Annotated in this window: 180 protein-coding genes, 2 tRNA genes, 3 rRNA genes, 1 other RNA gene, 10 pseudogenes and 2 riboswitches (2 of these 198 only partly in view); of the genes and pseudogenes, 129 read left to right on the top strand and 67 right to left on the bottom strand. The window is 71.5% G+C overall.

Features of this window, described 5'->3' with window-relative positions:
• The 12 genes and pseudogenes from HUV60_RS20225 to HUV60_RS20280 form a co-directional block, all read left to right on the top strand.
• Window positions 1-1,296 carry the 3' portion of a serine/threonine-protein kinase gene (locus tag HUV60_RS20225; protein ID WP_257850176.1) on the top strand. It extends 201 nt beyond the left edge of the window, so only the last 1,296 of its 1,497 coding nucleotides appear in the window; its start codon lies off the left edge, out of view; its stop codon occupies window positions 1,294-1,296.
• 170 nt (window positions 1,297-1,466) lie between these two features.
• A complete protein-coding gene (locus tag HUV60_RS20230; protein ID WP_257848658.1) occupies window positions 1,467-2,117 on the top strand; it encodes a SurA N-terminal domain-containing protein in 651 nt (216 codons plus the stop codon).
• A gap of 83 nt (window positions 2,118-2,200) precedes the next feature.
• Entirely contained in the window at window positions 2,201-3,190 is a 990-nt protein-coding gene (locus tag HUV60_RS20235) for a nucleoside triphosphate pyrophosphohydrolase (protein ID WP_257848659.1), read from the top strand.
• A gap of 84 nt (window positions 3,191-3,274) precedes the next feature.
• Complete coding sequence (locus tag HUV60_RS20240) at window positions 3,275-4,555, top strand: cytochrome P450 family protein (protein ID WP_257848660.1); 1,281 nt, start codon at window positions 3,275-3,277, stop codon at window positions 4,553-4,555.
• 329 nt (window positions 4,556-4,884) lie between these two features.
• Entirely contained in the window at window positions 4,885-5,802 is a 918-nt protein-coding gene (locus HUV60_RS20245) for a transglycosylase family protein (RefSeq protein WP_257848661.1), read from the top strand.
• A 331-nt stretch (window positions 5,803-6,133) separates the two neighbouring features.
• A riboswitch (cyclic di-AMP (ydaO/yuaA leader) is annotated at window positions 6,134-6,303 on the top strand.
• 4 nt (window positions 6,304-6,307) lie between these two features.
• Window positions 6,308-7,051, top strand: a complete 744-nt coding sequence (locus HUV60_RS20250; protein WP_257848662.1) for a transglycosylase family protein — start codon at window positions 6,308-6,310, stop codon at window positions 7,049-7,051.
• Window positions 7,052-7,331: 280 nt separating this feature from the next.
• Window positions 7,332-8,612: a phosphopyruvate hydratase gene (gene eno, locus HUV60_RS20255; protein WP_257848663.1), complete on the top strand. Its 1,281-nt coding sequence runs from the start codon at window positions 7,332-7,334 to the stop codon at window positions 8,610-8,612.
• 170 nt (window positions 8,613-8,782) lie between these two features.
• Window positions 8,783-9,259: an FtsB family cell division protein gene (locus HUV60_RS20260; RefSeq protein WP_257848664.1), complete on the top strand. Its 477-nt coding sequence runs from the start codon at window positions 8,783-8,785 to the stop codon at window positions 9,257-9,259.
• Window positions 9,260-9,313: 54 nt separating this feature from the next.
• On the top strand, window positions 9,314-9,970 hold the full coding sequence (locus HUV60_RS20265; protein WP_257848665.1) for a DUF501 domain-containing protein: 657 nt from the start codon (window positions 9,314-9,316) through the stop codon (window positions 9,968-9,970).
• Window positions 9,967-10,905: pseudogene (locus HUV60_RS20270) on the top strand (Ppx/GppA phosphatase family protein); the annotation flags it as partial. The gene HUV60_RS20265 and the pseudogene HUV60_RS20270, both read left to right, overlap by 4 nt.
• 431 nt (window positions 10,906-11,336) lie before the next feature.
• Window positions 11,337-12,740 (top strand): NAD(P)/FAD-dependent oxidoreductase, encoded by a 1,404-nt coding sequence (locus HUV60_RS20275; RefSeq protein WP_257848666.1) that lies wholly within the window; start codon window positions 11,337-11,339, stop codon window positions 12,738-12,740.
• Between the two features lie 322 nt (window positions 12,741-13,062).
• Window positions 13,063-14,361 carry an SAM-dependent methyltransferase gene (locus HUV60_RS20280; RefSeq protein ID WP_257848667.1) on the top strand — a complete coding sequence of 433 codons (1,299 nt, stop codon included), beginning with the start codon at window positions 13,063-13,065 and terminating at the stop codon, window positions 14,359-14,361.
• A gap of 146 nt (window positions 14,362-14,507) precedes the next feature.
• On the opposite strand, the gene HUV60_RS20285 is transcribed toward HUV60_RS20280, so the two are convergent.
• Together HUV60_RS20285 and HUV60_RS20290 are read right to left on the bottom strand one after the other, a co-directional pair.
• Complete coding sequence (locus HUV60_RS20285) at window positions 14,508-17,039, bottom strand: ABC transporter permease (RefSeq protein ID WP_257848668.1); 2,532 nt, start codon at window positions 17,037-17,039, stop codon at window positions 14,508-14,510.
• A gap of 90 nt (window positions 17,040-17,129) precedes the next feature.
• Entirely contained in the window at window positions 17,130-17,900 is a 771-nt protein-coding gene (locus tag HUV60_RS20290; RefSeq protein ID WP_257848669.1) for an ABC transporter ATP-binding protein, read from the bottom strand.
• Window positions 17,901-18,354: 454 nt separating this feature from the next.
• Here HUV60_RS20290 and HUV60_RS20295 point away from each other — a divergent pair.
• The 3 genes from HUV60_RS20295 (at window position 18,355) to HUV60_RS20305 (ending at window position 20,122) form a co-directional block, all read left to right on the top strand.
• Window positions 18,355-18,442, top strand: a tRNA-Leu gene (locus HUV60_RS20295).
• Between the two features lie 275 nt (window positions 18,443-18,717).
• A complete protein-coding gene (locus tag HUV60_RS20300; RefSeq protein WP_257848670.1) occupies window positions 18,718-19,023 on the top strand; it encodes a hypothetical protein in 306 nt (101 codons plus the stop codon).
• Window positions 19,024-19,213: 190 nt separating this feature from the next.
• Entirely contained in the window at window positions 19,214-20,122 is a 909-nt protein-coding gene (locus HUV60_RS20305) for a Bax inhibitor-1/YccA family protein (RefSeq protein WP_257848671.1), read from the top strand.
• A gap of 125 nt (window positions 20,123-20,247) precedes the next feature.
• Here HUV60_RS20305 and HUV60_RS20310 read toward each other — a convergent pair whose 3' ends face one another.
• Window positions 20,248-20,481, bottom strand: a complete 234-nt coding sequence (locus HUV60_RS20310; protein WP_257848672.1) for a DUF4287 domain-containing protein — start codon at window positions 20,479-20,481, stop codon at window positions 20,248-20,250.
• A 100-nt stretch (window positions 20,482-20,581) separates the two neighbouring features.
• Between HUV60_RS20310 and HUV60_RS20315 the strand changes: the two genes are divergently transcribed.
• Window positions 20,582-20,893, top strand: a complete 312-nt coding sequence (locus HUV60_RS20315; RefSeq protein WP_257848673.1) for a hypothetical protein — start codon at window positions 20,582-20,584, stop codon at window positions 20,891-20,893.
• A 93-nt stretch (window positions 20,894-20,986) separates the two neighbouring features.
• Here the strand turns inward: HUV60_RS20315 and HUV60_RS20320 are convergent, their stop codons facing one another.
• From HUV60_RS20320 to HUV60_RS20330, 3 genes are all read right to left on the bottom strand, one after another.
• Window positions 20,987-21,796 (bottom strand): hypothetical protein, encoded by an 810-nt coding sequence (locus HUV60_RS20320; protein ID WP_257848674.1) that lies wholly within the window; start codon window positions 21,794-21,796, stop codon window positions 20,987-20,989.
• Window positions 21,797-22,094: 298 nt separating this feature from the next.
• Window positions 22,095-23,315: an acetyl-CoA C-acetyltransferase gene (locus HUV60_RS20325; RefSeq protein WP_257848675.1), complete on the bottom strand. Its 1,221-nt coding sequence runs from the start codon at window positions 23,313-23,315 to the stop codon at window positions 22,095-22,097.
• Between the two features lie 160 nt (window positions 23,316-23,475).
• Window positions 23,476-24,555 carry an SGNH/GDSL hydrolase family protein gene (locus HUV60_RS20330; protein ID WP_257848676.1) on the bottom strand — a complete coding sequence of 360 codons (1,080 nt, stop codon included), beginning with the start codon at window positions 24,553-24,555 and terminating at the stop codon, window positions 23,476-23,478.
• Window positions 24,556-24,801: 246 nt separating this feature from the next.
• Here HUV60_RS20330 and HUV60_RS20335 point away from each other — a divergent pair, with 246 nt between their 5' ends.
• Window positions 24,802-26,190: a cystathionine beta-synthase gene (locus tag HUV60_RS20335; RefSeq protein WP_257848677.1), complete on the top strand. Its 1,389-nt coding sequence runs from the start codon at window positions 24,802-24,804 to the stop codon at window positions 26,188-26,190.
• A gap of 476 nt (window positions 26,191-26,666) precedes the next feature.
• Here the strand turns inward: HUV60_RS20335 and HUV60_RS20340 are convergent, their stop codons facing one another.
• Complete coding sequence (locus HUV60_RS20340; RefSeq protein ID WP_257848678.1) at window positions 26,667-27,101, bottom strand: hypothetical protein; 435 nt, start codon at window positions 27,099-27,101, stop codon at window positions 26,667-26,669.
• 196 nt (window positions 27,102-27,297) lie between these two features.
• Between HUV60_RS20340 and HUV60_RS20345 the strand changes: the two genes are divergently transcribed.
• A complete protein-coding gene (locus HUV60_RS20345) occupies window positions 27,298-28,143 on the top strand; it encodes a MurR/RpiR family transcriptional regulator (RefSeq protein WP_257848679.1) in 846 nt (281 codons plus the stop codon).
• A 115-nt stretch (window positions 28,144-28,258) separates the two neighbouring features.
• Window positions 28,259-28,840, top strand: coding sequence for a hypothetical protein (locus HUV60_RS20350; RefSeq protein ID WP_257848680.1), 582 nt, complete (start codon window positions 28,259-28,261; stop codon window positions 28,838-28,840).
• 38 nt (window positions 28,841-28,878) lie between these two features.
• Here HUV60_RS20350 and HUV60_RS20355 read toward each other — a convergent pair whose 3' ends face one another.
• Window positions 28,879-30,318, bottom strand: coding sequence for a diaminopimelate decarboxylase (locus HUV60_RS20355; protein WP_257848681.1), 1,440 nt, complete (start codon window positions 30,316-30,318; stop codon window positions 28,879-28,881).
• Between the two features lie 138 nt (window positions 30,319-30,456).
• On the opposite strand from HUV60_RS20355, the gene hutU reads away from it, so the two are divergent.
• From hutU to hutI, 4 genes are all read left to right on the top strand, one after another.
• Window positions 30,457-32,157, top strand: coding sequence for a urocanate hydratase (gene hutU / locus HUV60_RS20360; protein ID WP_257848682.1), 1,701 nt, complete (start codon window positions 30,457-30,459; stop codon window positions 32,155-32,157).
• Window positions 32,158-32,198: 41 nt separating this feature from the next.
• Window positions 32,199-33,449: an allantoate amidohydrolase gene (locus tag HUV60_RS20365; protein ID WP_257850177.1), complete on the top strand. Its 1,251-nt coding sequence runs from the start codon at window positions 32,199-32,201 to the stop codon at window positions 33,447-33,449.
• Window positions 33,450-33,496: 47 nt separating this feature from the next.
• Window positions 33,497-34,912, top strand: a complete 1,416-nt coding sequence (locus HUV60_RS20370; RefSeq protein WP_257850178.1) for a formimidoylglutamate deiminase — start codon at window positions 33,497-33,499, stop codon at window positions 34,910-34,912.
• A gap of 80 nt (window positions 34,913-34,992) precedes the next feature.
• On the top strand, window positions 34,993-36,168 hold the full coding sequence (gene hutI, locus HUV60_RS20375; protein WP_257848683.1) for an imidazolonepropionase: 1,176 nt from the start codon (window positions 34,993-34,995) through the stop codon (window positions 36,166-36,168).
• A 233-nt stretch (window positions 36,169-36,401) separates the two neighbouring features.
• Here the strand turns inward: hutI and HUV60_RS20380 are convergent, their stop codons facing one another.
• Window positions 36,402-37,319, bottom strand: coding sequence for an RNA polymerase sigma factor SigF (locus tag HUV60_RS20380; RefSeq protein WP_257848684.1), 918 nt, complete (start codon window positions 37,317-37,319; stop codon window positions 36,402-36,404).
• 251 nt (window positions 37,320-37,570) lie between these two features.
• Between HUV60_RS20380 and HUV60_RS20385 the strand changes: the two genes are divergently transcribed.
• The 3 genes from HUV60_RS20385 to HUV60_RS20395 all read left to right on the top strand — a co-directional run bounded on the left by HUV60_RS20385 (window position 37,571) and on the right by HUV60_RS20395 (window position 39,182).
• On the top strand, window positions 37,571-37,948 hold the full coding sequence (locus HUV60_RS20385) for an STAS domain-containing protein (protein WP_257848685.1): 378 nt from the start codon (window positions 37,571-37,573) through the stop codon (window positions 37,946-37,948).
• Window positions 37,949-38,256: 308 nt separating this feature from the next.
• Window positions 38,257-38,850: an ATP-binding protein gene (locus HUV60_RS20390; protein WP_257848686.1), complete on the top strand. Its 594-nt coding sequence runs from the start codon at window positions 38,257-38,259 to the stop codon at window positions 38,848-38,850.
• A 158-nt stretch (window positions 38,851-39,008) separates the two neighbouring features.
• Window positions 39,009-39,182 (top strand): hypothetical protein, encoded by a 174-nt coding sequence (locus HUV60_RS20395; protein ID WP_257848687.1) that lies wholly within the window; start codon window positions 39,009-39,011, stop codon window positions 39,180-39,182.
• Window positions 39,183-39,365: 183 nt separating this feature from the next.
• Here the strand turns inward: HUV60_RS20395 and HUV60_RS20400 are convergent, their stop codons facing one another.
• Complete coding sequence (locus tag HUV60_RS20400; RefSeq protein WP_257848688.1) at window positions 39,366-40,862, bottom strand: oligopeptide:H+ symporter; 1,497 nt, start codon at window positions 40,860-40,862, stop codon at window positions 39,366-39,368.
• A gap of 536 nt (window positions 40,863-41,398) precedes the next feature.
• On the opposite strand from HUV60_RS20400, the gene HUV60_RS20405 reads away from it, so the two are divergent.
• Together HUV60_RS20405 and HUV60_RS20410 are read left to right on the top strand one after the other, a co-directional pair.
• Window positions 41,399-42,076 carry a response regulator transcription factor gene (locus HUV60_RS20405; RefSeq protein WP_257848689.1) on the top strand — a complete coding sequence of 226 codons (678 nt, stop codon included), beginning with the start codon at window positions 41,399-41,401 and terminating at the stop codon, window positions 42,074-42,076.
• Between the two features lie 42 nt (window positions 42,077-42,118).
• A complete protein-coding gene (locus HUV60_RS20410; RefSeq protein WP_257848690.1) occupies window positions 42,119-43,390 on the top strand; it encodes an ATP-binding protein in 1,272 nt (423 codons plus the stop codon).
• A gap of 48 nt (window positions 43,391-43,438) precedes the next feature.
• Here the strand turns inward: HUV60_RS20410 and HUV60_RS20415 are convergent, their stop codons facing one another.
• Window positions 43,439-43,990 (bottom strand): GtrA family protein, encoded by a 552-nt coding sequence (locus tag HUV60_RS20415; protein WP_257850179.1) that lies wholly within the window; start codon window positions 43,988-43,990, stop codon window positions 43,439-43,441.
• A 195-nt stretch (window positions 43,991-44,185) separates the two neighbouring features.
• Here HUV60_RS20415 and HUV60_RS20420 point away from each other — a divergent pair, with 195 nt between their 5' ends.
• The 3 genes and pseudogenes from HUV60_RS20420 to HUV60_RS33985 form a co-directional block, all read left to right on the top strand.
• The gene (locus tag HUV60_RS20420) at window positions 44,186-45,325 is read left to right on the top strand and encodes a 5-(carboxyamino)imidazole ribonucleotide synthase (protein WP_257848691.1); all 1,140 of its coding nucleotides are present in this window, start codon (window positions 44,186-44,188) and stop codon (window positions 45,323-45,325) included.
• Window positions 45,322-45,852, top strand: coding sequence for a 5-(carboxyamino)imidazole ribonucleotide mutase (gene purE, locus HUV60_RS20425; protein ID WP_257848692.1), 531 nt, complete (start codon window positions 45,322-45,324; stop codon window positions 45,850-45,852). The genes HUV60_RS20420 and purE overlap by 4 nt, the downstream gene beginning before the upstream one ends.
• Window positions 45,849-45,977, top strand: a pseudogene (locus HUV60_RS33985) (membrane dipeptidase); the annotation flags it as partial. The gene purE and the pseudogene HUV60_RS33985, both read left to right, overlap by 4 nt.
• On the opposite strand, the pseudogene HUV60_RS20430 reads toward HUV60_RS33985, so the two are convergent.
• Window positions 45,959-46,139 (bottom strand): annotated as a pseudogene (locus tag HUV60_RS20430) (VOC family protein); the annotation flags it as partial. The pseudogenes HUV60_RS33985 and HUV60_RS20430 overlap by 19 nt on opposite strands.
• Before the next feature lie 148 nt (window positions 46,140-46,287).
• Window positions 46,288-47,631 carry a UDP-glucose dehydrogenase family protein gene (locus HUV60_RS20435; RefSeq protein WP_257848693.1) on the bottom strand — a complete coding sequence of 448 codons (1,344 nt, stop codon included), beginning with the start codon at window positions 47,629-47,631 and terminating at the stop codon, window positions 46,288-46,290.
• 258 nt (window positions 47,632-47,889) lie between these two features.
• On the opposite strand from HUV60_RS20435, the gene HUV60_RS20440 reads away from it, so the two are divergent.
• Window positions 47,890-49,062 carry an acyl-CoA dehydrogenase family protein gene (locus tag HUV60_RS20440; RefSeq protein WP_269441212.1) on the top strand — a complete coding sequence of 391 codons (1,173 nt, stop codon included), beginning with the start codon at window positions 47,890-47,892 and terminating at the stop codon, window positions 49,060-49,062.
• Between the two features lie 60 nt (window positions 49,063-49,122).
• Here the strand turns inward: HUV60_RS20440 and HUV60_RS20445 are convergent, their stop codons facing one another.
• The gene (locus tag HUV60_RS20445; protein ID WP_257848694.1) at window positions 49,123-50,169 is read right to left on the bottom strand and encodes a glycosyltransferase family 2 protein; all 1,047 of its coding nucleotides are present in this window, start codon (window positions 50,167-50,169) and stop codon (window positions 49,123-49,125) included.
• Window positions 50,170-50,364: 195 nt separating this feature from the next.
• On the opposite strand from HUV60_RS20445, the gene HUV60_RS20450 reads away from it, so the two are divergent.
• Window positions 50,365-51,837, top strand: a complete 1,473-nt coding sequence (locus HUV60_RS20450; protein WP_257848695.1) for an LCP family protein — start codon at window positions 50,365-50,367, stop codon at window positions 51,835-51,837.
• 27 nt (window positions 51,838-51,864) lie between these two features.
• Here HUV60_RS20450 and HUV60_RS20455 read toward each other — a convergent pair whose 3' ends face one another.
• On the bottom strand, window positions 51,865-52,458 hold the full coding sequence (locus tag HUV60_RS20455; RefSeq protein WP_257848696.1) for an acyl-CoA thioesterase: 594 nt from the start codon (window positions 52,456-52,458) through the stop codon (window positions 51,865-51,867).
• A 90-nt stretch (window positions 52,459-52,548) separates the two neighbouring features.
• Here HUV60_RS20455 and HUV60_RS20460 point away from each other — a divergent pair, with 90 nt between their 5' ends.
• The gene (locus HUV60_RS20460; RefSeq protein WP_257848697.1) at window positions 52,549-53,832 is read left to right on the top strand and encodes an LCP family protein; all 1,284 of its coding nucleotides are present in this window, start codon (window positions 52,549-52,551) and stop codon (window positions 53,830-53,832) included.
• 118 nt (window positions 53,833-53,950) lie between these two features.
• Here HUV60_RS20460 and HUV60_RS20465 read toward each other — a convergent pair whose 3' ends face one another.
• The 6 genes from HUV60_RS20465 to HUV60_RS20490 all read right to left on the bottom strand — a co-directional run bounded on the left by HUV60_RS20465 (window position 53,951) and on the right by HUV60_RS20490 (window position 62,738).
• A complete protein-coding gene (locus HUV60_RS20465; RefSeq protein ID WP_257848698.1) occupies window positions 53,951-54,313 on the bottom strand; it encodes a four-helix bundle copper-binding protein in 363 nt (120 codons plus the stop codon).
• 132 nt (window positions 54,314-54,445) lie between these two features.
• Window positions 54,446-56,170, bottom strand: coding sequence for an LCP family protein (locus HUV60_RS20470; RefSeq protein ID WP_443047357.1), 1,725 nt, complete (start codon window positions 56,168-56,170; stop codon window positions 54,446-54,448).
• 165 nt (window positions 56,171-56,335) lie between these two features.
• A complete protein-coding gene (locus HUV60_RS20475; protein ID WP_257848700.1) occupies window positions 56,336-58,081 on the bottom strand; it encodes an LCP family protein in 1,746 nt (581 codons plus the stop codon).
• 282 nt (window positions 58,082-58,363) lie between these two features.
• Window positions 58,364-60,181, bottom strand: a complete 1,818-nt coding sequence (locus tag HUV60_RS20480) for an LCP family protein (protein ID WP_257848701.1) — start codon at window positions 60,179-60,181, stop codon at window positions 58,364-58,366.
• A 240-nt stretch (window positions 60,182-60,421) separates the two neighbouring features.
• Entirely contained in the window at window positions 60,422-61,711 is a 1,290-nt protein-coding gene (locus HUV60_RS20485; protein ID WP_257848702.1) for an LCP family protein, read from the bottom strand.
• Between the two features lie 271 nt (window positions 61,712-61,982).
• Window positions 61,983-62,738, bottom strand: a complete 756-nt coding sequence (locus tag HUV60_RS20490) for a TIGR03089 family protein (RefSeq protein ID WP_257848703.1) — start codon at window positions 62,736-62,738, stop codon at window positions 61,983-61,985.
• Between the two features lie 129 nt (window positions 62,739-62,867).
• On the opposite strand from HUV60_RS20490, the gene HUV60_RS20495 reads away from it, so the two are divergent.
• Both HUV60_RS20495 and HUV60_RS20500 read left to right on the top strand, forming a co-directional pair.
• A complete protein-coding gene (locus HUV60_RS20495; protein WP_257848704.1) occupies window positions 62,868-64,343 on the top strand; it encodes an N-acetylmuramoyl-L-alanine amidase in 1,476 nt (491 codons plus the stop codon).
• 132 nt (window positions 64,344-64,475) lie between these two features.
• Complete coding sequence (locus HUV60_RS20500; protein ID WP_257848705.1) at window positions 64,476-65,558, top strand: NDP-sugar synthase; 1,083 nt, start codon at window positions 64,476-64,478, stop codon at window positions 65,556-65,558.
• A gap of 99 nt (window positions 65,559-65,657) precedes the next feature.
• Here HUV60_RS20500 and HUV60_RS20505 read toward each other — a convergent pair whose 3' ends face one another.
• From HUV60_RS20505 to HUV60_RS20520, 4 genes are all read right to left on the bottom strand, one after another.
• Window positions 65,658-66,692: a DNA-3-methyladenine glycosylase family protein gene (locus HUV60_RS20505; protein WP_257848706.1), complete on the bottom strand. Its 1,035-nt coding sequence runs from the start codon at window positions 66,690-66,692 to the stop codon at window positions 65,658-65,660.
• Window positions 66,693-66,804: 112 nt separating this feature from the next.
• The gene (locus HUV60_RS20510) at window positions 66,805-68,154 is read right to left on the bottom strand and encodes a coenzyme F420-0:L-glutamate ligase (protein ID WP_257848707.1); all 1,350 of its coding nucleotides are present in this window, start codon (window positions 68,152-68,154) and stop codon (window positions 66,805-66,807) included.
• On the bottom strand, window positions 68,151-69,197 hold the full coding sequence (locus HUV60_RS20515) for a 2-phospho-L-lactate transferase (protein WP_257848708.1): 1,047 nt from the start codon (window positions 69,195-69,197) through the stop codon (window positions 68,151-68,153). Before HUV60_RS20515 ends, HUV60_RS20510 begins: the two co-directional genes overlap by 4 nt.
• A 54-nt stretch (window positions 69,198-69,251) precedes the next feature.
• A complete protein-coding gene (locus HUV60_RS20520; protein WP_257848709.1) occupies window positions 69,252-69,839 on the bottom strand; it encodes a cysteine dioxygenase in 588 nt (195 codons plus the stop codon).
• 802 nt (window positions 69,840-70,641) lie between these two features.
• On the opposite strand from HUV60_RS20520, the gene HUV60_RS20525 reads away from it, so the two are divergent.
• The 3 genes from HUV60_RS20525 (at window position 70,642) to HUV60_RS20535 (ending at window position 76,543) form a co-directional block, all read left to right on the top strand.
• Entirely contained in the window at window positions 70,642-70,905 is a 264-nt protein-coding gene (locus tag HUV60_RS20525; RefSeq protein ID WP_003975777.1) for a WhiB family transcriptional regulator, read from the top strand.
• A gap of 230 nt (window positions 70,906-71,135) precedes the next feature.
• Entirely contained in the window at window positions 71,136-74,939 is a 3,804-nt protein-coding gene (locus HUV60_RS20530) for a glycosyltransferase (protein WP_257848713.1), read from the top strand.
• Window positions 74,936-76,543 (top strand): DUF5719 family protein, encoded by a 1,608-nt coding sequence (locus HUV60_RS20535; protein WP_257848714.1) that lies wholly within the window; start codon window positions 74,936-74,938, stop codon window positions 76,541-76,543. Before HUV60_RS20530 ends, HUV60_RS20535 begins: the two co-directional genes overlap by 4 nt.
• A gap of 24 nt (window positions 76,544-76,567) precedes the next feature.
• On the opposite strand, the gene HUV60_RS20540 is transcribed toward HUV60_RS20535, so the two are convergent.
• The gene (locus HUV60_RS20540; RefSeq protein WP_257848715.1) at window positions 76,568-77,017 is read right to left on the bottom strand and encodes a metallopeptidase family protein; all 450 of its coding nucleotides are present in this window, start codon (window positions 77,015-77,017) and stop codon (window positions 76,568-76,570) included.
• 265 nt (window positions 77,018-77,282) lie between these two features.
• Here HUV60_RS20540 and HUV60_RS20545 point away from each other — a divergent pair, with 265 nt between their 5' ends.
• From HUV60_RS20545 to HUV60_RS20580, 8 genes are all read left to right on the top strand, one after another.
• Window positions 77,283-77,750 carry a DUF3499 domain-containing protein gene (locus HUV60_RS20545; protein WP_443047359.1) on the top strand — a complete coding sequence of 156 codons (468 nt, stop codon included), beginning with the start codon at window positions 77,283-77,285 and terminating at the stop codon, window positions 77,748-77,750.
• 313 nt (window positions 77,751-78,063) lie between these two features.
• Window positions 78,064-79,428: a phosphomannomutase/phosphoglucomutase gene (locus HUV60_RS20550; RefSeq protein ID WP_257848716.1), complete on the top strand. Its 1,365-nt coding sequence runs from the start codon at window positions 78,064-78,066 to the stop codon at window positions 79,426-79,428.
• Window positions 79,429-80,084: 656 nt separating this feature from the next.
• On the top strand, window positions 80,085-80,255 hold the full coding sequence (locus HUV60_RS20555) for a Trm112 family protein (RefSeq protein ID WP_078878367.1): 171 nt from the start codon (window positions 80,085-80,087) through the stop codon (window positions 80,253-80,255).
• A gap of 80 nt (window positions 80,256-80,335) precedes the next feature.
• Window positions 80,336-81,463: an SIS domain-containing protein gene (locus HUV60_RS20560; RefSeq protein ID WP_257848717.1), complete on the top strand. Its 1,128-nt coding sequence runs from the start codon at window positions 80,336-80,338 to the stop codon at window positions 81,461-81,463.
• A 160-nt stretch (window positions 81,464-81,623) separates the two neighbouring features.
• Window positions 81,624-82,775, top strand: a complete 1,152-nt coding sequence (gene manA, locus HUV60_RS20565) for a mannose-6-phosphate isomerase, class I (protein ID WP_257848718.1) — start codon at window positions 81,624-81,626, stop codon at window positions 82,773-82,775.
• 145 nt (window positions 82,776-82,920) lie between these two features.
• Entirely contained in the window at window positions 82,921-83,895 is a 975-nt protein-coding gene (locus HUV60_RS20570) for a cation diffusion facilitator family transporter (RefSeq protein WP_257848720.1), read from the top strand.
• 415 nt (window positions 83,896-84,310) lie between these two features.
• On the top strand, window positions 84,311-85,768 hold the full coding sequence (gene ahcY, locus HUV60_RS20575) for an adenosylhomocysteinase (RefSeq protein WP_257848721.1): 1,458 nt from the start codon (window positions 84,311-84,313) through the stop codon (window positions 85,766-85,768).
• Between the two features lie 187 nt (window positions 85,769-85,955).
• A complete protein-coding gene (locus HUV60_RS20580) occupies window positions 85,956-86,570 on the top strand; it encodes a hypothetical protein (protein WP_257848722.1) in 615 nt (204 codons plus the stop codon).
• A gap of 41 nt (window positions 86,571-86,611) precedes the next feature.
• Here the strand turns inward: HUV60_RS20580 and HUV60_RS20585 are convergent, their stop codons facing one another.
• Window positions 86,612-87,580: an RDD family protein gene (locus HUV60_RS20585; RefSeq protein ID WP_257848723.1), complete on the bottom strand. Its 969-nt coding sequence runs from the start codon at window positions 87,578-87,580 to the stop codon at window positions 86,612-86,614.
• A gap of 172 nt (window positions 87,581-87,752) precedes the next feature.
• Between HUV60_RS20585 and HUV60_RS20590 the strand changes: the two genes are divergently transcribed.
• From HUV60_RS20590 to rrf, 4 genes are all read left to right on the top strand, one after another.
• Entirely contained in the window at window positions 87,753-88,760 is a 1,008-nt protein-coding gene (locus HUV60_RS20590; RefSeq protein ID WP_257848724.1) for a stage II sporulation protein M, read from the top strand.
• A gap of 567 nt (window positions 88,761-89,327) precedes the next feature.
• A 16S ribosomal RNA gene (locus HUV60_RS20595) occupies window positions 89,328-90,855 on the top strand.
• A gap of 306 nt (window positions 90,856-91,161) precedes the next feature.
• A 23S ribosomal RNA gene (locus HUV60_RS20600) occupies window positions 91,162-94,283 on the top strand.
• Window positions 94,284-94,380: 97 nt separating this feature from the next.
• A 5S ribosomal RNA gene (rrf, locus tag HUV60_RS20605) occupies window positions 94,381-94,497 on the top strand.
• Together the 16S, 23S and 5S rRNA genes form the textbook arrangement of a ribosomal RNA operon.
• A 112-nt stretch (window positions 94,498-94,609) precedes the next feature.
• Here the strand turns inward: rrf and HUV60_RS20610 are convergent.
• From HUV60_RS20610 to HUV60_RS20630, 5 genes are read right to left on the bottom strand one after another with little or no spacing between them, the layout of a single operon-like run.
• Entirely contained in the window at window positions 94,610-95,920 is a 1,311-nt protein-coding gene (locus tag HUV60_RS20610; protein WP_257848725.1) for a DUF58 domain-containing protein, read from the bottom strand.
• The gene (locus tag HUV60_RS20615; protein WP_257848726.1) at window positions 95,920-96,909 is read right to left on the bottom strand and encodes an AAA family ATPase; all 990 of its coding nucleotides are present in this window, start codon (window positions 96,907-96,909) and stop codon (window positions 95,920-95,922) included. The genes HUV60_RS20610 and HUV60_RS20615 overlap by 1 nt, the downstream gene beginning before the upstream one ends.
• Window positions 96,909-98,105, bottom strand: a complete 1,197-nt coding sequence (locus tag HUV60_RS20620) for a DUF4350 domain-containing protein (protein ID WP_257848727.1) — start codon at window positions 98,103-98,105, stop codon at window positions 96,909-96,911. The genes HUV60_RS20615 and HUV60_RS20620 overlap by 1 nt, the downstream gene beginning before the upstream one ends.
• Entirely contained in the window at window positions 98,102-98,851 is a 750-nt protein-coding gene (locus HUV60_RS20625; protein ID WP_443047360.1) for a DUF4129 domain-containing protein, read from the bottom strand. The genes HUV60_RS20620 and HUV60_RS20625 overlap by 4 nt, the downstream gene beginning before the upstream one ends.
• Window positions 98,852-98,882: 31 nt before the next feature.
• Window positions 98,883-100,205, bottom strand: coding sequence for a hypothetical protein (locus tag HUV60_RS20630; RefSeq protein ID WP_257848728.1), 1,323 nt, complete (start codon window positions 100,203-100,205; stop codon window positions 98,883-98,885).
• Window positions 100,206-100,343: 138 nt separating this feature from the next.
• Here HUV60_RS20630 and mtnA point away from each other — a divergent pair, with 138 nt between their 5' ends.
• The 7 genes from mtnA (at window position 100,344) to HUV60_RS20665 (ending at window position 109,338) form a co-directional block, all read left to right on the top strand.
• Window positions 100,344-101,492, top strand: coding sequence for an S-methyl-5-thioribose-1-phosphate isomerase (gene mtnA / locus HUV60_RS20635; protein ID WP_257848729.1), 1,149 nt, complete (start codon window positions 100,344-100,346; stop codon window positions 101,490-101,492).
• Between the two features lie 4 nt (window positions 101,493-101,496).
• On the top strand, window positions 101,497-102,186 hold the full coding sequence (gene mtrA / locus HUV60_RS20640) for a two-component system response regulator MtrA (protein WP_269441213.1): 690 nt from the start codon (window positions 101,497-101,499) through the stop codon (window positions 102,184-102,186).
• A gap of 1 nt (window position 102,187) precedes the next feature.
• The gene (mtrB, locus tag HUV60_RS20645) at window positions 102,188-104,338 is read left to right on the top strand and encodes an MtrAB system histidine kinase MtrB (RefSeq protein WP_257848731.1); all 2,151 of its coding nucleotides are present in this window, start codon (window positions 102,188-102,190) and stop codon (window positions 104,336-104,338) included.
• A complete protein-coding gene (locus HUV60_RS20650; RefSeq protein WP_443047361.1) occupies window positions 104,328-106,193 on the top strand; it encodes an LpqB family beta-propeller domain-containing protein in 1,866 nt (621 codons plus the stop codon). The genes mtrB and HUV60_RS20650 overlap by 11 nt, the downstream gene beginning before the upstream one ends.
• A gap of 126 nt (window positions 106,194-106,319) precedes the next feature.
• Window positions 106,320-107,348 carry a ComF family protein gene (locus HUV60_RS20655; RefSeq protein WP_257848733.1) on the top strand — a complete coding sequence of 343 codons (1,029 nt, stop codon included), beginning with the start codon at window positions 106,320-106,322 and terminating at the stop codon, window positions 107,346-107,348.
• A 312-nt stretch (window positions 107,349-107,660) separates the two neighbouring features.
• Window positions 107,661-108,353 (top strand): ribosome hibernation-promoting factor, HPF/YfiA family, encoded by a 693-nt coding sequence (gene hpf / locus HUV60_RS20660; protein ID WP_257848734.1) that lies wholly within the window; start codon window positions 107,661-107,663, stop codon window positions 108,351-108,353.
• Window positions 108,354-108,561: 208 nt separating this feature from the next.
• Window positions 108,562-109,338: a response regulator gene (locus HUV60_RS20665; protein ID WP_257848735.1), complete on the top strand. Its 777-nt coding sequence runs from the start codon at window positions 108,562-108,564 to the stop codon at window positions 109,336-109,338.
• A gap of 6 nt (window positions 109,339-109,344) precedes the next feature.
• On the opposite strand, the gene HUV60_RS20670 is transcribed toward HUV60_RS20665, so the two are convergent.
• Together HUV60_RS20670 and HUV60_RS20675 are read right to left on the bottom strand one after the other, a co-directional pair.
• Window positions 109,345-110,532, bottom strand: coding sequence for a winged helix-turn-helix domain-containing protein (locus HUV60_RS20670; RefSeq protein WP_257848736.1), 1,188 nt, complete (start codon window positions 110,530-110,532; stop codon window positions 109,345-109,347).
• Between the two features lie 427 nt (window positions 110,533-110,959).
• Window positions 110,960-111,547, bottom strand: coding sequence for a GNAT family N-acetyltransferase (locus HUV60_RS20675; RefSeq protein ID WP_257848738.1), 588 nt, complete (start codon window positions 111,545-111,547; stop codon window positions 110,960-110,962).
• 277 nt (window positions 111,548-111,824) lie between these two features.
• On the opposite strand from HUV60_RS20675, the gene secA reads away from it, so the two are divergent.
• Window positions 111,825-114,662 carry a preprotein translocase subunit SecA gene (gene secA / locus HUV60_RS20680; protein WP_257848739.1) on the top strand — a complete coding sequence of 946 codons (2,838 nt, stop codon included), beginning with the start codon at window positions 111,825-111,827 and terminating at the stop codon, window positions 114,660-114,662.
• Window positions 114,663-114,782: 120 nt separating this feature from the next.
• Here secA and HUV60_RS20685 read toward each other — a convergent pair whose 3' ends face one another.
• Window positions 114,783-115,604 carry an Rv3235 family protein gene (locus HUV60_RS20685; protein ID WP_257848740.1) on the bottom strand — a complete coding sequence of 274 codons (822 nt, stop codon included), beginning with the start codon at window positions 115,602-115,604 and terminating at the stop codon, window positions 114,783-114,785.
• A 361-nt stretch (window positions 115,605-115,965) separates the two neighbouring features.
• On the opposite strand from HUV60_RS20685, the gene HUV60_RS20690 reads away from it, so the two are divergent.
• The 3 genes from HUV60_RS20690 to HUV60_RS20700 all read left to right on the top strand — a co-directional run bounded on the left by HUV60_RS20690 (window position 115,966) and on the right by HUV60_RS20700 (window position 122,901).
• On the top strand, window positions 115,966-116,463 hold the full coding sequence (locus tag HUV60_RS20690) for a DUF6912 family protein (protein WP_257848741.1): 498 nt from the start codon (window positions 115,966-115,968) through the stop codon (window positions 116,461-116,463).
• Between the two features lie 335 nt (window positions 116,464-116,798).
• On the top strand, window positions 116,799-117,464 hold the full coding sequence (locus HUV60_RS20695) for an HAD family hydrolase (RefSeq protein WP_257848742.1): 666 nt from the start codon (window positions 116,799-116,801) through the stop codon (window positions 117,462-117,464).
• A gap of 508 nt (window positions 117,465-117,972) precedes the next feature.
• Complete coding sequence (locus tag HUV60_RS20700; RefSeq protein ID WP_257848743.1) at window positions 117,973-122,901, top strand: NAD-glutamate dehydrogenase; 4,929 nt, start codon at window positions 117,973-117,975, stop codon at window positions 122,899-122,901.
• A gap of 98 nt (window positions 122,902-122,999) precedes the next feature.
• Here the strand turns inward: HUV60_RS20700 and HUV60_RS20705 are convergent, their stop codons facing one another.
• Window positions 123,000-123,869, bottom strand: a complete 870-nt coding sequence (locus HUV60_RS20705) for an ABC transporter ATP-binding protein (RefSeq protein ID WP_257848744.1) — start codon at window positions 123,867-123,869, stop codon at window positions 123,000-123,002.
• Entirely contained in the window at window positions 123,862-124,788 is a 927-nt protein-coding gene (locus tag HUV60_RS20710; RefSeq protein WP_257848745.1) for an ABC transporter permease, read from the bottom strand. The genes HUV60_RS20705 and HUV60_RS20710 overlap by 8 nt, the downstream gene beginning before the upstream one ends.
• Before the next feature lie 279 nt (window positions 124,789-125,067).
• Here HUV60_RS20710 and HUV60_RS20715 point away from each other — a divergent pair, with 279 nt between their 5' ends.
• Window positions 125,068-125,706 (top strand): TetR/AcrR family transcriptional regulator, encoded by a 639-nt coding sequence (locus HUV60_RS20715; protein WP_257848746.1) that lies wholly within the window; start codon window positions 125,068-125,070, stop codon window positions 125,704-125,706.
• Between the two features lie 12 nt (window positions 125,707-125,718).
• Here the strand turns inward: HUV60_RS20715 and galE are convergent, their stop codons facing one another.
• The gene (gene galE / locus HUV60_RS20720) at window positions 125,719-126,699 is read right to left on the bottom strand and encodes a UDP-glucose 4-epimerase GalE (RefSeq protein ID WP_257848747.1); all 981 of its coding nucleotides are present in this window, start codon (window positions 126,697-126,699) and stop codon (window positions 125,719-125,721) included.
• Window positions 126,700-126,789: 90 nt separating this feature from the next.
• Window positions 126,790-127,296, bottom strand: a complete 507-nt coding sequence (locus HUV60_RS20725; RefSeq protein ID WP_257848748.1) for a MarR family winged helix-turn-helix transcriptional regulator — start codon at window positions 127,294-127,296, stop codon at window positions 126,790-126,792.
• A 134-nt stretch (window positions 127,297-127,430) separates the two neighbouring features.
• Between HUV60_RS20725 and HUV60_RS20730 the strand changes: the two genes are divergently transcribed.
• On the top strand, window positions 127,431-127,844 hold the full coding sequence (locus tag HUV60_RS20730) for an organic hydroperoxide resistance protein (protein WP_257848749.1): 414 nt from the start codon (window positions 127,431-127,433) through the stop codon (window positions 127,842-127,844).
• A gap of 71 nt (window positions 127,845-127,915) precedes the next feature.
• Here the strand turns inward: HUV60_RS20730 and HUV60_RS20735 are convergent, their stop codons facing one another.
• Genes HUV60_RS20735 through HUV60_RS20745 form a run of 3 tightly spaced genes read right to left on the bottom strand, consistent with a single transcriptional unit; the run spans window position 127,916 to window position 131,488 of the window.
• Window positions 127,916-128,830 carry a carbohydrate ABC transporter permease gene (locus tag HUV60_RS20735; protein ID WP_257848750.1) on the bottom strand — a complete coding sequence of 305 codons (915 nt, stop codon included), beginning with the start codon at window positions 128,828-128,830 and terminating at the stop codon, window positions 127,916-127,918.
• On the bottom strand, window positions 128,827-130,173 hold the full coding sequence (locus HUV60_RS20740; RefSeq protein WP_257848751.1) for a carbohydrate ABC transporter permease: 1,347 nt from the start codon (window positions 130,171-130,173) through the stop codon (window positions 128,827-128,829). The genes HUV60_RS20735 and HUV60_RS20740 overlap by 4 nt, the downstream gene beginning before the upstream one ends.
• Before the next feature lie 7 nt (window positions 130,174-130,180).
• Window positions 130,181-131,488 carry an ABC transporter substrate-binding protein gene (locus tag HUV60_RS20745; protein ID WP_443047364.1) on the bottom strand — a complete coding sequence of 436 codons (1,308 nt, stop codon included), beginning with the start codon at window positions 131,486-131,488 and terminating at the stop codon, window positions 130,181-130,183.
• On the opposite strand from HUV60_RS20745, the gene HUV60_RS20750 reads away from it, so the two are divergent.
• The gene (locus HUV60_RS20750; protein ID WP_257848753.1) at window positions 131,469-131,729 is read left to right on the top strand and encodes a hypothetical protein; all 261 of its coding nucleotides are present in this window, start codon (window positions 131,469-131,471) and stop codon (window positions 131,727-131,729) included. The genes HUV60_RS20745 and HUV60_RS20750 overlap by 20 nt on opposite strands.
• A 457-nt stretch (window positions 131,730-132,186) precedes the next feature.
• Here HUV60_RS20750 and HUV60_RS20755 read toward each other — a convergent pair whose 3' ends face one another.
• The gene (locus tag HUV60_RS20755) at window positions 132,187-136,266 is read right to left on the bottom strand and encodes an FHA domain-containing protein (RefSeq protein ID WP_269441280.1); all 4,080 of its coding nucleotides are present in this window, start codon (window positions 136,264-136,266) and stop codon (window positions 132,187-132,189) included.
• Between the two features lie 485 nt (window positions 136,267-136,751).
• On the opposite strand from HUV60_RS20755, the gene HUV60_RS20760 reads away from it, so the two are divergent.
• The 5 genes and pseudogenes from HUV60_RS20760 to HUV60_RS20780 all read left to right on the top strand — a co-directional run.
• Complete coding sequence (locus HUV60_RS20760; protein ID WP_257848754.1) at window positions 136,752-138,452, top strand: serine/threonine-protein kinase; 1,701 nt, start codon at window positions 136,752-136,754, stop codon at window positions 138,450-138,452.
• A gap of 140 nt (window positions 138,453-138,592) precedes the next feature.
• A complete protein-coding gene (locus tag HUV60_RS20765; protein ID WP_257848755.1) occupies window positions 138,593-139,843 on the top strand; it encodes a serine/threonine-protein kinase in 1,251 nt (416 codons plus the stop codon).
• A 120-nt stretch (window positions 139,844-139,963) separates the two neighbouring features.
• Window positions 139,964-141,070, top strand: coding sequence for a peptide chain release factor 2 (gene prfB, locus HUV60_RS20770; protein WP_257848756.1), 1,107 nt, complete (start codon window positions 139,964-139,966; stop codon window positions 141,068-141,070).
• Between the two features lie 308 nt (window positions 141,071-141,378).
• Entirely contained in the window at window positions 141,379-141,942 is a 564-nt protein-coding gene (locus HUV60_RS20775; protein WP_269441214.1) for a hypothetical protein, read from the top strand.
• A gap of 165 nt (window positions 141,943-142,107) precedes the next feature.
• Window positions 142,108-142,573: pseudogene (locus HUV60_RS20780) on the top strand (transposase); the annotation flags it as partial.
• 203 nt (window positions 142,574-142,776) lie between these two features.
• On the opposite strand, the gene HUV60_RS20785 reads toward HUV60_RS20780, so the two are convergent.
• Window positions 142,777-142,968 carry a hypothetical protein gene (locus HUV60_RS20785; protein ID WP_257848758.1) on the bottom strand — a complete coding sequence of 64 codons (192 nt, stop codon included), beginning with the start codon at window positions 142,966-142,968 and terminating at the stop codon, window positions 142,777-142,779.
• A gap of 283 nt (window positions 142,969-143,251) precedes the next feature.
• Here HUV60_RS20785 and ftsE point away from each other — a divergent pair, with 283 nt between their 5' ends.
• The 5 genes from ftsE (at window position 143,252) to ssrA (ending at window position 147,218) form a co-directional block, all read left to right on the top strand.
• Window positions 143,252-143,941 (top strand): cell division ATP-binding protein FtsE, encoded by a 690-nt coding sequence (gene ftsE / locus HUV60_RS20790; RefSeq protein ID WP_257848759.1) that lies wholly within the window; start codon window positions 143,252-143,254, stop codon window positions 143,939-143,941.
• A 29-nt stretch (window positions 143,942-143,970) separates the two neighbouring features.
• On the top strand, window positions 143,971-144,888 hold the full coding sequence (ftsX, locus tag HUV60_RS20795; protein WP_257848760.1) for a permease-like cell division protein FtsX: 918 nt from the start codon (window positions 143,971-143,973) through the stop codon (window positions 144,886-144,888).
• 67 nt (window positions 144,889-144,955) lie between these two features.
• The gene (locus HUV60_RS20800) at window positions 144,956-146,119 is read left to right on the top strand and encodes a S41 family peptidase (protein ID WP_257848761.1); all 1,164 of its coding nucleotides are present in this window, start codon (window positions 144,956-144,958) and stop codon (window positions 146,117-146,119) included.
• A 71-nt stretch (window positions 146,120-146,190) separates the two neighbouring features.
• Entirely contained in the window at window positions 146,191-146,670 is a 480-nt protein-coding gene (gene smpB, locus HUV60_RS20805) for an SsrA-binding protein SmpB (protein ID WP_257848762.1), read from the top strand.
• A gap of 145 nt (window positions 146,671-146,815) precedes the next feature.
• Window positions 146,816-147,218: a transfer-messenger RNA gene (gene ssrA, locus HUV60_RS20810) on the top strand.
• An 81-nt stretch (window positions 147,219-147,299) separates the two neighbouring features.
• Here the strand turns inward: ssrA and HUV60_RS20815 are convergent.
• The gene (locus HUV60_RS20815; protein WP_257848763.1) at window positions 147,300-148,301 is read right to left on the bottom strand and encodes a LacI family DNA-binding transcriptional regulator; all 1,002 of its coding nucleotides are present in this window, start codon (window positions 148,299-148,301) and stop codon (window positions 147,300-147,302) included.
• Window positions 148,302-148,542: 241 nt separating this feature from the next.
• Window positions 148,543-149,907 carry an MFS transporter gene (locus tag HUV60_RS20820; protein ID WP_257848764.1) on the bottom strand — a complete coding sequence of 455 codons (1,365 nt, stop codon included), beginning with the start codon at window positions 149,905-149,907 and terminating at the stop codon, window positions 148,543-148,545.
• An 83-nt stretch (window positions 149,908-149,990) separates the two neighbouring features.
• Here HUV60_RS20820 and HUV60_RS20825 point away from each other — a divergent pair, with 83 nt between their 5' ends.
• The 4 genes from HUV60_RS20825 (at window position 149,991) to HUV60_RS20840 (ending at window position 156,132) form a co-directional block, all read left to right on the top strand.
• Complete coding sequence (locus HUV60_RS20825; RefSeq protein ID WP_257848765.1) at window positions 149,991-150,959, top strand: LysR family transcriptional regulator; 969 nt, start codon at window positions 149,991-149,993, stop codon at window positions 150,957-150,959.
• 180 nt (window positions 150,960-151,139) lie between these two features.
• Window positions 151,140-152,615, top strand: coding sequence for a hypothetical protein (locus tag HUV60_RS20830; protein WP_257848766.1), 1,476 nt, complete (start codon window positions 151,140-151,142; stop codon window positions 152,613-152,615).
• Entirely contained in the window at window positions 152,615-154,813 is a 2,199-nt protein-coding gene (locus HUV60_RS20835) for a polysaccharide deacetylase family protein (RefSeq protein WP_257848767.1), read from the top strand. Before HUV60_RS20830 ends, HUV60_RS20835 begins: the two co-directional genes overlap by 1 nt.
• Complete coding sequence (locus HUV60_RS20840) at window positions 154,810-156,132, top strand: acyltransferase family protein (protein WP_257848768.1); 1,323 nt, start codon at window positions 154,810-154,812, stop codon at window positions 156,130-156,132. Before HUV60_RS20835 ends, HUV60_RS20840 begins: the two co-directional genes overlap by 4 nt.
• Before the next feature lie 300 nt (window positions 156,133-156,432).
• On the opposite strand, the gene HUV60_RS20845 is transcribed toward HUV60_RS20840, so the two are convergent.
• Entirely contained in the window at window positions 156,433-156,918 is a 486-nt protein-coding gene (locus HUV60_RS20845) for a DUF6083 domain-containing protein (protein ID WP_257848769.1), read from the bottom strand.
• A gap of 1,181 nt (window positions 156,919-158,099) precedes the next feature.
• Here HUV60_RS20845 and HUV60_RS20850 point away from each other — a divergent pair.
• The 8 genes from HUV60_RS20850 to HUV60_RS20885 all read left to right on the top strand — a co-directional run bounded on the left by HUV60_RS20850 (window position 158,100) and on the right by HUV60_RS20885 (window position 168,392).
• The gene (locus HUV60_RS20850; RefSeq protein ID WP_257848770.1) at window positions 158,100-159,491 is read left to right on the top strand and encodes a nitrate/nitrite transporter; all 1,392 of its coding nucleotides are present in this window, start codon (window positions 158,100-158,102) and stop codon (window positions 159,489-159,491) included.
• Between the two features lie 144 nt (window positions 159,492-159,635).
• Window positions 159,636-160,823: a uroporphyrinogen-III synthase gene (locus HUV60_RS20855; protein ID WP_443047366.1), complete on the top strand. Its 1,188-nt coding sequence runs from the start codon at window positions 159,636-159,638 to the stop codon at window positions 160,821-160,823.
• A gap of 184 nt (window positions 160,824-161,007) precedes the next feature.
• The gene (locus HUV60_RS20860) at window positions 161,008-161,604 is read left to right on the top strand and encodes a CGNR zinc finger domain-containing protein (protein WP_257848771.1); all 597 of its coding nucleotides are present in this window, start codon (window positions 161,008-161,010) and stop codon (window positions 161,602-161,604) included.
• Window positions 161,605-161,849: 245 nt separating this feature from the next.
• Window positions 161,850-162,437, top strand: a complete 588-nt coding sequence (locus HUV60_RS20865; protein WP_074993260.1) for a sigma-70 family RNA polymerase sigma factor — start codon at window positions 161,850-161,852, stop codon at window positions 162,435-162,437.
• Between the two features lie 50 nt (window positions 162,438-162,487).
• Window positions 162,488-163,264: an anti-sigma factor family protein gene (locus HUV60_RS20870; protein ID WP_257848772.1), complete on the top strand. Its 777-nt coding sequence runs from the start codon at window positions 162,488-162,490 to the stop codon at window positions 163,262-163,264.
• A gap of 59 nt (window positions 163,265-163,323) precedes the next feature.
• Complete coding sequence (locus HUV60_RS20875) at window positions 163,324-165,636, top strand: HelD family protein (RefSeq protein WP_257848773.1); 2,313 nt, start codon at window positions 163,324-163,326, stop codon at window positions 165,634-165,636.
• A 435-nt stretch (window positions 165,637-166,071) separates the two neighbouring features.
• Window positions 166,072-167,496, top strand: a complete 1,425-nt coding sequence (locus HUV60_RS20880; RefSeq protein ID WP_257848774.1) for an NAD-dependent malic enzyme — start codon at window positions 166,072-166,074, stop codon at window positions 167,494-167,496.
• 614 nt (window positions 167,497-168,110) lie between these two features.
• Window positions 168,111-168,392, top strand: coding sequence for an HU family DNA-binding protein (locus tag HUV60_RS20885; protein ID WP_042173245.1), 282 nt, complete (start codon window positions 168,111-168,113; stop codon window positions 168,390-168,392).
• A 226-nt stretch (window positions 168,393-168,618) separates the two neighbouring features.
• On the opposite strand, the gene murA is transcribed toward HUV60_RS20885, so the two are convergent.
• The gene (gene murA / locus HUV60_RS20890) at window positions 168,619-169,965 is read right to left on the bottom strand and encodes a UDP-N-acetylglucosamine 1-carboxyvinyltransferase (protein ID WP_257848775.1); all 1,347 of its coding nucleotides are present in this window, start codon (window positions 169,963-169,965) and stop codon (window positions 168,619-168,621) included.
• Between the two features lie 316 nt (window positions 169,966-170,281).
• Between murA and HUV60_RS20895 the strand changes: the two genes are divergently transcribed.
• The 14 genes and pseudogenes from HUV60_RS20895 (at window position 170,282) to HUV60_RS20955 (ending at window position 185,362) form a co-directional block, all read left to right on the top strand.
• The gene (locus tag HUV60_RS20895) at window positions 170,282-170,860 is read left to right on the top strand and encodes a YqgE/AlgH family protein (RefSeq protein ID WP_257848776.1); all 579 of its coding nucleotides are present in this window, start codon (window positions 170,282-170,284) and stop codon (window positions 170,858-170,860) included.
• 29 nt (window positions 170,861-170,889) lie between these two features.
• Entirely contained in the window at window positions 170,890-171,186 is a 297-nt protein-coding gene (locus HUV60_RS20900) for a DUF3039 domain-containing protein (protein WP_257848777.1), read from the top strand.
• Between the two features lie 533 nt (window positions 171,187-171,719).
• Window positions 171,720-171,956 (top strand): annotated as a pseudogene (locus HUV60_RS20905) (ABC transporter substrate-binding protein); the annotation flags it as partial.
• A gap of 31 nt (window positions 171,957-171,987) precedes the next feature.
• Window positions 171,988-172,389 (top strand): annotated as a pseudogene (locus tag HUV60_RS20910) (carbohydrate ABC transporter permease); the annotation flags it as partial.
• A 29-nt stretch (window positions 172,390-172,418) separates the two neighbouring features.
• Window positions 172,419-173,265: pseudogene (locus HUV60_RS20915) on the top strand (carbohydrate ABC transporter permease).
• Window position 173,266: 1 nt separating this feature from the next.
• Window positions 173,267-174,946 (top strand): beta-N-acetylhexosaminidase, encoded by a 1,680-nt coding sequence (locus HUV60_RS20920; RefSeq protein ID WP_257848778.1) that lies wholly within the window; start codon window positions 173,267-173,269, stop codon window positions 174,944-174,946.
• Between the two features lie 300 nt (window positions 174,947-175,246).
• Window positions 175,247-176,140 carry an FAD binding domain-containing protein gene (locus tag HUV60_RS20925; RefSeq protein WP_257848779.1) on the top strand — a complete coding sequence of 298 codons (894 nt, stop codon included), beginning with the start codon at window positions 175,247-175,249 and terminating at the stop codon, window positions 176,138-176,140.
• A complete protein-coding gene (locus HUV60_RS20930; protein ID WP_257848780.1) occupies window positions 176,137-178,086 on the top strand; it encodes a 2Fe-2S iron-sulfur cluster-binding protein in 1,950 nt (649 codons plus the stop codon). Before HUV60_RS20925 ends, HUV60_RS20930 begins: the two co-directional genes overlap by 4 nt.
• Window positions 178,083-180,425 (top strand): xanthine dehydrogenase family protein molybdopterin-binding subunit, encoded by a 2,343-nt coding sequence (locus tag HUV60_RS20935; RefSeq protein WP_257848781.1) that lies wholly within the window; start codon window positions 178,083-178,085, stop codon window positions 180,423-180,425. The genes HUV60_RS20930 and HUV60_RS20935 overlap by 4 nt, the downstream gene beginning before the upstream one ends.
• A 94-nt stretch (window positions 180,426-180,519) precedes the next feature.
• Window positions 180,520-181,428 carry an SUKH-4 family immunity protein gene (locus tag HUV60_RS20940; RefSeq protein ID WP_443047537.1) on the top strand — a complete coding sequence of 303 codons (909 nt, stop codon included), beginning with the start codon at window positions 180,520-180,522 and terminating at the stop codon, window positions 181,426-181,428.
• Between the two features lie 132 nt (window positions 181,429-181,560).
• Window positions 181,561-181,689, top strand: a pseudogene (locus HUV60_RS33990) (type II toxin-antitoxin system death-on-curing family toxin); the annotation flags it as partial.
• A gap of 117 nt (window positions 181,690-181,806) precedes the next feature.
• Window positions 181,807-183,597 (top strand): DEAD/DEAH box helicase, encoded by a 1,791-nt coding sequence (locus HUV60_RS20945; protein ID WP_257848783.1) that lies wholly within the window; start codon window positions 181,807-181,809, stop codon window positions 183,595-183,597.
• A 285-nt stretch (window positions 183,598-183,882) separates the two neighbouring features.
• Window positions 183,883-184,524, top strand: a complete 642-nt coding sequence (locus HUV60_RS20950) for an IclR family transcriptional regulator (RefSeq protein ID WP_257848784.1) — start codon at window positions 183,883-183,885, stop codon at window positions 184,522-184,524.
• Window positions 184,525-184,576: 52 nt separating this feature from the next.
• Window positions 184,577-185,362 (top strand): S16 family serine protease, encoded by a 786-nt coding sequence (locus HUV60_RS20955; protein WP_257848785.1) that lies wholly within the window; start codon window positions 184,577-184,579, stop codon window positions 185,360-185,362.
• Between the two features lie 25 nt (window positions 185,363-185,387).
• Here HUV60_RS20955 and HUV60_RS20960 read toward each other — a convergent pair whose 3' ends face one another.
• From HUV60_RS20960 to HUV60_RS20980, 5 genes are read right to left on the bottom strand one after another with little or no spacing between them, the layout of a single operon-like run.
• The gene (locus tag HUV60_RS20960; protein WP_257848786.1) at window positions 185,388-186,356 is read right to left on the bottom strand and encodes a glycine betaine ABC transporter substrate-binding protein; all 969 of its coding nucleotides are present in this window, start codon (window positions 186,354-186,356) and stop codon (window positions 185,388-185,390) included.
• The gene (locus tag HUV60_RS20965; protein WP_257848787.1) at window positions 186,353-187,333 is read right to left on the bottom strand and encodes an ABC transporter permease; all 981 of its coding nucleotides are present in this window, start codon (window positions 187,331-187,333) and stop codon (window positions 186,353-186,355) included. Before HUV60_RS20965 ends, HUV60_RS20960 begins: the two co-directional genes overlap by 4 nt.
• On the bottom strand, window positions 187,330-188,628 hold the full coding sequence (locus tag HUV60_RS20970; protein ID WP_257848788.1) for an ABC transporter ATP-binding protein: 1,299 nt from the start codon (window positions 188,626-188,628) through the stop codon (window positions 187,330-187,332). The genes HUV60_RS20965 and HUV60_RS20970 overlap by 4 nt, the downstream gene beginning before the upstream one ends.
• Complete coding sequence (locus HUV60_RS20975; RefSeq protein WP_257848789.1) at window positions 188,621-189,268, bottom strand: ABC transporter permease; 648 nt, start codon at window positions 189,266-189,268, stop codon at window positions 188,621-188,623. The genes HUV60_RS20970 and HUV60_RS20975 overlap by 8 nt, the downstream gene beginning before the upstream one ends.
• 34 nt (window positions 189,269-189,302) lie before the next feature.
• A complete protein-coding gene (locus HUV60_RS20980) occupies window positions 189,303-189,803 on the bottom strand; it encodes an Lrp/AsnC family transcriptional regulator (protein WP_257848790.1) in 501 nt (166 codons plus the stop codon).
• Between the two features lie 162 nt (window positions 189,804-189,965).
• On the opposite strand from HUV60_RS20980, the gene hppD reads away from it, so the two are divergent.
• Window positions 189,966-191,114 carry a 4-hydroxyphenylpyruvate dioxygenase gene (gene hppD, locus HUV60_RS20985; RefSeq protein ID WP_257848791.1) on the top strand — a complete coding sequence of 383 codons (1,149 nt, stop codon included), beginning with the start codon at window positions 189,966-189,968 and terminating at the stop codon, window positions 191,112-191,114.
• Window positions 191,115-191,331: 217 nt separating this feature from the next.
• Here hppD and HUV60_RS20990 read toward each other — a convergent pair whose 3' ends face one another.
• On the bottom strand, window positions 191,332-192,813 hold the full coding sequence (locus HUV60_RS20990; protein ID WP_257848792.1) for a tetratricopeptide repeat protein: 1,482 nt from the start codon (window positions 192,811-192,813) through the stop codon (window positions 191,332-191,334).
• A 117-nt stretch (window positions 192,814-192,930) separates the two neighbouring features.
• Here HUV60_RS20990 and HUV60_RS20995 point away from each other — a divergent pair, with 117 nt between their 5' ends.
• A complete protein-coding gene (locus HUV60_RS20995) occupies window positions 192,931-194,346 on the top strand; it encodes an FAD-binding oxidoreductase (RefSeq protein WP_257850185.1) in 1,416 nt (471 codons plus the stop codon).
• 59 nt (window positions 194,347-194,405) lie between these two features.
• On the opposite strand, the gene HUV60_RS21000 is transcribed toward HUV60_RS20995, so the two are convergent.
• Window positions 194,406-194,816, bottom strand: a complete 411-nt coding sequence (locus tag HUV60_RS21000) for an SsgA family sporulation/cell division regulator (RefSeq protein ID WP_257848793.1) — start codon at window positions 194,814-194,816, stop codon at window positions 194,406-194,408.
• A 228-nt stretch (window positions 194,817-195,044) separates the two neighbouring features.
• On the opposite strand from HUV60_RS21000, the gene HUV60_RS21005 reads away from it, so the two are divergent.
• Both HUV60_RS21005 and HUV60_RS21010 read left to right on the top strand, forming a co-directional pair.
• Window positions 195,045-196,610 carry an RDD family protein gene (locus tag HUV60_RS21005; protein WP_269441215.1) on the top strand — a complete coding sequence of 522 codons (1,566 nt, stop codon included), beginning with the start codon at window positions 195,045-195,047 and terminating at the stop codon, window positions 196,608-196,610.
• 143 nt (window positions 196,611-196,753) lie between these two features.
• Entirely contained in the window at window positions 196,754-197,425 is a 672-nt protein-coding gene (locus HUV60_RS21010) for an RDD family protein (protein WP_257848795.1), read from the top strand.
• A gap of 32 nt (window positions 197,426-197,457) precedes the next feature.
• On the opposite strand, the gene HUV60_RS21015 is transcribed toward HUV60_RS21010, so the two are convergent.
• On the bottom strand, window positions 197,458-197,748 hold the full coding sequence (locus tag HUV60_RS21015) for a hypothetical protein (protein WP_257848796.1): 291 nt from the start codon (window positions 197,746-197,748) through the stop codon (window positions 197,458-197,460).
• A 358-nt stretch (window positions 197,749-198,106) separates the two neighbouring features.
• Between HUV60_RS21015 and HUV60_RS21020 the strand changes: the two genes are divergently transcribed.
• Both HUV60_RS21020 and HUV60_RS21025 read left to right on the top strand, forming a co-directional pair.
• The gene (locus HUV60_RS21020) at window positions 198,107-200,473 is read left to right on the top strand and encodes an immune inhibitor A (protein ID WP_257848797.1); all 2,367 of its coding nucleotides are present in this window, start codon (window positions 198,107-198,109) and stop codon (window positions 200,471-200,473) included.
• A 124-nt stretch (window positions 200,474-200,597) separates the two neighbouring features.
• Entirely contained in the window at window positions 200,598-200,960 is a 363-nt protein-coding gene (locus HUV60_RS21025; protein ID WP_257848798.1) for a hypothetical protein, read from the top strand.
• A 434-nt stretch (window positions 200,961-201,394) separates the two neighbouring features.
• On the opposite strand, the gene HUV60_RS21030 is transcribed toward HUV60_RS21025, so the two are convergent.
• Complete coding sequence (locus tag HUV60_RS21030) at window positions 201,395-201,982, bottom strand: nicotinamidase (protein WP_257848799.1); 588 nt, start codon at window positions 201,980-201,982, stop codon at window positions 201,395-201,397.
• A 73-nt stretch (window positions 201,983-202,055) separates the two neighbouring features.
• Window positions 202,056-203,408 carry a nicotinate phosphoribosyltransferase gene (locus HUV60_RS21035; RefSeq protein ID WP_257848800.1) on the bottom strand — a complete coding sequence of 451 codons (1,353 nt, stop codon included), beginning with the start codon at window positions 203,406-203,408 and terminating at the stop codon, window positions 202,056-202,058.
• Between the two features lie 119 nt (window positions 203,409-203,527).
• Here HUV60_RS21035 and clpS point away from each other — a divergent pair, with 119 nt between their 5' ends.
• The 7 genes from clpS to HUV60_RS21065 all read left to right on the top strand — a co-directional run bounded on the left by clpS (window position 203,528) and on the right by HUV60_RS21065 (window position 208,584).
• Window positions 203,528-203,845 carry an ATP-dependent Clp protease adapter ClpS gene (gene clpS / locus HUV60_RS21040; RefSeq protein ID WP_257848801.1) on the top strand — a complete coding sequence of 106 codons (318 nt, stop codon included), beginning with the start codon at window positions 203,528-203,530 and terminating at the stop codon, window positions 203,843-203,845.
• Between the two features lie 98 nt (window positions 203,846-203,943).
• The gene (locus HUV60_RS21045) at window positions 203,944-204,546 is read left to right on the top strand and encodes a DUF2017 domain-containing protein (protein ID WP_257848802.1); all 603 of its coding nucleotides are present in this window, start codon (window positions 203,944-203,946) and stop codon (window positions 204,544-204,546) included.
• Window positions 204,547-204,905: 359 nt separating this feature from the next.
• On the top strand, window positions 204,906-206,447 hold the full coding sequence (locus HUV60_RS21050) for an alanine/glycine:cation symporter family protein (protein ID WP_257848803.1): 1,542 nt from the start codon (window positions 204,906-204,908) through the stop codon (window positions 206,445-206,447).
• 122 nt (window positions 206,448-206,569) lie between these two features.
• A complete protein-coding gene (locus tag HUV60_RS21055; protein ID WP_257848804.1) occupies window positions 206,570-206,992 on the top strand; it encodes a M67 family metallopeptidase in 423 nt (140 codons plus the stop codon).
• A 131-nt stretch (window positions 206,993-207,123) separates the two neighbouring features.
• Complete coding sequence (locus HUV60_RS33600; protein WP_323056066.1) at window positions 207,124-207,219, top strand: putative leader peptide; 96 nt, start codon at window positions 207,124-207,126, stop codon at window positions 207,217-207,219.
• A gap of 121 nt (window positions 207,220-207,340) precedes the next feature.
• Window positions 207,341-207,628 (top strand): MoaD/ThiS family protein, encoded by a 288-nt coding sequence (locus HUV60_RS21060; protein ID WP_257848806.1) that lies wholly within the window; start codon window positions 207,341-207,343, stop codon window positions 207,626-207,628.
• Between the two features lie 5 nt (window positions 207,629-207,633).
• The gene (locus HUV60_RS21065; protein WP_257848807.1) at window positions 207,634-208,584 is read left to right on the top strand and encodes a PLP-dependent cysteine synthase family protein; all 951 of its coding nucleotides are present in this window, start codon (window positions 207,634-207,636) and stop codon (window positions 208,582-208,584) included.
• Window positions 208,585-208,683: 99 nt separating this feature from the next.
• On the opposite strand, the gene HUV60_RS21070 is transcribed toward HUV60_RS21065, so the two are convergent.
• Complete coding sequence (locus HUV60_RS21070) at window positions 208,684-209,172, bottom strand: type II toxin-antitoxin system PemK/MazF family toxin (protein ID WP_257848808.1); 489 nt, start codon at window positions 209,170-209,172, stop codon at window positions 208,684-208,686.
• 203 nt (window positions 209,173-209,375) lie between these two features.
• Between HUV60_RS21070 and HUV60_RS21075 the strand changes: the two genes are divergently transcribed.
• Window positions 209,376-210,128, top strand: a complete 753-nt coding sequence (locus tag HUV60_RS21075) for an MBL fold metallo-hydrolase (RefSeq protein ID WP_257848809.1) — start codon at window positions 209,376-209,378, stop codon at window positions 210,126-210,128.
• A 147-nt stretch (window positions 210,129-210,275) separates the two neighbouring features.
• Here the strand turns inward: HUV60_RS21075 and HUV60_RS21080 are convergent, their stop codons facing one another.
• Window positions 210,276-211,583: a PTS transporter subunit EIIC gene (locus tag HUV60_RS21080; protein WP_257848810.1), complete on the bottom strand. Its 1,308-nt coding sequence runs from the start codon at window positions 211,581-211,583 to the stop codon at window positions 210,276-210,278.
• 141 nt (window positions 211,584-211,724) lie between these two features.
• Here HUV60_RS21080 and HUV60_RS21085 point away from each other — a divergent pair, with 141 nt between their 5' ends.
• The 4 genes from HUV60_RS21085 (at window position 211,725) to rdgB (ending at window position 214,090) form a co-directional block, all read left to right on the top strand.
• Complete coding sequence (locus HUV60_RS21085; RefSeq protein ID WP_257850186.1) at window positions 211,725-212,003, top strand: PTS glucose/sucrose transporter subunit IIB; 279 nt, start codon at window positions 211,725-211,727, stop codon at window positions 212,001-212,003.
• Window positions 212,004-212,114: 111 nt separating this feature from the next.
• Window positions 212,115-212,852: a ribonuclease PH gene (gene rph / locus HUV60_RS21090; RefSeq protein ID WP_257848811.1), complete on the top strand. Its 738-nt coding sequence runs from the start codon at window positions 212,115-212,117 to the stop codon at window positions 212,850-212,852.
• Between the two features lie 159 nt (window positions 212,853-213,011).
• A complete protein-coding gene (locus HUV60_RS21095; protein ID WP_257848812.1) occupies window positions 213,012-213,419 on the top strand; it encodes a hypothetical protein in 408 nt (135 codons plus the stop codon).
• Between the two features lie 68 nt (window positions 213,420-213,487).
• On the top strand, window positions 213,488-214,090 hold the full coding sequence (gene rdgB, locus HUV60_RS21100; RefSeq protein ID WP_257848813.1) for an RdgB/HAM1 family non-canonical purine NTP pyrophosphatase: 603 nt from the start codon (window positions 213,488-213,490) through the stop codon (window positions 214,088-214,090).
• A 52-nt stretch (window positions 214,091-214,142) separates the two neighbouring features.
• Here the strand turns inward: rdgB and HUV60_RS21105 are convergent.
• Together HUV60_RS21105 and bcp are read right to left on the bottom strand one after the other, a co-directional pair.
• Window positions 214,143-214,226: transfer RNA gene (locus HUV60_RS21105), tRNA-Leu, on the bottom strand.
• Window positions 214,227-214,889: 663 nt separating this feature from the next.
• Complete coding sequence (gene bcp, locus HUV60_RS21110) at window positions 214,890-215,357, bottom strand: thioredoxin-dependent thiol peroxidase (protein ID WP_257848814.1); 468 nt, start codon at window positions 215,355-215,357, stop codon at window positions 214,890-214,892.
• Window positions 215,358-215,510: 153 nt separating this feature from the next.
• Between bcp and HUV60_RS21115 the strand changes: the two genes are divergently transcribed.
• From HUV60_RS21115 to HUV60_RS21125, 3 genes are all read left to right on the top strand, one after another.
• The gene (locus HUV60_RS21115; RefSeq protein WP_257850187.1) at window positions 215,511-215,840 is read left to right on the top strand and encodes a DUF3618 domain-containing protein; all 330 of its coding nucleotides are present in this window, start codon (window positions 215,511-215,513) and stop codon (window positions 215,838-215,840) included.
• Between the two features lie 49 nt (window positions 215,841-215,889).
• Window positions 215,890-216,249, top strand: coding sequence for a GroES family chaperonin (locus HUV60_RS21120; RefSeq protein ID WP_257848815.1), 360 nt, complete (start codon window positions 215,890-215,892; stop codon window positions 216,247-216,249).
• A gap of 87 nt (window positions 216,250-216,336) precedes the next feature.
• Window positions 216,337-216,396, top strand: a riboswitch (guanidine-III (ykkC-III) riboswitch).
• Window positions 216,397-216,437: 41 nt separating this feature from the next.
• Entirely contained in the window at window positions 216,438-216,758 is a 321-nt protein-coding gene (locus tag HUV60_RS21125; RefSeq protein WP_257848816.1) for a DMT family transporter, read from the top strand.
• 35 nt (window positions 216,759-216,793) lie between these two features.
• Here HUV60_RS21125 and HUV60_RS21130 read toward each other — a convergent pair whose 3' ends face one another.
• Window positions 216,794-219,118 carry a transglycosylase domain-containing protein gene (locus tag HUV60_RS21130; protein ID WP_257848817.1) on the bottom strand — a complete coding sequence of 775 codons (2,325 nt, stop codon included), beginning with the start codon at window positions 219,116-219,118 and terminating at the stop codon, window positions 216,794-216,796.
• 359 nt (window positions 219,119-219,477) lie between these two features.
• Here HUV60_RS21130 and HUV60_RS21135 point away from each other — a divergent pair, with 359 nt between their 5' ends.
• The 4 genes from HUV60_RS21135 to HUV60_RS21150 all read left to right on the top strand — a co-directional run bounded on the left by HUV60_RS21135 (window position 219,478) and on the right by HUV60_RS21150 (window position 223,186).
• Window positions 219,478-220,284 (top strand): ABC transporter permease, encoded by an 807-nt coding sequence (locus tag HUV60_RS21135; protein ID WP_257848818.1) that lies wholly within the window; start codon window positions 219,478-219,480, stop codon window positions 220,282-220,284.
• A 136-nt stretch (window positions 220,285-220,420) separates the two neighbouring features.
• Complete coding sequence (locus HUV60_RS21140; RefSeq protein WP_257848819.1) at window positions 220,421-221,185, top strand: ABC transporter permease; 765 nt, start codon at window positions 220,421-220,423, stop codon at window positions 221,183-221,185.
• Window positions 221,186-221,257: 72 nt separating this feature from the next.
• Window positions 221,258-222,295 (top strand): ABC transporter ATP-binding protein, encoded by a 1,038-nt coding sequence (locus tag HUV60_RS21145; protein WP_257850188.1) that lies wholly within the window; start codon window positions 221,258-221,260, stop codon window positions 222,293-222,295.
• A gap of 33 nt (window positions 222,296-222,328) precedes the next feature.
• On the top strand, window positions 222,329-223,186 hold the full coding sequence (locus HUV60_RS21150; RefSeq protein WP_257848820.1) for a DUF1707 SHOCT-like domain-containing protein: 858 nt from the start codon (window positions 222,329-222,331) through the stop codon (window positions 223,184-223,186).
• A gap of 64 nt (window positions 223,187-223,250) precedes the next feature.
• On the opposite strand, the gene HUV60_RS21155 is transcribed toward HUV60_RS21150, so the two are convergent.
• Window positions 223,251-224,636: an SGNH/GDSL hydrolase family protein gene (locus HUV60_RS21155; protein ID WP_257848821.1), complete on the bottom strand. Its 1,386-nt coding sequence runs from the start codon at window positions 224,634-224,636 to the stop codon at window positions 223,251-223,253.
• A gap of 792 nt (window positions 224,637-225,428) precedes the next feature.
• Here HUV60_RS21155 and HUV60_RS21160 point away from each other — a divergent pair.
• From HUV60_RS21160 to bla, 3 genes are all read left to right on the top strand, one after another.
• A complete protein-coding gene (locus tag HUV60_RS21160) occupies window positions 225,429-226,892 on the top strand; it encodes a DUF445 domain-containing protein (protein ID WP_269441282.1) in 1,464 nt (487 codons plus the stop codon).
• A 258-nt stretch (window positions 226,893-227,150) separates the two neighbouring features.
• Window positions 227,151-227,519, top strand: a complete 369-nt coding sequence (locus HUV60_RS21165; protein ID WP_257848823.1) for a hypothetical protein — start codon at window positions 227,151-227,153, stop codon at window positions 227,517-227,519.
• Window positions 227,520-227,545: 26 nt separating this feature from the next.
• A complete protein-coding gene (bla, locus tag HUV60_RS21170; RefSeq protein ID WP_257848824.1) occupies window positions 227,546-228,523 on the top strand; it encodes a class A beta-lactamase in 978 nt (325 codons plus the stop codon).
• Window positions 228,524-228,757: 234 nt separating this feature from the next.
• Here bla and HUV60_RS21175 read toward each other — a convergent pair whose 3' ends face one another.
• The 3 genes and pseudogenes from HUV60_RS21175 to HUV60_RS21185 form a co-directional block, all read right to left on the bottom strand.
• Window positions 228,758-230,398 carry a multicopper oxidase domain-containing protein gene (locus HUV60_RS21175; protein ID WP_257848825.1) on the bottom strand — a complete coding sequence of 547 codons (1,641 nt, stop codon included), beginning with the start codon at window positions 230,396-230,398 and terminating at the stop codon, window positions 228,758-228,760.
• A 164-nt stretch (window positions 230,399-230,562) separates the two neighbouring features.
• Window positions 230,563-230,616: pseudogene (locus HUV60_RS33995) on the bottom strand (hypothetical protein); the annotation flags it as partial.
• Window positions 230,617-230,619: 3 nt separating this feature from the next.
• Window positions 230,620-230,686: pseudogene (locus HUV60_RS21185) on the bottom strand (mycothiol transferase); its annotated part runs 86 nt beyond the window's last position; the annotation flags it as partial.

Consider the following 230,686-nt stretch of genomic DNA (forward strand, 5'->3'; position numbering starts at 1 on the left):
GCGGGCAGCGAGGGCGACGAACTGTTCCTCGTCATGCAGCACGTCGACGGCGCCGACCTCGGCGACCACCTCGCCGAGCACGCCCCGTACCCGTGGCAGTGGGCGGTGGCGGTGGCCGCGCAGCTGTGTGCCGCGCTGAGCGCGGTGCACGCCGTGCCGATCGTCCACCGTGACCTCAAACCGCGCAACGTGATGGTGAGGCAGGACGGTACCGTCACGGTGCTCGACCTGGGCGTCGCCTCCGTCATGGACAGCGACACCACGCGCCTGACCCACACCGGTTCGCCCATCGGCTCGCCCGCCTACATGGCCCCGGAGCAGGCGATGGGCGGCGTGGTCGGACCGTACACGGACCTGTACGCGCTCGGCGTGCTGCTGCACGAACTGCTCAGCGGTGATGTGCCCTTCGCGGGCTCGACGGCGCTCGGCGTGCTGCACCGGCACCTCTACGAGGCGCCGCAGCCGGTGCGCCAGGTCCGCCAGGAGGTCCCCGAGGCCCTGGAGGCGCTGGTCCTGCGTCTGCTCGCCAAGGACCCGCAGCACCGCCCCGCCTCCGCCCAGGAGGTCTACGAGCACCTGTCGCTGCTGCTGCCGTCGAGGGGCACACCCACCGGAGCGCCCCTCGACCCCACGCGCCCCTTTCTGCGTCCGCACGCCCCCTGGCCGGACCGTGCGCGCACCCCCGCGCCCCGGCCCGCCCCCGCCGCACCGCTCGCGCCCGTCGCGGGGAAGGCCGACGTCGCCGCGGCCGTGGACGAGGTCAAGCGGCTGCTCGGCGAGGGCTGCATCACCCAGGCCGTGGACGTCCTCGGCGGCATCCTGCCCGTCGCCGCCGAACAGCACGGCGAGCGCTCCCCGGTCGTCCGCACCCTGCGCAAGCAGTACGCGGCCACCCTCCTGGACGACGGCCAGTACCGGCGCGCGCTGCCCGAACTGCGCCGCCTCGCCGACGAACGCGCCACCGAGGCGGGCCAGGCCGACCCGCAGTCCCTGCGCTACCGCTACGAGGCCGCCCAGTGCCTGGAGCAGCTCGGCCAGCCGGCGGCGGCGCTCTCCGCGTACCGGGCGCTGCTGCCGTACTACGAGAACCGGTACGTGGCCGCGGGTGACCCGCAGCTCGCCCATGACGTCCGCCGCCGCATCGGCCACCTCCTGCTGGCCCTCGGCGACCGCCCGGCCGCGCACGAGACCCTGGCCCGGCTGCTGCACGACGTGGAGCGCTCCCAGGGCCCCGGCCATCCGCTCGCCGAGGAGATCCGCCGGACCCTGCAGTGGCTGGGACAGGTGCGCGGATAGCGGGGCAGGACGCCCTTTTCCGCCGCCCGGGCGGACCGGTGGGCGCGCGGCGGTGCCGGAAGTCCTGGTGAATCGTTGGTCGAATGGGTTGGCCAGAGCTCGGCCGCTGCCTACCATCGATCACCGCAGGACTTTGTGCACCGCCGCACAAGCTTCCCCAGGAGGTTTCCTTGCACCGCCGTCGCCGCACCGCGCTCCTCCTCACCGTCGCCCTCACCGCGGCGGCCCCCCTGCTCACCGCCTGCGGAAACGACGCCCGTCCCGGGGCGGCGGCCGTCGTGGGCGGCCAGCGGATCACGGTGTCGCAACTGGAGAGCCGGGTCGGCGAGATCCGCGCGGCCCAGCGGGAGGCGGTGCCGGACGAGGCCCAGTACAAGCAGGCCGTCGCCCGCACCGGCAGCCTCACCCGCGACACCCTGCAGGGCATGGTCCTGGACCGGGTGCTGGAGCGCGCCGCGGGCGACGCCGGTGTGACGGTCACCCCCAAGGAGGTTCAGGAGATGCGCTCCGGTCTGGAGGAACAGGCCGGCGGGGCCGAGGCGCTGGAGACGGCCTGGCTGCAGCAGTACGGCATCCCGCCGGAGCGGCTCGACGACAACCTCCGCCTGCAGCTCCAGGCCCAGAAGCTCGCGCAGCGGCTCGGCACCGACACCAGCAGACCCGAGTTCTGGCAGGCCCTGTCCGAGGCGAGCAAGGAGCTCGACGTCAACCTCAACCCCCGCTACGGCACCTGGGACGACGAGAAGAGCAGCCGCGTCGACGCCAGGACCCCGTGGGTACGGGACGTCACGGGGGAAGCCGCAGCCCAGCCGGTCGCCTGACCAGCCAGGCCTATTGTCACACCGCGCCGGCCCTCTGTGGACAACCTTCGGAGGCCGGCGGCGCCATGGGTTAGTTTCGGATCGTGAACGCAACCAGCCCCGCGGCACCCTCCGCGGCCCCGACCGGCCGCATCGTCCTGCTCACCACCAGCCACCGCGTCGCGCCCGGCCTGCTGTCCTGGCCCGCCTGGCAGACCCTGCGCGCGGCCGACACGGTGCTGTGCGCGGACGGTGCCCATCCGCAGCTGCCGTATCTCCGGGAGGCGGGCATACCGGTCAAGGAGACGTCACCGGCCGCCGGGGAGCTGGTGGACGCCTGCACCGGTGGGCGCACGGTGGTGGTCGTGGCGACCGGCGAGGGCGAGCCGGCCCTGACCGACGGCCTGGCCCGCCTCGCCGGTGCCGGCCGCGTCCCGATGCCGGAACTGGAACTGCTTCCCGCCTCCTACGACCTGCCGGGTGCCCGCCTGCTCGACCTCGTCCAGGTCATGGACCGCATCCGCGCCGAGTGCCCCTGGTCCTCCCGGCAGACCCACGAGGGCCTGGTGAAGTACGGCATGGAGGAGGCCTACGAACTCGTCGAGGCGATCGAGGAGGGCGGCCGGGACGAACTGCGTGAGGAACTGGGCGACGTCCTCCTCCAGGTCGTCTTCCACGCCCGGATAGCCGAGGAGCACCCCGAGGAGCCCTTCTCCGTCGACGACGTGGCCGGCGGCATCGTCGCCAAGCTCATCCACCGCCATCCCCACGTCTTCGGCGACGAGACGGCGACCACCCCCGAGGAGGTCAAGGAGCACTGGCTGCGTACCAAGGCGGTCGAGAAGCGGCGCACCTCGGTCACCGAGGGCGTCCCTCTCGGCCAGCCGGGACTGGCCCTCGCCGCCACACTCGCCTCCCGCGTCCGCACGAGGGGCCTGGACGTCCCCCTGCCCCGGGCGGAGGGCATCGGCTACGAACTGCTCGGCCTCGCGGCGCGGGCCGAGGCGGAGGGCGTCGACCCGGAAGCGGCGCTGCGCGCGGCCGCCCGGGCCTACCGGGACGCGATACGGGCCGCCGAGGGCGTGGGGGAGTAAGCAGGGCGCGGCCCCCGGTTCCGCCGGGTACCGCAGCGGGGAGGAGGGCGTGCCTGCCCGCGTGCCGCCGGATACGGTCGAGCGGTGACCGACCAGCACCAGCCCCGGCCCGAGAACGGCGCCCCCGAACTCTTCACCTGGGAGTTCGCGAGCGACCCCTACCCCGCGTACGCCTGGCTGAGGGAGCACGCGCCCGTGCACCGGACGCGGCTGCCCAGCGGGGTGGAGGCCTGGCTGGTCACCCGGTACGCCGACGCCAAGCAGACGCTCGCCGACCCCCGCCTCTCGAAGAACCCGGCGCACCACGACGAGCCCGCCCACGCCAGGGGCAGGACCGGTATCCCCGGTGAGCGCAAGGCCGAGCTGATGACGCATCTGCTCAACATCGACCCGCCGGACCACACCCGGCTGCGCAGGCTGGTCAGCAAGGCGTTCACACCGCGCAGGGTCGCCGAGTTCGCGCCCCGGGTGCAGGAGCTCACCGACGGGCTCATCGACCGGTTCGCGGAGGGCGGCTCCGCCGACCTCATCCACGACTTCGCCTTCCCGCTCCCCATCTACGCCATCTGCGACCTGCTCGGCGTTCCGAGGGAGGACCAGGACGACTTCCGCGACTGGGCAGGCATGATGATCCGGCACGCGGGCGGCCCCAGGGGCGGTGTCGCCCGGTCGGTGAAGAAGATGCGCGGCTACCTGGCCGACCTGATCCACCGCAAGCGCGAGGCACTGCCTGTCGAACCCGCCCCCGGCGAGGACCTCATCTCCGGCCTGATCCGCGCCTCCGACCACGGCGAGCACCTCACCGAGAACGAGGCCGCCGCCATGGCGTTCATCCTGCTGTTCGCCGGCTTCGAGACCACCGTCAACCTCATCGGCAACGGCACCTACGCCCTCCTCACCCACCCGGGGCAGCGCGAGCGCCTGCAGAAGTCCCTCGCCGCCGGGGAGCGCGGGCTGCTGGAGACCGGAGTGGAGGAACTCCTGCGCCACGACGGGCCCGTGGAACTGGCCACCTGGCGGTTCGCCACCGAGGCGCTCGCCCTCGGCGGGCAGCACATCTCCGCAGGCGACCCGGTCCTCGTCGTCCTGGCCGCCGCGGACCGTGATCCGGAGCGGTTCGCCGACCCCGACGCACTCGATCTCGCACGGCGCGACAACCAGCATCTGGGGTACGGCCACGGCATCCACTACTGCCTCGGCGCTCCGCTGGCCCGCCTGGAGGGCCAGACCGCGCTCGCCACACTGCTGACCCGGCTGCCGGACCTCGAACTCGCGGCGGACCCGGCCGAACTGCGCTGGCGCGGCGGCCTCATCATGCGCGGACTGCGCACGCTGCCGGTGAAATTCACCCCGCCCTCGATGTGATGTTGCGAACGGGGCGGCGTACCAGGACACATTCCGAAATGCCCCGGACGGTCTTCCGGAAGAGATCCGGGAAAGCCCTGGGCGTGTCCGTCGGCCACGGCGCACGTGACCGTCAGGGCCCCTCGAGCACGGTCCGTTGACCGTTGGCAGGACGGCTGTGAAGGTGACACCCACTCAACTTTGTGATCTTCATGTGATCTGCACGGCATGAACTTGTGACAGACGTTCGACTGCCTATACGTTCACCCCTCAAGCGCGGCGTCTCGCTTTTTCGAACGTCACAGGCGAAACGCCGTGCGAGTAACTGTTGTCCTGCGAAAGGTTTCCGCATGCTCTCCGGGAACGGTCGTCACCGTCGCCCCCGCCAGGCTCCGGCTCTTCTCGTCGCGGCCGGAGTGACCGGCTCGGCCATCGCGATCCCCCTCCTCGGAGCCGGCGCCGCCAGTGCTGCCGACGGTTCGACCTGGGACCGGGTGGCCGAGTGCGAGTCGGGCGGCTCTTGGAGCCAGAACTCCGGCAACGGTTACTACGGCGGCCTGCAGTTGACCCAGGAGGACTGGGAGGCCTACGGCGGCCTCGACTACGCGACCAGCGCCGACCAGGCCAGCCGCGGCCAGCAGATAGCCGTGGCCGAGAAGATCCTCGCCGACCAGGGTGTCGGCGTGTGGAGAGCCTGCGGCCTGCTGGGGGGCCTGGACCGGGACGCGTCCGTGCTCGATGCCGGCACCGGCGTGGAGGGCGGCTCACCGGGCGCGTCCGGCTCCGAAAGGTCCGCCACTCCGTCGCCGTCCCAGTCCGCCGGCTCCTCGTCGGACGCGAAGGGCGACGAGGGCGACGAAGCTGCCGCGGACGGCCAGAAGAAGGAAGGAGGAGCGGAGGCCTCTTCCGCTGCTTCTCCCTCCGTCAAGGACGACGACTCGGACAAGTCGGGGCAGAAGGCCGACGCTTCGGAATCGGCCGACGGCGAGGACTCCGGCGGCGGCCGTCACCGCGGCGCCGGCGCCGAGGAGGAAGCGCGCGCGGACCGTGACGCCGGATCCTCGGGGCGGCATGCCTCGCGCGGCGGTCTCGGCTTCACACGCGGCCTCGACGGCTCCTCCCCGTCGAGCGACTCCGGCTCGGGCTCCGCGAGCGGCCCCTCGGTCGCCTCCGACTCCCTTGCTCTCGGCGGCGGATGGCTCGCCCAGTACGGCGGGGGCGACGGGGCCGAGGGTGTCGCCGCCCCGAATCCCACCCTTTTCGGTTAGGGGCTCGCACCTGGATGCGAATCATGTGAAAGGTGACATTTCGACAGCTGCGGCCGACCGCTCGGGCGTCGGCCGTGCGCCGACCGGGCGATGGTGGCGTGCCGGCCGGGTGGCGAGTGGACCGGCGTGCGGAAAAGCGTGTCGGTGGCGGGGGTGGAGAGTCGCGCTTCAGGATGAATGTCCGATTTAAAGATGATGAGAGATAGGTCTCAGAAGCCCTGATCGTCTTTGATAATCCGCCGAGGGCGTGTCTACGGTCGTGATCGCTCGCCATCGCGGGCCCCGGCTGCCACCACGCCGAATCCTGCCAGTGGCCGCACGGGAACAGTCGTCGCGTCATGCGCCGTAGGCAGGAGCGGGGGACCCAAGGTAGGCGCCGGATCCGGTGAAGTACGCCGGATGCGGCTCGGGGTGAAGCCGCGTCCCGCAAGGGAACGCGGCCGGGCAACCCAACCGGCCCGAACCCGACAGCTCACCTCGTAGGCGTCGGTGAGGGGATCCATCCATGCTGTTTTCCAGCAAGGGCAAGCACCGTCGTCCGTCCAAGGCCACCCGTGCCATCGCCGTCGCCGGTGTCACCGGTGCCGCCGTCGCCGCCCCGCTGATGGCGGCCGGCAGTGCCTCCGCCGCCACCGCCGCCGAGTGGGACACCGTCGCCCAGTGCGAGTCCGGTGGCAACTGGTCGATCAACACCGGTAACGGCTACTACGGCGGCCTGCAGTTCTCCGGCTCCACCTGGGCCGGCTACGGCGGCACGAAGTACGCCGCCACCGCCGACCAGGCCAGCAAGGCCCAGCAGATCGAGATCGCCGAGAAGGTTCTCGCGGGCCAGGGCAAGGGTGCCTGGCCGGTCTGCGGCAAGGGCCTGTCCAGCGCCGCCTACACCGGTGGCGGTTCCGCCGGGGGCTCGGGCGACCAGGGCGGCGGCTCCTCGCAGGGCTCCCGGCAGCAGTCCCCGGAGCAGGAGTCCCAGAAGCAGAGCACCGAGGCCGCTCCCGAGCGTTCCGCCGAGCAGAAGGCCTCCCGCTCCGACGAGCGTCCGGCCGCCAAGAAGACCGTCACCACCCCGACCGGCAAGAAGGTCGAGAAGGGCGACGGCGAGTACAAGGTCGTCAAGGGCGACACCCTCAGCTCGATCGCCGCGGAGCGCGACGTCAAGGGCGGCTGGGGCAAGCTGTTCGAGCTGAACGACGACATCGTCGAGGACGCCGACCTCATCTACCCGGGCCAGCAGCTGCACCTGAAGTAGGACGCCGGCCGCGGGTCCGGGCCCCGTTCCCGCGAAGGTCTGCCCCGCTCCGGCGCGTCTCCCCCCGTACGCGCCGGGGCGGGGCTTTTCCGTGGCCGGACCGGGCCTCCCGTTCCCGGGTTTCCCGGAAACGCCTTTGTTCCGTTCGGAAACAATTTACTCTCGGTTCTGTCCGCGAAGCGGCCGACCGGATGGCCGATCGCCCCGGGCCGGATAGGCTCGGGTCCGCAGGGCCCCCGTGGCCCCGCTGAACCACGTCACATCCATGAAGGAGATGCTCGTGCCGTCCATCGACGTCGTCGTAGCCCGGGAAATCCTGGACTCCCGAGGTAACCCCACGGTCGAGGTCGAGGTCGGCCTCGACGACGGCAGTACGGGTCGTGCCGCCGTCCCGTCCGGCGCCTCCACCGGCGCCTTCGAGGCCATCGAACTCCGTGACGGAGACCCCGACCGTTACCAGGGCAAGGGTGTCGAGAAGGCCGTCCTGGCCGTCATCGAGCAGATCGGCCCGGAGCTCGTCGGCTACGACGCCACCGAGCAGCGCCTGATCGACCAGGCGATGTTCGACCTGGACGCCACCGACAACAAGGGCTCCCTCGGCGCCAACGCCATCCTCGGCGTCTCCCTGGCCGTCGCCCACGCCGCCTCCGAGGCCAGCGACCTCCCCCTCTTCCGCTACCTCGGCGGCCCCAACGCGCACCTGCTGCCGGTGCCGATGATGAACATCCTCAACGGCGGTTCGCACGCGGACTCCAATGTGGACATCCAGGAGTTCATGATCGCCCCGATCGGCGCGGAGTCCTTCTCCGAGGCCCTGCGCTGGGGCACCGAGGTCTACCACACGCTGAAGAAGGTGCTGAAGGGCCGCGGCCTGTCCACCGGCCTCGGCGACGAGGGCGGCTTCGCCCCGAACCTCGGCTCCAACCGCGAGGCCCTCGACCTCATCCTTGAGGCCGTCAAGGAAGCCGGTTACACCCCCGGCGAGCAGATCGCCCTCGCGCTCGACGTCGCCGCCTCCGAGTTCTACAAGGACGGCACGTACGTCTTCGAGGGCAAGGAGCGCTCCGCCGCCGAGATGACGGAGTACTACGCCGAGCTGGTCGCCGCGTACCCGCTGGTCTCCATCGAGGACCCGCTGTTCGAGGACGACTGGGACGGCTGGAAGGCCCTCACCGACAAGCTCGGCGACAAGGTCCAGATCGTCGGCGACGACCTGTTCGTCACCAACCCGGAGCGCCTGGCCCGCGGCATCGAGGAGAGCGCGGCCAACGCCCTGCTGGTCAAGGTGAACCAGATCGGTTCGCTGACCGAGACCCTGGACGCCGTCGAGCTGGCCCAGCGCAACGGCTTCAAGTGCATGATGTCGCACCGCTCCGGCGAGACCGAGGACGTCACCATCGCCGACCTGGCCGTCGCCACCAACTGCGGCCAGATCAAGACCGGTGCCCCGGCCCGTTCCGAGCGCGTCGCCAAGTACAACCAGCTGCTGCGCATCGAGGAGATCCTCGACGACGCCGCGGTGTACGCCGGCCGCAGCGCCTTCCCGCGGTTCAAGGGCTGATCTGCTGGTCTGCTGGTCTGCTGGTCTGCTGGTCTGCCGACCCGACGGCCCGTGCCGGGTGACGACCGAGGTCGTCGTGTCCTGGCCGGTCGTCCGTACGTCCCCGGACGCGGTCCCGTACCGTGTCCGGGGACGTACGCGCGTATGACAGGGGAACGGGAGGCGGGGAGATGGCCGTGAAGGACCGGGACCGGTTCTCCACCGCGACCAGGATCCGGCTGATCGGCGAGCAGACCGCCGCCCGGGTCTACCGCTCGCAGACCAAGCGCCAGGCCCGCCGCTCCCGGCTGACCGGCCGGGCCGCGCTGCTCGCCTTGGTCGTCTGCTCGATGGTCGTGGCCCTCGCCTATCCCATGCGGCAGTACGTGTCCCAGCGTGCCGACATCGCCGACCTCCAGCGGGAGCAGGACGCGGCCAGACAGCGGGTCGAACGGCTGCGCGACCTGAAGGCGCGCTGGCAGGACGACGCCTACGCCGAGCAGCAGGTCCGCGCCCGGCTGCACTACGTCATGCCCGGCGAGACCGGCTACATCGTGATCGACCCGGGCGCGGCCGAGCAGCCGCGCGCCGACCGTGGATCGGCCGACCGCCCCTGGTACGCGAACGTCTGGGACGGCGTCGACAGGTCCGACGCGGCCGGGCGATGAGTCCGGCGCCGGGACCGTAGCCTTACTACCCACGAGCACCGCAGAGAGACAGGTATGGACACTCCCGCCCGCCGCCCGGCCACCACTCCTCAAGGGCAGCGCTCAGCGCTGGCGTTGTTCGATCTGCCCACGACCCCGCGCACCGACCCCACCGACGCGGACGTCGAGGCGTTCGAGCAGCAGCTCGGGCGGCCCCCGCGCGGGCTGCGTGCCATCGCGCACCGCTGCCCCTGCGGGCAGCCGGACGTCGTCGAGACCGCGCCGAGGCTGCCCGACGGCACTCCCTTCCCGACGCTGTACTACCTCACCTGCCCCCGGGCCGCCTCGGCGATCGGGACGCTGGAGGCGAACGGCGTGATGAAGGAGATGACGGAGCGGCTGGCGGCGGACCCGGTGCTGGCGGCCGCGTACCGCGCGGCGCATGAGGACTACGTCCGGCGCCGCGACGAGATCGAGGAACTGAAGAACTTCCCGAGCGCCGGCGGGATGCCGGACCGGGTGAAGTGCCTGCACGTCCTGGTCGCCCACTCGCTGGCCGCCGGCCCCGGCGTCAACCCGCTGGGCGACGAGGCGCTCGCGATGCTGCCCCAGTGGTGGAGCAAGGGCCCGTGCGTGACGGTCGCCGAGCCGCCCGCCGGCGAGGGGCGGCAGGTGGAGAGCTCGGACGGCGGCTACTTCGCAGCCAAGCCGATCGAGGAGAACGACCGATGACCCGTGTCGCCGCCATCGACTGCGGTACCAACTCGATCCGGCTCCTGGTGGCCGACGCCGATCCGCTCACGGGTGAACTCGTCGACCTGGACCGGCGCATGACGGTCGTTCGGCTCGGCCAGGGCGTCGACCGCACCGGACGGCTCTCCCCCGAGGCGCTGGAGCGGACGTTCGCCGCCTGCCGCGCGTACGCCCGGGCCATCAAGGAGCACGGCGCGCAGCGTGTCCGCTTCGTCGCCACCTCCGCCTCCCGCGACGCCGAGAACCGCGACGAGTTCGTGCGCGGGGTGCTGGACATCCTCGGCGTGGAGCCCGAGGTCATCACGGGCGACGAGGAGGCCGAGTTCTCCTTCACCGGCGCGACCAGGGAACTGACGGGCCGTGCGGACCTGCACCGCCCGTTCCTGGTCGTGGACATCGGCGGCGGCTCCACCGAGTTCGTCGTGGGCGACGACCACGTACGGGCCGCCCGGTCCGTCGACGTGGGCTGCGTACGGATGACCGAGCGGCACCTGCTGCGGGACGGGACGGTGCAGGACCCGCCGTCCGAGGAGCGGATCGCGGCGATGCGGGCCGACATCGAGGCGGCCCTCGACCAGGCCGAGCGGACGGTTCCGCTGCGCGAGGCCCGCACCCTGGTCGGCCTGGCCGGTTCGGTCACGACCGTGTCGGCGATCGCCCAGGACCTCCCCGCGTACGACTCGACGGCGATCCACCACTCCCGGGTCACCCTGGAACGCGTCCGTGAGATCACCGACCGCCTGCTCCACGCCACTCACGCCGAACGCGCGGCGATCCCCTCCATGCACCCGGGCCGGGTCGATGTCATCGGAGCGGGCGCCCTCGTCCTGCTCTCCCTCATGGAACGCGCCGGCGCGAAGGAGGTCGTCGTCAGCGAGCACGACATCCTGGACGGGATCGCCTGGTCCGTTGCCACTGACGAGCAGCGCTCCGCTGAGCGGCGCGAACACACTTTGAGCAGTGATCGGAAGGGCCTGTCGGGCCCTTCCGAGGGGTGCCGGCGGGAAAGTTCGTGAAGTTCTTCACAAGGAAATGGGCCCGGTAGGCCGAAGAACTGAGTCCGGTTGACCCTTTCGGGCCCCCTGGGCTGCTTTGAACGTGTTCAGGAGGTGCGGGCGAGAGGTCCTCGGGAGGTCGCCGCCGATTCTCCGCAGGGGTCTCACGGTGGCCTCGGGATCGAAGAGAGGCAGCTCACGCGGCATTGACAACGGGTCGCGTGCGGCCCTGGTTCCCGGATTCCGGCATGGACTTGATCACAAAGGCCGGGAAGTGTAACACGACCGCTGTCCGAGCTTGTGAAGGGGCGCACGAGCCCACCCCCCGGGGCGGGTGGATACTCGATGGCATGAGCACCACGGAGCGTCCCAGGATCCTCGTAGTAGGCGGTGGGTACGTAGGCCTGTACGCAGCTCGGCGCATCCAGAAGAAGATGCGTTACGGCGAGGCGACCGTCACCGTCGTCGACCCGCGGTCGTACATGACCTACCAGCCCTTCCTCCCCGAAGCCGCCGCCGGCAACATCTCCCCGCGGCACGTCGTCGTCCCCCTGCGACGCGTGCTCCCCAAGGCGGAGGTTCTCACCGGCCGGGTCACCACCATCGACCAGGACCGCAAGGTCGCCACGATCGCGCCGCTCGTCGGCGAGGCCTACGAGCTGCCCTTCGACTACCTGGTCATCGCGCTCGGCGCGGTCTCCCGCACCTTCCCGATCCCCGGCCTCGCCGAGCAGGGCATCGGCATGAAGGGCATCGAGGAGGCCATCGGCCTGCGCAACCACGTCCTCGAGCAGCTCGACAAGGCCGACTCCACCACGGACGAGGAGATCCGCCGCAAGGCGCTCACCTTCGTCTTCGTCGGCGGTGGCTTCGCGGGTGCGGAGACCATCGGCGAGGTCGAGGACATGGCCCGGGACGCGGCCAAGTACTACAGGAACGTGTCCCGCGAGGACATGCGCTTCATCCTCGTCGACGCCGCCGACAAGATCCTCCCCGAGGTGGGTCCCAAGCTCGGTGCGTACGGCAAGGAGCACCTCGAGAGCCGCGGTGTCGAGGTCTATCTCTCCACCTCCATGGACTCCTGCGTCGACGGCCACGTCGTGCTGAAGAACGGCCTCGAGGTCGACTCCCACACGATCGTGTGGACGGCGGGTGTCAAGCCGAACCCGGCACTGGCCCGCTTCGGCCTGCCGCTGGGCCCGCGCGGCCACGTCGACACCCGGTCGACCCTGCAGGTCACCGGTACCGACTACATCTGGGCCGCGGGCGACAACGCCCAGGTGCCGGACCTCGTGGGCCGCAAGGCCGGCAACGAGAACGCCTGGTGCCCGCCGAACGCCCAGCACGCGCTGCGCCAGGCCAAGGTCCTCGGCGACAACGTGGTCTCCGGGATGCGGGGCTTCCCGCAGAAGGACTACAGCCACGCCAACAAGGGCGCGGTGGCGGGCCTCGGCCTGCACAAGGGCGTCGCGATGATCGTCATGGGCAAGATGAAGATCAAGCTCAAGGGTCGTCTCGCCTGGTACATGCACCGTGGCTACCACGGTCTCGCGATGCCGACCTGGAACCGCAAGATCCGCGTCTTCGCCGACTGGACGCTCGCCGTGTTCCTCAAGCGCGAGGTCGTCTCGCTGGGTGCGATCCAGTCCCCGCGCGAGGAGTTCTACGAGGCCGCGAAGCCGGCGCCGCTGCCCGCGGCCGCCAAGCCGGTCCCGGCCGAGAAGGCCGAGAGCGAGAAGGCCAAGGCCTCCTGACCGCAGGCTTCCCGGCCGCAGGCCACCCGACCGGCAGACCCCTTCAGGCCCGTGCCCGGTCGGTGCCCCCGGCCCGCCCGACCCGACGGCCCGCCCGTCGGAAGCGGCAGGCCATCGGCCGGGCCGTCTTCGGCTCCTCGAAAGGGCCGCCCGCCATCCGTGGTGCGGGCGGCCCTTTCCGGCGTTTTGCCCACCCATGACGCGCGCCGGGGGGTGCCATGCGCCCCGCAGGTGTTTTCTTGGTGACGACATTCCGGGATTTCCCCTCCCCAGGCTCCCGACCTCGCTCGAGCAGGGGACGGCTCTATCGGAGGTGTACACCATGAGAGACGCCGCTCCGCGGCTGAAGAGCCTTGTCGAACAGGTGGTGGGCGCGCCCCTCCCGCTGCGTATCCGTGCCTGGGACGGATCGCAGGCCGGTCCGCCGGGCGCCCCGGTCCTCGTCGTACGCAACCGCCGTGCCCTGCGCCGCCTGCTGTGGAAGCCGGGCGAACTCGGCCTCGCCCGCGCCTGGGTGGCCGGCGACCTCGGCCTCGAGGGCGACCTGTACACCGCCCTCGAGGCCATCTCCGGCCTCGTCTGGCAGCGTGGCGAGGACGCTCCCACCCTCGCCCGGTCCCTGCGCGACCCGGGCGTCCGCTCCGCCGTCCGCGGCCTCGTCGCGCTGGCCGGTCCGCCGCTGCCGCCCGGCCCGCCCCCGGAGGAGGTCCGCAGGCCCCGCCGAGGTCTCCACACCAAGCGCAGCGACCGGCGCGCCATCAGCCACCACTACGACGTCGGCAACGACTTCTACGAGATCGTCCTCGGTCCGTCCATGGTGTACTCCTGCGCCTACTGGCCCGCCCCGCCCCCGCGGGCCACCCTCGAACAGGCCCAGCACGACAAGCTCGAACTCGTCTGCCGCAAACTTGCCCTGACGTCCGGACAGCGGCTCCTGGACGTCGGCTGCGGCTGGGGCTCCATGGCGGTCCACGCCGCCCGCGAGCACGGAGTGAGCGTCGTCGGCGTCACCCTCTCCCAGCAGCAGGCCGGGTACGCACGCAAGCGCGTCGCCGAAGAAGGGCTCACCGACCGCGTCGAGATCCGTGTCCAGGACTACCGTGACGTCACGGACGGTCCCTACGACGCCATCTCCTCGATCGGCATGGCCGAACACGTCGGCTCCCCGCGCTATCTGGAGTACGCCACCGCTCTGCACCGTCTCCTGAAGCCCGGCGGACGGCTGCTGAACCACCAGATCGCGCGCCGCCCGCAGCGGGACGAGACGGAGTACGAACTGACCCCGTTCATCGACGCGTACGTCTTCCCCGACGGCGAACTCGCCCTCGTGGGCACCACCGTGTCCCTGCTGGAGCGGGCCGGCCTGGAGACGCGCGACGTCGAGTCGATCCGCGAGCACTACGCCCTCACCCTGCGCCGCTGGGTGGCGAACCTGGAGGCCGACTGGGACCGGGCGGTCTCCCTCGCGGGGCCCGGCCGCGCCCGCGTCTGGCGGCTGTACATGGCCGCCTCCGCGCTCGCCTTCGAACGCAACCGCCTCGGTGTCAACCAGGTCCTGGCCGTGAAGACCCCCGGATCCGGCGCCTCCGGGCTCCCCCTGCGCGCCCGCACCTGGAACTGACGGGGCGGCACCCGCCCCCCGCCCGTCTCCCGCCCTCGGCACGACGAAGGGCCCTGTTCCGACGACCGACGCCGAACCGGCTCCGGCCACCGGAACAGGGCCCGCGCCCCGTCTTCCGTACTGCTTCACCACCCGGCCGCCGACGGCTACTCGGCCTTGATCGACCCGAGCACGTTCAGCCGGGCCGCCCGCCGGGCCGGCCACAGTGCCGCGAGGACGCCCACGGCGCCGGACAGCAGCAGGAAGACCGCCAGCCGGTCCCAGGGGAGGATCAGTTCGTACGTCGCCACCGCGGAGTCCACCAGCCGGCCGGCCGCCCAGCCGAAGAACACGCCGAGGCCGATGCCGAGCACCCCGCCGAACAGGGAGATCACCAGGGACTCCAGGCGGACCATCCGCTTGACTCCCTTGCGGTCCAGGCCGATCGCGCGGAGCATGCCGATCTCCCGGGAACGCTCGAACACCGACATGGCCAGGGTGTTGACGACCCCGAGGACCGCGACCAGCACGGCCATCGCCAGCAGCCCGTAGACCATGTTCAGCACCAGCGTGAGCGTGGACGCCAGCTCGTTGGAGATGTCCTTCTTGTCCTTCACCTTGATTCCGGGGTTGGTGCCGAGGGCCTCCACCAGCCCGTCCTTCGCCGCGTCGGAGGCGCCGCCGGAGGTCTTCACCATGACCTGCATGTCGGCCGGTTCGTCCGACTGGTGCGGGGCGAGGGTCGCGGTGTCGAGCATGATGCCGCGGAACATCTTGTTGCCCTCGTAGACACCGGCGACCGTCAGCTCCTGCTTCTCGCCGTCCTCGTAGGTGAGGGCGAAGCGCGAACCGGCCTTCCAGCCGTACCCCTCGGCCGTCTCCTGGTCGACGACGATCCGCGTGCCGGCCACCTCGAAGGCGCCGTCGAGGACCGGGAAGTCGGTCAGCTCGCCGATCGAGGCGCCGTCGACGCCGGTGACGAAGTCGGTCCCGCCGTCGAGGCGGACGGCCGCGTTGCGCAGCGGGCTGGTGGCGGTGACGCCGTCGGACTGCGTCAGGGTCCGCTCGACGTCCGGCGACAGCCAGTTGCCGTTCGCCATCGACACCACGTAGTCGGCCTCGATCGAGGAGGTGGCCATCTTGTCGATGGCGTTCTGCAGGCTGCCCGCCACCACCGTCATGCCGGTGATCAGGGTCAGTCCGATCATCAGCGCGGACGCGGTCGCGGCCGTACGGCGCGGGTCGCGCACCGAGTTCTGCCGGGCCAGCTTCCCGGACACCCCGAAGACGCGCAGCACCGGTGCCGCGGCGGCGATCAGCGGGCGGGACAGCAGCGGGGTCAGGACGAACACGCCGATGATCAGCAGCACCGCGCCGATGCCCATGGGGGCCTGGCCGTCCGTGCCGCTCATCGTCGTGGCCGCGAGGACCACCGCGACGCCGGCGCCCGAGACGAGCGCGCCCAGTGTGTTGCGCAGGACGAGCGACCTGGTCGTCGCCTTGGCGTGCACGGAGCTCATCGCCGCCACCGGCGGGATCTTCGCGGCCCGGCGGCCGGGCAGCCAGGCGGCGAGCATGGTGATCAGGATGCCGACCGCGAACGCGGTGCCGACGGTGCCCGGAGTGACGACCAGCGGTCCGGCGGGCACGGACGCGTCGAACGTCCCCATCAGGGCCCGCAGCCCGGCCCCGATGCCGATACCGGTGAGCAGTCCGGCCACGGCGGCCACCGCGCCCACCACGAAGGCCTCGAGCAGCACCGACCGGGTGACCTGCCGACGGGAGGCGCCGACCGCGCGCATCAGCGCCAGCTCCCGGGTGCGCTGGGCGACCAGCATGGTGAAGGTGTTGGCGATGATGAACGTGCCGACGAACAGGGCGACGCCGGCGAACACCAGCAGGCTCTGCTTCATCTCCTCCGTCGAGGCGGCGATCATGCTCGCCTGGTGCTCGGCGAGCTCGGTGCCGGTGGTGGTCTCCACGGCGCCGGCCGGCAGCGCCCTGTCCAGCTCCGCCCGCAGCGCGGCGCCGGAGACGCCGTCCTTCGCCTTGACGGCGATCTCGTCGAACGTGTCCTCCTTGCCGAACAGCTTCTGCGCGGTCGTCGTGTCGAACAGCGCGAGGCTGCCGCCGGCCGCGACATTGCCGTCGTCGGTGGTGAAGACGCCGGTGACGACCGGTTCGAGGACGGGGCCGTCGACCGACATCCGTACGGTGTCACCGACCTGGTAGCCGGTGCGCTTCGCGGTCTCGGCGTCGATGAGGACCTCGTCCGGGCCCTTCGGGGCGTTCCCTTCGGTCAGCGGGTAGCGGGGGTCGTCGGTGCCCCAGTAGTTGCCGCCCTGCGACTGGAAGCCGTCGCCGATCAGCCTGCCGTCCCGGTCGGCCATGGCGGTGAACCCGGTGACGACCCCGATGGCCCGTGCGGCGCCGGGCACCCGGGCACTGTCCTCGACCATGGCCGGGGTCAGCTCGTGGGCCTCACCGAGCTTGTCGCCCTCGGCGTCCTTCCAGCCGGGGGTGACGGCGACGTCCACGTGGTCGAAGCCCTTGGCGGAGCTCTTCTGGAGGGCGTCGGAGATGGTGTTGGTGAAGACCAGGGTTCCCGACACGAAGGCCACGCCGAGCATCACGGCGAGCACGGTCATCAGGAGCCGGGCCTTGTGCGCGAACACGTTGCGCAAGGCGGTACGGAACATGGGTGTCTTCTCGAGTCCAGTCGTACGGGTGGGGGGGGTGCGGGACGTCAGCAGGGGCGGGGTCGCGTCACCACGAGGGGTGACAGCACCTCAGCTGGTGCGGCCCTTGGCGTCGAACTGCTTCATGCGGTCGAGCACCGAGTCGGCCGTCGGTCCGTACACCTCGTCCACGATCCTGCCGTCCGCGAGGAAGACCACCCGGTCCGCGTAGGCCGCGGCGACCGGGTCGTGGGTCACCATGACCACCGTCTGCCCCAGCTCGCGCACGGAGTTGCGCAGGAAGCCGAGTACCTCGGCGCCGGAACGGGAGTCGAGGTTGCCGGTGGGTTCGTCGCCGAAGATGATCTCGGGCCGGGAGGCGAGCGCACGTGCCACGGCGACGCGCTGCTGCTGACCGCCTGACAGCTGCGAGGGCCGGTGGCTCAGCCGGTCGGACAGCCCGATCATCCGGATCACGGTGTCGAGCCACTGCTTGTCCGGCTTGCGCCCCGCGATGTCCATCGGGAGGGTGATGTTCTCCAGGGCCGTCAGGGTCGGCAGCAGGTTGAACGCCTGGAAGATGAAGCCGATCTTGTCCCGGCGCAGCTTGGTCAGCTGCTTGTCCTTGAGGGAGCCCAGTTCGGTGTCGCCGATGCGCACGGAACCGGCCGAGAAGGTGTCGAGCCCGGCCACGCAGTGCATCAGCGTGGACTTGCCGGAGCCGGAGGGGCCCATGATCGCGGTGAACTCGGCCTGCCGGAAGTCCACGGAGACCTGGTCGAGGGCGACCACCCGGGTCTCGCCCTGGCCGTAGATCTTCGACAGCTCCGTGGCACGTGCGGCCACGGCGGTGGTCCGGTCGGCGATGGGTGTGGTGGTCACGGGATGAGCACTCCTGACGGTACGGCGTTTCACAGGAACGGGACGGTCTCCATCGTTGCGCCCGCCCGCCGCCGTGTAGTCACCCGCTGCTCCGGTTCCGGTGGGCGACTCGGGGCGGACTCCGGTGGCCGCCGTCATACCTGGGGATGACGGCGGGCCCGGAGCGGGGAGGAGTCACCGGTTCCGGGGGAGCGCCTTCGTGCCGAGCGGAGTCCCACTGCGTGGTGGATGTGGTGGGAACGGGTGGAGCGCCCTTGTTCGGACGGTGAAATTCCGTCATTCCGTACGCGCGGCCTGCCCCCGCACGCAAGGCTGGTGGCATGTGCTGATGGCGATGTCTCTGGTCTGATGCTCCCTCAGGCGCCAATAAAATAAGACAACATCGGTCCACCACCCCGCAGTTCGGGGGAGGGGTCCCGATAGGGTCGAAGGGCCCACGCGGAGCCCATGGCCTGCCCGGATGGTGGAATGCAGACACGGCGAGCTTAAACCTCGCTGCCCCTGTCGGGGGCGTGCCGGTTCAAGTCCGGCTCCGGGCACCACCGTTGCCGCAACTCCTGATCCGGCAGTTGCCACCGCCCGCGGGGCGACGAGGTGTTCGCACCCGACGGCGCGGCGCCGAAGGGCTTGCTCATGAGGCGCCGGATGCGTGTGCGGGCGTGCTGAACACCAGGAAGCGGAACGCCACGAGCGTGGTCGACGTCCCCGGTGCGGTTGCACCAGGAGTGCCGGGGCAGGGCGGTGCCGACGGGCCGGGACACGTACTCGCGTACGGTCGCGCACCCGCTCGTGAGCACGACGACTCACCGGTGACCACGTGTCGGCGAAGCCGGCCCGGGTGCGCGGGCTTCCCCCGATTCGCCGTATCGCGTCCTTCGGGTTCACCGGCCTGGCCATCGACACCGACGGAGGGCTCTGGGGCTGGGGATCAGCCCTGGTGCTGGGAGGGCACGGCAAGGGCCGAAGCGGTGCGGCGCCCGTGCGCACCCCGGTGCCGGGGCCGGCCCTGGACGTCTCCGGCCGGCACGTGATCGTCGAGGGAGGCATCGAGGAGGGGGATCGGTGCCGGGGCCGGGAAGGCGCCGACGGGGACCTCGCCGCAGGCGGGGCGGCCGGGGGGTGATCTCCGACCGATCCCGGGCAGGTTCCAGGTCGGTCATGGTTCGGTCGCTGCGGTGAAGGGAATCACATGGTCGCGTAGCGTGTTGTGCAGCACGACAAGGGAAAGATCCTCCCCAAGCATTAGGGTCATTCCTTTGCTTACCTATTACTCTTGAGCCCAAGGCCATGCTGTGTGGCCATGGAGGAGTGAAATGAGGAGCAGAAACCCGGTCTTCTCGCGACGGGGGTTCAGCCGCGACAACGGCTACGCGGGCTTCAACACCGCGCCGCAGGCCGGGGGTCCCGCTGTCGCCACGCAGGGCAACCCGTACGCGCAGCCCGCCGGCGACCCGTACGCGCAGAACCCCTACGCGCAGACCCCGTACGGTCAGCAGGACGTGCAGCACGGCGCGCCGCCGCAGGCGCCCGCCGCTGCCGACCGGATGACCATCGACGACGTCGTCATGCGCACGGGCACCACGCTCGGCGTGCTCGTCGTCTTCGCCGCGCTCGCCTGGGCCCTGCTGCCCGTGGACGACGCCAACCTCGGCCGGTCCTACGGCATCGGCATCGGCGCCGCGCTGATCGCCATGGTGCTGGGCTTCGTGCAGGCCTTCAAGCGCAAGGCTGCACCCGCGCTGATCCTGACGTACGCCGCGTTCGAGGGTGTCTTCCTCGGCGTCATCTCCAGCGTCGTCGACAACCGCATCGCCGACGGCGCGGCCATGCAGGCCGTGCTCGGCACCATGGCGGTCTTCGTCGGTGTGCTGGTGGCGTACAGGGCGGGCTGGATCCGCGTCAACCGCCGCTTCTACGGCTTCGTGATGGCGGCCGCGCTCGGCTTCATCCTGCTGATGTCCGTGAACCTGCTGTTCGCGGTGTTCGGCGGCGGTGACGGTCTCGGCTTCCGCAGCGGCCCGCTCGGCATCATCTTCGGTGTCGTCGGCATCATCCTCGGTGCCTGCTTCCTCGCCCTGGACTTCAAGCAGGTCGAGGACGGCCTCGCCTACGGCGCCCCGCGCGAGGAGGCCTGGCTCGCTGCCTTCGGCCTCACGCTGACGCTGGTCTGGCTCTACCTGGAGTTCCTGAGGATCATCGCGATCCTCAACAGCGGTGATTAGCGTCCGGTGATCGGCGCTCGACGCGTCTGATCCACAGGTACGCACGCAAGGGCCCCGGGTTCACCCGGGGCCCTTCGCCGTGGTGCGGACGGGAAGGGGGCGTGGACGGCGGGCGGGGTGTGGACTCAGCGCAGATGGCGCGCGGCCCTTCTCAGGTCGTACTCGTGGACGATCGCCTTGGCATGGCCGTACGCCAGGTCGTACTCGTGGCGGAGCCAGCTGACTTTCTCCTCGAAGCGGAAGAGCGAGGGGCCTTCCTCTTCGACGGTGCGCAGCCAGTCGGAGACCTCACGACCGGTGCAGTGCGGGATGCGGGCGAGCAGGTTGCGGTGGGTCTCCTCGGAGAGGACTTGGGACATCGGCGCCTCCAGCGCAGGGGTGTGAGCCGGTCCTTCAGATCACCGTGCCTGAGCGTTCGTCCGTTGGCAACAGTCCTGCCGTGCCGCGTACGCTCACCGCGTGGTTGATACGACGCCTCTCACCCGTGCCGTGGATCATTTCGCCGACCGCCTGCGGGCCGCGCCGCAGAGCCGGCTGCAGCGGGGGGCCGCCGCCGAGGCGCTCGCCCTGGCCAGGGAACTGGCGTTGCGGACCCAGCGTGTGGAGGAGCCGGGCACCGAGCCCCGCGAGATGCCCGACGCGGGCATGTTCGCCGCCGCCGACCAGGTCACCGTCGCCGGCCACGACCTGGCGCTCGTCCTGGAGGACGAGGGCGAGGTCGCGGAGGCGCTGCGGCTCGTGGAGGAGGCGCAGAAACGCGCCGGGGTGTAGGGCCGCAAGCGGCCCGGGTACACGCCGGCGCGGGGAGGGGCCTGGACCGGAGGCCGGGCGGCAGACCGGAGCGGACAGGGCGGAGCGGACGGCTCAGAGGGACGCGATGACGCGGTCCGCCAGGATGTAGATGTTCTCCTCGCCGCAGGCGAAGGTCAGCGTGTACGCGCCCGAGACGCCGGAACCGCCCAGCAGGAACGGGCTCCGGCCCTCGCGCAGGGTCGCGGCCAGCCGTTCGGCGGTCTCCCGGTGCCCCGGCGTCATGCACAGCGTGGTGCCGTCGGCGAAGACGTAGACGTCCAGTGTGCCCAGCGGGCCGGGGCGGACGTCGGTCAGTTCCACCTCGGAGGAGGCCAGCTCCTCCAGCGTGGAGACGGTGCGCTCGTGGTCGTTCACGACCGGCGACGGGTTCGGGACGAAGTCCGGGTGCGAAGGGTGCCGACGGCGGGCCGCCGCCAGTTCCGGGGACTCGGTGGGCGTAACGCCCTGGACGGAATCCTTCGGGGCGTACTCGTCGGCGTCGGCGCCCGGCTCGGCCACCGGCTCCAGACCCACGAAGTCGGCCTGCCGCGGCATGAACAGCTCACTGTCGGCCAGGCCCAGCAGGGACGGTGCGTCGGGGACGTCACGCGCCTCCTGGGCGGCCCAGAACGCCCGCGCCTCGGCGAGCTCCCGCTCCCGCTCCTCCGCGAGCGCCTCGGCCACGGCCGCGCGTATCTCGTCGGCGTGGGCGGAGCGGGCTGCGGGCAGGAGCGCGCGCGTGGCGGCGGCGCGGTCCTTGACCAGCTCGGCGTGCAGGGCCGCGACCTGCCTGCGCAGCACCAGAATGCTGCGCAGGACAGCGACGCCCACGGCGCCGGTGGCGGCCGTGGTGACCAACAGGGCGATCGGCATGGCGCTCACTGACGTACTCCCGGTTCAAAGTCGACCCCCGACTTCCTACATCAGCTTGAAGGGCGGACTAACCATCTGTCAGTGCGTAACGTCACGAAACGGACAGAGTGTGGTTTCCGGGCCGGGTAGGGGCAGGGCTTTGACCTGCGTGAATCTCCACGGTGGGGGAGATAGGTCACATCCTGGGGGAGATTGGGTCACGGAACGGCCCGGAACCCCGGTGGTTCGGGGGTTCCGGGCCAAGGGTTCACCGGCTGTCTCCTTCCGGCTACTCTGTGCGCTCTCGTGGCGGGAGTGTCCGACTCGGTCAGCTGAGGCGCTCGACGACCATGGCCATACCCTGGCCGCCGCCCACGCACATCGTCTCCAGGCCGAACTGCTTGTCGTGGAACTGGAGGGAGTTGATGAGTGTGGCGGTGATGCGTGCGCCGGTCATGCCGAACGGGTGGCCGACGGCGATCGCGCCGCCGTTGACGTTCAGCTTCTCCAGCGGGATGCCGAGCTCGCGGTAGGAGGGGATGACCTGCGCGGCGAACGCCTCGTTGATCTCGACCAGGTCGATGTCGTCGATGGTGAGGCCGGCGCGGTGCAGCGCCTGCCGGGACGCCTCGACCGGGCCGAGACCCATGATCTCGGGGGAGAGGCCGGAGACGCCGGTGGAGACGATCCGGGCGAGCGGGGTCAGGCCCAGCTCGCGGGCCTTGGTGTCGCTCATGACGACGAGGGCCGCGGCACCGTCGTTGAGCGGGCAGCAGTTGGCGGCGGTGACCATGCCGTCGGGGCGGAAGACGGGCTTGAGGCCCGAGACGCCCTCCAGGGTGACGCCGGCGCGCGGGCCGTCGTCCTTGGCGACGACCGTGCCGTCGGGCAGTGTCACCGGGGTGATCTCGCGCTCCCAGAAGCCGTTCTTGATGGCTTCCTCGGCCAGGTTCTGCGAGCGGACGCCGAACTCGTCCATGTCCTGGCGGGTGACGCCCTTCAGGCGCGCCAGGTTCTCGGCGGTCTGGCCCATCGCGATGTAGGCGTCCGGGACGAGGCCGTCCTCACGCGGGTCGTGCCAGGTGGTGCCCTCCTGCTCCGCGACGGCGGCGGTACGGGCCTCGGCCTCGGCGAAGAAGGGGTTGCGGGTGTCGGGCAGGCTGTCGGAGTTGCCCTTCGCGAACCGGGAGACCGTCTCGACGCCGGCCGAGATGAAGACGTCGCCCTCACCGGCCTTGATGGCGTGCAGCGCCATGCGGGAGGTCTGCAGGGACGACGAGCAGTAGCGCGTGACGGTGCAGCCGGGGAGGTGGTCCATCCCCATCTGCACGGCGACGATGCGGCCGAGGTTGTTGCCCTGCTCGCCGCCGGGGAGGCCGCAGCCGAGCATCAGGTCGTCGATGTCCCCGGGGTCCAGCCCGGGGACCTTGGCGAGGGCGGCCTGGATGATCGAGGCGGTCAGGTCGTCCGGACGCACCTCCTTGAGGGAGCCCTTGAAGGCGCGGCCGATGGGGGAACGGGCGGCAGAGACGATCACGGCTTCGGGCATTACGGCTCCTGACGGAAGGGGTGGCGCGTAGCGCCTCGTTGAGGGGCGGTGGTCGGGCGGGGGGAGGGCGCACCGGGTGGTCGGACAGGACTGCAGGGGAAGTTACCCGGACGTAGCGGCGGGGTCACGGGGCGCGCGGTGTGACACTGGCCGCAGTTTACTAAGCGCTTGCTTTGGTCTGGGTTCCTCCGGATCCCGTGCCTTTCGGGGGTTCCTCCGCCAGGGCGGACCGCGCCCCGGCCTCCGGCTCCCGCACCCGGCGGCGCTTGCGGCGCTTGAGGAGGGCCCAGGGGCCCCTCGGCCCCGTGGGCATGGCCGCGGCGACCTCGGTGCCCGCCTCCGAGGCGGCCTCGGCCGCGGCCCGGGCGACGGGGAGGAAGCCCTCGCGGCGGGCCGCGTCGGGCCGCTCGTCCTGGGCCGGCCACAGGCCGAGCACGGCGCAGACCGTCGGCAGGATGGCCATGGCCGTTGTGGCGTACCCCTCGGCGGAGGGGTGGTAGCTGTCGGGGCCGAAGAGCTCGCGGGGGTTCGCGGCGAACTCGGGGCCGAGCAGGTCGCCCAGCGACACCGTGCGCCCGCCCTGCTCGACCGCGCCGATCGTCTGGGCCGCCGCCAGTTGCCGGGAGGTCCTCCGGGCCAGCCAGCGCAGAGGCTGCTGGACCGGCTCGATCGTGCCCAGGTCGGGACAGGTGCCCACGACGACCTCCGCACCCGCCGTACGCAGCCGGCGCACCGCCGCCGACAGGTGACGCACGGAGAGCGCGGGCGGCATGCGGTGCGTGACGTCGTTGGCGCCGATCATGATCACGCAGATGTCGGGCACCCGGGCCGGGTCCGCCAGGGCCCGCTTCACCTGCCGGTCCAGATCGTCGGAACAGGCCCCGGGCGTCGCCACCGTGCTCAGCCCCACCGGCCGCTCCGCGACCGCCGCGACCCCCGCCGCCAGCAGCGCGCCCGGGGTCTGACCGGCCCGGTGCACGCCCTGGCCGGCGGCCGTGGAGTCGCCCAGCATCGTCAGCCGCAGTGCCGGCTGCCCGGGCACCGTGTAGGCGGCGCCGTACAGCCCGTCCGCGTTCGGTACGTCCGGGCTCCTGCCGTTGCCCACGCGGCGCCGCGCCAGCCGGACCTCGGCCAGCAGCAGCCCGACGCCGGCCGCACCGGCCAGGCCGATGCCCCCGCCGCCGTACGCGGCACCGGCCGCGATCCGCCGGGCCACCCTTGCCCGCGACATCCTCGTCATGCCCCGCCGCCACCTCCTCCGAGCCGTACCGCTGTCCGGCCTCACCGCCGCACACCCACTGCTTGCCCCGTACGGAACGTGATCAAATCTTCGCGGTGGGTGAACGGCCGGGGAGGGCCGGTCCGGGACGGGGCGGCCCGGGGTGCGGTGGTGGGTCCGGGTCCGGGGTCACGGACAGGGTCCGGAGCAGGCCCTAGGCTGGCATCACCACTTCAACCACACCTTTTGCAGCATCCGGAGACAACGGTGCAATTCCACGACTCGATGATCAGCCTCGTCGGCAACACCCCGCTCGTGAGGCTCAACAACGTCACCCACGGCATCAGGGCGACCGTCCTGGCCAAGGTGGAGTACTTCAACCCCGGCGGATCGGTGAAGGACCGCATCGCCCTGCGCATGATCGAGGCGGCGGAGAAGAGCGGAGAGCTGCGTCCGGGCGGCACCATCGTCGAGCCGACCAGCGGCAACACCGGTGTGGGCCTGGCCATCGTGGCCCAGCAGAAGGGGTACAAGTGCATCTTCGTGTGCCCCGACAAGGTCTCCCTGGACAAGATCAACGTGCTGCGGGCGTACGGGGCCGAAGTGGTCGTCTGTCCGACCGCGGTGGACCCCGGGCACCCCGACTCGTACTACAACGTCTCCGACCGGCTGGTCCGTGAGACACCGGGGGCCTGGAAGCCGGACCAGTACTCCAACCCCAACAACCCGCTCAGCCACTACGAGTCCACCGGCCCGGAGCTGTGGGAGCAGACCGAGGGGAAGATCACCCACTTCGTGACCGGCGTCGGCACCGGCGGCACCATCTCCGGGACCGGGCGCTACCTCAAGGACGTCAGCGACGGCCGCGTCCAGGTCGTCGGCGCCGACCCCGAGGGCTCCGTCTACTCCGGCGGCTCCGGGCGGCCCTACCTGGTGGAGGGCGTCGGCGAGGACTTCTGGCCGACCGCCTACGACCGGACCGTCGCGGACGAGATCGTCCCCGTGTCCGACAAGGACTCCTTCCAGATGACCCGGCGTCTCGCGAAGGAGGAGGGCCTGCTCGTCGGCGGATCGTGCGGCATGGCCGTCGTCGCGGCGCTGCGGGTCGCCGAGCGGCTCGGCGAGGACGACGTCGTGGTGGTGCTGCTCCCGGACAGCGGACGCGGCTACCTCAGCAAGATCTTCAACGACGAGTGGATGGCCGACTACGGCTTCCTCGAGGATGCCGGCCCGAGCGCGCGTGTCAGCGCCGTCCTCGACCACAAGGAGGGCGGCCACATGCCGTCCCTCGTGCACATGCACCCCGACGAGACCGTCGGGCAGGCCATCGAGGTGCTGCGCGAGTACGGCGTCTCGCAGATGCCGGTCGTCAAACCGGGCGCCGGGCACCCGGACGTGATGGCGGCCGAGGTCGTCGGCTCGGTGGTGGAACGGGCACTGCTCGACGCGTTGTTCAGCAAGAACGCCTCGCTCGACGACCCGCTGGAGAAGCACATGTCCGCCCCGCTGCCGCAGGTCGGCTCCGGTGAGCCGGTCGCGGACCTGATGGCCGTGCTGGGCAGGGCCGATGCGGCGATCGTCCTGGTCGAGGGCAGGCCGACCGGTGTGGTCAGCCGCCAGGACCTGCTCTCCTTCCTCGCCAAGGACGGCAGGTGACCGTCGGCAGGTGAACGTCGGCGCGTGACGGGCGCGGAGACGGGCGGCCGGCGGGCGGGACGTTCACGGGCGGCTGGCGCCCACCGGCCGGGAGCGAACCGGCCGCGAACGACGGGAGCCGGGCCGCACGTGATCTTCGTGGACTTCGCGGAAGTGGTACGCGGGCGTCACGTGCGCGCAGCACTCGCTTAACACCGGTCCGGCAGATTGGTCGTTGTCGGCGGGCAGGGAGCGGCTCCCCTTCCCGGCCGACAGGGAACGGCGTCACAGGACCTCCGGAGCGGCTCCCGGACCTCCATGGACGCCAGACGCGCAACCCGGCCCGGCCGGCCCGCGTCGCCACGCGGGGACCACCGTCGTCCCGCCCCCCGGTAACGGGGGTGCGGTGGTCCCCGCGTCAACCCCGTCCCGCGATTCCGTCCGGCCGCCCGTGCTCGGTACTCCGCGCCCGGCCCTCCGTCCCGGCCCCCGGGTGCTCAGTCCTCCCAGGCGTCGTCCTGCCGCCGGTGCCCGCGGCGACCGAACAGGCCCGGGTCGGTGCGGGCCGCCTGGACGACGTTCACGCCGACGATGCCCAGCCAGGCGGCCAGCAGGCCGGGCAGATGGGCCACGCCGCCGCCGATCGCGGACAGCGGCACCGCCAGGACCAGGGAGACGATCCCGAAGCCGAACCGCTCACCCCAGGTGTCCGTGGCCTTCGGCGACCGGGAGTCCCGGGCCACCGTCATCTGCTGTTCGGCGAGCTGCCGGCGCACCCGGCGCTCCACCGCACCGTCGATACGCTGGTCGACCTTCTCCAGGAACGAGTCGACCAGCGCGGACTCGTACTCGTCGCCCAGTTCCCCGCGGGCCCGCAGGGTGGCGTTGAGTTCCTTCTTCAGATCGGTGTCCCGTGCATCCATTCCGGTCATACGGACCACGGTAGACAGCCCGGCCGCCCGGGGCACGGGGGATGACCCCCCTTGCCGGCGGGGGGTCTGCCCGCTCCCGGTCGTGCGCGCCCCGCGTTCGCCTGTATAACGGCATGCAGGAAGCACCGTGGGTGAATAGGCCGTGTGGGCGGCCGGGGGACCGGAGCCGGTGAACAGGTCGAGGGGGAGCCACGTCATGAGCGTCACCGAAGGGCCTGCCGCGCGCCTGCAGGCGCTGTTCGAGGGGCACCGGCTGACGCCGACGCAGCGGCGCATCGCGCACAGCATGGTGCGGCGCGCCGCCGACGTGCCGTTCCTGTCCAGCGTGGAACTGGCCGAACTGGCCGGCGTCAGCCAGCCCTCCGTGACCCGGTTCGCGGTCGCCCTCGGCTTCGACGGCTATCCCGCCCTGCGGCGGCATCTGCGCGAGGTCGTGCCCTTCGGACCGCCGGCGCCGGACGCCGGGTCGTACAACGAGTACCAGCAGGCCGTCGAGGCCGAGATCGGGAACCTGCGGCACCTGGCCGAGGTGCTCGCCGATCCGGAGCCGGTCCGGCGGGCGGGACGGATCCTCGCGGGCAGCCGGCCGCTGCCCGTGCTCGGGCTGCGCGCGGCGGCGGCACAGGCCCACGGCTTCGCCTACTTCGCCTCCAAGGTCCACCCCGACGTACGGCTGCTCGACGAGGGCGGCACCATGCTCCACGACCGCATCGACGCCGCCGTGGCGGCCGGAGCCGGAGCCCTGCTCTGCTTCGCGCTGCCCCGGCATCCCCGGGAGGCCGTCGATGCCCTCACCCACGCCAAGGAGACGGGGCTGACCGTCGTCACCGTCGCCGACTCCGCCTTCGCGCCGGTCGCCAAGTTCTCCGACCTGCTGCTGCCCGCCGCCGTCGGCACCGGGCTCGCCTTCGACACGGCGTGCGCGCCGATGCTGCTGGGCCGGGTGCTGCTGGAGGCGATGTGCGACGACCTGCCCGACGCCCAGGCCCGCCTGGAGGAGTTCGACACGAAGGCGGCGACGCGCGGCCTGTTCGTGGAGTGACGGCGCGAGGCGCCGTTCTTGGCGCGGTATCTCAGATTTCTCTCACCTCGATTCACTAATCTGCGCTCCGTACCCTACGGACGCTCCACTGCAGTGGGACGGGAGGCTGGACGTGATGCGCGGAGGACAAGGGCTGGCTCGGGTTGCCGTGGTCGTGCGGGCCGGGGCGGCGCCACTGGGATGGCTGGGCGTGGCCGCGGCGGGCACCGGCGTGCTGGTGCCGGGACTGACCGGCCGCCGGATCGGTGTGCTGGCCGGGGCCGCGCTGTTCCTCGTGGCCATGGCCGTGGTGGCGTACGTACGGCGCGGGCGGTACCGCGAGCTGGCCCGGCCGGCGGTGCGGGCGGGCCAGCACGACGTGCTCCGGGACCGCGCGGTCAGCGTGCGCAACTGGCGACGCCGGCACCGCTGGTGGCTGCTGCTGGCCTTCCTCGCCGCCCTGGGCAGCGGGTTCGCGGTGCCCGCGGCGGGAGGTCTGCTGCTCGCCGGGTGTGGTGCGGGCCTGTGGCTGAAGGCGTCCTGGATCGGCCGTCTGGAGCAGGCGGACGAGGTCCTTCTGTGGGTCCGCGTCGACTGGCTGAGCGGCGGCGCGGGCAGTCCGGCCGGCAAGGCGGTCAAGGGCTACCGCACCACAGGCATCGCGGCGGGCGACGCGACCCCGGGCGGCGCCCGCCGCCGGGCCTCGGCCCTGACCTGACCTGACCTGACCCGGCCCGGCCCGGCCCGGCCCGGTGGTCAGGTGGTCAGGGCGTCGGGGTGGGCACCACCCGATTCGGCCACGATCTCCTCGACGGTCTGGGCCGGGCGCACGAGCGCGAACGTGACCTGCCCGGAGCCGGCGGCGGTGAAGCCGTGGACGGCCGGGCGGGGAAGTGAGTTGTACCCGTAGTGGTGGGCGAAGCAGTACGCGCCCGTGTCCAGCGCCGCCGCGTGGTCGCCCTGCTCCAGCAGCGGCAGCGGCTGCCCCCGGGCGAGCAGGTCGCCCGCGAAGCAGGCCGGCCCCGCCACGTCCTGCACCACCGCCGGGCCCTCCTTCGGCCACCCCTCGGCGTCGTACGCGGCGATCCTGAGCGGCCACGCCCCCGGGGCGTACACCGTCCGTGTGGCCACCTGCACGCCCGCGTGCGTCACCGCGACCGGACGCCCCCCGGCGCTCTTGGCGTACTCCACCCGGGCGACGACCGTGCCGTGTTTCGCCAGCAGCGACCGTCCGAACTCGGTGACCAGCCCGTACCGCCCGTCGAACAGCCCCGGCACGGTCTCCTCCAGCAGCCGCGCGTACCGCGCGTACGTCGGATCGGTCGCGTCGGAGGTGAAGTTCACCGGCAGCCCGCCACCGATGTCGACGGTGTCGACCTGCTGTCGCCCCGCGCGCCGGTTGATCTCCTCGGCCAGGGCGTACGTCTGGGCCACGCCCCTGGCCATCAGGGGCAGGGCGATGCCCTGGGAGCCGGTGTGCGTGTGCAGCCGGGTCAGCCACGGCCGGTCGAGATACGTCCGCACGACCCATTCCCGCGCCCCCTCGTCGCGCAGTGCCACACCGAACTTCGAGGTCGCCGTGGCGGTGGCCAGCGCCTCGATGGTGCCACCGCCGACCTGCGGGTTCACCCGGATGCCGAGGGGGGAGCGGAAACCGGCCGGCCGTGTCGGGGAGTCGGCCATCAGGGCGTCGATGCGCGCCAGCTCCTGCGGATTGTCCGCGTTGACGGCGATGCCCAGCGCCAGTGCCTCCCGCAGCTCGGCCGGAGTCTTGGCGGGCGAGTCCAGCACCGTCCACGCCGGCGGCACCCCCGCCGCCCGCGCCAGGGCCAGCTCGCCGAAGCTGGCGACCTCGGCCCCGATGCCCTCCGTGCGCAGCAGCCGCAGTACCGGTATCAGCGGGGTCGCCTTCACCGCGAAGGCGTGCAGCACGGGGGTGCCGGACGGTGTCACCGCCGCGAAGGCCTCCCGCAGCTCGGCCGCCGACTCCCGGATGCCCGTGACGTCGAGCAGCGCCACCAGAGGATGACCGGGACCGAGCAGTCCCTGCACCACGGCGGCCCGCACCGCCGCGTCCCGCCGGGACGCCCGCCCGGCCCCCGCCGCCCGCACGTCGTGCTCGCCGCGGCCCGTCTCCGGCGCCCCGCCGTCGTCTCCCGTGCCCGTGTCCCTGTCGCTGCCTGTGCCCGTGCTCATGTCGGCGCCCATGTCCTCAGCCAAGCACCGTCGGGCACCCCGTGCCGGCACCGCCGCATGCATTGACTGACCCTATTCATTCTGTGAAGGTGTGAATAACTGCAGTAAGTGCGGGAGCCCGCCATCAGGAGGCAGACCATGTCAGAACCCCGCCCGCCGGTCCGTGCCCCGCGCGGCACGGAGATGAGCACCCTGGGCTGGCCCCAGGAGGCCGCCCTGCGCATGCTGCAGAACAACCTCGACCCCGAGGTCGCCGAGCACCCCGGCCGGCTCGTCGTCTACGGCGGCACCGGCAAGGCGGCCCGCGACTGGCGCTCCTTCGACGCCATGGTCCACACCCTGAGAACCCTCAAGCAGGACGAGACGATGCTCGTCCAGTCCGGCCGCCCCGTCGGCGTCATGCAGACCCACGAATGGGCCCCACGCGTCCTCATCGCCAACTCCAACCTCGTCGGCGACTGGGCCAACTGGGAGGAGTTCCGCCGCCTGGAAGCCCTCGGTCTGACCATGTACGGGCAGATGACCGCCGGCTCCTGGATCTACATCGGCACCCAGGGCATCCTCCAGGGCACCTACGAGACGTTCGCCGCCGTCGCCGCGAAGAAGTTCGGCGGCACCCTCGCCGGGACCATCACCCTGACCGCGGGGCTGGGCGGCATGGGCGGCGCCCAGCCGCTCGCCGTCACCATGAACGACGGCGTCGCGATCTGCGTCGACTGCGACCCGCGCGCCATCGACCGCCGGATCGAACACCGCTACCTGGACGTGAAGGCCGACTCCCTCGACCACGCCCTCCGCCTGGCCACCGAGGCCCGTGACGCCCGCCGCCCGCTGTCCGTCGGCGTCCTCGGCAACGCTGCCGACGCGGTCCCGCAGCTGCTCGCCATGAGCGTCCCCGTCGACATCGTCACCGACCAGACCTCCGCCCACGACCCGCTGGCCTACCTGCCCACCGGAGTCGCCTTCGAGGACATGGCCGACGCCGCCGCCAAGGACCCGGCCGGTTTCACCGCCCGCGCCCGCCAGTCCATGGCCCGGCACGTCGAGGCGATGGTCGGCTTCATGGACGCCGGGGCCGAGGTCTTCGACTACGGCAACTCCCTCCGGGGCGAGGCTCAAACCGCTGGATACGAACGGGCCTTCGCCTTCCCCGGCTTCGTCCCCGCCTACATCCGCCCGCTGTTCTGCGAGGGCAGGGGCCCCTTCCGCTGGGCCGCCCTGTCCGGCGACCCCGCCGACATCGCGAAGACCGACCGGGCCGTCCTCGACCTCTTTCCCGAGGCCGAGTCACCGCAGCACGCGTCCCTCACCCGCTGGATGCGCCTGGCCGGGGAGCGGGTCCGCTTCCAGGGCCTGCCCGCGCGCATCTGCTGGCTCGGATACGGCGAGCGGGACAGGGCAGGCGAGCGGTTCAACGACATGGTCGCCTCCGGGGAACTGTCGGCCCCCGTCGTCATCGGCCGCGACCACCTCGACTGCGGCTCCGTCGCCTCCCCGTACCGCGAGACCGAGAACATGCTCGACGGCTCCGACGCGATCGCCGACTGGCCGCTGCTCAACGCCATGGTGAACGTGGCGTCCGGGGCTTCCTGGGTCTCCGTCCACCACGGCGGCGGCGTCGGCATGGGCCGCTCCCTGCACGCGGGCCAGGTGACGGTCGCCGACGGCACGAAGCTCGCCGGCGAGAAGATCCGGCGGGTCCTGACCAACGACCCCGGCATGGGCGTCGTCCGCCACGTGGACGCCGGTTACGAACTCGCGGACTCGGTCGCCTCGGAGCGGGGCGTACGGGTACCGATGCGCGAGGGGCGCGAGGGGCGCGAGGGTGAGGGAGCGTGACCGAGCCCTCCGAGCCCTCCGCGCCCCCCACCTTCCAGGAGATGTGGCGTGAGCTGCTCCCTCTCGGCCGCCACCCCGGCTCCGGCGGCTACCGGCGCCATGCCTGGACCGGTGCCGACGCCGAATGCCGGGACTGGTTCGCCGCGCAGGCGGAACGGCGTGGACTGCGGCTCGACGTGGACCGGAACGGGAACCAGTGGGCCTGGCTCGGGGACCCCGCCGACGGGGACGCCGTCGTCACCGGGTCCCACCTGGACTCCGTGCCGGACGGCGGAGCCTTCGACGGCCCCCTCGGCGTGGTCTCCGCCTTCGCGGCCCTCGACGAACTGCGCCGGAGAGAGGAGGAGGGCACCCGGCGGCGAATCCGGGACCGGGACCCTTTCCCCCGCCCCCTGGGCGTCGTCAACTTCGGTGACGAGGAGGGCGCCCGCTTCGGGCTTGCCTGCGTCGGCTCGCGGCTCACCGCCGGACAGCTCACCCGCGACCGGGCGCACCGCCTCACCGACGGCGACGGGATCACCCTGCCCCGGGCGATGGAGGCCGCCGGACACGACCCCGACGCCATCGGCGCCGACCCCGAACGACTCGCCCGCATCGGCGCCTTCGTCGAACTGCACGTCGAACAGGGCCGTGCCCTCGACCTGTCCGGCGACCGGGTCGGCATCGCCAGTGCCATCTGGCCGCACGGCCGCTGGCGGTTCGACTTCCGCGGCGAGGCCAACCACGCCGGCACCACCCGCCTCGCCGACCGCCGCGACCCCATGCTGCCCTACGCCGAGACCGTCCTCGCCGCCCGCCGCGAGGCCGAACTCGCCGGTGCCGTCGCCACCTTCGGCAAGATCGCCGTCGAGCCGAACGGCGTCAACGCCATCCCCTCCCTGGTACGCGGCTGGCTCGACTCCCGTGCCGCCGACCAGATGAGTCTGGACATTGTGGTCGCCGGGGTGGAGAAGGCGGCCCGCGACCACGCCGCTGCCCACGGCGTGGACCTGGACGTGGTCCGCGAGTCCCGCACACCCGTCGTCGACTTCGACCACGCCCTGCGCGACGAACTCGCCCGCATCCTGGGCCGGGAGGCGGACGACGGGCAGACACCGGCCCGGATCCCCGTCCTCGGCACGGGCGCCGGACACGACGCCGGGATCCTCTCCGCGAGCATTCCGACCGCCATGCTGTTCGTGCGCAACCCCACGGGCGTCTCGCACTCCCCCGCCGAGTACGCGGCCGAGGACGACTGCCTGGCCGGGGCGGCCGCACTCGCCGACGTACTGGAGGGACTGGTGTGCGGGTGACACAGGACAGCGGCACCACGGCGAGCGCCACGGCCGGCCCGACGGGCATGGCCACCACGACCGCTGTCCCCGCCGCCTCCACCCCGCCGTCCCCCACGGCCACCGGGCGGACGTACTGGCTGGAGCACGCCTGGCTCGGCGACCGGGTCGAGCCGGGCGTGACCGTGACCGTCGGTGTCCGCGGCGCCGGCGACGTCCGTGGTGACGGCCGCATCACCGCCGTCACCACGGACGTCCCCGCCCCGCCCCCCGGGGCCGAGATCCTGCGCGGTCTGACCCTCCCCGGGCTGGCCAACGCCCACTCGCACGCCTTCCACCGCGCTCTGCGCGGCACCGTCCAGGCCGGCGTCGGCACCTTCTGGACCTGGCGCGAGGTGATGTACTCGGTCGCCGACCGACTGACCCCCGAGACCTACCACCGGCTCGCACGCGCCGTGTACGCGGAGATGGCGCTCGCCGGCATCACCGCCGTCGGCGAGTTCCACTACCTGCACCACGCCCCCGGCGGCACCCCGTACGCCGACCCCAACGCCATGGGCGAGGCCCTCGTCATGGCCGCCGCCGAGGCCGGCATCCGCATCACCCTCCTCGACACCGCCTACCTGTCCGCCGGCTTCGGCGAGCCGCCCACCGCCCACCAACGCCGCTTCTCCGACGGCACGGCCGAGGCCTGGGCCGAACGCTGTTCCCTTCTCGAGGAACAGGATCACGCGCGGATCGGTGCCGCCATCCACTCCGTACGGGCCGTGCCCGCCCGGGAGCTGGCGACCGTGGCCCGCTGGGCGCAGGAGCGGCGGGTTCCGCTGCACGTGCATCTGTCGGAGCAGACCGCCGAGAACGAGGCCTGCCAGGAGGCGCACGGCCGCACCCCGGCCCGCCTGCTCGCCGACCACGGCGTGCTCGGGCCGCGCACCACGGGCATCCACAGCACCCACCTCACCGGCCAGGACATCGCGCTCATCGGCGACAGTGGCACCGGCACCTGCATGTGCCCCACCACCGAACGCGACCTCGCCGACGGCATCGGTCCCGCGGCCGCCCTGCAGCGCCGGGGCTCCCCGCTCTCCCTCGGCTCGGACAGCCACGCCGTCATCGACCTGCTGGAGGAGGCGCGCGCCCTGGAACTGGACGAGCGCCTGCGCACCCGCACCCGTGGTCACTGGACGGCGAACGCCCTGCTCAGGGCCGCCACCGCCGACGGGCACGCCGCCCTCGGCTGGGACAGGGCGGGCACCATCGAACCCGGCGCCCCCGCCGACCTGACCACCCTCACCCTGGACTCGGTCAGAACAGCGGGGCCACGGCCCCGGCTCGGCGCCGAGACCGCCGTGTTCGCCGCGACAGCGGCCGACGTACGGCACACGGTCGTGGCGGGACGGCACGTCGTACGCGACGGGACGCACACCCTCGTCCCCGATGTGCCGCACGCCCTCGCGCGTGCTGTCGAGGCACTGAGGTCCTGAACGCCGCCGGCCGGAACGCCGGGCGTCCGAGGACCGGCCACCGCAGCCCCGTACCCGCCCCCGCCATCCACGAGGACGCCATGAGCAGCACCGCCATCGTCGACATCGCCACGCTGGTCACCAACGATCCCTCCCGCGGAGGGGGAGCGTCTCCTCTCGGGCTGGTCCGGGACGCGGCCGTGGTCATCGACGGCGACCGCGTCGTGTGGACCGGCGAATCGAACACAGCACCCGCCACCGACAACCGGGTCGACGCCGAAGGCCGGGCGGTGGTCCCGGGCTTCGTCGACTCGCACTCCCACCTGGTCTTCGCGGGCGACCGCACCGACGAGTTCAACGCCCGGATGTCCGGCCGCCCCTACCGTGCGGGCGGTATCCGCACCACCGTCGCCGCCACCCGGGCCGCGAGCGACGCGGAACTCGAGGCGAACCTGACGCGTTTCCTCGCCGAGGCGCTGCGGCAGGGCACCACGACCATCGAAACCAAGTCCGGCTACGGCCTGACCACCGAGGACGAGGCCCGCGCGCTGCGGCTGGCCGCCCGCCACACCGACGAGGTCACCTACCTCGGCGCCCACATCCCTGCCCCCGAGTACGCCGACGACCCGGCCGGCTACGTGGACCTGGTCACCGGGAAGATGTTGGACGCCTGCGCGCCGCACGCCCGCTGGATCGACGTCTTCTGCGAGCGGGGCGCCTTCGACGGCGACCAGGCGCGCGCCGTTCTCACCGCCGGTCGGGCCAGGGGCCTGCACCCGCGCATCCACGCCAACCAGCTCTCCCACGGCCCCGGCGTGCAGCTCGCCGTCGAACTCGACGCGGCCAGTGCCGACCACTGCACGCATCTCACCGACGCCGACGTGGACGCCCTCGCCCACAGCCGCACGGTCGCGACCCTGCTGCCGGGCGCCGAGTTCTCCACCCGGGCCGCCTGGCCGGACGCCCGCCGGCTGCTCGACGCGGGTGTCACCGTCGCGCTGTCCACGGACTGCAACCCGGGGTCGTCCTTCACGTCCTCGGTGCCGTTCTGCGTGGCCCTCGCCGTGCGGGACATGGGCATGACGCCCGACGAGGCGCTCTGGTCGGCCACCGCGGGCGGTGCGGCGGCCCTGCGCCGCACCGACATCGGCCGCATCACCCCCGGCGCCCGTGCCGACCTCGTCCTCCTCGACGCCCCGAGCCACGTCCACCTGGCCTACCGCCCCGGTGTCCCACTGGTCGCGGGCGTGTGGCGGCGAGGCGTCCGCGCACTCTGAGCCGTCCGCGAGCCCTCTCCTTCGCGCGCCCCCCTCCCCCTCCGCGCACCCGGATCGGCGGCCGGCGGCGGGAAACGCGTTGCGCCCCGTACCCGGCCGGTGTCCGGTGGCACCCGGGGAGGGCGTCCGGCGCCGGCGGAGTGCGCGGCGCAACGTGCAGGGCATGCCGTGCGAGTCGTCCGTGCGGGCCGTGTCCTGTGTCGACCGTGCGGGGTGCAGGACGCGGCCGCCCGTCATTCCTCGATGGTCAGCCCCTTGCGCAGCCGTACCAGGGTGCGTGACAGCAGGCGTGACACGTGCATCTGTGAAATACCCAGTTCCTCGCCGATCTCCGACTGGGTCATGCCTGCCACGAAGCGCAGCGAGAGGATCTTCCGGTCGCGCGGTGACAGTTCGGCGATCAGCGGCTTCAACGACTCGACGTACTCGATTCCTTCGAGCCCGTGGTCCTCGTAACCGATCCGGTCCGCCAGCGCGCCCTCGGAGTCGTCCTCCTCCGGCTGGGCGTCGAGCGAGGAGGCGGTGTAGGCGTTCGACGCCGCCATGCCCTCGACGACCTCGTCCTTGGAGATGCCCAGCCGCTCGGCCAGTTCGCCCACCGTCGGGGACCGGTCGAGTTGCTGGGCCAGCTCGTCACCGGCCTTGACCAGGTCGAGCCGCAGCTCCTGCAGCCGGCGCGGTACGCGCACGGACCACGAGGTGTCACGGAAGAAGCGCTTGATCTCACCGATGATGGTCGGCATCGCGAAGGTGGGGAACTCCACACCGCGTGAAAGCTCGAAGCGGTCGATCGCCTTGATCAGACCGACGGTGCCGACCTGGATGATGTCTTCCATCGGCTCGCTGCGCGAGCGGAAGCGGGAGGCGGCGAACTTGACCAGGGCCAGGTTCAGCTCGACGAGCGTGTTGCGTACGTACGAATACTCGTGGGTGCCTTCCTCCAGCGACTCCAGCCGCTCGAAGAGGGTCTTGGACAACGCCCGCGCGTCGACCGGGCCCACCTCGTCAAAAGGGGGGATCTCCGGGAGTCCGACGAGCAGATCGTGGTCCGGGACGACATCCACGTCGTCCTGCTCGATGGGAACCAGATGTTCCGGAGGGAGTGCCGACGTCGCTTCCTGGGCAGGCGATGCGTCGAGCCGGGGTGACATGATGTCCTCCAACGTTCTCGGCTTATGGCTGCCGATGCCGTTACGTGCACTGCGGTGTGCGGCGCCTCCAAAGCCGGCCGTGTCGAGTACGTGTCCCTCCTAGCCCTACCCGCTTTCACAAGCTCACCGCAAGTAAGTTCTGTTGGCATATGTCCGTTTGGGGGCGATTGTTCGGCTGTCGAAGCGCGCCGGAAAGGCGTAATGTTCGACAGCGTCAGTAGCAGCCACGACCGGTGGGAGAGAGAGACGGCATGGACCGCGGGACGGTCGGCAGTGCACAGTCGGGCCGGCTTCTGGTCGACGTGCGGGAAGAGGGCCCCAGCGTCGTCGTGGCCCCGGCGGGTGAGTTGGATCATCACACCGCCGATCTGTTGCGCGAGCCACTGGAGAAATGCCTCGCCAAGGGATTCAAGCGGCTTGTCATCGACTGCTCCGGCCTGGGGTTCTGCGACTCCACCGGACTCAATGTGCTGCTCGGTGCCAGGTTGAAGGCCGAGGCGGCCGGTGGCGGGGTGCATCTCGCGGGAATGCAGTCCGTGGTCGCGCGCGTGTTTGAGATCACGGGAGCGGACGCGGTGTTCACCGTCCACGACAGCCTCGAGGCGGCTCTGGCCGACGAATCCGGATGACCGCGCGGGCAGGTCGGTGCCGCCCCGCGGCGGGTCCGGGGGGCGGGCGTTCCCCCTCCGGTGCGTCGAGCGACACGTCGCTCCCCGGGTTTCCCCGCGAGCCCTTTTCCGGGTACTCCCTCATCGTTGAGCCTCTCTTGTGCGAACGTATGGGTGTTCCTTTGGTCACTTCGGGCAGAAGGAAAGCTGAACGTGTCTGCTGTTGTGGTCCCGGGGATGCCGAGAACTGGGCGATCCCGCACCGCGTGACCGAGTGAGTACGGATTTTTTCGAATGGTGAACTGGTGAATCGGTGAGGTGAAGCGCTGATGAGCACCACCCGGCCCCACCTGCCGGGCGACCGCGGTCCGGAACCCGGCGGTGCCTCCGGGGTACCCGGGGGCAGCGCGCCGACGGCGAGCGCGGCCGACGGGGGCGTGGCCTCGCCCCCGTCGGCCGCGCAGTCCACCGTGGCGTCCGTCCCGGAGGCATCGGGGTTGTCCGGTTCGTCGGGGGGAGGGCGTAAGGTCCGCCGGCTGAGTTTCGAGGACCAGAGCGGTGTCGTTCCCCTCGCCCGCGACTTCACCCGCCAGGCCCTGCACGCGTGGGGCTGGCTGCCCGCCGCCGACCGGAGGGCCGCCGCCGAGGACGTCCTGCTCGTCGTGTCCGAACTGGTCACCAACGCGTGCCTGCACGCCGAAGGGCCGGACCGGTTGAGCATCGCTTGCGACAACAAGGTGATCCGGCTCGAGGTCACCGACCGCGGCACCGGTCAGCCGGCACCGCGTACCCCGCACCAGGCGGGGCGGCCCGGCGGGCACGGCATGTTTATCGTGCAGCGTCTCTGTCTGGACTGGGGTGTCCTACGCACCCCCGGCGTCGCGGGCAAGACCGTGTGGGCGGAACTCGGGGCGCCCGCCTGACCGGCGGTGCCCCCCCGCGGTGCCCCCCCCCGCGGTGCCGCTCACCCCCACACCACCGCCCGCCGGAGTCCCACGGATCCGGCCCGCGCTGTGTCCTCCTTCTTCTGGCCCCCGGCGCACCCCGGCGGGCCGTCGAACCCGATGTGACGTCAGGAAGGGTGGGAGGGAGCAGCCTCCCGGGCCGTCCGCCGGACAAGTCCTCCGCGCGGGACCGGTCGTGGTGGGCCACGTACGCCCCCGACCACCGTGCCGACGGCCGCGTCGTCCTCGCGAACCGGGCCGCCACCGTCACCGCCACCGACGCGGCGCGGGCTCCGGATCCCGCCTCGTGACCACGGCGAGTCCGCCCGCGCCCGCCACGGCGAGTCCGCCCGCGCCCGCCACGGCGAGTCCGCCCGCGCCCGCCACGGCGAGTCCGCCCGGAGGGCCCCGCGTCCGCGTGTGTGTCGGCGTACGCGGACGCGGGGCCCTCCGCCCATGGGCGCGGCCTGTGGTGAGCCGCCCGGGTCATGGCCTCAGCGGACGCTGCCCATCAGTGCCTTGACCTTGCTGCGGTACCTCCACACCGCGACACCGGCGACCACCGCGAGGGCAGCCTCCATCGCGACGACGCCCGGCCTGTTCAGGTCGACACCGGCGAGGGAGAGCAGGCCGGTCGTGGCGTCACCGGCGGTGACGGCCAGGAACCAGACACCCATCATCTGCGAGGCGTACTTCGCGGGCGCCATCTTCGTGGTGACCGACAGGCCGACCGGGGAGAGCAGCAGCTCACCGACGGTCTGCGTGAAGTAGATCGCCACCAGCCAGGCCGCCGCCGCCTTGTGACCGCCCTCGGCGATCGACAGCGGAACGAGGAACAGGAAGAAGGACGCGCCGACCAGCACCAGGCCGGAGCCGAACTTCACGATCGTGCTGGGCTCCTTGCCGCGCCGGTTCAGTGCCAGCCAGAACCAGGCGAAGACCGGGGCCAGCGCCATGATCAGGACCGGGTTGACCGACTGGTACCAGGAGACCGGGAACTCCCAGCCGAGGACGCTGTTGTCGGCCGACGCGTCGGCGAAGATCGACAGGGTCGAGCCGCCCTGGTCGTAGATCATCCAGAACACGGCCGCGGCCACGAAGAACCAGATGTACGCGGACATCTTCGACTGCTCGTCCCGGTCCAGGTCCCGGTCACGCTTGATCCGCACCAGCACCAGCACCGGGACGATCACGCCGAGCAGCGTCAGCGGGACCAGGATCCAGTTCAGCGTGTAGGTGCCGGAGAAGCCGATGACGGCGTAGGCGACGACGGCGATGCCGGCCCAGAGGGCGGCCTTGCGCAGTGTGGTGGACTTCTCCGCGGCGGACAGGGGCTTGGGCACGACGCCGGAGTGCGCGGCGAGGTGACGGCTGCCCAGCAGGAACTGGAGCACACCCAGCCCCATGCCGACGGCGGCGAGCGCGAAGCCCAGGTGCCAGTTGACGCTCTCGCCGACGGTGCCGATGATCAGCGGCGCGGCGAAGGCGCCGAGGTTGATGCCCATGTAGAAGACGGTGAAGCCGCCGTCGCGACGCGGGTCGTCCGGACCGTCGTACAACTGGCCGACCATCGTGGAGATGTTGGCCTTGAGGAGGCCGGAGCCGATCGCGACCAGGCCGAGACCCGCGTAGAAGGTGCCGGCGGACGGCAGGGCCAGTGTCAGGTGGCCGAGCATGATGACCGCGCCGGCGACGGCGACGGTCTTGCGCGGTCCCAGCACCCGGTCGCCGAACCAGCCGCCCGGCATCGTGAGCAGGTACACCAGCGACAGGTACACCGAGTAGATGGCCGTCGCCGCACCGGCGTTCAGGCCCATGCCGCCCGGGGCGACGAGGTACAGCGGGAGCAGAGCCCTCATGCCGTAGTAGGAGAACCGCTCCCACATCTCGGTCATGAAGAGAGTGGCCAGTCCGCGGGGGTGGCCGAAGAAGGTCTTCCCGGAGCCGGGGGTTCCCGGCGGGACCGAGTCCTTCGTCAGGCTGGACGCCATGGTCGTTCCTTGTGGGTCGGGACGCGTCGCGTGAGTGTGTACGCGCCCGGTGGGGGCTGGCCGGCACCGGCGGGCCCCACCGTCCACCCCCACGCCCCTGGGGAGTCCGCCCCGGATCACGGAGCGGCGGACGGCGACCACCGGGATCCACGCCTCTCCGCGCGTCCATGCGCACCGAGGCCCGGCCGCAGGTCGTTCCTTCCGGGGCCGGCGGGAGTCGGCCGGGAGAGGCCGGCACAGGACCGGCCCGCACACGGACGGGGACCTTCGGCATCACATGCGCCGAAGGTCCCCGTGGTGCAACAGGCGTTGATTCACCATACGGCAGGACGGTGACCGAAATGGAAGGACATGAGACAGGGATCACAGGTTTCGGGGAGCTCTGGTCACCCGTTCGAAGGTTCTTTCCACGATCGCACCCCACACCTCCAGGTGCGGCACGCGGGTACCGGCGTGAGAATCCGGTGTGCTCCGGGTAAGAACCGGTGCAGGTGATCACACCCCGGGCCGTGTCGGTACGGGACTACCATCAGTCCATGACCCGTGTACTGCTCGCCGAGGACGACGCGTCCATCTCGGAGCCCCTGGCCCGCGCCCTGCGCCGGGAGGGGTACGAGGTGGAGGTGCGTGAGGACGGACCCAGCGCGCTCGACGCAGGCCTGCAGGGCAGCATCGACCTGGTGGTGCTGGACCTCGGACTGCCGGGCATGGACGGCCTGGAGGTCGCCCGTCGGCTGCGTTCCGACGGTCACGCGGTCCCGATCCTGATCCTTACCGCGCGCGCCGACGAGGTCGACACCGTCGTCGGTCTGGACGCCGGTGCCGACGACTACGTCACCAAGCCGTTCAGGCTCGCCGAACTGCTCGCCCGGGTGCGGGCCCTGCTGCGGCGCGGCGCCGCCGAACCGCAGCAGCCGCCGGCGACGCACGGGGTGCGCATCGACGTCGAGTCGCACCGGGCATGGATGGGCGAGGAGGAACTCCAGCTCACCGCAAAGGAGTTCGACCTGCTGCGGGTCCTGGTCCGGGACGCGGGCCGGGTCGTCACCCGCGACCAGCTGATGCGCGAGGTCTGGGACACCACCTGGTGGTCGTCCACCAAGACCCTCGACATGCACATCTCCTGGCTGCGCAAGAAACTCGGCGACGATGCGGCCAACCCCCGCTACATCGCGACCGTGCGGGGCGTGGGATTCCGCTTCGAGAAGAGCTGACCCCCCTGTACGTCGTGATTCCGCCGGTTCGGATATGAGGACATGCGCCGCCGACTGATCCAGTCCACACTCGCCGTGGTGCTCGTCGTGATCGCCGTGTTCGGCGTGTCCCTGGTGATCGTGGAGACCCGTACGATCACCGAAAGCGCCAGGGAGCGGGTCGAGTCCGAGGCGGTACGGCTCGCCAGCATCGTCGACAGCAGGCTGCTCCTCGAGGAGAAGGTCACCGCCGGGGTCCTCAGGGACCAGGTCACCGAGGACCGCTACGTCGTCGTCCGCCTGCCCGGCAGGGAGCCCGTCGAGATCGGGGAGAAGCCGCAGGGCGAGGTCATCGGTGCCTCGGCGTCCGGCGAGGAGGGCGAGACGGTCACCGTCCAGGAGCCGAGCTCCTCGGTGACCCGGGAGGTCGGCCGCACGCTGCTGATCATCGGACTGGTGGCGTTGCTGGCGGTGATCGCGGCGGTACTGCTGGCGGTCCGCCAGGCCAACCGGCTCGCCTCCCCGCTGACCGACCTCGCGGAGACCGCCGAGCGCCTCGGCTCGGGCGACCCGCGCCCCCGCCACCGGCGGTACGGCGTCCCCGAGCTGGACCGGGTCGCGGACGTACTGGACTCCTCCGCCGAGCGCATCGCCCGCATGCTGACCGCCGAGCGGCGCCTGGCCGCCGACGCCTCCCACCAGCTGCGCACCCCGCTCACCGCGCTGTCCATGCGGCTGGAGGAGATCACTCTCACCGACGACCCCGAGACGGTGAAGGACGAGGCGACGATCGCGCTGGCGCAGGTGGAGCGGCTGACGGACGTGGTGGAGCGGCTGCTGACCAACTCCCGCGACCCGCGGACCGGTTCGGCCGTCACTTTCGACCTGGACGAGGTGATCCAGCAGCAGCTCGCGGAGTGGCGCCCCGCCTACCGCAGCGCCGGCCGCGCGATCGTCACCTCCGGCAAGCGGCACCTACGGGCCGTCGGCACGCCGGGCGCTGTCGCCCAGGTGCTGGCCGCGCTGATCGAGAACTCCCTCATGCACGGGGGCGGCACGGTCGCCCTGCGCACCCGGGTCACCGGGAACCAGGTCGTCATCGAGGTCACGGACGAGGGACCGGGAGTCCCCACCGACCTGGGCGCCCGCATCTTCGAGCGCGCGATCAGCGGCCACAACTCCACCGGCATCGGCCTCGCGGTCGCCCGCGACCTCGCCGAGGCGGACGGCGGTCGCCTGGAGATGCTCCAGGCGAAGCCCGCGGTCTTCGGCCTGTTCCTGTCCCGCACCCCGCCGCAGAAATCCCGGGACGACAACCGCCACACGGTGCGCTGAGCAGGGAGGAAGCCGGCGCACGTACCGGCACCGGCCCGGGCCCGGTGTCTACGGCACGCGCTGCCGGGAGGGCGGCCCCGAGGCCTCGTGCCCGCTCTCCGCGACGGGACCCGACGCCGGTGCCGCGGCCCCGGGCAGCGCGCGGAACACCCAGCTGCGGTAGGACCAGAACCGGAACAGGGTGGCGACTCCGATGCCGAGGAACTTGAAGATGTTGCTCTGCAGCGGGCTGTCCCAGCCGAATCCGTAGGTCGCCGCGTACAGAAGGCCGTTCTCGATCACCAGGCCGACCGCGCTGAACAGCAGGAACAGCGACATCTCCTTGGTGCGCCCGGACTTGTCGCGGTCCCGGTAGGTGAAGTAGCGGAAGCCCAGGTAGTTGAAGACGATCGCGACGACGGTCGCGACGACGCTCGCCCGCACCACCGGGAGATCGGTCACCTGCCGGACCAGGTTGAACACGAGGAGATTGACCAGCAGCCCCGCCCCGCCGACCGCGCCGAACTTCACGGCTTCGCGGACGAGCCGGTCGAGGCGCTGCCGTATGGAGCCGCGCGGGGCCGGGGCGCCCGTCGAAGGCCCCGAGGAACCGCGTCCCATGGTCGTGCCGGCCCCCGTCCGTGGAGTGGCGTCGTAGGAGCGCCGAGGTGGCGTCAACCAGACCATGCTAACCATCCGTCCGCGCGATCCTCCCTCGGGCGGACGCCGGGGCCACAGACCGTCCGGGAACGGTCCAGGAGCGGCCGGGAACGACCGTGGAATCGGCCACCATGGCTCGACCGATATCCTGGGGGCGTGACGTTCCCGGTAGTCGGCATGGTCGGCGGGGGCCAGCTCGCTCGTATGACACACGAGGCGGGCATCCCGCTCGGCATCAGGTTCAAGCTCCTCAGTGACACTCCGCAGGATTCCGCGGCGCAGGTCGTCGGCGATGCCGTCGTCGGCGACTACCGCGACCTGGACACGCTGCGCGCGTTCGCCCGCGGCTGCGACGTGATCACCTTCGATCACGAACATGTGCCCACCGAGCACCTCCGGGCCCTGGAGGCGGACGGCATCCCCGTCCGCCCCGGCCCCGAGGCGCTGGTGCACGCCCAGGACAAGGGGGTGATGCGCGCCCGGCTCGACGCGATCGGTGTGCCCTGCCCGCGGCACCGCATCGTCACGGACCCCCAGGACGTGGCCGCGTTCGCGGCCGAGGGCGAGGGCTTCCCGGTCGTCCTCAAGACCGTCCGCGGCGGCTACGACGGCAAGGGCGTGTGGGTCGTCGACTCGGCCGAGGAGGCCGCCGAGCCGTTTCGGGCCGGGGTCCCGGTGCTGGCCGAGGAGAAGGTCGACTTCGTGCGCGAGCTGGCCGCCAACGTGGTCCGCTCCCCGCACGGCCAGGCCGTCGCCTACCCGGTCGTCGAGTCGCAGCAGGTGAACGGCGTCTGCGACACGGTCGTCGCGCCCGCGCCCGGTCTGGACGAGGGCCTCGCCCTGCGCGCCGAGGAAATGGCGCTGAACATCGCCAAGGAACTCGGCGTCGTCGGCCATCTCGCCGTGGAGCTGTTCCAGACCCGTGACGGCCGCATCCTCGTCAACGAGCTCGCGATGCGCCCGCACAACTCCGGCCACTGGTCCATGGACGGCGCGATCACCTCGCAGTTCGCCAACCACGTCCGCGCCGTCCTCGACCTCCCGCTCGGCGACCCCCGCCCGCGCGCGAAGTGGACGGTGATGGTCAACGTCCTGGGCGGCGACTATCCCGACATGTACTCCGCGTACCTGCACTGCATGGCCCGCGACCCCCGGCTGAGGATCCACATGTACGGCAAGGACGTGAAGCCCGGCCGTAAGGTCGGCCACGTCAACACCTACGGCGACGACCTGGACGACGTGCTGGAGCGCGCCCGCCACGCAGCCGGCTACCTGAGAGGCACGATCACCGAATGAGCCCCAGCCCCGTAGTCGGCATCGTCATGGGTTCGGACTCCGACTGGCCCGTCATGGAGGCCGCCGCCAAGGCCCTCGGCGAGTTCGAGATCGACCACGAGGTCGACGTCGTCTCCGCGCACCGCATGCCCCGCGAGATGATCGGGTACGGCGAGCAGGCCGCGGACCGCGGGCTGAAGGTGATCATCGCGGGTGCGGGCGGTGCCGCCCATCTGCCCGGCATGCTCGCTTCGGTCACCCCGCTGCCCGTCATCGGTGTCCCCGTGCCGCTGAAGCACCTCGACGGCATGGACAGCCTGCTTTCCATCGTGCAGATGCCGGCCGGCGTCCCGGTCGCCACCGTCTCGGTGGGGGGCGCCCGCAACGCGGGACTGCTCGCGGCCCGGATCCTCGCCGCCCACGACGAGGAGCTCCTCGGCCGGATGCGGGAGTTCCAGCAGGAGCTGAACGACCAGGCCACGGAGAAGGGCAAACGCCTGCGCGCCAGGGCCGAGGGCTCCGGCAACGGCTTCGGCTTCGGGACGTGAGCCCCGTGACGTCCACGTCTCTCGACGAGGCCCGCGCGCTGCTTGCCGAGTTCCCCGTCGGGGACGGGCACAACGACCTGCCCTGGGCGCTGCGCGAACGGGTCCGCTTCGCACCGAGCGCCAGGGCCTCCTTCTCGGCGGCGTCCAGGTCCCCGACGGTCAGGTCGAGGTGGAACTGCTGTGAGTGCCGGCGCAGGCCGACGCGGCGGTAGGTGACCGGGGGCCTCCTGGACCGCGAGTGTCGGCCCGCCGGGCACCCGGAGGTCCACCCAGCCGCCCTGGCCCTCGATCGCTCGAAGCTGCCGCGGTCTCAGTCGCAGCCGAGAGAGTCGTAGGCGTCACAGCGACCCCGCCGGACCCGCCCCGTGGTGCAGAATGCAAGCAGACGCCGGTTCGGCCGACTGAGCCTCGGCCGAACCGGCGTCACCCGTTGCGTCAGGCGCCGGGGCGTCCCATCGCGCGGTAGCGCCATCCGGCCCGGCGCCACGCCTCGGCGTCGAGCGCGTTGCGCCCGTCCAGGACCAGCCGCCGGGCCGCGACCTCGCCCAGCGCCGCCGGGTCCAGCTCGCGGAACTCCCGCCACTCCGTCAGATGCAGCACCACGTCCGCGCCCCGCACCGCGTCGAGTGCCGAGTCCGCGTACCCGAGGGTGGGGAAGAGGCGCCGGGCGTTGTCCATGCCCTTCGGGTCGTACACGGTGACCTGGCCGCCCTGGAGGTGTATCTGGCCCGCGACGTTCAACGCAGGGGAGTCCCGTACGTCGTCCGAGTCCGGCTTGAAGGTGGCGCCGAGGACCGCGACCCGCTTGCCCAGGAACGCCCCGTCGCCCAGCGCCTGCCGGGTCAGCTCCACCATGCGGCCGCGCTGGCGCATGTTGATCGAGTCGATCTCCCGCAGGAAGGTCAGCGCCTGGTCCGCGCCCAGCTCACCGGCGCGCGCCATGAACGCCCGGATGTCCTTCGGCAGGCACCCGCCGCCGAAGCCGATCCCGGCGCGCAGGAACTTCGGGCCGATGCGGTCGTCGTAGCCGATGGCCTCCGCCAGCTTGGCCACGTCGGCGCCGGTGGCCTCGCACAGCTCGGCCATGGCGTTGATGAAGGAGATCTTGGTGGCGAGGAAGGAGTTCGCGGAGGTCTTCACCAGCTCTGCGGTCGGGAAGTCGGTCACCATGAACGGGGTGCCCTCGGCGACCGGCGTGGCGTACACCTCCCGCAGCAGCTTCTCGGCCCGCTCGCTCCTGACGCCCACCACGACCCGGTCCGGGTGCAGCGTGTCCTGGACGGCGAAGCCCTCGCGCAGGAACTCCGGGTTCCAGGCCAGTTCGGCTTCCTCACCGGCCGGCGCGTGCCCGGCCAGGTAGGCCGCCAGCCGGTCGGCCGAGCCCACGGGCACCGTCGACTTGCCGACGACCAGCGCGGGACCGGTGAGGTGCGGAGCCAGCGAGGCGATCGCGGAGTCGACGTACGACATGTCGCAGGCATACTCGCCGTGCCGCTGCGGAGTGTTCACGCAGACGAAGTGGAGGTCGCCGAACGCGCCGGCCTCGGCCCAGTCCATGGTGAACCGCAGCCGGCCGGTGGATCCCTCGATCCCGGCCACGTGACGGCGCAGCAGCTCCTCGAGTCCCGGTTCGTACATCGGGACCTCGCCCCGCCGGAGCATGTCGATCTTCTCCGGGACGACATCGAGGCCCAGCACCTCGAACCCGAGCTCCGCCATGGCCGCCGCGTGGGTCGCACCGAGATAACCGGTGCCGATCACGGTGATCTTGAGGGCCATGCGTGCTCCAGGGGTGTACGGAAGCCAGTGCGGGCTGAGCATATCCGGGGCCGCCGGGCGCGCCGCACGGGGCGATCCCGCTCGTCACCGCTCGTTGCGGCCCCGTGACCGTCCCGCTGTCACCAAACTCACGTGCTGCCGCGGGGGCAGGAGTCCTAAAATGGGAGTTACTTAACAGTAGTTAGCGTCATCGGGGCGTCGCCCTCCTCGCACCACGTCGCACCTCGTCGCACCTCGTCGTCTTTGGAGTGAGAGACCTTGGCCGGATCGGCTGATTTCGACCTGTACCGCCCGTCCGCGGAGCACGACATGCTCCGTGACGCCGTCCGCTCGCTGGCCGAGGCGAAGATCGCGCCGTACGCCGCGGCGGTGGACGAGGAGGCGCGCTTCCCGCGGGAGGCGCTCGCCGCGCTCCTCGCGAACGACCTGCACGCGGTGCACGTGCCCGAGGAGTACGGCGGAGCGGGCGCCGACGCGCTCGCCACCGTCATCGTGATCGAGGAGGTGGCCCGCGTCTGCGCCTCCTCCTCCCTCATCCCGGCCGTGAACAAGCTCGGCTCGCTGCCGGTGATCCTCTCCGGCTCCGAGGCGCTGAAGAAGAAGTACCTGGCCCCGCTCGCCAAGGGCGAGGGCATGTTCTCGTACTGCCTCTCCGAACCGGACGCCGGTTCCGACGCGGCCGGCATGAAGACCAGGGCGGTCCGCGACGGCGACACCTACGTCCTCAACGGCGTGAAGCGCTGGATCACCAACGCCGGCGAGTCCGAGTACTACACGGTCATGGCGGTCACCGACCCCGCCAAGCGCTCCAAGGGCATCTCCGCCTTCGTCGTCGAGAAGTCCGACGCGGGCGTCTCCTTCGGTGCCCCCGAGAGGAAGCTCGGCATCAAGGGCTCCCCGACCCGCGAGGTCTACCTGGACGACGTCCGCATCCCCGCCGACCGCATGATCGGCGAGGAGGGCACCGGCTTCGCCACCGCGATGAAGACCCTGGACCACACCCGCATCACCATCGCCGCCCAGGCCCTGGGCATCGCCCAGGGCGCCCTCGACTACGCCCAGGGCTACGTCAAGGAGCGCAAGCAGTTCGGCAGGCCGATCGCCGACTTCCAGGGCGTCCAGTTCATGCTCGCCGACATGGCCATGAAGATCGAGGCCGCCCGCCAGCTCACCTACGCCGCCGCCGCCAAGTCCGAGCGCGTGGCCGCCGGAGGGGCAGAGGGGGACCTCACCTTCCAGGGCGCCGCCGCCAAGTGCTTCGCCTCCGACGTGGCCATGGAGGTCACCACGGACGCCGTCCAGCTCCTCGGCGGCTACGGCTACACCCGCGACTACCCGGTCGAGCGCATGATGCGCGACGCGAAGATCACACAGATCTACGAAGGCACGAACCAGGTCCAGCGGATCGTGATGGCCAGGAACCTGCCGTAACCCCGGAGCACGGACACACGAAGGGCGTCCGGGTGCGCGTACCCGGACGCCCTTCCTCCGTCATGCCGGGGTGTCCGCGTCCGCGTCCGCGTGGACCGCGGGGCGGCGGGAGGCGATGACCTTCTTCGCGAGGGAGCGGGGGCTGGTCAGGAAGCCCCAGCCCCAGGACATGTGCATGGTGGCCAGCGCCACCGGGATCTGCAGGCGTGCCTTCGGTGGGAGCCCCCTGCCCGCCGGTATCGAGCCGAGCACGATCGCGGCGAGGTAGCCGCCGGGCACGGCGAAGCCCCACGGGGTGAGCAGACCGCCGACCAGGATCCCGGCCGCGATCGTGCACACCGCGGCCGGCGGGGCCAGGTAGCGCAGGTTGATGGACCCCGAGTGGTAGCGGGCGACGACGTGCCGCCAGCGGCCGTAGTCCTTGTACTGCTTGGCCAGCGCCCGCATGCTCGGCCGGGGCCGGTACGACACCTTCAGCTCCGGCGAGAACCAGATCAGCCCGCCGGCCTCACGGATGCGGAAGTTCAGCTCCCAGTCCTGGGCGCGGACGAACTCCACGTTGTAGCCGCCCTGTCGCTCCAGCGCCTCGCGCCGGAACACCCCGAGGTAGACGGTCTCGGCCTCGCCCGCCGTGCCGCCGGTGTGGAAGGCCGCGTTGCCGACACCTATCCGGGACGTCATCGCGGCCGCGACCGCGTGCTCCCAGCCGTTCTCGCCCTCGGCGTGCATGATGCCGCCGACGTTCTGCGCGCCGGTCTCCTCCAGGAGCCGTACCGCGGTGGCGATGTAGCCCGGGGAGAGGATCCCGTGCCCGTCGACACGGACCACGACCGGATGGCGCGAGGCCCCGATCGCCGCGTTGAGGGCGGCCGGGGTGCGGCCGGTGGGGTTGGGCACGGTGTGCACCCGCGGGTCCTCGGCCACGAGCTCGGCGGCGATCTCGTCCGTGCGGTCCGTGGAGGGACCGAGGGCGATCACGACCTCCATCTCGCCGGCGTACTCCTGGGCGAGGATCGCGTGGACGGCGCCACGCAGGTGCCGCTCCTCGTCGAGCACGGGCATGATCACGGAAACGGCGGGGAGCCGCACGTCGGGATTGGCGTTCATAGGGGCCTCACGTTACCGCGAACGGGGGACAGTGCTGTGCGCGCCGGGTGCGGCTGCGCCGGGCCGCAGATCGTATCGGCCTACGGTGTCCAGGATTCCGTGTACGACCCTGTACGCCCTGTATGTCCCGCACGTGCCCTCTGTCCCGTCCCCTCCCGCATCCCCTCGTACGGCCCTCGTCCGGAGGTGTCCCTCTTGCCCGCCTCGTCACGGTCCCCCCGGCCCCGCACCGCGCCGCAGCGCCGACCGCAGCCGCCACGGGAAGGCGGCCCGCGGCCACCGGGGCGTCGGAGGCCTCGCTGGGGCGCGCGGGCGGTGACCGCACTGTCGGTCCTGGTGCTCGCCTCCGCCGGGATCGGACACGCGGTGGTCAGCAGCCTCGACAAGGGAATCGACCGGGTCGACCCGTTCCGGGACATGAAGAACCGCCCCGAGGCGGGGCACGGCATGAACATCCTGCTCGTCGGCACGGACGGACGAGAGAAGCTCGAAGCCCGGGAGCGGCGGAGGTACCGGCTCGGCGGGACGTCCTGCAACTGCACCGACACGATCATGATCGTGCACATCTCGGAGGACCGGGAGCGTGCCAGCGTCGTCAGCCTGCCGCGCGACTCGTACGCCATGACGCCCGCGCACACCGACCAGGTGAGCGGTGAGGAGCACGAGGGGCACCCCGTCAAGCTCAACGCGGCGTACGCGGAGGGCGGGCCGCAGCTGACCGTGCGCACGGTGGAGAAGATGACCCGGGTGAAGATCGACCACTACCTGGAGCTGGATTTCACCAGCTTCATGAAGACCGTGGACGTGGTCGGCGGAGTCGAGCTGTGCACCGGCGAGCCCTTGAAGGACAGCCACACCGGCCTCGACCTGCCCGCCGGCCGGCACGTCCTCAAGGGCGGCGAGGCACTGAAGTACGTACGCGCCCGGCACGTCGACGGTGCGGCCGACCTCGGCAGGATCAAGCGCCAGCAGCACTTCCTGGCGGCCCTGGTGGACCGGGCGACGTCCTCCGGGATCCTGCTGAACCCGATGATGTTCCGGGACGTGACCCGCGCGGTGCTCGGCTCGGTCCGCGCCGACAAGGGTTTCGGCACCGACGAGATGCTGGACCTGGGACGGGCGATGCGGGCCTTCTCGCCGGCCTCGTCGGAGTTCACCACCGTGCCGCTCGGCAAGGCGGGCCACACGGTCAAGGGCATCGGGTCGACGGTGAAGTGGGACCCCGAGAAGTCCGAGAACATCTTTCGGGCGCTGCGCGAGGACGAACCGCTCTCCGCGCAGTCGTCGCCCGACGCGGCGCGGCGCGTCCCGGTGGATCCCCGGCAGATCCGCGTCCAGGTCGAGAACGGCACGGGAACGAAGGGCCTGGGCCGCCGTGTGGACGCGGCCCTCGCGGCCACCGGTTTCAACACCACCAACGTTCCGGTCAACGCGGCGGACCGCTCCGTGGAGCGGACCGTCGTCGCCTACGACCCGCGCTGGGACCGCTCAGCGAAGTCCCTCGCCGCCGCCCTGCCGGGCAGCGAGCTGCGTGCGGTGAACGGCCAGGGCGCCACTCTGAAGGTGATCGCCGGCGGCGACTTCGAGAAGGTCCGCAAGGTCCGGCCGGAGGACCCGGGGAAGGACGAGTTCGGGGTGGTGCGGGGCGACGAGGTGGGCTGCTCGTAGCCCCGCCGCGCGGGGGGACGGGCGGGGTCAGTCCTCGATCCCGTCCGCCGCCCGCTTCTCGCGCAGTTCCACGATCGCCCGGCGGCGGGCCAGGCGGTGGGTGCGGCGGATCTGGGCCTCTTGGTTGCGGCGACGGTCCCGCTCGCTCTCCGGTATCACCTGAGGCACGCGGCGCGGCCTGCCGTCGGCGTCGACGGCCGCGAAGACGAGATACGCCGAGCCGACCTGGGTGGCCGGGGCGGACTCGTTCCACCGCTCGGCCAGGACCCGCACGCCGACCTCCATGGACGTCCGGCCGGTCCAGTTGACCTGTGCCTTCACATGGACCAGGTCGCCGACCCGGACCGGTTCGAGGAAGGCCATCTCGTCCATCGACGCGGTGACGGCGGGCCCTCCGGAGTGCCGTCCGGCGACCGCGCCCGCCGCGTCGTCGACGAGTTTCATGATCACGCCGCCGTGCACCGTACCCAGGAGGTTGGTGTCGCTGTGGGTCATGATGTGGCTGAGGGTCGTCCGCGACGCCGAGACGGGCTTGCCCGGGATGTCGGGTATGCCGGGACTCTCCGTGGGTGGGGCTGGGGCCTGATCTGTCATGGCCTCCACCTTATGCCGAGGCCGCATCCCGGGAATTTGTGTCAGCTTCGCAACAGCGCTGCTCCTATTTTCCGAGGACCGGTACGGCGCACAGCCCGGACCTGCACACTATTGCGCATGAATGATTGGCCCGAGGCCTGGTCCGACGACAACCGCGGCCCCCGCTACGGACAGGGGAGCGCGAGCGCACAGCCCGAGAGCGCCCGTGTCATGCGCCAGGTCCGCCGCGGCCAGGCGGCCCCGCCCGGCCAGGGGGCGCACGGCGGCGGAGTGCCGCAGCAGCCGTCGTACGTGGACGGCCGCGGGCACGGCGGCTACGACAACGGCTACAACACGGGCCAGGTCTACGGCTCCCCCGGCGGGGGCGGCTACGGCGGCCCCGGAGGGCCGGGCGGCGACGGCCGGTACGCGCAGAGTCCCGCGCCGAACTGGCGCCGCCGGATCAGGGCGACGGCGCTCACGGTCGCGGTCGTGCTGGTCGTGACGACCGTGGGCACCTACTTCTGGGCCGACTCGAAGCTCAACCGCGAGGTCGACCTGTCGATCGTGCTGGACCGGCCGGAGGCGGGCGAGGGCACGAACTACCTGATCGTCGGCTCCGACAGCCGGGCCGGGCTGACCGACGAGCAGAGGAAGAACCTGCGCACCGGGTCCGCCGAGGGCAAGCGCACGGACTCCATGATGATCCTGCACACCGGAAGCAACGGCCCCACCCTGGTCTCGCTGCCCCGCGACTCGAACGTGGAGATACCCACCTTCAAGGGCTCCGAGTCCGGCAAGACGTACCAAGGCACGGGCCGGCAGGTGAAGCTGAACGCCGCCTACGCGGAGGACGGCCCCGAACTCCTGGTCCGCACCGTCGAGTTCAACACCGGCCTGCGCATCGACCACTACGTGGAGATCGGTTTCGCCGGCTTCGCGAACATCGTGGACGCGGTCGGCGGCGTGGAGATGGACATCCCGCAGGACATCAAGGACACCAAGTCCGGCGCCGACCTCAAGAAGGGCAGGCAGACGCTCAACGGTGAGGAGGCCCTCGCCTTCGTCCGTACCCGGTACGCGCTGCCCGGCTCCGACCTGGACCGTACGAAGAACCAGCAGAAGTTCCTCTCCGCCCTCGCGAACCAGGTGGCGACGCCGGGCACGGTCCTGAACCCGTTCAAGCTGTACCCGACCATGGGCGCGGGCCTGGACTCGCTGATCGTCGACGAGGACATGGGCCTGTTCGGCCTGGCCGACATGTTCTGGTCGATGAAGGGCGTCAGCGGCGGCGACGGCACCTCCCTGAACATGCCTCTCGCGGGCTCCTCCGGCGGCAACCTGCTCTGGGACGAGGCGAAGGTCAAGCAGCTGGTGGACGAGCTGAAGAACGACGAGAAGGTCACCGTCAAGGGCGACTGAGCCCCACAGTGCCGACGACGGGCAGGAGGGACGGCCGAACGGCCGAGGGCACCCCACGGGGCGCCCTCGAACGTGTTCGGCGTCCGGCCTCCTCCGGCGCCGGTGTGGACGGCCGGCGTCACATCGTGGCGCCCGCCATGGCGCGGCAGGACTCCGCGCAGCGACGGCAGGACTCCGCGCAGCGCATCATCTGCGCGTCGTCCGGCATGGACATGCACGCCTCGGCACACAGGTCACAGGCCGTGGCGCACATCGCGCACATCTCGGCGGCCAGCGGCGAGCGGCGCATCATCATGTCGGCGCACATGCTGGTCATGTCGGCGCAGTCCATGAGGGCTCCCACGATCTGCGCGGGGGCCTGGCCACCCATCCGCAGACAGGAGCTCATGGTCTCCTCGCACGTGCTGTGGCAGTCCATGCACACCTGGACGCAGTCCTGCATCTCCTTGCTCAGGGGGGACGCGGCGGCAGACCGGGTCATGATTCCTCCCAGGGAGAACGGCGGAGGCCGCGGGCCGACCCCCGTCCTTCAGTCCTACGCCCCCTGTCCCATGAGCACCACAGGACGAACGGCGCACCCGGTCCGGGGGCGCGCGGTGATCCCCGGCTCCCGTCAGGACCAGGTGTAGTTCGGGTCGACCTTCATGCAGGCGGAGTCGTCCGCCCCGTTGAGGGCCTCGGCCGACTCGGGGGTCGTGTCGTCCTGTTCGGGTGCCTCGTACGCCGTTCCCTCGCGCCAGTCGGCGCCGACGACGAGCGTGACACCCGAGACGTCGGTGGACCGGCGCACCGAACTCTCCGGAACGCCCAGCGACTCGGCGACGCGCAGGGCGTTGCTCTCCAGGTCGGCGCTCGGGTAGCGCACCAGTGTCAGCTGCTCGTTCAGGGAGCCGGCGGTGTCGGCGGACGCGCCGGTGAACCCTTTCTCGTGCAGGAGTCCTGCCACGGCGCTCGCGCGGCCGGACGCCGCGGCGAGGGTGTCGGTGCGGGTGCCGTTGACGACCTGGACCGCGATCTCTGCGTCGGGGGCGGCCGGTTCGGCGGATGCGGCCTCCTTCTCTTCCTCGGCCTCCTTCTCGGCCTCCGCCTCGGCCTGCGTCGGCTTCTCGTCCCTGCCGTCCAGGGCGATGTCGTCGCGGACCAGCCGGAACAGCTGGTCGGCGTCCTCGGTCGGCTCCACGCGGGCACCCACGTACCGGTTGGGCATCGTGGTCATGGTGATGCGCTCCGGCTTCACCTTGCGCAGCTCGTTGCTGAGGTCGTACAGCTTCTTGACGGTGTCGAGGCCGGGGTCGACGGTGAGCGCCCGGGTAGCCTCCTCGGCCAGCCTGCGCAGCTTGTTGGGGCTGCTCAGGGTGGCGTTCTCACGCAGCTCGCGGGCCAGCGAGTTCATGTACATGTGCTGCGCCTTGGCGCGGGCGAGGTCGCTGCCGTCCTCGAAGCCGTAGCGCGTACGCAGCCACTGGAGGGCCTGCTCGCCCTTGACCGGGTGGGTGCCCTCGGGCAGCTTCAGACCGGAGCCATGGCCCCGGCTGTCGCGCGAGAGGATGTTGGCGTCCACGCACACGGGGACGCCGCCGACGGCGTCGGCCATGGAGACCACCCCGGCGAAGTCGACCATGACGAAGTGGTCGATGTGGATGCCGGTGAGCTCCTGCCAGGTGGCCACGGTGCAGCCCGGACCGCCGTGTCCGAGGCTCTGGTTGGTCATCGTCCGCCCGTTGCTCGCCTCGTACACCGTCCCGTCCTCGGGGTCGGTGCACTTCGGGATCCGGACGAGGGTGTCGCGGGGCATGCTGACCACGGACATGTTGGTCCGGTCGGCGGACAGGTGCAGCAGCATCTGCACATCGGCCAGCGGGGTGGAGCCGAACGTCTCGCGGGCGCCGCCGAGTTCCTGGTTCTCCTTGCTGTCCCGGGCGTCGGAGCCGATCAGCAGGATGTTCAGCGGGGTCTGCCCGGCGGCGTTCGGCGTGGGTTCGGCGACCTTGCCGTCGCCCAGGTTCAGGGGATCCTGCTTGATGTTGCCGTTCAGCTGCCGGTAGTAGACGTAGCCGGCCCCGGCCGATCCGAGGAGGAGCAGGGAGAGGGCCGCCGCGACCCATGTGAGCATCCGGCGCCGCGGGCGACGGCCGCCGCCTTTGCCGGAAGCGGGAGCGTCGGCGCCGGACGCGGGTATGCCGCCGTCGTCACCGTCCGACGCGGGTGTCTCGCCGCTGCCGTCACCGCCCGCCGCGTGTCCGCCGTCGCCGTCGGCCGGGACGCCGGAGGGACCGTCGTCCGGGCCCGGGTCACGCCGGTCGTCGCGGAGCGTCTTCCGCGCGGCGCGCTGCGTCACTTCGGTCGCCCTCCCCACCCCTGGTACTCCTCGCGTCATGGAACTGGCCTGTTCTGCGTTGTGTTAGACGCACGACAGGCCAGTCAGTTGCCCCGGGAACGCAATTCCACGTCAACAACTTCTGAGGAGCCACGCACGAGTCCCCGAACACGGATCGGCCGAGCGTCAGGTCGCGCATCCGACCTTGTCGGCCGTGGACTTCTCCACGTCCACGGCCCCCGCCGCGGAACCGTCGGGCCGCGATCCGGCGCCCTTGAAGTCCTCGCCGAGGGTCAGCGTCATCGCGGGCGCCCCCTGGGAGTTGGTGACGCTCTCGCCGGGCTTCATCCCCGAGCCGGACAGGCCGAGGAGGTCGGCGAGGCGGCGGGCCTGGTCGGCCTGGTCGGGCGCGTACTCGAGGGTGGTCTTCTTCAGTGTCTCCGGGGCGTTGCCGGCGTTCTCCGACTTGCTGACGCCCTCCTCCACCTGGAGCCAGGTGAGCATCTCCTGGGCGCTGCCCGCCGGGGCGCCGCCGTTGAGGACCTGCACCCGCACCTCGGAGGCCGCTGCCCTGGTGCCCTCGAGGCGGGCGGCGACGGCGGCCTTCTCCTTCCTCTCCCGCTTCTTCTCGACCTCGGTCAGCGACACGTCGCCGGCGATCGCTGCGAACAACTGCGGCGCCCTGGACTCGTCCATGACGACGGTCGCCCTCACCGCCTCCGCGGGGTTGTCACGCACCGGCACCGTGGTGAACGAGATGTTCTTCGGCGGGACCTTCTTCAGCTCCAGGGCGACGTCCTTGAGCGTGCTCACGCTGCCGATGCCGGTGTCCACGGTCAGCGCCTCGGTGGCGGCCTCGGCCAGTTTCACCAGCTTGGTGGGGCTGGTGAGGGTGTCGCCGGAGGACATCTTGCGCATCAGCGAGGCCAGGAAGTGCTGCTGCACCTTGATCCGGTCGAGGTCGCCCTCGTTGCCGAAACTGTGCCGGGTCCGGACGAAGGCGAGGGCCTGTTCGCCCTCCACCTTCGACTCGCCCGCGGGCAGCTTCAGCTTCGACTGCTTGTCGTCCACCGCGTGTTCCAGGCACACGTCGACGCCGCCGACCGCCGAGGTGAGTGTCTTGACCGCGTTGAAGTCGGCCATCATGAAGTGGTCGGGCCTGATACCGGTGGCCTCCTGCACCGTGCGCATCGCGCAGCCCGGGTCCCGGCCGCCCTCACCGAGGCTCCGGTTGAAGCGGGCGCCCCGCAGCCCGGGGACGACCTTCTCCGTCCCGTCCTCCAACTGCGTGGGGCAGTCGGGGATGTCGACTATGAGGTCGCGCGGGATGCTGAGCGCGGTCGCGTTCGTACGGTCCTTGGAGACGTGCAGCAGAATCGTGGTGTCGGCATGCCCCACGCTGCCGGCGTCCCCGTAGCCGTCGTTGCCCGATCCGGTGCGCCTGTCGGTGCCGAGGACGAGGATGTTGAAGGCCTCGTCCTTGCTGAAGTTGCCCGAGCCCGCGTCGCCGACGTCGGTCGTGTCGACGTTGCCCTCGAGATGCTTCAGATAGACGTAGCCGACCGTACCGGTGGCGAGCACCACGAACGCCATCGTCCCGCCGATCCACAGCAGGGCCTTCCTCGCCTTGGGCCTGCGCGGCCCCGGCCGGCCCCCGCGCTGTCCGGGAGGCGGCTCGGGCGTGCCGCGCCGTCGTGGTGGCGGGACCTCATGGCCGGGTGCCCGCGGAGGGCTGCCGGGCACGGCACCGTAGGAGTGGTCCGTGCCGCCCGGACGGTTCGTGGTGTGCGGGGAGGTTCTGCGGGGTCCGGCGAAGGACGACTGCGGTGTGGAAGGACCCAGTTGCAGTTCGTATTCACCGGTGGCCGGATTGAGTACCCATTGGTCTGCGGGGTCGACCCTGTCCGCCCGCCCACGGCTCTGCGCGTCCACGCTCGTCCGATCCTCCGTCGGGGCCACACGGCACCCTCCCCCCTCCGGAGGGTGTCCGCGCGTACTGGTCACCACCGTGCGCGCGACGCCGGAACGGCTCTCGCGGCCGGGGCACTGGAGCGTTCACATTAGCCGCCGACCTGAGCGGAACGGGGCCTCAGTGACGAATTCCTCGTTCACGAAAAGGGGCAAATCGCCCTATTGGGTGGGGAAATGGCGCCATGGGTCACCCCCTCCGCAGGGTGCGTGCCCTGCGGGCGCGCACCGACGCCGTGTGTCGTGTCACTCCGCGCACTCGACCTTGTCCGCCGTGGACTTCTCGATGTCGTCCGGCGCCTTGGACGGAGTGGTGAGAGAGACGCCCGCGCCCTTGAAGTCCTCGCCGAGGGTCAGCGTCATCGCGGGCGCCCCCTGGGAGTTGGTGACGCTCTCGCCGGGCTTCATCCCCGAGCCGGACAGGCCGAGGAGGTCGGCGAGGCGGCGGGCCTGGTCGGCCTGGTCGGGCGCGTACTCGAGGGTGGTCTTCTTCAGTGTCTCCGGGGCGTTGCCGGCGTTCTCCGACTTGCTGACGCCCTCCTCCACCTGGAGCCAGGTGAGCATCTCCTGGGCGCTGCCCGCCGGGGCGCCGCCGTTGAGGACCTGCACCCGCACCTCGGAGGCCGCTGCCCTGGTGCCCTCGAGGCGGGCGGCGACGGCGGCCTTCTCCTTCTTCTCCTGCTCCTTGACCTCGGTGAACGACACGTCGTTCTTGATCAGGTCGAAGATCTCCGGGGCCTTGGACTCGTCCACGACGACGGTCGCCCTCACCGCCTCCGCGGGGTTGTCGACCACCGGCAGCGTGGTGAAGGTCAGGTTCTTGGTGTTGAGCTTGCCCAGCTCCAGACCGAGGTCCTTCAGCTTGTTGATGCTGTCCAGTTGGGAGTCGACGGTGAGTGCCTCGGTGCCCGCCTCCGCCAGCTTGATCATCTTCGACGGGCTGGTGAGCGTGTCGCTGGACTTCAGCTGCCTCATCAGCGCGCCGAGGAACTGCTGCTGCACCTTGATGCGGTCGAGGTCGCCCTGGTTGCCCCAGGCGTGGCGGGTACGGACGAACGCCAGGGCCTCCTCGCCCTCGATGGTGTGCGTCCCGGCGGGCAGATTGAGCTTGGAATCCTTGTCGTTGACGTCCTGGGCGAGACAGACCTCGACTCCGCCGACCGCCGTGGTGAGCGTCTTGACCGCGTTGAAGTCGGCCACCATGAAGTTGTCCGGCGTGATCCCGGTCAGCTCGGTGACGGTCCGCATGGTGCAGCTCGGCGTACGGTCGCTCTGGCCGAGGCTGGTGTTGAAGCGGGCCCCGGCGGAGCCCGGGATGACCTTCTCCGTCCCGTCCTCCAGCTGCGTGGGGCAGTCGGGGATGTCGACTATGAGGTCGCGCGGGATGCTGAGCGCGGTCGCGTTCGTGCGGTCCTTGGAGACGTGCAGCAGGAGCGTGGTGTCGGCATGACCCGCGCTGCCCGCGTCGCCGTAGCTCTCGTTGCCCTCGCCGGTGCGCTTGTCGGTACCGATCAGCAGGATGTTGATGGCCTTGTCCTTCTGGAAGCCACCGGTGCTCGCGCCGTCGTCGGAGACGGCGTTGATGTTGTCGTTGAGGTGATCCAGGTACAGATATCCGCCCAGGGCGGTGGCGAACACCACGAACGCCGTCGTCCCGCCGGTCCACCGCAGGGCCTTCTTGGTCTTCGACTTCTTCACCGGCCGGCGCCCGCGCCTGCCCGGTGGCGGCTCCTCCGGCGCACCGCGGCGCCTGCCCGGTGGTGGCTCCTCCGGCGCACCGCGGCGCCTGCCCGGTGGCGGCTCCTCGCGCCCGGGTGTTCCGCGCTCGGTCGTCCCGGGTTCGGCCGCTCTGCGGCCGCGCGGCGCCCCCGCGCCGGAGCCCTTGCCCGCCCCCGCGCCGCCACCCGGACCCGCACCGGAGGAACGCGGTCTGCGGGGGGAGGGGATCGGTGACTGCGGTGCGGAACTGTTCAGTCGCAGTTCGTAATCACCGGTGTCCGGGTTGAGCACCCACTGGTCTGCGGGGTCGATGTCGTTGCCCCGCCCACGGCCTTGCGCGTCCACGGTCGTTTGAATCCTCCGTCGGTGCCACGCGGCGCCTTTCCCCTCCCAGGCGCTCGGTCGGTCCTCGGTGCGCGCCTGAAGGGTTGAATCTCAGGAATACGTGCACCGGGAGCGCACACACTAACGGCACGGAACGGCCTCCGGCGAGGCCGGTAGCGCATTCCGCATCCCCACAACTGGGCAATTCGTGCATATCTCTTGACGTAGCTTCACGGTTGGGGAGTCGCCTGGGAGTCGGCTTTACGTGCAGGCGTCCTCGGCGGCCGTGTTCCCGGAGAATGTCGGCGCGGGAGAGGCCGCTTCGGCCGCTTCCTCCGGTTGCTCTCCGGGCTCATTTCGAGTGACCTCCGCGTCACTCTCCGTGCTTTCGCCGTCCGGTTTTCCGGGTGGCGCGCCGGATCCGGATTCCGCGACGGTGCCGTGCATCCCGTCCTGTGCGACCGAGACCGACGCGTCCCTGCGCAGCCGCTCGAACAGTTCCTCCGCCTCGGGCTGTGAAAGCTGGTCCCGATTGGCGTCGTTCGTATACGGCTCCCGGGGGACGGTGAGGAATTGCACGCGTTCCGTGGGAATGTCACGGACTCCGCGGACGAGTTCGTACAAACCCCGCAGACTCGCCAGTCCCGGGTCGGTCGTCAGCGCCGAAGTGGCCGCATTCAGAACGGGATACAGCTTGGCCGGATTCAGCAGAACGTCATTGCCGCTCGCCTTGTTGACGAGCGCCCCGAGGAACCGCTGCTGACGTTCCATACGGTGTGTATCGCTTCCGTCACCGAGGGACTTGCGGGCGCGGACATAGCCGAGGGCCTGTTCCCCGTCCAGCGTCACCCGGCCCGCGGGCAGTTTCAGTTTGGCCGCCTTGTCGTCAATGGGTTCACGCAGGCACACCTCGACGCCGTCGACCGCCTCGACCATCTCCTTGAAGCCCTGGAAGTCCACGACGATGTGATGGTCCACGCGAATGCCGGTGAGTTTCTCCACGGTACGGATCGCGCAGGCGGAACCGCCCCACTCGAAGGCCTGGTTGAACATCGCGAACACGGGCTCGGCGCGACCGCCGTCCCGGCGCAGACAGCCCGGCACGTCCACCATCAGGTCCCGGGGCAGGGACACCGCGGTGGCGCTGCCCCGGCCCGCCGACAGGTGCAGCAGGATCGCGGTGTCGGACCGCTCCGTCCCCGGGTCCCGGCCGTAGCGGGTGTTCTCCTCCCCGGAGCGTGAGTCCGAGCCGATCAGCAGGATGTTCCGGGCGTCCCTGACCAGTGCGGTCGGCCGTTCCTTCTCGAACCGCGCCAGCTCGGCCGCGGCCGCCTCGTCCGGCGTGATGTTCCCGTCGAGCTTCGCGTACACCGCCCACCCGGCCCCGGCGGCCACGACGAGCAGGGCCGCGCCACCGAGCCCGGCGCCCAGCATCCACCGCCGTCGCCTGTGCCGCGGCAGCCCCGCCCCGCTGGCCGAGGCTCCCGCCCCCGGTCCGAGGGCACCCCCGCCCGCCGGGTCCGCGGGGGACGTGCCTGCGGTGTCGCTCATGACCGGTTCACCCCCTCACGGCGTACGGGACGGCTTGCGGCGGCATGCGAAACCGCGGGACGACGTACGGACATACAGGGTGGGATACGGACATACAGGCGTCGGGGAGTGGCGTGCCGCTGATACGACGATGACCCGGATGCGCGGCGGGGGCGGGCGCTGCGCATCCGAACGGGGGACGGGACGCGGCTGAGGGGGACTGCCCGGCGGGGCCGGTTCGAGCGACCGCTCCGGGCCGGGGTGGGGGCGGAGGGCGAGAGCGGGGCGGCCGTCAGCGGGCGATGACGGTGACCCGCTCGCTCTCGACCCGCTTGTCCAGGGCGTCGCCTCCGAGCCGGTCCAGGTTCCGGCACAGCACCACCGAACCGCCGGTCGCCAGCGGTCCGTACAGGCCCGCGTGAAGACCCTCCCACGTGTCGTACGGCAGCCCCGACAGGATGCGCGAGGCCGGTCCGGTCAGCCCGAGGTCCGTCGCCTCCGCGCGGGCCCGCTGCACCACCTCGGCCCCGGTGAGCTCCCGGCCCGCCACGATCAGCGCCGGTGCCTCGGAGTCGACCGGCGTGTACGGCGCGAACCGGTCGCCCTGTCCCGGGACCTCCACGGCGTAGTCGGCGAAGCCCTCCGGAGGTTGCGGGAACCGTCCGCCGAGCGGCCTGAGGGCCAGCGCGACCCGTGCGCCCGAGCAGGCCCGCGCGGTCTCCAGCGCGTCCGGCCCGCTCACCACGACATCGGCTGCCGCCGGGTCGCCGGACACGTCCGCGACCACGCCCACCGACGCGCAGGCCAGCAGCCACACGGCGGTCTGCCAGTGCGCGGGCAGCAGCAGCGCCACGCGGTCACCGGGCTCGGAGGCCAGTTCGTCCTGCAGCAGGTTCGCGGTCTTGGCCACCCAATTGGCGAAGGTGGCCACGGACAATTCGACGCGTTCGCCCGTGGCGTCGTCGTAGAAGGTCACCAGGGGGCGTCCCGGGTCCGCGGCGAGTGCGGAACCCAGCAGGTCGGCGGGGGTGCGGTCGGTGGCGTTCATCCGCGCAAGCGTACGCGGAGGCGGCCCCGCGCACCGGGTGCCCGGGGCACCGGTTCGGCGGAACGGGCCCCGACGGCCCGTCAATTCCCCGATGGACAGATTTGTATGATTATGTCCAAGCTCAGGGGCATGCGTAGAACTCTTGCTTCCTCCGTCGGCGTCACCTGCGCGGCCGTACTTGCCCTGCCTCTCGCCCCGCCCGCCGTCGCAGCGGACGCGGGCCCGGGCCGGACGGCGCCGGCGGTCACCCGCGCGGCGATGACGACCGGGTCCGGTACCCCCGGCAGCACCCAGTCGCTGCCCCTGCAGCCCCTCGAACCCGACCGTGCCGCCGGCGCCGCCACGTTCGGCCTGGCCCCGCGGTCCGTACGGCACTTCTCCCTCGTCGGCGTCGTCTGGGACGACCCCGACGCCGAACTCCACGGCCGGGTCCAGGTCCGCGCCCGCGCGGCGGACACCGGCGCATGGTCCGGCTGGCAGGACGTCGAGACCCGCAACGCCGACCACGCGGCCGACCCCGGGACCGCGGAACGTGCCTCGGGCCGGGTCCGCGGTGCCACCGCACCGCTGTGGGTGGGCGGGTCGGACGGCGTGGAGATCCGGGTCCGGGCGGAGACCGGACCGGACGCGGAGCCGAAGGCCGGTTCCGAGCCCACCGGCTCCCCCGCCGGGGAAGGGGGCCAGGAAGGCGCCGGGAAGCCCGCCCCGCTCCTCCCGCCCGGGATGCGCCTCGAACTCGTCGACCCGGGGGAGGACGCCCCGCCCGAGGACGGCACTGCCGAGAGCCCCGACGAGAACCCCGCCGACGGCCCGGCGGGCCCCGCGGCGGAGGCTCCCCGAACCGGTGCGATGAGTGCCGAGGCGACCGCCGCCTCCGCCGCCAACGCCCCGCTCGTGCCCCTGGGGGCCACCGGGATCCCGGCGCTGACCCGGGCGGAGACCGAGGAGGAGTACCACGTCCTGCGCGGCACCGGAACGGCCGGACAGCAGACGGATCCGCACATCGGCCCACGGCCCGACATCGTCACGCGCAGCGGGTGGGGCGCGGACGAGAGCCTGCGGGAGAAGACGTTCGTGTACACCGACAAGGTGGGCGCGGCCTTCGTGCACCACAGTGACTCCGGCAACAACTACACGTGCGCAGAGGCTCCTTCCGTCATCCGCAGTATCTACCGCTACCACACGGGGAGCATGGGCTGGCGGGACATCGGCTACAACTTCCTCGTCGACAAGTGCGGGAAGATCTACGAGGGGCGGGCCGGGGGAGTGGCCCACCCGGTCCTGGGCTCCCACACTCTGGGATTCAACAACAGCACCATGGGCGTGGCGGTTCTCGGCACCTTCGACACCACGAGTCCGCCGACCGCCCCGGTGACGGGCGTCGCCCAGCTCACCGCCTGGAAGCTCGGACTGCACGGTATGGATCCGAGCGCGAAGACATACCTGACGTCCGACGGTGGCAATCTCTACGCAAAAGGCACGGAGGTGCGACTGAACGTGATCTCCGGTCACCGGGACGGGCTCAACACCGTGTGCCCAGGGGGGAAGTTCTACGACAAGCTCGGCGTCGTCCGCTCCGCGGCGGCCGGTTACCAGGGCCGCTGAGAGCGGCGGACCGCCTGGCCCGCGTTCCCTGCTGCCGGAGACACCGCCGTCGAAACCGCCGTGCGACGGTCTGCACACACTGGCCGGCCGAAAGACAGTTCGGCCGGCCCCGGCAGGAAGCAGAGACGACAGGTGACAGAAGCGATCCTCCTGGTCGGCGGCAAGGGCACACGGTTGCGCCCGCTCACGGTGCGCACACCGAAGCCCATGGTCCGGGCGGCCGGAGTGCCCTTCCTCACGCACCAGCTGGCGAGAGCGAGAGCGGCGGGCGTCGAGCACGTCGTCCTGGCCACGTCCTATCTGGCCGAGGTCTTCGAGCCGTACTTCGGCGACGGGGCGTCGCTGGGGCTGCACATCGAGTACGTGACGGAGGAGGAGCCGCTCGGCACCGGCGGTGCCATCCGCAACGTCGCCTCCCGGCTGCACTCCGGCCCCGACGAACCGGTGCTGATCTTCAACGGCGACATCCTCACGGGCCTGGACATCCGGGCGCTGGTACACACCCACGAGACGACGGGCGCCGACGTCTCGCTGCACCTGACGAAGGTGACGGACCCGAGGGCGTACGGCCTGGTCCCCACCGGCGACACGGGCCGCGTCCTGGCGTTCCTGGAGAAACCGCAGACACCCGAGGAGATCGTCACCGACCAGATCAACGCGGGGGCGTATGTCTTCCGCCGCTCGGTCATCGACACGATCCCCACGGGCCGGCCGGTGTCGGTGGAGCGGGAGACGTTCCCGGGGCTGCTGACGGCCGGAGCCCATCTCCAGGGCCTGGTCGACTCCACGTACTGGCTGGACCTCGGCACCCCGGCGGCCTTCGTCCGGGGTTCCGCGGACCTGGTACTGGGCCGCGCCCCGTCCCCGGCGGTCCCGGGGCGCGGCGGCGACCGGCTGGTCCTGCCGACGGCGAGGGTGGCACCGGACGCCAAGCTGGCGGGCGGGACCGTGGTGGGCGAGGGCGCGTTCGTGGCGGAGGGCGCGCGCGTCTTCGGCAGCACGATCCTGCCGGGCGCGGTCATCGAACCCGGCGCGGTCGTCACCGACTCACTGATCGGCACGGGTGCGTGGGTGGGGGAGCGGTCGGTCCTCACCGGGACGGTGATAGGCGACGGCGCGGTCGTCGGCGCCCGCAACGAACTCCGGGACGGGGTCAGGGTCTGGTGCGACGCGCGGATCCCGGCGGGGTCGGTGCGGTTCTCCTCGGACGAGTAGCCGAGGCGTGGGCAGGTGACAGGTGACAGGCGACAGGTGACAGGCGACAGGGGGTAGGAGGCAGGGGCAGGGGGATCGGACGGCTGAGGGGCCCGGGCCTCACAGCCGTCCGATGTCCCAGCGGGGCATTTTCGGTGCCCGCCGTGCCGGCGTCCGTCCGCTCAGCAGGATCAGCCGCGCCGCCCGGTGCCGCTGACCGGCATACGGCTCCAGCAGTTCCAGCATCACCGCGTCGTCCGCGTCCCGGTTCCCGGCCAGCGCCCACCCCACGATGCCCGGCAGATGCAGGTCCCCCGTGGTCACCTCGTCCGGCGCGCCGTGAGTGCGCTGCACCGTCTCCGCCGACGTCCACGGCCCGATGCCCGGCACCAGCTCCAGTCGTCTCCTCGCCGCCGCCGGAGTCATCCCGGCCGCCTCCTCCAGCCGCGCCGCGACCCGCACCGCCCGCAGCACCGCGGACGCACGCTTGTCGTCGACACCGGCCCGGTGCCACTCCCAGGAGGGGATCAGCGCCCAGGTCCGGGGCGACGGCATCACCGCCATCCGCTCGGGTGAGGGCCCGGGGGCCGGCCCTCCGTACTTCTGGACCAGCAGCCGCCACGCCCGGTACGCCTCACCGGTGGTGACCTTCTGCTCCAGGACCGACGGGATCAACGACTCCAGCACCAGCCCGGTCCGGGCCAGCCGCAGCCCAGGCCGGTGGTGCCGGGTGAGCGCCAGCAGTTTGTGCCGGGGGACGAACGCGGCCGGGTCGTCGGCGGCGCCGAGCAGGTCGGGCAACCGGTCCAGGAACCACCCGGCCCCCGGACCCCACGCCTCGCCCCGCACCTCGCCGCCGTAGCGCGTCACCCGCAGCGTGCCCGGCCCGGCGGGTGTCAGGCTCGTCCGCCACACGGAACCGTCCGGCAGCGTGCGGAACGTCGGGTCCGCGGCCCCGCGCCGCAGCGGCCCGAGGACCAGCCCGAGGTCCAGCGGTCCGTCCGGTACCCACGTCCGGACCAAGGGCGGGACGGCCGGGGCCGGTGCCTGCCGCGGCACCCCCGCAGGCTCGACGGCCCGCCCGTCCCGCACGGTCGTACGAGCGGGACGGGGAACAGGCCGGGGGGTGGGCCGGGGAGCGAAGCGTCCTGCCACGGAGGGATCCCGGGGGGTAGGGGCGAAGGGGGAATGGTGCGGAGGCGGGGGAAGGCGGGGTGCTTACGAGGGTAGGTGCCCCGCGCGTCCCGTCCGGCTCATCGCCGTCCGTTCATCGCACGGCGATGAACGCGTCCGCGTCCCGTTCCGACCGCGGCCGGGGCTCCCCGGCGGGGTGGCCCACCGCCACCGCGCCCATCGGGTCCCAGCCCGTCGGCAGGTCCAGGACCTCGCGGACCACGTCCCGGCAGAACATCGTCGATGACACCCAGGCCGAGCCCAGCCGCTCACCGGCCAGGGCGACCAGGAAGTTCTGCACGCCGGCACCCGTCGCGACCACGAACATCTCCCGCTCCGCACCGTCCCGCCGCGCGTCCCCGTAGGTGTGCGAGCCCTCCATGACCAGGCAGGGCACGACCAGGCAGGGCGCGGTGCGCAGGACATCGCCGCGGCGGACCCGCTTGGCGACGGACTCCTCCGACTTGCCGTCCCGGCGCAGGTCCGCGATCCAGGCGTCCCGCATCGCGTCGAGCAGCCGGGTCCGGGAGTCCTGCGACTCCAGCAGGACGAACCGCCACGGGGTGGTGTGGTGCGGGGCCGGAGCCGTCACGGCCGCGGCCACCGCGCGGTGCACCGCCCCCGGGTCGACCGGCTCGTCGGTGAAGGCCCGCACCGTGCGGCGCTGGGTCACCGCCTGCCGTACCGCCTCCGACGTACCGAGCCGGAACATGTCGTCGCGGGAGTCGCGGACCATGGCCCGTGCACCCCCGGCATGCTCGCCGTCGGCCGCCACCAGGGCGGGCAGCCCGCGTACGACGGCCACCGGCAGGCCCGCGGCCTTGCCCTTGACCAGGTCGCCCGCCGCGGCGAGTTCGTCGGCGGAGGCGACCACGGTGGCGCCCAGCGGATTGCCGTACGCGTCCGTTCCACCGCGCAGGTCGTCCAGGACATGGATGCCTGCGGCGCCGATCGCGACGTCCGTCAGTCCCGCCCGCCAGGGGCGCCCGAAGGTGTCGGTGACCAGCACGCCGACCGTGACCCCGAGGGCGTCCCGCAGGCCCTCGCGGATCGCCCGCGCGGACGCGTCCGGATCCTCGGGGAGCAACAGCACCGTGCCGGGGGGCGTGTTGGAGGCGTCGACCCCGGCCGCGGCCATGACGAGGCCCTGCCGGTTCTCGACGATGCGCAGAGGGCCGCGCCGGGCCACCACCCGTACCGTCTCCGCGTCGATCGCGGCCTCCCGGTCGGCTGCTTCCCGCATCCGGCCCTCCGCCTTGGAGACGATCTTGGAGGTGACGAGCAGCACATCCCCGTCGGCCAGCCCCGGCTCCGCGGCCGCGATCAGCTTCGCGAGATCGTCCCCCTGCCGGACCTCGGGCAGCCCCGCGACGGCCCACACCCGGTAGCCGCCGGACGCCGCGCCACCCCCGGGTACGCCGTCCTGCGCACGTGCGCCGTTCAAACCGCCCGCACCTCCTCCGCCAGAGCGAGCGCCTCCCGGGCCATCCGCGCGGTGGCGTCGGCGTCGGTCATCATCAGGGGTACGGCCCGGCAGCGGATGCCCACCTCCTCGACGTGCTCCGCACCAGCGGCGTCGACCGTGTCGACCAGCCAGCCGTCCAGCAGGCCCGAGCCGTAGTGCTCGGCCACCGCCCGCGCCGTGGATTCCACGCCCACCGCCGCGAGCACCTTGTCGGCCATGCCGTGTACGGGCGCGTCGCCGACGATCGGCGACAGGCCGACCACCGGCGCGCCCGCCTCGGCGATCGCCTCCCGGATGCCGGGTACGGAGAGGATCGTGCCGACGGAGACGACCGGGTTGGACGGCGGGAAGAGGATCACGTCGGCCGCGGCGATCGCCTCCAGCACCCCCGGCGCCGGCTTCGCCTGCTCCGCGCCGACCGGCACGACCGCCTCGGCCGGGACCGACGCCCGCAGTCGCACCCAGTACTCCTGGAAGTGGACGGCCCGGCGCGTACCGGAACCCGGTGCGGAGCCTGCCGTGGAATCCGGCGGGTTCTCCCCGGTCCCGGACCCGGCCGACGGACCCGCTGCCGGGTCGCCGTCGGGCAGGGTGACGGCGACATGCGTCTCGACGCGGTCGTCGGTCATCGGGATCAGCCGGACGCCCGGCTGCCAGCGCTCACAGAGGGCCTGGGTCACCGCGCTCAGCGGATAGCCGGCGGCGAGCATCTGCGTCCGCACGATGTGCGTGGCGAAGTCCCGGTCGCCGAGCCCGAACCACCCCGGGCCGACGCCGTACGCCGCCAGCTCCTCCTTGAGCCGGAAGCTCTCGTCGGTCCGCCCCCAGCCCCGCTCCTCGTCGATGCCGCCGCCGAGGGTGTACATCACCGTGTCGAGGTCCGGGCAGACCTTCAGCCCGAAGAGGTGGATGTCGTCCCCGGTGTTGCCGATGACCGTGATGTCCGCGTCCGGCACGGCCCGCTTCAGACCACGCAGGAAACGGGCACCGCCGATGCCGCCTGCCAGAACCACAATGCGCATGGGAAACAGTCTGTCAGTCGCCGGGAGGGACGTGGCACCGTGCAGGCCGGTCCGTCACACGGGCGGCCGGGCGGGGGCGTGCGGGGCGACGTGCCGGGCGTCCGGCGTCCGGGGCTCCGCCCGCGCCTCGCAGTGCAGGGCGGTCGGGTGCATCGGCATCTCGGTCAGGCCCGGGTAGTACACGTGCAGGCTGACCGCCGGCTCCAGCGTGTCGTTGGCGACCTCGTGCGCGTAGCCCGGCGCGAACACCCGCTCGGTGCCCGTCGTCAGCGTGCGTGTGCCGCGTTCGGCGCGCTCGGTGAGGGAGCCGTCCAGGACGGTCAGGATGCCGAAGGAACGGCCGTGGTCGTGCAGTCCGCTGCCCTGTCCGGGCACCCAGGACAGCAGCCACACCTCGTAGCCGATGAGGGGCTCCTTTGCTCGGGCGGAGCCGGGAGCCCGGGGAACGGCGCGCAGCCGGTGGTACCAGCGGCTGCGCGCGTCGTACCGCACCAGGTGCTCCCACTGGGACCGGTCGGCGGCGAGCGAGCGGGCCAGGCCGACGAACTCGGCGACGGTCGCCGGGTGCTCGCGCGGGGCCTGCAGGAGGTGCGGTACTTCGAGGATGTCGCCGGCGATCTGGAGGTCACTGTCGCTGTTCATGGATGCGGTGGTTCCTCGGCGGAGAAGCGGTCGGGAAGGGTGGGGAGGGTGGGAGCGGCGGGAAAACAATCGGGAGGCAGAGGGTGCGGCCGTCGGCGGGGCCGTGCGGAGAACCGGCCTGTCACAGACGACGTGCCGCGTATGTCCGGGTCACGGACGGCGGCGGAAAGTGCCCTGATGGGAGCGGAGGAGACAGCGGTCGAGTCGAGGGTGACTCGAAGGAGGGCCGGAGCGCGTTGGGCTCAACAACCGGAACAGCGACAGCTACAGCGAGCGAGGGCAGCACCGAGGGACCCGGTGGAGCGGGTCGAGGCGAGTGCCAGGTTCGCGAGCATGTCCACAAGGACAACGGTTCAGATCTCCGGTGTCAACTCGATGCCCGGATCGTGGGACACGGTTCACCCCATCAGGTTCACCCGCAAGGCGAAAGGTTTGCTCACGGGGTTCCGGGGACACAAGGGGCACACGGTCGGGCGCGCAAGTGCCGTTGCAGTCCTGTGATCCGAATGTGATCCGGGCCGCTGTGGCGTGAGTGGGCCAGCGGGGCCGATCGCCCGGGCGTCCTCCTTTGCGGAGGCTCCGCGCGGGGCGGGTTGGCCTGAGGGTCCATCAGTGTGTCAATATTTATGGCGATTTGAACACTTTCGGCTTGCGCTTGGTTCCGCAGAGTGAATAAGGGGGCCAATAGCAGATCTCGGCTTGACTCGCCCGGATCGGCGCACTTGTAATTTCACTCGTGTCGTTCGGCCGGAATCGGTAACGGCAGCATCACGGGGACGTGAAAGACGGACGAGGGGCGCACATGACGGAGCTGGTGCAGCAACTGCTGGTCGACGACGCGGACGAGGAGCTCGGCTGGCAGGAGCGCGCGCTGTGCGCCCAGACCGACCCCGAGTCGTTCTTTCCCGAGAAGGGTGGCTCCACCCGGGAGGCCAAGAAGGTCTGCCTCGCCTGTGAAGTCCGCTCCGAGTGTCTCGAATACGCCCTTGCCAACGACGAGCGCTTCGGCATCTGGGGCGGTCTGTCCGAGCGGGAGCGCCGCCGGCTGAAGAAGGCCGCCGTCTGAGGGGTGGCACGCAGCGCACATCACGCCCGTATGCGCGCGTTGTCCGTTCGTGCGCCAGATGGCCGGAGTGTGCGCATGGTTCGCTCGTGGCCCGTCACGTGCGGGTTGTCCACAGGTGGCGGGCCGTCTTGCTGCCCAGCCGATAGTGTGGTCGCTCGTCCGAGACGCCACGCCGCCCCCACCGGGCACGGGCGTCCCCCACAGTCCACTGAACCGGGGCCCGTACCTCGATGTCCGTGCACAGTCACCCGGCAGCCCGCCAAGACGCCGCTGCCGCACCAGAGTTCCCGCGTCATGTGGTGACCGCGGTCCTCGTCTCCCACGACGGAGCCCGCTGGCTGCCCGACGCGCTGGCCGGGCTACTCGGCCAGGAACGCCCCGTCCAGTTCGCCATGGGCGCCGACACCGGCAGTGCGGACGACTCCGCCCGACTGGTCACCGAAGCCCTCGGCGACGACCACGTCCTGCACCTCGCCCGGCGCACCGGCTTCGGCCAGGCCGTCGAGGAGTGCCACCGTGCCGCGCCGGACCTCACCCCGGACGACCTGCCCTACCTGAAGCGGCCCAGCGGCTGGGACCCGGTCACGCGCAGCTGGCACGACGACGCGTACGACCTGCCCGACCTCCCGCACGGGGAACCGGTGCAGTGGCTGTGGCTGCTGCACGACGACTGCGCCCCCGAACCCGACGCGCTGGCCCGGCTGCTGGGCGTCGTGGAGAACGAGTACGAACTCGGCCGGGACGACGTCGCCGTCGTCGGCCCCAAGCTCCGCGGCTGGTACGACCGCAGGCAACTGCTGGAGGTCGGCGTCTCCATCGCCGACTCCGGCCGCCGCTGGACCGGCCTGGACCGCCGTGAACAGGACCAGGGACAGCACGACCAGGTCCGGTCCGTCCTGTCGGTGTCCACCGCCGGCATGCTGATCCGCCGCGACGTCTTCGACGAACTCGGCGGATTCGACCGGCACCTGCCGCTGATGCGGGACGACGTCGACCTGTGCTGGCGCGCGCACGCGGCGGGACACCGTGTGCTCGTCGCCCCCGACGCGGTCGTACGGCACGCCGAGGCCGCCTCCCGCGAGCGCCGCGCCGTCGACTGCGTGGGCCGCACCGCCGCCTCCCCGCACAAGGTGGACAAGGCGGGCGCCGTCCACACCCTGCTCGTCAACACCCGTACCGCGGCGCTGCCCTGGGTGCTGTTGCGGCTCGTCCTCGGCACCGTGCTGCGGACCTTCGCCTACCTCGTCGGGAAGGTCCCCGGGCAGGCCGTCGACGAGATACGCGGCCTCGTCGGCACCCTGCTGCGGCCCGAACGCATCCTCGCCGGACGGCGCCGCCGCGGCAGCCCGCAGATCGACAAGGGCGAACTGCGGGCGCTGTTCCCGCCCCCCGGCGCGACCGTCCGCGTCACCGTCGAACAGGCCGCGAGCAGCCTCGTCGGCCGCTCCGACCCCGAGATCACCACCGGTGCCGGACGGCACGGCGGCGCCGTCGAGTCCGGACCCGGCGGGGACGACGCCGACTTCATCGAGGTCGAGCGGTTCGCCCGGCTCAAGCGGATCGCCCGCAAGCCCGGCCCGGTGCTCTTCCTGCTCCTGCTGCTCGTCTCCCTCGCGGCCTGCCGCACCCTCCTCGGCAGCGGCGCGCTCGCGGGCGGCGCCCTGCTGCCCGCTCCCGCAGGCTCCGGCGATCTGTGGGCGCGCTACACGGACGCCTGGCACGCGGTGGGCGCCGGCGGCACCGGCTCCGCACCGCCCTACCTCGCCCTCGTGGCGTCCCTGGCCACCCTGATGCTCGGCTCGACCGGGCTCGCCGTGACGGTCCTGCTCATCGGCTCGGTGCCGCTGGCCGGCCTCACCGCCTACTTCGCCTCCCGCCCGCTCGTCGAGTCCCGGCTGCTGCGCGCCTGGGCCGCCGTCGCCTACGCCTTCCTGCCCGCTGTCGCGGGCGCCCTCGCCGGCGGCCGGATCGGCACCGCCGTCCTCGCCGTGCTGCTGCCGCTGATCGCCCGTGCGGGCATCGCCGCGAGCGGACTCACCGGCGACCCCGGCGTCCGGGGCAGTTGGCGCGCGACCTGGGCGTACGCGCTGTTGCTCACCCTCGCCACCGCGTTCACCCCGATCGTGTGGCCCATCGCCCTGTTCCTCGGCCTCGGCGTCCTCGCTCTGCGCAGGTCCGACCTCCTGGCCCACGGACTCCGCTTCCTGGCCCAGCTCGGCACTCCGCTGCTGGTCCTCGCCCCCTGGTCGCTGTCGCTGCTCCCGCTCGGCTTCTTCCAGGAGGCGGGCCTGGAGTACGGCGCCTCCGCCGCCTCCGCCCTCGACCTGCTCGGCGCGAGCCCCGGCGGTCCCGGCGCGGTCGGCGGACCGGTGCTCGTCGGCATCGTGCTCGCCGCCCTCGCGGCCCTGCTCCGCTCCGAGCGCCTCCTCGCCATCCGCGCCGCCTGGACGGCCGCCCTGGTCGGACTCGTCTTCGCGGTCCTGTCCAACGGCTCCACCTGGGCGGGGCCCGCGACTCTCGTCTACGGCATCGCCCTGCTGGCCGCGGCCACGCTCGGCGCCGACGGAGCCCGCGCGCGCGTCGCCGAGCAGAGCTTCGGCTGGCGCCAGCCGGTCGCCGTGCTGGTCGCCCTCGCCTGCGCGGTCGGCCCGCTGCTGGCCGCCGCCGGCTGGGTGCTCCGCGGCGCCGACGGACCGCTCGAGCGGCGCGACCCCGTGCAGGTGCCCGCGTTCGTCGCTGAGGAGAGCGGCACCCGCGACCAGGCCCGCACCCTCGTCCTCGACAGCGGCTCCGCCGCCCGCGTCGACTACGCACTGGTCCGCGGCTCCGGTGCCCGCATGGGTGACGCCGAGATCGCCGCCGCGAGCGGTGTGAACACCGGGCTCGACAAGATCGTCGCCCATCTCGTCGCCGGCTCCGGCGCCGACCAGGCCGACCAGCTCGGCGGATTCGCGGTGCGCTACGTCCTCGTCCACCCGGGCGCGCCCCGCGAGGTCACCCGCGTGCTGGACGCCACGCCCGGCCTGACCCGGCTCAGCCAGCAGGCGGGCGGTGCGCTGTGGCGCGTCGACCAGAACGTGGCCCGCGCGACCATCGTCCCCGGGAAGGGCGGCGAGGGCGAGCCACAGGCCGTGGCCGCCGGACCGGTCGGGATCAGCACCGAGATCCCCGACGGCGCCGAGGGGCGCGTCCTGCGCCTGGCCGACGCCGCGGCCGAGGGATGGACCGCCACCCTCGACGGCAAACCGCTGACCGGTACCACGGTCGACGGCTGGGCCCAGGGCTTCCGGCTCCCGGCCGTCGGCGGACAGCTGGCCGTCACCTACGAGGACCCGGTCACCCACACCGTGTGGCTGTGGGCACAGGGGCTGCTCGCCGTCGTCCTCGTCGTGCTCGCGCTGCCCGGCCGGCGCCGCGACGTCGACGACGACCTGCCCGAGGAGCCGGCCGTCCCCGCCGAGGCGCTCGCCGGCGACGGCCGCCGCGCCCGACGCCTGCGCGCCCAGGCGGATGCGGAAGCCGCGGTCGCCGCCGGGGAAGCAGGCGCGGACGACGGCGTGACCGAGAGGGCGGACGACGAGTTCGACGTCCCGCGGGAGCCGGCTCCCGCGGCCGTCCCGCAGCAGCGGCCCTACGACGAATGGGACACGTCGAGCTACCCGGAACCGGATCCGAACCCCGGGTACGACGGCGCCTACACCGCCGCCGCCCCGTACCCGCAGGGACAGCAGCAGCCGCCGTCGCAACAGGAGCAGCGCCAGCAGTACGCGACGGACGGCTACGGACAGCCGTACCAGGCGGACCCGTACCAGGCCGGCCGGGGTGGTCGGTACGACCCGTACGCCTACGACGGCGCGCCCCAGCAGCCGCAGTACGACCCGAGCGCGTACGACCCGTCGGCGTACGGGCAGGGCCACGAGGGTTACGACGGCTACGACCAGACCTACGCGCGGGGCTACGACGCGTCGTACGACTCCGAGCAGCCGCACCGCCCCCAGCCGGGCAGTGAGCGTCCCGACGGGAGCCAGCAGTGAACCGCACCACCCTGTCCCTGATCGCGGGGGCCACCGCACTCGCCGCCGTCACCGGCTTCGCCGTCCTGACCGCGCCGGACCCCACGGCCGTGGACGACGGTGTCGCGACGGCGGCGGCCCACCTGCCCGTGGAACGCTCGAGCCTGTTGTGTCCGGCGCCCAGCGGCTCCGACCTCGCCGAGACGACGTACACGTCCTTCACGCCTGTCACGAAGGGCACGGAGAGCGAGGGCAGCGCCCAGCTCCAGCCGGCCGCCACGGGACGACCCGCGGAGGAAAGCGCGGAAAGCGCGGAAAGCGAGGAAGGCGGGGAAGGCGGGGAAGGCGCGGAAGGCGCGGACGAAGAGGTTGCGGAGGGAGCAGAGGACGGCGGCGGGGAGAAGGACACCGAGTCCGCGAAGCCCGGGAAGCCGGTGCTGGAGCACAAGGAGGAGCCCGGCAAGCCGGTCACCGTGGATGTTCCCGGAGGCGAGGCACCCGCGCTCGCCGGTACCGCCGAGGGCCGCTTCGCCCCCGGCTGGACCGTGCAGCAGACCACCGAGGTCGCCGCGGGCACCGGTCGGGGGCTGCAGGGCGTCAACTGTTCCGCCCCGGACACGGAGTTCTGGTTCCCCGGCGCGAGCACCGCGGCCGAGCGCACCGACTACGTCCACCTGACCAACCCCGACGACTCCGCCGCCGTCGTGGACATCGAGGTCTACGGCAAGGACGGCGCCCTCGAGACCACGGTGGGAGAGGGCGTCACGGTCAGGCCGCACTCCTCCGAACCGGTGCTGCTGTCCACGCTCACCGACGAGGAGCAGACCGATGCGACGGTCCATGTCGTCGTCCGCAGCGGGCGGGTCGGCGCGGCCGTACAGGCCCTGGACGACTCTCTCGGCGGTGACTGGCTGGCCGCGTCGGCCGACCCGGCGGGCAGCCTCGTCCTGCCCGGCATTCCCGAGGACGCCACCGCCGTACGCCTGATCGCCTTCACCCCCGGCACTGTCGACGCCGACCTGAAGGTGCAGCTCGCGTCGCCCTCCGGGCTGATCACACCGGCCGGCAACGAGACGGTGCACGTGAAGGGCGGCATGACGACCGCCGTCGACCTCGGCGACGTCACGCGTGGCGAGGCGGGCTCCCTGGTCCTCACGCCGACGGACGGCCCGGTGCCCGTCGTGGCGGCCGTCCGGGTGCTGCGTGGCAAGGGGGGCAGTCAGGAGTCGGCCTTCGTCCCGGCGGCCCGTGAGGTCGGGGTGCGGGCGACGTCCGTCGACAACACGGCCAAGGGCAGCACCCTCGCCGTGACCGCGCCCGAGGGTGCCGCCAAGGTCAAGGTCACCGTCTCCGGGGGCAGCGAGGGAGGTACGCCGGTGACCGAGACGTACACGCTCAAGGCCGGTACCACCCGGAACATCGAGGTTCCGGTTCCGGACGACGTCGAGGGCACGTACGCGCTGACGGTCGAGCCCGAGTCGGACGACACACCTGTCTACGCCTCACGGACCCTCACCGCCACGAAGGACGGCGTCCCGGCCTTCACGGTCCAGACCCTCCCCGACGACCGGGGCATGGTGGCGGTGCCGCAGACGGAGGAGGACCTGTCGGTCCTGCAGAAGTAGGGGCCGCAGGCAGGCCTTCGGCCTTCAGTCCTCGCCGTACCGGGGATCCACGGTCTCCGGCGTCAGTCCCAGCAGCTCGGCGACCTGCTCCACGACGACCTCGTGGACCAGCGCCGCCCGCTCGTCGCGCCCCTTGGTGCGGATCTCCACCGGCCGGCGATAGATCACGACCCGCGCGGGGCGCCCCTCGCGGTTCGGCACGGTGCCGCCCAGCGGCACCGGCTCGTCGCTCCATCCCGCTCCGGGCGCGTCCAGGCGCGGGACCTCCAGCACGAGGAAGTCGATGTCGGCCAGCTGCGGCCACCGCCGCTCCAGCCGCTCCACGGAGTCCTGCACCAGATCCGCGAACGTCTCCGCGCGGCTGGCGGCGAGCGGCACCTGGGGAGGCGCGATCGGCCCGCGCATGCCCCGACCGTGGCGATCACGACGGCGGGGCCCGCGGTCGGCGGCACGGGGCGTCACAGGGGTGTCCATCACGGTGAAGCGTAGTCTCCGCCGGTCCGACGCGCCCGGCCCCCGCACGGCTTCCGGGCCCCGGTCTCGCACGGGGCCCGGCCCGTTTCGGATCCCGGTTCCCCCACAGCGCCCTCGTACGACCGTTCCGGCCAAGGTTCGACTGGATTCCACATCGTTCACGCATCGGTGATCTCAAGGCATTCGACAGTATTTGTACCAAGTGGTGACCGGGGCGGAATCCGAGGATGTTCCGAATGCGAGTGTCGGAGCAGGTCAAAGGCGTGTGCCGGCGGGGGCGTGTGGGGTATTTCCGGCCACGACACGGGGGAGTGCGCGGACGGGGAGTCATCGCGGCCCGCTCAGGAGTGCGGTACCGTCCAACATCGTGAGCCCTGTACGTCGCTGTTCGCGCACCGCCTGCGGCCGTCCCGCCGTCGCGACGCTGACGTACGTCTACGCCGACTCGACCGCGGTCCTCGGTCCGCTCGCCACCTACGCCGAACCCCACTGCTACGACCTGTGCGCCGAGCACTCCGAGCGCCTCACCGCACCGCGCGGCTGGGAGGTCGTCCGTCTACTCGACGGTTCGGCCCCGGCGCGGCCCAGCGGGGACGATCTCGAAGCGCTCGCGGACGCGGTGCGCGAAGCGGCCCGGCCCCAGGAACGGGCGGCCGGCGGCGGGCGCGGCGCGGACCCGATGGAAGTCGCGCGGCGCGGCCACCTGCGCGTGCTCCGCTCTCCCGAGAGCTGACGCCGGACGACGTGCGCCGGCGCTGACACCTGCTCCGTGAACAGCCCTCGCCTGCGGGGCCGTTCACATGGCCGCGTCGGTTGTCCGGGTATGCCGCTCCTTACCTTCCTTACCTTCCTTCCCTCCGGCCCCGCCCGTCCCGAAAGCAGGGCCCCGCACGCCCATGCCTGATCGTGGCGGGGCAGAGCGCCTTCGTCCTCGGACGGATGCTGCCCTGCCCCGCGTCCGTCGCTCACCATGGACCGCCCGCAGCGCAGTGTCACCCTCTGCGGGTAGTTTGTGGTGACCGACAGGACCTCCGGAAGGGCTGGCCGTGGCTGCTGATCTGTCACAGATCGTGAAGGCGTACGACGTACGCGGGGTCGTCCCCGACCAGTGGGACGAGTCCCTGGCCGAACTCTTCGGTGCCGCCTTCGCGCGGGTGACCGGCGCGAGCGCCATCGTCACCGGGCACGACATGAGGCCCTCCTCGCCCGGCCTGTCGGGCGCCTTCGCCCGCGGCGCCGCGGCACAGGGCGTCGACGTGACCGAGATCGGCCTCTGCTCCACGGACCAGCTCTACTACGCCTCGGGCACACTGGACCTGCCCGGCGCGATGTTCACCGCCTCGCACAACCCGGCCCGCTACAACGGCATCAAGCTGTGCCGTGCGGGCGCCGCGCCGGTCGGCCAGGACACCGGCCTGACCGAGATCCGCGAACTCGTCGAGAAGTGGAGCGAGTCGGGCGCCCCCGAGCCGGCCGCCACGGCGGGAACCGTCACCCGGCGCGAGACGCTGGACGACTACGCGGCACACCTGCGCTCCCTCGTCGACCTGGTCTCCGTCCGGCCCCTGAAGGTCGTCGTCGACGCGGGCAACGGCATGGGCGGGCACACCGTCCCCACCGTCCTGGCCGGCCTGCCGCTCACCGTCGTCCCGATGTACTTCGAACTCGACGGGACCTTCCCCCACCACGAGGCCAACCCGCTCGACCCGGCCAACCTCGTGGACCTGCAGCGGCGGGTCCGTGAGGAGGGGGCCGACCTCGGCCTGGCCTTCGACGGCGACGCCGACCGCTGCTTCGTCGTCGACGAGCGCGGGGAGCCGGTCTCCCCGTCCGCGATCACCGCCCTGGTCGCCTCCCGCGAACTCGCCCGCAACGGCGGCGAGGGCACGGTCATCCACAACCTGATCACCTCCTGGTCGGTGCCGGAGGTCGTCGAGGAGAACGGCGGCACGCCGGTACGCACCCGCGTCGGCCACTCCTTCATCAAGGCCGAGATGGCCACCAGCGGCGCGATCTTCGGCGGCGAGCACTCGGCGCACTACTACTTCCGCGACTTCTGGAACGCCGACACGGGCATGCTCGCCGCCCTGCACGTCCTCGCCGCCCTCGGCGGCCAGCAGGGCACCCTGTCCGCCCTGGTCGACCAGTACGACCGCTACGCGGGATCCGGCGAGATCAACTCGACGGTCGACGACCAGGCGGCCCGTCTCACCGCGATCAGGGCCGCGTACGAGGACCGTGACGGCATCGCCCTGGACGAACTGGACGGTCTCACCGTCACCGCGGCCGACTGGTGGTTCAACGTCCGCCCCTCCAACACGGAACCCCTCCTCCGCCTGAACGCGGAGGCCCGCGACCAGGCCACCATGGCCAGAATCCGCGACGAGGCCCTGGCCATCATCAGAGGCTGACACCCGAGGCGGAGCCGGGGCCGGCCCCGCGGCCGGCGCAGAGCCCCGTACGGCCCGTCACACGTCCGTCCCGTGCGGCTGGTCGGGACGGCGGCCGGGTCGCCGGGGCCCGTGTGCGGCAGGGGCCCGTACGGCCCGTCACACGTCCGTCCCGTGCGGCTGGTCGGGACGGCGGCCGGGTCGCCGGGGCCCGTGTGCGGCAGAGCCCCGTACGGCCCGTCACACGTCCGTCCCGTGCGGCTGGTCGGGACGGCGGCCGGGTCGCCGGGGCCCGTGTGCGGCAGGGGCCCGTCGCGTCGACGCACTCCTCCGCCCTGCGGTCGCACGCACCGGACCCCGCTCACCCCGCCGGGAAGACGCCGCCGGTCACCTCCGGCTCGACCCGCCGGACAGACCCCAGCGGTCCCGGGCACCGTGTCAGAGGGCTTCCGGCCCGAAACCGCGACGGTCCGCGCCGGGCGGGCCCGCGCCCGAAGGCCCGCGGCCCGGGGCCGGCTCTCACGGACGGGCACGTCAGGGGGTGCGCCGGCGGCCACCGCACCCCTCGCCGGACCGGGGCGCCGGGCACACCCCCCGCCGCCCGCCCGCAGTGCCCCCACCGGCGGTACCCTGACCAGGCACATCCGCAAACGCCCGCCCCGAAGGGAACCCACCCCATGCCGCTGGAAACCGGCCTCCTGGAGATCCTCGCCTGCCCGGCCTGCCATTCCTCCCTCAAGGAGCAGGACAACGAGCTGATCTGCACCGGCCAGGAGTGCGGCCTGGCGTATCCGGTCCGCGACGGAATCCCCGTCCTCCTCGTCGACGAGGCCCGCCGCCCCGCGTAAGCGACGATCCGGCGGCCCTGCGCACCAGCGGATCCGCCGCCCCGCGTACCGACGCCCCGCCGATCGGAGACTGCCGCCCCATGCTCGACGAATCGCTGCTGGACTCACCGGAGGGCCTCGCCGAGGCCGACCGCCGCGGACTGCTCCGCGGCGCGGCCGAGGCGGGCGCCCGTGTCCGCACCGCCGCGCGGTACGCCGCCGAGGCCGGTGTCCACGACCTCAAACCGGACGGCCGTCCCCGCGCCGTCCTCATCGCGGGCCCCGGCGCGGCCGCCACCCAGACCGCCGACCTCCTCGGCACGCTCGCCGGCGCCGGCAGCCCCGTCACCCGGCTCGCACCCACCGGCGTGGCCCCCGCCGCGGGCGCGCTGCGCTGGGAGCTGCCCGGCTGGGCCGGCTCCGTGGACCTGCTCCTGATCGCCACCCCGGACGGCACCGAGCCGGGCCTGTCCCTGCTCGCCGAGCAGGCCTACCGCCGCGGCTGCACCGTCGTCGCCGTGGCCCCCGCCCGGACCCCGCTCGCCGAGACGGTCAGCAGCTCCCACAGCCTGTTCGTCCCCATGGCGATCGCGTCCTACGAGCAGGACGAGGAGCCCGCCGCCTCCGCCCCCGGAGTCCTGTGGGCGCTGCTCACCCCGCTGCTCGCGCTCCTGGACCGCGCCGGCCTGCTCACCGCCCCGCCGGAGGTCCTGGAGAAGGTCGCCGACCGCCTCGACCGCATGGCCGAACGCTGTGGCCCGGCCATCGCCACCTACAGCAACCCCGCCAAGACCCTGGCCGCCGAACTCGCCGACGCGCTCCCCGTCGTGTGGACCGAGGGCGCCTCGGCCGGCCCGGCGGGCCGCCGCTTCGCCGCCGCACTCGCGGAACTGTCCGGCGCCCCCGCCGTCGTCGCCGAACTCCCCGAGGCACTCGGCTCGCACAGTGCCCTGCTGGCAGGCCCGCTCGCCGGCCGCGCCGACCCGGACGACTTCTTCCGCGACCGCGTGGAGGAGACTCCCGCCCTCCACGCGCGCGTGGTGCTGCTCCGCGACCGCCCGATCGGCGGCCTCACCGCGGCCCCGGCCGCCCGTGAGCTGGCCCTCGGCCACGACACACCGATCAGCGAACTGGAACCGGAGGAGGGCGGCGAACTGGAGACCCTCGCCGAACTGATCGCCGTCACGGATTTCGCAGCCGTTTACCTGGCGCTCACCTCGAGAGCCTGATCATGCGGGGGGACAGGGTCGGCGCGGATGTTCTGACCAGGACTTCTGAGGGCGCCGGGTCTGCCGCGCACGCACGTACCACCGCGCACGCACGTACCACCGCGCACGCCGCCCCGCCGTCCTCCGCCGAGACCCTGCCGAACGACCCGGAGAGAACCCCATGGACCGCCTCGACAACACCGTCCGTCCCTACGCCTGGGGTTCCACCACCGCCATCGCCCAGCTCCTCGGCGTCGAACCGACCGGCGAGCCGCAGGCGGAGATGTGGATGGGCGCTCACCCCGGCGCGCCCTCGCGCACCGGCCGGGGCACACTCGCCGAGGTCATCGACGCCGACCCGGAGCGGGAGCTCGGCGCGGCCTCGGTCGCGAAGTTCGGCCCGCGCCTGCCCTTCCTCCTCAAGCTCCTCGCCGCCGGCGCACCCCTGTCCCTCCAGGTCCACCCCGACCTGGACCAGGCGAAGGCCGGATACGCGGACGAGGAGCGACGCGGCGTCCCCGCCGGCGCCCCGCACCGCACCTACAAGGACGCCAGCCACAAGCCCGAACTGATCTGCGCCCTTACCGACTTCGACGGCCTCTGCGGCTTCCGCCCCCCGCTGCGGGCCGCGGGACTGCTCGACGCCCTCGGCGTGGACTCCCTCAAGCCGTACGTCGACCTGCTGCACGCGCACCCCGAGCAAGCGGCCCTGCGTGAGGTCCTCACCGCGATCCTCACCGCCGACCGCGACGAGATGGCCCGCACCGTCACCGAGGCGACCGCCGCCTGCGACCGCCTCGGCGGCGACCACACCCCGTACGCCGCCATCGCCCACCACTACCCGGGCGACCCCGGCGTCATCGCCGCGATGCTCCTCAACTACGTCCGGCTCCAGCCCGGCGAGGCCCTCTACCTCGGCGCCGGCGTCCCGCACGCCTACCTGAACGGCCTCGGCGTCGAGATCATGGCCAACTCCGACAACGTGCTGCGCTGCGGACTGACCCCCAAGCACGTCGACGTCCCCGAACTCCTGCGCATCGTCCGCTTCGAGGCCGGTGACCCCGGAGTGCTGCGCCCGGAGGCCGCACCCGACGGCGAGGAGCTCTACGACACCCCCGTCGACGAGTTCAGGCTCTCCCGGTACGTCCTGCCCCCGGGCGGCACCACCCGCGACCTCACGCGGGCCGCCCCCCAGATCCTGCTCTGCACCACCGGCTCCCCACGCGCGGGCGAGCACGAACTGTCCCCGGGCACCTCCGTGTTCGTTCCCGCAGGCGAAAAGGCCGAAGTGTCCGGTACCGGAACCCTGTTCAGGGCCACGGTCGTCGTCTGACCGGCCGACGACGACGCTCTGACACACCGCATCCCGATCGGGCTGCAACAATGTCCCCCCGTTACAGGACGGCCAGCACCCCGGGCGGCGTACGAAGACGCCGGCCCGGGCCCGTCAACGGCGTACGAAGGGACAACGCGTACACATGAGCGCGTCAGGCGGCACCAAGGCGATCGTTGCGGCACTCGCCGCCAACGCCGCGATCGCGGTAGCGAAGTTCGTGGCGTATCTCTTCAGCGGCTCCTCGTCGATGCTCGCCGAATCCGTGCACTCCGTCGCCGATGCCAGCAATCAGGCCCTGCTGCTGGTCGGCGGCAAGCGGGCCAAGCGGCAGGCCACTCCGCAGCACCCCTTCGGCTACGGTCGCGAGCGCTACATCTACGCCTTCCTCGTCTCCATCGTGCTGTTCTCGGTCGGCGGCCTGTTCGCCCTCTACGAGGGCTACGAGAAGATCAAGGACCCGCACGACCTGGACCACTGGTACTGGCCGGTCGGCGTCCTGGTCTTCGCGATCATCGCCGAGACCTTCTCCTTCCGCACGGCCATCAAGGAGTCCAACGCGGTACGCGGCGAGCGCTCCTGGAAGGAGTTCGTCCGCCACGCCAAGGCTCCCGAGCTGCCGGTCGTCCTCCTGGAGGACCTCGGCGCCCTCGTCGGCCTCGTCCTCGCCCTCGGCGGTGTCGGCATGGCACTGCTCACCGGCGACAGCGTCTGGGACGGCATCGGCACCCTCTGCATCGGCGTCCTGCTGATCCTGATCGCCGTGGTCCTCGCACTCGAGACGAAGTCGCTGCTGCTCGGCGAGGCCGCGGGCGCCGAGGAGACCCGGAAGATCGAGGCCGCCGTCGTCGACGGTGACACCGTCACCCGCATCATCCACATGCGGACCCTCCACATCGGCCCCGAGGAACTGCTGGTCGCCGCGAAGATCGCCGTACGGCACGACGACACGGCCACGGAGATCGCCGCCGCCATCGACGCCGCCGAGTCCCGCATCCGCGAGGCCGTCCCGATCGCCCGTGTGATCTACCTGGAGCCCGACATCTACAGCGAGACCGAGGCCGCCAGGGGCGCCGACGCCGCAGCCAGCCCCGGAGGCCCCGCACCGACGGAGCACTGAGCCCGCGCCCGTCCGGCCCTGCCGGACGGCGCACCCCCTGATCGGCCACGACCACCGACCGGTGACGACCCCCGGCCCCGGTGGTCGTGTCCGTTCCGCGCTGTTCACCACGGTTGCCCGCCGTTGCCTGCCGTTCGCCGCCCCACGTGTCATCGCCCTCCGTGTTCGGCCTGATGTGTTCGGCAACCGGCTGGGGACGGCCCCGCCCGGCGGTGTAGCTTGGGAGGGAGCCAGACGTCGCTGCTGATGGCGGTCGGGCGGTTCCCCTGCGGACCGGCCGAGGGAGAGAGGGCCTCCGACGGACTGCGCTGCGCGCACGCGGGGCATGCCTGTGCCCTCCCCGGGCACTCCTGTGTCCGCCGCCGCGCAGAACAGCCGTACCCACCTCGACCCACACCCCGAGGAGCAGCTCTCCATGACGACTGTCGACACCCGACAGGACTTCAAGGTCGCCGATCTCTCCCTGGCCGCCTTCGGCCGCAAGGAGATCACTCTGGCCGAGCACGAGATGCCGGGCCTGATGGCGATCCGCAAGGAATACGCCGAGGCACAGCCCCTGGCCGGCGCCCGTGTCACCGGTTCCCTGCACATGACCGTGCAGACCGCCGTCCTCATCGAGACCCTGACCGCCCTCGGCGCTCAGGTCCGCTGGGCGTCCTGCAACATCTTCTCCACCCAGGACCACGCCGCGGCCGCCATCGCCGTCGGCCCGAACGGCACGCCCGAGAACCCGCAGGGCATCCCCGTCTTCGCCTGGAAGGGCGAAACGCTGGAGGAGTACTGGTGGTGCACCGAGCAGGCACTGACCTGGCCGGGCACCTCCACCGGCGGCCCGAACATGATCCTGGACGACGGCGGTGACGCCACCCTCCTGGTCCACAAGGGCGTCGAGTACGAGAAGGACGGCAAGGTCCCCCCGGTCGACACCGCCGAGTCCGACGAGCACCGCGTCATCCTCGAACTCCTCACCCGCACGGTGAGCGAGAGTCCGCAGAAGTGGACCCAGCTGGCGTCCGAGATCCGCGGCGTGACCGAGGAGACCACGACCGGCGTCCACCGCCTGTACGAGATGCACCGCGACGGCACCCTCCTGTTCCCGGCGATCAACGTCAACGACGCCGTCACCAAGTCGAAGTTCGACAACAAGTACGGCTGCCGCCACTCCCTCGTCGACGGCCTCAACCGTGCCACCGACACCCTGATCGGCGGCAAGACCGCGGTCGTCTGCGGCTACGGCGACGTCGGCAAGGGATGCGCGGAGTCCCTGCGCGGCCAGGGCGCCCGCGTGATCATCACTGAGATCGACCCGATCTGCGCCCTGCAGGCGGCGATGGACGGCTACCAGGTCACGACGCTGGACGAGGTCGTCGACAAGGCCGACATCTTCGTCACCACAACCGGCAACAAGGACATCATCATGGCCTCGGACATGGCCAAGATGAAGCACCAGGCCATCGTCGGCAACATCGGCCACTTCGACAACGAGATCGACATGGCCGGCCTTGCCCGGACCCCCGGCATCGTCAAGGACGAGATCAAGCCGCAGGTACACACCTGGACCTACCCCGATGGCAAGGTCCTCATCGTCCTCTCCGAGGGCCGCCTGCTGAACCTGGGCAACGCCACCGGCCACCCGTCGTTCGTGATGTCCAACTCCTTCGCGGACCAGACCCTGGCCCAGATCGAGCTGTTCACCAAGCCCGACGAATACCCGACCGGCGTCTACGTGCTGCCCAAGCACCTGGACGAGAAGGTGGCCCGGCTCCACCTCGACGCGCTCGGCGTGAAACTGACCACCCTCCGTCCCGAGCAGGCCGAGTACATCGGTGTGACGGTCGAGGGTCCGTACAAGTCGGACCACTACCGCTACTGAGCCCGGCGCCCGAGCCGACGCCCACCGGGCCGAGGCTCCCGCCACGGTGAGCGCGCCCGTGCGCCGGCGCGCTCATCGACGGCGGGACCACCCGGGACAGGCCCCCGCACCCCCGTGACGGGGGCCTGTCCCGTTGGCCGGCCAGCGACCGGACGGACCGGCCCGCCCGTCAAGACCCAGGACCCCCATGCCCCGCGGCCGCTATTCGCTCCACGATCCGCACGATCACACCCTCCTCGCCGAAGAACACTTCCACTGCGCCCCCGGTCCTTCCGGCTGGCGCTACGTCTCCCAGCTCACCGCCCCGTCCGGCGATCACCTGGGCTCGGCCGACCTGGCCCTCGACGAACTCGGCCGGCCCATCCGACTCGAACTGCATGCCGCGAGCTGGCAGGTCCGCGCCGCCGCCCTCGACGGAGTCACCTGGGTCCGTACCGACCCCACCGGAACCCACGCGACCGAGGGCAATGCGCGCGCCCACGCCTTCACCGGCTCCTCACCCGCGTTCCTCATCGCCACCGCCCGTCTTCTGCGCCTCACCCCCTCCGCCCCGGCCACTCGCGTGCGCCTCGTCGCCTTCACGGACCCAGTGCTCGCCCCGCTCACCGTGGACCAGTCCTGGACCTTGGTGGAAAGAGAAGCACACGCCACTGACAACGGACCCCTGACCGTGGACGCATACCAGGTCACAGCCTTGGACACGGGCGAGCAGCACACCGTGCACCTCTCCGGGGACGTGGTCCTCGCGGCCCCCGGCATCGAACTCGAGGACCTCGAGTCACCCCCCTCGGCGCTCGACTGATCCCCCCACCCCGGGCGCCCGCCCCGAAAACGCCGTACGCCCTACGCCGGCGGAACGAACCCGGTCGACGGCCCCTCGGCCGCAGGCGGGGGAGCGGCCGGAGCAGCCGGGGAAGCCGGAGCAGCCGGAGCAGCCGGAGAAGCGGGGGTGGAGGGGTATGCGGTCGGTGGAGCTGCCCGATCGACGGGCGGCGGGGCGTACGGACCTGCCGGTCCGAATGCGCCGACCGGCCCGCCGCCCATGGCCGCCGCTCCACCGACACCTTGCCCGAAGGCACGCCGCGCATCCCGGGCCTGCCGCTCCTGCACCACTGCCGACAGATACGCCGCCGCCGGCACGCCCTGAGGCACCGGCGCCCCCGTCCGGTCCGCCAGATCCGCCGCCAGCCGCTCCGCCATCGCCTGCCCCACCTGCGGGTCCAGCTGCCGCATCCGCGTCAGGTACTGGCGTACGGCGAGCCACAGCCCCTCCGGCACCGCGGACAGATCGAGCCCCGAGAACCGGCCGGCCAGCCAGGGCGGAGGCGGTGGCACCGAGCCCACGGGCCCGACCGGCAGCCTCTCCCGAACGACGAGGGTCCCGGCGAACACGTCCCCGAGCCGCCGCCCCCGCGACGACACGAGCGAGGCGATGCACGCGATGACGCCCATCGTCATCAGGATCTCGATCACTCCGATCAGTCCCCGCACCAGCGCGTGCCGGAAACGGATCGGCCCACCGTCGTCCCGCACCACCCGCAGGCCGCAGGCCATCTTCCCGAGCGATCGACCATGGGTGAGGGTCTCCACTGCGATCGGCCCGCCCACCAGCAACAACAGAAAGGCCGCGAGGAAGATCGCCGTCTGCGCCGCCTGGTCCAGGGAAGACGTCGAAGCCACCAGTGCGATGGTCACCACGACATAGACCGTCATGGCCGCGGCCAGATCGAGCAGCACGGCCAGTGCTCTGCTGGGCAGCTTCGCGGGGCGCAGCTCCAACGCCACAGCCTCGCCCGTCACCAGCTCACTCACGTCCGCCCGCCCTTCCTTCCCCTGCCCGGAACACCGCCAGTCTGCCAAGCTGGTGACACATCGCACCGCAGTACGACCAGCCGATCATCCCGTATCCCCAAGCCGGCCGGTCCGTGCGGCCGACGAAGAATCGCGGCGGGAGCCGACGAACAGCCGAGGAGCAGGCACACCGATGGACCTGGACGTCTTCGTCTCCGCCCACCGCGCGGAGTGGGACCGCCTCGACGCCCTGCTCCGGCGCCAGCGTCGGCTGACCGGCGCCGAGGCCGACGAACTCGTCCTCCTCTACCAGCGCACGGCCACGCACCTTTCGCTGGTCCAGTCCGCAGCCCCCGACCCGCAGCTGACGGGGAGGCTCAGCCAACTGGTGGCACGCGCGCGTGGCGCCGTGACGGGGACCCGTCGCGCGTCCTGGAGAGACGTCACCCACTTCCTCTCGCACAGCTTCCCGGCCGCCGTGTACCGGGCACGCCACTGGTGGGTGCCCACCGCGCTCCTGTCCACCGCGGTCGCGGCCCTCCTCGGCTGGTGGATCGGTACCCATCCCGAAGTCCAGGCATCCCTTGCCGCACCCGCCGAGCTGCGCGAGCTCACCCGCCCCGGCGGCCAGTACGAGACGTACTACTCCAGCAACCCCGCGGCCTCGTTCGCCGCCCAGGTCTGGACGAACAACGCGTGGGCCGCTGCCCTCTGCCTGATCCTGGGTGTCTTCCTGGGCCTGCCGGTCATCTGGGTCCTCTTCACGAACATGCTCAACCTGGGGGTCGGCTTCGGACTGATGGCCTCCGCGGGGAGGCTCGACACCTTTCTCGGCCTCGTGCTGCCCCATGGCCTCCTCGAGCTGACCGCGGTCTTCGTCGCCGCCGGCACCGGCCTGCGCCTCGGCTGGACTCTCATCGACCCCGGGACACGCCCGCGGCGCAGAGCCCTCGCGGAGGAGGGCCGGGCAGCGTTGGCCATGGCGATCGGCCTCGCGCTGGTCCTTTTCGTCTCCGGCGCGATCGAAGGCTTCGTCACCCCGTCCGGCCTTCCCACCTGGGCCCGCATCACCATCGGAGTCGTCGCGGAGCTGGCCTTCCTGGCCTACGTCTATGTCCTGGGCGGACGCGCGGCGCGGGCCGGTGAGACCGGTGACCTGGAGACGGCCGAACGCAGCGCCGTCGTGCCGACGGCCGCCTGAGGTGCGTGGAGCTCCGTTCAGCTGCTAGTCTCCTCTTCGCCCCGCAGGAACCGTTGACACGAACCGTGCGGGGAGGTAGATTTGAACAGTTGCCTGGAACTGGGCTGTGCCCCGCAGTGGCAACGGTGATCATCTGACTGCTTCTCGAGATTTCAGAATTCGACGAAGCCCCTCCCGATGAATCGGAAAAATCCGGTCGGTCAGTCCGACCCGGAATCTCTGATAAAGTCGGATCCGCCGGAAAGGGGAACGCGAAAGCGGGAGCCTGGAAAGCGGAAGGCCCGAGGAAATCGGATCGGAAAGATCTGGTAGAGTCGGGGACGCAGGATCGAAGGGAAGCGCCCGGAGGAAAGCCCGAGAGGGTGAGTACGAAGGAAGCGTCCGTTCCTTGAGAACTCAACAGCGTGCCAAAAATCAACGCCAGATATGTTGATACCCCGTCCTCGGCCGTTCGGCCGGGACGAGGTTCCTTTGAAGAAAACACAGCGAGGACGCTGTGAACGGTCGGGCCTGTTCCGCTCGACTGTTCCGCTCTCGTGATGTGTCCTTCCCGGTTACGGGAGAGCATTCACGGAGAGTTTGATCCTGGCTCAGGACGAACGCTGGCGGCGTGCTTAACACATGCAAGTCGAACGATGAACCACTTCGGTGGGGATTAGTGGCGAACGGGTGAGTAACACGTGGGCAATCTGCCCTTCACTCTGGGACAAGCCCTGGAAACGGGGTCTAATACCGGATAACACTTCCACTCGCATGGGTGGGGGTTAAAAGCTCCGGCGGTGAGGGATGAGCCCGCGGCCTATCAGCTTGTTGGTGAGGTAATGGCTCACCAAGGCGACGACGGGTAGCCGGCCTGAGAGGGCGACCGGCCACACTGGGACTGAGACACGGCCCAGACTCCTACGGGAGGCAGCAGTGGGGAATATTGCACAATGGGCGAAAGCCTGATGCAGCGACGCCGCGTGAGGGATGACGGCCTTCGGGTTGTAAACCTCTTTCAGCAGGGAAGAAGCGAAAGTGACGGTACCTGCAGAAGAAGCGCCGGCTAACTACGTGCCAGCAGCCGCGGTAATACGTAGGGCGCGAGCGTTGTCCGGAATTATTGGGCGTAAAGAGCTCGTAGGCGGCTTGTCGCGTCGATTGTGAAAGCCCGGGGCTTAACCCCGGGTCTGCAGTCGATACGGGCAGGCTAGAGTGTGGTAGGGGAGATCGGAATTCCTGGTGTAGCGGTGAAATGCGCAGATATCAGGAGGAACACCGGTGGCGAAGGCGGATCTCTGGGCCATTACTGACGCTGAGGAGCGAAAGCGTGGGGAGCGAACAGGATTAGATACCCTGGTAGTCCACGCCGTAAACGGTGGGAACTAGGTGTTGGCGACATTCCACGTCGTCGGTGCCGCAGCTAACGCATTAAGTTCCCCGCCTGGGGAGTACGGCCGCAAGGCTAAAACTCAAAGGAATTGACGGGGGCCCGCACAAGCAGCGGAGCATGTGGCTTAATTCGACGCAACGCGAAGAACCTTACCAAGGCTTGACATACACCGGAAAGCATTAGAGATAGTGCCCCCCTTGTGGTCGGTGTACAGGTGGTGCATGGCTGTCGTCAGCTCGTGTCGTGAGATGTTGGGTTAAGTCCCGCAACGAGCGCAACCCTTGTTCTGTGTTGCCAGCATGCCCTTCGGGGTGATGGGGACTCACAGGAGACCGCCGGGGTCAACTCGGAGGAAGGTGGGGACGACGTCAAGTCATCATGCCCCTTATGTCTTGGGCTGCACACGTGCTACAATGGCCGGTACAATGAGCTGCGATGCCGTGAGGTGGAGCGAATCTCAAAAAGCCGGTCTCAGTTCGGATTGGGGTCTGCAACTCGACCCCATGAAGTCGGAGTTGCTAGTAATCGCAGATCAGCATTGCTGCGGTGAATACGTTCCCGGGCCTTGTACACACCGCCCGTCACGTCACGAAAGTCGGTAACACCCGAAGCCGGTGGCCCAACCCCCTTGTGGGGAGGGAGCTGTCGAAGGTGGGACTGGCGATTGGGACGAAGTCGTAACAAGGTAGCCGTACCGGAAGGTGCGGCTGGATCACCTCCTTTCTAAGGAGCACTTCCAGGCCGCCGGGCTTGCCCGGTGGTCCAGGGGCCAGTACACCGGCGCGTGTCCGGTGCTGGTTGCTCATGGGTGGAACGTTGATTAGTCGGTGCTCTTGGTTGTTTTCTCCTTCCAGTACTGCCCGCAGGGGTGTGGAACGTCGGGGGAGCGGCAGAGGGTGCCGGGCACGCTGTTGGGTGTCTGAGGGAATGATCCCTCTGGATGCCGGCCCCAGTGAACTCCGGTTGTTGCCGGGGGTGGTGGGTGGTTGGTCGTTGTTTGAGAACTGCACAGTGGACGCGAGCATCTGTGGCCAAGTTTTTAAGGGCGCACGGTGGATGCCTTGGCACCAGGAACCGATGAAGGACGTGGGAGGCCACGATAGGCCCCGGGGAGTCGTCAACCAGGCTTTGATCCGGGGGTGTCCGAATGGGGAAACCCGGCAGTCGTCATGGGCTGTCACCCATACCTGAACACATAGGGTATGTGGAGGGAACGCGGGGAAGTGAAACATCTCAGTACCCGCAGGAAGAGAAAACAACCGTGATTCCGGGAGTAGTGGCGAGCGAAACCGGATGAGGCTAAACCGTATGTGTGTGAGACCCGGCAGGGGTTGCGCATGCGGGGTTGTGGGATCTCTCTTCTGTTGTCTGCCGGCAACAGGGCGAGTCAGAAACCGTTGATGTAGGCGAAGGACATGCGAAAGGTCCGGCGTAGAGGGTAAGACCCCGTAGTCGAAACGTCAGCGGCTCGTTGGAGAGACACCCAAGTAGCACGGGGCCCGAGAAATCCCGTGTGAATCTGGCGGGACCACCCGCTAAGCCTAAATATTCCCTGGTGACCGATAGCGGATAGTACCGTGAGGGAATGGTGAAAAGTACCGCGGGAGCGGAGTGAAATAGTACCTGAAACCGTGTGCCTACAAGCCGTGGGAGCGTCGCGTCGAGTGCGTGCACTCGACGTCGTGACTGCGTGCCTTTTGAAGAATGAGCCTGCGAGTTTGCGGTGTGTTGCGAGGTTAACCCGGGTGGGGAAGCCGTAGCGAAAGCGAGTCCGAACAGGGCGTTTCAGTAGCATGCTCAAGACCCGAAGCGGAGTGATCTAGCCATGGGCAGGTTGAAGCGGAGGTAAGACTTCGTGGAGGACCGAACCCACCAGGGTTGAAAACCTGGGGGATGACCTGTGGTTAGGGGTGAAAGGCCAATCAAACTCCGTGATAGCTGGTTCTCCCCGAAATGCATTTAGGTGCAGCGTCGTGTGTTTCTTGCCGGAGGTAGAGCACTGGATAGGCGATGGGCCCTACCGGGTTACTGACCTTAGCCAAACTCCGAATGCCGGTAAGTGAGAGCGCGGCAGTGAGACTGTGGGGGATAAGCTCCATGGTCGAGAGGGAAACAGCCCAGAGCATCGACTAAGGCCCCCAAGCGTACGCTAAGTGGGAAAGGATGTGGAGTCGCACAGACAACCAGGAGGTTGGCTTAGAAGCAGCCATCCTTGAAAGAGTGCGTAATAGCTCACTGGTCTAGTGATTCCGCGCCGACAATGTAGCGGGGCTCAAGCGTACCGCCGAAGTCGTGTCATTGCGATATGTGCCCCCAACGGGGATCGTGATGGGTAGGGGAGCGTCGTGTGCCGGGTGAAGCAGCCGCGGAAGCGAGTTGTGGACGGTTCACGAGTGAGAATGCAGGCATGAGTAGCGATACACACGTGAGAAACGTGTGCGCCGATTGACTAAGGGTTCCTGGGTCAAGCTGATCTGCCCAGGGTAAGTCGGGACCTAAGGCGAGGCCGACAGGCGTAGTCGATGGATAACCGGTTGATATTCCGGTACCCGCTGTGAAGCGTCAAACATCGAGCATCGTGATGCTAAGGCCGTGAAGCCGTTCCGGACCCTTCGGGGAAGGGAAAGTGGTGGAGCCGCCGGTCCAAGCGGTCAGTAGGTGAGTGATGGGGTGACGCAGGAAGGTAGTCCAGCCCGGGCGGTGGTTGTCCCGGGGTAAGGGTGTAGGCCGTGCGGTAGGTAAATCCGTCGCACACGGGGCTGAGACCTGATGCCGAGCCGATTGTGGTGAAGTGGATGATCCTATGCTGTCGAGAAAAGCCTCTAGCGAGTTTTATGGCGGCCCGTACCCTAAACCGACTCAGGTGGTCAGGTAGAGAATACCGAGGCGTTCGGGTGAACTATGGTTAAGGAACTCGGCAAAATGCCCCCGTAACTTCGGGAGAAGGGGGGCCATGTCCGGTGATGGGGTTTTCCCTCTGAGCTGGGTGTGGCCGCAGAGACCAGCGAGAAGCGACTGTTTACTAAAAACACAGGTCCGTGCGAAGCCGTAAGGCGATGTATACGGACTGACGCCTGCCCGGTGCTGGAACGTTAAGGGGACCGGTTAGTCATTCTTCGGGGTGGCGAAGCTGAGAACTTAAGCGCCAGTAAACGGCGGTGGTAACTATAACCATCCTAAGGTAGCGAAATTCCTTGTCGGGTAAGTTCCGACCTGCACGAATGGCGTAACGACTTCTCGACTGTCTCAACCATAGGCCCGGTGAAATTGCACTACGAGTAAAGATGCTCGTTTCGCGCAGCAGGACGGAAAGACCCCGGGACCTTTACTACAGTTTGATATTGGTGTTCGGTTCGGCTTGTGTAGGATAGCTGGGAGACTGTGAAGCTGTCACGCCAGTGGTGGTGGAGTCGTCGTTGAAATACCAGTCTGGTCGTGCTGGATGTCTAACCTGGGTCCGTGATCCGGATCAGGGACAGTGTCTGATGGGTAGTTTAACTGGGGCGGTTGCCTCCTAAAGAGTAACGGAGGCGCCCAAAGGTTCCCTCAGCCTGGTTGGTAATCAGGTGTTGAGTGTAAGTGCACAAGGGAGCTTGACTGTGAGACCGACGGGTCGAGCAGGGACGAAAGTCGGGACTAGTGATCCGGCGGTGGCTTGTGGAAGCGCCGTCGCTCAACGGATAAAAGGTACCCCGGGGATAACAGGCTGATCTTCCCCAAGAGTCCATATCGACGGGATGGTTTGGCACCTCGATGTCGGCTCGTCGCATCCTGGGGCTGGAGTCGGTCCCAAGGGTTGGGCTGTTCGCCCATTAAAGCGGTACGCGAGCTGGGTTTAGAACGTCGTGAGACAGTTCGGTCCCTATCCGCTGTGCGCGTAGGAGTCTTGAGAAGGGCTGTCCCTAGTACGAGAGGACCGGGACGGACGAACCTCTGGTGTGCCAGTTGTCCTGCCAAGGGCATGGCTGGTTGGCTACGTTCGGGAGGGATAACCGCTGAAAGCATCTAAGCGGGAAGCCTGCTTCGAGATGAGGACTCCCACCTCCTGGAGAGGGTAAGGCTCCCAGTAGACGACTGGGTTGATAGGCCGGATATGGAAGCACGGCAACGTGTGGAGTTGACCGGTACTAATAGGCCGAGGGCTTGTCCTCAGTTGCTCGCGTCCACTGTGTTGGTTCTGAAACCACGAACGACCCCGTCGTCACCGGTATGCGGTGGTGGGCGGTGCGGTTGTCTGTTTCATAGTGTTTCGGTGGTCATAGCGTAGGGGAAACGCCCGGTTACATTCCGAACCCGGAAGCTAAGCCCTACCGCGCCGATGGTACTGCAGGGGGGACCCTGTGGGAGAGTAGGACGCCGCCGAACAATCTTTGACGGGAAGCCCCGTGCCCTTCGGCACGGGGCTTCCCGCGTTTAGGGACCCTGTGGCCGGCCGGGCCGCTCTCCCCTTTCTTCTTGTCGTTCTTTCCCTCTTCCCTCAGAGGCGTCCCGCTGCCTTCAAGGCGAGGTAGGCGTCTGCCAGGGTCGGTGCCAGGTCGTCCGGGGTTGCTTCGACGACTGTGACGCCGTGGTGGCGGAGCTGTTCCGCGGTGCGGTCGCGTTCCGTCCGGGCCTGGGCTGCTGCCGCGGCCTCGTACACGGCTTCGGTGTTTCCGCGGGCGTGGGACATCCGTGCCAGGTACGGGTCGGCGACCGAGGCGAGCAGGACTGTGTGGCGCTGGGTGAGCTGGGCCAGTACGGGGAGCAGGCCCTCCTCGACGGGGGCCGCGTCGAGCGTCGTGAAAAGGACGATCAGGGAGCGGCGAGGGGCTGTGCGCAGGGCTGTGGACGCCAGGCTTCGGGCGTCGGTTTCGACGAGCTCCGGTTCGAGGATGGCCATGGCGTTGACCAGGGAAGGGAGGAGGTCGCCTGCCGAGCGGCCCTGGACGAGGGCGCGGAGGCGGCGGTCGTGGGCGACGAGGTCGACGCGGTCGCCGGCCCGGGAGGCGAGGGCCGCGAGGAGCAGGGCCGCGTCCATGGATGCGTCCAGGCGGGGGATGTCGCCGACCCGGCCCGCGGAGGTGCGGCCGGTGTCGAGGACCAACAGGATGTGCCGGTCGCGTTCGGGGCGCCAGGTGCGTACCGCTACGGCGGACTGCCGGGCTGTGGCACGCCAGTCGATGGAGCGGGTGTCGTCGCCGGGGACGTATGCCCGCAGGCTGTCGAACTCCGTGCCCTCGCCGCGGGTGAGGACGCTGGTGCGGCCGTCCAGTTCGCGCAGCCGGGCCAGTTTGGAGGGCAGGTGTTTGCGGCTGGTGAACGGCGGCAGCACACGGACCGTCCAGGGGACGTCATGGGTGCCCTGGCGTGCGAAGAGACCGAGCGGACCGTAGGACCGGACGGTGACACGGTCGGCCAGACGGTCGCCGCGGCGGGTAGGGCGCAGCCGGGTGGTGACGCGTCGGCGTTCGCCCGCGGGGACCGTGAGGCGGTGCCGGGAGGCTGCCACCTCGGTGCCGGGCTGCCAGCTGCTGGGGGGCCAGGCGTCACGGATACGGGCCCGGAGCGGGCGGCGGGACGTGTTGGTGACCGTCAGGGTGATGTCGGCGCTGTCGCCCAGGCGTACGGAGGTGTCGCCGGAGCGGCTGAGGCCGAGCCGGCGCACGGGGGCGGCCAGGGCGAAGTCGCAGGCACAGGCCACCGCCAGGGGGGCGTTGACGGCGAGCAGGCCCGCCCAGCCCGGCTCCGAGAGACCGACGGGGAGAGAGCCGAGTGCAGCCAGGAGAGCGGCGCGTCCGGTGAGGGCCATCAGCGGGGGACGGGGACGTGGGCGAGGACCGCGTTGATGACCGAGTCGGTCGTGACGCCTTCCATCTCGGCTTCCGGGCGCAGCTGGACGCGATGGCGGAGGGTGGGGAGGGCGAGGGCCTTGACGTCGTCGGGGATGACGTAGTCGCGTCCGGTCAGCCAGGCCCAGGCGCGGGCGGTGGACAGGAGGGCGGTGGCTCCTCGGGGGGAGACGCCGAGGGCGAGGGACGGCGACTCGCGCGTGGCGCGGCAGATGTCGACGACGTAGGCGGTGATCTCGGGGGACACCGTCGTCTTCGCCACCGCGGCGCGGGCGGTTTCCAGATCGGCGGCGGTGGCGACGGGGCGTACGCCGGCGGCGCGCAGGTCGTGGGGGTTGAAGCCCTCGGTGTGGCGGGTGAGCACGTTGATCTCGTCCTGGCGTGAGGGCAGCGGGATCGTGAGTTTGAGGAGGAAGCGGTCGAGCTGGGCCTCGGGGAGGGGGTAGGTGCCCTCGTACTCGACGGGGTTCTGGGTGGCGGCGACCAGGAAGGGGTCGGGGAGGGGGCGGGAGGTGCCGTCGACGGTGACCTGGCGCTCCTCCATGGCTTCCAGCAGGGATGCCTGGGTCTTCGGGGGAGTGCGGTTGATCTCGTCCGCGAGGAGGAGATTGGTGAAGACGGGGCCGGGCTGGAAGGAGAACCCGGAGGTCCGTGCGTCGTAGACCAGGGAGCCGGTGACGTCGCTCGGCATCAGGTCGGGGGTGAACTGGACGCGCTTGGTGTCGAGGTCGAGGGCCGCGGCGAGGGTGCGGACGAGCAGGGTCTTGGCGACCCCGGGGACGCCTTCGAGGAGGACGTGTCCGCGGCACAGCAGGGCGACGGCGAGTCCGGTGACAGCGGGGTCCTGGCCGACCACGGCTTTGGCGATCTCGGCGCGCAGGGCTTCCAGGGAGGCACGGGCGGCGGCCGGGTCCCCGGTGTGCGCGGCGTTGTCAGTGGTCGGGTCCATCATGGACGGCGTACCTCTCTTTCGAGGGCGTCGAGTCGGTCGGCGAGGGTGATCAGGGCTGCGTCGTCGCCGGGCGGCGGGCCGAACAGGAGATCGCGCAGGGACTGCCCGTCGCCGTGGAGGCGGGTGGACAGGGAGGGAAGCAGGGTCTCGGGCGTGTGCGCCTGGGACACGGGGACACCTACGAGAGGGGCGAGGCGCGTGCGGGTGGTGGAGCGCAGAGCGGTGGCCGCGCGGTCGCGGGCATTCGCCTTGCGGTAGAGGCGGGCGCGGCCTTCGACGGTCTCGGAGGCGCGGATCGCGACGGGGAGTCTTTCGGGGACGAGCGGGCCGAGCCGGCGTGCCCGCCACAGGGCGGCCAGGGCTGCCGCGACGAAGAGCTGCGCGGTGCCCCAGAGCCAACCGGAGGGAAGCAGGTTGAAGAGGCTGCGTCGGCCCTCTTCGGATGCGGCGGAGGCGTCGGTGAGCGAGGGGAGGTACCAGACGAGATGCGGACGGGAGCCGAGGAGCTGGAGGGCGAGCGAGGCGTTGCCGTGCTCGTCGAGGCGGTCGTTGAGAAGGATGTCGGGGGCTCCGAGGAGGACCGTGTCGCCGCCTCCGGTGGCCGCCGGGATGCGCAGCAGGGTGGCCAGGCGCTCGCTGGGGTAGCACTCGTCGGCGCCGAGATGGGCGGTGGTGTAGCGCAGGCCGCCCGTGTCGGCGGAGCCCGCGCGGACGGCGGCGGGCAGGTCGCAGACCGGGTCGAGGGTCGAGCCGAAGCTGGTGGCCGGGTCGGCGATGACGCCCGGGGCGAGCCGGTCGACGGACGTGCTGCCGGCGGAGACCAGGACGGTGCGGCTGCCGGAGTCGGCGAACTCGGAGTGCAGCAGCGACTGCTGGCGGTGTGTCAGGAGGTCGGGGACAGCCACCAGGAGGGTCGTGTCCGGGTTCGCGGCGGCGGACGCCTCTTCCAGGGTGGTGACCACGCGCGTGTCCACGCCGCGGTCGGCGAGGAGTTCGGCGACCGCACGGCTGCCGTAGGGGTCGGCGGAGCGCGGGTCGAGTTCGCCGTGGCGGGCGTCGGAGCGCACCACGGCGATGACGACGGCCGCCACGGCCAGCAGCGCGAGCGCGAGGGCGACGCCTCGCGCGCGGGTCCACACCTGGCGGGCGGTGGGCGAGGCCGAGGTGGAGGGGAGCGGGACCTCGGTCGTCATCCGGCGGCTCCCTGGCGGGCGTCGTCGCCCGTGTCGCTGTGGTTCTGGTTGCCGGCGGAGGTGCTCGCGAGCCGGGGTTTGGTCCGTTCCAGGTCGCGGTCGAGTTCGGTGAGCTGCCGGTACGACTCCTCCGTCGCGGTGCGGCCGCCGTATGCCACGTCGTCGAAGCTCCGGGCCGCGGTGTGCAGTCGGCCGGTGTGGGCGGGCAGGGCGCGGCCGGCCTCCGCGGCGGCCTCGTCGGCGGTGCGGCCGGGGTGGAGGTCGAGCAGGGCGCGTTCCTCCAGGGCGCGGACGAGGGCGCGCATGCGCTCCTGGACGGCCTGGTTCCAGTGGGCCTGGGCTGCGTGTGCCTCGGCGGCCGCGCGGTGTTCGGCGGCGCTGCGGGGGCGGTCGTCGAACAGGACGGGCGCGGAGGCCGGCCGGCGGCGTGGGGTGCCCAGGCGCCACCCCAGGACACCCAGGACGGCAAGCACGGCGACGGCGACGACGATCAGCCCGAGTGTGCCGCCGGGCGCGGCGGTGGAGGCGACGTCGAACAGCTTGCCGACCCACTCCCAGAAGGCGTCCAGGGCTCGCTGGAACCAACTGGGGTCGTTCTCGTGGTACATCTGCTTGGACAGTTCGCGCCGGGCAGCCTCCCGTGCGGGGTCGCGCGGGAGGGTGACGGGCGGCCCGCCGTCACCGCGCGGCAGCGCCAGGACTGTGCTGCCGGCGGCTTCGGGCAGCGTCGGCGCCGATGTGAGCACGGTGAGCACTCCCCCCGCGGTGTGCACCCTGTCAGCTCCCCGGGACGGTGCCGGGCCCGTAACCCCGGACGCCGGCGGCGCGACCCAGTTCGAGGTCGAGGGCCTCGCGGCGGATGCGCTGGTCGATGTAGAGGAGCACGGTGACGCCGGCCGTGATCGGGTACGTGATCATGGCGCCGATGACCGCACCGACTCCGGTGATGATGAGGAACGTCCAGCCGATGTCGCCGCCGGCGCTGTTGAGGAAGCCGGTGACGCCGTCGCCGGTGAAGGCCGCGGCGACGAAGGTGAAGGGGATGATGATGATCGACGCGACGACGTTCGCGATGATCGTCGCGAGCAGTTGGATGCCGAAGATCCTCCACCAGGAGCCGCGCACCAGCTTCGCGGACCGGCCCAGCGCCTTGAAGACGCCCTGCTTCTCCAGCATCAGCGTGGGCGAGGCCAGCGAGTAGCGGATCATCAGCCACAGGGTGACGAGGCCGGCGCCGATGATGCCCAGGACGGTGAGTGCCACCGCGCCTCCACCACCGACCGTGGCGGCCATGACGAAGCCGGGTACCGCGCCCACCGCGATGACGAGCACGGTGATGAGCAGCAGCAGGCAGATCAGGCCGAACAGCCTCAGGATCTGGGGGCGGGCGTCGCGCCAGGCCTCGGCGGCGGTGACCGACACGCCGAGCACGGCGCGGCTGGTGACGGTGGTGAGCAGGGCGGTGGCGGCGACGGTGCCGATCAGGGTGACCACGAAGATCACCCCGCTGTTGAGCAGGGAGTCGCCCATGGCGGCGGTCAGCTCGTCGAGGGTCGCGCTCGGATCGCCGAGGGCCGCGGCGCTGGAGCCGTCCAGGAAGAACCCCTGGACGAGGACGGCGACGATCTCGGTGAGGACGGCGACGGTCAGCGCGATGCCGAGGACGGTGCGCCAGTGGGTGCGCATGGTGGAGACCGCGCCGTCGAGGATCTCGCCCACGCCGAGCGGGCGGAGCGGGATCACACCGGGTTTGGCCGCGGGCGGGGGACCGCCCCAGCCTCCTCCCCAGGAGCCGTGACCACCGTAGCCGCCAGGGCCTGCGTACCCGCCGCCGTGGCCACCGGGTCCGTGGTGGCCGGGCCCGGCCGGGGGCGGGGCGCCCCAGCCCGGCGGGGGCGCCTGGCCGGGGCCCGGGGCGCCGGGCCGGTCTGTGGGTGCGGACCACTGGCTCGGCGGCTGCTCCTTCGACCAGCCCGGACCCTGCGGGGCGGGCTGCTCGGGGTTCGGGCGGTCTGCGGGCTCGGCAGGTCCGGACGCGTCCGGTCCCTGCCCTTCGGACGGGGCGGATCCGGGCGAAGCCCAGCCCGGAGTGTCGTTCATCGTCGCTCCTTCACGGTGCGCGTCCGCGGCCGCGGAGGCAGGTTCGCTGCCATCGTGCCATGGGGTGGTCGGCGACGGACCGGCCGAGGTGAGGGCTGTGCCTTCAATGGTCCGCGTCCCAGGGGGCAGACTGGCCGCATGGCTGATCAGTACGCACACAGCGGCGACCACAAGCGGCCGACCGAGATCCCGGTGATCCGTTGGGAGGAACTACCGGAAGGGCCCGTTCTGGTGCTCCTCGACCAGACCAGACTGCCGGCCGAGGAGGTCGAGTCCGTCTGCACGGACGTCCCCGCGCTCGTGGAGGCGATCGGCTCGCTCGCCGTGCGCGGTGCGCCGCTGCTGGGCATCGCGGGGGCGTACGGCGTCGCTCTCGCCGCCGCACGGGGCTTCGACGTGGACGGCGCCGCGACCGCGCTGGAGGGCGCCCGGCCCACCGCGGTGAACCTCGGGGTGGGGGTACGCCGGGCCCTGGACGCCTACCGGGACGTCCTCGCCCGCGGCGGTGATCTCCAGGAGGCGGCCGGGGCGGCGCTGGCCGCGGCACGGCAGCTGCACCGGGAGGATGCCGAGGCCAGCGCCCGGATGGCCGGGCACGGGCTGGCACTGCTGGACGAGCTGATGCCCGGCGGCAGGCACCGGATCCTCACCCACTGCAACACCGGTTCGCTGGTGTCGGGCGGAGAGGGCACGGCGTTCGCGGTGGCGCTGGCGGCGCACCGGTCGGGCCGGCTCAGGCGGCTGTGGGTGGACGAAACGCGTCCCTTGCTGCAAGGTGCTCGCCTGACGGCATACGAGGCCGCCCATAGCGGCATGGCGTACACGCTGCTCACCGACAGTGCGGCGGGATCGCTGTTCGCGGCGGGCGAGGTGGACGCGGTGGTGATAGGGGCGGACCGCATCGCGGCCGACGGCTCGGTGGCGAACAAGGTGGGGAGCTATCCGCTCGCGGTGCTCGCGCGATACCACCATGTGCCGTTCATAGTGGTGGCACCGGTGACGACGGTCGATGCCCAGACACCGGACGGGGCGTCCATCGAGATCGAGCAGCGCCCTGGACATGAAGTGACCGAGGTCACGGCACCGCAGGTGCCGGTGGCCGGAACCGAAGCGGGAGGCGGGATTCTTGTGGCACCCCTGGGGACCCAGGCGTACAACCCGGCGTTCGACGTGACACCACCAGAGCTGGTCACGGCGATCGTCACGGAGGAAGGTGCCGTCTCACCCGTGACGGCAGAGGCCCTGGCCGAGTTGTGTGCCAGGTCACGCCAGGTCACGAATAGCTAATGGGATGATGTCGTTTATGAAGGGACGAGTCCTTGTCGTCGACGACGACACCGCACTGGCCGAGATGCTCGGCATTGTGCTGCGTGGTGAAGGTTTTGAGCCGTTTTTCGTAGCCGACGGCGACAAGGCGCTGGCCGCTTTCCGTGAGGCCAAGCCCGATCTGGTGCTGCTGGATCTGATGCTGCCCGGCCGGGACGGCATCGAGGTGTGCCGCCTGATCAGGGCGGAGTCCGGGGTGCCGATCGTGATGCTCACGGCGAAGAGCGACACCGTCGATGTCGTGGTGGGGCTGGAGTCCGGCGCCGACGACTACATTGTCAAGCCGTTCAAGCCGAAGGAACTGGTCGCCCGGATCCGGGCACGGCTGCGCAGGTCGGAGGAGCCCGCGCCGGAACAGCTCGCCATCGGCGACCTGGTGATCGACGTGGCCGGGCACTCGGTGAAGCGGGAGGGACAGTCGATCGCGCTGACCCCCCTGGAGTTCGACCTGCTGGTCGCGCTGGCCCGCAAGCCGTGGCAGGTGTTCACACGTGAGGTGCTCCTCGAGCAGGTCTGGGGGTATCGCCACGCGGCCGACACCCGGCTGGTGAACGTCCATGTCCAGCGGCTGCGCTCCAAGGTCGAGAAGGACCCGGAGAGGCCGGAGATCGTGGTGACCGTCCGTGGGGTCGGCTACAAGGCAGGGCCGAGCTGACATGTCCGGTGACAGTGCCGCTTCGGGCTCCGGCCGGTCCGGGGACCGACCGGAGCGGCCTGTCGGCCGGACGTCCGAGGGCCGCGCCCCGAGGCGTTCCCGCTGGGGGCGCCTCCTGGAGGGCGTGTTGCTCCAGGGCGGAGTCCAGGGCAGCCCGGTCATCCGCCTGTTCGTGCGCTGGGTGCACCGGCCGCTGCTGCCCGTCATACGGCTGTGGCGGCGCAACATCCAGCTCAAGGTCGTCGTCACCACTCTGCTGATGTCGCTGGGTGTGGTTTTGCTGCTGGGCCTCGTCGTCATCGGCCAGGTGCGCAACGGCCTGCTGGACGCCAAGGTGAAGGCGTCCCAGAGCCAGGCCACCGGCGGGTTCGCGGTGGCCAAGCAGCAGGCCGACGAGGCCGAGAGCGGCACGGTCGAGGACCCGTCCGCGGTGGACGGGTCCTCGCAGAGCGTCATCCAGTGGATGAGCGATCTCGTGGAGTCGCTCTCCAGCGGCGGCCAGGGAGCCTTCGACGTGGTCACCCTGCCCATGGGTGACGAGAGCGGCGGCGGGCGGGGGCCGCGCGCCTCCGGGCACGTCGATCCGGCCCAGAGCGTGCCCGGTGACCTGCGGGCCCGGATCGACACCAGCACGGGGGCGATGCAGCGGTACACGCGGATCGTCTACAGCGACGGCGCGGACTCCCAGCCCGGTCTGGTCATCGGCAAGCAGGTCAACGACCCCAACGGTGATCCGTACCAGCTGTACTACCTCTTCCCGCTGTCGCAGGAGGAGAAGTCGCTGAGTCTGGTCAAGGGCACGCTGGCGACCGCCGGGCTGTTCGTCGTCGTCCTCCTCGGGGCGATCGCCTGGCTTGTGGTGCGGCAGGTCGTGACGCCGGTGCGGATGGCGGCCGGGATCGCCGAGCGGCTGTCCGCCGGGCGGCTCCAGGAGCGGATGAAGGTCACCGGCGAGGACGACATCGCGCGGCTCGGCGAGGCCTTCAACAAGATGGCGCAGAACCTCCAGCTGAAGATCAACCAACTCGAGGAGCTGTCGCGGATGCAGCGCCGGTTCGTGTCGGACGTGTCCCACGAGCTGCGGACACCGCTGACGACCGTACGGATGGCGGCGGACGTCATCCATGAGGCGCGTGAGGACTTCGATCCGGTGACCGCACGGTCGGCCGAGCTGCTCGCCGACCAGATCGACCGGTTCGAGTCGCTGCTCTCGGACCTGCTGGAGATCAGCCGTTTCGACGCGGGAGCGGCGGCCCTGGAGGCGGAGCCGGTCGACCTGCGGATCGTCGTACGGCGCGTGGTCGGCGGGGCCGAGCCGCTCGCCGAGCGCAAGGGCACGCGGATCAAGGTGGTCGGCGACCAGCAGCCCGTCGTCGCCGAGGCCGACGCCCGGCGGGTGGAGCGCGTCCTGCGCAACCTCGTCGTCAACGCCGTGGAGCACGGCGACGGCAAGGACGTCGTCGTCAAGCTCGCCGCGGCGGGCGGGGCGGTGGCCATCGCCGTGCGGGACTACGGTGTCGGGCTCAAGCCCGGTGAGGCGACCCGGGTCTTCAGCCGCTTCTGGCGGGCGGACCCGGCGCGCGCGCGGACCACCGGTGGTACCGGGCTGGGGCTGTCCATCGCGCTGGAGGACGCGCGGCTGCACGGCGGCTGGCTCCAGGCCTGGGGTGAGCCGGGCGGCGGCTCGCAGTTCCGGCTGACGCTGCCGCGGACGGCGGACGAGCCGCTGAGGGGCTCCCCGATACCGCTGGAACCCAGGGACTCGCGGCGCAACCACGGACTCGACGCCGCCGGTCTGCCGCACGGCGGCGGGGACGGCGAGAAGCGGGCCACCCTGCCCGCGCCGCCCGCGGACACCGAGGGCTGCGCCCGCGCGGCCCGTGATCCGCTCGCCCCGCTGTCGGCCGCCGCGACACCCACGGCCGATCCGACGGCACTGCCCGGCAACGGCGCGCGTGTGGTGTCACGGCCGGCAGACGGCGCGCCGCGCCAGGGGGAGCCGGCGGGGCCGGCCACGCGAGATGCGGAGTCTGCCGGCGCGGGTGCCGGTGCCACCGCGGACGACGCCGCCGGTGACGTGGACGAACCGGACGGCCTGGAGGGGCTCGACGGCCTCGGGGACAGGCAGGGGGAGGCTTCACGTGGACGGTGAGCGCGCAGGGCGCGGCCGAAGGACGCCGGCACGGATGATCGCGTACGTCACCAGCGGTGCCGTACTGCTGGCAGGGTGCGCCTCGATGCCCGACAGCGGGGATCTGCGGGGAGTGGAGTCCACGCCCCGGCAGGACGCGCAGGTGCGGGTGTTCGCGATGCCGCCGAGCGAGGACGCGTCGCCCGCACAGATCGTGCAGGGCTTCCTGGAAGCGCTGACCAGTGACGATCCGGACTACAGGACCGCGCGCCAGTATCTGACCACCGAGGCGGCCGAGGCCTGGAAGCCCGAGCTGTCCACCACGGTGCTGGCGGACGGGCCGGGTGCGCAGGCCGACCGGCCGGGCTGGGAGGACACCGGCGCGGTCTCCTTCACGCTGACCGGCGAGAAGGTCGCCACCGTGGACACGCAGCAGGCGTACGCGTCCGCCACCGGGGCGTACAGCAAGCTCGTGCATCTCACGCGGGACGCGAAGAGCGGGCAGTGGCGCATCGACGGGGTCCCGCAGGGCGTCGTCATGGGAAAGTCGGACTTCCAGCGCAACTACATGTCCGTCAGCAAGTACTACTTCGCCTCGAACACCTTGAGGGCCGCCGTGGACGGACCGCCGATGGCGGTCGCCGACCCGGTGTACGTCCGCAGCCATGTGGAGCCCACCACCCAGATGGTGCGTTCGCTCCTGGGCGGGCCCACGGCCTGGCTCGACCCGGTCGTCAGGTCGAGCTTCCCCGCGGGCGCGGCACTGCACGAGGACGCCGGGCCGCTGACGGCGGACGACCACGGCAAGCTGACCGTGCCGCTCAACGACAGGGCGGCCGGCACCGGTGCCAAGCGGTGCAAGGAGATGGCCGCCCAACTGCTGTTCACGCTGCGCAATCTCAGCCCCGCCGTGGACGAGGTCGAGCTGCGGGCCGGCGGGAAGCGGCTGTGCTCGCTCCCCCAGGAGGCGACCGGGACCGTGGCCGACCGGGGCTCGCTGCACAGCCCCGACTACCTGTACTTCATCGACGAGGACCACCGGCTGGTGCGGATCCCCGCCGGCAGCAACGCCACCCAGCCGGACCCGGTGCCCGGCGCGCTCGGCGAGGGCGAGACCTCGCTGCGGTCGGTGGCCGTCTCGCGGGACGAACGCACGGCGGCCGGGGTCGCCCTCGACGGGGAGTCGTTGTACGTCGGCTCGGTCGTGCCGGGCGGTTCGCTCGGGGAGCCCGTGCTGAGCAGCAGGGGCGAATCCGAGGACGACCGGCTGACCGCGCCCAGCTGGGACGCGCAGGGCGGCCTGTGGGTGGCCGACCGCGATCCAGCCGACCCGGGGCTGTTCCTGCTCGATGAGGGCGGGGGCGAGCCGCTGGAGGTGCGTACTCCGGGCCTGGACGGAAGCATCCAGTCGGTCCGGGTGGCCGCCGACGGGGTCAGGATCGCGCTCGTGGTGGCCAAGGGCGACCGGCGCTCCCTGATGATCGGACGGATCGAGCGGAGCGGGACGGACGGGCAGGCGGGGCCGGCCGGACCGGCCGAGAAGACAGGCGCGCGGCCCACCGTCACCGTGCTGCAGCTGAGGGCCGCGACACCCGGGTTGGAGAAGGTCACCGCCATGTCGTGGACCGGTGACAGCCGGCTCGTCGTGGTCGGGAGCGAGGAGGGCGGGGTGGAGCAGATGAGGTACATCGAGGTCGACGGTTCCGTACCGGAGGTCTCGCAGCCCGCAGCCCTCACAGGAGTCGAGGCGGTCACCGCGTCCGCCGACGAGGAGGTGCCGCTGGTGGCCCACTCGGTGGACGGGATCGTCCGACTGCCGTCGGGGGCCCAGTGGCAGAAGGTGACGGAGGGGACCGCTCCGGTCTATCCGGGATGAGCGCTCACCCGGCGGACGCCGGGCAGGGCCGGGGTTTCGCCGGTCGGGTGAAGGGTGTGCCGGGCGAGCCGGGCGGAGTTTTCCACAGGGGTGGCCGGGCGCGGTGTGCCTTGGCACAGTGGGGCCATGCGGGGCTGGTGGCAGGACCTCACCGACCTGGTGCTTCCGGCCGAGTGCGGCGGATGCGGCAGGCCTCTTACGGTGCTGTGCGACCGGTGCCGTACGGCGCTGAGCGGTGCCGCGCCTCGCCGGGTGCGGCCGGAGCCGGAGCCTGCCGGGCTGCCGGTGACGCACGCAGCCGCCCGGTACGCGGACGAGGTGCGCGCCATGCTGCTGGCCCACAAGGAACGGGGAGCCCTGGCCCTGTCCCGGCCGCTGGGCGAAGCTCTGGCGAAAGCCGTGAGCACGGGACTGCGGGGGGCGGTGCGGCCGGGCTCCGGAGAGCCCTTGGGGCCGGGGCCGCTCCACGGAGACCGGGGCACGGTGCTGCTGGTGCCCATGCCGTCCGCGCGGCGGGCCGTGCGGGCCCGTGGCCATGACCCCGCTCTGCGGATCGCCCGGGCGGCGGCGGGTGCGCTGCGCCGGCAGGGGGTACCCGCCTCGGTGCTTCCCGCGTTGCGGCAGCGGCGGGGCGTGGCCGACCAGTCGGGTCTCGACGCCCGGGAGCGGTGGGCCAACCTCGCCGGTGCGCTGGTGGTGGCGCCGGGCTGTGCCCGACTGCTGCGCGAGGGGCAGGTCGTCCTCGTGGACGACCTGATGACCACCGGGGCGTCGTTGGCGGAGGCCGCGCGCGCGGTGCGGACCGCGCTGCGGGCACCGGACGCGACGGACCGGGCGATGGTTCACGCGCGGCCTGCCGGGACGTGCGCGGGGGCGCGTACAACAGAGGCACCCGCGGGAGCGGGGACGCAGGGGCGGGCGCAAGTGGATCTCAGGGCCGATTCGAGTATTTCGGCGTCCGCGTCCGTGTACAGAGGCGAGACCTGGGAAAGGTGTGGAGAACAGCGAAACGGGTCGGCTCACCAGAGGGCGGGCCGGCGGTCCGGCGGATCAGTGGGTACAGCGGACGCGGACAGGGCCGACTGGCCCATTGACGTGAAGTGCGCTGCGGTTGTTGCGGCTTCACCGGATTCTTTCGAAATGAACCGGAACTGATGGGGGAGTTACATCGTTGCAGGTAGTGAGAGCATGAATTCACCTGAACGGAGGTACCCGGTAGAAGAGGGTGACGACATCCGTCCGGGCGAGATATGTTTCGGTTGCGAGGAAAAGCCGCAGGCCACACCTCTCGAACCCGAATGCCGTGCTATGGGTTTTTCGTAATCACCCGGGCCGACGGACTGGGGATCTCGCTCCTGGGGGAGGAGGTGGAAGTCACCGAGTCAGAGGTTCCGGGGCCGACCGGAGCCTGGTGCAAAAGGGAGACGCTCCGCACTGAGGCGGAGTGATCCGGGAACGGAGTTCTGCGTGGACATCGTCGTCAAGGGCCGCAAGACCGAGGTGCCCGAGCGGTTCCGGAAGCACGTGGCCGAGAAGCTGAAGCTGGAGAAGATCCAGAAGCTCGACGGCAAGGTGATCAGCCTCGACGTCGAGGTGTCCAAGGAGCCCAACCCCCGACAGGCCGACCGTAGCGACCGGGTGGAGATCACGCTCCACTCCCGCGGTCCGGTGATCAGGGCGGAGGCAGCGGCGAGCGACCCGTACGCGGCGCTCGACCTGGCAGCGGAGAAGCTGGACGCCCGACTGCGCAAGCAGCACGACAAGCGTTACTCACGGCGCGGCGCGCGCAGGATCTCGGCAGCGGAGGTGCCCGCCCACGTCCCCGACGCGGCGACACTCAACGGAACGGGGGCACTGTCCCTCCAGGAGAAGCAGGAAGCCGTCCCCACCAAGAAGATCGGCTCGTTGGAGGTACAGGGCGAAGGCCCCCTCGTCGTCCGCGAGAAGACCCACGTGGCCGCCCCCATGACCCTGGATCAGGCGCTCTACGAGATGGAACTGGTCGGGCACGACTTCTATCTGTTCGTCGACTCCGAGACCAAGGAACCCAGTGTCGTCTACCGACGGCACGCCTACGACTACGGCGTGATCCACCTCAGCACGGACACCATGGTCACGCAGCCGCATGCTCCTGGGGCGGGCGGGACGCTCGGCGGCTGACCGGGCCGGGTCGCAGCTGGACCGGTGCCCCTGGTGCGCGCATGTGCGCCCCCCAGGGGCACCGGTGTGCGACCACTTCGCACCCCGAGCTGTCACCCCCGTACCGTCCGGGCATGGAATCATGGCGGCAACGGCCCAGACGGTGGGTTGTTGCCTTGGGTTGGTGATGGCTCAGGACCACAGGCCACAGCCTTCAGGGGGAGGAACGATGGCGGACAGCTTCGGACCGATGCGTGGAGAGGACTCCGACGACGGCGACACCGGCAGGGGACCGGACGCGCGCTCCAGATACGGGGAACCGGCCGACGAGCCGGCGAAGGAGCCGGAGCCGATCAGAGTCCTCGTGGTGGACGACCACGCGCTCTTCCGCCGCGGTCTGGAGATCGTGCTCGCGGCCGAGGAGGACATCCAGGTCGTCGGCGAGGCGGGAGACGGAGCGGAGGCCGTGGAGAAGGCCGCCGACCTTCTGCCGGACATCGTCCTGATGGATGTGCGGATGCCCAAGCGGGGCGGTATCGAGGCGTGCACCTCCATCAAGGAGGTCGCCCCCAGCGCGAAGATCATCATGCTGACGATCAGCGACGAGGAGGCGGACCTCTACGATGCCATCAAGGCGGGCGCGACCGGTTACCTCCTCAAGGAGATCTCCACGGACGAGGTGGCCACTGCCATCCGCGCGGTGGCCGACGGACAGTCGCAGATCAGCCCGTCCATGGCGTCGAAGCTGCTCACCGAGTTCAAGTCGATGGTCCAGCGCACCGACGAGCGCCGGCTGGTGCCCGCGCCCCGGCTGACGGACCGTGAACTCGAAGTGCTCAAGCTCGTCGCCACGGGGATGAACAACCGCGACATCGCCAAGGAGCTGTTCATCTCGGAGAACACCGTGAAGAACCATGTGCGCAACATCCTGGAGAAGCTGCAGCTGCACTCCAGGATGGAAGCGGTGGTCTACGCGATGCGGGAGAAGATCCTCGAGATCCGCTGAGCGGAGTCAGGCGAGGGCGCGCGACAGCTCACGGGTGAGCGGCTCGCGCAGCTCCGGCGACTCGACCCGCTCCACGCGGACGTCCGTGCAGTCCACCCAGCCCGCGGCCTCGACCAGAGCTTGTGCGACCGCCGGCACCGCTTTGGGGCCGTCCAGCGTGAGCTGTCTGGCCACCAGGGTGCGGCCCTCGCGGGCCGGGTCGACGCGGCCGACGAGCCGGCCGCCGGCGAGCACGGGCATCGCGAAATAGCCGTGCACCCGCTTCTGCTTCGGCACGTAGGCCTCCAGGCGGTGGGTGAAGCCGAAGATCCGCTCGGTGCGCGCCCGCTCCCAGACCAGGGAGTCGAACGGGGACAGCAGCGTCGTACGGTGGCGTCCGCGCGGAGGCGTGGCGAGGGCCTCGGGATCGGCCCAGGCCGGCTTGGACCAGCCTTCGACCGCGACCGGTACCAGACCTGAGTCGGCGATCACCGCGTCGACCTGCTCGGCCTTGAGCCGGTGGTAGTCGGCGAGGTCGGCGCGGGTGCCCACGCCGAGGGACTTGCCGGCCAGGCGGACCAGGCGGCGCAGGCACTCGGCGTCGTCCAGCCCGTCGTGCAGCAGAGCGTCCGGGATCGCGCGCTCGGCGAGGTCGTAGACCCGCTTCCAGCCGCGGCGCTCGACGCACACCACCTCGCCGTACATCAGGGCCCGCTCGACGGCGACCTTGGCGCCGGACCAGTCCCACCACTCGCTGGTGCGCTTCGCGCCGCCCAGATCGGTGGCCGTGAGCGGGCCCTGGGCACGGAGCTGCTTGACGACCTGGTCGTAGACGCCGTCGGGGAGGTCGTGGTTCCAGTGCGGGCGGGCGCGGTAGGCGCGGCGGCGGAAGGCGAAGTGCGGCCACTCCTCGACCGGCAGCAGGCAGGCCGCGTGCGACCAGTACTCGAACGCGCGCGGCGGCTGGGAGCCGGACTTCCAGTACGCGTCCTCGACCGTCGCCCGGCCGACGGCGCCGAGGCGGGCGTAGGGGATCAGCTCGTGGGAGCGGGCGAGGACCGAGATGGTGTCGAGCTGTACCGCGCCCAGGTGACGCAGGACTCCCCGGACACCGGAGCGGCGGTCGGGGGCACCCAGGAAGCCCTGGGCGCGCAGGGCGATGCGGCGGGCCTCGGCCGCCGAGAGGTCCGTGGACGGACGAGGGAGGGGCGTCATACGTCCGCACGATAGAGGGCGGCACTGACATCGATGCTGACACTCGGGATCCGGTGGCCGTGGCTCGGGCAGTGACTGACGCTCTGCCGGCCCGTCCTGCCGTGGTTCTCGGCAGGAACCGCAGGCCAGGTCTTCGCGGAACAGGCATCGGGGTGTGTCGATGGCCGGCCGGGGATGAGCCGGGCTGAGGGCCGGGAGTATCGCCGGGAGGGGACGGGGGCCGGTGGGGAAGGGTCCCGGTCGAACCCGTACAGGCCGCCCGGTACGTACGGGGCCGGTGCAATGGGCCCGTTTCCGGCGGGTCGACGAGAGGGCGGCGAAGGCCTCGTGGACGGCCTGCTTGCCGATGTTGCCGACGAGGGACCGGGCGGCCTCGTAGCCGGAGCCGCCCGGCGAGCCGGAGGGCGGCCCTGGGACCGGTGGGCCGCTACTCCGCGGCGGGCAGGTACTCCGCGGCGGGCAGGTACGGGGCCGTCGCCGCAAGGCCCAGGTCGCACGGGAGCAGGGAGCCGATCCAGCAGTCGCGCAGCACCCCCTTGTTGTTGAGCGCGGAGCGCAGGGTTCCCTCGACGACGAAGCCCGCCCGTTCCGCCACCGCGCGGGAGGCCCGGTTGCCGACCTCGGCGCGCCATTCCACGCGGTGGACGGAGATCTTCGTGAAGGCCCACCGTGAAACGGCGACCGCTGCCTCGGTGACGTAGCCGTGGCCGCGGTGCTCCTTGACGCCCCAGTAGCCGATCTCCCCCACCCCCAGGGACCGCATGGTGATGCCGAGCATGCCGGTGAGCTCTCCGGAGGGGAGGAAGGCGCCGAAGGTGAACATCGAACCGTTCGCCCAGCCGTCCGGGGCCATCTGCTCCGTGAAGCCCCGCGCGTGCTCGGGAAGGTACGGGGAGGGAACCGTGGTCCAGCGCTGGACGTCGGCGTCCTGGCAGGCGGCGTACACGGCGTCGGTGTCCTGCGGGCCGACCGTGCGCAGCAGGAGACGGTCCGTGGTGAGGGTGACGGGGTCCATCGGCCGATTCTGCTCACGGAGGAGAGCGCGGCGCCAACCCTTTGCGGTACGTGAGGAAACGATCACCCTTCGCACAATTCGACGGGTGGGGCGGCACCATCCGCAGCGGCCGGACGTTGTCTCTTCGGAGCAGCCGTGAAACAGATACGACGCTGTGCGCGGCCACCGTCACGGCAGGCCTCCCGGCGTGGTGGGGTCCTCGCATACGATGGCCGTTGCTCAGCAGTGAAACGGAAACCGACCGTCCCAGGCCCGACCGGCAAGGAGACCACCCCCCGTGTCCGTCCTCTCCAAGATCATGCGTGCAGGCGAAGGCAAGATCCTGCGCAAGCTGCACCGCATCGCGGGCCAGGTCAACTCCATCGAAGAGGACTTCGTCGACCTCTCCGACGCCGAGCTGCGGGCCCTCACCGATGAGTACAAGCAGCGGTATGCCGACGGTGAGAGCCTGGACGACCTGCTCCCCGAAGCCTTCGCCACCGTCCGTGAGGCCGCCAAACGCGTCCTGGGCCAGCGGCACTACGACGTGCAGATCATGGGCGGCGCCGCCCTGCACATGGGATACGTGGCCGAGATGAAGACCGGTGAGGGCAAGACCCTCGTCGGCACGCTGCCGGCGTATCTGAACGCCCTGTCGGGCAAGGGTGTCCACATCATCACGGTCAACGACTACCTGGCCGAGCGCGATTCCGAGATGATGGGCCGCGTCCACAAGTTCCTGGGCCTGGACGTCGGCTGCATCCTGGCCAACATGACTCCGGCCCAGCGCCGCGAGCAGTACGGCTACGACATCACCTACGGCACGAACAACGAGTTCGGCTTCGACTACCTGCGCGACAACATGGCGTGGTCCAAGGAGGAACTGGTCCAGCGCGGCCACAACTTCGCCATCGTCGACGAGGTCGACTCGATCCTCATCGACGAGGCCCGCACGCCGCTGATCATCTCCGGCCCGGCCGACCAGGCCACCAAGTGGTACGGAGACTTCGCCAAGCTGGTCAAGCGCCTCAAGCGCGGCGAGGCCGGCAACCCGCTCAAGGGCATCGAGGAGACCGGCGACTACGAGGTCGACGAGAAGAAGCGCACGGTCGCCATCCACGAGTCCGGAGTCGCCAAGGTCGAGGACTGGCTGGGCATCGACAACCTCTACGAGTCGGTCAACACCCCGCTGGTGGGCTACCTGAACAACGCCATCAAGGCGAAGGAGCTCTTCAAGAGCGACAAGGACTACGTGATCATCGACGACGAGGTCATGATCGTCGACGAGCACACCGGCCGTATCCTCGCGGGCCGCCGCTACAACGAGGGCATGCACCAGGCGATCGAGGCGAAGGAGGGGGTGCCGATCAAGGACGAGAACCAGACGCTCGCCACCATCACCCTCCAGAACTTCTTCCGCCTCTACAAGCGCCGCGACCACGACGACAAGGAACAGCCGGGCCTGTCCGGCATGACCGGTACGGCGATGACCGAGGCCGCCGAGTTCCACCAGATCTACAAGCTCGGCGTGGTCCCCATCCCGACCAACCGGGACATGATCCGCATGGACCAGGCGGACCTGATCTACCGCACCGAGGTCGCCAAGTTCGAGGCCGTCGTCGACGACATCGAGGAGAAGCACGGCAAGGGCCAGCCGATCCTGGTCGGCACCACCTCGGTGGAGAAGTCCGAGTACCTCTCGCAGCAGCTCAGCAAGCGCGGCATCCAGCACGAGGTGCTGAACGCCAAGCACCACGACCGTGAGGCGACGATCGTCGCCCAGGCCGGCCGCAGGGGCGCCGTCACCGTGGCGACCAACATGGCCGGCCGTGGTACGGACATCAAGCTGGGCGGCAACCCCGAGGACCTCGCCGAGGCGGAGCTGCGCCAGCGCGGCCTCGACCCCGAGGAGCACATCGAGGAGTGGGCACACGCCCTGCCGGAGGCGCTCGCGCGGGCCGAGGACGCGGTCAAGGCCGAGAAGGATGAGGTCGAGCGGCTCGGTGGTCTCTACGTACTCGGCACCGAGCGCCACGAGTCGCGGCGGATCGACAACCAGCTGCGCGGCCGTTCCGGCCGTCAGGGCGACCCCGGCGAGTCCCGCTTCTACCTCTCGCTCGGTGACGACCTGATGCGCCTGTTCAAGGCCCAGATGGTCGAGCGCGTGATGTCCATGGCGAACGTGCCGGACGACGTGCCGATCGAGAACAAGATGGTCACGCGCGCGATCGCGTCGGCCCAGTCGCAGGTCGAGACGCAGAACTTCGAGACCCGTAAGAACGTTCTGAAGTACGACGAGGTTCTCAACCGCCAGCGCGAGGTCATCTACGGCGAGCGGCGCCGTGTCCTGGAGGGCGAGGACCTGCAGGAGCAGATCCACCACTTCATGGACGACACCATCGACGCCTACGTCCAGGCGGAGACGGCCGAGGGCTTCCCCGAGGACTGGGACCTGGACCGGCTGTGGGGCGCCTTCAAGCAGCTCTACCCGGTCAGGATCACGGTCGAGGCGCTGGAGGAGGAGGCCGGCGACCGGGCCGGACTGACGGCGGAGTACATCGGCGACACGGTCAAGGACGACATCCGCGAGCAGTACGAGCAGCGTGAGGCGCAGCTCGGCTCGGAGATCATGCGTGAGCTGGAGCGCCGGGTCGTGCTGTCGGTCCTGGACCGCAAGTGGCGCGAGCACCTCTACGAGATGGACTACCTCCAGGAGGGCATCGGCCTGCGCGCGATGGCGCAGAAGGACCCCCTGGTCGAGTACCAGCGCGAGGGCTTCGACATGTTCACCGCGATGATGGACGGCATCAAGGAGGAGTCCGTCGGTTACCTGTTCAACCTGGAGGTCCAGGTCGAACAGCAGGTCGAGGAGGTCCTGGTCGAGGACGCCGGGCCGGAGCCGGCCGCGCAGGACGCGGTGCCCGCGCAGGCGGGCGCCCGGCCGGAGATCCGCGCCAAGGGGCTCGACGCCCCGCAGCGGCGGAACCTGCACTTCTCCGCGCCGACGGTGGACGGCGAGGGCGGCACCGTCGAGGGTGAGTTCGCCGAGGACGAGCCGGTGCGCTCCGAGGCCGACGGCCTCACGCGCGCCGAGCGCCGCAAGCAGGCGCGGGGCGGACGCCGCCGCAAGAAGTGACCGCGGCTCCACCGGAGGCGTGAGCTGCCGGTGGAGAGACGGGCCGCGGCCGAGGGCCGGGCACCCCAGGGGTGCCCGGCCCTCGGGCGTCGTACGGGGCCGGGCGGGGGTGTACGGGGCTCAGTGGCCGTGCGGGGCCGGGCGGGGGCCGCCCAGCTCCACGGCGGTGCAGCGCCAGCGCAGGTCGTTGCCCTGTTCGAGGCGGAAGGCCATGGCCCGCAGCCTGTCGCCCGCGCCGATCCGGGCGAACACCTCGAGGGCACCCTCGCGGGGGACGTAGTAGCCGATGTCGCGCACGACCGGGCGGGCACCGCGGGTGCGCAGCGGACCGCGCTCGGCGAGGTCCGCCAGCTCGTCGTAGGCGCGGCCCGCGGTGTGCCGGAGCATGGAGTGGACGGGCCGCTGACCGCTCAGGACGGCGAGGAGCAACTCGGCGAAGTGGTCGGTGGGGCGGGGCTGCGGGACGGGCCGGCGGGGGGTCTGGACGGACACCCGGGAGGCGGCGGGAGCCGGCTCCGGCACAGGGCCGACGGCCGGCACAGGGCCGACGGCCGGCACAGGGCCGACGGCCGGCGCGGGAGCGGCGGCGAGGTGCGGGGGCCGGGGCGTGGCGGGCCGATGCGGAGCGCGGGCGGGGACGGTCCTCACGGCGCGCACGGACGCCTCCTGCGCGGGGTCGGCGGGCCGTGGCAGCGGCAGGCGACGAGGGCGTCCGGGTGTCGCCGGGGCTGTCGTGGCGAAGGACGGCGGGCGGTTGTCGGCGGGGCGGGTGGAAGTGGCGCGGGGCGGGGGAGAGGGGCGGTCCTCGCCGTGCGGAGGGGCGGGGGCGGTGCCTCCGGCGGGGATGCGCGGCGGGGTGGTGCCGTTCGGGCGGCGCGTGTCGCGGCGTCCGGGAGGGCGCGTGCCGGTGCGGCGCTGAGCTCTGGTCATGACCTTGTTCATGGGACCCCGTTCAACGGGCCGGGCAGCGCCGCCGGCCGGGGGCCGGGGCGATACCAGGCAGTAACTTCGTGGTGGTGATCTTCTACGGGGCGGCGGAGGGTGGCGGCAAGGAGCCGTGAGCCGTGTCGGGGCGGTCGGAGGGTTCACTTATCCGAGTGAACGACACCCGGTCGACCCTGTACGGGAGCGGGCGGGCCGGGTGAGTTCCGGGCCCGGAGTGGACGCCGTCGAGGGGATGGGCGGCAACCCGATGGGGGACGCCCGCACGTATCCTGAGGGCCCACCTGGCCGGATGCGGCCGCTCCTCTCCCCGAGGTGCCCCGCGGTCCCCGGCGGACCCCCGACCACGAAAGCGGCCGACATGCGCGTCTACGTCCCCCTGACCCTCTCCGGCCTCGCCGAGGCGTACCGGACGGGAGAGCTGGGCGCGGGGCCGTTCCCCGCCTACGGCGTGACGCCCGCGCTGCGCGAGTGGTACCGCTCCGAGGACCTCGAGGAACTGGAGTACGCGGCGCTGGGCCGTGCCGCGCTGGCCTCGCTACGGCTGCTGGCGGCGGACGCCGGCGCCCCGCGGCGCAGGGTCGTGGTCGCCGTGGACGTACCCGACCGGGCGGCCTCGGCCGTCGCTGCCGGCCCCGGTGAGCTGCGGGTCGACGGGCCCGTACGGCTGGACCGGGCGGCGGCGGTGCACGTGGACGAGGCGGACGCGGAGCCGGACGTGACGTCCGCCGCGCAGGCCCTGCCCACGGCGGACGCCGGGGACGCCGACGCACAGTCCGCCGTGGACGGGGCGGAGGACCACGCACTGCTGTGGTACGCCACGCAGGAGATCCCGAACCTGGTGGGGCCGACGGCCTAGGCGCAACAGCGAGGGGCGGGCCCGTGCGGGCCGTGGAGCACGCCGGCGGGGCGGGGGCCCGGGACGGGCCCGCGACTCCTGGGCGGGCTGCGGACCGGCGGTTGTCCAGGGCCCGGTGCCCGGGGGGGCGGGGCCGGTGCGACCGGTCCCGCGGTGGTGGAGTGCGTGGGTCGTCCGGGCCACCTGCCCGAAGGGCCGGGACAGGGTGCGCGGGCCGGGGTCCTCGGGCGGGACACCGGGTTCGCCGTCGGGTTCGGCGTCGTGCTTGTGGTCGTCGGATACGGAGCCGACCTGCTGTTCTCCCCGATGTCAGTGGCGGCGGGTACGTTCTTTCCATGGGGTTGCACAGGGACGCGCACATCGTCTGGGACTGGAACGGCACGCTGTTCCACGACGTCGACGCGGTCATCGGGGCGACGAACGCGGCCTTCGCCGAGCTGGGACTGGAGCCGCTCACGCCGGAGCGGTACCGGGAGCTGTACTGCGTGCCGGTGCCGAAGTTCTACGAGCGGCTGATGGGGCGGCTGCCCACCGAGACCGAGTGGGAGCTGATGGACGTGACCTTCCACCGGTACTACACCGAGCACCGGGTGCGGTGCGCGCTCACCGAGGGCGCGGCGGAGCTGCTGGCCGGATGGACGTCGGCGGGGCGCAGCCAGTCGATCCTCAGCATGTACGGCCACGAGGACCTGGTGCCCCTGGTCCGGGGCTTCGGCATCGAGCCGCACTTCATACGCGTCGACGGGCGGACCGGACCGTCCGGTGGCGGCAAGTCCGAGCACATGGTGCGGCACCTCGGCACGCTGTCCGGCGTGGACCCGGCGCGCACGGTGGTGATCGGTGACGCCGCCGACGACGCGCTGGCCGCACGGCACGTGGGGGCGTCAGCCGTGCTCTACACCGGTGGTTCGCACAGCAGAGCGAGCCTCGAGAGGGTGGGGGTGCCGGTGGTGGACACGCTGGCGGAGGCCGTCGAGGAAGCGGAACGCCTGGCGAGCTGAACCGGGTGCCGGGCGTCACGGTAAGGGGCGGACGGCGGGCGGGAAACGGACGGAGGGCGATCCGGTGACACCGGGCGCGCACTGTGCAGAACGTCAAAGTTCCACCCCCTGTTTTGTACACATACGGCTCATGACGGGTCCCCCGCGAGGGGCGATAGCCTGGGTGGCGTGATCAGCGCGATAGCTCGCGGGGGCCTTGTCGTCCCTGCTGTGCGCCCGGCGAGCACGGACGACATCCGTGGCCGGGCGGCGCTCGCTGGTTCTCGCGGGCGGGACGGGACCCGGAGGGTCTCCGGGACGTGCCGCATCCCCCGGGTTCAACCGTCGCCGAGAGCAGTGTCACACCCGTCGGGCGCGTCGAAATGGGCAGAGAGGCCCCCGCTCGTCTCGTCCTGCGGCATAGCGTCGGTACGGAGCGGACACCCCGCCACGTACCACCGCACCGCGGGGGCAGAGACCGTACTTCCTTCTACGTCACGCAACGGCGCGCGACAGGAGCCAGAGGACAATGCAGACCAAGCTGGACGAAGCAAAGGCCGAGCTGCTCGAAAAGGCTGCCCGGGTAGCTGAGAACAGCCCGGCCGGGGGGAAACTGCCGGCCGGGACGACGGACAAGGGCATGCCCGACCGGGACACCGTGCTCGCGTTCCTCCAGCGCTACTACCTGCACACCGCCCCGGAGGACCTTGTCGGCCGCGACCCGGTCGACGTCTTCGGAGCCGCCGTCTCCCACTTCCGGCTGGCCGAGAACCGTCCCCAGGGCACGGCCAGCGTCCGGGTCCACACCCCGACCGTCGAGGAGAACGGCTGGACGTGCAGCCACTCCGTCGTCGAGGTGGTCACGGACGACATGCCCTTCCTCGTGGACTCCGTCACCAACGAGCTGACCCGGCAGGGCCGCGGCATCCACGTCGTCATCCACCCGCAGGTGGTGGTGCGCCGCGACCTCACCGGCAAGCTGATCGAGGTGCGCGCCGAACCCGCCGGGGGCGGGCTGCCGCACGACGCCCATGTCGAGTCCTGGATCCACGTCGAGACCGACCGGGAGACCGACCGCGGGGACCTCAAACAGATCACCGTCGACCTGCTGCGCGTCCTGTCCGACGTCCGCGAGGCCGTCGAGGACTGGGGCAAGATGCGGCAGGCGGCGACCCTGCTGGCCGACGGCCTGCCGGACGAACCCGTCCCCGCCGACGTGCCGGGCGGGCAGGTGGAGGAGGCCCGGGAACTGCTGCGCTGGCTCGCCGACGACCACTTCACCTTCCTCGGCTACCGCGAGTACCAGCTGCGCGACGACGACTCGCTGGCCGCCGTCCCCGGCACCGGCCTCGGCATACTGCGCTCCGACCCGCACCATCTCACCGACGACGGCCACCCGGTCAGCCCGTCCTTCGAGCGGCTGCCCGCCGACGCCCGCGCCAAGGCGCGCGAGCACAAGCTGCTCGTCCTGACCAAGGCCAACAGCCGGGCCACCGTGCACCGGCCGTCCTACCTGGACTACATCGGCGTCAAGAAGTTCGACGCGGACGGCAACGTCGTCGGCGAGCGCCGCTTCCTCGGGTTGTTCTCCTCCGCCGCCTACACCGAGTCCGTCCGCCGGGTCCCGGTGATCCGCCGCAAGGTCGAGGAGGTCCTCGAACGCGCCGGCTTCTCGCCGCACAGCCACGACGGACGCGACCTGCTGCAGATCCTGGAGACCTACCCGCGCGACGAGCTCTTCCAGACCCCGACCGACGAGCTCCGGGCCATCGCCACCTCGGTGCTCTACCTCCAGGAGCGCCGACGCCTCAGGCTCTACCTGCGCCAGGACGAGTACGGGCGCTACTACTCCGCCCTCGTCTACCTCCCGCGCGACCGCTACACCACCGGTGTGCGGCTGAGGATCATCGACATCCTCAAGGAGGAGCTCGGCGGCATCAGTGTCGACTTCACCGCCTGGAACACCGAGTCGATCCTCTCCCGGCTGCACTTCGTGGTCCGCGTCCCGCAGGGCACCGAGCTGCCTCAGCTCTCCGACCACGACCGCGAGCGCATCGAGGCCCGGCTCGTCGAGGCCGCCCGCTCCTGGGCCGACGGCTTCGGCGAGGCCCTCACCGCCGAACTGGGCGAGGAGCGCGCCGCCGAACTGCTGCGCCGCTACTCGGGCGCCTTCGCCGAGGGGTACAAGGCCGACCACACCCCGCGCGGCGCCGTCGCCGACCTGGTACGGCTCGAACAGCTCGACGACGAGAAGAACTTCGAGTTCAGCCTGTACGAGCCGGTGGGCGCGTCCCCCGAGGAGCGCCGCTTCAAGATCTACCGCAAGGGTGAGGCCGTCTCCCTCTCCGCCGTGCTGCCCGTGCTCCAGCGGCTCGGCGTCGAGGTCGTCGACGAGCGGCCCTACGAGCTGCGCTGCTCCGACCGCAGCGTGGCCTGGATCTACGACTTCGGGCTGCGGCTGCCCAGGGCCCCCGGCGGCGCCGACTACCTCGGCGACGACGCCCGTGAGCGGTTCCAGGACGCCTTCGCGGCGACCTGGACCGGCAAGGCGGAGAACGACGGCTTCAACACCCTCGTGCTGAGCGCCGGGCTCACCTGGCGGCAGGCGACGGTGCTGCGCGCGTACGCCAAGTACCTGCGCCAGGCGGGTTCCACCTTCAGCCAGGACTACATGGAGGACACCCTCCGCAACAACGTCCACACCACCCGGCTGCTCGTCTCCCTCTTCGAGGCGCGGATGGCGCCGGAGCGGCAGGGCGCCGGGTTCGAGCTGGTGGACGCGCTGCTGGAGGAGCTCGACGCCGCCCTCGACCAGGTCGCCTCGCTCGACGAGGACCGCATCCTGCGCGCCTTCCTCACGGTGATCAAGGCGACGCTGCGCACCAACTTCTTCCAGGGGACGAACGGCGGTCACCCGCACGACTACGTCTCCATGAAGTTCGACCCGCAGGCCATGCCCGACCTGCCGGCGCCGCGTCCGGCGTTCGAGATCTGGGTGTACTCGCCGCGGGTCGAGGGCGTGCACCTGCGGTTCGGCAAGGTCGCCCGCGGAGGCCTGCGCTGGTCGGACCGCCGGGAGGACTTCCGCACCGAGATCCTGGGTCTGGTCAAGGCGCAGATGGTGAAGAACACCGTCATCGTGCCGGTCGGCGCGAAGGGCGGCTTCGTCGCCAAACAGCTGCCGGACCCGTCCGTGGACCGTGACGCCTGGATGGCCGAGGGTGTCGCCGCGTACAGGACGTTCATCTCGGCGCTGCTCGACATCACCGACAACATGGTGGCCGGCGAGGTCGTGCCCCCGGTGGACGTCGTCCGGCACGACGGGGACGACACCTATCTCGTCGTCGCGGCCGACAAGGGCACCGCCAGGTTCTCCGACACCGCCAACGAGGTCGCCGAGGCCTACGACTTCTGGCTCGGCGACGCCTTCGCCTCCGGCGGCAGCGCCGGATACGACCACAAGGGCATGGGCATCACGGCCCGTGGCGCCTGGGAGTCCGTCAAGCGCCACTTCCGGGAACTGGGCGTGGACACCCAGAGCCAGGACTTCACGGTCGTCGGCATCGGCGACATGTCCGGCGACGTCTTCGGCAACGGCATGCTGCTCAGCGAGCACATCCGGCTGGTCGCCGCCTTCGACCACCGGCACATCTTCATCGACCCCGCCCCGGACGCGGCCGCCTCGTACGCCGAGCGCCGCCGCCTGTTCGACCTGCCGCGCAGCTCCTGGGAGGACTACGACACCGGCCTGCTGTCGGCCGGCGGCGGCGTGTTCCCGCGCAGCGCCAAGTCCATCCCGGTCAACACGCAGATCCGCGAGGCCCTCGGCATCGAGTCCGGAGTCACCAAGATGACCCCGGCGGACCTGATGAAGGCCATCCTCAAGGCGCCGGTGGACCTGCTGTGGAACGGCGGCATCGGCACGTACGTCAAGGCGGCGAGCGAGTCCAGCGCCGACGTCGGCGACAAGGCCAACGATCCCATCCGCGTCGACGGCAAGGACCTGCGGGTCGACGTCGTCGGCGAGGGCGGCAACCTGGGCATGACCCAGCTCGGCCGGATCGAGTTCGCGCTGAACGGCGGCCGGATCAACACCGACGCCATCGACAACAGCGCCGGCGTGGACACCTCCGACCACGAGGTGAACATCAAGATCCTGCTCAACACCCTGGTCACGGACGGCGACATGACGGTCAAGCAGCGCAACAGGCTGCTCGCCTCGATGACCGACGAGGTCGGCGGGATGGTGCTGCGCGCCAACTACGCGCAGAACACCGCCATCGCCAACGCCCTGGCCCAGTCGAAGGACATGCTCCACGCCCAGCAGCGCTTCATGAAGCACCTGGTGCGCGAGGGCCACCTCGACCGGGCCCTGGAGTTCCTGCCCGCCGACCGCCAGATCCGCGAGCGGCTGAGCGCCGGGCAGGGCCTGACCGGTCCGGAGACGGCCGTGCTGATGGCGTACACGAAGATCACGGTCGCCGACGAACTGCTGCGCACCTCACTGCCCGACGACCCGTATCTCAAGGTGCTGCTGCACTCCTACTTCCCGGCCCCGCTGCGCGAGCAGTTCCCCGACCGGATCGACGCGCACCCGCTGCGCCGCGAGATCACCACGACCGTCCTGGTCAACGACACGGTCAACACGGGCGGTACGACGTATCTGCACCGGATGCGGGAGGAGACCGGTGCCTCGCTCGAGGAGATCGTCCGGGCCCAGACCGCGGCCCGCGCGATCTTCCGTGCCGCCACGGTGTGGGACGGGGTCGAGGCCCTCGACACGTCGGTCGCGGCGGACGTCCAGACCCGGATCAGGCTGCACTCGCGCCGGCTGGTGGAGCGCGGCACGCGCTGGCTGCTGAACAACCGGCCGCAGCCGCTGGAGCTCGAGGAGACGGTGACGTTCTTCGCCGAGCGCGTCGAGCTGGTCTGGTCGCAGCTGCCGAAGCTGCTGCGCGGCGCGGACCTGAAGTGGTTCCAGAAGATACACGACGAGCTGACGGGCGTCGGCGTCCCGTCGGAACTCGCCACCCGTGTGGCCGGGTTCTCCTCCGCGTTCGCGGCGATCGACATCGTCTCGGTGGCCGACCGCATGGGCAAGGATCCGCTGGACGTCGGCGAGGTGTACTACGACCTCGCCGACCGGCTGCGCATCACCCAGCTGATGGACAGGATCAGCGAGCTGCCCCGCGCCGACCGCTGGCAGTCCATGGCCCGCGCGGCGATCCGGGAGGACCTCTACGCGGCGCACTCGGCGCTCACGGCCGACGTGCTCGCGGCGGGCAACGGCACGGCGACACCGGAGCAGCGGTTCAAGGTGTGGGAGGCGAAGAACGAGGCCATCATCGGCCGGGCCCGCACCACCCTGGACGAGATCCAGAGCTCGGACACCTTCGACCTGGCGAACCTGTCGGTGGCGATGCGGACGATGCGGACGCTGCTGCGCTCGCACTCGTAAGGCAGCACGCGCCCGCCCGCCCACGGCTCACAGCCCGCGGGGGCGGCCCCGGACCATCGTGTCCGGGGCCGCCCCCGCGGCGTTGCGGTTGCCGGTGCTCAGGCGGGCTTTGAAACGGGCTGGGGGTCCGTCTCCGGCTTCGGCTTCGTCTTCGGCTTCGGGGCGGGCTTGCGGGCCTTGTCCGGGCCGCCGGTAAACTTCTCGTACTCCTTGAGGACCTCGTCCGTCGGGCCGTCCATGCGCAGTTCGCCGCGCTCCAGCCACAGCACGCGGTCGCAGGTGTCGCGGATGGACTTGTTGCTGTGGCTGACCAGGAACACCGTCCCGGCGTGCCGGCGCAGCTCGCGGATGCGGCCCTCGGAACGCTTCTGGAAGGACCGGTCGCCGGTGGCCAGCGCCTCGTCGACCAGGAGGACGTCGTGGTCCTTCGCGGCGGCGATGGAGAAGCGCAGCCGGGCGGCCATGCCGGAGGAGTAGGTGCGCATCGGCAGGGTGATGAAGTCGCCCTTCTCGTTGATGCCGGAGAAGTCGACGATCTCCTGGTAGCGCTCCCGGACCTGCTCGCGGGACATGCCCATCGCGAGCCCGCCCAGCATGACGTTGCGCTCGCCGGTGAGGTCGTTCATTAGGGCGGCGTTGACGCCGAGGAGGGAGGGCTGGCCGTCGGTGTAGATCCGGCCGTTCTCCACCGGGAGCAGTCCGGCGACGGCCTTGAGCAGGGTCGACTTGCCCGAGCCGTTGGTGCCGATGAGGCCGATGGCCTCGCCCCGGTAGGCGACGAAGGACACGTTGCGCACCGCGTGGACCTTGCGCACACCGGAGGCCTTCTCGGTCTTGCGGCGGCGCACGATGCGGTTGAGGGCGGCGGTGGCGCTGCCGCGTCCGGCGCCGGTGCCGTTGACCCGGTAGACGATGTCGACGCCGTCGGCGACGACGGTGGGGATCTTCTCGTCGGTGTTGTCAGCCACGGCCGTAGGTCTCCTCAGCCTTCCAGAAGTACACGAAACCGATCACCCCGGCCAGCAGTGCCCACCCCACCGCGAACGCCCACACGTGCGGCGGCAGGTACGAGGAGCCGTAACCGTCGATCAGCGCGAAGCGGACCAGGTCCATGTAGACCGCGGCCGGGTTCAGCTGCAGGACGTCGGCGAGCCAGTGGGGGACGTCCTTGTCGGCGAGCATCGCCGGGATGCTGAACATGACGCCCGAGGCGTACATCCAGGTGCGCAGCACGAACGGCATCAGCTGGGCCAGGTCCGGGGTCCTGCTGCCCAGGCGCGCGAAGACGAGTGCGAGGCCGGTGTTGAAGACGAACTGGAGCAGCAGCGCGGGGACGACCAGCAGCCAGGACAGTGCCGGCATGCTGCCGAACGCCATCACCACGACGACCAGGACGATCATCGCGTACAGCAGTTGCTGGAGCTGCTGCAGCGCGAAGGAGACGGGCAGGGAGGCCCGCGGGAAGTGCAGAGCCCGCACCAGGCCGAGGTTGCCGGAGATGGCACGCACCCCGGCGAGGACCGAGCTCTGCGTGAACGTGAACACGAACACGCCCGTCACCAGGAACGGGACGTAGACGTCGCTCGGGATGCCCCGGCGGGCGCCCAGCAGCAGGCCGAAGATGAAGAAGTACACGGCCGCGTTCAGCAGCGGCGTGGCCACCTGCCACAGCTGGCCGAGCTTGGCCTGGCTGTACTGCGCGGTCAGCTTCGCCCGGGAGAAGGCGAGGATGAAGTGCCGGCGTGCCCACAGTTCGCGGACGTAGGCGGGCAGGGTGGGGCGGGCGCCACTGACCGTGAGGCCGTGGCGGGCGGCGAGGGCGGGGAGGTCGTCCTCGGCGGCCGGGTGGACCGGTGCGGGAGGCGGTGTGTGGAGGACCTGACTCACATCCGCTGCTTTCGCTAGGGGGGGTTGGGGGAGACGGCGGGGTGGTGCGGTGCCGGGTTCCGCCCGGTGTTTCCCCGCGCGTCGTCGCGCGTTCACCTACGTCGGGACGGCACCGTATCGTCGCAACGTGAGCGTAGGCCGAACGTGCGTTGGAACGCAACCGTTTCGTCGTGACGGCCCAGGGTCGGCCGGGCCGATCCGAACCCGCTCCCGTGCCTGGCTGTGATGGATCGGTGTACGTGCCGTCGTCGGAACGGGTCCGTATCGTCGTCACGCCCTATGCTGGTCCGCATGACGACGAACGCCGAGGAGCCCCAGCCGCCTCCGCGCCGCAGGGCTCCCGCCGGGGCGGCCGTACTGCGCGAGGACGTGACGGAGGCGATCAGGGCGGCCGTCTTCGAGGAACTCGCGGCCGTCGGCTACGCGCGGATGTCCATCGAGGGCATCGCACGCCGCGCGGGCGTCGGCAAGACCGCCGTGTACCGCCGCTGGCGTTCCAAACTGCACCTGGTCCTGGACCTGGTCTCGGCGATCGCCGTACAGGGCCTTCCCGCGCCGGACACCGGCTCCCTGGAGGGTGACCTGCGGCTGCTGTACGAGGTCACCTCGCGCGCCCTGCGCCACCCCGTCGCCTCGCAGATCCTCCCCGACCTCCAGGCCGAGGCCGCCCGCAACCCCGACATCGCCGAGGCGCTGCAGAAGGCGCTGCGGGAGGGCCAGGACGGGGTCGCCAAGGGCGTCGTCGCGGCGGCGCAGGAGCGGGGCGAGATGCGCCCCGGCGTCGACCACGCCCTGGCCCTCGACCTGATCTCGGGCCCGCTGTACTGGCGCTCGGTGGTCATCCGCAACCCGAAACTCCCGAAGGGCCACCTGGCAGCACTGGCGAGGGCGACGACGGCGGCGCTCAGGGCGCTGTAGGGCAGGACGTGGTCAGGCCCCGTGGTGCAGGCGCTGCCAGCCCGACCAGGCCGAGGTGATCATGTCGTCGACGCTGTGGCGGGCCTTCCAGCCGAGTTCGGTGGCGGCGCGGTCGGACGAGGCGACGACGCTCGCCGGGTCGCCGGGGCGGCGGGGGGCGATCGTGGGCCGGAGGCCGTGGCCGGTGAGGGTGTTGATGCGGTCGATCATGTCCCGGACCGAGACGCCCTCGCCGCGGCCGACGTTGAGGATGAGGTCCCGGCCGGGTGCGGTGCGCAGCGCGCGTGCCGCCGCCACGTGCGCCTCGGCCAGGTCGACGACGTGGATGTAGTCGCGGACGCAGGTGCCGTCCGGGGTCGGATAGTCGTCGCCGAACACCTGCGGGGGCTCGTTCGCGGTCAGCTTCTCGAAGACCATGGGGACGAGGTTGTGGACGCCCGTGTCGGCGAGCTCCGGGCGCGCGGCGCCCGCCACGTTGAAGTAGCGCAGGCAGGCCGTGGACAGGCCTGCCGCCCGGCCCGTGGCGCGGACCAGCCACTCGCCGGCCAGCTTCGTCTCGCCGTAGGGGGACATCGGCAGGCAGGGGGTGTCCTCGGTGACCAGCCCGGCGCCGGAGGGCGGCGTGCCGTACACCGCCGCCGACGACGAGAACACGAAGGACGACGTCGCGTCGGCCGCCGTCACCGCCTCCAGCAGGACACGCAGGCCCTCGACGTTCTCCCGGTAGTAGTGCAGGGGATGTCCCACCGACTCGCCCACCTGCTTCTTCGCCGCCAGGTGCACGACGCCGGTGACCTCGTGGTCGGCGAGGGCGCGTGCCACCCGCTCGCCGTCCAGGACCGAGCCGACCACCAGCGGTATGCCGTCCGGCACGCGGTCGGGGATGCCGGTGGACAGGTCGTCGTACACCACCGCCCGTTCCCCCGCCTCGGTCATCACGCGTACGACGTGCGCCCCGATGTAACCGGCGCCGCCGGTGATCAACCAGGTCATGTGTGGCCGTCCCCTCGTCGTTGGCCCCGGGGCGGTGCGGTGGGTGGTCGGTCTCCACCGTGCGTCCGGCCCCCGCCGTACGTCAGGATCCTAGGCGCCGTTCGCCGCCGCCGTGTCCAGTGCGGTGGTGAGCCGGTCCAGACGGGCCCTCAGATCCTCGATCTCGTCGAACCCGGAGCCGGTCGCGGTGGCGATCCGGCGCGGGACGTCGAGGGCACGCTCGCGCAGCGCGACACCCTTCTCGGTGGGCCGCACCTCCACCGAGCGCTCGTCGCGCGCGCTACGCTCCCTGTGGACCAGGCCCGCCGCCTCCAGTCGCTTGAGCAGCGGGGACAGCGTGCCGGAGTCGAGCCGCAGGTGCTCGCCGAGCGTCTTGACGGGCAGCGTGCCGTGCTCCCAGAGGACCAGCATCACCAGGTACTGCGGGTAGGTGAGGCCGAGGTCCTTGAGGACCACGCGGTACACGCCGTTGAAGGCGCGGGAGGCGGACTGCAGGGAGAAGCAGATCTGCTGGTCGAGGCGGAGCCAGTCGCCGGCGGGCCCGGGTGGCCGGGCGGTCGACTCCGGGGCCGGTCCGGGGTTCGGGGTCGGTGTCATGACTCCAGGGTAACTCTTTCGAGCCATTTAGTTGTGCGCAATTTAGTTGTGTGCTTTGCTTGGGATCGTGTGGAGGCCGGGACCACCGACGGACCGGCCGCCGCACGACCACCACTCGAGAGGGAAGGGTTCCCATGGACGCGCTCTACACCGCTGTCGCCACCGCCACCCACGGCCGCGACGGCCGCGCCGTCACCTCCGACGGCAAGCTGGACCTCGGCCTCAGCGCCCCCGTGGAGCTGGGCGGCAACGGCGAGGGCACCAACCCGGAGCAGCTGTTCGCCGCCGGTTACGCGGCCTGCTTCGGCAGCGCCCTCGGCCTGGTCGGCCGGGCCGCCAAGGTGGACGTCAGCGAGGCCGCGGTGACCGCCGAGGTCGGCATCGGCAAGCACGGCGAGGGCTTCGCGCTCGCCGTGACGCTGCGCGTCGAACTGCCCGACGCCGTGGACCAGGAGACCGGACGCAAGCTGGTCGAGCAGGCCCACCAGGTCTGCCCCTACTCCAACGCCACCCGCGGCAACATCCCGGTCGAGCTCGTCATCGAGTAGTCCACGGCACCGCTCCCGGCCCCGCTTCGGGCCCCGGCGCGTACGACGCGTCCGGGCCCCTGCGCGGTACGTCACTTCACCGCGCCCGCCATCACGCCGGAGACGAACTGCCGCTGGAAGGCGAAGAACACGGCCAGCGGGATCACCATCGAGATGAACGCGCCCGGCGCCAGCACGTCGATGTTGTTGCCGAACTGCCGTACCTGCGTCTGCAGCGCGACTGTGATCGGCTGGCTCCCGGAGTCCGTGAAGATCAGCGCGATCAGCATGTCGTTCCACACCCACAGGAACTGGAAGATGCCCAGCGAGGCGATCGCCGGTCCGCCCAGCGGCATCACCACCCGTGCGAACAGGCGCAGTTCACCGGCTCCGTCCAGCCGGGCCGCCTCCAGCAACTCCTTCGGGATCTCCGCGAAGAAGTTGCGCAGCAGGAACACCGCGAACGGCAGACCGAAGCCGACGTGGAACAGGATCACGCCGGCGATCGAGCCGAAGACACCGATGGCGCCGAAGAGTTCGGCGATCGGGATCAACGCCACCTGCACCGGCACCACCAACAGCCCCACCACGCCCAGGAACCACCAGTCCCGGCCCGGGAACTCCATCCAGGCGAAGGCGTATCCGGCCAGCGAGCCGATCACCACCACCAGCACCGTCGCCGGGACGGTGATGTACACCGTGTTCACCAGGGAGCCGGTGATGTCGTCGTTCTCCAGCAGGGTCTCGTAAGCGCCGAAGGTGAGCTGCGACGGCTCGGTGAACACCGTCCACCAGCCGTCGGCGGCCATGTCCCGCGGGGTGCGCAGACTGGCCAGCAGCAGACCGATCGTCGGGACCAGCCAGAACAGGCCGACGACGATCAGGAAGACGCGGACCAGTCCGCCGCTCACCCACTCGCCGAGCCTCGAACCCAGTGACCGCTCGGCCTTGACGGCGCCGACAGGCGGCGGGGCCGCCCCGGTCACCCTGCCGGCGTCCGCGCTCATCGCCGTACCTCCCGCCTCAGCCGCCGCACGTTGAACCACATCACCGGGATCACCAGAAGCAGCAGGAACACCGCGATCGCGCTGGCGATGCCCGGCTGGTCCTCGGAGAAGCCCTTGCGGTACAGCTCCAGCGCGAGAACGTTCGCGTCGTCCTGGGAGGAGCCGGGCGCGATGATGAACACCAGGTCGAACACCTTGAGCACATTGATCATCAGAGTGACGGTGACCACCGCGAGCACCGGCGCCAGCATCGGCACCGTGATCCGCCGGAACACCTGCCACTCGTTGGCGCCGTCGACCCGCGCGGCCTCCAGCAGTTCCCGCGGCATGCCCGCGAGCCCGGCCGCGATCAGCACCATCGCGAAGCCCGCCCACATCCAGATGTACGAGCCGATGACGGCCGGTGTGACCAGCGACGGGCCCAGCCAGTCCAGGCCGTTGTACGGCTCCTGGAAGTTGCTCGCCGGCAGCCGGAGCTGTGCGCCGTCCGCCTTCGCCGACAGGGAGAACGTGCCGTCGGCGCCCGCCGTGGCCGTCTCCACCACCGTGCCGTCCCTGACCGCCTCGATTCTCATGCCGGGATAGCCCAGCTCGTCCGCGTCGACACCGTTCAGCGTGCCGACGCCCTTGCCGCGGGTGAAGTCCTGCCAGGTCGTGCCGGTGATCCGGTCCGCCTCCGGCTTCGGCGCCGCCGCCCGCTCGGCGTCGTCGGGGATCAGGTCCGGGGCGACACCGACCAGCGGCAGCGTGACGGTCTCACCGACGTTCACCGTTGCCCTGGTGACGAAGGCGCCGCCGCCGGCCGCCTCCAGCGGCGACTCACGGCCGGGGTGGGCCTTCGGATACGCCGACGACTGGGCGAAGGTGTCGTGCACGCCCACCCACACCGCGTTCGCCACGCCCTTGTCCGGGTCCTGGTCGTACACCAGACGGAAGATGATGCCCGCGGCCAGCATCGAGATCGCCATCGGCATGAAGACGACCAGCTTGAACGCCGTTCCCCAGCGGATCCGTTCGGTCAGCACCGCGAAGATCAGGCCGAGCGCGGTGGCGACCGTCGGCGCGAACACCACCCAGACGACGTTGTTCTTCAGGGCGGTGCGGATGCCGTCGTCGGTGAACAGGGCCCGGTAGTTGTCGAATCCGGCGAATCCGTCGCCGGACTGGTCGTAGAAGCTGCGGACGACGGAGTACCCGATCGGGTAGACCACGAGCGCACCGAGCAGCAGCAGCGCGGGCAGCAGGAACAGCGCCGCCACGGTTGTGCGGGTGCCGGTGACGCTCCTGCGCGGCTGGGGAGCAGCAGGGGCCCCGGAGGGCCCCGCCGCCGTGTCCGACGCCATCGCCGGCTCAGTTCCCGTACGCCGCGGCCGCGTCGGCCTCCAGCTGCCGCTGGGCGCCCGCGATGTCCTTCGGGTTCTTCAGGAAGTCCTGGAGCGCCTTCCACTCGCCCTTGCCGGGAGTGCCGCCGAAGGCCTGCGGGGCCTGGTCGGACATGTCGAAACGGAAGTCGTCCCCGGCGTCGACGAGCGCCTGGGCCATCTTCCGCTGCACCTCGTTCGGATACGCCGAGTTCGGCACGTTCCTGTTCGGCGAGAGGTAGCCGCCCAGCTTCGCCTGGATACCGGCGGCGTCCGGGGAGGCGAGAAACGTCGCCAGCGCCTGCGCCGCCTTCGAGTCCTCGAGGATCACGGCCGCGTCGCCGCCGGACACCACGGGCGGGCTGTCACCGACCGAGGGGAACGGGAACACCTTCGCGTCCGTGCCGACCCGGGCCTCGGTCTCGCCGATGTTCACCTGGACGAAGTCGCCCTCGTAGACCATGCCCGCCTTGGGCTGGTCGCCACCGGTGAAGGTCTGCGTCACGGAGGCCGGGAACTCGGTCTGCAGCGCGCCGTCCGGGCCGCCCGCGAGGTAGTCCGGCTTGCCCCAGATCTCCGCCAGCGTGGTCAGCGCGTCCTTCACGGACGGGTCCGTCCACTTGATCTCGTGCGCGGCGAGCTGGTCGTACTTCTCCGGGCCCGCCTGGGAGAGGTAGACGTTCTCGAACCAGTCGGTGAGCGTCCAGCCGTCGGCGCCGCCGACCGAGAACGGGGTGACACCGGAGTCGTAGACGGTCTGCGCCGTGGTGAGCAGGTCCTGCCAGGTCGTCGGCTCGCTCGCGCCCGCGTTCTCGAAGACCTGGGCGTTGTACCAGATCAGCGACTTGTTGGCGGCCTTGTAGTAGACGCCGTACGGCGTGCCGTCGACCGAACCGATGTCCTGCCAGCCCTGCGAGTAGTTCTTCTTGAGCTCCGCCCGCGCCTCGGCGCCCAGCGGCTTGGCCCAGCCCTTCTCCACGGCCTGCTTGACGGCGCCCGGCTGCGGCAGCAGCGCCACGTCGGGCGGGGCGCCACCCGCGATCTTCGAACCCAGGAAGTTGACGATGGGGTCCTGGGCGGGAACGAACGTCACCTTCGCGCCGGTGCGCTGCTCGAACTCCGCGAGAACCTTCTTGAAGTTGTCCTGTTCGGTGCCGGTCCACACGGCGGCGACCTCGAGGCTCCGGCCGTCGAGCCGGGGGAGGGTGACGGTGGAGGCGGTCCCGTCGGTGCCGCCGCCCGACTCCTCGCTGCCGTCGTCGTCGCCCCCGCACGCGGTGAGCGAGACCGCGAGCACGCCCGCGACCACTGCCGCCGCCGCCCTGACGGCCCTGCGGGTGCGGGGAGTTGCCGTTGCCGTGGGTGTGCCGGACGACCTGCGTGCCCGGATGATCCTGCTCGTCCTGCGCATCACTGCCCCGTTCTTCGTACCTCGTCGAACGTCGAGCGCTGTCCCGTGCGCTCTGGTGTACGCCCGGGAGGTCGTGGGCGGCAAGAGCGCGTCTCGTGTCAAGTCCGAGATCGTGACCGCGTCGTGACTCTCCGGGGTGGAGGAGTCCCGGCCGGACCCGTCGAGGCAGGCTGTACGACCTCAAGGGCCATGGGAAACAGAGGCGTTGCGGGTGTTATGGAGTTCTGCGGGTGGGGCTGGTGGGAGGGCTGTACGGCCGGGAAGCCGGGCGTACAGTTCCCCGGGAGGACTCTGTTGCTCCATTGCGGAGAGTGACGCCGGCCCGTCGACGGGGCGCAGGGAACGGGCCTCGCGAGGAAGCGGTCCGGCCCCGGCCGGCCCCTCCCGGACGCGGTGCGTGACCCTCCCCCGAATTGAGCAGCAGAGTCCGGGAGGACTCTGCTGCTCAATTCGGCGAGCGATCACGTGCCATGCTTTCAGGGCTCGGCCGCGCCCGGCCTGCCTGCATCTGCGACGCGCTCTGAAGGCCGTATCGGCACGGCGTCATCACGCCGGGTAATTGCGCAGCAGAGTCCGGGAGCGGGTCAAAGCAGCGACGGCACCTCGGTGGCCGCGACCTCGCGGGCCGCGCGTTCCAGCGCGCTGGCGAGCAGTGCCAGGTCGGTCGGGCCGTTGCCGAGTTCCCTGACCGGGCGGCGGGCCGGCGGATCACCCATGCGGTGCCACTCCAGCGGCACGACCGTGGGCCGCAGCGTCGCCGTGCGCGGGATACGCCCGGTCACCCGCCCGCCCTGGAACACGGTGACCCGGCCGTCCACGTGGGCCAGACGCCCCCGGCCCGGCGCCGGTCCGTCCCCGCTCTCCGGGTTCGGCTCGAACGAGGAGGCGGCCCCGCGGCCCGGCGCGGGCGCGTCGAGCGTCACGCGCAGGGCCGCGCGGCGCACCGGCTCGGTCTCCGCCGTACGGGCGCAGGGACCGGTGGCCGACACCAGGTGCACGCCCAGCCGCTCACCCTCCCGCGCCACCGCATCCAGCGCCCGCAGCACCGACCCGGCGGCCGGCCGCCCCGGTGAACCGAGCGCGGGGGAGACCAGCGCGTCCAGGTCGTCCACGACCACGATCAGCCGGGGCAGCGGCGGCGGGGTCCCGGCCCGGCGCCGGGCGGCGCCGGGCCGCAGCCGCAGCGTGGAGCCGGGCGGGGAGTCCAGGTCCCCAGGGTGCTCGCCGCCGGCGGTCGTGGGGGCGCGGGGCGCGGCCGTGCCCTGGGCGACCATATGGTCCGCCAGTTCGCGCCCGGTGTGCCACTCCACGAAGTCCGACCGGCCGAGCAGTTCGGCACGCCGCTTCAGCTCGGCGCTCAGCGACTGGGCGAACTCCCGCATTCGCACCGGATCGTTGGCGCTGAGATGCGTGGTGACGTGCGGTACGTCCGTACACACGCGCAGTCCGTCGCCCTGCCCGCCGCCGTGCCCGCTGTTCTGCCCGCCACCCTGTCTGCCGCCCGTGGTGCCGGCGCGGCCGTCCACCAGCACGATGCCCAGCCGGTCCGGCCGTTCGGCGGCGGCCAGGGAGGCGACGACGGCCCGGAGCAGTTCCGTACGGCCGCTGCCGGGCGGGCCCTCCACCAGCAGATGCGGTCCGTCGGACACGAGGTCGGCGGACACCGGGCCGCGCGGTCCGGCGCCCAGCACCGCGCACACCCGGCCGCCGAGCCGCTCCTTGTCGTCGGCCGAGTCCGCCCAACGGGCCATCAACGAGGCCGGGGTGGCGCGGGCCAGCCCTAACTCGTCCAGCAGCCGAGCCGACTGGGGCAGCGGCGCCGACACGCGCGTGTGCCGTGTACCGGGGACGCCCGCCGCCGTGCGCAAAGGTGCCAGGGCCCGCGCGAACCGCTCGGCCCACGCGGGGGAGACCGCGTCGACCGTGGCCACCGTGCCGTGGCCGACCGGGCCCGGCGCAGTCCCCGAGCCGGTGACGGCCACCCGCAGCAGCCGCAGGGTGGTCGCCACGTCCCCGCTGAGCAGGGCGACGGCACCGCACTCCCGGAACGCGGGCGTCACCGCGCAGGCCGCCTCATATGTCTTCGTCACCGGGGAGGAGGCCGAGGCGGCGGCCGTCCCGGCGAGACACACCAGGTGGATTCCGGCCCGGGGCCCCTCCACCGCCAGCCGTGCCATCGCGGCGCGCACCTCGGGGTCCCCGGGGTCACCGTCCACGACGACCACGGTGTACGGCCCGGCGAAGCCGCCCGCCGCACCGTCACCGGCGCCGACGCTGTCGTCCCGGGTCCGGGAGGCGAGCCGGGGGGCGCCCCGGTCGGGCCCGGAAGCCCGGGGCTGCTCGGGGATGAGGAGGGCGGACGAGGTGGAGGGGGCGGACGGGGAGGCCGGGGCGGGGGAGGTGCGAGCCGCGTGGTCGTGGTCCTCCAGACGGCGCAGCAGTTCCTCCGCGCGGGCCGCCGCCTGTTCACGGTCGTGGGCGAGAAGCAGCCGGCAGTTCTGCCCGTGCCCCGGCCGCACGTGCGGCAGCCAGCCCAGCCAGGCCCATTCCGCGGTGCGCTCCTCCAGGGTGCGGGAGCGGTCGGCGGTGATCAGGACGATCTCGAGCGCGTCGGGGGAGTGCAGCGCGGCGAGCTGGGCCAGTACCGCGCGGGCCAGTCCGGTGAGCCGCTCGCGCGGACCGGCCAGGCCCAGCGAGCCCACCTCGCGCAGCCCCGACGTCACCGGTACGGCGGGCAGCAGGCCCGAGCCGCCGGGCACCGCCCGGTCGGCCGTGCCGAGGCGTATCGCGAGCGCCTCCGGGTGGCCGGGCCCGCGCTCCCACAGGCGGGGGCCGGGGCCCAGGGCGGTCAGCAGCAGGGCGGCGGGATCGGGCCAGGTCTCGGGCTGTCCGGCTGCGGCGACGGCCGGCTCGGCGGGGAGGGCACCGCCCGCGTCCTCGCCGTACGGGTCCGGTCCGGTGTTCTCCGGCTCCGGCCGCCCCCCGGCCAGCCGGCGTGCCCACGCCGAGAGCCCGCCGCGCCGGCGTCCGCGGGAGGGCTGCGGCGCGAGGTCGGCGTCGGACGGATCGGTGCCGCGTACCTGCGTGTCCTGGTGGCCGTCGGCGGGCCGGTCCCCGGGAGAGACGGACCGGGCGGCGAGCCCGCCGTCGGCACCGGACCCGGCGGGCGCGCCGGTACCGCCCGCGTGGGTGCCGGTCTCCGCCCCGTACGCCTGGCCGGACCCGCCGCCGGCCGGCCTCGGCTGCGAGACCCGGCGCCCCTTGGGGACCTGCGGCACGTCGCCCCGGGAAGCCACGTGGACCGTACGCCTGCCACTTCCGCTGTTGCGACCGGTTCCGGTGTCGGTCTCGGAACCGAGACCGACACCCGAGCTTGAGCCCGTGCCCGAACGGGAGCCGGGGCCGTAGCCCGAATCCGAGCCGTAGGCCGAATCCGAACTGAAGCCGGAGCTTGAACCTGGATCCGTGTCCGAAAGGGAGCCGGAACCCGAACGGGAGCCGGGGCCGTAGCCCGAATCCGAGCCGTAGGCCGAATCCGAACTGAAGCCGGAGCTTGAACCTGGATCCGTGTCCGAAGGGGAGCCGGAACCCGAACGGGAGCCGGGGCCGTAGCCCGAATCCGAGCCGTAGGCCGAATCCGAACTGAAGCCGGAGCTTGAACCTGGATCCGTGTCCGAAGGGGAGCCGGAAGTGGTGCCGTAGCCCGAGCCCGAGCCCGAGCCCGAGCCCGAGCCCGAGCCCGAGCCCGAGCCCGAGCCCGAGCCCGAGCCCGAGCCCGAACCCGAACCCGAACCCGAACCCGAGCCCGAGCCCGAGCCGTAGGCCGAACCCGGACCGCCCGTCCCGCGGTTCTCGGCCCCCAGGGCGCCGCCCTGGCCGAATACCGGCGGGGTCTCCTCTGTGGTCCGGGCCGGCCCGGAACCGTGGGCGTGGTGCGTCGGGCCGTCCGGCGGGCGCACGGCCGCCGACTCCGCCCCCGAGGGCGGCTTGGCGGACGGCCCTGTGGGCGGCTCCGGCACGCGGACATGCCCCTCGCCGTCCGGCGTCGTCCATGCCCGCGCCCCCGGCCCCGCGGCCGGGGTGAGCCGTAGGGCCGACTCACCGATCCGCAGCAGCGTGCCCGGTGCCAGACCGACCGGGCGGGAGCCCACCCGCCGGCCGTCCAGGGTCGTGCCGTTGGTGGAGCCGAGGTCGGCGACCGAGACCCTGCCGTCCGGGCCGACCGTCACCGCGCAGTGCAGCCGGGAGACGTCCGGGTCGTCGAGCGGCACATCGGCGTCGGCCGAGCGGCCGATGCGGATCTCGCCGCCGTGCAGCAGATGGACGCCGCCCGCGTCGGGACCGGCGACGACATGGAGCCTGGTCGGGGCATCGTCCAGCTCGGGATGCGGCTCGGGCTCGCCCGGGGCGCCCACGGCCAGCACCGCGCCGTCGATCAGGGGAGGCTCGCCGAGCGTGCAGCGCTGGGCGTCCAGCCGCTGGTCACCGGCGTACAGCACCGGGGCGCCGGAGGAACCGGAGGAGCTGTCGCCGCCGGAGACCGCGGAGACCAGAGCGGTGGCCACCGCCGCCAGGGCCGTACCGGCGGGGGCGGTGACGAGCACATGGCCCCGCGCGGGGGAGGGCGGGCCCAGCGGATCTACCACGGTCAGCCGGATCTGCATCGCCGTGAGCGGTCCCTTCTGCGCGAGCGCCCGCGGTACGGAGGACGGAACCACCCCGCGGTCCCCCACCGCGGATTTCCCCCACCACCACACGCGCACGTACGGCCAGTACTCCCCGCATCCTCGCACCTGTCACCGACAATGCGCCCGCCTTCCCGCATCAAATGATCTTGATTGGTCGGCTCTGCCCTCAAAAGTGCCTGACCAATGCGTCGTGAATGATCGTTCCATCGCCACTTGAGACCGGTCACCTCCGGCCATTGGCAACCGAGGGACCGGGGCGAGCGTCTTTCTCCACACGTGTCCCCCGCCCCTGGGCGGGCCCGCACGGGGCCCGCCCAGGGGCGGGGGAAGGAACAGGGAAGGAAGTCGTCGACGGTGTCAGGCCGGTGTCCCGTGCTGCGGCATTACAGTGGGGCGGAACATTTCCGAGCACGACGCATCACGGTGTACGCCAGCCAAGCAAGCAGCAGGGAGCACATGACGTGCGGCCGGTAGGCAGCAAGTACCTGCTCGAGGAGCCGATCGGACGCGGCGCCACGGGCACCGTCTGGCGAGCCCGCCAGCGGGAGACCGCGGGGGCCGAGGCGGCAGTGCCCGGTCAGCCGGGAGAGACCGTCGCGATCAAGGTCCTCAAGGAGGAGCTTGCGAACGACGCGGACGTCGTGATGCGTTTCCTGAGGGAACGCGCCGTCCTGCTCAGACTGACCCACCCCAACATCGTCCGGGTCCGCGACCTGGTCGTCGAGGGTGATCTGCTGGCGCTGGTCATGGACCTCGTCGAGGGCCCTGACCTGCACCGTTACCTGCGCGAGAACGGCCCCTTCACGCCCGTCGCCGCCGCTCTCACGACCGCCCAGATCGCCGACGCCCTCGCCGCCAGCCACGCCGACGGCGTGGTGCACCGCGACCTGAAGCCCGCCAACGTGCTGCTCAAGCAGGGGGGTGGCGAGCTGCACCCGATGCTGACCGACTTCGGCATCGCCCGGCTGGCCGACTCCCCGGGGCTGACCCGCACCCACGAGTTCGTCGGCACGCCCGCGTACATCGCGCCGGAGTCCGCCGAGGGCCGCCCGCAGACCTCCGCCGTCGACATCTACGGCGCCGGCATCCTGCTGTACGAGTTGGTGACCGGCCACCCGCCGTTCTCCGGCGGCTCCGCCCTCGAGGTGCTGCACCAGCACCTGAGCGCCGAACCGCGCCGTCCCTCCACGGTTCCGGACCCGCTCTGGACGGTCATGGAGCGCTGCCTCAGCAAGAACCCCGAGCGGCGGCCCAGCGCCGAGAACCTCGCGCGCGGCCTGCGGGTCGTCGCCGACGGCATCGGCGTGCACGTGAACTCCGCGCAGATCTCCGCCGCCGAGAACGTCGGCGTGCTCCTCATGCCCGACCCGGCGCCCGCCTCCGTGCCCGGTACCCCCGGCGCGCCCGGCTCCGCCGACCCGACGCAGGTGCTGCCGCACACCCAGGGCGCGTACGACCCCAACGGCGCGACCAGCGTCCTGCCGCAGACCGGCCCCAACGCCGGAGCGGGCGCGGGCGGTTCCTCCGGCTCCGCCGACCCGACCGCCGTCATGCCCCCGGTACCGCCCGGTCCGCCCGGCCAGGACGGCCAGGGACGGCCCGGCCCCGACGACCCGCATCCCTGGCAGAACCAGATGCGCGCGGCCCGCGACCGCAACGATCAGACCCAGGTCCAGTACGTCGACCCGGGTGAGGACCCGCTGCGCCGCCGCCCCCAGCGGCAGGTCGCCCGGCCGCAGCAGCAGCCGCAACAGCCGCCGCAGCGCCGCCCGCGGCCCGGCCCCGACTACGGCCGGCCGCAGCCGTACCGGCAGGCACCGCAGCCTCAGCAGTACGCCCCGCCCCCGCAGCCGCGACCCCAGCGGTCGCGACAGCCGGAGCCGCAGCGGTACACCCCGCCGCCGGAGCCGCGGCGCTCCGCGCGTGAGCCCCGGCAGCGCGGTGCGAACCCGATGCGCATCCCCGGTCTCGGCTGCCTGAAGGGCTGCCTGTTCACGATCGTCATCCTGGTCGTCGCGAGCTGGCTGATCTGGGAGCTGAGCCCGCTGCAGGACTGGATCGGCAGCGGCAAGAGCTACTGGGACCAGCTCACCGACTGGTTCGGCAACACGGTGGACTGGTTCCAGGACCTGGGCGGTTCCGGGGCCGACCCGTCGCAGTAGTCCGGCGCTGACGACGGCCGGGGCGCGTCCGGCCGGTTTGCCGATTTGTCGACACCCGGTGGGTGATTTGCGGATCCCCGGTGAAGGTTGGTTTCCGGGGCGCGTAGCTTTGGCGGCAACACGCGTCGGTAGGAGCAGTCTTGGCACGGAAGATCGGCAGCCGGTACACCGCCCACCAGGTCCTCGGCCGGGGCAGCGCCGGCACGGTGTGGCTCGGCGAGGGGCCGGAGGGGCCCGTCGCCATCAAACTGCTGCGCGAGGACCTCTCCTCGGACCAGGAACTCGTCGGACGCTTCGTGCAGGAGCGGACGGCGCTGCTCGGTCTGGAGCATCCGCACGTCGTCGCGGTGCGCGACCTGGTGGTCGACGGCAACGATCTCGCGCTGGTCATGGACCTGGTCCGCGGTACGGACCTGCGTACCCGCCTCGACCGCGAGCGCAGGCTCGCCCCGGAGGCCGCCGTGGCGATCGTCGCCGACGTCGCGGACGGCCTGGCGGCGGCGCACGCGGCGGGGGTCGTGCACCGGGACGTCAAGCCGGAGAACGTCCTGCTGGACATGCAGGGCCCGCTCGGCCCCGGCGGCTCGCACCGCGCGCTGCTGACCGACTTCGGTGTGGCCAAGCTCATCGACACCCCGCGCCGCACCCGCGCCACGAAGATCATCGGAACGCCGGACTACCTGGCTCCGGAGATCGTGGAGGGTCTGCCGCCGCGCGCGGCGGTCGACATCTACGCCCTCGCCACGGTCCTGTACGAGCTGCTCGCGGGCTTCACGCCGTTCGGCGGCGGACATCCCGGAGCGGTGCTCCGCCGCCATGTCACCGAGTCGGTCGTCCCGCTCCCCGGCATTCCCGACGAGCTGGGGCAACTGCTCGTGCAGTGCCTGGCCAAGGCGCCGGCCTCGCGGCTGCGGGCCTCGGAGCTCGGGACGCGGCTGCGGGAGCTGCTGCCCCTGCTGGCCGGGGTGCCGCCGCTGGACGTGGACGAGCCGGGCACCGAGCCGACGGAGCGGGAGGACGAGGACACCCGGCCCTCCGCTCCGGCGCCGGCCCCCGGGGAGCCCGCGCGACGGCGCGGCGCCGTTCCGCTGGTGCCGGGCGCGAAACCGGCCGATTCCAACCGGGACACCCATACGTCGATGCGGGTGCCGGCCCCGGACGAGCTGGCCGGAGGCGCCCGCGGCACGGCCCGCGCGCCCCGTGCCAGCGGCGCCCGCCGTCCCGGCTCGGCCCGCAACCGCGCGATCGCCCGGCGGCGCCGGCTGACTCTGACCGCGCTGGCGGTGACCCTGCTGGCCGCCGTCGGCGCGGGCGTCTGGCTGGCCACCTCGGACGACGGGCCCGGAGCGGATCCGCGCGACTCGAACAACTCGGCCCCCGCCACGCCCTGACCTCCGCCTCCGCCACGCCCCACCTCCGCCCCGCCGCCCTGACCTGCCCCGACGTCCGTGACAGGCCACGCGGGCGGGCGTCCGGCATGGGGTGCTCGGGCGAGCCGTTACGCTGGGGGTGTGGCAGTCGTCGATGTTTCCGAAGAGCTCAAGTCCCTCTCCTCGACCATGGAGTCGATCGAGGCCGTTCTGGACCTCGACAAGCTGAGGGCAGACATCGCCGTGCTCGAGGAGCAGGCGGCCGCTCCCTCTCTGTGGGACGACCCGGATGCGGCGCAGAAGATCACCAGCAAGCTCTCCCACCTCCAGGCCGAGGTCAGGAAGGCCGAGACGCTGCGCGGGCGGATCGACGATCTCGCCGTGCTCTTCGAGATGGCCGAGGAGGAGGACGACCCGGACACCCGTGCGGAGGCCGAGGCCGAGCTGACCAACGTCCGCAAGGCTCTCGACGAGATGGAGGTCCGTACCCTCCTGTCCGGCGAGTACGACGCGCGTGAGGCGCTCGTCAACATCCGCGCGGAGGCCGGCGGCGTCGACGCCGCGGACTTCGCGGAGAAACTCCAGCGCATGTACCTGCGGTGGGCCGAGCAGCACGGCTACAAGACCGAGATCTACGAGACGTCGTACGCGGAGGAGGCCGGCATCAAGTCGACCACCTTCGCTGTGCAGGTGCCGTACGCCTACGGCACCCTCTCGGTCGAGCAGGGCACCCACCGGCTGGTGCGCATCTCACCCTTCGACAACCAGGGCCGGCGCCAGACCTCGTTCGCGGGCGTCGAGGTGCTGCCCGTCGTCGAGCAGACCGACCACGTCGAGATCGACGAGTCCGAACTGAGGGTGGACGTGTACCGGTCGTCCGGGCCCGGCGGCCAGGGCGTGAACACCACCGACTCCGCGGTGCGGCTGACCCACCTCCCCACCGGCATCGTGGTCTCCTGCCAGAACGAGCGCTCGCAGATCCAGAACAAGGCGACCGCGATGAACGTCCTGCAGGCCAAGCTGCTGGAGCGGCGCCGCCAGGAGGAGCAGGCCAAGATGAACGCACTCAAGGGCGACGGCGGCAACTCCTGGGGCAACCAGATGCGTTCGTACGTGCTGCACCCCTACCAGATGGTCAAGGACCTGCGTACGGAGCACGAGGTCGGAAACCCCGAGTCCGTGTTCAACGGCGAGATCGAGGGCTTCCTGGAGGCCGGAATTCGCTGGCGCAAGCAGCGGGAGAAGTAGCCCCGCGCGCGAACAGTGCTTTGTCGACAAGGTAACTGCCGCCTCTGGGGCGGCAGTTACCTTTTGTACGTCGGGGGTGTCAGGGTTTTACATCACAATTACAGCTTCAACTCTCGGCAAAGCGCTTTTACTTGGACATCGCGCACGCAACGGCCTTGACGTTCATTTGAAAAGTGGGAAAAGTGAGGCGCGGCATGCGTATCTCTGGGGCGCACGTGAACCGGGGGGCTCGCCGAGGCGGTCGGCCCTGTTGATCACGGCCCCGAGCGCAGCCTTATGGACGATCAGCTACTGGGGGTAGCACGCATATGACGAAGAAGACGCGGATTCGCGTCGCACGCATCGCAGCCGGCGCAGTGGTCGCCGCGGGTGCATCGCTGATGGTGACGGGCGTGGCCCAGGCCGACGAGGACCCCATCTGCGACATCGTGGTCACTCCGGACTGTGAGGGGGAGCCCGGCGAGGGGGAGCCCAGTGAGGGGGAGCCCGGCGAGGGGGAGCCCAGTGAGGGGGAGCCCGGCGAGGGGGAGCCCAGTGAGGGGGAGCCCGGCGGGGAAGAGCCCGTCGAGCCGAACGAGCCCACCGAGGTCCCGACCACCCCGGGCGGTGACGGCAAGGGCGACGGCGGCGGCAACGCAGCCGACCCGGCCGGCGGTTCCGGCGCCTCTACCCAGGAGGAGGGCTCCTCGGCCCTCACCGAGACGGGCGACGAGCCCGCCCCGTCGGCCCAGGGCAGCGGCAAGGAGCTCGCCGAGACCGGTGCCGCCGAGATGACCTTCCTGATGATCGGCGCCGCCACGATGATCGCCGGCGGCGTCGGCTTCCGCGTGCTGCCGCGTTTCGTGGGCAACCGCTCGGGTGCCGCTGCCTGAAGGTGACGCCGCGCGTACACACCGTACGTGCGGCGGGGCGGGAATCGAGGGGCCCGGAGCGCATTCGCCGGACGCTGTTGGTTCATTCGGGCCCGTGCGTGACGTCGGCTCCCAAGACCCGGTTGTGGTCTTGGGAGCCGACGTTGTCGTATGGGGTGGGTGTCGATGTCTGTGCAGCCGAAGGGGCCGGGGGAGATTCCGGGGGAGACGGTGCGGGGGGCCAGGGCCGCGTTCCCCAAGGGGGCTGGCGATCCGTGTCCGGGACGAGCTGGGCCCGCTGTTCACCGACGAGGAGTTCGCGGACCTCTTCCCGGCGCGGGGAAAGCCCTCCTGGTCACCGGGGCGCCTCGCGTTGGTGCTGGTGTTGCAGTTCGTCGAAGGGCTCACCGACCGGCAGGCCGCGGAGGCGGTGCGGGCGAGGATCGACTCCGAATACGCCCTCGCGTTGGAACTGGCCGATCCGGGCTTCGACTTCTCGGTGCTGTCGGAGTTCCGGGACAGGCTCATCGAAGCGGGGGCGGGCAGGCGGGTGCTGGACGGCATCCTGGCCGCCGCTCGGGAGAGGGCGCTGCTCAAGACCGCCGGTCGGGCTCGTACGGACTCCACGCATGTGGCGAAGACGAGCCTCCAGCACCAGCTGACCGGCGCCGCGATCAACCTCGCCCGCACTGACGCCCACCTCACCGGACGACCACGAGCCCGCACCCGCACCAGCCACTTCGCAGCACTTCGCCCCGCCGACCAAGTCGGCGGAGCGAAGCGACAAGACCCGAATCAACCAACAGCGTCCGCATTCGCCGCTCCGGGCCCCTCGGCCGTCCGTGCCCTGTTCCGTCAGGCGGTCTGGTGGGCGAGCAGCGCCATCGCCGCGACCAGTACCACCAGCAGCGCGATCAGTGCCGTCGGGTTCAGACCCGCGAAGAAGTTCACCTGCTGCAGCCGCTCACGGTTCGCGCGACACACCGGGCACCGGCCCTCGCTCACGGGTGCGGCGCAGTTGGCGCACACCAGTCGGTCATACGTCATGCGCTCGCCCTCCTCGCGCCGGTTCCGGTCGGTACAACGCCCGCGACGACGCGAACGTTCCCCTCCCACTGTGCCAGGTTCCGCGGGAATCGGCGCGGCCCTCCGTACCCTGCCCGCACTCGGCCCCGTCCCGCCCGTTCCCCGCCCGGTTCCTGTGCACCGGACGGGAGTACATCCGGCATATAGCGCGCAAGTGTCACGCAACCCCGGCCGGTGACTGCGGGCGGCCTTCCGGTTCGCGTAAGGTCACGCACATCTACCCCCGGCGACCCGTGGTGCACCAGTGATCCGATTCGACAACGTCTCCAAGGCCTACCCCAAACAGAACCGTCCAGCCCTCCGGGACGTCACCCTGGAGGTCGAGAAGGGCGAGTTCGTGTTCCTCGTGGGGTCCTCGGGCTCCGGCAAGTCCACCTTCCTGCGGCTGATCCTCCGCGAGGAGCGGGTCAGCCACGGGCAGGTGCACGTCCTGGGCAAGGACCTCGCACGCGTCTCCAACTGGAAGGTGCCGCAGGTCCGGCGCCAGCTGGGGACGGTCTTCCAGGACTTCCGTCTGCTGCCCAACAAGACGGTCGCCGAGAACGTCGCCTTCGCGCAGGAGGTCATCGGTAAGTCCCGCGGCGAGATCCGCAAGTCCGTGCCGCAGGTGCTCGACCTCGTCGGGCTCGGCGGCAAGGAGGACCGGATGCCCGGCGAGCTCTCCGGCGGTGAGCAGCAGCGCGTCGCCATCGCGCGGGCCTTCGTCAACCGGCCCAAGCTGCTCATCTGCGACGAGCCCACCGGCAACCTCGACCCGCAGACCTCGGTGGGCATCATGAAGCTGCTCGACCGGATCAACCGGACGGGCACCACCGTGGTGATGGCGACGCACGACCAGAACATCGTGGACCAGATGCGCAAGCGCGTCATCGAGCTGGAGAAGGGCCGCCTCGTCCGTGACCAGGCGCGCGGCGTCTACGGCTACCAGCACTGACGAGGAACGGAAAGGCTTAACCCCACGCCATGCGCGCCCAGTTCGTTCTGTCGGAGATCGGTGTCGGTCTCCGCCGCAATCTGACGATGACCTTCGCCGTCGTCGTCTCCGTCGCCCTGTCGCTCGCCCTGTTCGGTGCCTCGCTCCTGATGAGCGACCAGGTCACCAGCATGAAGGGCTACTGGTACGACAAGGTCAACGTCTCCATCTTCCTGTGCAACAAGAGTGACGCCGAGTCCGACCCCAACTGCGCCAAGGGGGCGGTGACCGAGGACCAGAAGGGGCAGATCAAGGGCGACCTGAAGAAGATGTCGGTCGTCGACTCGGTCACCCACGAGTCCCAGGACGCGGCGTACAAGCACTACAAGGAGCAGTTCGGCGACTCCCCGCTGGCCAGCTCCCTCACGCCGGACCAGATGCAGGAGTCGTACCGCATCAAGCTCAAGGACCCGGAGAAGTACGAGGTCGTCGCGACCGCCTTCGACGGGCGGGACGGGGTGCAGTCCGTGCAGGACCAGAAGGGCATCCTGGACAACCTCTTCGGTCTGCTGAACGGTATGAACTGGGCCGCCCGCGCGGTGATGGCCCTCATGCTGGTCGTCGCCCTCATGCTGATCGTCAACACGGTGCGTGTCTCGGCGTTCAGCCGTCGGCGCGAGACCGGGATCATGCGGCTGGTGGGCGCCTCGGGCTTCTACATCCAGGCGCCGTTCATCGCCGAGGCCGCGGTCGCCGGACTCATCGGCGGCACCCTCGCCTGCGGGTTCCTGCTGGTGGGCCGGTACTTCATCATCGACAACGGACTGGCGCTGTCGGAGAAGCTGAACCTGATCAACTTCATCGGCTGGGACGCGGTGCTGACGAAGCTTCCGCTGATCCTCGCCACCAGTCTGCTGATGCCGGCCCTGGCCGCTTTCTTCGCGCTGCGCAAGTACCTGAAGGTGTGACTCTTGCCAAGAGGGGCGTACGGGCAACCGGCCGTGCGCCCCTTCGTGCTGTCCTAGACTCACCGGCATGTCAGGTCGTGCCCTGTTCTGCGAGCCCCGTCGGATCCGCCGAGGGGGCGCCCTGACCTTGGTGTTCGCCGGTGTGCTCGTGGCCGGCGCGGCCACCGGCAACCTGCCCGCACCGGCCGACCGGAAGCCCGCCGCGGACAGTGCCCCGTCGGCCGCCCCCGTCGACCGCCACGCCGAGGTCGCCGAGGCGGCCGAGGAGGCCATGGCTGCCGGCACGTCCCCCGTGGAGGCCGCGCGGCGCGCCGTCAGCCGCAGCGGGGACCGGTGGGGCGCCGTCTACTCCCCGGGCGAGTACGAGGAGTTCGAGGACGCACTCGACGGCAGTTACACCGGCGTCGGCCTGTGGGCCCGGGAACGGTCCGGCCGCATCGAGGTGACCAGGGTGGGCAGCGACACCCCCGCGGCCGACGCAGGCATCCGCGCGGGCGACCGGCTGCGCAGCGTCGACGGCACGACGGTCGACGGGCGGCCCGTCACCGAGGTCGTCTCCTTATTGCGCGGCGAGGACACGGACGAATCCGCCGGTACCACCGTCCGCCTGGGCCTGGAGCGCGGCAGGCGCGCGTGGAGCGAGACCCTGCGCAGGGCCCGGCTCTCCCGCGACGCCGTCACCGTCGACGAACTTCCCGGCGGGACCACCGTCGTCAAGGTCACCGCCTTCACCAAGGGCTCCGGCGACGAGGTCCGGGCTGCCGTGCGCCGGGCCCCGGCCGACGCGGGCATCGTCCTCGACCTGCGCGGCAACTCCGGCGGCCTGGTCGCCGAGGCGGTCGCCGCGGCCTCGGCCTTCCTCGACGGCGGCCTGGTCGCCACGTACGACGTGGAGGGCGAGCAGCGCGCCCTGCACGCCGAGCCCGGCGGCGACACGGTCAGGCCCCTGGTCGTGCTCGTCGACGGCGGGACGATGAGCGCGGCCGAGCTGCTCACCGGCGCCCTCCAGGACCGCGGACGGGCGGTCGTCGTGGGCTCCCGCACCTTCGGCAAGGGCGCGGTGCAGATGCCCGGCAGGCTGCCCGACGGTTCGGTCGCCGAACTGACCGTGGGCCACTACCGGACCCCGTCCGGCCGGGGCGTCGACGGCCAGGGCATCACCCCCGACCTGGAGGCCGAGGAGCAGGCCCTCGAGCGGGCGGGCACGGTCCTCGCCGGACTCGGCCGGTAGCAGGGCCGGCAGACGGCTGCCGAAATCGGCTTTCCGCCCACCCCCTCCGTAGTGCCAAAATGGGCGGCACTATGGCTAAGGAAAAAGGGCGCAAGCTGATCGCGCAGAACAAGAAGGCGCGGCACGACTACCTCATCATCGACACCTACGAGGCCGGCCTGGTCCTCACCGGGACCGAGGTGAAGTCGCTGCGCCAGGGCAGGGCGTCGCTGGCGGACGGCTTCGTCCAGCTGGACGGCAACGAGGCGTGGCTGCACAACGTGCACGTCCCCGAGTACAGCCAGGGCACCTGGACCAACCACAGCGCGCGGCGCAAGCGCAAGCTGCTGCTGCACCGCGAGGAGATCGACAAGCTGGAGTCCAAGTCCCAGGAGACGGGACACACCATCGTGCCGCTCGCCCTGTACTTCAAGGACGGCCGTGCGAAGGTGGAGATCGCGCTGGCGAAGGGCAAGAAGGAGTACGACAAGCGCCAGACGCTCCGGGAGAAGCAGGACCGGCGCGAGACCGAGCGGGCGATCTCGGCGGTCCGCCGCAAGCAGCGGTCGTAGGGCCGGCCTGAGCGGTCCTGCCCGAGCGGTCCTGCCTGAGCGGCCCCGGACCGGCGGCGCGGGAATACGCTGGCACCGACCCACGTTGGTCACGTACGATGGGGATCGCACCTCACAGCGGGTGCACACCTTGAGAAAAGAACATGGGGATGATCGGTTTCGACAGCGGCTGTCGAAGCAGGGGAAGCGTGTCGAGGAAGCGGCCATGATCTCGTAAACCACAGGCCGAAAAAATAATCGCCAATTCCAAGCGATCCATCTCCCAGGGCGAGCTCGCCCTCGCTGCCTGATCTTCAGGTAGCGAGCAGCGGCTCCCCTACCAAAGGGAGTGTCAGCCCGGGAGTGTTCCCGACCCGGATCCTGGCATCATTTAGGGGACTAAACCTTGATCCCGGTCACGGGGTGAAGAGGGAAACCCAACAGTGACTGAGCCCGTCGGAGACTTGTCCGCGTGATCTCCGGGGCTGAGAAAAGCACAGCGGACTGCACACGGAGAAGCCCTGATTCCGCACCGTTGGACGCGGGTTCGATTCCCGCCATCTCCACTTGCCCCATGTGGGCACAGGCCCCGTCGCATCAGCGGCGGGGCCTGTGTCATGCGGCCGTACAAAGGGACTCGGCCGGGCGGGTCAGGCCGGGCGCGGGCCCGTGCTGGCGCGTTCCGTCAGGCGGGGCGCGAGCAGGGTGACCGCAGGCGCCGGGACGCCGGACATCTTCCGTACCAGCAGGTGCACCGCGCGGGTGCCCAGCTCGGCGGAGGGCACGGTGACCGAGGTGAGCGGGACACGGGCCGAGGCGGCGGCCGGCGCCGGGCAGACGGCGGTGAGGGAGAGGTCGTCGGGGATGCGTACCCCGAGTTCCGCGAAGGCGTCGATCAGCGGGTCGATCAGCGGCTCGTTGTGCACCACCACCCCGGTCAGCGTGGGCTGCTCGCGCAGCAGCCGCTCGGCGATCACGCGGGCCGCGCCCCGGCCCGGTGCGCACGGGTGCACCGTGGAGCCGATCCGGTGCCGGTCCGCCGCGGCCGTGAAGCCCTGCACGAGCCGGCGGGCGAACGCGGTGCGCCGGACGTACACCTCCGGCGGCGAGCCGACCAGCGCCACCGTCCGGTGCCCGAGCCGCACCAGATGGTCCACGCACAGCTCACCCGCCGCACCGAAGTCCAGGTCCACACAGGTCAGCCCGTCCGGTTCGGCCGGGACGCCGATCAGTACGGACGGCAGGGGCAGCGCGCGCAGTAACGGCAGCCGGGGATCCTGGAGCTGTACGTCCATCACCACCAGCCCGTCCGCCGGCCCCGTCTCCGCCACCCGCCGGATGCCCTCCACGCCCTCCCCCTGGGTGAGCAGCAGTACGTCGTGGTCGTGGGCGCGGGCGGCGGTGGCCACCGCCACCGCGAACTGCGTCACCACCGGCACGTGGACGCCGGAACGCATCGGCACCGCCAGCGCCAGCACGCGCGATCCGGCCCCGGCCGCGCCACGGGCGTGCGGGCGGTAGCCCAGTTCGCGGACGGCGGCCTGGACGCGGCGCCGGGTCTCGTCGGAGATCGGCCGCTTGCCGCTGAGCGCGTACGACACCGTGCTGGGGGAGACCCCGGCGCGCCGGGCCACGTCCGTGATCTTCACCATCGGAGGTCCTTCACTGGAACCGGGTGCCGCAGCGGGAGGGGGTGTCGGGGCGAGGGAGTGCCGAAGGCTTCGACGGGTGAAGGTATGTGCGGGCCACGGAGCCGTCAATGGGGTGCGCGGGAATCGGTGGAGCGGTTCGACGGCTCGAACCACGGACCGGGTCGAACGGTGCCGAAGGGGCTGGTCGGGAGGTGCCCCGGCCGGTGAGGGAGGGGGAGAAGGGGAGGGCGGGGCGCCGGCCTCAGGCACCCGGGCGAGCCGGGGACGGTGCCTCGAACGGGCGGGGCCCCGAGGGGCCGAGCAGGACGAGTGCGGTCAGCAGGGCCGTCGTGGCCGCCGCCACCGGGACCCCGTACCCGGCTGCCGCCGAGACGTGCTCCACCGTCCAGCCGCCGGCCGCGCTGCCGCAGGCGATCCCGCCGAGCAGGCCGGTCACCGCGAGGGTCATGCCCTCGTTCAGCCGGCCCTCGGGGGTGCAGCACTGGACCAGGGTCATCGCCGTGACCATCGTCGGCGCCGTGGCCATCCCGGCCGGCAGGAGCGTGCCCGCCAGCAGGACGAGCGAGCCGGTGAGGGAAGCCGCGAGCAGCGGCAGCGCCATCAGGGCGGTCATCGCCGCCAGGCACCACGGCAGCCGGGACCACGCGGACCCCGCCGGGCGCATCGCCCCGTACGCGAGCCCCGCCGCGAAGGAGCCGGCCGCCTGGAGGGCGAGCACCGCGCCGGCCGCCGGGCGGTGCCCCTGGGCGTCCGTGAACGCGATGGTGACGACCTCCATCGCGCCGAACACCGCGCCGGTCGCGAAACAGACGACGAGCAGCGGGCGCATCCCGGGGGCGCGGAAGGGAGCCCGGCCGCCCGGTGCGTGGCCTCCGGCCGGCGGCTCGGTGGAGCGCTGGGCGGTGAACAGTGTCACACCCGTCAGCAGCAGCACCGCCCCCACCAGCGTGCCCGCCTCCGGGAAGAGCGCCGTGCAGAGGAAGGCCGCGAGCACCGGCCCGAGCATGTAGCACAGCTCGTCCGCGGCCTGCTCGAAGGAGTTCGCGGTGTGCAGCGCCCCGGCGGCCCCGGGACGGCCCCGCAGCAGGTGCGCCCAGCGGGCCCGGGACATCCCGCCGGTGTTCGGCGTCGTGGCGGTGGCGGCGTGGGCGGCGAACAGGGTCCAGTCCGGGGTGCCGTGGCGCACGCAGAGCAGCAGCGCGAGAGAGCCGAGCACGGCGAACACCGTCGAAGGCAGGGCGACACGGGCTTGCCCGTACCGGTCGACCAGCCGCGCGATCCAGGGGGCGGCCACCGCTGTCACCGCGAGCCCGGTCGCGACGACCGCGCCGGCCAGGGCGTACGAACCCCGTGTCACGGCGATCATCATGACCGCACTCACGCTGAACATGCCCATCGGGAGCCGGGCGACAAGGTTCCAGGCCGTGAACGCGCGGGCGCCGGACAGCGCGAAGAGGCTGCGGTACGGGCTCCGCCGCCGGGCGCGGCCGTCGTCCTTTCGGCCCCGCGGCGAGAAGTCGACGGCGACCAGGGTGTCGGCGGTGACCGTGAACAGAGGGGTGTCCCGGGAGGCCGGAGGGCGCCTGTGGAAGGTCGGTTGCGGCATGGCCCCACCGTCGCCCGGGCCCGCGCCGCCGGTCCAACACCTTCCCGGTACCGATTCACGCATCCGCGTTGTAGGTTCACGGGATGCCCGCTCCCGCCCACCTCGACCCCCGGCTCCTGCACGCCTTCGTCACTGTCGCCGAGGAACTGCACTTCACCCGTGCCGCGCTGCGCCTCTACGTCGCCCAGCAGGCGCTGAGCCGCGACGTGCGGCGGCTGGAACGGGAGCTGGGCAGCGAACTGTTCGTACGGACCACCCGGCAGGTGGCGCTCACCCCCGACGGCGAGCGCCTGCCGCCGTACGCCCGCCGGGCCCTGGCCGCGCAGGACGACCTGCTCGCCGCCGCCGGACAGGCCCGGCCGCTGCTGGTGGACCTCAACTCCCCGGGACTGGCCACCGGGCGCCGCGTCCTGCACCGGGCCCGCGAACTCCTCCCCGGTCACGAGCTGATGGCCCGCTACGAGAGCGGACTGACCTGGGCCGCGGGCGAGCTGACCGCGGGGCGGCTCGACGCGTCGTTCGGACGGTTCGCGGGGCTCCCCGAGGCGATGAAGGCCGGGCTCGACCAGCAGCCCGTACGCTACGAGCCGATGGCGGTGATCCTTCCCGAGGGCCACCGGCTGGCCGCCCTGGACCGGGTGCCGCTCGACGCGCTGGCCGGCGAGACCGTGTACGCCGGGGCGGGCAATCCGCGCACGCCCGAGTGGACCGACCTCGCGAGGCTGCTGTTCGAGGGGAGGGGCATCGACGTCGCGCCGCCCGCGCCCCTGGCCGTCGGTGAGGAGGAGTTCCAGCGGATCGTGGCCCGTACCGGGCATCCGGTCCTCGCCGTGGTGGACTTCCCGCCGCTGCCTTCGATGGTGCTGCGCCCGCTGGTCGACCCCGTTCCGCTGTCCCCTGTGTCACTGGTGTGGCGAAAAGGAATGATTCATTCCGCTCTGGAGGGACTTCGTGGTGCGGCGGCCGAAATCGCCGCGGAAGAGGGCTGGTTGCGACGGCCCGCGAAGGGGTGGGTTTCGGACAGGGATCTCGATGTCATGAGTTCTCCGTGATGTCTCACGCCTGACACGAATCCACACCCGGGGAACACGGGACCTCCGCGTACGCTACATTCGATGCTTGAGCACAGTGTGATAAACGGGGCGCTCGGAGCGGGTGGGGGCCATGGTCGGCGGCGCATGCCCAGGCCGTACGCGCACCCGGAACAGTCCCGTGGGGGAAAGAGCGTGCGCGTGGAGAAGTGGCGAGAAAACACCCAACCTGAACGGTCCGAGGCCGAGGCCGAAGCCGCCCCGACCGGGGACACCCGGCCCGCCCCCGGCGGTTCTGCCACCGACCGGGGAACGTGGTTCTCCCGGGACGTGCCCGGCCGCACCGCCCGTGCCGCCGGGGCGGACGACGCCACCGCGGTGAGGAGAACCCCCGGCACACCCCACGCGGCCGGCCCGGACGACCGGGGCGACCCGGAGCACCGGGTCGCCCCGGACGACGCGAAGGCCAGGACGACCACGATGAGCGCAACGCCCCCGCCGGGCGGCACGAGCAGGATGCCCGCACAGCGCGGGCCGGAGCAGGCCGCCCCGACGCCCCCGGCCTTCGAGGACCCCGAAGAGACCAGGGCGCTGCGCATCGGGCCCCGTACTCCGGCCGAGGGGGGCGGTGGGTTCGACCGGACCGAGAGGTTCGAGAAGCCCGGGGCGCCCTTCTCCGCCCGTACCACCCCCGCACCCCCCTCCACCGGGGACACCGGCTCCACCGCGCGCCTCTCCACCCAGGTCCCCGCGTCGCCCCGTACTCCCCTGCGCGACTCCTGGCAGGAGGGAGCCGAGGCGACCGCGCTCGCCCCCGCGCCCACCAGGCCGGTGCCCGCAGTCACGGAGACAGCCGTGGTCGCAGCCGCAGCCGCATCCGTAGTCGCGGACGCCGATGCGACCGAGCACACCCACGACCCGCACGAGGTGACGGTCCAGCTCGACGCCGTGCAGTTCGGCGACGGCGTGCTGCGGGCAACGCCGGGCGGGCACCGCGGCGGCGCGGGCCTCGACGCCGCGGACGGACCCGTGTTCGTCGACGAGTCGGGCCGCCGCAGCCGCCTCTACCGCCGGATCGGCCTGGCCGTCGGCCTGGCCTGCGCCGGGTACGCCGCCGTGATCGTCGCCACGCTGATGTCCGGCAACTCCACCGCCCCCTGGATGCCCGTGCCCGGCCAGGGGAAGGAGCAGCCCGCCGGGAAGGTCGAGACCTCGCCGCGGCCCGCCGAGCCGGACGCGTCGCCCAGTGCCGAGTCCACCCCGGGCACCGAGCCGACCGCGGGCGCCCCCGACGCCCCCGCCTCGCCCGACGCCGGCGTCCCCGCGGGCGGCGTGGTGGCCCCCGAGGCCGAGTCCGGTGAGACCGCCGAGCCGTCGTCGACGCCGACCGGGACCGCCCCGGAGCCGGGCACCGGCACCGGCGGCTCCGCCACGACCGAGCCGGCCGACCCCCCGGCCGAGACGGAAACCGCGGACCCGCCGGCCTCGTCCGGCGGCACCGGCACCGATCCGGACACGCCCCCCACCGAGGAAAATCCCGGCGACGAGGAACCCGCGGACACCGACACGGTCGCCCAGGCGCCCCAGGCCCCGCCGACCGTGGCCGCCGAGAACCCCACCGCACAGCCCGCCCCGTCCACCGCCCCCACCGCACCGTCCCCGGAGCACGCTCTCTGATGGCCTCCCACTCCCGCCGCCCCGGGTCCGCGACCAGAGCCCGAGGCGGCTCCCGGCGTCGCCGTCTGCCCCTGCGTCTGCTGCTTCCGCTGCTCGTCCTCGTCGCCCTGGCGGCGATGCTCATGCTGCGCGGGTACACGCACAGCGAGATCCTCGCCGACCACCGCGTCCAGCCGCCCGCCGCCACCGACCGGGTGCCGAAGAAGATCCTGGAGGGCGGCCCGGTCATCGACGCCCGGGAGGGGCGCGCCGAGACCCTGAGCGTGCCCGACCGCCGGCTGGTCCTCACCTTCGACGACGGCCCGGACCCGGTCTGGACGCCGCGTGTGCTGGACGTACTGAAGAAGCACGACGCGCACGCGGTCTTCTTCGTCACCGGCACCATGGCCTCCCGCCACCCGGACCTCGTCCAGCGTATGGTCGACGAGGGGCACGAGCTCGGCCTGCACACGTTCAACCACCCCGACCTCTCCCTCCAGTCCAGGGAGCGCATCGACTGGGAGCTGTCGCAGAACCAGCTGGCGCTCACCGGCGCGGCCGGGGTGCGCACCTCGCTCTTCCGTCCGCCGTACTCCTCCTTCTCCGCCGCCATGGACAACAAGTCCTGGCCGGTCACCGAGTACATCGGCAGCCTCGGGTACATCACCGTTGTCAACAACACCGACAGCGAGGACTGGCAGCGGCCCGGGGCCGACGAGATCATCCGCCGTGCCACGCCCGAGGACGGCGAGGGCGCCATCGTCCTGATGCACGACTCCGGTGGCGACCGCAGCCAGACCGTCGCGGCGCTGGACAGGTTCCTGCCCGATCTGAAGGAGCGGGGCTACGAGTTCGACAACCTCACCGAGGCCCTGGACGCGCCCGGCGCGATGACCCCGGTGACCGGCGCCGAACTGTGGAAGGGCAAGGCGTGGATCTTCCTGGTCCAGGCCTCCGAGAAGATCACCGGCGGCCTGGTGGTGGGCCTGGCGGTCATCGGCACCCTGGTCATCGCCCGCTTCGTGCTGATGCTCCTTCTCTCCGCCGTCCACGCCCGCCGGGTCCGCCGCAAGGACTTCAGCTGGGGTCCGCCGGTCACCGAACCGGTGACGGTGCTGGTCCCGGCCTACAACGAGGCCAAGTGCATCGAGAACACCGTCCGTTCCCTGATGGACAGCGACCACCCCGTCGAGGTCCTGGTCATCGACGACGGTTCCAGCGACGGAACGGCCCGCATCGTCGAGGCCATGGGCCTGCCCAACGTCCGGGTGATCCGCCAGCTCAACGCGGGCAAACCGGCCGCCCTCAACCGGGGCCTGGCCAACGCCCGGTACGACATCGTCGTGATGATGGACGGCGACACGGTCTTCGAGCCGTCCACCGTCCGCGAACTCGTCCAGCCCTTCGGCGACCCGAGGGTGGGAGCCGTGGCGGGCAACGCGAAGGTCGGCAACAAGGACAGCCTCATCGGCGCCTGGCAGCACATCGAGTACGTGATGGGCTTCAACCTGGACCGCCGCATGTACGACGTCCTCGGCTGCATGCCGACGATCCCGGGTGCCGTCGGCGCCTTCCGCCGCTCGGCACTCGTGCCGATCGGCGGCATGAGCGACGACACGCTCGCCGAGGACACCGACGTCACCATGGCGCTGCACCGCGCCGGCTGGCGCGTGGTCTACGCCGAGAACGCCCGGGCCTGGACCGAGGCCCCGGAGACGGTCCAGCAGCTGTGGTCCCAGCGCTACCGCTGGTCGTACGGCACCATGCAGGCCATCTGGAAGCACCGCCGCTCCGTGATCGAGAAGGGCCCCTCGGGCCGCTTCGGCCGCGTGGGCCTGCCCTTCGTCTCCCTGTTCATGATCGTGGCCCCGCTGCTGGCCCCCCTGATCGACGTCTTCCTGCTCTACGGCCTCGTCTTCGGCCCGACCGAGAAGACGATCGTGGCGTGGCTGGGCGTCCTGGCCATCCAGGCGGCCTGCGCGGCCTTCGCCTTCCGGCTCGACCGCGAACGCATGACCCATCTCGTCTCGCTGCCGCTGCAGCAGATCCTCTACCGCCAGCTCATGTATGTCGTGCTGCTCCAGTCCTGGATCACCGCGCTCACCGGCGGCCGTCTGCGCTGGCAGAAGCTGCGGCGCACCGGCGTCGTCGAGGCGCCCGGCGGCTCGGTGCCGCGCCAGAACGCGCGGACCGACGACGATCGGAGGCCCGTGGCATGACCCACGGCTACACGACCGGTACGGGGCAGGTGCCGGAACCGGCCGGCCCGTACGGAACCGGGCGCACGGGAGACGCGCACGGCGTCCCGGAAACGCCGCTCGCGGTCCCGCGACCGCGCACGACCGCGCCCGTACCGGACCCCGGCGCCCCGGCCGCCCCGGCGAAGCCCGGCCGTGACCGGTACCTCGACCTGCTGCGCTCGCTCGCCCTGGTCCGCGTGATCGTCTACCACCTGTTCGGCTGGGCCTGGCTGACCGTGCTGTTCCCGTCGATGGGCGTGATGTTCGCGCTGGCGGGTTCGCTGATGGCGCGTTCGCTGAAGCGTCCGGCGGGGAGCGTGATCCGCAGCCGGGTCCGCCGTCTCCTGCCGCCCATGTGGGCGTTCGCCGTGGTCGTGCTGGCGATGATGTTCGCGAACGGCTGGAACCCGGCGAAGGACGACGGTTCCTGGGGCCTGATCGGGCTGTTCAACTACATCGTCCCGATCGGTGCTCCGCCCTATCCCTGGGAGCTCGGCTCCCCGTCGGGCCTGCTGGACGACGCCTGGGCGGTGCAGGCCGCGGGCCCGCTGTGGTACCTGCGCGCCTATCTGTGGTTCGTGATCGCCTCGCCGCTGCTGCTGTGGGCGTTCCGCCGGGCCCCCTGGCCGACCCTGCTCGCACCGCTGGGCCTGACGGCGGTCGTCGGCACGGGCCTGGTGACCATCCCCGGTGAAACGGGCAACGCGGTCACCGACTTCGCGGTCTACGGCAGTTGCTGGGTGCTGGGCTTCGCCCACCAGGACGGCATGCTGCAGCGGATCCCGCGGTACGTCTCGGTCTCCTGCGCGTCGCTGGTGATGGCCTTCGGCCTGTGGTGGGCGTCGAACCACCTGGGCCCCGACGGCTGGGACCTCAACGACATTCCGCTGGCCCAGGCGACCTGGTCGTTCGGGTTCGTCGTGATCCTGCTCCAGTACTCCCCGTCGTGGCGGGAACTGCCCGGCCGCCTGGCGCAGTGGGACAAGCTGGTGACCCTCTCCAACAACCGGGCGGTCACCATCTACCTGTGGCACAACATGCTGATCATGGCGACCGTCCCGATCATCGACCTGCTGTACCGGCTCCCGTTCCTGCAGAGCGAGCGCGGGGCGGATGCCGTCACCAGCACGTACACCCTCTGGATGTTCGCCCTGATCTGGCCGCTCATCGGCCTGACGGTGCTCGCGGTCGGCTGGGTCGAGGACCTCGCGGCCAAGCGCAGGCCCCGCCTGTGGCCGAACGGCGCGAAGCGCTCCGCCGGAAAGGGGCCCGGCCGCCGCGCAGCCCGCCGGGGCTGACGACGACCCCCTCTTCCCGGGACTCCGCCTTCTTCGGCGACAGCGTCGGCGAGGGCGCCGGGCCTGCGGTCCAAGTCGGCGCAGGTCTCGTCCGGAAAGGGGCCCGGCCGCCGCGCAGCCCGCCGGGGCTGACGACGACCCCCTCTTCCCGGGACTCCGCCTTCTTCGGCGACAGCGTCGGCGAGGGCGCCGGGCCTGCGGTCCAAGTCGGCGCAGGTCTCGTCGAAGGGGTGCCGGCAACCCGTTACGTGTTCCGGCCGGGCCTGACGGCCCGGGTGGAAACAGAGATGTCCGCGGTGGTCAGCCCGCGTCGGGCAGCGTCTCCGGGAAACCCTGCTCACCCGCCTTCCGGCGTGCCCGCTCCGTGTTGAACCGCCGGACCGTCTCCAGCCACCGCCACGGACGGATCTCGTCCAGGGCCAGGCCGGGACAGGCGAGCCGGTGGGGGACGCGGCAGGTGGCGCCGGGCAGGGGTTCGTCCAGGCCGCCGTTCCAGGCGGTGCCGTCGGTGCCGAGGTGCCAGCGGTGTCCGCCGGGCACGAGGTGGGCGGGCAGGGTGAAGCCGGGCTCGAGGAGGACGTGCCGGCCGGTGTAGGTGCGGCGGCGTTCGCCGGCCAGGCCGCAGTGGGGGCAGAGGGGCGGGCGGGGTGGTTCAGGGCCGGTGGCGCCGTCCAGGGCGGCCTGGGCGCGGTCGATGTTCTCCCACGGTCGTGCGGTGGCGGGTGCGTGGCGGTGGGCGTCGGGGCCGGGGGGCGGAACGACGGTCGGTTCGTGTGGTTCCCTCATGGGTGTGAGCGTGGGGGCGGCCGGCGGTGCGGGGTAGGGCGCGATTCGGGCGTGACGGGATCATGGGTGCGGGGTGCGTGGGTGCGGGGCGCGACTCCCGAGGCGATGGGGGACCGCGGGGTGTCGTGAGGGCGTGGCTGGTCCTTGGCGCGGTCGTCCGTGCGCGCGGGCCCCGCCGTCAAGAAAGGCGTCGGCCGCGGTCCCGGACAGTTCCACCTCAGAGGCCCGGCGGCCTTCTCCCGGCATGACCTGCCTCACCTGCTGGAGTCACCGCTTTCGGCAGATGGTCCCGGTGCCGCGGGGCCGGAGGCGGGTGCCGTACCGAAGGCGAGACGACACCGTCGGCCTGAGCTCTCACCGAGTGCCTGCGGTTGATGAGAACGCTGGGTACATCGGTCTCAGCGATCTCGAAGGACGGGGTCTCGGAGAGGTGTAGACCGGGGCCGGCATCTTGAATCGTTCCTTCAGCCAGCGGTTGGTCGACGGCTTCTGCGGCTAACGCCTGCTGCGGAAACAGCAGCGAGAGGCTGACCACGGCCGCCACGGACGGCGCGGTTTTGCGCACAAGCACCCCCTTGTGAAGATCATTTGAAAGCACGTCAGGTGAGGTGGATCTCTTGTGGGGATTTCCGCAAGGGTGTACGGGGAGGAGGGTAAGGTCTCCAATTGGTGGGTCTTCGAACTTGACGGGGGTACCGCCGACCGTCGGCACCTCGGCACCTCGGCACGCGCCGACTGCCCGTCGAACGTCCTGGTCGGGCGGCGCCCCGGGTGCGGCCCCGTGCCGTACGCCCGGCAGGCCCCGGGCTCCTACGCCCAGCCCGCCCCCGCCGCCCACGGCACGCCGACCGCGCCCGCCCCGTACGGGCCTCCGCAGCAGCCCCCGGTGCCCGGTGGTCCCCACGCCCAGCCGCAGCCGCCGTACGGGCAGCCGGTCCAGCCGCCGTACCCCCGGCACAACCCCTACGGGCAGCCTCCGCAGCGCCGACCTCACGGTGTGGTGTCCGCCCGGTACCGGACTCCTCTCACCCCGCCCCGGCCCGGGGTGAGAGCAACGTTCCCCAGCGGTCACCCACAGCCACAGACCGGAAACGCTCCTTCCCTACCTTCGGGACCAGGCCCCGGGCCCCCGGGCCCTCGCGGCATCCGTCCGCACCACCCCGGAGAACAGTGGAGGCGTCATGACAGCCCCTGGTCAGGTCCCCGCACCGTCGCCGCCCCCGAGCAGGGGCGGCCGCTGGATCCAGCACTGGGATCCCGAGGACGAGACGTTCTGGAACCGGACCGGGGAGCCGATCGCCCGCCGGAACCTCCTCTTCTCGGTGCTGTCCGAACACATCGGGTTCTCGGTGTGGACGATGTGGTCCGTGCTGGTGCTCTTCATGGGCCCGGAGTACGGGCTGACCCCGGCCGACAAGTTCCTGCTGACGTCCATGGTGACGCTGGTCGGCGCCGTGGTCCGGGTCCCGTACACCTTCGCCGTCGCGGTGTTCGGCGGACGCAACTGGACGATCGCCTCCGCCGCGCTGCTGCTCGTGCCCACGGTCGCCGCGTTCACCGTGATGGAGCCGGGGACGTCCTTCTCCACCTTCCTGCTGGTCGGCCTGCTGGCCGGCATCGGCGGCGGCAACTTCGCCTCCTCCATGACCAACATCAACGCCTTCTTCCCGCTGCGGAGGAAGGGCTGGGCGCTCGGCCTGAACGCCGGCGGCGGCAACATCGGCGTCCCGGTGATCCAGCTCGCCGCCCTCGCGATCATCGGGGCGGGCGGCGGGCCCCGGGTGCTGCTCGGCCTCTACATCCCGCTGATCGTCGTGGCCGCCGTGCTCGCCGCGCTGTACATGGACAACCTCGCCTCGGTACGCAACGACACCGGTGCGGCCAAGGACGCCGCCCGGGACGCGCACACCTGGATCATGTCCTTCCTCTACATCGGCACCTTCGGCTCGTTCATCGGCTACAGCTTCGCCTTCGGGCAGGTGCTGCAGAACCAGTTCGACCGCACGCCGCTCGAGGCCGCGTACGTCACCTTCATCGGCCCGCTGCTCGGCTCCCTGATCCGCCCGGTGGGCGGATGGCTCGCCGACCGGTACGGCGGCTCGCGGATCACGCTGTGGAACTTCGTCGGCATGGGCGTGGCGACCGGGGTGCTGATCGTCGCCTCCATGCAGAAGTCACTGGCGCTGTTCACCGTGGCCTTCGTGGTGCTGTTCGTGCTCACCGGCCTCGGCAACGGCTCGACGTACAAGATGATCCCGGGCATCTTCCAGGCCAAGGCGCTGGCCCGGGGGCTGAGTGGTGAGGAGGCGGCTGCGTACGGGCGCAGGCTGTCCGGGGCCTCCATGGGGCTGATCGGCGCGGTGGGCGCGCTCGGTGGCGTCGGCATCAACCTCGCCTTCCGCCAGTCCTTCCTCTCCTACGGTTCCGGCACCGGCGCGTTCGTCGCCTTCCTGGCCTTCTACGCGGTCTGCCTGGTGGTCACCTGGGCCGTATACCTTCGCCGCCCGGCCCGGCCGGCCTCCACGACGGTCATTGCGGAGGACAAGGCGCAGCTCAGCTACGCCCAGGTGTGACGTAACACTGGCGACACGAAGCCGAACCGAGCCTGTCATGGAGCATTGACAGGCTCGGCCGGCATGAGGACGAGCCGTGCCTCAGGCAGCACACCGAAACGCGGTACACCGACTCGAGTGCGGGACGAGAGCGGGACGAGAGCCATGCACGACGAACAGCAGAACCCCGACCGGCCCACGGGGCCGCCCATGGAGCAGACCTCCGGCCACGGGCCGCTCGCGGGCTTCACCGTGGGGGTGACCGCCGCTCGCCGGGCCGACGAGCTGGGCACCTTGCTCCAGCGACGTGGCGGTGCCGTCCTGCACGGCCCGGCGCTGCGGATCGTGCAGCTCGCCGACGACAGCGAACTGCTGGCCGCCACCAAGGAGGTCATCGGACAGGCCCCGGACATCGCGGTCGCCACGACGGCGATCGGCTTCCGCGGCTGGGTCGAGGCCGCCGACGGCTGGGGGCTCGGCGACGCTCTGCTGGCGCGGCTGCGCGGGGTGCGGATCCTGGCCCGCGGACCGAAGGTCAAGGGCGCGATCCGGGCGGCCGGGCTGACGGAGGAGTGGTCGCCTTCGTCGGAGTCGATGGCCGAGGTCCTCGACCGGCTTCTGGAGGAGGGCGTCGACGGACTGCGGATCGCCCTCCAGCTGCACGGCGAACCGCTGCCCGGGTTCGTGGAGTCGCTGCGGGCCGCGGGAGCGGACGTGGTGGGGGTGCCCGTCTACCGGTGGATGCCGCCGGAGGACATCACCCCCCTCGACCGGCTCCTCGACGCCACCGTCGCCCGGACCCTGGACGCGGTCACCTTCACCAGCGCGCCCGCCGCCGCGTCCCTGCTGTCCCGCGCCACGGAGCGCGGTCTGCTCGACGACGTCCTCGCCGCCCTCGGCCACGACGTCTTGCCCGCCTGCGTCGGCCCGGTCACCGCGCTGCCGTTGCAGGCCCGGGGCATCGACACGGTCCAGCCGGAACGCTTCCGGCTCGGCCCCCTCGTCCAACTGCTCTGCCGGGAACTGCCCGGCCGGGCCCGCTCGCTGCCGGTCGCCGGGCACCGGATGGAGATCCGCGGGCACGCCGTCGTGGTGGACGGCGAGCTGCGTCCCGTACCGCCCGCGGGCATGTCACTGCTGCGGGCGCTGGCCCGCCGCCCCGGCTGGGTCGTCGCCCGCGCGGACCTGCTGCGCGCGCTGCCGGGCACCGGCCGTGACGAGCACGCGGTGGAGACCGCGATGGCCCGCCTGCGCGCCGCCCTCGGCGCGCCCAGGCTGATCCAGACGGTCGTCAAACGCGGCTACCGCCTCGCCCTGGACCCCCAGGCGGACGCCAAGTACGGGGACGCCTGAACGGAGCCGGCCCCGGGCCGGGACGCTCGGGCCGGGCGCCCCGAGTGAGGGGTTCTTGGCCAGGGGGTTCCGGGCGGGGGAGCGGGCGGGCACTGTAGAGGGAGCGGATTCCCGGAACAGATCCCTCACTCGCACCGCCCCGGCCCCCACTCGACCGGGGTGAACCCTAGGCGGTGACAGGCACATGGCACTGGGTACGGTCACGGCGCCCCACGAGCTGCGGTTCGACACCGGGCGGATCTGTCTGGACCTCCTCGCGACCACGCATCCCGAGGAACGGCTCGGCTCCGTCGGCGTGCTGAGCGCCTGGATCACCGGCTCCGGCCTCGTCCCGGCCGGCACGCCGCTCACCCACGCCGACGGCACCTGGCCGGCCGCCTTCCGTGAACTGCGCGGCCATCTCGCCCGTCTGGTGCACGGCCGCCCGGCGCCCGGCGGCGTGGCCTACGACCTCGCGCTCGCCCGCGTCAACGAGACCGCCCGCGCCGCGCCCCCCACCCCGCGCGCGGTCCCCGGCGGTGACGGGACACTGGTACGGCGGCTGGAGGCGCCGCCCGGCTGCGCCGCGCTGCTCGCGGCGATCGCCCGGGACGCCGTGGACCTGCTCACCGACCCGCTCGCGCGCGGGTGCCTGCGGCAGTGCGAGGGCGACCACTGCCCGATCGTGTACCTGGACACCTCACGGGGCCGCCGCAGGCGCTGGTGCTCCAGCGAGGTCTGCGGAAACCGCGAACGAGTGGCCCGCCACCGCCGCAGGGCCGCCGCCCTCTCCCGAGTCTGACCCGTCCCCGACTCCGCGGCCGTGTGACATCGCTAACACTCCGTTTGCTCTCCGCCCGGCACGGGCAGCCGCGCCGCCCCTCCGTCTGTGGTGGAAATGTGAAAAAGGAGCGGGGGAAATGTGCTCCCATGTCCCGGTCTTCACCACGGTCCCCGGGAAAACGACGCCTCACGTTGAACATCCGGAGCCCCGCCTCCGTACCCGATGTGGAGCGACCGACGGGGGGGATCCCCGGGACACCGGAGGTGGGCGTGCGCAAGGATGCGGCCGTGGCCAATGAACGCGGAGCGAGGGCCCGACATCGCATGTCCCCGTCCTCGTCGAATGAACCTGATGAGGAGTTGATGCGTGCGCTGTATCGAGAGCACGCCGGGCCTCTTCTCGCCTACGTCCTGCGGCTGGTCGCCGGAGACCGGCAGCGAGCCGAGGACGTCGTGCAGGAGACGCTCATCCGTGCCTGGAAGAACGCCGGTCAGCTCAATCGGGCGACCGGATCGGTACGCCCCTGGCTGGTGACGGTCGCCCGGCGCATCGTCATCGACGGCCACCGCAGCCGGCAGGCCCGGCCGCAGGAGGTCGATCCGTCGCCGCTGGAGGTCATCCCCGCGGAGGACGAGATCGACAAGGCGCTGTGGCTGATGACGCTGTCGGACGCACTCGACGACCTGACCCCTGCCCACCGGGAGGTGCTCGTCGAGACGTACTTCAAGGGACGTACCGTGAACGAGGCGGCCGAGACCCTCGGGATACCCAGCGGCACGGTCCGTTCCCGGGTGTTCTACGCCCTGCGTTCGATGAAGCTGGCTCTGGAGGAGCGGGGGGTGACGGCGTGATGAGTGTGTACGGGGGATTCGGAGCGGGCGGTACGGGTATGTCTGGTGCCATGCAGGGATCACCGGTGCCGAACGAGCACGAGACCGTCGGTGCCTATGCTCTCGGCATCCTCGACGATGCCGAGGCGACCGCGTTCGAGTCGCACCTCGCAGGCTGCGAGTGGTGCGCCCAGCAGCTCGACGAACTCGCCGGTATGGAACCGATGCTGGCCGCCCTCGCGGACCTGCCCGGCACCGGCACGCCGTCGCTCGGTGAGTCGCTGTCGGCCAAGCCGGCGCCACGCGTGGTGGAGAAGCTGGTCGACGAGGTCGCCGAGCGCCGCGCCAAGAAGCGCCGCCGCAACTTCTACATGGTCGCCGCCGCGGGCGCCCTGATCGTCAGCGGCCCCTTCGTCGCCGTCGCGGCGAACGGCGGGGGCGACAGCGGCAGCCGGGGTGGCAACACCAACCAGACCCTCTCCGCCGACCCGGCGAAGGACGTCTTCGACCAGATCCCCGACAAGCTCACGGCCACCGACCCGGGCACCAAGGTCTCCGTGACCGTGGCGTTCCAGGAGAAGGACTGGGGCACCGGCCTCGCCGCGCAGATCAGTAACGTCAAGGGCCCCGAGAAGTGCGCCCTGGTCGTCGTCGGCAAGAACGGCGAGCGGGAGACCGCGACCTCCTGGACCGTCCCGGAGTGGGGCTACGGCCTGCCGGACGCCAAGTCGGACAAGGCCAAGCAGCCGCTCCACGTCCAGGGCGGCGCCTCGCTGGACCCCGACGAGATCGACAGCTTCGAGATCGTGACCTTCGACGGCGAGAAGCTCGTCGAGGTCGACGCATAGCCTCACAGGTCCCCTTCGCGTACGGTTGACGGCTGCCCAGCACGTCAGAAGGGGGCCCGGTGGCCGCTCAGGCTCAGCAGGAAACCGCGGTCGATCCGGTTCACGAATCCACTCGTGACCGGGAGATCAGTGTCGAACAGGAACACCTCGACCGGGTGTACCGACGGCTCGAGGAGAAGATCCACGAGGCCGAGTTCCTCATGCATGACGCCGCCCGGCGCGGCCAGGTCGGCACGCCCGGCGCACTCGCCGAACGGGACGCCCAGGTCTTCCGGGCCGGCGTCCACCTCAACCGGCTGAACAACGAGTTCGAGGACTTTCTCTTCGGCCGGATCGACCTGCTCCTCGGCAAGGACGGCAAGAAGGGACCCGACGGCGCCTACACCGCCGTCGAGCCCGCCGACGGTGCCGTCCGCCCCGACAACACCGCCGACATCGCCGAGACGCTGCACATCGGCCGCATCGGCGTCCTCGACGAGGACTACACCCCGCTGGTCATCGACTGGCGGGCGCCCGCCGCCGCCCCGTTCTACCGGTCCACCCCGGTCGACCCCGGCCGGGTGGTGCGCCGCCGCGTCATCCGCTCCAAGGGCCGCCGGGTCCTCGGTGTCGAGGACGACCTGATGCGCCCCGAGCTGTCGGCCTCCCTGGACGGCCACGAGCTGCCCGTCATCGGTGACGGCGCCCTGATGGCCGCGCTCGGCCAGGCCCGGACGCACAGCATGCGGGACATCGTCGCCTCCATCCAGGCCGAGCAGGACCTGGTGATCCGCGCCCCCGCCGCCTCCGTGACCCACGTCGAGGGCGGCCCCGGCACCGGCAAGACCGCCGTCGCCCTGCACCGCGCGGCCTACCTGCTCTACCAGGACCGGCGCCGGTACGCGGGCGGCATCCTGGTCGTCTCGCCCACACCGCTCCTGGTCGCCTACACCGAGGGCGTCCTGCCCTCCCTCGGCGAGGAGGGCCAGGTCGCCGTCCGTGCCATCGGCTCCCTGGTCGACGGCGCCGAGGCCACCCTGTACGACGCCCCGGCGGTGGCCCGCGCCAAGGGCTCCTCCCGCATGCTCGGGGTGATCCGCAAGGCCGCGCGCGGTGCCCTGGAGAACGGCGGCACGCCGGCCCGGCTGCGCGTCGTCGCCTTCGGCCGGCGGCTCGAACTGGACGCCGACGAGCTGGCGGCCGTCCGCCACACCGCCCTCGGCGGCACCGCCCCGGTGAACCTGCTGCGCCCCCGCGCCCGCAAACTGCTGCTCGACGCCCTGTGGGAGCGCTCCGGCGCGGGCGACCGGCACGCCAACCCGGAGCTGGCCGCCGAACTGCGCTCCTCCTTCGACGACGACGTCACCACCGAGGACGCCTTCCTCGCCTTCTTCGACGCGTGGTGGCCCGAACTGACCCCGGCCGCCGTGCTGGACGCCATGGCCGACGAGCGCCGCCTCGGCCGCTGGGCCCGGCGCGTCCTCAACCCGGGCGAGGTCCGCAAGGTCGCCCGCTCCCTGCGGCGGGACGGCCGCTCGGTGCACGACATCGCGCTACTCGACGAACTCCAGGCCGTCCTCGGCACCCCCTCCCGCCCCCGGCGCAAGCGTGAGCTGGACCCGCTGGACCAGCTCACCGGCCTCGAGGAGCTGATGCCGGTGCGCGAGGAGTCGCAGCGCGAGCGGGCCGAACGCCTCGCCCAGGAACGCACCGAGTACGCCCATGTCATCGTCGACGAGGCCCAGGACCTCACCCCTCTGCAGTGGCGCATGGTCGGCCGGCGCGGCCGGCACGCCACCTGGACGGTCGTCGGCGACCCCGCCCAGTCGTCCTGGTCCGACCCCGACGAGGCCGCCCAGGCCCGCGACGAGGCCCTCGGCAGCAGGCCCCGCCGCCGCTTCGAGCTCACCGTGAACTACCGCAACCCGGCCGAGATCGCCGACCTCGCCGCCAAGGTGCTCGCGCTCGCCATGCCCGGGTCCACCTCGCCGAGGGCGGTGCGCTCCACCGGCGTCGAACCCCGCTTCGTGACCGCCGGCCCGTCCGGACCCGGCTCGGTCCTGGCCGAGACCGTGCGCGCGGAGACGGCCCGGCTGCTGGAGCGGGTCGACGGGACGGTCGGTGTGGTCGTCGCCATGCAGCGCCGCGAGGAGGCACGGCGCTGGCTGGACGGGCTCGGCGACCGGGCCGTCGCCCTCGGCAGCCTGGAGGCGAAGGGCCTGGAGTACGACGCGACGATCGTCGTCTCCCCGGCCGAGATCGCCGACGAGTCCCCGGCCGGCCTGCGCGTCCTGTACGTCGCCCTGACCCGCGCCACCCAGCAGCTCACCGTCGTCTCGGCCGACCGCGACGAGCCGGACGCGGCGGGCGTCCCGGACCTGCTGCGGGACTGATCCGGCCCCGGCCGGGGCCGGAACCGCGATCCGCCGGTGAATGACCCGGCCGCGGGAATGGTCTTACGGCATCCGTTTGTTAGCCTGGCAGGTGACACCGGCCCGATCCAAGCCCCCGGGCCCAACCTTCGTCGCTACGAGCGACCACTTGCCGCGAGGCGAGCATGGCGGGCCGGTGTCACTGAACAACACGAGAGGCCCATGCCACTTCCGGGTGGCATGGGCCTCTCGTGTTGACTCACGGGAGGTGGGAGGCTGACGAACGGCCCTCGATTTCTCGTATGGTGGAGCAGCCTTTCCGGAAGTTTTCGCCGTTACCCGTTTCTCGTGCGGCCAAAACGTTCGCAATCGGATGCGGCTACCACGTACTCGGCGGTAGGTGCGACGATCGGATGGGACAAAGCAGCTACACGGTGAAAGCAGAGGAAGTCGGCCATGGCAACGGCGCCCAGCGTCTCCTACTCGATGACCATCCGGCTGGAGGTGCCGGCGAGCGGAGCCTCCGTCTCTCAACTCACCACCGCCGTGGAATCCTCCGGCGGAACGGTCACCGGCCTCGACGTCACCGCGTCCGGCCACGAGAAACTCCGTATCGACGTCACCATCGCGGCCACCTCCACCGGGCACGCCGACGAGATCGTCGAGAAGCTCCGCGGCGTCGAGGGCGTCAGCCTCGGCAAGGTCTCGGACCGTACGTTCCTGATGCACCTCGGCGGCAAGATCGAGATGCAGTCCAAGCACCCCATCCGCAACCGTGACGACCTCTCCATGGTCTACACGCCGGGTGTGGCCCGCGTCTGCATGGCCATCGCCGAGAACCCCGAGGACGCCCGCCGCCTCACCATCAAGCGCAACTCCGTTGCGGTCGTGACGGACGGTTCCGCCGTGCTGGGGCTGGGCAACATCGGCCCGAAGGCCGCCCTGCCGGTGATGGAGGGCAAGGCCGCCCTGTTCAAGCGGTTCGCCGGGATCGACGCCTGGCCGCTGTGCCTCGACACGCAGGACACCGACGCGATCGTCGAGATCGTCAAGGCGATCGCCCCGGGCTTCGCCGGCATCAACCTGGAGGACATCTCCGCGCCGCGCTGCTTCGAGATCGAGGCCCGGCTGCGCGAGGCCCTCGACATCCCCGTCTTCCACGACGACCAGCACGGCACCGCGATCGTCGTCCTCGCGGCCCTGACCAACGCGCTGCGGGTCACCGGCAAGGTGATGGAGGACATCCGCGTCGTCATGTCCGGCGCCGGCGCGGCCGGCACGGCCATCCTCAAGCTGCTCATCGCGGCCGGTGTGAAGAACGCCGTCGTGGCCGACATCCACGGTGTGGTGCACGCGGGCCGCGCGGACCTGGTGGACGCCCCCGCCGACTCCCCGCTGTGCTGGATCGGCCACAACACCAACCCGGAGAACCTGACCGGCACGCTGAAGGAGGCCGTGCGCGGCGCGGACGTCTTCATCGGCGTCTCCGCCCCGAACGTCCTCGACGGCGACGACGTCGCCGCGATGGCCGACGGCGCGATCGTCTTCGCGCTCGCGAACCCCGACCCCGAGGTGGACCCGGGCATCGCCCGCCGGACCGCGGCCGTGGTCGCCACCGGCCGCTCCGACTTCCCGAACCAGATCAACAACGTGCTGGTCTTCCCGGGTGTCTTCCGCGGTCTGCTGGACGCCCAGTCCCGCACCGTCAACACCGACATGATGCTCGCCGCCGCCAAGGCCCTGGCCGACGTGGTCACCGAGGACGAGCTGAACCCGAACTACATCGTCCCCAGCGTGTTCAACGACAAGGTCGCGGGCGCGGTCGCCGGCGCGGTCCGGGAGGCCGCGAAGAGCACGGAGGTCCCGGCCGCCCTCGCCTAGGTCCTGTCTGGAGTTTCCCGCCGTCGTCCCCAGGGCGGCCGTGCGGTGTCTGGTGCGGTGCATCGGGGTGCGGCCGGATCGCCCTCGTACGGGGGGACGTACCTGGGTGATTCGGCCGTGCGGCGAGGTGCCGTGCCAGACACCGCACGGCCGCGGGAAACTCCAGACAGGGCCCTAAGAGCCCTGCCGCGGCTGTGACCATCACCACGGGAGGTGTGCGAACGGCGCGCCGTGGAACCCGTGACGTGTGGCCGCCCCTTATGGTGGCGGCCGTGACTCGGACCCCCGGCCTCCGCAGTCCGCTGCCGGCAGCGGACGCAGCGTTACCGTCGTCGGGCCGTGGGCGCCTCCCGGGTGACTCCCACGGGTGACTCCTGGGTGGTATCGCGGCTCCTGCGAGTGCCGGATTGGCTTTACCGCCGCAGGTAGAGGCAGGATGCTCCACCAGGACCACGTCCAGGGGGCAGCACCTCCAGGGGCGTGCGGGCCCGAGTAAGTACCCGGGTCCGGGGGACTCACCGAGGACCCTGGCAGCATCGGCTTGGTCGTGCCCCAAAAGTGCGGCCCTGCCGCGTGGCACGCCTCAACGGCAAGAAGAACACGGGAGTAACAACATGAACCGCAGTGAGCTGGTGGCCGCGCTGGCCGACCGCGCCGAGGTGACCCGCAAGGATGCCGACGCCGTGCTGGCCGCGTTCGCCGACATCGTCGGCGACATCGTCTCCAAGGGGGACGAGAAGGTCACCATCCCCGGTTTTCTGACCTTCGAGCGCACCCACCGTGCCGCTCGCACCGCGCGCAACCCGCAGACCGGTGAGCCGATCCAGATCCCGGCCGGCTACAGCGTGAAGGTCTCTGCGGGCTCGAAGCTCAAGGAAGCCGCCAAGGGCAAGTAACCCCGCCGTTCGTACGTCCCGGGACGGCGTACGACGCACAGCGACGCCACAGGGGCGGCCACCCGATCGAGTGGCCGCCCCTGTGGCAAGGCTGATTCCGGTCAGCCGAGCGCCTTGCCGGGCAGTTCGACCTTCGCCCCCAGCTCCCCCAGCTTGTCCGTGCTGTGTCTGCCCGGGGGGCGATCCCCGGGCCCTCGGCCGGGCGGGCGGTGCCGGTGAGCCGGGCTCAGCCGAGCGCCTTGCCGGGCAGTTCGACCTTCGCCCCCAGCTCCCCCAGCTTGTCCATGAAGTTCTCGTAGCCGCGGTTGATCAGGCCGATGCCGTGGACGCGGGACGTGCCCTGGGCGGCGAGGGCGGCGATCAGGTAGGAGAAACCGCCGCGCAGGTCGGGGATGACCAGGTCGGCGCCCTGGAGCCGGGTCGGGCCCGAGACGACGGCCGAGTGGAGGAAGTTGCGCTGGCCGAAGCGGCAGTGGGAGCCGCCCAGGCACTCGCGGTAGAGCTGGATGTGCGCACCCATCTGGTTGAGCGCCGAGGTGAAGCCGAGCCGGGACTCGTAGACCGTCTCGTGGACGATCGACAGGCCCGTCGCCTGGGTCAGGGCGACGACCAGCGGCTGCTGCCAGTCGGTCTGGAAGCCCGGGTGGACGTCCGTCTCCAGCGCGATCGACTTGAGCTGGCCGCCCGGATGCCAGAACCGGACGCCGTTGTCGTCGATCTCGAAGGCGCCGCCGACCTTCCGGTAGGTGTTCAGGAACGTCATCATCGAGCGCTGCTGGGCGCCGTGGACGTAGATGTTCCCCTCGGTGGCCAGCGCCGCGGACGCCCAGGAGGCCGCCTCCAGGCGGTCGGGAAGGGCGCGGTGGTTGTAGCCGCCGAGCTTGTCCACACCGGTGACGCGGATGGTCCGGTCGGTGTCCATGGCGATGATCGCGCCCATTTTCTGCAGGACGCAGATCAGGTCCTCGATCTCCGGCTCCACCGCCGCGTTGGACAGCTCGGTGACGCCCTCCGCGAGGACCGCCGTCAGCAGCACCTGCTCCGTCGTGCCGACGGACGGGTACGGCAGCTTGATCTTCGTGCCCCGCAGCCGCTGCGGGGCCTCCAGGTACTGGCCGTCCGCCCGCTTCTCGATCGTCGCGCCGAACTGGCGCAGCACGTCGAAGTGGAAGTCGATCGGCCGGCCGCCGATGTCGCAGCCGCCCAGGCCCGGGATGAACGCGTGCCCGAGACGGTGCAGCAGCGGGCCGCAGAACAGGATCGGGATGCGGGACGAACCCGCGTGGGCATCGATGTCGGCGACGTTGGCGCTCTCCACCCGTGTGGGGTCGAGCACCAGTTCACCGGGCTCGTTGCCGGAACGGACCGTCACCCCGTGCAGCTGGAGCAGTCCTCGGACGACACGGACGTCACGGATGTCCGGAACGTTGCCCAGCCGGCTCGGCTCACTGCCCAGCAGGGCGGCGACCATGGCCTTCGGTACGAGGTTCTTCGCACCGCGGACACGGATCTCCCCCTCCAGCGGGGTTCCGCCGTGGACAAGCAGTACGTCTTCAGTGCCGTTGACGGTCATGAATCTCGCGTTCCGTGGAGGGGGCAGGGGCCAGAAGAGCAAGGGTAGTCGCCCCCCACGCCCGTTCGACCAGCCCGTGCACGGCCCGGTCCCGGCCCCGGACCGCCGCAACACGGGCAGTTTCCGTACGGGCACCCGGGGTCACCGCAGTCACCGTGCGCCGGGGGTGCTCCCGTACGCCCGCCGGGCTCCGGCGGGTCGCTTCGGCCCGCTCCGGCGGGCGCCTCACCAGGCCGCTCCCGCGCCGGGCGGCCGCGACCGCTCCCGTACTCCGATTGCTCCCCACGGAGGGGAAAGATGCGCGATCATGTCTGGCATGACCGAGGTGTCCTCGCTCACAGGGCGGCTGCTCGTGGCCACGCCCGCCCTGGCGGACCCGAACTTCGACCGCGCGGTCGTGCTCCTCCTCGACCACGACGAGGAGGGGTCCCTCGGTGTCGTGCTCAACCGCCCGACCCCGGTGGGCGTGGGCGACATCCTGGAGGGCTGGGCGGACCTGGCCGGTGAGCCCGGGGTCGTCTTCCAGGGCGGCCCGGTGTCGCTGGACTCGGCCCTCGGCGTCGCCGTCGTCCCCGGCGGGACCGGGACGGGCGCCACGGCCGCGCCGCTGGGCTGGCGCCGGGTGTACGGCGCGATCGGGCTGGTCGACCTGGAGGCGCCGCCGGAGCTGCTCGCCGCCGCCCTCGGCTCACTGCGCATCTTCGCCGGATACGCGGGCTGGGGCCCCGGCCAGCTGGAGGACGAACTGGTGGAAGGCGCCTGGTACGTCGTCGAGTCGGAGCCCGGCGACATCTCGTCCCCGGAACCCGAGCGGCTCTGGCGCGAGGTGCTGCGCCGCCAGCGGGGCGGGCTGGCGATGGTGGCCACCTACCCGGACGACCCTTCGCTCAACTGATGTGTGTGAGCTTCAGTACCCTTTGATGCATGAGCACTCTTGAGCCCGAGCGCGGGACTGGTACGGGAACCCTCGTAGAGCCGACGCCGCAGACCTCCCACGGTGACGGCGACCACGAGCGCTACGCCCACTACGTCCAGAAGGACAAGATCATGGCGAGCGCCCTCGACGGCACGCCCGTCGTGGCGCTGTGCGGCAAGGTGTGGGTGCCCGGCCGCGACCCGAAGAAGTACCCCGTCTGCCCCATGTGCAAGGAGATCTACGAGTCCATGAGCGGCGGCGACGACGACAAGGGCAAGGGCGGCAAGGGCGAGGGCGACAAGTAGCCGCGCCGGGCTCCGGCCCCCGGGTGCGTTTTGCGCGCCCCGGGGACTCTGCTGCGCAATTACCCGGCGTGATGACGCCGTGCCGATACGGCCTTCAGAGCGCGTCGCAGATGCAGGCAGGCCGGGTGCGGCCGAGCCCTGAAAGCATGGCACGTGATCGCTCGCCGAATGGAGCAGCAGAGTCCCCGGGGACTCTGCTGCTCCATTGCGGAGAGGGGCGCCGGCCTGTCGGCGGGGCGCAGGGAACGGGTCTCGCGAGGAGGCGGTCCGGCCCCGGCCGACCCCTCCCGGATGCGGTGCGTGACCCTCCCTCGAATTGAGTAACAGAGTCCCTGGGGGGGCTTTGTGCTGCCCGCGCGTTGCGCGAAGTGCGTCAGCCGGCCACGGAGTGGCTGAGATCTCTTGTGGGCTCGTTCACCCAGTCCCCAGCCTCCGGTGTTGTTGTGTACAGCGAAACCGGCGTTGCGCATGTTGCAACACTTCGTCGGAGGAGACAGTTCATGAAGCTGTCCGTCCTCCTGGTCGCCCTCGCGGCCGTCGTCGCCGGATTAGAGAAGGCGCACGACGGCACCGAGGTCACCGTGGAGTGCGTTCCGGTCGAGACCCGCGCCGGGCGCATCGAGGCCGTCTTCAACGACCCGAAGTCCGCGCCCGACCTCGTCGAGTACGGCAGCACGGACACCGCCGGCCACGTGAGGGACGGCGGGCTTGCGGACGTCACCGAGGAGTTCGGTGACTGGGACGAGGCCAAAAGCCGACCTCGCACCGCACCCTCGCCGTCGACCTGATGCAGCGGCTCGCCTCGAAGTCGTCTGGTGCTCCTTCCCGTTCGTGACGGTCCCCGTCTGCGCCGGCATCCGCGCCGTGCCCGCCGAGGTGCTGGAGGCCGCAGCCCTGGACGGCGCCTCGCGGGGGCGTGTCTGGCGCTCGGTGCTCGCCCCGATGCTCCGGCCGGTCCCGGTCGTCGTCACCATCCAGTCGGTGATCCGGGACTTCAAGGTCTTCACCCAGATCTACGTCACGACCGGCGGGGGCGGCATCGCCGGCCAGAACCTGGTCCTCAACGTCTACGCGTACCAGAAGGCGTTCGCGTCCTCGCAGTACGGCCTCGGCGTCGCGATCGGTGTGGCGACGCTGCTGATCCTGCTCGCCGTCACGCTGGTGTACCTGCGGCTGCTGCGCCGTCAGGGGGAGGAACGGTGACTCTCGTGAGCCAGGACGGGGTGCGCCGGGTGAATCCCGCGCGCAGGTCCCTCCGGCGTCCATGGCGGCTGGCGGCCGAGGCCACCGCGCTGGCGGTCGCGGTGGTGGTGGCCTTCCCCCCTGTACTGGATGGTGCTGAGCGCCTTCAAGCCGGCCGGCGAGATCGAGTCGGACCGGCCGCGGCCGTGAACCCCGGCCCCCACCCTGGATTCCTTCCGGCGCGTGTTCGGGCAAGAGGAGTTCGGCCGGTACTTCCTCAACAGCGTGGTCGTCGCGGTCGCCGTGGCGCTCGTCTTCGCGCTGGTCGCCTTTCTCACGGCGACCGCCGTCACACGGTTCCGGTTCCGTATGCGGACCACCCTGCTGATCATGTTTCTGGTGGCCCAGATGGTGCCCGTGGGGGCGCTGACGATCCCGTTGTTCTTCCTCATGCGGGACGCGGGCCAGTTGAACATGCTACGGTCGCTGGTCCTGCCGCACATCGCGTTCTCGCTGCCGTTCGCGATCTGGATACTTCGGGGGTTCGTGAAAGCCGTTCCCGACGCGCTGGAGGAGGCCGCCTACATCGACGGCGCGAGCCGTGCGCGGTTCCTGCGGCAGATCCTTTTCCCGCTCGTTCTGCCGGGGCTGGCGGCCACCAGCGTGTTCTCCCTCATCTCCACCTGGAACGACTTCCTGTTCGCCAAGTCCTCCATTGTCAGCGACATCTCACAGTCGACCCTCCCGAGGGCCCTGCCGGTCCTCTACGAACCGGACGATCCCGACCGGGGCGGCGTGATGGCGGCGGCCACGGTGATGACGATTCCGGTGCTGGTCTTCTTCGTACTCGTACAGCGGCGCCTGGTCTCCGGACTGGGCGGCGCGGTGAAGGACTGACGTGACATCACCGGGGGAACTGATTCCCGCACCCCGCAGCGTCGTCGCCGCTTCTGGCGCGGTACGGCTGACGGTGAACTCCCGGCTCTGCGCCGGCACCGCGACGGAGGGCGTCGGTCACTGGCTGCGCACTGTGCTCCGGCAGGCCACCGGCCTGCCGTTGCGCGAGGGACAAGAGCTCGGTGACGCCGAGGGCGACGGCATCGGGCTCCAGCTCGGTACCGGGCTCGGCCCCGAGGAGTACCGCCTCGTCAGCGACGGGAACGGCGTCCTGATCGAGGGTGGCAGCGCGGCCGGTGTCTTCTGGGGTGCCCAGACGCTGCGGCAGCTCCTCGGCCCCGACGCGTACCGCAGGGCTCCGCTCGGCCGCGACCGGGCCTGGGCCGTGCCGCACGTCACGATCGAGGACGCCCCCCGCTTCCGCTGGCGCGGCCTCATGCTCGACGTCGCCCGGCACTTCATGCCCAAGGAGGGCGTGCTGCGTTCTCTCGACCTGATGGCCGCGCACAAACTCAACGTCCTCCATTTCCACCTGACGGACGACCAGGGCTGGCGCATCGAGATCGAGCGGTACCCGCGGCTGACGGAGGTGGGCTCCTGGCGTGCCCGGACGAAAATCGGCCACCGCGCCTCGCCCCTGTGGAACGACACGCCGCACGGTGGTCACTACACGCGGGACGACATCCGGGAGATCGTCGCCTACGCGGCCGAGCGGCATATCGCCGTCATCCCCGAAATCGACGTGCCCGGCCACTCGCAGGCCGCCATCGCCGCGTATCCGGAACTCGGCAACACCGATGTCGTCGACACCTCCTCGCTGACCGTCTGGGACACATGGGGGATCAATCCGAACGTCCTCGCCCCCACCGACACCACCCTGCGCTTCTACGAAGGGGTTCTCGAGGAAGTCCTGGAACTGTTCCCCGCCGACGCCGCGGGTCCCGCCGCGTATTCGCCGTCCCCGTCGTTCTCGTCGTTCGTGCACATCGGCGGCGACGAATGCCCGAAGGACCAGTGGCGTGCCTCGGACACCGCGCAGAAGCGGATCGCCGATCTCGGACTGGCCGATGAGGACGCCCTCCAGTCCTGGTTCGTCGGGCACTTCGCCGGCTGGCTCGCCGCGCGCGGGCGCCGGCTGATCGGCTGGGACGAGATCCTCGAGGGCGGCCTGCCTCCGGGCGCCGCCGTGTCCTCCTGGCGCGGCTATGCCGGCGGGATCGCCGCCGCCCGCGCGGGACACGACGTGGTCATGTGCCCCAAGCAGTACGTCTACCTGGACCACCGGCAGGACGCGGGCCCCGAGGAGCCGGTGCCGATCGGGTACGTGCGCACCTTGGAGGACGTCTACCGGTTCGAGCCCGTACCGGCGGACCTGACGCCCGAGGAGGCCGGGCGGGTGCTCGGCACCCAGGCCAACGCCTGGTCCGAGGTGACCGAGAATCAGGAGCGGGTGGACTACCAGGTCTTCCCCCGGCTCGTGGCCCTCGCCGAGGTCGCCTGGAGCACGCTGCCCGCCCCCGCGCAGCGGGACTTCGCCGGCTTCGAGCGCCGGATGACCGCCCACTACCGGCGGCTCGACGCCCTCGGTGTCGCCTACCGCCCGCCCACCGGACCGCTGCCCTGGCAGCGGCGCCCCGGAGTACTGGGCCGCCCCGTCGACGGCACACCCCCGAACCGGTAGCGCGTACCGGCCGGCGGCACGTGCCGCGTCCGGAACCGGCCGTGCGCGGAAGTCCGCCCCATTGCGAACAGGTCCGGTGAAAAGGGGCAGGGGTCGCCGAACCGTTCTCATCCGAGCGTACGGGCGATCGCGTGTGAAAACGGGCCAAGTGGGCTGCGAGGTGGGTGAACGCCTCCTAGTGGACCCCTGTCCTCGGCGCTCGCGAAGATGTGCCAGAGTTGCCCCGTCCGCCCTGTCAGGTCGTACCGTACGGCTGCAACAGGTGGGACCAGGTGGGGCCGCGGGAAGGGGCAGTCGGTTTTGAGCACGCACGCACCGCAGACGGCGCAGTCCGTGACGCTGCCCACGACGCTGGACGAGGCCGTGGCGGCGCTGACAGCCGTGCCCGCCGCCGTGCCCGTCGCGGGCGGCACCGATCTGATGGCCGCCGTCAACTCCGGGCAGCTCAGGCCGACGGCACTGGTCGGCCTCGGCAGGATCAGCGAGATCCGCGGCTGGCAGTACCAGGACGGCCACGCGCTGCTCGGCGCCGGCCTCACCCACGCCCGTATGGGCCGCCCCGACTTCGCCGCCCTCATCCCGGCGCTCGCCGCCTCCGCGCGGGCCGCCGGACCGCCGCACATCCGCAACGCGGGCACCCTGGGCGGCAACATCGCCTCCGCCGCCCCGACCGGGGACGCGCTGCCCGTGCTGGCCGCGCTCGAGGCGACGCTGATCATCGCGGGCCAGGGCGGGGCCCGCCGGGAGATCCCGGTGTCGCACCTGCTGGCCGGGATGGACATGCTGCGCGCCGGTGAGCTCATCGGCTACGTGCGCGTGCCGCTGCTGCACGCCCCGCAGGTCTTCCTGAAGGCCACCGGCCGCACCGGCCCCGGCCGCGCGGTCGCCTCCGTGGCCCTGGTCCTCGACCCCGCCCGGCGCGGTGTCCGCTGCGCGGTGGGCGCCATAGCACCGATGGCGCTGCGGCCCCTGGAGGCCGAGCAGTGGGTCGCCCAACTCATCGACTGGGACAACAACCGCGCGCTCGTGCCGGAGGTGCTGAAGGCGTTCGGGGAGTACGTCGCCGCGGCCTGCATCCCCGATCCGGTACCCGACGAGGACGGCTCCGTCCCGTCGCTGCCGCCCGCGGTACTGCACCTGCGGCGCACCGTCGCCGCACTGGCCCGACGAGCACTGGGGAGGGCGCTGTCGTGACCGACGACCAGCGCGGAGAAGGCACGTCCGGCGCGTCCCAGGGCGGGGGCAGCCGCTGGGACCCGCTGCCCCAGGGCGACTACGACGACGGCGCCACCGCCTTCGTGAAGCTCCCTGAGGGGGGCATCGACGCCCTGCTGGACTCGATGGAGAGCCCGCTCGCCGCACCCGGCCACGGCTATGTGCCGCCGTCCATCACCGCCACGACCGCGGGCACCGACCCCGCGGTCACCGGCGGCTGGGCGGTGCCGGACACCGGAGTGCCGGGCGCCCCCGTCGACGGCACCCAGTGGCACGACTCGCAGGCCGGGCGGGCGGGGGAGGGCCCCGGGGCACAGGCGGCGCAGCAGTACGGCGGCCAGGACCGGTTCACGTACGACCCCGGAGCCTCCGGGCAGTGGCACTTCGAGGACCCGCCCGGCGTCGGCGACCCGGCACAGGCACCGGGTTCCGACGTGACCGGCCAGTGGTCGATCCCCGTCGCCGGCGGCGACCTCCCGGACGAGTCCGGCGAGTTCACCACCTCCGCGCTGGCCGAGCAGTGGGGCGCCACCCCGCCGGTCACCCCGCCCCCCACCCTCCCGGGCGGCGCCTCCGCGCCCTGGGCCACGCAGGCCATCGGGCAGCCGTGGGGACCCGGAGTGCCGGGCGTGGACCCGGAGCACCCCGACTCCGCTCCCGGCCGGGAGCGCGAGCAGGACAGGGAGCAGGGCCGTGAGCAGGACCGTGAGCAGGGCGGCCCGGAGACCGACCGGCGCGCGGACCATGGCCGGGGAGCCCCCGCGTACGGCCAGGAGCACACCGCCGACCCCGTCCGGGAGCGGCCCGACGGGTGGCCCGCCCCGGGGCACGACGCCCCGCCCCGGTCGGCCGAGGTGCCGCAGCCGGATCCCGCCGAGTCCCACTGGCGGACCGGCACCGAGACCTACCCGGAGTCGGCCGACGGACCGTCCGCCCCGGAGCTCCGCGAGCACCCGCAGCCGGGCCCGGAGGACGCCGCACGGCCCGTCGACGGGCACGGGCAGGCTCTGGAGGCCGACGAGGCCGCCAGGGACGCCCAGCGGCCCCAGGACCCGCACGACGCCCAGGAGGGCCCGGGAGGTCCCTCGGACGCAGCGGCACCCGAGAGCGCGAGGGACCACACCGAGACGGCCCCGGACGGGGACGCCGGAACGGAATCCGCGGCCCCCGGCACCGGTACCGGCCCCGACGCACCCGACGCCACGTCACCCGGGCACGAACCGCTCCTCGGTGCCGCGCACGACGATCATCCCCTCGCCTCCTACGTGCTGCGCGTCAACGGCACTGACCGGCCCGTGACCGACGCCTGGATCGGTGAGTCGCTGCTCTACGTGCTGCGCGAGCGCCTCGGTCTCGCCGGCGCCAAGGACGGCTGCTCGCAGGGCGAGTGCGGGGCCTGCAACGTGCAGGTCGACGGCCGGCTCGTCGCGTCCTGTCTGGTCCCGGCCGTCACCGCGGCCGGCAGCGAGGTCCGTACCGTCGAGGGCCTTGCCCAGGACGGCCGGCCGTCGGACGTGCAGCGCGCGCTCGCGCGGTGCGGCGCGGTCCAGTGCGGTTTCTGCGTACCGGGCATGGCGATGACCGTGCACGACCTGCTGGAGGGCAACCCGGCGCCCACCCCGATGGAGGCCCGCCAGGCCCTGTGCGGCAACCTGTGCCGCTGCTCCGGCTACCGGGGCGTGGTGGACGCCGTCCAGGAGGTCGTCGCCGAACGCCAGGAACTCGCCGCGCACGCCGAGGCCGACCAGGACGAGGGCCGGGACACGGACACGGACCCGGGCCCGGACCGCGGCTCCGGCGGTGGGACGGGCGAGTTCCGCATCCCGCACCAGGCAGGACCGGGCGCCGGCGGCATCGGTCCCGCCGCCTTCACGGACCCCGGACCGCACGACCGGCCCCACGGCCGGGACGGAGGGCAGGCATGAGCAACGAGGCCGCCACCGTGCAGGCCGCACGGACCACGGAGGACGCCGCCGGGACGGAAGGGCCCCCGCGCGGGCTCGGTGTCTCGCTGCCGGCCGCCGACACCCGTGCCAAGACCGAGGGCACTTTCCCGTACGCAGCCGACCTGTGGGCCGAGGGCCTGCTGTGGGCGGCCGTGCTGCGCTCCCCGCACCCGCACGCGCGGATCACGTCCATCGACACCACCCACGCGCGCGAGATGCCCGGCGTGCACGCCGTCGTCACCCACGAGGACGTCCCCGGCACCCCGGTGTACGAGCGCGGCCGGGCCGACCGCCCGGTCTTCGCCTCCGACGTCGTACGCCACCACGGCGAGGCCATCGCCGCCGTCGCCGCCGACCACCCGGACACCGCGCGGATGGCCGCCGCCGCCGTCATCGTCGAGTACGAGGTGCTCGACCCGGTGATCGACCCCGAACAGGCCTTCGAGGCCGAGCCGCTGCACCCCGACGGCAACCTGATCCGCCACATCCCGCTGCGCCACGGCGACCCGGACGCGGCCGGTGAACTTGTCGTCGACGGTCTGTACCGCATCGGCCGCCAGGACCCCGCGCCCATCGGCGCCGAGGCCGGACTCGCCGTTCCCCGCCCGGACGGGGGCGTGGAGCTGTACCTGGCCTCCACCGACCCGCACGGCGACCGGGACGAGGCCGCCGCCGCGTTCGACCTGGACCCCGAGCGCGTGAAGATCGTCGTCACCGGGGTGCCCGGCGCGACCGCCGACCGCGAGGACCAGAGCTTCCGGCTGCCGCTCGGCCTGCTGGCGCTGAAGACCGGCTGCCCGGTCAAACTCACCGCCACGCGCGAGGAGTCCTTCCTCGGCCACGCCCACCGGCACCCCACCCTGCTGCGCTATCGCCACCACGCCGACGCCGAGGGCAGGCTGGTGAAGGTCGAGGCGCAGATCCTGCTCGACGCGGGCGCCTACGCCGACACGTCCTCGGACGCGCTGGCCGCCGCCGTCGCCTTCGCCTGCGGCCCCTACGTCGTCCCGAACGCCTTCATCGAGGGCTGGGCGGTCCGCACCAACAACCCGCCCTCCGGCCATGTGCGCGGCGAGGGCGCCCTGCAGGTGTGCGCCGCCTACGAGGCGCAGATGGACAAGCTGGCCAAGAAGCTCGGCCTCGACCCGGCCGAGCTGCGCACGCGCAACGTCATGGCGACCGGCGACGTCCTGCCCACCGGCCAGACCGTGACCTGCCCGGCCCCGGTCGCCGAACTCCTCGAGGCGGTGCGGGACCACCCGCTGCCGCCGCTGCCCAAGGACACCCCCGAGGGCGAGTGGCTGCTGCCCGGCGGCCCCGAGGGCGCGGGCGAACCGGGCGCGGTGCGCCGCGGGGTGGGCTACGGCCTGGGCATGGTGCACATGCTCGGCGGCGAGGGCGCGGACGAGGTGTCCACGGCCACCGTGAAGGTCCAGGACGGGGTGGCGACGGTGCTGTGCGCGGCCGTCGAGACCGGCCAGGGCTTCACCACGCTGGCCCGGCAGATCGTCCAGGAGATCCTCGGCGTCGACGAGGTACGGGTGGCGCCCGTGGACACCGACCAGCCCTCGGCGGGCGCGGGCAGCCGCGGTCGGCACACCTGGGTCTCGGGCGGCGCGGTGGAGCGCGCGGCGAAGATGGTCCGTACCCAGCTCCTCCAGCCCTTGGCCCACAAGTTCGGCATGTCCGCCGAGCTGCTCCAGATCAGCGACGGCCGGATCACCTCGTACGACGGCGTGCTGTCGACGCCCGTCGCCGAGGAGCTGGTGGGCAAGGAGCTGTGGGCCACCGCCCAGTGCCGTCCGCACCCCACGGAGCCCCTGGACGAGTCCGGCCAGGGCGACGCCTTCGTCGGGATGTCGTTCTGCGCGATCCGCGCGGTGGTCGACGTCGACATCGAGATCGGCTCCGTACGGGTCGTGGAACTGGCCGTCGCCCAGGACGTGGGGCGGGTGCTGAACCCGGCCCAGCTGGCCGCCCGGATCGAGGCGGGCGTCACCCAGGGCGTGGGTGCCGCGCTCACCGAGAACCTGCGCACACCGCGCGGTCTGGTCCGCCACCCCGACCTCACCGGCTACGCCCTGCCGACCGCCCTGGACGCGCCCGACATCCGGATCGTGAAGCTGGTCGAGGAGCGGGACGTGGTCGCGCCGTTCGGCGCGAAGGCGGTCAGCGCGGTGCCGGTGGTGACCTCGCCGGCGGCCGTCGCCGCCGCCGTCCGCGCGGCCACCGGCCGCCCGGTCAACCGCCTGCCGATCCGCCCGCAGGCAGCGGTGGTGACCAGCGGCCGCGACCGGCTGGTCAGGTCCGGCGACTGACGCCCGGCGGTCGGCGTCCGGGGGTGGCGTCCGGGGCCGGTGTCGTGGTGGGAGAACGTGCACGCCGATTTCCGTGCGCAGGCAACGCGCGGGGGTGTTCGAGCGTCTTGTGGAACGGGGGCGTCCGTATCCGTGTTCCGGCCGCCCCGACCTGATGGACCGTCGCCCGCTCGCCCCGTCGCTGCCCACCCTGGTGCGGTTCGCCGCGGCGACGGACGAGCTGGCTGGACTGCGCGGCCAGTTCGCCGCCTACGCGGGCCGCTGGGGCACCAAGGCGGTGGCGGAGGCCTCGCGGCAGCTGCTCGCGGTGTTCGAGGAGGGGGCGGACGGCGAGCCGGCGCCGCTGTGGAGGACGGCCGCGCTGATCCGCCCGCCGGCCCTGGTGGCCGGTCCGGGCACGGCCTCGGGACTCGCCCTCGACCTCCCGGTCCGCCTGCTCGACCGGGAGGTCGGCCGACGGGGTGTGGTCCGCTTCGAGGAGTTCGACTTCCCCGCGACGCTGACGCACGAGCCGCCCCGCCGCTTCCTGCGCGGGACGGGCCTGCCCGAGGGCGGCTTCCTGTTCCGGCTGGACACCGACCTGCCGCTGCGGACCCTCGCCGAGTACCACGACGAGAACGGCGACGACGCCCCCGGCGCGGTCCGGGCCGGCCACCTGCCCGCCCATGCCGACCGGCTGATCCGCCTCGGCCGTCTGGTCGAGGACAACGGCCCGGTCGTCGACGGCGCCACCGGCGCGGTACTGAACTGGAGCGAGCCGGACTCGGCCCTGCACCCGCTGAACACGGACGTCTCGACCCTCGCCTTCACCCTCTGGCTGCTGCACCGCGAGCACGCCATCGACGAGGAGTCGGACCACGCGCTGACCAGCGAGACGTACGACCAGCTGGCCATGACGATGACCCAGGTCCTGTCCGCCGTCGACCCGACGGGCACCACGACCGACGCCGACTGGCACTACTGGACGGAGCTGTTCCAGGACGAGGCGGGCGGGGTGCTCTGAGAGGGCGTTCCGGGAACACCCCGCCCGTGTCCGGAGGCCGTGGCGGGAATCGAAGCCGTGCTGTCCGCTTTGCGGACGAACCCCTGGCCACTCGGGCACACGGCGGCGTCGGGGAGAAGGTGTGGTCTTCGCCACGAGGTGCAGTTGCGTCCTGACACCGACGCGGCCGAGCGCCTGGTCATCGCCGTGGCGACCGGCTGCATGGACGAGGTCAGGGCCATCTCCACGGCATTGAGGGATCTGGCCGGGCAGGTGGTGTGACCTCGGTCCCATCCTCGGTGGCCCTGGCGCAGTCCGGGCGTTGACGCCGCCGGGCCATCGATAGGGTGGCCCGGCCGTCCCCCGCAGCCGAGCCGCTCTACCCCCTCGACGGAGACCGTGACTACCACCGCCGCTTCTGCCTCGCACCACCTGTCCCCGGCCTTTCCCGGCCGTGCCCCCTGGGGCACCGCCGGCAAGCTGCGCGCCTGGCAGCAGGGGGCGATGGAGAGGTACCTACAGACGCAGCCCCGCGACTTCCTGGCGGTCGCCACCCCCGGCGCCGGCAAGACAACCTTCGCGCTGACGCTGGCCTCCTGGCTGCTGCACCACCACGTCGTGCAGCAGGTGACCGTCGTCGCGCCCACCGAGCATCTGAAGAAGCAGTGGGCCGAGGCCGCCGCGCGGATCGGGATCAAGCTGGACCCCGAGTACAGCGCAGGCCCGGTCGGCAAGGACTACCACGGCGTCGCCGTCACCTACGCCGGTGTCGGCGTGCGCCCCATGCTGCACCGCAACCGCTCCGAGCAGCGCAAGACCCTCGTCATCCTCGACGAGATCCACCACGCCGGTGACAGCAAGTCCTGGGGCGAGGCCTGCCTGGAGGCGTTCGAGCCGGCCACCCGCAGGCTCGCGCTCACCGGTACGCCGTTTCGGTCCGACACCAACCCCATCCCGTTCGTGACGTACGAGGAGGGCGACGACGGCATCCGCCGGTCGGCCGCCGACTACACCTACGGGTACGGTTCCGCGCTCGCCGACGGCGTCGTCCGTCCCGTCATCTTCCTGTCCTACAGCGGCAACATGCGCTGGCGAACCAAGGCCGGCGACGAGGTCGCGGCCCGCCTCGGCGAGCCCATGACCAAGGACGCGATCAGCCAGGCCTGGCGCACCGCCCTCGACCCGCGCGGCGACTGGATGCCGTCCGTGCTGCGCGCCGCGGACCAGCGGCTGACCGAGGTCAGGAAGTCCGTCCCGGACGCCGGCGCCCTCGTCATCGCCGCCGACCAGGACTCCGCCCGCTCCTACGCCAAGCTGATCCGCGAGATCACCGGCAGCAAGGCCACCGTCGTCCTGTCCGACGACACCGGCGCCTCGAAGCGGATCGACGACTTCAGCGGCAGCGACGACCGGTGGATGGTCGCCGTCCGCATGGTGTCCGAGGGCGTCGACGTACCGCGCCTGGCCGTGGGCGTGTACGCGACCACCATCTCCACCCCGCTGTTCTTCGCCCAGGCCGTCGGCCGTTTCGTCCGGTCGCGGCGGCGCGGCGAGACCGCCTCCGTGTTCCTGCCGACCGTCCCGGACCTGCTGGGCTTCGCGAACGAGATGGAACGCGAGCGCGACCACGTCCTGGACAAGCCCAGGAAGGAGGGTGAGGAGGACCCGTACGCCGAGTCCGAGAAGGAGATGAACGAGGCGAACCGGCAGGAGGACGAGGACACCGGCGAGGAGATGCTGCCCTTCGAGGCGCTGGAGTCCGACGCCGTCTTCGACCGGGTCACCTACAACGGCGCCGACTTCGGCATGCAGGCCCACCCCGGCAGCGAGGAGGAGCAGGACTACCTGGGCATCCCGGGGCTCCTCGAACCCGACCAGGTGGAGCTGCTGCTGCAGAAGCGGCAGGCGCGGCAGATCGCGCACAGCCGCAAGAAGCCGGACACTGAGGCCGACCTGCTCGAACTGCCCGCCGAGCGGCGCCCCGTGGTCTCCCACAAGGAGATGATGGAACTGCGCCGCCAGCTCAACAACATGGTCGGCGCCTACGTCCACCAGAGCGGCAAACCGCACGGTGTCATCCACACCGAGCTGCGCCGCGTCTGCGGCGGACCGCCCGCCGCCGAGGCCACGCCGGGACAGCTGCGCCAGCGGATCGCCAAGGTGCAGGAATGGGCCACCCGCATGCGGTGAATTCCCTTCATCCCCTGTGCGTAGCGGGACGAAAGGGGCGGCTTCGTGATCGCCGGTGCCCGGATTCTGGACGGAGCCTTCCGCTGACCGAACCGGCTCGCTACTGTCCCGCTATGCACACGCCCCGTGGCAGCGCCGCCGCGGAGCGCAGCCGTGAAGCGACTGCGCCCGGGACACAGCCGGGCCGCCGGCCGATCGGCGGCCTCTGAAGCGCGTCACCGACGGGACTCGGTGACGCATACGCCGTGAGAGGGCCGCCGACCTGACCACGAAGGAGTGGGCGTCGTGACCGCGGAGACCTCCCAGACGCTCGACCGGGGACTGCGGGTCCTCAAGCTGCTGGCCGACACGGACCACGGCCTGACCGTCACCGAGCTATCCCACAAACTGGGCGTGAACCGGACTGTTGTGTACCGGTTGCTCGCCACACTGGAACAGCACGCGCTCATACGCCGTGACCTCGGCGGACGGGCCCGGGTCGGGCTCGGAGTGCTGCGGCTGGGCCGCCAGGTGCATCCGCTCGTACGCGAGGCCGCGATGCCGGCTCTGCGGTCGCTGGCGGAGGACATCGGCGCGACCGCGCACCTGACGCTGGTGGACGGGGCCGAAGCGCTGGCCGTCGCCGTGGTGGAACCGTCGTGGACGGACTACCACGTGGCCTACCGGGCCGGGTTCCGGCATCCGCTGGAGCGGGGCGCCGCCGGCAAGGCGATCATCTCGGCCCGCCTGCAACGGCCCCACGACCCCGGATACACCCTCACCCACGGCGAGCTGGAGGCCGGCGCGTGCGGAGCGGCGGCGCCGCTTCTCGGGGTCACCGGCGTCGAGGGCAGCGTCGGCGTGGTGATGCTGGCCGAGGTGGTCCCCGAACGGGTCGGCCCGCGGGTCGTGGACGCGGCCCGCGAGGTCGCGGATGCACTGCGCTGACGCCGGGGCGGGCGGCCGGGGCGGGCACGGGGCGTCACGTTAGATTGATCCCGTGCTCTCTCGTCTCACGCGCCCCCGGGCCCTCGCCGTCTGCGCCGTTCCCGTCGTCGCCCTGCTGGCCACGGCGGTGTTCGCGCCGCTGCCGTTCTCGGTGGCGCGGCCGGGGCTGACGGCCGACGTGCTCGGCGAGAACCGGGGCACGCCGGTCATCACCATCTCCGGCGCGCCGACCCGCGAGGCCACCGGCCAGCTGCGGATGACGACGATCGAGGCGACCTCTCCCGACACCCGGGTGAGCCTCCCGGACGTCCTCGACGCGTGGTTCGGCACCGGCCGGGCCGTCATGCCCCGCGACTCGGTCTACCCCAGCGGGGACGACGTCGAGGAGATCGAGCAGTACAACAAGGAGCAGATGCGCAAGTCCCAGGACGAGGCGACCCTGGCCGCCCTGGGCTACCTGGACCTGGACGGCAAGGACGTCGAGGTCGACCTGGAGCTCGCCGACGTCGGCGGCCCCAGCGCCGGCCTGCTCTTCTCCCTCGGCATCGTCGACAAGCTGAACGGCGACGACGGCGACCTCACCGGCGGCCGGACCATCGCCGGTACGGGGACGATCGACGCCGAGGGCAGGGTCGGCGCCGTGGGCGGCGTGCCGCTGAAGACGCAGGCCGCCCGGCGGGACGGCGCGACCGTCTTCCTGGTGCCCGAGGCCGAGTGCGCCGACGCCCAGGCCGAACTCCCCGACGGCCTGCGCCTGATCCCGGTCACCACCCTCGAGGCCACCGTCGACGCCCTCGTCAACCTGGAGAAGGGCGCGGGCAAGGTCCCGAGCTGCTGACGCGGCCCCTCCGCCCGGCCGGCACCTACCCCTCCCTGACGAACCCCTCGTCCACCATCCAGTCCAGCGCCACCCGGTGGGGGTCCTCGCCGTCCACGTCCACCCTGGCGTTCAGGGTCCGCGCCACCTCGTTGTCCAGCTTCGCCGTGACCGGGTCGAGGACCTCGGGGATCGCCGGCCACTCCTTCAGGGTGCCGGTGTTGACCGTCGGCGCCGCGTTGTAGTGGGGGAAGAACTTCCTGTCGTCCTCCATCACCTCCAGGTCCATGGACCTGATCCGCCCGTCGGTGGTGAAGACCTCGCCGTACGTACAGGTGCCCTCGGCCGTCTGGGTGTAGATGATCCCGGTGTCCATCTGGGTGATGTTCCCCGCGGCGAGGTTCATGCCGTACGTCCTCTCCATGCCCGGCAGCCCGTCCGCCCGGTTGGCGAACTCGCCCTCCACACACAGGGTCACCGCCGCCGGATCGGACTTCGCCAGCGCGGCCACGCCGGACAGTGTCCGCGTGCCGTACTTCCTGAAGTTGGCCTGGTTCATGGCCAGGGCGTAGGTGTTGTTCAGCTCCGACGGCTCCAGCCAGGTCACCCCGTTCCTCCGGTCGGCCTCGCGCACCGCCTCCCACTGCTCGCGCGGGTCGGGCAGGGGCCTGCTGTTGCCCTGGTACGTGATCCACGCCGTGCCGGTGTACTCGTACCCGGCGTCCGCGTCCCCGCTCACGACCGCCTCCCGGGAGCCGACCGAGCCCTGGATACCGGTGCGGTCGATGACCTCGGCGCCGGCCGCCTGGAAGGCGATGCCCATGATCGCGCCCAGGATCAGCTGCTCGGTGAACTCCTTCGACGTGACGGTGAGGGTCGCACCCTCGAGCGGTTTTCCCCGCCCGATCGACCCCGGCTCCACGTCGTCGACCATGGGGGAGCCGCTGGTCAGCCCGCAGGAGGAGACTCCCGCCAGCAGCACCCCGGCGAGCAGCAGACACCCGCGCCGCATCATCCGCCCGCCTCCAGCCCCCGCGGCCGCAGCAGCAGTTCGGCCAGCGAGGCCAGCCAGTCCACCAGCAGGGCCAGGGAGACGGTGAGGATCGAGCCCAGCATCAGCACCGGCATCCGCTGGCTGGTGATCCCGGTGGTGATCAGGACGCCCAGACCGCCGCCCCCGCCGAAGGTCGCCAGGGCGGCGGTGCCGACGTTCAGGACGAGGGCCGTACGCACTCCGGCGAGGATGAGCGGGACGGCCAGGGGCAGTTCCACGCGGCTCAGCACGCCCATCGGGGACATGCCGATGCCGCGCGCCGCCTCCAGCAGCGTCGGGTCGTTGGCCCGCAGACCCGCGATGGTGTTGGAGAGCACCGGCAGCACGGCGTAGGCGATGATCCCGACGAGGGCGGCCCGGCGGCCGATGCCCAGCCAGATCACCAGCAGCGCGAGCAGACCGATCGCGGGCGTCGCCTGGCCCGTGTTGGCGAACGCCATCGCGGCCGGGGCCGCCCTGCGCAGCGCCGGCCGGGTCAGCAGGATGCCCAGCGGAATCGCGATGACCAGCACGAAGAACGTCGAGATCACGGTCAGTTCGATGTGCTGCCGGAGCGCCTTGGTCACCTGCCCGCCGGAAAGCGCGTTTCGGGACAGCGCGTCCAGGTCGGCCTGCGTGAACCACAGCCAGGTCGCGAACAGGACGACGACCAGCACCACGGGCAGGACCGTCAGCTTCTGCCACGTCACCGGGGAGGCCTCCGCCGCGGGCCCGGCCGGCCGCCTCGTCGTCCCGTCTCCGCGCCCGACGTCGTCCCGGCCCTCGTCGTGGTCCTCGTGGTCCTCGTGGTCCTCGTGGTCCTCGTCCTCGTCGTCCTCGTTCTCGTTCTCGTCGTTCTCGTTCTCGTTCTCGTTCCCGTCCCGGAAGGCGAGCCCTGCGGCCTCGTGCTCACCCGGGGGCCGGCGCCCGCCGGGCGGCTGCCGTGAAGAGGCGCTCACGCGTCCGCCTCCCCGCCGGCGCCCTCCTGCTCGGCGTGCGTCCGCACGGCCCGCCGCCCCTCCGGTTCGTGCTGGGCCTCCATGGCCCCCAGCCGGTCGGCCTCCAGCAGTTCGTGGACGGAGTTCATCAGCGTCTCCACGTCGACGACGCCCTCGTACGCGCCGCGCCCACCGGTGACCGCCACCCGGCCGGAGCTGTCGGTCAGCACCGCCTCCAGCGCGTCCCGCAGGGTCGCGTCCCGGGTCACCGTGTCGTGCACCAGGGTGCCCGCGCGGGCCAGCGAGCCCTTGGCCCGCATCAGGTCGCCGCGCCGGAGCCACTTGTAGGGGCGCCGCCGCCGGTCGAGCAGCAGGATCTCGTTGGAGCCGCTGGAGCGGAGCAGGTTGAAGATCTCCTGGAGCGGGTCGTCGACGGTCACCGTCGGATAGTCGGTGATCTCCACGTCCCCCACGCGGGTGAGGTTCAGCCGCTTCAGCGCGGCCCCGGCGCCGACGAAGCCGGACACGAAGTCGTCCGCCGGGTTGGTGAGGATCGCCTCCGGGGTGTCGAACTGGGCGATGTGCGAGCGCTCCCGCAGCACCGCGATCCGGTCGCCCAGCTTGATCGCCTCGTCGAAGTCGTGGGTGACGAAGACGATCGTCTTGTGCAGTTCGTGCTGCAGCCGGATCAGTTCGTCCTGGAGGTGGTCGCGGGTGATGGGGTCCACCGCCCCGAACGGCTCGTCCATCAGCAGCACCGGCGGATCCGCCGCCAGCGCCCGCGCCACGCCCACCCGCTGCTGCTGCCCGCCGGAGAGGCGGCGCGGATAGCGGCCGTGGAACTCGCCCGGGTCCAGGCCGACCAGGTCCAGCATCTCCTCCACCCGCGCCCGTACCCGGGCCGCCGGCCAGCGCAGCATCTTCGGCACCAGCGCGATGTTCTGGGCCACCGTCATGTGCGGGAACAGTCCGCTGGACTGGATCGCGTACCCGACCTTGCGGCGCAGTCTCACCGGGTCCATGTCGGTGACGTCCTCGCCGCCGATGCGGATGCGGCCGCCGCTCGGCTCGATCAGCCGGTTGATCATCTTCAGCGTGGTCGACTTCCCGCAGCCGGACGGGCCGACCAGGATGACGGTCTCGCCCGCCCGGATCTCCATGCTGACGTTGTCGACGGCCGGCTGCGGGCTGCCCGGGTACCGCTTGGTGAGGGCCTCCAGCTCGATGGTCGCGCCGGTTGTTCCGGTGGGTCCGCCGGCCCCGCTGGCGGGTGCGCCGGGTGCGCCGGGCGCCTTCGGAGCCGGTGACTCAGGCACGGATCCCCCTGGAGATGGTCAGCCGGCCGACCAGGACATACACGGCGTCGAACAGCAGTGCGAGGATGATGATCAGGAAGGTGCCCGCGAGTACCTGGTTGAGCGCGTTGCTGCTGCCCAGCGAGGCGATCCCGCGGAAGATCAGGTTGCCCAGGCCGGGACCGGAGGCGTACGCGGCGATGGCGGCGATGCCCATCAGCATCTGCGTGGAGACCCGGATGCCGGTGAGGATCGGCGGCCAGGCCAGCGGCAGCTCCACCCGCGCCAGCCGGGCCACGCGCGACATGCCGATGCCGGTGGCCGCGTCCACCAGCGCGGGGTCGACCCCCCGCAGCCCGACGATCGCGTTCCGCACGATCGGCAGCAGCCCGTAGAGCGTCAGCGCGATCACCGTCGGCGGCACCCCGAGCCCCACGATCGGGATCAGCAGACCGATCATGGCCAGCGACGGGATGGTCAGCAGGGTCGAGGCGGCGGTCGTGGCCAGGTTGCCCGCCCAGTCGCTGCGGTACGTCGCCACCCCGAGCAACACCCCGATCACGGTCGCCGCCACCATGCACTGGAAGACCACGCTCGCGTGCTGGTACGTGTCGACGAGCAACTGCTGGTGGCGGTCGCCCAGGTACTCCCAGAAGTTCACGTCCCCTCACCCCAGCTCGGCCACGCCCGTCCGGTCAGTCCGGTCCGTCCGGGGCCCCGCCCGGCGGTTCGAGGAGCGCGGCCTGCTCCACCAGCGGGATGATCCGCAGCGGAACGGGGTTCTCCATCACGATCGCCGTGGCGGCCCGGACGATGCCATCAAAACCGACGACACGGTCGATCACCCGTTGGAGATCGGCGTTGGAGCGGGCCACGAGCCGGCACAGCATGTCCCCGCTGCCGGTCGTGGTGTGCAGCTCCAGCACCTCCGGCACGGTCGACAAGTGCGCCCGGACATCCGCCCCTTGGCCCTGCCGGATCTCCAGCGTCGCGAACGCCGTGACCGGGTAGCCGAGGGCCGCCGGATCCACCTGGGGGCCGAATCCGCGGATGACTCCGTTCGACTGAAGCCGGTCCAGCCGCGCCTGCACCGTCCCCCGCGCCGCCCCGAGCCGCCGGGACATCTCCAGCACCCCGATCCGCGGCTCCCGCGCGAGGAGCAGGATGATCCGGCCGTCCAGCCGATCGATCGCCACACCGGCCTCCCTCCTGGTCACCCGGTCACCTGGTCACCTGGTCACCCGGTCACCTGGTCATCCTGTACAGAAAGTCCGCCGATCGCGGCACTCCACTGGACAGAATGCCCAGTGGACACGCGAACTATTGCGCACCTTGCAGAGCTGGCCCACCCTGCACCTATGACGCAGACCACACACCACACTCCCGACACGACCGCCCGGCAGGCCGATCCCTTCCCGGTCAAGGGAATGGACGCGGTCGTCTTCGCCGTGGGCAACGCCAAGCAGGCGGCGCACTACTACTCCACCGCCTTCGGCATGACACTGGTCGCCTACTCCGGACCGGAGAACGGCAGCCGCGAGACCGCGAGCTACGTCCTGGAGAGCGGCTCCGCCCGCTTCGTGTTCACCTCGGTGATCAAGCCGTCCACCGAGTGGGGCACCTTCCTCGCCGACCACGTGGCCGCGCACGGCGACGGCGTCGTCGACCTCGCCATCGAGGTACCGGACGCGCGCGCCGCGTTCGCCTACGCCGTCGAGCACGGCGCGCGCCCGCTCGCCGAGCCGTACGAGCTGAAGGACGAGCACGGCACCGTCGTCCTCGCCGCGATCGCCACCTACGGCAGCACCCGGCACACCCTCGTCGAGCGCACCGGCTACGACGGTCCCTACCGGCCCGGCTTCGTCGCCGCCGAGCCGATGGTCGAACCGCCCGCCCGGCGCTCCTTCCAGGCCGTCGACCACTGCGTCGGCAACGTCGAACTCGGCCGGATGAACGAGTGGGTCGCCTTCTACAACAAGGTCATGGGCTTCACGAACATGAAGGAGTTCGTGGGCGACGACATCGCCACCGAGTACAGCGCACTCATGTCGAAGGTGGTCGCCGACGGCACGCTCAAGGTCAAGTTCCCGATCAACGAGCCCGCCGTCGCCAAGAAGAAGTCCCAGATCGACGAGTACCTGGAGTTCTACGGCGGCGCGGGCGTCCAGCACATCGCGCTCAACACCAACGACATCGTGCACACGGTCCGCCAGATGCGCGCGGCCGGTGTGCGGTTCCTGGACACCCCGGACTCGTACTACGACACCCTCGGCGCGTGGGTCGGCGACACCCGGGTGCCGCTCGACATCCTGCGCGAGCTGAAGATCCTCGCCGACCGGGACGAGGACGGCTACCTGCTGCAGATCTTCACCAAGCCGGTCCAGGACCGGCCGACCGTGTTCTTCGAGATCATCGAGCGGCACGGCTCCATGGGCTTCGGCAAGGGCAACTTCAAGGCACTCTTCGAGGCCATCGAGCGGGAGCAGGAACACCGCGGCAACCTGTGACCGGGTGACGGGCGGGGGTGCCGGCGGGACCGACAACGGCGAGGTCCGGACACGGGGTGGTGCCCGCCGGTCCGTGTCCGGTCCTCACCGGCCTTCGCCGGTCTTCGCCGGTCTTCGCCGGTCTTCGCCGGTTCTCGCCGGTCTTCGCCGGTCTTCGCCGGTTCTCGCCGGTCTTCGCCGGTTCTCGCCGGTCTTCGCCGGTCCTCGCCGGTTTTCCTCATGACCAGTCCGGTGGCCCGTCCCCGACCGGTGGCTCGCCCAGCCGTTCCAGTGCCGCCTTCGCCTCGGGCACCCGAAGCGGGGAGAAGTACGGGTTGATGCTCAGGGCCTCCCGCAGATGCCGCCGCGCGGGCCCGTACCGCTCCAGCCCGCGCTCGATCATGCCCCGGTGGAAGGCGTGCAGCGCGCTGCGCACCCCGCCGCCGTGCGTCTCCTCCGTGGCCCGCACCGCGAACTCCAGCGCCTCCTCGGACCGCCCCGACCGGTGCAGTGCCCAGCCCAGCGCGTCGGCCACCGCCGTCGACGGCTGCCGCTCCCACTCCGTACGCAGCAGCCGCACCGCGGCCCGGGGGTCCCCGTGGTCCGCCTCGAACCGGCCGAGGACCAGGTTCCCGTCGGCCCCGTGGGCGGCGGCCTGCCGTACCCGCGAGCGCAGCAGGCCGTAGTGGACCCGGGCGGCCTGCCGCAGCCCCAGTGACTCGTACAGCTCACCCAGTTCCAGCGCGTACTCCGGCAGCGGCTGCCGGGCCAGCGCCCCCCGGTAGGCGCTCAGCGCCTCCGTGGTCCGGCCGAGCGCGGCCAGCGCCCTGCCCCCTCCCGCCTGTGCCGCCCGCTGGTCCGGGTCGATGCGCACCGCCTCCTGGAAGTGCCGCAGGGCGTCCTCCCGGTCGCCGCGCTCCCAGGCCAGCTGCCCGGCCCGCTCCAGGTACGACGCGCGCTCGGCCGGTTCCCCCGCCGCCGCGACGGCGTCGGCGAGCTGGGCCGCCGCGTCCTCCCGCCAGCCCTTGTCCCGGTACACGGCCGCCGCCCGCGCCATGACGACCGGGCCCGACCGCAACGCCTTCAGCCGGTCCAGCATCCTGTCCGCCGCCCTGCCGTCTCCGAGCCCCGTGTACGCCTCGATCAGCGGGGGATACGTCGTCCACTGCTTCGGCTCCAGCTTCAGCGCCCGCTCGCCCCACTCGAGCGCGGCGGGATGGTCACCGCGCGCGTTCGCCAGCACCGCCAGCCCGCGCAGGGCCTCGGCGTTGCCCCGCGGCCGTACCTTCAGCGAGGTGTGCAGCGCCCGCTCGGCCCGCGAGTACCGCGCGGGGTCCGCCAGCCGCCGCCCCTGCTCCACCTGGGCCGCCCCGAGCAGGGCCCAGGACCGCGCGTCCTTCGGATGCTCCTTCAGCAGTTGTTCCCGCTCCTCGACCAGCACCTCCAGATCGGACAGCGACGCCGGTACCCCGCCGGCCACCGCCGCCTGTGCCCGCGCCCCGGGGGCCGGCTCCGGCGGCCCCTCCGTCCCCTGACCCCACGGCAGCAGCACCAGCACCCCGCCGAGCACGGCACACCCGGAGGCCGCCGAACCGAACCGCACCCGGCGCCCACGCCCCACCCGCCCGCGGGTCTCGTCCCCGCCCCCGGTCTCCCGCGGTCTTCCGCCCCCGGTCTCCCGCGGTCTTCCGCCCGCGGTCTTCTGTGGCTTGTCGTCCATGGCGCACACTGTGCGTCACACCATCCGCCGATACGACGAACCACACCCCGGCTCACCACGCCGTACGTCCGGGTGACGTACGCGGGGTTCACACCGATGGCCCCCGGCTGCCACGCTGTGATCATGAGCCGTATCGAAGCGCGACGCGATGAAGACACGGCGGCGGCCGGCCCTCTCGTCGACCGGCTGCTCGACGGGCTGCCCCCCGGGGCGGTCCTCACCGACCCCGGCGTCACGGCCTCCTACGCCCACGACATGGCGAGCTTCTGCCCGGCCGGCACCCCGGCGGTGGTCGTCCTGCCCCGCACGGTCGAACAGGTGCGGCACGTCATGCGCACCGCCACCGCCCTGCGCGTCCCCGTGGTCCCGCAGGGCGCCCGCACCGGCCTGTCCGGCGCCGCCAACGCGACCGGCGGATGCATCGTGCTCTCCCTGACCAGGATGGACGCCATCCTGGAGATCAACCCCGTCGACCGGGTCGCCGTCGTCGAACCGGGCGTCGTCAACGCCACCCTCTCCCGCGCCGTCGGCGAGCACGGCCTCTGCTACCCGCCCGACCCCTCCAGCTGGGAGACGTGCACCATCGGGGGCAACATCGGCACCGCCTCCGGTGGACTGTGCTGCGTGAAGTACGGCGTCACCGCCGAGTACGTGCTCGGCCTCGACGTGGTCCTCGCCGACGGCCGCCTGATGTCCACCGGCCGCCGCACCGCCAAGGGCGTCGCCGGATACGACCTGACCCGCCTGTTCGTCGGCTCCGAGGGCTCCCTGGGCGTCGTCGTGCGCGCGATCCTCGCCCTGCGGCCCAAACCGCCCGCGCAGCTGGTGCTGGCCGCCGAGTTCGCCTCCGGCGCCGCCGCCTGCGACGCCGTGTGCCGCATCATGGCCGGCGGGCACGTCCCCTCACTCCTCGAGCTCATGGACCGTACGACGGTCAAGGCCGTCAACGACATGGCCCGGATGGGACTGCCGGAGAGCACCGAGGCCCTGCTGCTCGCCGGGTTCGACACCACCGACCCCGCCGCCGACCTCGCCGTCCTCGGCGCGCTGTGCGAGGCGGCCGGTGCGACCCGGGTCGTACCGGCCGAGGACGTCGCCGAGTCCGAACTGCTGCTCCACGCCCGGCGCCTGTCCCTGGTCGCCCTGGAGGCGGTCAAGGGCACCACGATGATCGACGACGTGTGCGTGCCCCGCTCCCGGCTCGGCGAACTCGTCGACGGCGTCGAGCGGATCTCCGAGAAGTACCGGCTCACCATCGGCGTCGTCGCCCACGCGGGGGACGGCAACACCCACCCGACCGTCTGCTTCGACGCCCAGGACCCCGACGAGTCGCGCCGCGCCCGCGAGTCCTTCGACGAGATCATGGCCCTCGGCCTGGAACTCGGCGGCACCATCACCGGCGAACACGGCGTCGGCGTCCTGAAGAAGGAATGGCTGGCCCGCGAGATCGGCCCGGTGGGCGTGGAGATGCAGCGGGCCGTCAAGCAGGCCTTCGACCCGCTGAACCTCCTGAACCCGGGCAAGCTCTTCTGAACCGCCGCCCCGCCGCCCCGCCGCCCCGCCGCCCCGCCACATCCCCGCACCCCACACCGTCACGGGGCGAGCAGCGAGGCCAGCTCGTCGTCGAGACCGAACTGCGCGCTCTCGCTGCCCGGCGGCACCAACCACAGCGTCCGCTCCAGCCACGACGACACCTGCGCCGCCGGTGCCTCCAGCAGGGCGCGCCCCTCGGGCGAGTTCAGTGCCACCAGGACGACGCTGCGCCCCTCCGCCTTCGACGGCCACACCCGCACGTCGCCGGACCCGCACGGCCGGAACACGCCCTCGATCAGCAGTTCGCGGGCGAATATCCAGTGCACCGGGTGCCCGGAGTCGATGTGGAAGGTGATGTGCACGGCATAGGGGTCGTCGGTGCGGTAGCCGAGCCGGGCCCGCACCGGGACGTCCCGCTCCGGCGACAGGATGAGCCGCAGTTCCACTTCGCGCTCCACCACGATGTTCATGGCGCAGGTCCTCTCTCTCGTGAACCCCCGTACGCGTGTCCGCGAGGGGCCGTCACAGGGGAGAGAGGGGGAGAGGCCGGGAACATTACGCGGGTTCGCAAAAGTTTTTTCGTAGTAGCACATCGGTGCCCGAAAGGGGTGGGTCCGGCCGGACGGGCCCTGATGCTCGTACCCGTCTGATAAATGTGGTTCCCCGACCCACCCGCGAGCAGATACGGGACGACGGACATGAGCGCCCCAACCCCGGCCCCCGGCGACGACACGCCGCGTGAAGGCTTCTACCCGGACCCGTCCATTCCCGGATATGTCCGGTACTGGAACGGTGCCTCCTGGGTGCCGGGTACCAGCCGTCCGGCCCCGGAGGGCAGCGGCGCACCGCTCGCACCGGCGGACGCCGCCGGTGCGAGCGGTGCGCCGCTGCCCTCCGGGGCCACCCCGGCGGTGCCCACCATCGAGGAGACCGGCCCGCACTTCTTCGAGGAGGACCCGGTCGACGAACCGTCGCCGTCACCATCAGCAGCGTCTCCTTCCCCTTCGGCGTCCCCGTCCCCGTCCCCGTCCTCCCCGTCCTCCCCGTCCTCCCCCTTCTTCCCGCCTCCCTCGTCGGCCGATTCGCAGCACGGCAGCCGGCCCGAGCCCGCCTCGGCGTGGGGCGCCGACCGCTCCCGCCAGTCAGGCTTCGGCGGCGACCAGGACCACCGGATCTCCTGGGGTGCGGACCAGAGAACGGCCCACGTGTCCGGCCCGGCGGGAGGCGGGTCCACAGGCGCGGGCGCGGGTACGGGCGGTGCGGATGCCGGTGCGGTGCCCGCGGGCGACACGTTCGTGTTCCGCCGGCCGCCGGCCACGTCGCAGAGCGCAGACGCCGGTTCCGACGGAGCCTCTGCCTCCGCCGCGTCTTCCGGCGATGAGGTCGGGGACGAGGGGACCATGACCTTCCGTGCCGTCGGGCCGCGCCGGAGCTCCGGCGCGGCCTCCCCCGGGCGGCCCGGGTTCGGGGCGGGGAAGGCCGCCGCGCGTACCGCCTCCGGACAGGCGGGGAGCGGGAGCCCGCCCGTGGCACCGGCGTCCGGGCCGCAGCTGCTCTCCCCGGCCCCGGCCGTTCCGTCACCGGCCACCGCACCGGCACCGGGGCCCGCCCCCACCACGACCCCCGCCGCCGTCTCCGGGCCCCTGTCGAGCGGTCACGGCGGCGGCCAGTCTTCCTGGGCACAACAGGTGCACCGACCCGGGGACGGGGAGGAGCCGCCGGCCGCGCCGTGGAAGCCGCCGGTCGAGGACGTCTTCCAGGCCGCCGCCAGGCGTCAGGCCTCGGCCCGCCCCGCGGCGCTCGGCAAGCGGCTGGTCGCGCGGCTGCTGGACACCGTGGTCCTCGGCGGTGTCACCACCCTGGCCGCCGTACCGCTGGGCATCGCGGCGGCGGACCACATCGACGAGAAGATCGACGCGGCCAAGCTGTCCGGTGAGACCGTCAGGGTGTGGCTGCTCGACGGCACCACATCGGTCTACCTGGGCGTCGTTCTCGCCGTCCTCCTCCTGGGCGGGGTCCTCTACGAGGTGCTGCCCACCGCTAAGTGGGGCCGCACCCTGGGGAAGAAGCTGCTGGGCCTGGAGGTGCGGGACATCGAGGGGCACGACGTGCCCGGGTTCGGGGCGGCCCTGCGCCGCTGGCTGGTCTACAGCATCCCCGGACTGCTCGTCGTCGGTGTGGTGGGCGTCCTGTGGTGCCTGTTCGACAAGCCGTGGCGGCAGTGCTGGCACGACAAGGCCGCGCACACGTTCGTGGCGGGCTGACCCGGCCAAAACCCCGGGGAAGCGCAAGGAGACCCGCACGGGGGTCCCCCTACGGACCGGCCGTGCGGGTGGCCGCGGCGCCGGTACTCCGGACGGCGGCTCGCCGGATGCGCGGCCGGGGGGGTTCGCGGTCGACTCGGGCCATGAGTACCGAACCGCCCCCCGGCTCCGGTCAGCAGCCGCCGGACGACGACCCGTTCAGAAAGCACCCGCCACCCGGCAGCCGGCCCCCGCCGCAGCAAGGCGGCGGCCCGTACGGGAGCGAGGGTGGCGACCCCTACAGCGGAGGGGGAAGCCCCTCCGGCGGCGGTGGCGGCCCTTACGGTGGTGGTGGCGGCGACAGCCCGTACGGTCCCGGCCCCGGTAACCCCCTCGCCGGGATGCCGCCGCTCGCCGACAGCCGCAGACGCACCCTCGCCCGCGTCATCGACATGATCCTGGTGGGTCTCGTCGCCTGGCCGTTCGGTGTGAGCGAGTACACCATGTCCGGTGACGAGGTCGACGTGGGCAAGTCCTTCGTCCAGTCCCTCGTCGCCGCGGTCCTCTACATCGCCTACGACACCTTCATGACGTCCCGCTCCGGGCAGACCCTCGGCAAGAAGTGGCTGAAGCTGCGGGTGGCCGACCTGTCCAACGGCTCGACGCCCTCCGTGCAGACGTCGCTGGTCCGCGCCCTCGTGCTGTGGGTGCCGTTCGCGTTCTGCTGCGACTGCGTGTGGACCGTGATTGCGGGCGGCTGGAGCTTCTTCGACAAGCCCTACAAGCAGGGCCTGCACGACAAGGCCGCCAAGACGGTCGTGGTCAGTGCCAGGTGACGCGGAACCGGCCGGTGTCGGGAAACCGTCCGCTAGCGGACGGACTGCCGCACGGCCTCCCGGGCCGCCGGTACGGTCGCCGGTGACGGCAGGGTCGCCCGGACCGGCTCCTGCTGCACCGGCCGCCGCACCGGGGCGGGGCGGGACTTCGGCTGGGGCACCGTCATGGCCACCAGCAGTCCGAGGGTGAGCGCCGCGACGACGACGAGCGCGATGCCCACGCCCGAACTCGCCTGTGACAACAGCAGCAGGGCGAAGGCGGAGAGGACCACGGTGCACGAACCGTAGGCGAACTGAGCGACAGTCGGACGGGGCATGGCCATCGTGTCCTCGTGAGTCGGGGGCTGTCGTCCTGGCGTGCCCCCGGCTCAACGGTGGGCCGCCAAGCGACTCTCACCGCGAGGGTGCCCGAGCGGAACGCACAGTAAGCGTGACCTGACCCACGGGGCCGGTGCACAGGGGGCGCACGGAGTCATCTCGACGGCGAAACGGGCCTCCCGTGTCCGAAAAGCGAACCCCGTCTCCGCATAATGCAGTTGAACTGTTCAAGTCAAGGTCTGTTTTTTCTGCTGATCCTTTAGTCAAATGTGGTCACTTGACTACACGCGTTGATCACGTGTGCGCGGCCATCCGTCACCCGGACTCCGTCTTCGCGCGCACGCACGCCAGAGGAGATCTCAAGTGACCAGTAGATCCTGGACGTTCAGAGCGGCCGCGACAGGCGTGGCACTCGCGGCGGTCACCGCCACCTGCTCTGCGTTCACCGTGGCCCAGGCCGACACGGCCGACGGGGCTGACCGGCCGGCCAGCGTGGACCGGCAGGACCCGGCGGAGCACCACCACGTCGAGCACGACCTCGAGGGACCGCTCTCCAAGACACAGGACGCCCAGCGCCAGGAGGCGCTGCAGCAGGTCATATCCGGCGACTCCTCGGTCAGGGACCGGGACGGTTCGAAGGTCGTCGAGCTCAAGGGCAGGGGCAAGAAGGGAACCGGCAAGTACGTCGAGCTCGGCCGGGAGAAGACCGACAAGATCTTCACGATCCTGGTCGAGTTCGGCGACGAGACCGACAGCCGCTACGGCGGTACCCCCGGCCCGCTGCACAACCGGATAGCCGAGCCGGACCGCAGTGTGGACAACTCCACCGCGTGGCAGGCGGACTACGACCAGAAGCACTTCGAGGACATGTACTTCGGCACCGGTAAGGGTGTCGAGTCGGTCAAGACGTACTTCGAGAAGCAGTCCTCGGGCCGCTACTCGGTCGAGGGCCAGGTCTCCGACTGGGTCAAGGTCCCCTACAACGAGGCCCGCTACGGCAACAACGCCTGCGGCGCCAGCACCTGCTCGAGCGTGTGGAACGTCGTCAGCGACGGTCTGAACGCATGGGTAGCCGACCAGAGGGCGGCCGGCGCCACCGACGCCGAGATCAAGACCGAGGTCGCCGAGTTCGACGAGTGGGACCGCTACGACTTCGACGGCGACGGCGACTTCAACGAGCCCGACGGCTACATCGACCACTTCCAGGTCGTGCACGCCGGTGAGGACGAGTCCGCCGGCGGCGGCGCCCAGGGCGAGGACGCGATCTGGGCCCACCGCTGGTACGCCTTCGGCACCGACGCCGGCGCCACCGGTCCCGACCAGAACAAGCTCGGCGGCGCCCCCGTCGGCGACACCGGCATCTGGGTCGGCGACTACACCATCCAGCCGGAGAACGGCGGGCTCGGCGTCTACGCCCACGAGTACGGCCACGACCTCGGCCTGCCGGACCACTACGACACCGCCGGCGGCGAGAACTCCACCGGCTTCTGGACCCTGATGTCCTCCGGTTCCTGGCTCGGCCGGGGCGAGGCCGAGATCGGCGACCTGCCCGGCGACATGACCGCCTGGGACAAGCTCCAGCTGGGCTGGCTGGACTACGACACGGCCAAGGCCGCGACGAAGTCCAAGCACAAGCTGGGCTACGCCGAGTACAACACCAAGGACAAGCAGGCCCTCGTGGTCGAACTGCCCGAGAAGGCGGTCACCACCGAGGTCGTCGTCCCCGCCGAGGGCGAGACGCAGTGGTGGAGCGGCAGCGGTGACGACCTGCGGAACACGCTGGCCCGTTCCGTGGACCTCACCGGCGCCTCGACGGCCGAGCTGACCCTCGACGGCTGGTACGAGATCGAGGCCAACTACGACTACCTGTACGCCGAGGTCTCCACCGACGGCGGCGCCAACTGGACCGTCCTGGACGGCACGGTGGACGGGCAGCCGATCCCGCGCGACGGCAGCGACAAGCCGGCCCTGCACGGCACGGTCGACGGCTACAAGCCGCTGGCGTACCCGCTGGACGCCTACGCCGGCCGGCAGATCGACCTGCGCTTCCGCTACCAGACCGACGGCGGCCTGGCGATGAAGGGCTTCGCGGCCGACCGGATCTCGGTGACCGCGGACGGCACCCCGCTGTTCACGGACAACGCCGAGACCGCGGACGACGCGTGGACGGCGAACGGCTTCTCCCGCATCGGCGCGTCGTTCACCAACGACTACGCGCAGTACTACATCGCCGAGAACCGTCAGTACGTGTCGTACGACACGACCCTCAAGACCGGCCCGTACAACTTCGGCTTCGCCGGCAGCCGTCCGGACTGGGTGGAGCACTTCCCGTACCAGAACGGCCTGTTGATCTGGAAGTGGGACACCTCCCAGGCGGACAACAACACCAGCGAACACCCGGGCACCGGCCTGGTCCTGCCGGTCGACGCGCACCCGACCGCGCTGAAGTGGGACGACGGCACGCTGATGCGCAACCGCATCCAGACGTACGACTCGGCCTTCAGCAAGTACCGCACCGACGGCCTCACGCTCCACAAGAACGACGTCACGACCAGGATCCGTTCGTCGAAGGGTGTGTCGGTCTTCAACGACCGCGCCCACACCTACTACGACGAGACGAACCCGACCGGCGGCGTCAAGATCACTGACACCAACACGAAGATCAAGATCGCCAAGGAGGCCAGGGACGGCTCCACGATCCACCTCGAGGTAAGCCCCGCAGGGAGGTAAACCGCTTCTTACCAGGTCAAACCGCGATCGGCGGCAACCCCACTGGCGGGTTGCCGCCGATCCGTGTTTAGGTGCGTCCTGTGACGTCCTTATTGACACCTGGTCCGACGGGGGTATGAATTCAATGGCCGCAGGAGGCTTCAGCAAGCTGCCGAACGGCACCGTGGTGGTGGCCCTGAACCTGCCCAGCCCCGCCGCCGGCTCCGCCGGCTCCGTGCGCGTCCTCGTGCACGCGGGCAACAGGGCGCGCGCCCTGACCAGGCTGCGCAACCTGGGCCTGCGGGCCGTCTACCTGAGAGGCAACGCGGCCCCGCCGAGCCCCGACGAGATCACCGCGGTGCTGCACCACCCCGACGGCCTCATATGGCGCACGGCCCCCGACAGCACGGCCCTGCCCGGTCCCGGCCTGCCCGGTCGCGACGACCTGGTGGTCGAACTGTGGCACCCGATCCGCGCCCTGCTCAGACGCCCCGCGGCCCCCGCCTGACCGGACCCGCCCGGCGTGTGCTCGTCCGGGGCTCGTCCGCCCGGCGTGTGTCCGTCCGGGGCTCGTCCGCCCGGCGTGTGCCCGTCCGGGGCTCGTCCGCCCGGCGTGTGCCCGTCCGGGGTGTGTCCGTCCGGGGTGTGTCCGTCCGGGGTGTGTCCGTCCGGGGCTCGTCCGTCCGGGGCTCGTCCGTCCGGCGTGTGTCCGTCCGGGGCTCGTCCGTCCGGCGTGTGTCCGTCCGGGGCTCGTCCGTCCGGGGCTCGTCCGTCCGGCGTGTGTCCGTCCGGCGTGTGCCCGTCCGGGGTGTGTCCGTCCGGGGCTCGTCCGTCCGGCGTGTGCCCGTCCGGGGCGTGACTGGACGAGACCTGTCCGACCGCCGGGCGCACGGCCGACACGTGCTCGCCGGACCGCCGCGCGTACGCCCCGACGGGGCCGGCTCACTGCACGACCGGCTTCCCCGCGAGCTCCACGCCCGCCCCGCGCAGCTCCTCGAGCGCCCGCTCGGTGGTCCGGGCCGCCACGCCCGCGGTGAGGTCCAGCAGGACCCGGGTGCGGAAGCCCTCGCGGGCCGCGTCCAGGGCGGTCGCCCGGACACAGTGGTCGGTGGCGATGCCCACCACGTCCACCTCGTCGATCTCCCGGGAGCGCAGCCAGTCGGCCAGCGGCACCCCGTTCTCCTCGGCCCCCTCGAAGCCGCTGTACGCCGCCGAGTACGCCCCCTTGTCGAAGACGGCGTCGACCGCGCCGGAGGCGACCGAGGGGGCGAAGTACGGGTGGAAGCCGACGCCCTCCGTCCCGGCGACGCAGTGCGCGGGCCAGGAGCGGACGAAGTCGGGGTTGTCGGCGAAGTGCCCCCCGGGGGCGATGTGGTGGTCGCGGGTGGCCACCACGTGCTGGTACCCGGCCGGTACCCGTGCGATCAGCTCGGTGATGGCGGCGGCCACATCCGCACCGCCGGACACGGCGAGGCTGCCCCCCTCGCAGAAGTCGTTCTGCACGTCAACGACGATCAAGGCGCGGCGCATGGTCGGATTCCTTCGGCTGGGGGTCGGTCGAGGGGGCGGACGGGGGACAGGGGGCGGGTTCCCAGGACAGCCGTTAGCTACCCGAGCCCAGGTGCAGGTACTCCGTCGGAATGACGGGTTCCCCGCGGGACAGCTGGGTCGCGGACAGCGGCAGGCCGGCGCGGGCCGCCGCGTGCCGTGCGCGGAGCCGGTCCAGCGGCTCGCGCGCGGTCGCGGTCACCTCGCCGCCCTTGACCAGTTCCACCAGCAGCTGCCGGTCGGCCAGCTCCTCGGGGAGCCGCCCGGTGCCGACCACCTCGGCCTCGGCGACGCCGTGCCCGTCCAGCCGGCGCGCGGCCCACTTGCGGCCGCCGATGGACGTCTTGCCGCCGGAGGACCGTTTCGCCACGGGAGCCAGCGGCGCCCCGGCGTCGGCGGACCGGGCGCGGGCGACCAGCTTGTAGACCATGGAGGCCGTCGGATGCCCGGAGCCGGTCACCAGCTGGGTGCCGACGCCGTACGCGTCCACCGGCGCGGCGGCCAGCGAGGCGATGGCGTACTCGTCGAGGTCCGAGGTCACGGTGATCTTCGTGCCGGTGGCGCCCAGCTCGTCCAGCTGCTGGCGAACCCGGTGCGCGACCAGCAGCAGGTCGCCGGAGTCGATCCGGACCGAGCCCAGGGACGGGCCGGCGACCTCGACGGCCGTACGGACGGCCTCGGCCACGTCGTAGGTGTCCACCAGGAGCGTCGTACCGGCGCCGAGGGAGTCCACCTGCGCGCGGAAGGCGTCCCGCTCACTGTCGTGCACCAGGGTGAAGGCGTGGGCGGAGGTGCCCACGGTCGGGATGTTGTAGCGGAAGCCGGCCGCCAGATCGGAGGTGGAGGTGAAGCCGCCCACGTAGGCGGCCCGGGAGGCGGCCACCGCGGCCAGTTCGTGGGTGCGCCGGGCACCCATCTCGATCAGCGGCCGGCCCCCGGCGGCCGACGACATCCGGGAGGCCGCCGCGGCGATCGCCGAGTCGTGGTTGAGGATCGACAGGATCACCGTCTCCAGCAGCACGCACTCCGCGAAGCTGCCCTCGACGCGCATGACCGGCGAGCCCGGGAAGTAGACCTCGCCCTCCGGGTAGCCCCAGATGTCCCCGGAGAAGCGGTAGTCCGCCAGCCAGTCGAGGGTCGGCCCGTCGACGACGTTCTTCTCGCGCAGGAACTCGAGGACGGGGCCCTCGAAACGGAAGTTCTCCACCGCGTCCAGGACCCGCCCGGTGCCGGCCACGACGCCGTAGCGGCGGCCCTCCGGCAGGCGCCGGGTGAAGACCTCGAAGACGCTGCGCCGTTCGGCGGTGCCACCGCTCAGGGCGGCCTGCAGCATCGTCAGCTCGTAGTGGTCGGTGAAGAGCGCCGTCGACGGCACCGCCACCGGCAGCCCAAGGTCCGCTGTGTTCATATGACGGATGCTACCCCCTTTTCGTCGTTCTGACGATTTCAGTTCCGGTCTCCGGTCCGCGGGGCTCCGCGGGGGCCCGCGCGGGCCGGTTTGTACTCCCGGCCCCTTCCGGTGGCAGCATGGGCAGTGTGACGTCACCCGCACCCCTGGAGATCGAACGCACCGAGTCGGCGGAAGAGACCTTCGCCGTGCCCGGGCCCGACGCCCCCTGGATCACCCTCGTCCACAACGACCCGGTCAACCTCATGAGCTACGTGACGTACGTCTTCCAGGCGTACTTCGGCTACTCCAAGGACAAGGCCACCAAGCTCATGCTCGATGTCCACCGCAAGGGCCGGGCCGTCGTCTCCAGCGGCACCCGCGAGGAAATGGAACGCGACGTCCAGGCCATGCACGGCTACGGCCTGTGGGCCACGCTCCAGCAGGACCGGAAGTAGCCCGCCGCCCGGCCCGGGAGCGACCCGCCGGCCGGACCGGAAGCAGCCCGCCCATGACCCGCCCCCGCCCGCAGGACCGGAAGTAGCGAATCGCCTCCATGTCAGGACACTTCGAACCGCTCCCCGGCGGCGGCGCGTCCGTCGCCCTCGACGACGTCGAGATCTCCATCATCCGCTCCCTGGCCGTACAGCTCGTGGAGCTGATCGGCCCCGGCCCGGCCGCGCAGGCGCCCGACGACCCGCTCGCCGAACTCTTCGCCGAGGGCCCGAGCGAACCGCCCGCCGACCCCGTGCTGCGCCGCCTCTTCCCGGACGCCTACGGCGACCCCGGCGCGTCCGCCCCGGCCGAGGGCGCCGAGCAACGGCGGGCGCACTCCGCGGAGTTCCGCCGCTTCACCGAGAACGACCTGCGGGCCGGCAAGCGCGAGAACGCCCTCGCGGTGATCCGCTCCCTGGACGGGCTCGCCGTGGCCGGCGGGGGAGGGGCGGTGCTCGAGCTCTCCGCCGAGGAGTCCCGGCAGTGGCTCGGCGCGCTGAACGACCTGCGGCTGGCGATCGGTTCCCGGCTGCAGATCGACGACGAGGACGACACCGACCTCCTCTTCCACCTCCCGGACGAGGACCCGCGCAAGCCCATGGTGATGGCCTACCTGTGGCTCGGAGGGCTCCAGGAAACCCTGGTATCGACCCTGATGCCGTAAACCCGCGGTCATGCCGTAGCGGCGTGCCGAATGTCCGGACACCTCCGCTGATCCGTTCGCTCAGGGGATCCTCAAATCCGGATAACGATCCTGTCACCGACCCTTCTGGTTACTGCCTTCGAGTGACCTGGTGTGACATGCATCACTCAACTATGTGTAAACGGCGTGGTAAAACCTGGCAACTCGCTTGCGGCGCCGACTCGCCGTGACCGGGGGAAGCCGCTGTGATCGGGAAGCCGGTTGCTGCCGGTGCTCCGTCGCCGAACGGACGACGTCCGTCCATGCCGCAGGTCATGTGCCGGACGTCGTGCCGCTCTGCTGCACCACGTCAGCACATCCCCACCCCTTGAGGTAGTTCGATGTCACTCGACTCCATCACCACATCCATCGACGACGCCGTCGGCGATTTCTTCGATCCCGTCGCGACCACGGCCGCCGACATCGTCTTCTACACGGTCTCCGTCGGTGGCACCGACCTTCCGCTCATCGTCGCCTGGCTGGTGATCGCGGGCCTGGTCTTCACCGGCTGGTTCGGCCTGGTCCAGGTGCGCAAGTTCAAGCTCGCCGTCGACGTCGTACGCGGCAAGTACGACGAGGACGGCTCGCCCGGTGAGGTCAACCACTTCCAGGCGCTGACCGCGGCCGTCTCCGGCACCGTCGGCCTCGGCAACATCGCCGGTGTCGCCGTCGCCGTCTCCATCGGCGGTCCCGGCGCCACCTTCTGGATGATCCTCTGCGGCCTGCTCGGCATGGCGACCAAGTTCGTCGAGGTCACCCTCGGCGTGAAGTACCGCGAGCAGCACCCCGACGGCACCGTCTCCGGCGGGCCCATGCACTATCTGCCCAAGGGCCTCGCCGAGCGCTTCGGCAGCGGCGGCGCCGTGCTCGGCAAGGTCCTCGCCGTGCTCGCCTCGGTCATGATCCTCTTCTTCGGCCTCTTCGGCGGCAACCTGTTCCAGACCAACCAGAGCTACGCCCAGATCTCCTCGACCTTCGGCGGCGAGGACGGCTTCCTGGCCTCCTCCGCGGGCGCCGTGCTGTTCGGTCTGGTCGTCGCCGCCCTGGTCGGCCTCGTGCTGCTCGGCGGCATCCGCTCCATCGCCTCGGTCACCAGCCGGCTGGTCCCGGCGATGGCCGCCATGTACATCGTCGCCTGCCTGGTCGTCATCCTGACCAACGTCACCGCGGTGCCCGACGCGATCGGGACCATCTTCCAGGGTGCCTTCGAGGCCGAAGGCGTGGCGGGCGGTGTGATCGGTGCCCTGATCGTCGGCTTCCAGCGGGCCGCCTTCTCCAACGAGGCCGGCCTCGGCTCCGCCCCGATCGCCCACTCCGCGGTCAAGACCAAGCACCCCGCGAGCGAGGGACTGGTCGCCCTCCTCGAGCCCTTCATCGACACGGTCGTCGTCTGCACCATGACCGCGCTCACCATCGTCATCGCCAACCCCGCCAGCTGGGGCGAGGCCCGCGAGGGCGAGAGCATCGGCGGCGTCACCATCACCTCCGACGCCTTCGAGACCGTCCTGCCCTGGTTCCCGAACCTGCTGACGGTCGCGGTGCTGCTGTTCGCCTTCTCCACGATCCTGACCTGGGGCTACTACGGCCTCAAGGCCTGGGCGTACCTCTTCGGCCGGGGCAAGGTCAGCGAGATCACCTTCAAGGCGGTGTGGAGCCTGTTCGTGATCGCGGGCTCCCTGCTCTCCCTCGACTCCCTGATCAGCCTCGCCGACTCGGCGCTCTTCCTGCTCTCCGTGTTCAACATCATCGGCCTCTACCTGCTGGCCCCCGTGGTCAAGCGGGAGCTGAACTCCTTCCTGGAGTACGTCAAGGTCCGCAAGGCCGGACAGGCTGAGGGCCCGGCGCCCGACGCGGACGAGACGGAGACCGCGAAGGCCCTCTGACTCCCGAGGCCACCGGCCGGAGACCCTTGGCCGTCCGGCCGGTGACCCGCAGGTGTCCGGCATCCGGGCCGCTCCGTACCACCCCCCGGTACGGAGCGGCCCGTCTGCTTATCCTGAGCTTCATGCTGACCATCACCCAGGAGCTGTACGACCGGATCGTCGCCCACGCGCGCGAGGACCACCCCGACGAGGCGTGCGGCGTGGTGGCGGGCCCGGCGGGCTCCGGCCGCCCCGAGCGTTTCGTGCCCATGCTGAACGCGGCCCGCTCACCCACGTTCTACGAGTTCGACTCGAAGGACCTGCTCAAGCTCTACCGCGAGATGGACGACAACGACGAGGAACCGGTGATCGTCTACCACTCGCACACCGCGACCGAGGCCCGCCCCTCCCGCACCGACATCTCCCTCGCGAGCGAGCCCGGCGCCCACTACGTCCTGGTCTCCACCGCCGACACCGACGGCCTCGGCGACTTCCAGTTCCGCTCCTTCAGGATCGTGGACGGCGAGGTCACGGAGGAGGAGGTCGAGGTCGTCGAGGCGTACTGAGCCGTGCCGGACCCCCGCGCGAGCGGCGCGGACCGGGCTCCGAACAGCCTCTTCCCACATGCCGGTCGCCCGTCTTCCGGAGTGTGAGACGGCACTCGGATCCGGTCATCGGGAATCGATACGATGACCCCATGGTTCTCCATGACGTGAGCGACAAGACGCCGGGCAAGCTGCTCGTGGCGCGGCTGCACGTCGACCTGTGCCGACTCGCCAGCGCCATCTGTTGACATCGAGCCTCCCGCCGCACGGCCCGTGAGCCCGGCGGCACCACCGTGCACGGACACCCGTGCGCCGCCCGCGCCGCCGCGCGCCCACCGACAGACGACATCACCGAAGGAGCCCTCCGCCATGGCCATCGAGGTCCGGATCCCGACCATCCTCCGCCAGTACACCGACGGTCAGAAGGCGGTGGAGGGTACCGGAAACACCCTCACCGAGCTCTTCGCCGACCTCGAGACCCGGCATGCCGGCATCCGGGCCCGCCTCGTCGACGACGCCAACGGCGACCAGCTGCGCCGCTTCGTCAACGTGTACCTCAACGACGAGGACGTCCGCTTCCTCGACGGCATCGACACCAAGCTGACCGACGGCGACAGCATCACGATCCTGCCGGCCGTGGCCGGCGGCACGGCCTGATCCGGATGCGCTACGACTCGCCGCTGGCCGCGGTCGGCAACACCCCGCTGGTGCGCCTGCCGCGGCTCTCGCCGTCGGCCGACGTCCGTGTCTGGGCGAAGCTCGAGGACCGCAACCCGACCGGTTCGATCAAGGACCGTCCGGCCATGTTCATGATCGAGCAGGCGGAGAAGGACGGCCGGCTCACCCCGGGCTGCACCATCCTGGAGCCGACGTCCGGCAACACCGGCATCTCCCTGGCGATGGCCGCCAAGCTCAAGGGCTACCGCATGGTGTGCGTGATGCCCGAGAACACCTCGCAGGAGCGCCGGGACCTCCTGTCCATGTGGGGCGCGGAGATCATCTCCTCCCCGGCCGCCGGCGGCTCCAACACCGCCGTGCGGGTCGCCAAGGAGATCGGCGCCGAGCACCCGGACTGGGTGATGCTCTACCAGTACGGCAACCCGGACAACGCGGGTGCCCACTACACGACCACCGGCCCGGAGATTCTCGCCGACCTGCCCTCGATCACGCACTTCGTGGCCGGCCTCGGCACCACCGGCACCCTCATGGGCGTCGGCCGCTACCTGCGCGAGCACAAGCCCGACGTGCGGATCGTCGCCGCCGAACCCCGCTACGACGACCTGGTCTACGGGCTGCGCAACCTCGACGAGGGCTTCGTCCCCGAGCTGTACGACGCCTCCGTCCTCACCACCCGCTTCTCCGTCGGCTCCGCCGACGCCGTCACCCGGACCCGTGAACTCCTCCAGCGGGAAGGCATCTTCGCCGGTGTCTCCACCGGGGCCGCCCTGCACGCCGCGATCGGCGTCGCGAACAAGGCGCTCAAGGCGGGGGAGAGCGCCGACGTCGTCTTCGTCGTCGCCGACGGCGGCTGGAAGTACCTGTCGACCGGCGTCTACACCGCCGCCACGACGGAGGAAGCCATCGAAACGCTCCAGGGCCAGCTCTGGGCGTGACACGAGAGCAGGCGCACCCAGGCGCAGTACGAGGGGGCCGGAGATCCACTCCGGCCCCCTCGCCGTTCCTCCGGGCGCGTCCCGCGTTCGCCGCCGCGCTCACTTCGCCAGATGCCGGACCCGGTCCCACACCGCCGGGTCCACGACCCCCACCCGGCGCCGGAACTTCCGCACCGGAACCTCGCGCAGGTCGTCCGTCTCCAGGAAACTCGCCCGCCCCCGGGCGTCCCCGACGGACCCCTCGGGCAGCGGGACCACACCGGCGCGGCCCTCCCGGAAGCGGGTCGTGATCTTCGCGACGGTCGCCCGCTCCCCGCGCACCGCCAGCACCAGACACGGCCGGTCCTTCGACGCCCCGTCCCCCGACGGCACCCCGTTCCCCGCCTCCGGCACATCCTCGTAGGGCACGTCGGCCCACCAGATCTCCGCGGGCCGCGGCCGGCCGCCCCCCGCGTCCGTCACCGCCTCCGGCCCGGCCGGCGCGCTGCGGACGCGGGGCCGGTGTCCCCGGCCCCATCCGTCCACGAGCGCGGCGACCAGTGCGAGCAGTACCACCGCGACGAGTGCGAGCCACCACGACGTGTTCATGGCCCGACGGTACCGGCGCGGGCCGCACCCGCGCGCCCTCCCGCGCGCCCCACGTGACCCGCTTCCAGCCGAACCGGTGACAGCACAGGTGAGTTCCCCCACAACCGCCTTTGGCGGAGGAGCGACCGAAGGTTTTGCGCCTTACGCTCGACGAACCGCACGACCCCCGTTTTCACTACCCCGCCAGCGGAGGTTTCTGCTCCATGAAGCTCACCGTCGTCGGCTGCTCGGGGTCGTTCCCGTCCGCGGAATCGGCCTGCTCGAGCTACCTCGTAGAGGCCGACGGCTTCCGGCTGCTCCTCGACATGGGCAACGGTGCTCTGGGCGAGCTGCAGCGCCACTGCGGTCTCTACGACCTCGACGCGATCTTCCTCAGCCATCTGCACGCCGACCACTGCATCGACATGTGCGCGTACTTCGTGGCGCGCTACTACCGGCACGACGGAGGCCGCTGCGGCCCGATCCCGGTCCACGGACCCGAGGGCACCGAGCACCGGCTGACCACCGCCTACGCCGACACCCCCTCGGCCTCCTCCATGAGCGAGGTCTTCGACTTCCACACGGTCAAGCCGTCCACCTTCGAGCTCGGCCCGTTCGTCGTGCACATCGAACGCGTCGCGCACCCGGTGGAGGCGTACGCCATCCGTCTCGAGCACGGAGGGAAGTCGCTGACGTACTCCGGCGACACCGGAGTGAGTACGGCGCTCGACGAACTCGCCCACGAAACCGACCTGTTCCTGTGCGAGGCCGCGTTCACCGACGGCAAGGAGAACATCCCCGACCTGCATCTCAACGGCCGCGAGGCGGGTGAGTCGGCGGCCCGCGCCCGTGCCCGCCGGCTGGTCCTCACCCACATCGCCCCGTGGACCGACCCGCAGGTCAACCTCGCCGACGCCCGCACGGCCTACGACGGTCCGGTGGAACTCGCGGCGCCCGGCGCGACGTACGTGATCTGAACTTCCGCACCCCGCCCCGCTCGCACGCACGCACGCACGCACGCACGTACGTACGCACGGCGAACGCACCGGGGCCCCGCAGCCGTCGTCCTCGACGGCTGCGGGGCCCCGGTCATGCTGCCGTCGCCGGGGGGCGACGAGGACCGCTCACGCCTTGGTGGTGTCCTCGACCTCCTCCTCGGGCTCGCGGCCCGGAGTCTTCAGATCGAACCTCGTGATCGCGAACCGGAAGATCACGTAGTACGCCCCCGCGAAGCACAACCCGATCGGGACGATCAGCCACGGCCTCGTCGCCAGATTCCAGTTGATGACGTAGTCGATCAGCCCCGCCGAGAAACTGAACCCGTCGTGCACCCCGAGCCCCCACGTCACCGCCATCGACACCCCCGTCAGCACCGCGTGCACCGCGTACAGCACCGGCGCGATGAACAGGAACGAGTACTCGATCGGCTCCGTGATGCCCGTGACGAACGACGTCAGCGCCACCGACAGCATCAGGCCACCGACCTCCTTGCGCCGGGCCGGCCTCGCACAGTGCGTGATCGCCAGCGCCGCCGCCGGCAGCGCGAACATCATGATCGGGAAGAAACCGGAGAGGAACTGCCCGGCGTCCGGGTCACCCGCCAGGAACATGTTGATGTCACCGTGCACCACCGAACCGTCCGGCTTGGTGTAACTGCCGAACTGGAACCACACCGGCACGTTCAGGAACTGGTGCAGCCCCACCACCAGCAGCGCCCGGTTCGCCACACCGAACACGCCCGCACCCCACGCGCCCAGCCCCACCATCCAGTCGCTGAAGCCCTCCAGCGCGTCACCGATCGGCGGCCAGATCCACAGGCACAGCGCGGCGAACACGATCGCCGCGAACGCCATGACGATCGGCACGAGCCGCCGGCCGTTGAAGAAGCCCAGCCAGTCCACCAGCCTCGTCCGGTGGAACCGCTGCCAGAAGTACGCCGCCATCAGCCCGACGACGATGCCGCCGAACACCCCCGGATTCTGGTACTCGAACGCCGTCACCGTCCCGTCCGTCACCTGACACCCGACATTCGGAACCGCCTCGGAGCCCTCCGGGCAGTCCTGCGGGAACTGACGCAGCACGTTGTAGTAGACGAGGAACCCCGCAACCGCCGCCAGCGCCGTCGATCCGTCCGCCTTCTTCGCCATGCCGATGGCCACCCCCACGCAGAACAGCAGCGGCAGCCCCAGCGAACCGTCCAGCAGTGCGCCGCCCGCCCCCACCATCACCCTGGAGACGTCCGTCCAGCCGAGCCCGTCCTCCCCGAACACGTCCGGCTGGCCCAGCCGGTTGAGGATGCCCGCCGCCGGCAGCACCGCGATCGGCAGCTGCAGACTGCGGCCCATCTTCTGCAGACCCTGGAAGAAGCGGTGCCGGCGTTCCCGCACGGGACCGACCGAAGGCTCGGCGCCGGCGGGACTCCGCGTACTCATCCGGCCCCCTTCACGGGCAGACGTCTGCGACGGGTTTTGGCGACGGCCCCCTGGTGGTGTAGACCAGTTGGGGGCGGTCCCGCTGCCGTGACGTCATCCTTCGGCACCGACGGCACGACCGCTCGCGAAGATGGGCCAACTGTGGGTTACTGCGACCAAAGCGGTTCGGATCAGGGAGAAGCGAACATGGCCACCAAGGCTGAGAAGATCGTCGCCGGACTCGGCGGCATCGGCAACATCGAAGAGATCGAAGGCTGCATCACCCGCCTCCGCACCGAAGTCGTCGACCCCGCCAAGGTCGACGACGCCGCGCTGAAGTCCGCCGGCGCCCACGGCGTCGTCAAGATGGGCACCGCCATCCAGGTCGTCATCGGCACCGACGCCGACCCCATCGCAGCCGAGATCGAAGACATGATGTGACCACCGCACACCCGGGGGGCCGGGAACTCCCGGCCCCCCAGGGCCCCTTCCCGGCGGCGGCCTAGCCGTACAGGGAAAGGGCCCCTCCCCTGTACGGCTAGGCTCGACGCCATGTCTCGAAACGACGGCCGCACCCCCGAACAACTCCGCCCGGTCACCATCGACCGCGGCTGGAGCAAGCACGCCGAAGGCTCCGTCCTCGTCTCCTTCGGCGACACCAAGGTCCTCTGCACCGCCTCCGTCACCGAAGGCGTCCCCCGCTGGCGCAAGGGCAGCGGCGAGGGCTGGGTGACCGCCGAGTACTCGATGCTCCCCCGCGCCACCCACACACGCGGCGACCGCGAATCCGTCCGGGGTCGCATCGGCGGACGCACCCACGAGATCAGCCGCCTCATCGGCCGGTCCCTGCGCGCCGTCATCGACTGCAAACAACTCGGTGAGAACACCGTCGTCCTCGACTGCGACGTCCTCCAGGCCGACGGCGGCACCCGCACCGCGGCCATCACCGGCGCCTACGTCGCCCTCGCCGACGCCATCAACTGGTCCAGGGACAACAAACTCATCCGCGCCAGCCGCCAGCCCCTCACCGGCACCGTCAGCGCCGTCTCCGTCGGCATCGTCGACGGCGCCCCCCTCCTCGACCTCTGCTACGAGGAGGACGTCCGCGCCGACACCGACATGAACGTCGTCTGCACCGGCGACGGCCGCTTCGTCGAAGTCCAGGGCACCGCCGAGGCCCAGCCCTTCGACCGGACCGAACTGAACGCACTCCTCGACCTCGCCGTCGCCGGCTGCGCCGCACTGACTACCGCACAGCGCACCGCACTTGATAGCGTCCTCGAAAGGTAAAAGACGCACCAAGGGGGTGGCCGACGCGGGCAACCGCGCCGGCCACCCCCGCGTCTACAGGGGCACGGACGTACGGATCGACTCGGCTCCGCCCGACTCGACCCCGGGCGCCCGGTCAGCGAGGAGGGCCGTCCTGGCCCCACGAGGGAGGGACCGTCCATGGCCGCGAGCCGCCGACGCCGCCGCACCACCACCACCACCGTCGCCGCCACACTGGCGGCCGTCGCGCTCACCGCCGGACTCACCACCGGCTGCAGCGCCGTCGACAAGGCACTCGACTGCGTCCGCACCGCCGACGCCATCGCCGACAGCGTCACCGAACTCCAGCAGGCCGTCGACAACGCCTCCAACGACGCCACCCAGCTCGAGGAGTCCCTCGACTCCATCGAGCAGAACCTCGGCGAGATAGGCGACCAGACCGACAACGCCGACGTCGGCGAGGCCGTCGACGGCCTCGACAAGGCCGTCGGCAACGTCCGCACCTCCCTCGAGGACGGCGACCCCACCCCCGACATCAGCCCGGTCACCGACGCGGCCGGTGAACTGACCAAGGTCTGCACGCCGTAGCACCCGGCGGAAAGCAGCCGACGGGAACGGCGACGGGTCGGCCATGGGGGCCCGGAATACTGGACCCCATGACCCGCCTGATCCTCGCCACCCGCAACGCCGGAAAGATCACCGAACTCCGGTCGATCCTCGCCGAAGCCGGACTGCCCCACGAACTCGTCGGCGCCGACGCCTGCCCCGGCGTCGGCGACGTCAAGGAAACCGGCACCACCTTCGCCGAGAACGCCCTCCTCAAGGCTCACGCCCTCGCCCGTGCCACCGGCCACCCCGCCGTCGCCGACGACTCCGGCCTCTGTGTCGACGTCCTCGGCGGCGCCCCCGGCATCTTCTCCGCCCGCTGGGCCGGCCGCCACGGCGACGACCGGGCCAACCTCGACCTGCTCCTGGCCCAGCTCTCCGACATCGCCGGCGCCCACCGCGGCGCCCACTTCGCCTGCGCCGCCGCCCTCGCCCTCCCCGACGGCACGCAGCGTGTCGTCGAAGGCCAGCTGAGGGGCACCCTGCGCCACACCCCGGCCGGCACGAACGGTTTCGGCTACGACCCGATCCTCCAGCCGGACGGGGAGAACAGGACGTGCGCGGAGCTCTCCCCCGCCGAGAAGAACGCCATCAGCCACCGGGGCAGGGCCTTCCGGGCGTTGGTACCGGCGGTGCGGGAGCTGCTGGGCTGAGCCCACATGACAACGGCCTGCGCATCGTCTTTCGATGCGCAGGCCTTTAGTGTGCGGCGGAAGGGATTCGAACCCTCAAGCCCGATCAAGGGCCACAGATCCTAAGTCTGCCGCGTCGCCGTTGCGCCACCGCCGCTGGTGCCTTTCATGCTACCGGGGGGCGTGCATTGCCTGGCGCCTCCCCTGCACCACGTGCTGGTGACCGCGTGGCAGCCGGGGCGGAGCAACCGCAAGTTCTCACGCCGGCCGTCCCGCCGTTCCCCGTCGATGTGACCGACCTCCGACATCATCGGCATCCCGCGCCGGTCGGGCCCGACGTCACCACGCGGCGCAGCGTTCGGGTGCACCGATCCCGCTCAGGGCTCGACGGAGTTGTGGTGTTCTCGCGCGGCGCTTGATGCCGTGCAGGACCAGGAAGTCTTCAGGACTCTTCACGGGAAGGGAGTCCGACCTTCCTCGCCGGTGCGCCTGTCCCGGAGAACACGCGGTTGGAATCTGCTCCCCCGCGGCGTGTGAAACGTCCGCGTCCGATCTCTTCGTCCGCTCCCGGACGTACGCCCGCGTCGAACCCTCCGGATCCCCCCGCCGCACCGACGCCTCCGGCGACGTCCGCGCCCCCGGGCCGCCTCCTCCAGCCGCTCCTTCGCGTACGCGCCGACTCCCCTCGAGTCCCCTCCGTTCCCGGCCACCCGTTCGCGGTCTCGTACGGAGTGACGAACCGTTTGCCGGGCGGTCACGCACGACATGCGGAACGGCCCGTACCGGGGTGTGGGTACGGGCCGTTCGCGGGCGCTGCGTCTCAGACGCCCAGGTCCCTGATGATCTTGGCCACGTGGCCCGTCGCCTTGACGTTGTAGAGGGCGCGTTCGACCTTGCCCTCCTCGTCGACGACGACCGTGGAGCGGATCACGCCGACGACCGTCTTGCCGTACAGCTTCTTCTCGCCGAAGGCGCCGTACGCCTCCAGGACCTGCTTGTCCGGGTCGGCGAGGAGGGTGACCTTCAGGGATTCCTGCTCGCGGAACCTGGCGAGCTTCTCGGGCTTGTCGGGGGAGATGCCGACGACGTCGTAGCCCGCGCCGGCCAGCAGGTCCAGGTTGTCGGTGAAGTCGCAGGCCTGCTTGGTGCAGCCGGGGGTGAGCGCCGCCGGGTAGAAGTAGACGATGACCTTGCGGCCCTTGTAGCCGGCCAGGGACACGTCGGTGCCGTCCGCGTCGGTCAGGGTGAAGGCGGGGGCCACGTCTCCGGGCTCGAGGCGTTCGCTCATCGGTCGGGTCTCCTCGTACGTACACGCTGGGTGGATCGGATGCCGGGATCGAGGGTATCCGGGTGCCTTGACCGTGCGGGGCGGCGCGAAGCTGACAGACTGTCCGGCACAGGTACGGCTTTTATGGTTTCAGCGGATTTCGGAGGCGACACGGTGGCGGACACGGCGGACACCAGGACCCCGGCGCAGATCGAGGCGGACATCAGTCGCCGTCGCGCGGTGCTGGCCGAGACCCTGGACGAGATCGGCGCGCGGGTGCATCCGAAGACGATCGTCGGGGACGCGAAGGCCAGGGTCGCGTCCAACGTCGATCACACGCTCGGCAGGGCGTACGTCGGGGCCAATCGTGTGGTGAGCGATGTCAAGGCGCAGTTCGTGGACGTGAACGGGTCGCCGCGGCTCGAGCGGGTCGTGCCGGCCGCGGTCCTGGTGGTGGGCGTGGTGGGGCTGCTGGCCCTGGGGTCCCGTCGGCGCGGGCGCTGATCCGGACCCGGTCGCGTACGTCGGTGGCGTAGGCAGGTAGGTTTCAGGCGTGAGCGCCAAGAAGAACGAGCACGCCCCCCGGCACGACGACAAGCTGCCCATCCGGATGCTGCACGACCGCGTACTCGTGCGGCAGGACGCGAGCGAGGGCGAGCGGCGGTCCGGGGGCGGCATCCTGATTCCCGCGACGGCGGCGGTCGGCCGTCGGCTGGCCTGGGCCGAGGTCGTCGCGGTGGGACAGAACGTCCGGACGGTGGAGCCGGGCGACCGGGTGCTGTACGACCCGGAAGACCGTGCGGAGGTCGAGGTGCGGGGTACCGCGTACGTGCTCATGCGCGAGCGTGATCTGCACGCGGTGGCCGCGGACCGGTTCGAGGGGTCGGAGGACTCGACGGGCCTGTACCTGTAGGTCTTGCAGGTCGGTGAGACTGTGCGGAAGGGCTGGTGACCATGGTCACCAGCCCTTCCGGCCGTCCTGGCCGGGGTTTTAGAGTGGACGGACCCACTGGGCCCCGACGAGACGCGCCGTACCGGGGTGAGGCAAAGACGACGCACTCCCGTTTCGACGTGTCGAGTCGTGTTCCGGAGGTGCCTGGAGTGGCGTGGGTTCTGTTGGTCGTGGCCGGTCTGCTCGAGGTGGGCTGGGCGGTCGGGATGAAGTACACCGAGGGGTTCACCCGGCTGGTGCCCAGCCTGCTGACCGGTGCCGGCATCGTGGCGAGCATGGTGCTGTTGTCGTACGCGGCGAAGACGCTGCCGATCGGCACGGCGTACGGCGTGTGGGTGGGGATCGGGGCCGCCGGGGCGGCGGTGCTGGGCATGGCGGTGCTGGGGGAGCCGGTGACCGCCGCCCGGATCTTCTTCGTGTGCCTGCTGGTGGTCGCGGTGGTGGGGCTGAAGGCGACGTCGGGGCACTGAGCCCCGACGTCGAGGGAGCCGCGTGGTGCGGTCGGTCAGTCGCCGCGGGGGCGTGGGATGAATCCGGTGAGGCCGCCGCGGCCGCCCGTGCCGGTGTCCTCGCCGGTTCCGCCCGCCCCGCCGGTTTCCCCGGGTCCGCCGCTGTCCGCGTCGCCCGTGGTGCCGCCGGTCGGCCCGTCCGTGGTGCCGCCGTTGGTGCCGTCGTTCGTCCCGCCTCCGTTGTCCCCGTTCTCGCTGCTGCCGTCGCCCGGGTCCGGGCCGCGGCTCGTGCTTCCGTCCTGTCCGGGGGTCCTGGACGTGTCGTCGCCCGGGGCGGTGGCGGACGGGCGGGAGCTGGAGTCGGCGGTGGGCGGCGCGGTCCGTTCGGCGCCGGCCTGCAGGTCGAGGTCGAAGTCGCTGACGGGTTCGCCCTCCAGCGCGTCCCGGGTGAACTGGGCCCAGATCTCGGCGGGTACCCCGCCGCCGTTGACGCGGGGCATGCCCATCGCGCCGTACAGCTTCTCCTGTGCGGCGGTGACCGGGTTCTGGCCCATGACCGCGACGACGGTGGCGAGTTCGGGGGTGTAGCCGGCGAACCAGGCGGCCTTGTCCTCCTCCGCGGTGCCGGTCTTGCCGGCGGCGGGGCGGCCCGCGCCGAGGGCGGCGGACGCGGTGCCGTTCTGGACGACGCCGCGCAGGACGGCGGTGGTGGTGTCGGCGGCTTCGCGGCTGACGGCCCGGCGTGTCTTTCGTTCGGGCAGCGGCACCGTCTCCTTCCCGTCCTTGGCGATCTTCTCGATCAGGACGGCGTCGCCGTGCACGCCGTGGTTGGCGAGGGTCGCGTACGCCTCGGCCATGTCCAGGGTGCTGGCGGTGGCGACGCCGAGGGCGATGGACGGGGAGGGGGTCAGTTCGGGTGTGGTGGAGGGGACGCCGAGGCCGATGGCGGTCTGCCGGACCTTGTCGGAGCCGACATCGACCGCCATCTGGGCGTAGACGGCGTTGACGGACTTGTCGGTGGCCTCGCGGACGGTGATGTCGCCGTACGACCGGTCGTCCTCGTTGGCCGGGTCGTAGCGGCCGCCGGGCCAGCCCTCGACGGGCCGTTTGTTGGTGCCGTCGTAGACGGTGTTCGGGGTAATGGGGCGGCCGTCCTGGGTGCTGGAGCCGTTCTCGACGGCCGAGGCGAACACGAACGGCTTGAAGACGGAGCCGACCTGGTAGTCCCTGCGGGTGGCGTTGGGGGTGTACTGCTTGACGTAGTCGATGCCGTTGTACATCGCGCGGACCTTGCCGGTCTTCGGCTCGACGGCGGTGCCGCCGGCGCGGACGTACGTGTCGACCTCGCGTGCCTCCTGGTCGAGCCGGTCCGTCAGGTTGTCGTTGACGGATTCGACGAAGGCGTCCTGCTTGTCCTTCTGCAGGGTCGTGGTGATGCGGTAGCCGCCCGCGTCGAGTTCCTCCTCGTCCACGATCCTGTTCCCGGTCAGGTGGTCCTTCATGATCTGCACGATGTAGCCGCGCTGGCCGGACATGCCGGTGGAGTCGGTGTTCCCCTTGGGCGTGGGGAACGTCAGTCCGGCCCGCTCGGTCGTGCTCAGCCAGCCCTTCCCGACCATGCCGTCCAGGACGTAGTTCCAGCGGGACTCTGCGGCCGGGCGGTTCTCCGGGTGGGCGATGACGTCGTACTGGCTGGGGGCGTTGACCAGGGCGGCGAGGTAGGCGGCGCGGCCGACGTCGAGGTCCTTCGCGTCCACGCCGTAGTAGGCGTGGGCGGCGGCCTGGATGCCGTAGGCGTTGCGGCCGAAGTAGCTGGTGTTGAGGTAGCCCTCGAGGATCTTGTCCTTGCTCTGCTCGCGGTCCAGCTTGATGGCGATGAAGAACTCCTTCACCTTGCGGGTGACGGTCTGGTCCTGCCGCAGGTAGTAGTTCTTCACGTACTGCTGGGTGATGGTAGAGCCGGACTGCTTGCCCTTGCCGGTGGCGGTGTTCCAGGCGGCGCGGATCATGGCCTGGGGGTCGACGGCGGACTCGGTGTAGAAGTCGCGGTCCTCGGCGGCGAGGACCGCGTGCCGCGCGTCCTTCGAGATCCGGCCGAGGCCGACGTTCTCCCGGTTGACCTCGCCGTCCCGGGCGATGACGGAGCCGTCGGCGTAGAGGTAGACGTTGGCCTGCTTGATCGCGAGAGCGTTGGCGGGCGGGATCTGCACGAGGGTGTAGCCGAGGAGGAAGACGCCGAGGAGCAGGAGCGCGGAGAGGAGGAAGGCGCTGAGCGTCATCCGCCAGGTGGGGACGATCCGGCGCCATCCGGTGCGCCCGGGCCTCGGCTCTCGGGGGCCCCAGCCCTGGCCGGGCTGCTGTGGCTGCGGCTCGTCGCTCATGTCGTGCACGGACTCCTGTTTCGCCTTGTTCCTGCGGGTACGGCCGATACAACCAGTACAGCCGGTATGGCCGGTGCAGCCGGTATGGCGGTGCAGCCGTAACAAGCGGTACGCCTGATGCGTGCGCGTACGCGTGGTGCGTCCCCTTATAGAAGACTGTCGCATCCGGTGAACCGTTCCTGTCGGCGGCGCGTGTCGGTCCGCCGTACGGCATCTCACACGTATGGCCCCGGAGCGCCGGAAAATGCCTGGCAGCGAGTCGGCCGTCGGTACTAGGTTCGTGCGCTTGGGCGTCTTCGGGGACGCCGGACGAGTACGCCGGGCGAGTGTGCCGGGCGGGGCGAGGACCGGAGGCGGTTGTGGGGTCAGGCTCGGCCCGGTTGTACGCGGCGGTCGCGGTGGGCGGCTTCCGGCGGTACGCGACCTACCGGGTGGCGACGGCGGCCGGGGTGTTCACCAACACCGTCTTCGGTCTGATCCTCGTGTACACGTACCTGGCGCTGTGGAACGAGCGGCCGGACCTCGGGGGGTACGGGCAGGCGCAGGCGGTCACGTACGTGTGGCTGGGACAGGCACTCTACGCGACGCTGGCCATTCAGGGCGGCGGCTTCGAGATCGAGCTGATGGAGCGGATCCGTACGGGTGCCGTCGCGATCGACCTGTACCGGCCCGCCGACCTGCAGGGGTGGTGGCTGGCGCAGGACCTGGGCCGCTCGGTGTTCCAGCTCCTGGGGCGGGGCGTGGCCCCCTTCCTGTTCGGGGTGACGGTCTTCCCCGTGGCGCTGCCGGACGATCCGCTGACCTGGGCCGCCTTCCTGACGGCGGTGGTGCTGGCGATGGTGGTCAGTTTCGCGATCCGCTACCTGGTGGCGCTGAGCGCGTTCTGGCTGCTGGACGGCACGGGGACGATGCAGATGCTGATGATCGTGGGGATGCTCTGCTCGGGCATGGTGCTGCCGCTGAACGTCTTCCCGGGCATGTTCGGCGAGGTCGTGCGGATGCTGCCCTGGGCGGCGCTGCTCCAGGGCCCGGCCGACGTCCTGATGGGGGAGACGAGCGTGCTGCGGGTCTTCGCGCTCCAGGGCGCGTGGGCGGTGGCGCTGCTGGCCGTGGGACGGCTGCTGCAGACGGCGGCGACGCGGCGGGTGGTGGTCCAGGGTGGCTGAGGGCGGCGGGCGGGACAGAGGATTTGATTCCGTTTCCGGTTCCAGTCCCGTTTCCGGGTCCGCGTCCGGTCCCGGGCGGCCCGGCAGGTGGTCCGGGGCGGTGCGGGGGGTGCGCGCGTACGGACTGATCGCGGGGATGTGGATTCGTTCGACCCTGGTGTACCGGACGTCGTTCGTACTGACGACCATCGGCGGTGTCGTGGTGACCGGCCTTGACTTCGTCGGTATCGCGCTGATGTTCTCGCACCTCGACGTGCTGGCCGGCCATGCCCTGGCCGAGGTGGCCTTCCTGTACGGCCTGTCCATGGTGTCGTTCGGCATCGCGGACCTGGCGCTGGGCTCGATGGACCGGCTGGGGCGCCGGGTGCGGGACGGCACGCTCGACACGTTGCTGGTGCGGCCGGTGCCGGTGCTCGCACAGGTCGCCGCGGACCGCTTCGCCCTGCGCCGCGTGGGGCGCATGGTGCAGGGGCTGGTGGTCCTCGGCTGGGCCGTCGCCGCGCTCGACGTCGACTGGACGGTCCTGAAGCTGCTGCTGGTGCCGGTGACGGTGGTCAGCGGCGCGGCGATCTTCTGCGCGGTGTTCGTGGGGGGCGCGGCCGTCCAGTTCGTGGCGCAGGACGCGTCCGAGGTGCAGAACGCGTTCACCTACGGCGGGCAGACGATGCTGCAGTATCCGCCGGTGCTGTTCGCGCAGGAGCTGGTGTGCGGGGTGACGTTCGTACTGCCGCTCGCCTTCGTCAACTGGGTTCCCGCATCGTACGTGTGGGGACGGCCGTATCCGCTGGACCTGCCCGAGTGGGCGGCGTTCCTGGCGCCGGCCGTGGCGGCGGTGTGCTGCGCGCTGGCCGGGTGGGCGTGGCGGGCGGGGCTGCGTTCGTATCGGAGTACAGGGAGTTAGTGGGCCGTGGGCAACGACAGTGCGTACGACGAGGGCGAAGGCGACGACGGGAGCCGCGAGGACCGGGAGTTCATCCTTCTCGACCGGGTCGAGAAGGTCTTCGACGTGCGGAAGAAGACCGGGTTCATGAAGCGGGAGCGGCGGCGGGTGCGGGCCGTGGACTCGCTCTCGTTCTCCGTGGCCCGCGGCGAGATGGTCGGCTACATCGGGCCCAACGGCGCGGGCAAGTCGACCACGATCAAGATGCTGACCGGGATCCTCACCCCGAGCGGCGGCCGGCTGCGGGTGGCCGGCATCGACCCCACCCGGGAGCGGATGCGGCTGGCGCACCGCATAGGGGTGGTGTTCGGGCAGCGGACGACGCTGTGGTGGGACCTGCCGCTGCTCGACTCGTACCGGCTGATGCACCGCATGTACCGTATTCCCGACGTCCGTTATCGCGCGAACCTGGACCGGCTCGTCGAACTCCTCGACCTGGGCGACCTGTTGGACACCCCGGTACGGCAGCTCTCCCTGGGGCAGCGGATGCGTGGCGACATCGCGGCGGCGCTGCTGCACGATCCGGAGGTGCTGTACCTGGACGAGCCGACGATCGGTCTGGACGTCATCTCCAAGAGCAGGGTGCGGGACTTCCTGCGGGAGCTGAACGCCGAGCGGGCCACGACGGTACTGCTGACCACGCACGACCTGCAGGACATCGAGCAGTTGTGCTCGCGGGTGATGGTCATCGACCACGGCCGCCTGATGTACGACGGTGCGCTCGCCGGCCTGCACCGGGTGGGGGAGAGCGAACGGACGCTGGTGGTGGACCTGGAACGGGAGGTGCCGCCGATCGACGTGCCGGCCCTCGCGCGGGTGGTGCGGGTGGAGGGGCCGAGGCAGTGGCTGGCGTTCCCGGCGGCGCAGTCGGCGGCTCCGCTGGTGGCGCGGATCGCGGCGGAGTACCCGCTGGTGGACCTTTCGGTGCGGGAGCCGGACATCGAGGCCGTGATCGCGAAGATGTACGCGGAGCGGGCGGGCCAGAGGGACCGGGTGGACCGGGTGGAAGGGACCGCCGGAGGAGCCCCGCCCGACGCCCGGGACGAGGGCGCCGGGCGGGTGGTCTCGTAGCCCTCGGCCGGGGGACCTCGTAGGCTGCCGTGTATGACCGACGACGCAGTCCCGGACCTCCGCGCCTCCGATGCCGACCGCGAGCGGGTCGCCGCCGTCCTGCAGGACGCCGTCGCCGAGGGGCGTCTGGACTTGGAGGAGTTCGAGGAGCGGCTGGACGCGACGTACAGGGCGCGGACCTACCGGGAACTCGAGCCGATCACCCGTGACCTGCCCGCCCCCGGGGTGTCTGCCCCCGTCGTCGACCTGACCAAGTCCCCCGAGCCGGGCGGGGACTGGGCGAGCCGGGTGGGCGTCGGCGGTGACACGCCGTCGACGTGGGCCGTCGCCGTGATGTCGGGGTTCCAGCGCAAGGGCCGGTGGACGGCGCCGCGGAGGTTCAACTGCTTCGCCTTCTGGGGCGGTGGCGAGATCGATCTGCGCGAGGCGGACTTCGCCGACCGCGAGATCGTGATCAACGCGGTCGCGATCATGGGCGGGGTCGACATCATCGTCCCGCCGGGCGTCGAGGTCGTCGTCCGCGGCGTCGGCATCATGGGCGGTTTCGACCACCCCGAGGAGAACGTGCGGAGCGACCCGGGCGCCCCGCGTGTGATCGTCTCGGGTCTGGCCTTCTGGGGTGGTGTCGGCGTCAGGCGCAAGCTGCCCCGGGCGCAGAAGCAGCGGCTCCGCGAGGAGCGTCGCCGCGAGAAGCTGGAGCGCAGGGCGAACCGTTGCGACGGGGTGCGGGGCGGTGACGCGGACTGCCGCGAGCCGGGCGCCTCCTCGTCCCGCCGGGCCTCCCTCGGCTTCGGCCACGGCGGCCTGGGCCACGGCTCCCTCGGCTTCGACTCCCTGCACGGCCGCCGCGCCGAGGAGCAGGGCGAGCGCCGGCGCGACCGGGACCGCTGACACGACCGGAGCGGGGTGGGGCCGGGGGACCCGGAGACGGTGGCCCGGGTCGGCCGGCCGCCCCCTACAGCTTCGCCGGCGCCCCGCCCTTCAGGTGGTCCAGGTCGAAGACCTCGGCCATCCGGGTGTACCCCCGGTCGCTCGGGTGCAGATGGTCGCCCGAGTCGTAGACGGGGCGCAGTCGGCGCGGGCCGTACGGGTCGCGCAGGGCCCGGTCGAAGTCGACGACGGCGTCGAAGACGTGACCCGCGCGGATCTCCGCGTTGATCTCCTGCCGTACGCCCTCGCGCGCGTCGGTGTAGCCGCGGTGGCCGCCGAACGGCATCAGGGTCGAGCCGACGACCTTCAGCCCGCGGGCGTGGGCACGGTCGACGAGTGCGCCGAGTCCCCCGACGATCGCGTCCGGGTCGGCGAGGTGTGGGTCGCGCAGGATGTCGTTGACGCCGAGGAGGACGACGACGACCTCGACGTTCGTACGGCCGAGGACGTCGCGGTCGAAGCGGTTCAGGGCGCTGGTGTTCTCCGCGGGGCGGCCGAGGCCGTCGGAGAGCACCCGGTTGCCGCTGATGCCCCCGTTGACGACGCTGTAGCGCGGTACGTCCCGGCCGGCCGCGGCTGCTTCGCGCAGCCGGTCGGACAGGATGTCCGGCCAGCGGTTGTTGGCGCCGGTGGTGGAGGTGCTGCCGTCGGTGAGCGAGTCGCCGAGGGCGACGACGGTGCCCTGTGCGTCCTTGCTCAGCACGTCCAGCGCGGTCAGGTAGCGCCAGTAGGCGCTCTCCTGCGTGTACACGGTGCCGGCCGTGTCCCGGGTGTGCTCGCCCACGGCGGCGTACGAGGTCTGGCGCGCGTACGTGTGGCGGGTGACCGGCCCGGAGCCGGTGGGGGAGTACGTGGTGACCAGCACGTCCCCGTCGTGTGGGACGGCGATGCGTACGGCGTCGCTCGTCACCTGGCCGCCGGGCGGGATGACGACGGCGGCGTTGCCGCGGAAGGTGACCTGCCGCAGGGTGCCGGCGCGTGCCGCCGCGCCGCCCCGGCCCGCGGAGAGGGCGATCGAGGCGTGGCTGATGGTGAGCGGGGACTGCCCGTAGAGGTTGGACAGGGTGATCCTGGCGGCGGTGCCGCCGACGCCGGTGTGCACGACGTTGCGCAGCGAGTGGTCCGCGAGGCCGGTCATCTCGGTACCGGGCTCGCCGCCGACCGGGGAGGCCGCCCAGGAGGAGACCCAGGTGCCGGCAAAGGCCGGTGCGGCCGGGTTCTGGCGCCCGTCGTGGCCGCCGGCGAGGGTGTCACGGTCCCTCGTGCCGTCGCCGTGCAGGCCCGACGACAGCCCGGACGCCCCGACGTATAGGGCGGCGGACACCGCCACGATCGCGGCGATCACCGCGGCGAGCAGGGCGCGGTACTTCGTGGGAGGCGCTCCCGCGCCCCCGTCATGTCCCCCGGTCATGCTGTTTCTGTTCTCCTCGGAGGATCGGAGCCCGAGGCTCCTTACGGATGAGCCCATGATGCGTCATGGACGGGTGACGGTCCGACACGACCTCACCAGGAACCCGCCGGGCTCCGCCGGGGTACCCCGGCGTCTCCCTGGAATCTCCCTGGCGTTCCCCGGAGGCCCACCCTGGGCACCCTTCTGCTGGATTCCCCCGATTTTCCCTGAGTTCTCCCCAAAGTCCGGGCGGGGCTCCCTCCGAACCCCTGGTCGGAGCGTTCGTCGGGGTGCTCTCGGGGCACCCTCGGGTAACGGCCGGACCGCCCAGGGGACAGACGCCGGGAACTCCTGTTCCGTTCCGGGAGTCGACCGGGAAGGGACAATGTGTGAAGGATCACCGGACAGGCGGAGCGGGCGGAGCGGGCGGAGCGGGGCGGAACAGATGGAACCGATCGAGCGGACCGGGCGGAGGGGAGAGGTGAGCGGTACCGACACCCCGGGCACCCCGGGCACCCTGGGCGCCCCGGGCAGCACGGGCACCCCGGGCGGCCCGGGCACCCCGGGCGGCCCGGGCACCCCGGGCACCCCGGGCACCCCGGGCACCCCGGGCACCCCGGGCACCCCGGGCAGCACGGGCACCCCGGGCAGCACGGGCAGCACGGGCACCCCGGGCGGCCCGGGCGGCCCGGGCGGCACGGGCACCCCGGGCGGCACGGGCGGCCCGGGCGGCACGGGCGGCCCGGGCGGCACGGGCGGCCCGGGCGGCACGGGCGGCCCGGGCACCCGGGCGGCCCGGGTGCCACGGGCACCCTGGGCGCCCCGGGCAGCACGGGCACCCCGGGCGGCCCGGGCGGCACGGGCGGCACGGGTACCACGGGCGCCCCGGGGACCCCGCGCGCCACCACGGACACGGCCCCCGCCGAAGACACCGGCGACGCGGGCACCCCGCCCGCCGGGGGCGGACGTACGGAGGCCCGCTCCCGCCCCGGTGCCGTCCCGCACCGCGCGATGACGACGTTCAGTCCGGCGGACGAACAGAAGCGGCGCGGAGTGCGCCGGATGAAACTCATCGCCACCGGGCTGCTGCTGTTCGTCGCCGTGGTGTACGTCCTGGCCGAGTGGGCGTCCCACACGGGCGCCGGCGCCTGGGCGGGCTACGTCGCCGCGGCGGCGGAGGCGGGCATGGTCGGCGCGCTCGCCGACTGGTTCGCCGTGACCGCCCTGTTCCGCCATCCCCTGGGCCTGCGCATCCCGCACACCGCGATCATCCCCACCAAGAAGGACCAGCTCGGCGTCTCCCTGGGCGACTTCGTCGGCGAGAACTTCCTCTCCGAGGACGTCGTCCGCGAGCGGCTGCGCTCCGTCGGCATCGGCAGCCGGCTCGGTGCCTGGCTGGCGGTGCCCGAGCACGCCGACCGGGTCACCGCCGAGCTGTCGGCCGCCCTGCGCGGCGCGCTGACCGTCCTGCGCGACTCCGACGTCCAGGCGGTGGTCGGCGAGGCGATCACACGCCGCGCGGACGCCCAGGAGATCGCGCCCGGCATAGGCAAGATGCTGGAGAAGGTCGTCGCCGACGGCGGCCACAAGAAGGCCGTCGACGTCATCGTCGCCCGCGCCCACGACTGGCTCGTGCTGCACGGTGACTCCGTGATGAACGCCGTGCAGGGCGGCGCCCCCGGCTGGACCCCGAAATTCGTGGACCGCAAGGTCGGCGACCGTGTCTACAAGGAACTGCTGCGTTTCGTCACCGAGATGCGCGACATGCCCGCCCACCCCGCGCGCGGCGCCCTCGACCGCTTCCTCACCGACTTCGCCTCCGACCTCCAGTCCGACACCGAGACCCGGGCCCGGGTCGAACGCCTCAAGGGCGAGATCCTCGACCGCGACGAGGTCCAGGACCTGATCGCCTCCACGTGGACCGCCGTACGATCCATGATCGTCTCCGCGGCGGAGGACGAGCGCAGCGAGCTGCGGCTGCGCGTACGCGCCTCGCTGCTGTCGCTGGGCGCGCGCATGTCGGCCGATTCCAGGCTGCAGGGCAAGGCCGACGGCTGGCTGGAGAGCGCCGCGGTGTACGTCGTCACCACCTACCGGGGGGAGATCACCTCCCTGATCACGGACACCGTGGCGGGCTGGGACGCCGAGCACACGACGAAGAAGATCGAGGCCAACATCGGCCGCGACCTCCAGTTCATCCGCATCAACGGCACGGTCGTCGGCTCCCTGGCCGGTCTGGTGATCTACACGGTGTCGCAGGCGATCGGGGGGACGTGACCGTCCCACGGGTGAAGCGCGAACTGGACGTCGCGGCCTTCGGCGCACCCCGCTTCGAGACGTACGTGACACGGTGCCGCGAGGACGGCGTCCGCCTGACCACCCTCGCCGAACTGGGCGACACAACGGAACACCGTCGCACGCTGTACGCACTGAATAAGGAGTGCTCCGCCGACATCCCGGGCACGGGGAGTTCCACTCGTTCGCCGAGGCCGCCGAACGGCGCTTCGAGGCCGCCGGCTACGCCCCCGTGGCATCGTGATCGCCCTGGACGGCGACGAGTGGATCGGCATGACGGCCACGTCGGTCCAGGAGGGCTTCCTCCTCAACGAGATGACCGGTGTACGGGCCGGCTGCCGGGGCCGCGGTATCTCGGTCGCCGTGAAGACCTTCGGAATGGCGTTCGTCAGGGAGCACGGAGCGAGCACGGTCCGGACCTTCCACCACCCCGCCCACGCGAACGCGAACGCGATCGCCGTGAACCGCGAGGACGGGGTACGTGGACGCGGCGGCGGAAGGCTGAGCGCGGGCCGTGCCGGGCCCTTCCGACGGCGGCTCGCCCCGGATCCCTTCGCGGGGCGAATGTCCCCTCCGGTGGAACCAGGTGATCCAGAAGGGCGTTCTTGACCGGTGGGACCGTGACCGGAGAAAGGATGATCTTGACCACTGCAGGGAAGCCCTCGTCCCGGCGCAGGGTGCTCACGTGGGGAGCCGGAGCGGCGCTGGTCACCGCCCTGCCCGCGAGTGCGGGCACCCACGCCGCGCCCCCCGACGGCGGCAGCAGCGGCAAAGGCAGCGGCAACAGCAGCGGCAGCGGCAGCGGCAGCGGCAGAGAGATCGTGCGCCGGCTGAGAGACCTCGAACAGCGGCATTCCGCCCGCCTGGGCGTCTACGCCCGCAACGCCGCCACCGGCCGGACGGTGCGGTACCGCGCGAACGAGCGCTTCCCGCTCTGTTCGGTCTTCAAGACGCTGGCCGTCGCGGCGGTGCTGCGTGATCTCGACCGCGACGGGGAGTTCCTGGCCAGGCGCATCCGGTACACCGGGAAGGACGTCACGGACTCGGGCTACGCACCGGTCACCGGAAAGCCGGAGAACCTCGCCGCCGGCATGACGGTCGCGCAACTGTGCGCTGCCGCGATCTGCCACAGCGACAACGCCGCGGGAAACCTCCTGCTCCGGGAAGTGGGAGGTCCCACCGCGATCACCCGGTTCTGCCGCTCGACCGGGGACAGGACGACGCGGCTCGACCGGTGGGAGCCCGATCTGAACTCCGCCGAACCGTGGCGTACGACCGACACCACCAGCCCGAGCGCCATCGGACAGACCTACGCGCGTCTGGTTCTCGGCACCGCACTCGTGGATGACGACCGCGAACGACTCACCGGCTGGCTGCTCGACAACACCACGGGTGACGCGAAACTGCGAGCCGGCCTGCCCTCCGACTGGACCGTCGCGGACAGGACGGGGGGCGGGAAGTACGGGACCAACCACGACGTGGGCATCACCTGGCCCCCGGGTGGCTCACCCCTCGTCATGGCGGTCCTCACGACGAAACCCGAGCCCGACGCCTCGCCCGACAACCCCCTGGTCGCCGAGACCGCCAGACTTCTGGCGGAAGCGCCGGCCTGACTCCTGGAACAGGCACCGCCGCCCCGTCAGCCTCGTCCGCCGCCATCAGGCCGACCACCACGGGTCCCGCCCCATGGCGGCGAACACCGGTGAGTCCGCGCACCGAACCGTGCCCCGAAGCCGCTCGTCGAAGCGTTCCGCCGAGTGGAACGGCCCGGCGGGCCCGGGATCGCGTCGGCGGACCTCGACCGTCCCGGGTACGCGCGGCCGGCAGGAAAACCGGTGCCGCCGTCGTCACTTCTGGTAGCCGAGGATGGTCATCATGCCGGATTCGGAGTGGTACTGGTTGTGGCAGTGGAGCATCCACAGGCCCGGGTTGTCGGCGTTGAAGTCGACGACGAGTTTGCGGTGCGGCAGTACCGGGGCGGTGTCCTTGCGGGCTCCGGCGGCATTGGCGCCGGTGAGGGCGAAGGTGTGACCGTGCAGATGAAGGGGGTGCCACATGTCGGTGGCGTTGGTGAAGGTCAGGCGGACCCGTTCGCCCTCCCGGACAGGATGGCGTTGCTCGATGGAGTAGGGCTGCCGGTCGAAGCCCCAGTCGAACTGCTTCATGCTGCCGGTCAGTCTGAAGTGCATCTCGCGGTCCGGGGTGCGGTCGCAGAGGGCCACCGATTCGTCCGGCACCAACCGTGAGGCCGGCACGATCCGGCCGTCGAGTTCGTCCGGATGCGCGGAGCATCCGGGGAAGCCTCCGCTGCCGGTGCGCAGGACTGCCAGCGCCCTCGCGTTCTTGCCCTCGGCGAGCGCGACCAGTGGGAACACCCCGTCCTTGGCGGTGACGAGCACGTCGTAGCGTTCGGCCATGCCCAGCAGCAGTGCGTCCGTCCGCCTGTGCTTGACCGGGTAGCCGTCCGTGTGCGTCACGGTCATCTCGTGGCCGCCGAGCGCGACCCGGAAGGCCGTGTCGCTCCCGGCGTTGATGATCCGCAACCGGATCCGGTCCCCGGGGCAGGCCCGGAAAACCGAGGCGGCTTTCGGGAGACGTCCGTTGATCAGATAGTAGGGGTGATCGACATGGCCGCCCGCGCTGTCCAGCACACGGCTGTGCCCCTTGTGCAGGACGCGGGAGGGGCCGGCGGGCTTGCCGGGGACGAGCATCGAGTCGTGTGCGGTGAACTCGCCCATGTTCATGGGGATGTTCCTGCCGTTGTGCAGCTGCGCGAGCACGCCGTCCGGAGTGGAGCCGTCCACGCCGTCCACCCAGTCGTCCAGGACGACGACCCACTCCTTGTCGTAGCACAGTGGTTCCTTGGGGTCCTCGACGATCAGCGGGGCGTACAGGCCGCGGTCGAGCTGCATTCCCGAGTGCGAGTGCAGCCAGTGCGTGCCCGGATGTGCCACGGCGAAGCGGTAGGTGAAGTCCGCACCGGGCTTGACGGAGCGCTGGGTCAGGCCCGGTACACCGTCCATGTCGCAGCGCAGGCGGATACCGTGCGAGTGCAGTGTCGTCGCCACGGGCAGGTGGTTGACGAGCGTGAGCTTGAGGATGTCACCCGCGGTGACCCGGATCTCCCTGCCGGGCAGCATGTCACCGTACGTCCATGACCTGACGGCCCGCCCGCCCAGGTCGAGGGACGTCTCGGTGGCGGTCAGCACGACCGTGCGCAGGGGGCCGGACCCGCGTTTCCTATCGGCGGCGACGACCTCGGGATCGGACGGGTTCACGTACCCCTTGGGGCCCGTGGGTACGAAACCACCGACGTGGCGGCCGGGGCTCCCGGCCGCCGGGCGGGCGCCGGTTCCGGAGGGTGAACCGGACGCAGGGTGGGGGCCGGGCCCGGAGTGCGAGCCGGGTCCGGAACAGGCGGCCAGGGCTCCCGCGCCGATGGCCGTGATCGAGGCACCCAGCAAGGTGCGCCGCGTAGGTGAGTGCATGACTGAATAACACATGTCTTATAGTCATATATAGGGTAATTTGACCGGCGTGTCCTGTGATTCGCCTGTACTGCCCAACGGGGCTTCGCCGGAACTCTGAGGGAAGGCAGCCGGCGGGAGGGCGGGTGGCGTGCTCCGCCGCCGGTGGCCGCGTGCACACCGACCGCGACCTGGCAGCCGACCCGCTTGCCCGGCGCACCGCGGTACTGCCGGGCCACCCCGGCCGACGCGGTGCCGCACCGGGAAACGACACGTCGCGGAAAGTCCGCGTGCCCGTTGTGGCGGCCG

This window comes from Streptomyces sp. KMM 9044, assembly GCF_024701375.2.
In the GTDB taxonomy this organism is placed as follows: domain Bacteria; phylum Actinomycetota; class Actinomycetes; order Streptomycetales; family Streptomycetaceae; genus Streptomyces.

Bases quoted from the DNA above. Each gene is read 5' to 3' on its own strand.
- HUV60_RS33600 (WP_323056066.1), top strand. From the start codon at position 207,124: ATGGTTCTCCATGACGTGAGCGACAAGACGCCGGGCAAGCTGCTCGTG.
- HUV60_RS20835 (WP_257848767.1), top strand. From the start codon at position 152,615: ATGGCCTCCCACTCCCGCCGCCCCGGGTCCGCGACCAGAGCCCGAGGC.
- manA (WP_257848718.1), top strand. From the start codon at position 81,624: ATGGACCGCCTCGACAACACCGTCCGTCCCTACGCCTGGGGTTCCACC.
- HUV60_RS21010 (WP_257848795.1), top strand. From the start codon at position 196,754: ATGAGTACCGAACCGCCCCCCGGCTCCGGTCAGCAGCCGCCGGACGAC.
- smpB (WP_257848762.1), top strand. From the start codon at position 146,191: ATGGCTAAGGAAAAAGGGCGCAAGCTGATCGCGCAGAACAAGAAGGCG.
- HUV60_RS20785 (WP_257848758.1), bottom strand. From the start codon at position 142,968: ATGACGTATGACCGACTGGTGTGCGCCAACTGCGCCGCACCCGTGAGC.
- mtrA (WP_269441213.1), top strand. From the start codon at position 101,497: ATGATGTCGTTTATGAAGGGACGAGTCCTTGTCGTCGACGACGACACC.
- HUV60_RS20670 (WP_257848736.1), bottom strand. From the start codon at position 110,532: ATGACGCCCCTCCCTCGTCCGTCCACGGACCTCTCGGCGGCCGAGGCC.
- HUV60_RS21045 (WP_257848802.1), top strand. From the start codon at position 203,944: ATGTCAGGACACTTCGAACCGCTCCCCGGCGGCGGCGCGTCCGTCGCC.
- HUV60_RS20580 (WP_257848722.1), top strand. From the start codon at position 85,956: ATGCCCCGCGGCCGCTATTCGCTCCACGATCCGCACGATCACACCCTC.
- HUV60_RS20400 (WP_257848688.1), bottom strand. From the start codon at position 40,862: ATGGCGTCCAGCCTGACGAAGGACTCGGTCCCGCCGGGAACCCCCGGC.
- HUV60_RS20935 (WP_257848781.1), top strand. From the start codon at position 178,083: ATGAGCAACGAGGCCGCCACCGTGCAGGCCGCACGGACCACGGAGGAC.
- HUV60_RS20735 (WP_257848750.1), bottom strand. From the start codon at position 128,830: ATGAGCGCGGACGCCGGCAGGGTGACCGGGGCGGCCCCGCCGCCTGTC.
- HUV60_RS20630 (WP_257848728.1), bottom strand. From the start codon at position 100,205: ATGAACGACACTCCGGGCTGGGCTTCGCCCGGATCCGCCCCGTCCGAA.
- HUV60_RS20990 (WP_257848792.1), bottom strand. From the start codon at position 192,813: ATGGACGACAAGCCACAGAAGACCGCGGGCGGAAGACCGCGGGAGACC.
- HUV60_RS20490 (WP_257848703.1), bottom strand. From the start codon at position 62,738: ATGAACGCCACCGACCGCACCCCCGCCGACCTGCTGGGTTCCGCACTC.
- HUV60_RS20310 (WP_257848672.1), bottom strand. From the start codon at position 20,481: ATGTCCCAAGTCCTCTCCGAGGAGACCCACCGCAACCTGCTCGCCCGC.
- HUV60_RS20355 (WP_257848681.1), bottom strand. From the start codon at position 30,318: ATGAGCACGGGCACAGGCAGCGACAGGGACACGGGCACGGGAGACGAC.
- HUV60_RS20895 (WP_257848776.1), top strand. From the start codon at position 170,282: ATGACCGAGGTGTCCTCGCTCACAGGGCGGCTGCTCGTGGCCACGCCC.
- HUV60_RS20330 (WP_257848676.1), bottom strand. From the start codon at position 24,555: ATGACGAGGATGTCGCGGGCAAGGGTGGCCCGGCGGATCGCGGCCGGT.
- HUV60_RS20620 (WP_257848727.1), bottom strand. From the start codon at position 98,105: ATGACGACCGAGGTCCCGCTCCCCTCCACCTCGGCCTCGCCCACCGCC.
- HUV60_RS20275 (WP_257848666.1), top strand. From the start codon at position 11,337: ATGAGCACCACGGAGCGTCCCAGGATCCTCGTAGTAGGCGGTGGGTAC.
- hppD (WP_257848791.1), top strand. From the start codon at position 189,966: ATGACGCAGACCACACACCACACTCCCGACACGACCGCCCGGCAGGCC.
- HUV60_RS20610 (WP_257848725.1), bottom strand. From the start codon at position 95,920: ATGGCCCTCACCGGACGCGCCGCTCTCCTGGCTGCACTCGGCTCTCTC.
- clpS (WP_257848801.1), top strand. From the start codon at position 203,528: ATGGGCAGTGTGACGTCACCCGCACCCCTGGAGATCGAACGCACCGAG.
- HUV60_RS20370 (WP_257850178.1), top strand. From the start codon at position 33,497: ATGGCCACCACGACCGCTGTCCCCGCCGCCTCCACCCCGCCGTCCCCC.
- HUV60_RS20695 (WP_257848742.1), top strand. From the start codon at position 116,799: ATGGGGTTGCACAGGGACGCGCACATCGTCTGGGACTGGAACGGCACG.
- HUV60_RS20495 (WP_257848704.1), top strand. From the start codon at position 62,868: ATGCGTAGAACTCTTGCTTCCTCCGTCGGCGTCACCTGCGCGGCCGTA.
- HUV60_RS21075 (WP_257848809.1), top strand. From the start codon at position 209,376: ATGAAGCTCACCGTCGTCGGCTGCTCGGGGTCGTTCCCGTCCGCGGAA.
- HUV60_RS20730 (WP_257848749.1), top strand. From the start codon at position 127,431: ATGGACGCGCTCTACACCGCTGTCGCCACCGCCACCCACGGCCGCGAC.
- HUV60_RS20540 (WP_257848715.1), bottom strand. From the start codon at position 77,017: ATGGACACCCCTGTGACGCCCCGTGCCGCCGACCGCGGGCCCCGCCGT.
- HUV60_RS20855 (WP_443047366.1), top strand. From the start codon at position 159,636: ATGCACGACGAACAGCAGAACCCCGACCGGCCCACGGGGCCGCCCATG.
- HUV60_RS20365 (WP_257850177.1), top strand. From the start codon at position 32,199: ATGTGGCGTGAGCTGCTCCCTCTCGGCCGCCACCCCGGCTCCGGCGGC.
- HUV60_RS20850 (WP_257848770.1), top strand. From the start codon at position 158,100: ATGACAGCCCCTGGTCAGGTCCCCGCACCGTCGCCGCCCCCGAGCAGG.
- HUV60_RS20515 (WP_257848708.1), bottom strand. From the start codon at position 69,197: ATGCGCATTGTGGTTCTGGCAGGCGGCATCGGCGGTGCCCGTTTCCTG.
- HUV60_RS20260 (WP_257848664.1), top strand. From the start codon at position 8,783: ATGGCCGTGAAGGACCGGGACCGGTTCTCCACCGCGACCAGGATCCGG.
- HUV60_RS21065 (WP_257848807.1), top strand. From the start codon at position 207,634: ATGCGCTACGACTCGCCGCTGGCCGCGGTCGGCAACACCCCGCTGGTG.
- HUV60_RS20590 (WP_257848724.1), top strand. From the start codon at position 87,753: ATGGACCTGGACGTCTTCGTCTCCGCCCACCGCGCGGAGTGGGACCGC.
- purE (WP_257848692.1), top strand. From the start codon at position 45,322: ATGAGCCCCAGCCCCGTAGTCGGCATCGTCATGGGTTCGGACTCCGAC.
- HUV60_RS20250 (WP_257848662.1), top strand. From the start codon at position 6,308: ATGCTGTTTTCCAGCAAGGGCAAGCACCGTCGTCCGTCCAAGGCCACC.
- HUV60_RS21050 (WP_257848803.1), top strand. From the start codon at position 204,906: ATGTCACTCGACTCCATCACCACATCCATCGACGACGCCGTCGGCGAT.
- HUV60_RS20615 (WP_257848726.1), bottom strand. From the start codon at position 96,909: ATGGACCCGACCACTGACAACGCCGCGCACACCGGGGACCCGGCCGCC.
- HUV60_RS20860 (WP_257848771.1), top strand. From the start codon at position 161,008: ATGGCACTGGGTACGGTCACGGCGCCCCACGAGCTGCGGTTCGACACC.
- rdgB (WP_257848813.1), top strand. From the start codon at position 213,488: ATGACCCGCCTGATCCTCGCCACCCGCAACGCCGGAAAGATCACCGAA.
- HUV60_RS20525 (WP_003975777.1), top strand. From the start codon at position 70,642: ATGACGGAGCTGGTGCAGCAACTGCTGGTCGACGACGCGGACGAGGAG.
- HUV60_RS21155 (WP_257848821.1), bottom strand. From the start codon at position 224,636: ATGACCGGGGGACATGACGGGGGCGCGGGAGCGCCTCCCACGAAGTAC.
- HUV60_RS20740 (WP_257848751.1), bottom strand. From the start codon at position 130,173: ATGGCGTCGGACACGGCGGCGGGGCCCTCCGGGGCCCCTGCTGCTCCC.
- hutU (WP_257848682.1), top strand. From the start codon at position 30,457: ATGTCAGAACCCCGCCCGCCGGTCCGTGCCCCGCGCGGCACGGAGATG.
- HUV60_RS21030 (WP_257848799.1), bottom strand. From the start codon at position 201,982: ATGCGCCGCGCCTTGATCGTCGTTGACGTGCAGAACGACTTCTGCGAG.
- HUV60_RS21150 (WP_257848820.1), top strand. From the start codon at position 222,329: ATGACCGACGACGCAGTCCCGGACCTCCGCGCCTCCGATGCCGACCGC.
- HUV60_RS21140 (WP_257848819.1), top strand. From the start codon at position 220,421: ATGTGGATTCGTTCGACCCTGGTGTACCGGACGTCGTTCGTACTGACG.
- HUV60_RS20700 (WP_257848743.1), top strand. From the start codon at position 117,973: ATGCAGACCAAGCTGGACGAAGCAAAGGCCGAGCTGCTCGAAAAGGCT.
- mtrB (WP_257848731.1), top strand. From the start codon at position 102,188: ATGTCCGGTGACAGTGCCGCTTCGGGCTCCGGCCGGTCCGGGGACCGA.
- HUV60_RS20715 (WP_257848746.1), top strand. From the start codon at position 125,068: ATGCTGGTCCGCATGACGACGAACGCCGAGGAGCCCCAGCCGCCTCCG.
- HUV60_RS20845 (WP_257848769.1), bottom strand. From the start codon at position 156,918: ATGAGGGAACCACACGAACCGACCGTCGTTCCGCCCCCCGGCCCCGAC.
- HUV60_RS21055 (WP_257848804.1), top strand. From the start codon at position 206,570: ATGCTGACCATCACCCAGGAGCTGTACGACCGGATCGTCGCCCACGCG.
- HUV60_RS20460 (WP_257848697.1), top strand. From the start codon at position 52,549: ATGAATGATTGGCCCGAGGCCTGGTCCGACGACAACCGCGGCCCCCGC.
- HUV60_RS20530 (WP_257848713.1), top strand. From the start codon at position 71,136: ATGTCCGTGCACAGTCACCCGGCAGCCCGCCAAGACGCCGCTGCCGCA.
- HUV60_RS21035 (WP_257848800.1), bottom strand. From the start codon at position 203,408: ATGAACACAGCGGACCTTGGGCTGCCGGTGGCGGTGCCGTCGACGGCG.
- HUV60_RS20870 (WP_257848772.1), top strand. From the start codon at position 162,488: ATGCAGGGATCACCGGTGCCGAACGAGCACGAGACCGTCGGTGCCTAT.
- HUV60_RS20775 (WP_269441214.1), top strand. From the start codon at position 141,379: ATGACGAAGAAGACGCGGATTCGCGTCGCACGCATCGCAGCCGGCGCA.
- HUV60_RS21015 (WP_257848796.1), bottom strand. From the start codon at position 197,748: ATGGCCATGCCCCGTCCGACTGTCGCTCAGTTCGCCTACGGTTCGTGC.
- HUV60_RS21025 (WP_257848798.1), top strand. From the start codon at position 200,598: ATGGCCGCAGGAGGCTTCAGCAAGCTGCCGAACGGCACCGTGGTGGTG.
- bla (WP_257848824.1), top strand. From the start codon at position 227,546: ATGATCTTGACCACTGCAGGGAAGCCCTCGTCCCGGCGCAGGGTGCTC.
- HUV60_RS20280 (WP_257848667.1), top strand. From the start codon at position 13,063: ATGAGAGACGCCGCTCCGCGGCTGAAGAGCCTTGTCGAACAGGTGGTG.
- HUV60_RS20520 (WP_257848709.1), bottom strand. From the start codon at position 69,839: ATGAACAGCGACAGTGACCTCCAGATCGCCGGCGACATCCTCGAAGTA.
- HUV60_RS20825 (WP_257848765.1), top strand. From the start codon at position 149,991: ATGCCCGCTCCCGCCCACCTCGACCCCCGGCTCCTGCACGCCTTCGTC.
- HUV60_RS20685 (WP_257848740.1), bottom strand. From the start codon at position 115,604: ATGAACAAGGTCATGACCAGAGCTCAGCGCCGCACCGGCACGCGCCCT.
- HUV60_RS20435 (WP_257848693.1), bottom strand. From the start codon at position 47,631: ATGGCCCTCAAGATCACCGTGATCGGCACCGGTTATCTCGGTGCGACC.
- HUV60_RS20820 (WP_257848764.1), bottom strand. From the start codon at position 149,907: ATGCCGCAACCGACCTTCCACAGGCGCCCTCCGGCCTCCCGGGACACC.
- HUV60_RS20560 (WP_257848717.1), top strand. From the start codon at position 80,336: ATGCTCGACGAATCGCTGCTGGACTCACCGGAGGGCCTCGCCGAGGCC.
- HUV60_RS20900 (WP_257848777.1), top strand. From the start codon at position 170,890: ATGAGCACTCTTGAGCCCGAGCGCGGGACTGGTACGGGAACCCTCGTA.
- rph (WP_257848811.1), top strand. From the start codon at position 212,115: ATGTCTCGAAACGACGGCCGCACCCCCGAACAACTCCGCCCGGTCACC.
- HUV60_RS20350 (WP_257848680.1), top strand. From the start codon at position 28,259: ATGCGCGGAGGACAAGGGCTGGCTCGGGTTGCCGTGGTCGTGCGGGCC.
- HUV60_RS21080 (WP_257848810.1), bottom strand. From the start codon at position 211,583: ATGAGTACGCGGAGTCCCGCCGGCGCCGAGCCTTCGGTCGGTCCCGTG.
- HUV60_RS21095 (WP_257848812.1), top strand. From the start codon at position 213,012: ATGGCCGCGAGCCGCCGACGCCGCCGCACCACCACCACCACCGTCGCC.
- HUV60_RS20485 (WP_257848702.1), bottom strand. From the start codon at position 61,711: ATGAGCGACACCGCAGGCACGTCCCCCGCGGACCCGGCGGGCGGGGGT.
- HUV60_RS20380 (WP_257848684.1), bottom strand. From the start codon at position 37,319: ATGTCACCCCGGCTCGACGCATCGCCTGCCCAGGAAGCGACGTCGGCA.
- galE (WP_257848747.1), bottom strand. From the start codon at position 126,699: ATGACCTGGTTGATCACCGGCGGCGCCGGTTACATCGGGGCGCACGTC.
- mtnA (WP_257848729.1), top strand. From the start codon at position 100,344: ATGGCTGATCAGTACGCACACAGCGGCGACCACAAGCGGCCGACCGAG.
- murA (WP_257848775.1), bottom strand. From the start codon at position 169,965: ATGACCGTCAACGGCACTGAAGACGTACTGCTTGTCCACGGCGGAACC.
- HUV60_RS20960 (WP_257848786.1), bottom strand. From the start codon at position 186,356: ATGATGCGGCGCGGGTGTCTGCTGCTCGCCGGGGTGCTGCTGGCGGGA.
- HUV60_RS21070 (WP_257848808.1), bottom strand. From the start codon at position 209,172: ATGAACACGTCGTGGTGGCTCGCACTCGTCGCGGTGGTACTGCTCGCA.
- HUV60_RS20390 (WP_257848686.1), top strand. From the start codon at position 38,257: ATGAGCACCACCCGGCCCCACCTGCCGGGCGACCGCGGTCCGGAACCC.
- HUV60_RS20455 (WP_257848696.1), bottom strand. From the start codon at position 52,458: ATGCGGCCTCGGCATAAGGTGGAGGCCATGACAGATCAGGCCCCAGCC.
- HUV60_RS21130 (WP_257848817.1), bottom strand. From the start codon at position 219,118: ATGAGCGACGAGCCGCAGCCACAGCAGCCCGGCCAGGGCTGGGGCCCC.
- HUV60_RS20415 (WP_257850179.1), bottom strand. From the start codon at position 43,990: ATGGGACGCGGTTCCTCGGGGCCTTCGACGGGCGCCCCGGCCCCGCGC.
- HUV60_RS20385 (WP_257848685.1), top strand. From the start codon at position 37,571: ATGGACCGCGGGACGGTCGGCAGTGCACAGTCGGGCCGGCTTCTGGTC.
- HUV60_RS20840 (WP_257848768.1), top strand. From the start codon at position 154,810: ATGACCCACGGCTACACGACCGGTACGGGGCAGGTGCCGGAACCGGCC.
- HUV60_RS20755 (WP_269441280.1), bottom strand. From the start codon at position 136,266: ATGCAGATCCGGCTGACCGTGGTAGATCCGCTGGGCCCGCCCTCCCCC.
- HUV60_RS20325 (WP_257848675.1), bottom strand. From the start codon at position 23,315: ATGCCCGAAGCCGTGATCGTCTCTGCCGCCCGTTCCCCCATCGGCCGC.
- HUV60_RS20885 (WP_042173245.1), top strand. From the start codon at position 168,111: ATGAACCGCAGTGAGCTGGTGGCCGCGCTGGCCGACCGCGCCGAGGTG.
- HUV60_RS20675 (WP_257848738.1), bottom strand. From the start codon at position 111,547: ATGGACCCCGTCACCCTCACCACGGACCGTCTCCTGCTGCGCACGGTC.
- HUV60_RS21175 (WP_257848825.1), bottom strand. From the start codon at position 230,398: ATGCACTCACCTACGCGGCGCACCTTGCTGGGTGCCTCGATCACGGCC.
- HUV60_RS20800 (WP_257848761.1), top strand. From the start codon at position 144,956: ATGTCAGGTCGTGCCCTGTTCTGCGAGCCCCGTCGGATCCGCCGAGGG.
- hutI (WP_257848683.1), top strand. From the start codon at position 34,993: ATGAGCAGCACCGCCATCGTCGACATCGCCACGCTGGTCACCAACGAT.
- HUV60_RS20815 (WP_257848763.1), bottom strand. From the start codon at position 148,301: ATGGTGAAGATCACGGACGTGGCCCGGCGCGCCGGGGTCTCCCCCAGC.
- HUV60_RS20265 (WP_257848665.1), top strand. From the start codon at position 9,314: ATGGACACTCCCGCCCGCCGCCCGGCCACCACTCCTCAAGGGCAGCGC.
- HUV60_RS20465 (WP_257848698.1), bottom strand. From the start codon at position 54,313: ATGACCCGGTCTGCCGCCGCGTCCCCCCTGAGCAAGGAGATGCAGGAC.
- HUV60_RS20880 (WP_257848774.1), top strand. From the start codon at position 166,072: ATGGCAACGGCGCCCAGCGTCTCCTACTCGATGACCATCCGGCTGGAG.
- HUV60_RS20655 (WP_257848733.1), top strand. From the start codon at position 106,320: ATGCGGGGCTGGTGGCAGGACCTCACCGACCTGGTGCTTCCGGCCGAG.
- HUV60_RS21005 (WP_269441215.1), top strand. From the start codon at position 195,045: ATGAGCGCCCCAACCCCGGCCCCCGGCGACGACACGCCGCGTGAAGGC.
- HUV60_RS20445 (WP_257848694.1), bottom strand. From the start codon at position 50,169: ATGAACGCCAATCCCGACGTGCGGCTCCCCGCCGTTTCCGTGATCATG.
- HUV60_RS20285 (WP_257848668.1), bottom strand. From the start codon at position 17,039: ATGTTCCGTACCGCCTTGCGCAACGTGTTCGCGCACAAGGCCCGGCTC.
- HUV60_RS20690 (WP_257848741.1), top strand. From the start codon at position 115,966: ATGCGCGTCTACGTCCCCCTGACCCTCTCCGGCCTCGCCGAGGCGTAC.
- HUV60_RS20245 (WP_257848661.1), top strand. From the start codon at position 4,885: ATGCTCTCCGGGAACGGTCGTCACCGTCGCCCCCGCCAGGCTCCGGCT.
- HUV60_RS20570 (WP_257848720.1), top strand. From the start codon at position 82,921: ATGAGCGCGTCAGGCGGCACCAAGGCGATCGTTGCGGCACTCGCCGCC.
- HUV60_RS20405 (WP_257848689.1), top strand. From the start codon at position 41,399: ATGACCCGTGTACTGCTCGCCGAGGACGACGCGTCCATCTCGGAGCCC.
- HUV60_RS20555 (WP_078878367.1), top strand. From the start codon at position 80,085: ATGCCGCTGGAAACCGGCCTCCTGGAGATCCTCGCCTGCCCGGCCTGC.
- HUV60_RS20305 (WP_257848671.1), top strand. From the start codon at position 19,214: ATGAGGAGCAGAAACCCGGTCTTCTCGCGACGGGGGTTCAGCCGCGAC.
- HUV60_RS20345 (WP_257848679.1), top strand. From the start codon at position 27,298: ATGAGCGTCACCGAAGGGCCTGCCGCGCGCCTGCAGGCGCTGTTCGAG.
- HUV60_RS21000 (WP_257848793.1), bottom strand. From the start codon at position 194,816: ATGAACATCGTGGTGGAGCGCGAAGTGGAACTGCGGCTCATCCTGTCG.
- ftsX (WP_257848760.1), top strand. From the start codon at position 143,971: ATGCGCGCCCAGTTCGTTCTGTCGGAGATCGGTGTCGGTCTCCGCCGC.
- HUV60_RS20410 (WP_257848690.1), top strand. From the start codon at position 42,119: ATGCGCCGCCGACTGATCCAGTCCACACTCGCCGTGGTGCTCGTCGTG.
- bcp (WP_257848814.1), bottom strand. From the start codon at position 215,357: ATGAGCGAACGCCTCGAGCCCGGAGACGTGGCCCCCGCCTTCACCCTG.
- HUV60_RS20665 (WP_257848735.1), top strand. From the start codon at position 108,562: ATGGCGGACAGCTTCGGACCGATGCGTGGAGAGGACTCCGACGACGGC.
- HUV60_RS20340 (WP_257848678.1), bottom strand. From the start codon at position 27,101: ATGACCGGAATGGATGCACGGGACACCGATCTGAAGAAGGAACTCAAC.
- HUV60_RS21060 (WP_257848806.1), top strand. From the start codon at position 207,341: ATGGCCATCGAGGTCCGGATCCCGACCATCCTCCGCCAGTACACCGAC.
- ahcY (WP_257848721.1), top strand. From the start codon at position 84,311: ATGACGACTGTCGACACCCGACAGGACTTCAAGGTCGCCGATCTCTCC.
- HUV60_RS20725 (WP_257848748.1), bottom strand. From the start codon at position 127,296: ATGACACCGACCCCGAACCCCGGACCGGCCCCGGAGTCGACCGCCCGG.